Consider the following 225,291-nt stretch of genomic DNA (forward strand, 5'->3'; position numbering starts at 1 on the left):
TTCCCCACTGCTGCCTCCCGTAGGAGTCTGGGCCGTGTCTCAGTCCCAGTGTGGCCGGTCGCCCTCTCAGGCCGGCTACCCGTCGTCGCCTTGGTGAGCCGTTACCTCACCAACAAGCTGATAGGCCGCGGGCTCATCCTGCACCGCCGGAGCTTTCCAGTCTCCAAGATGCCATGGAGACTCGTATCCGGTATTAGACCCCGTTTCCAGGGCTTGTCCCAGAGTGCAGGGCAGATTGCCCACGTGTTACTCACCCGTTCGCCACTAATCCCCTCCCGAAGGAGGTTCATCGTTCGACTTGCATGTGTTAAGCACGCCGCCAGCGTTCGTCCTGAGCCAGGATCAAACTCTCCGTGAATGTTTTCCCGTAATCGGGACGACACCACGAGAGCGGAACAGTCAGGCGGAATAAGCCCGACCGTTCACAGCGTCCTCGCTGTGTTTTTTCAAAGGAACCTCGTCACCGGACTGCTCCGGTAGACGGGGTATCAACATATCTGGCGTTGACTTTTGGCACGCTGTTGAGTTCTCAAGGAACGGTCGCTTCCTTTGTACTCACCCTCTCGGGCTTTCCTCCGGGCTTCCCTTCGGTGTTTCAAACTCTACCAGGCTTTTTCCGCCTCCCTGACCACCCTCCTGCGGACATGCAGAAGAAGATCCAGAGATAAGGACCCAGCGAGTTTGAGTGCTGCCCGAGCGGGACACGTTTCCATGCCTCACTGCCCCGAGCAGGAGTACGACTGTACACGCAGCCCGGAACGGCGTGCAAATCGATGGGGTTGGTGGTCTAGACCACTAGCTGGTAACTTCATCCGGAACTGCCGCTTCATATGACATACGCTGCTGCTCAGTGCGCCGCCCGGCCAGCCGGTGACGGCCCCTGAGCAGCTCCACTCCTTGGGAGGCTTCCCATGACCACCGTGACGTCCCCTCTCGCTGGACGGGCCATCGGACTGGCCGCAGTGCCGGATCCGGTCTTCTCCGGGGCCATGGTCGGCCCGGGTACCGCGATCGACCCCGTGCGCGAGGTCTCCGAGGCGGTGGCGCCCGTGGACGGCGTCATCGTCTCCCTGCACCCGCACGCGTTCGTCGTGGTCGACGAGAGCGGGCACGGCGTGCTCACCCACCTCGGCATCGACACCGTCCAGCTCAACGGCGAGGGCTTCGAGCTGCTCGTGAACAAGGGGGACACCGTGACTCGCGGGCAGGCCGTCGTCCGCTGGAACCCGGCCGCCGTCGAGGCCGCCGGCAAGTCCCCGGTGTGCCCGGTCGTCGCGCTGGAAGCCACTGCCGAGTCCCTCTCCGAGCTGCGCGACAGCGGCGACGTGAAGGTCGGCGACAGCCTTTTCTCCTGGAACTGACAGCACTGCCGTCCCAGGGCGGCGAACCGGACAACCACCGCGGCGGCGGGGCCCGCCGCACTATCGGAGACGGGTGAGATGGAGACAACGCTGCGAGGCGTCGGCGTCAGCCATGGCGTGGCCATCGGCGAGGTTCGGCACATGGGCACGGCGGTGCTGGAGCCGCCGGCCAAGCAGATCCCCGCCGAGGACGCCGAGCGGGAGCAGGGCCGCGCCCGCCAGGCCGTGGACGCCGTGGCCGCCGACCTGATGGCGCGGGGCAACCTGGCGGGGGGCGAAGCCCAGGCCGTGCTGGAAGCGCAGGCCATGATGGCGCAGGACCCCGAGCTGATCGCGGACGTGGACCGGCGGATCGCCGTCGGCAGCACCGCCGAGCGCGCGGTGTACGACGCGTTCGCGGCGTACCGGGAGCTGCTGGCCGGTGCCGGTGAGTACCTCGCGGGCCGTGTGGCCGACCTGGACGACGTGCGCAACCGCATCGTCGCCCGGCTGCTGGGCGTGCCGATGCCGGGTGTTCCGGACAGCGACCAGCCCTATGTACTGGTGGCCCGGGACCTGGCCCCGGCCGACACGGCGCTGCTGGACCCGTCGCTGGTGCTCGGTTTCGTGACCGAGGAGGGCGGTCCGACCAGCCACAGCGCCATTCTGGCGCGGGCGCTGGGCGTGCCGGCCGTCGTGGCGCTGCCGGGCGCCGGTGACCTCGCCGAGGGCACGCTGGTGGCCGTGGACGGCAGCACGGGCGATGTCTTCGTGAACCCGAGCGAGGAGAAGAAGGCGCAGCTGGAGGCCGCGGCCGCCGAGCGCAGGGCCGCGCTGGCCGCGTCGACGGGCCCGGGTGTGACCGCGGACGGGCACAAGGTGCCGCTGCTGGCCAACGTGGGCGGTCCGGCGGACGTGCCGGCGGCGGTCGAGGCGGGTGCCGAGGGCGTCGGTCTGTTCCGGACCGAGTTCCTTTTCCTGGACGACAGCAAGAACGCTCCGTCCGAGGAGAAGCAGGTGGAGGCCTACCGGCAGGTGCTGGAGGCGTTCCCCGAGGGCCGGGTCGTCGTGCGGGTGCTGGACGCGGGCGCGGACAAGCCGCTGGACTTCCTGACGCCGGCGGACGAGCCGAACCCCGCGCTGGGCGTGCGGGGCCTGCGCACGCTGCTCGACCACCCCGAGGTGCTGCGGACCCAGCTGACGGCGCTGGCGAAGGCCGCCGAGGGGCTGCCCGTCTACCTCGAGGTGATGGCGCCCATGGTGGCGGACCGCGCCGACGCGAAGGCGTTCGCCAATGCCTGCCGGGAGGCGGGGCTCCAGGCGAAGTTCGGCGCGATGGTCGAGATCCCGTCGGCCGCGCTGCGGGCCCGCTCGATCCTCCAGGAGGTCGAGTTCCTGTCGCTGGGGACCAACGACCTCGCGCAGTACACGTTCGCGGCGGACCGGCAGGTGGGTGCCGTGTCGCGGCTCCAGGACCCGTGGCAGCCGGCGCTGCTCGACCTGGTGGCGCTGGCCGCCGAGGCGGCGCGGGCCGAGGGCAAGAGCTGTGGCGTGTGCGGTGAGGCCGCGTCCGATCCGCTGCTGGCCTGTGTGCTGACCGGTCTGGGTGTCACCTCCCTGTCCATGGGTGCGGCGTCGATCCCGTATGTCCGGGCCGCGCTGGCGAAGTACACGCTGGCGCAGTGTGAGCGGGCGGCTGCGGCGGCGCGTGCGACGGACAGCGCCGAGGAGGCGCGGGGCGCGGCTCAGGCGGTGCTGTCGGGCGAGTAGCCGTACCGGCGCCTTGGGTGTGCCGGGTTCCAGGGGCGTCCTGCCGTTCGGGCGGGGCGCCCCTGGTGTGTGTCCGGGCCGTGGCGCGGTGCCCGGTCTCCTGTGCCGGTGCCTCAGTGGCGGTGGTCCGCTGCCGTGCTCGCGTCGCCCAGGTCGGGGGGCTCGCGGTAGTCGACGCCGGACTCGGGAGCGATGAGGTCGCCGGATTCGACGTCGGTGCAGTAGGCGTCGAACACTTCCGCTGCCGTCAGGGGGTGGAGTGCTCCGCCGCGCAGTCGCCAGCCGTAGACCCGGTCGGGCGTGCCGGCGGCGGTGGTGCGCATGACCAGTCCGCCGGGGCTGCGGGTGGCGAGGCCGAGGGCGAGGACGCTGGTGAATTCGAGGGCCTCGGCCTCGTCCAGGCGGGTCGCGCCGTGCGGGTCCTGGTCGCCGTGCAGGACGGAGACGAGGGTGTCCGGGGCTCCGGAGACGGTGCATACGAGGTGCCGCTCGCCGGGCGGCGCGGTGTCGAGGATGCGGACCAGGAGGTCCGAGGCGCGGGTGAAGGCCGACCTGCCGATGTCCTCGCCGCAGGTCGGGCAGGGGCCCAGCCGGGTCAGGAGGGTGGTGGCGTACTCCCAGGTGGCCTGGCGGACGGCCTCGTCCACGAGCTGGGGCAGGAGGACGGTGAGCGGGCGCCCGTCGTAGGGGATGGTGGGGCCGGTGGCCGCGAGGTGCGCGGTGAACCGGCTGCGGCTCGCCGGGGCTTCGGGGTCGAGGCCGGTGTCCGCGCAGTACGCGGCGTAGTCCTCGGGGTCGAACAGGGCGAGTGTGGTGTGGCTGCCCTGGGCGGCGCGGGATGCGAGGACCGCCTCCAGTTGCCGGAGGTAGGTCGTGTGGTCGTCGAAGGTGAAGCTGCGGTAGCGCCGCATGGCACGGAAGTCGTGGTCGTCGGTGAGCACGCCGATGGTGCCGGCGATCTCCCGGCGCAGGACGCGCCGCATGGTCTGGTGGTCGGTGTGCGCCATGTTTTCCCCCAATGCGCAGTCGATCAGTGCTCACTCACCGTAACCGGCGGCACTGACAATGGCGGTCCGCCGGTGGCGGCGGCTCGCGGCGCGGGAGGTGTTCGCGCAGGTCGCTGGCGTATTGAGGGAGGTCCCGGGTGCCGGTGCCGAGGAGGGCGCCGGGCCGGGACCGTGTGCGGAGGGTGGCCTTCCGGTGGGGTCAGCCGCGCTTGCGTGCCAGTTCCTCGTAGAAGTGCAGCAGGGCGAGGTTGTCGATGGAGCCGGGGTTGACGGCCTTTTCCAGCGGGGTGCCCTGCAAGAGGCGCTTGACCGGGACCTCGATGCGTTTGCCGGTGAGGGTGTGCGGGATGCCGGGCACCTCGATGATCTCGTCCGGGATGTGGCGCGGTGAGAGCTGCTCGCGGATGGCCTGCTTGACGCGGTTCAGGAGTGCCTCGTCCAGGACGGCGCCCGGCGCGAGGTGCACGAACAGCGGCATCCAGTAGCCGCCGTCGGCCTGTTCGATGCCGATGACCAGCGATTCCCTGATCTCGGGCAGGCGCTCGACGACCTCGTAGATGTCGGCCGAGCCCATGCGTACGCCCTGCCGGTTGAGGGTGGAGTCGGAGCGGCCGTGGATGATCACGGTGCCGCGGGAGGTGACGGTGATCCAGTCCCCGTGGCGCCAGACGCCGGGGTAGGTGTCGAAGTAGCTGTCGTGGTAGCGGCTGCCGTCGGGGTCGTTCCAGAAGCGGATCGGCATGGACGGCATGGGCTGGGTGACGACCAGCTCGCCGACCTCGTCGGTGAGGGGCCGGCCGTCCGGGTCCCAGGACCGCAGGTCGGTGCCGAGGCCGGGCGCCTGGAGTTCGCCGGTGTGGACCGGAAGCGTGGGCACGGCGCCGGCGAAGCAGGAGCAGACGTCCGTGCCGCCGCTGACGGAGGCGATCCAGAGGTCGGCGCGGACCTCGTCGTGCAGCCAGCGGAAGCCGTCGGGCGGCAGCGGGGAGCCGGTGGTGGCGACGCACTGGACCCGGGACAGGTCGTAGTCGCGTGCGGGGTGGACGCCGGCCTTGCGGCAGGCCATGACGTAGGCGGCGGAGGTGCCGTAGAGGGTGGCCCGGGTGCGTTCGGCAACCCGCCACTGGGCGCCGGTGTCCGGGTGGCCGGGGCTGCCGTCGTACAGGACGATCGTGGTGCCGGTGAGCAGGCCGGAGACGAGGAAGTTCCACATCATCCAGCCGGTCGAGGTGTACCAGAAGAAACGGTCCTCTGGACCCAGGTCGCAGTGCAGGCCGAGCTGTTTGAGGTGTTCGACCAGGATGCCGCCCTGCGACTGGACGATGGCCTTGGGCAGGCCGGTCGTGCCGGAGGAGTACAGCACCCAGAGCGGGTGGTCGAAGGGCACCTGCTCGTACACCGGTTCGGCGTCGCCCGCGGTCAGCGCCGACCACTCCAGGGCGCCCTCGGGTGCCTCGGTGCCCAGCAGCGGGATGTGCACGACGGCGCGCAGCGTGGGCAGCTCGCGGCGCAGTTCGGCGACGGTTTCGCGGCGGTCGTGCTCCTTGCCGCCGTAGCGGTAGCCGTCGATGGTGAACAGGACGACGGGTTCGACCTGCTGGAAGCGGTCGAGGACGCTGCGGGCGCCGAAGTCGGGGGCGCAGGAGGTCCAGACGGCGCCGACGGCGGCGGTGGCGAGGAGGGCGACGACGGCCTGCGGGATGTTGGGCAGGTACCCGCTGATCCGGTCGCCGGGGCGTACGCCGAGCGCGCGGAGTTCCGCGGCGAGCGAGCCGACCTGGCGGCGCAGCTCGGACCAGGTGACCGGGCGGGGCTCGTGGGACTCGTCCACGTACAGCAGGGCGGGTTCGTCGGCGCGGTCGGCCGCGGCGCGCAGGGCGTGCTCGGCGTAGTTGAGGGTGGCGCCGGGGAACCACTGGGCGCCGGGCATGGCGCGCTCGCCGAGCACGCGCGTGCAGGGCGTGGAGAACCGTACGCCGAACCACTCGGTGACGGCCTGCCAGAAGGTGTCGAGTTCCTCGACGGACCACCGGTGCAGGGCCGGGTATCCGCCCTCGGCGGGGGCGCCGTGGTGCTCGGCGGCCCATGCCTGGAACCGGGTGATGCGGGCCTGGGCGATCCGTTCGGGATCGGGCTGCCAGAGCGGCTGGGGGTTCGCGGTCGACATGGAGGCGGCTCCCGGGCTGTGCGCGTCGTGTGCGTCGGTCCGCGCACGGGCTGGGGTGTGCGCGTGACGCGGCTGACAGGGACGATGCCATGTGATCGACTTCCGCACCAGGGCGCGCCCCACATAGTCCCTTACGTGAAGATGTGGTCCGGGCACGGGTGAACGGCAGTTGAACGACACACCCGCGGGGCGCGCTCGGTGGCAGGGTGAGCAGCATGGACGGTCGTGACCTGGTGCGTTCGGTGGGTGTGGGTGGTTCGGGGAGGGCGGCGCAGAGGTTGCGGACCGTGCGGGCCGCGTGGCGCAGGAGGCGGATCGACGCGGCGGAGCTGCCGCGCCGGGGTCCCGAGCGGGCCCGGGTGCCGGGGCGGGTGCGGGAGGTGGAGCCGGGTCCGGGCGGTGGCCTGATCCGGTTCGTCCGGTCCGAGCTGCGGATCGTCGTGGCGGCGAACGGTGCGGTGTTCTGGGGCTGGGACGGTGCGGGCCCGCAGCCGTCGTACGCGCTCGTCGGGAGCGGTCCGGAGCCGGATCCGCGGGCGGTGCTGGAGCCGGACAAGGACGGCGGCTGGCGGGTGGTGGCCGAGCGGGTCACGGTCGTCGTGTCGCGGCACGGCGCGGTGCAGGTGTGCACGCCGGGCGGGGTGACGCTGCGGCGGGAGGAGCCGCCGCGCTGGTGGGAGCCGGTCGGCGGGGGCGCGGCCCGGTGGATGCAGCGGTCCGCGGTGGCGGCGGACGCCCGGTTCTTCGGCCTGGGCGGGCGGGCGTCCGGTCCGCGGCTGCGGGACGGCAGGTACCGGCTGTGGAACACCGACCCCGGCCGTGCGTTCGGTCCCGGTGACGATCCGCTGCACCTGACGATGCCGGTGCAGCTGGTGGTGGCGGACGCGGGCACGCACCTGGTGTTCCATGACACCACTTGGGACGGTTCGGTGGTGCTGCGGGAGGGTGCGGAGGGGGCCGGGTCCGGCCATGACCGGGCGGGGCGCTGCGAGGTGCACATGGACGGCGGGCCGCTGCGCTGCTGGGTGGTGGTGGGGACCCCCGCGCGCGTGCTGCTCACCTGGGCGTCGCTGACCGGGGCGCCGGCGCTGCCGCCCGCCTGGGCGCTGGGCTACCAGCACGCGCGGGGAGCCTTCGGCAGCGAGCAGGAGGTGCGCCGGGTGGTCACGGGCTATCAGGAGCGCGGGCTGCCGCTGGACGCCGTGCACCTGGGCGGCGACCACCACGACGGCCACCGGGTGTTCACCGTCGACCAGGACCGTTTCCCCAAGCTGCCGGTGCTGGCGGAGGAGCTGCGCCGGGACGGGATCCGGCTGGTGTCGGTCGTGGACCCGGCGGTGCGGCCGGAGCAGGGCGGCGCCGTGTACGAGAGCGGTGCGGCCGTGGACGCGTTCGTGCGGGACGCGCGGGGCCGCACGGTGCGGGGCGTGACGTGGGACGGCGAGTCGGTGTTCCCGGATTTCACGCACGCGCGCGTACGCGCGTGGTGGGGCGGCCTCTACGGGGAGCGGCTGGAGCAGGGCTTCGCGGGGTTCTGGCACGACATGGACGAGCCGACGTGGTGCGGCGCCTTCGGCGAGCCGACGCTGCCGCGTTCGGCGCGGCACGCTCTGGAGGGGCGCGGCGGCGACCACCGCGAGGCGCACAACGTGTACGGGCTGTGCATGGCCCGGGCGGCCTACGAGGGCCTGCGGGGCCTGGCGCCCGGGGAGCGGCCCTTCGTGTTCTCGCGTTCGGGCTGGGCGGGGCTCCAGCGGTACGGGGGCGCCTGGTCGGGGGACGTGGCGGCGGACTGGCCGGGGCTGCGGGCGTCGCTGTCGCTGGTGCTGGGGCTGGGGCTGTGCGGGGTGCCGTACTCGGGTCCGGACGTGGGCGGCCGGGCCGGCGGTCCGTCGCCGGAGCTGTATCTGCGGTGGTTGCAGCTCGGGGCGTATCTGCCGCTGTTCCGCACCCACGCGGGCCCCCGGGCGGGGCACCGGGAGCCCTGGGAGTTCGGTGCCGAGGTGCTGGAGCACGCGCGCGCGGCGCTGCTGGAACGCCGGCGGCTGCGGCCGTACTTCGTGACGCTGGCGCATCTGGCCCGGCGGACCGGCGCGCCGTACGCGCGGCCGCTGTGGTGGGCGGCGCCGGAGGACCGGGCGCTGCGCGACTGCGAGGACGCGTTCCTGCTGGGGGACGGTCTGCTGGTGGCGCCGGTGCTGGATCCCGGCGCCGGCCGGCGGGCGGTGCGGCTGCCGCGGGGGCGCTGGTACGACACGGCGACGGAGGAGGTCTACGAAGGGCCGGCGCGGGTGGTCCTGGACGCGCCGCTGTCGCGGATACCGGTGCTCGCACGCGCGGGGGCGGTGCTGCCCGTGCGCGGTGCCGACGGCGGGGTGGAGCTGGAGGTGTGGGCGCCCGCGCCCGGACGGACCGGGGGCGGTCTGGTGGTGCCGGACGCGGGCGACGGGTGGGCGGACCCGGAGATCGAGCGCTATGCCGTCCGCCGGCAGGGCGGCCGCGTGGTGGTGACCCGGGAGCGGGAGGACGGCGCGGGCGAGCCGCCCTACCCGGTGCGGGTGCGAGGGCTGGACTGAACCGCCCGGTTCACACGTAGCGGCCCTCGAACCACGCCCGGACGGCCACGGTGTGCAGCGGGAAGGCGAGTTCCGCGGGCCTGCGCAGCAGGTACCAGCCCTCGGTCTCGTCGGTGGGGGCGGAGGGCGGCAGCGCGTCGGCCGGGCGTTCCGGCAGCAGTCCGAACAGCAGCAGGTGTCCGTCGGGTGAGCTGATGGCGTCCACGAGCCGGACGTCGCGGGCGGCCGCGTCGATGCCGGTCTCCTCCTCGAGTTCGCGGACGACGGCCTGCTTCCAGTCCTCGCGGTGGTCCACGTAGCCGCCGGGCAGGGCCGTGCCTCCGCGCGCGGGGGCGACGGTGCGGGTGATGACGACCAGGGCGGTGCCCTCGGCGTCGTATACGGGCTGGAGCGCGACGGCCACGGGCAGCGGGTTGCGGTAGGCGGTGGTCCCGCAGGACGGGCAGGTGCGCGGCCAGCCGGAGATGCCCTCCCCATAGGGCGCTCCGCAGCTCGAACAGTGGGAGTCCGGCGCGGAATTGACAGTGGGGTGCTGAGTTTCGGACACGCGCGGACTGTATCCGATCACGGGAGGGGCGGGTTTCGGCCTCGATCCGTCAGGAACGGACACATACGGAAGAGGCGGCCGGAATCACCCCCGTCGGTCCCGGCCGCCCCTCCTGTATCACGACGCCGTCCAGCGCCGTTCGGTTCATCGGAGCGGACTGGATATTTTTCAGATTGCTCATGGCGCGTTTCTGACGCTCTGCCAGTTCGAGGCCGGCGGGCGGCCTCGCGGCGCACCGGGCGGGAAGGCTTCCACGCTGCGTGATCGTCCCGGAATCCTGCGTGAACGTCTCATGAACTGGGCTCGGCCGGGCACGCGCGGCGCCATCATGCTTACCGTGCACTCCTGGACGGATACTCTCCGCTTCGCCTTCCAGCCGGTGGTCAACCTGAGGACGGGCGCGGTCGCCGCCCTGGAGACACTCGCCCGCCCGGAAACGGGTGACGTCCTGGCCGAGGCCCGCCGGGACCCCGAACTGGACGGCAGGCTGGCCGTGTCGGCGCTCCGCGCGGCAGTGCGCAAGGAGACCCTGCTGCCGCTGCACCTGAACGTGTTCGCGGCCACCCTCGCCGACCTCGGCGGCCTCACACCGCTGCACGACGCCGTGCGCGCCGCCGGGCGCCTGCCCTGGGAGGTCACGCTGGACATCGTCCCGCCCTACACGCACGTGCCGCAGCGGGCCCTGCTGGAGGCGGTGGCCTCGCTGCGCGAGCAGGGGTTCCGGATCAGCGCGGACGGCGTCGGGGACGGTGACGTACCGCTGAGGCTGCTCACCGACCTCTCCCCCGACCTGGTCAAGCTGGACGCCTCGCTGCTGACGCGGCCGGCCGCGGTGCGCGCGATGCGGACGCTGTGCGAGGAGCTGGGCGCCCTGGTCGCGGCGGAGGGCGTGGAGACCGAGCTGCAGTGCGCGGCGGCCCTGGCAGCCGGTGCGCAGTTGGCGCAGGGCGAGCTGTTCGCGCCGCCGTCCCGCATTCCCGCGGCGGACGTCTACGTCCCGTCCCTCGTTCCCGCCGCCGTGACCGCGCCCCGCTGCGGACCGTCGGTGCGGGAGTTCGTCCGGCCCGCCGCCGTCCTGCCGATGACCGCGTCGGCGGGGCAGGTACGGGCCCTGCTGACCGGTGCGCCGGATGTCTCCGGGGTGCTGCTGGCGGACCCGCGCGGCCGGCCCGTCCGGTCGGTGCACCGTTCCCGCTTCCTGCTGTCGATGTCCGGCCGCTACGGACATGCTCTGTACGCCGACCGCCCGGCCTTCAAGCTGGGCGACGCGCCCCGCACGGTCGGCGTCGACGCGACGGCCTGGGAGGTGCTGGACGTGGTGGCGGTCGGAGGCCGGGACCGGACCTCCGACGACGTGGCGGTGGTCGACGGGCACGGCCGGTGCGTGGGCGTCGTACGGCTGGCGGACCTGGTGCGGGCGCTGGCCGAGAGCCGGGTCGAGGAAGCGGCCGGGCTCAATCCGCTGACCCGGCTGCCCGGTTCGGACGCGATCATGAGCGAGGTGGACCGGCGGATCTCCGAGCGGCGGGCGTTCGCGCTGAGCTGGCTGGACATCGACCACTTCAAGCAGGTCAACGACACAGCCGGGTTCGCCGCGGGCGACGAGCTGATCCGCGCGGTCGGCAACGCGCTCCAGCGGTCGGTGGCGGGGCAGGCGCGGGTGGGGCACATCGGTGGCGACGACTTCCTGGTGCTGGCCGACGAGGAGGCGCTGGATCGGCTGGTGGCCACCGTGCTGGACGCCTCCTGGACGGCGGGCGGCCGGCCGGTGACGCTCTCGCTGGCGACCGTCGTCTGCGGTCCCGGCAGCGTGAGCGACCACTACCGGGCCGCCGCCCAGCTCGCTCCGCTGAAGCAGGCGGCCAAGGCGCTGACCGGCGGGAGCTGGGTGCTCGGCCGCGCCGGGCTGCCCGGGCACGAGGTCCGGCGCGGCGGCCCGGGGCAGGTACCGGCGCAGGCCGGGCCGGCCGCCGTGGAGCCGCGGTGGTGAACGGCCTCTCCGGCCGGGTCCGTTCCCGACGGCTCACGCGGCTGTGTCCGTTCCCGACGGCTCACGGTCCGGGTGGCGGGGCCGGGGCCGGGGCCGTACGCCGGCGGCGCGGTCAGCCGGTGGCGGCCCGGCGGCGGTCGGCCGTGTACCGCATCGCGTGCCGGACGACTCCGATGAGCACCTCCTTGACCGACTCCCGGTCACGGGCGTCGGTCAGCAGCACGGGCACGTCGTCGTCCAGGTCGAGGGCCCGGCGTATGGACTCGGCGGGATACACGGCGGCTCCCTCGAAGCAGTTCACGCCGACGAGGAAGGGGATGGAACGCCGCTCGAAGTAGTCGACGGCGGCGAAGCAGTCCTCCAGGCGGCGGGTGTCGGCGAGGACGACGGCGCCGAGGGCGCCCTCGGACAGTTCGTCCCACATGAACCAGAACCGTTCCTGCCCGGGCGTCCCGAAGAGGTAGAGGACCAGGTCCTCGCGCAGGGTGATGCGGCCGAAGTCCATGGCCACCGTGGTGGTGTGCTTGGACTCCACACCGCTGGTGTCGTCGACCGGCCGCCCCGCCTCGGTGAGCAGTTCCTCGGTGCGCAGCGGCCTGATCTCGCTGACCGCGCCGACGAGGGTCGTCTTGCCCACGCCGAAGCCGCCGGCCACCAGGATCTTGAGCGTGACGGGCTCGACCGGAGGCTTGCCGCGCTCAGAACGCCCGAAGATCATCGATCTCTTCTCCTGCTTGATGGGGGTCGGGCGACGGCCGGCCGCAGCCGCCGCCACCGGGGGTTTCGCTGACGTGTACGTCGCCGGGACCGACGCCGGCCGTGCCGCTCGCGCCGGGGCCGGTGGCCGTTCCGCCGGCCCGTCCCACCCGGGCGGCCGTGGTGCCCGTGCGGACTGCCTCGACGGGCTCCGGAACGTCCCCGGGGAGTGCGCGCGCCCCGGCCACGGCGGCGTACCGCGCCGGATCGCCGGACAGCGGTCCGCGCCTGAGCGGCCGGCCGTCCGGGCGTCGCGCGACGACGTCCGCGAAGGTGCCGCCCCGGTCGGCCCGGAACTGCCCGCCAGTCACGTCACCACCCCGCTCTCGCGCCGGTCACAGCGCCCGGAGGCCGTTGATCACGTCGCGCAGAATGCTCTCGTCCGGCAGCTCGGCCGGGGGCACCGGGCGGGTGACATGGACGAATTCGGCGTGCACCAGGTCGCCGATGAGGACGCGGACCACGCCGATGGGCAGGTCGAGTTCCGCGGCGAGTTCGGCGACCGACTGCGGCGCGTCCCGGCAGAGCCCGACGATGTCCACGTGTTCCGGGGACAGCGTCGGGTCCGCTTCCGGGTCGCCGGCGCCGGGCTCCGTGACGACGAGCGCGATCAGATCGAGGCGGTGCTGGCCCGCGCTCGTGGTGCGGCCACGTGTCATGGCGTACGGCCGGACGACCGGCCCGGCCTCGTCGTCGAACCAGTGGTTTCTTCCCTGATCGTCTCCGCTCATGTCCTCTCACTACCCGCCTGCGGGCAGATCGGTGCGCGGAGCGGTGCCCAGGTGCACGCCGACCCGCTTGACGAGGAGCGTCATCTCGTAGGCGACCTGTCCGACATCGGAGTCGGCGTCCGAGAGGACGGCGAGGCAACTGCCGTCGCCGGCGGCGGTGACGAAGAGGAAGGCGCCGTCCAGCTCGACCACGGTCTGCCGGACGCCACCGGCGTCGAAGTGCCGGCCGACACCCTTGGCGAGGCTGTGGAAGCCGGACGCCACGGCGGCCAGATGCTCGCTGTCCTCCCTGGTCAGGTCGGTGGAGGCCCCTGTCGCCAGGCCGTCCCCGGACAGGATGACGGCCTTGCGGATGCTGGCGACCCGGTCGACGAGGTCGTCCAGGAGCCAGTTCAGCTCCCCCTTGTTGGTCGCGGTGTGGCCGGTGGCCTTCGGTGCGGTCATCGACCGTCCCCCTTAGTCGTTCCTTGTGCTGCGCCGTCCCGGGCCCCGTCGCCCGCGGCGTTCTCCTCCCGGCCGCGCTGCCAGCCGCGCTGGAGCGAGGCCATACGGCTGCGGACCTCGTCGGCGTCGCGGTCGGCGGGCTGCGTCACGCTGTCGGCGCGCCGGTCGGTGTCCTGTTTGAGCTGGGGGGCCAGGCTGGCCTGGCGTACCCGCCGGGGCAGCGGCATGGTGTCCGGTTCCGCGGCCGGGCCGCCGACGGGCGCTCCGCCGCCGTCGTGGGCCGCCGCGGTGTCCGCCGGGCCGCCGGTGCCGGGCCTTCCGGGCCGGGTACGCCGGGGCAGCTCCGGGGCTTCCGGCGCCTCGCGGGCGCTGTCGGCCGGGGGTGCGGCGCGGTCGTCGGCGCGGTCCTCGGCGCGGTCGGTGAGCGCGGCGGGGCGCCGGGCGGCGGTGCCGCGGCGGCGGGCGGGCAGCGGGGCCGGTTCGCCGGGGCCGGCGTCCCGGGGGCCGGCGGCGGGTCCCGGGGCCGGTTCGCCGCGGCGGGAGCGCTGGTCGGTGACGGGCTTGCCGTGCGAGCTGACCAGCTTGGGCGTCTGCCGCCGCGGCAGCGGGGCGGGCCCGTGGTCGCCGGTCCCGTCGCGTGCCGGCAGGCCGGGCGGCAGCTCGTCGTCGTCCGGCCGGGACCGGCGGGGGCGGAACAGGCCGCCGCGTTCGCTGTCCTCGTCCGGGAGGGCGCCGGGGAAGTCGTCCAGCGTGTCGAGGTCGACGGGGGCCTCCAGCTCCACCGGACCGTCGAGCAGGGAGGTCGGCAGGCCGGGCAGTTGCAGCGGCGCCGGGGACCGTCCGGCGGTACGGCCGAGCGCCTGCTCGGTGCCCTTCGCCGGCCGCTCCCGGTCGAGCCGGAAGCCCATGCCGTTGGTGTCCGGGACGTCGTCGGTCAGCAGCGCGTCGGGGATGAACAGCACGGCGGTGGTGCCGCCGTACGGCGACGGCTGGAGGGAGACCCGGACGTTCTGGCGCTGGGCGAGGCGGCTGACCACGAACAGGCCCAGCCGGTCGGTGTCGGACAGCTCGAACTCGGGCGTCTCGGCGAGGCGCAGATTGGCGTCGAGCAGGGCCTCGGCCGTCATGCCGAGCCCCCGGTCGTGGATCTCCAGGGTGAAGCCGTTGGCGACCCGCTCGCCGACGACCTGGACGGCGGTGTGCGGGGGCGAGAACACCGTGGCGTTCTCCAGCAGTTCGGCCACGAGATGGGTGAGGTCGGCGACGGCGGGTCCGGTGACGGCGACCCGGGGCAGCCGCCGGACCTCGATGCGCTCGTAGTCCTCGACCTCGGCGACGGCGGCGCGGACGACGTCCATCAGCTGTACGGGCCTGCGCCACTGCCGGGAGGGCGCGGCACCGGAGAGGATGACCAGGCCCTCGGCGTGCCGGCGCATCCGGGTGGTGAGGTGGTCGAGGCGGAACAGGTCGGCGAGTTCGTCGGTGTCCTCGGTGCGGCGCTCCATGCTGTCGAGCAGGGTGAGCTGCTTGTGCAGCAGCACCTGGCTGCGCCGGGCGAGGTTGACGAAGACCTCGGAGATGCCGGCTCGCAGTTCGGCCTGTTTGACGGCGGCCTCGACGGCGGCGCGCTGGAGGGTGTTGAGGGCCTGCCCGACCTCGCCGATCTCGTTCTTGTCGTACTCCAGGCGCGGCACCTCGGTCTCGACGTCGACCTGTTCGCCCGCGGACAGCCGGCGCATCACGCTGGGCAGCCGGACACCGGACGCCTCGTGCGCCTCCAGACGGAGCTGGCGCAGGTCGCGGATGAGGGTGCGGCCGACCCGGATGGAGAGCACGACGGAGACGAGGAGGGCGACCAGCCCGAGGAGGCCCGCGACGGCGGCCTGGACGATGACTCCCACGGCCACGGGGCGCATCCGGTCCTGGAACCGGTCGCCGACCTGGTCGTCCAGGGTGCCGAGTCCGTTCAGGACGGTCGCCGCGGCGGAGTCCCAGCTCTTGGCGGAGACCCCGCGGGGCGTGCCGGAGTCCGAGGCGGTGACGGACCGTTCGGCCGCGCGCAGCGGGGCGGTGGCGGCGTTCTTCCAGAAGCGTTCGTAGCGCTCGCGTTCCGCGGCGGGCAGCAGCGGGAGGCTGATGGTGTACAGGAGGGTGCGCTGGGCGACGAGGTCGGAGAGGTCACGGGTCTCGTCGTGGGTGAGCCGGCCGACGACGAGGGCGGAACCGAGCAGGGCGTCCTCGCGGGAGAGCAGTTCGCGGGCCCGGGTGATGTTGACCAGCGCGCGGGCCTGCTTGTCGGCTTCGACGTCGTCGATGCCGTCGAGGGCCGCGAGCAGCGCGAAGCAGGGGTCCACGAGGCGGTTGTAGAGGTCGAGCGCCTGGGCCCGGGTGACGGTGCCCTCCTCGACGCTGCGGCGCAGCGAGCCGAGGCCGGCGAAGGCGTCCAGGACGGCGGTCAGATGCTCGCTGTCGTCCGTGTCCAGCCCGGAGCGGAGCTCGCGGTCCTTGGCGTGCCCGCGAATCTCGCCGATCGCCCGGTCGGTGGCGGCGCGGGTGCGGTGCAGCGCGGAGAGCACCTCGGAGGCCCGGGGGTCGGAGAGGTAGACCAGGCTCTGGCGGCGCTCCTGCTGCAGGACGCGGACGGCGTCCTCGGTGGGATAGCCGATGTCTTCGACGACATCGGTCGCCCGGAACAGCTGCGCCACTTCGCGGCCCGTGAGCACCGTGGCGAAACCCCAGATCGCGGTCAGGAACAGCAGCGGCACGAGAAGCAGCGCCACGATCTTCCGGCGGATGGACTTCCCGCGAAAGCGCATGGCCTCCCCCAGCTCGCCCCCCGCCGGCCGGGGGTGCTCATGTCCGTCAGCAAACGGCGCGAGCCTACTACCGCCTCACAGTTAACTCGAAGACACGACTGGAAGGTGAACTTCCGCACCGCAGGCGAGAGATGGCGAGTTGTCCCGCCATGGGGGGAGATTGCCACCGCACCCGGAAGGACGAAATCCGGCCGGTGTCGGTTCCTTCGCCAGGGGGTTGGCCGGATTTTTTCGGCAGGGGGGAATCTTCGGGCGGTCTCGTTCGTCCTTCTCTATGGGATATGGGGGCGGTATGGGCCAGAGAGACCGCGTCCCGCGTTCCGGCGGCGTAAAAGAGCGCATGCCGGGCAGCCACTGGGGAGTCGGGGTCTTCGGACGCCGGGGCGAGCGGTCTGCCGGCGGTGGGGAGTGACACGGTGACGGGCACGGCGGAGCGGCGCGAGGCGCCCAAGGAGAGCGTGGCGGTGCGCCCCGGGGCGCGCTGGGAGCGGACGGCGCCGGAGCACGGCGCCGCGGACGGGGGACGCGGCGGGCGGTCCGCCGGCGGCGGACCGCGGCAGAGTCACCGGGCGCTGTGGGTGGAGGAGCCCGCGCACCGGCATCCGCTGCCCGATCCGGTGCGGGCAGCGGCGGTGCGGGCCGTCCTCGTCATCGCGGTGACGCTGATACAGGCGATGGTGGCGTTCCTGTGCACGCTGGCGGGCTCCTGGCTGGCGTTCCCCATGGTGATCAGCGGCGTGGCGAGCACGGTGGTGGCCACCTGGGCGGCGGTCGACGTGTGGGTGACCCGCCAGGTGTGGAACCAGCGGTACGGCGTGGTGTCGGAGCCGAGCAGCACGGCCCGGGCGCTGCGCCGGGAGCGCCGGGCCCGCCGCCGCGAGGAGCGGACGGCCGAGCGGGAGCAGGAGCGGATACGCCGCAGGGGCGGCGCGGGGCAGCTGTCGCACCCCTGACCCGCCCTTCCTCCCGGCCGTCGGCCGGCGCTGTGCCGCGCCCGGCATCACCCGGGGCCGGTGTGCCGCGCCTGGCGGACACGGCGGGCGCCGGGCTGTCCCGGCGCCGGGGCTACGGCTTCTGACCGGCGGTCAGGCGCCGGAACCCCGGCCGGACGGCGCGGTCCCGGCCGGGCGACGCGGACCCGGCCGCGCTCAACGGCGCTGCCCTCAGCGGAGGACTTGGCGCGGGCCCCCGGAGGCCGTCGCGCACCGCGCGACCGCGCCCCGCGCCCCCGCGCCCCGCGCCCCCGCGCCTGTTACGAAGCGCTCGGCGCCGGCTTCTTGTACATCCGGGTCGCCGTGATCTCGCTGTGCACCGTTTCCCCGGCCTGCGGCGGCTGGGGCAGACCGGGCCGCAGGTGCTCCTCCACCCGGATGTACTTCAGGCCCGCCCGCAGGTCGGCGTCGTTGCGCAGGCGGATGACCAGCGGGAACTCGGCCAGCGCGGTGGTGTCGAACAGCCCGGTGGTGTACAGGAGCTGGACGCCCAGCGCGTCCGACACGGCCCGCTGCAGCTCCAGCAGGTAGGTGGCGTTGGCGCGGCCGATCGGGTTGTCCAGGAACAGCGTGCCGGCGTGCCGGTGCTTGTCCCGGCCCCGGTCGTTCGAGCGCAGCGCGGCCATCGTGCAGTACAGGGCGATGGCCGCGGTGAGCAGCTGGCCGCCCGAGAACACGTCGCCCATCTGGCCGACCGGGACGCGCTCGGCGCGCAGTACGGCGTCGGGCTTGAGGATCTCGACGGCCACGCCCTTCGGCTGGAGGGCCGCCGCCACTCCGCGCAGCAGCAGGGACATGCCGTCGCGGCGCAGGTCGGAGTTCTTCTTCACGGCGGCGCGCGTGGCCTCGTCGATGACCTCGCCGAGCCGTTCGGTGAGCGTGGCCTGGTCGGGCTCCTCGAAGCGGATGCGCAGGAACTCCTGTCCGGACCACTCGCCGAGTCCCTCGGGCAGCCGGGAGAGCCGCTGCGCGGACCGCAGGGTCGCCAGGGCGGACTCCACGAGTCCGCGCAGCCGGTCCACGATCGAGTCGCGGTTGCGCTCCAGCTGGGCCAGCTCGTCCGTCAGCACGCGCAGCCGGGGCGCGAACGCGTCCGCCCACTTCTGGGCGTGCTCGGGCAGCGCGGAGGCGGGCAGTTCGCGGATCTGCTGCCGGGCCGGGGTGCGGACCTGCTCGTAGCGCGTGGAGTTGGCGTGCCGGACGAGGATGTCGCTCGCCTCGCGCACGGCGGCCTCGGCGGCGGACAGGTCGGCGGCGCAGCCGCGCAGCGAGCGGCGGGCCTCGGCGGCGGAGTGCCGGGCCTCCTCCAGGGTGCCGGGGTAGGGTTCCGGCTCCTCCTGCTCCTCCTCCGGTGTCTGCTCGCGCAGCAGGTCGCGGAGCATGGCGGCGATCTCGTCGAAGCCGCCGGCCGCGTCCTCGGCGGCGCGGTGGGCCGCCAGCAGCTCCGCGTGCGCCGCGCGGGCCTCGGCCAGGGCCTCGGTGCGGGCGGCGAGTTCGGTGGTGGCGGTGCGCAGCAGGGTCTGGGCGTGCTCGGCGTCGCGCGGGAGCAGTTCCCCAGGCAGTTCGGTGTGCGCCTCGCCGTCCTCGGGCGCGTGCCGCTCCGCCTCGCCGCGCAGCCGGCCGAGCTGTTCGCTCGCGGTCGACACGCGGGTCTCCAGCAACTGGACCAGCTCCTCCGCGCGCGCGGCGGCGGCCTGCCGGGACGGCCCGTCGGAGCCGTCGGGCGACTGCAGGAGCTGCTCTGCGCGGGTGCGGACCTTGTTGCTGAGCCGGTCCAGTTCGGCGCGGGCGGCGCTCTCGTCGCTCTCGGCACGGGCCTGCTCGGCGCGCAGGTCGGCGCCGACGCCGACCTTCTCGTACACCTGGGAGGCGGCCCGGTAGGCCTCGCGGAGGGCGGGCAGGGACGCCTTCGGCGCGTCCGCGTCCGCCTCGGGTACGTCGTCGGGGGCGCCGGCGATCTCGGCGCGCTCGGCGCGCAGGGCGCGCGCGGTGCGGCGGGCGTCGTCGGCGGCGCGCTGGGCGGCGCGGCGGTCCTCGTCGGCGGCGCGGGCGCGCTCCAGGCAGGTCTGGGCGCGGGCCTCGGACTCGGCGGCCTCGTCGGCGAGTTCGCGCAGTTTCGCCTGCCAGCCGGCGCGTTCGCGGAGCCGGAAGGCGAGGCCGGCGAGGGCGTCGGCGGCACGCCGGGCCTTCTGCGCGGCCTCCTGCCGTTCGTCGCGGAGCCCTACGGCCTCGGCCGCGGTCTCCTCGGCCTCCGCGCGCGCGGTGCGCGCCTCGGCGAGTTCGGCCTCGGTCTCCTCGGCGAACGCGCGGGCCTCCTCGGCGGCCCGGGCCAGCTCGGTCAGGCGGCCGGCGGGGCAGCCGGTGCGCCAGGAGGCGAGCCGGGCGGCCAGTTCGCGGTCCTTGCCGAGGCGGCCGGCGAGGACGCGGATCTCCTGGTCGCGCTCGGCGGCCCGGGCGCGCAGTGCCTGCCGTTCCTCGTCGGCGGCGTGCTCGTCGTGCATGGCCGGGTTCGGCGGCACCAGGAACACGTCACCGGGTGTGGCGTCCGCGGCGGGCGGCGGGGCGAGCAGGGCGGCGGCGGTGCCGACGGCGACGGCGGAGCGGGGCAGCAGGGCGGCGTCGGCCAGGGCCTCCCGGGCACGCGCGTGCGTGTCCGGGTCGGTGATGACGACTCCGTCGACCAGTTCGGGGCGGGCGGCGAGCACGCGCGCGTGGTCGGCCGGGTCGACGGCCTGGGCGAGGTAGCGCCAGCCGGGCAGCGCCGGGATGCCGTGCTCGCCGAGGAACTCGACGGTGGCCAGGACGTCCGGGCCGGGCGGCAGCAGTCCGCCGTCGCCGAGCGCGCCGAGGATGCGGGCGTCGTCGGCGGCGGCCGTGCGCAGGTCGAAGAGGTGCCGTTCGGCGGCGGACACGGACGTGTCGAGGAGTTCGCGCAACTCGTCGGCGAACCGGTCGAGTTCCTCGGCCGTGAGCGCGGTGCCGGTGCCGGCGCGGGGGTTGTCCCCGGCGGCCGGGGTGCCGTCGTCCGCGCCGGTCCGGGGGCCCGGCACCGTCACGCGGGGCGCGCCGGGCAGGCTCAGCAGCTCCGCCAGGCGCTCTTCGGCGGCCAGCGACTCGGCGAGGCGCCGCTCGGCCTCGTACGCCCGTCCGGCGGCCGTGGCCGCGTCCGCCGCGCGGGCCGCGGTCAGCTCCGCGCGGGACTCGGCGGACGCCGCCTCGCGCGCGTGCTCGGTGGCCTTGCGGGCGGCCTCGCGGGCCGCGTCCCAGGCGGCCACCGCGGTCTTCTCCGCGTCGCTGGCGGCGAGCGCGGCCCTGGCCGGGTCGGCGTCCGGGGCGCTGTCGTCCAGCCAGCCGGCGCGGACCGCCTCGGCGGTCTCCTGCTCGACCTCGGCGAGCCGCTGGCGCAGGTGCCCGGTCTCGCTGCGGGCCCGCTGGGCCTCGGTGGCGGCGGCGGTGGAGTCCCGGTAGGCGTGGTCGCTGACCTCCTGGAGGGCGGCGGACCGCTCCTCCTCCTCGTTGGCGAGGGTCTCGGCGCTGTCGGCGGCGGAGTGCAGGGCCCGTACGAGATCCACGGCGGCCCGGGCGCGGGCGGCGAGCGCGGGTGCCGCGTCCCGTTCGGCCTCCTGGATGGCGGCGGCCACGCGCGTGACGCGGTCGGCGGCGGCCCGGTGGCGCAGGACGGCCTCGGCGGCCTGCCAGGCGGCGTGCAGGGTGCGGGCGTCGGCCAGCTCCCGCTTCTGCGCGGCGGCGGACTTCTCGGCGGCGGCCAGCGCCAGCGAGGCGTGGCGGTAGGCGAGTTCGGCGGCGATCAGACCGCTGCGCTCCCGGGCGCCCTCGGAGTGCGTGACGGCGTAGGCGGCGGCGGTGACCCGCTGGGCGAGGTCGGCGGCCCGGACCCGTTCCCGTACGGCCCGGGCGGACAGCCGCCGGGCCAGGGCGCGGGTACGGCGTTCGGCGCCCGCGTGGACGTCACGCGCGCGTGCCCGGGCGTCGGCCGCCTCCACGATCCGGCCGAGCAGGTCGGCCGAGCCGGCGGTGAAGTCCCGTTCGGCGATCAGCTCGGCACGCCGGCCGAGTTTGCTGCCGAAGCCGCTGACGAGGTCGGCGAGGCCGTCGGTGTCCCGGGTGTCGGTGACGGCGCGCAGCAGCAGGTCGGTGAAGTCGGAGTCCTTCTTGACCGCGAAGAGGCCGGCCGCCTCGCCCTCGTCGGCGTTCATCTCCCGCTGGTAGCGGAAGAGTTCGGGGTCCAGGCCGAGGTCGCCGAGGTGTTCGGTCCAGCGCTCGTGGGTCTCCTCCCAGTGCGCCTCCAGGTGCGGGTAGGCCTTGCCGGCCTCCATGAGGGCGTCGCGGAAGCCCTTCATGGTGCGGCGGCGGCCGTGCGCGCCGGAGACGCCCTCGACGGGCGGCCGTACGGCGGTGGCCTCGGCGACCGGCAGGTTGTCCAGGCTCAGGCCGGGGCCGGGCCGGAAGGAGTACCAGGCCTCGGCGAACTTGCGCGGGTCGTTGGAGACCTGCCGGCCGCGCCACTCGCTGACCTTGCCGACGACCACGCACTCGCCGGTCTGCACGTGCTGCCACTCCAGGGCCACGTGGCCGCAGTCGTCGGCGAGCAGGAACTTGCGCAGCACACCGGAGCTGGCGCCGCCGAGGGTGTTGCGGTGGCCCGGCAGCATCACCGAGAAGATCAGCTTGAGCAGGACGGACTTGCCGCCGCCGTTCTCCAGGAACAGCACGCCGGCGGGGGCGGGCCGGCGCGGCGGGCCGGACGGCTCGTCCGCGAAGAACTCCGCCTGCGTGGGTGCCGGGTCGGGCACGGGCTCGCCGACACCCCGCAGGTCAAGCACGGTGTCGGCATAGCGGGCACCGGCGGGACCGATGGAGTAGAGGCGGACCCGGGACAGCTCGTACATGGCGGACTCTCGTCAGTGTTCTTGCGGCGGGGGGCGGTGGTGGGGGGTCAGGAGTGGAACGGCAGCCCGGCGTCGGCCACCAGGTCCAGGTCGTCGGTGTCCTCGGCGGGCAGCAGGGAGGCCGTGCCGTCGGTGACCGGGACGACGCCCAGCTCCAGCAGTTCGGCCAGGGCGGCGCTGGCGGCCATGTCGCGGACCTGGAGCTGGTAGCGGGCGGTGGTGCGGTACGTGCCGCCGCTGTCGTCGCCGGTGCGCTGGAGGAAGCCCGAGTCGGTGAGGAAGGCCAGGGCCTTGGCCACGATGCCGGTGGTGGAGGCGGCCGGGCGGCGGGCGTCCTTGGTGGCGCCGGTGGCGCTGCGCCTGGCCCAGATCCGCCAGGCGGCCTCCAGGCCGGGCGCGTCCGTCGCCGGGTCGGTGTTCTCGCCCCGCTCCTCGGCGCGTTCCTCCAGGCGGCGGCAGGCCTGCCGGACGAAGGCGTCGACGCCGTTGACGGTGACCCGGCCGATGTAGGCGTCGTCGGCGAGGTCCTCGGGGCGCGGGAACGCCAGCGCGGCGACCGCGAGATGGGCGAGTCCGTGCAGGAAGCGGTCACCGGAGTCGGCGGCGGTGCGACGCGCGTAGTCCCCCATGCGGACGGCGAAGACCGAGTCCTCGGCAGCGGTCACGGCCATGCCCGCGCGCGGGGACACCTCCAGCACGACGAGCCCGAGGCCGGCGGCCACGGCGTCCGCGAGCCGGGCGAACGCCGGGTCGTCGCGGTAGCGGCGCAGCAGTTCGGTGTACTCCTGGTCACGCGCGGGCGCCAGCTTGGGCTGGAGGCCGAAGGCGACGAGCCGCGCCGCGTCGGCGGCGTCGGCGGGGGTGACGGCGGGGGGCGCCGACGGGACGGATGTCTCCGCCTCGCTCCACTCGACGTGCTCGGTCACGGGTTCGGCTCCTTGTCGCGGTCGTGCTCACTCATGCTGCTTCCGTCCGGTCGGCCGCCATCCCGGCGGCGTCCAGCAGGGCCGTCCCCACGATGAGGTCCGCCCCGCCGAACTCGGGATCGTCCAGCTCGGTCCCGTCGTCCACGGCGAACAGCAGCTTCTCCTCGCCCTGCCGGTAGGCGGTGCCGACGGGCGGGCTGGCCGCGTGGACCGCCAGCAGCGCCACCAGGTAGGCCAGGTCGGGATCGCCGGTGCGCCGGGCCTCGGCGAGCAGTCCCGACAGTCTCCGGGGCGCGTCGGCCGGCAGGTCCAGCAGCTCCGTGGCGGCAGCCAGTTGCTCCTCGCTGAACCTGCTGTCGTCCGGCGTCGCGATCAGGTCGGGCTCGGGCATCTCCGCGCCCAGGTGCTCCCGCTCCACGGGCGGCGTCAGCAGGATGTCGACGAGGTCGCCGACCCGCACCGCCACCGGCGTACGCGGTCCCGTGCCGCGTGCGAAGAACGCGTCCGTGACCCGGATGGCCTGCGCCAGCGGCAGCGGCAGGACGGGGGCGAGGAGATGGCCGTAGAGGTCGGTCCCGGAGGTCGTGGCCGGGGTGGCGAAGGCCTGCCGGTCCTGTTCGGCGCGGAACAGCGGGCCGGCCTCCAGCAGGCGGGACTGGAGCTGGGTGTGGCGCCGGATGCAGTCCTTGACGATGTCGACCAGCTCGGCGGCGCGGCGCTTGTGCTCGGGCTCCTCGGTCTCGTCGCGGGCCTTGCGGATGTTGGTGAGGATGGCGTTCTCGTGGCGGTACCGCTCGGCCACGTGGTCCAGGGCCTCGGCGATCATGTCGGGCACGGCGTTGAGCCAGTCGACCGCGCGGACGTTGCGCCGGGTGGCCTCCAGGGCCCGGCGGAGCGTCTCGGAGTACTGCACCGTGCGGTAGCGGGCCTGCTCGGCGGCGAGCTGGGCGTCGGCGAGCCGGCCGCGGCTGATCAGCACCTCCAGCTTGACCTCGGCGGCGATCTGGGCGCTGGTGACGTCCGTGTCGAGGGCGCCGACCAGGACGTTGACCGCCTCGTCCGTCGTGCGCAGAAAGACCGTGCCGCCGGGGCCGGGGACCTCTTCGATCAGCTTGAAGTCGTAGTCACGGCGGACGTACGTGCCGTCCTGCGCGAAGGTGCCGTAGACCGCGCGGAAGCCGCGGTCCACGCTGCCGACGTTGATCAGGTTCTCCAGCACCCAGCGGGCCACGCGCTCGTGTTCGGCGGCGGGCCGGCTCGGGGCCTGGGCGGCGACGCGCGGGACGAGCCGGGCCACGATCTGCTCGTGGTCGGCGCCCGTGTCGAAGTCCATGTTCAGCGTGACCAGGTCGATGGCGGCCAGCGCCACCTCCGCCATCCCGTACACCGAGTACTCACCGGCCAGGTTGGCCTTGCGCACGTCCAGGTCGTGCAGCGGCGCGGTGCAGGCGAGCGCGCGCAGCCGGCGCGCCAGGCCCTCGTCGGCGGCCGGACCCGGCGCCGGGCGCGCGCCCGCGCTGAGCTGGGGCGGAACACGTTCCGTCGATGCAGGCGAAGTCACGCTGCACAGACTAGGTCCTGGGTCCGACATCGGCCCAAACGGCTCAGAAGCGACGCCCGTCACAGAGGCTCAACAGGAGCCTGCCGGGTCCTCGCCCACCCGTCGCCGGTACACCGCGACGACCCGTTCCAGGGAGTCCGCGAGGTAGGTCTCCAGGAGCCGTTCCGCGCCGGCGCGGTTGCCGGCCTGGAGCGCCTGGAGGATCTGGCCGTTGCGGGTCAGGTACGGCTCGTGCAGACCGCGCGGGTCGTCCACGACGTGGAAGGCGAGGCGCAGTTCGGCGAAGACGCCGCGCATCAGCTCGTCGGTGCGTTCGCTGCCGGCGAGGGCGACCAGTTCCCGGTGGAAGTGGATGTTGGCCGTGGCCAGCCCTTTCCAGTCGTGGTCCGCGGCCGCCGTCCGCCCGTCCTCCACCGCCGACACCAGCCCGCCCAGCCGGTACGGCGGTGCGCCCAGGCCGCGCACGACGGCGCACTCGACGAGGGAGCGCGTGCGGTAGATGTCCTCCACGTCCTCGACGGTCAGGACCCGGACGAACACGCCCCGGTTGAGTTCGTGGATCAGCAGGCGTTCGTGGGTGAGCAGCCGGAACGCCTCGCGCAGGGTGTTGCGGGAGACGCCGAGCGCCCCGCCGATGCCGTCCTCCGACAGCCGGGTGCCGGGCGGGAAGTAGCCGTCGGAGATGCGGCTCCTGAGGATGTCCGCGACCCGTTCGGCGGTGCTGGTGCGGCCCAGGAGGAAGCGGTCGCCGGCCAGTCCCGTCAGCTGCTCTGCCATGCCCGGAATTCAATCGCAGACCCCGGAACGAAACAACATGGGTATTGAAGGATCGTTGAACGATCCTCTACGGTGCTCCGCACGGCTCGCTTCCCGCACCCTCCGTCCCCCTCTGCGAGGTGCCCATGAGCACGACTCCACCGCCCCGCTCCACGCCGTCCACGGGCGTGCGGCCGCCGGGTGCCGAACGGGCCGTGGAGGACGGCGCGTTCGGCTGGCTGCGCGCCCTCGGCCCGCGCGGCCGGAGCGCGTTCGCCGGAGCGTTCGGCGGATACGCCCTGGACTCCTACGACTACTTCACCCTGCCGCTGAGCATGGTGGCGCTCGCGGCCCACTTCGGCCTCGACAGCGGCCGGACCGGCCTGTTCACCACCGTGACGCTGGTGGTCTCGGCGGTCGGCGGAGCCGCGGCCGGCGTGCTCGCGGACCGGGTCGGCCGGGTCCGCGCCCTGATGATCACCGTGATCACCTACGCCGTCTTCACCGTCGCCTGCGGCTTCGCGCCCGATTACGGGACACTGCTGGTCTTCCGTGCCCTCCAGGGCCTCGGTTTCGGCGGCGAGTGGGCGGTGGGCGCGGTCCTGGTCGCCGAGTACGCGAGCGCCCGCCACCGGGGGCGCACGCTCGGCGCGGTGCAGAGTGCCTGGGCGGTCGGCTGGGCACTGGCGGCGGTCGTCTACACGCTGGTCTTCTCCTTCGCCGGCGACGACCTGGCCTGGCGGGTGATGTTCTGGACCGGGGCGCTGCCGGCGCTGTTCGTGGTGTGGCTGCGCCGTCGGGTGCACGACGCGCCCGCGGCGACGGCGGCCCGGGAACAGGACCCGCGCCGGGGCTCCTTCGCGGCGATCTTCCGGCCGGACCGGGACGGCGTACCGGGCCTGCTGCGCACCACGCTCTTCGCGAGTCTGCTCTCGACGGGCGTGCAGGGCGGCTACTACACGCTGGCGACCTGGGTGCCGACGTACCTGAAGACCGAGCGCGGCCTGTCGGTGGTCGGCACCGGCGGCTACCTGGCCCTGCTGATCTCCGGCGCCTTCCTCGGCTATCTCACCGGCGGGCGGCTCACGGACCGGCTCGGCCGGCGCGGCAACATCTGGCTGTTCGCGCTGCTGTCGGCGGTGTGCGTCCTGGTGTACGCGAACCTCCCGCACGGCGCCGACACCTTGCTCCTGGTGCTCGGCTTCCCGCTCGGCTTCTGCATGTCGGCCATCTTCAGCGGCTTCGGCTCGTACCTGAGCGAGCTGTACCCGACGGCGGTGCGCGGCACCGGACAGGGCTTCACGTACAACACGGGCCGCGCGGTGGGCGCGGTCTTCCCGACCCTGGTGGGCTTCCTCGCGGACGGCTGGGGCGTCGGCGGCGCGCTGGTCTTCGGCGCCCTCGGCTACGGCCTCGCCGCGCTGGCCCTGCTGGGGCTGCCGGAGACCCGCGGGACGGACCTGGCGTGACGCGGCACGCCGTACCGGCCATCGTGGAGATCGGCCGCGGGACACCTGCCGTACGACAGCCGCCGTGCGACTGCCGCCAGACGACGTCCGCCGTACCGCGCCCGCCGTACGGGCGGCGGGCCGAGAACCGGAGACACGAGAACCCATGAACGCGATCACCTCCCCCGCCCGGATCGATCTCAACGCCGACCTCGGCGAGGGCTTCGGCCGCTGGCGGCTGACCGACGACGAGCAGTTGCTGTCCGTCGTCACCAGCGCCAACGTGGCCTGCGGCTTCCACGCCGGGGACCCGGTCACCATGCGCCGGGTGTGCGCGCTGGCGGCCGAGCGCGGGGTGACGATCGGCGCGCAGGTCTCCTACCGGGACCTGGCCGGCTTCGGGCGGCGCGCGATGGACGTGCCGCCCGCCGAGCTGGCGGCCGAGGTGGCCTACCAGATCGGCGCGCTGGAGGTGTTCGCGCGGGCGGCAGGGGCGCGCGTGGCGTACGTCAAGCCGCACGGCGCGCTCTACAACCGGGTGGTGCACGACTCCGAGCAGGCCCGCGCGGTGATCGACGGCGTGCGCCTGGCGGACGCCTCGCTGCCGGTGCTGGGCCTGCCCGGCTCGCGGCTGCTGGAGCTGGCCGCCGAGGCGGGGCTGCCGGCCGTCACGGAGGCGTTCGTGGACCGGGCGTACACCGACGAGGGCACGCTGCTGCCGCGCGGCCGGGAGGGCGCGGTGGTGACCGACCCGGACACCGTCGTGGAGCGCTCGGTGAGCCTGGCGCGTTCGGGCGCGGTCATCGCGCACTCCGGCGCGCGGATCCAGGTGCGCGCCCGGTCGCTGTGCCTGCACGGTGACACGCCCGGCGCGGTGGACCTGGCCCGCCGGGTGCGCGAGCGGCTGGTGGCGGCGGGCGTGCGTGTGGAGGCGTTCGCATGAGGGCGCTGGTCGTGGGCGACGACGCGCTGCTCGTCGAGGTCTCCTCCGGAGCCGAGGCGCAGGCCCTGCACGCCGAGCTGCGCGCCCGCCGCGCGGCGGGCGCGCTCACCGTCCGGGAGATCGTCCCGGCGGCCCGCACGGTGCTGCTCGACGGCCTGGCCGACCCGGCCCGCTGGGCGGCGGAACTGACCGCCGCGCGGATACCGCCCGCGCCCCCTCCCGCGGGCGAGCTGGTCGAACTGCCCGTGCGCTACGACGGCCCGGACCTCGCCGTGGTCGCCGGGCACTGGGGAGTGAGCGAGCGGGAGGCGGTCCGGGTCCACGCCGGCACCGAGTTCACCGTGGCCTTCTGCGGTTTCGCGCCCGGCTTCGGCTATCTCACCGGGTTGCCGGACCGCTACGCCGTCCCGCGCCGCGCCACCCCGCGCACGGCGGTCCCCGCCGGTGCCGTCGCGCTGGCCGGGCCCTACACGGGCGTGTACCCGCGCTCCTCGCCCGGCGGCTGGCAGCTGATCGGCACCACGGACGCGGTGCTCTGGGACCACAGACGGGTACCGGCCGCCCTGCTGGCACCGGGGACGCGCGTGCGCTTCGTACCGGTGGAGGACGCGTGACCGGGCGGCGGGCGGTGCCGGGGCGGCCGGCGGTCCCGCGCGGGACGGCGGTCCGCACGCGCGCGGGCGGCGTGCCGGCGCGGATCGTGGCCGGGGAGGACGGATGACCGACCGTACGCTCGTCGTGGTGCGCGCCGGGGCGCTGACCACCGTGCAGGACCGTGGCCGGCCGGGGTACGCGCATCTCGGCGTGCCGCGCTCCGGAGCGCTCGACCCGCCCGCGGCGGCGCTGGTGAACCGGCTCGTCGGCAATCCGCAGGACGCCGCCGTCCTGGAGACCACCCTCAGCGGCTGCGCGCTGCGCCCGCGGTGCGCGGTGACGGTGGCGGTCGGCGGCGCGCCCGGCCCGGTGACCGTGGGAGGCCGCCCGGCCGCGTGGGGCGCGCCGGTCGTGGTGCCGGCGGGCGAGCTGCTGGAGGTGGGCGCGGCCACGGCCGGCGTACGCGGCTATGTGGCCGTCTCCGGAGGCGTCGCCGTGGAGCCGGTCCTCGGCAGCCGCGCCACCGACCTGCTGTCCGGTCTGGGCCCGGCCCCGCTCGCGGACGGCATGGTGCTGCCGCTGGGCACCCCGGCCGGCCCTCCCGCGCGCGTGGACGGCGCCCCGCAGCCGCGTCCGCCGGCCGAGCTGGTGCTCCGGGTGACGCTGGGCCCGCGTGCGGACTGGTTCACGGCACGGGCCGTGCGGGACCTCACCACGCGCGCGTACCGGGTCTCCGCGGCGAGCAACCGCATCGGGCTGCGCACCGAGGGGCCGCCGCTGGAGAGGGCGCGGGCCGGTGAGCTGCCGAGCGAGGGGATGGTCCTCGGGGCCGTCCAGGTGCCGCCGGACGGGCGTCCGGTGGTGTTCCTCGCGGACCATCCGACCACCGGCGGCTATCCGGTGATCGCCGTGGTCCGCGCCGCCGACCTGCCGGCCGCCGCGCAGGCACTGCCGGGGACACGCGTGCGCTTCGTACCGGTACGGCGCCGCTGAGCCCGACGACGGCCCCGGGGCGCCTGCCGGGCGGGCCACAGGGATGCTCGGCTCGGCTCAGGGCACGCCCGGCGCGGCAGAACGGGTGCCGCTGCGGTGCGGGACGGCGGCGAGGAACGGCCGCCACGACACCGTCCAGCCGAAACGCCCCGCACGCGCGCGTGCCGCTGCCTACGTCTCAGGAGGAGGCCCACGGCGTCCGTGAACGTCCGGCCGCAGTCCGCCGCGGCAGCGTCTCCAGGGCATCCGGGGCCGGGCCGGGCGGTTCCCGGCCGACAGCTAGGAGACCCCGTCTCTCCGCGCGGGGAACGTCCCATGGGCCTGGGGCCGGCCGGGCGGGTCAGGCCGTCGTCATGGCGGCCTGACCCGTGGGCCATCCGCGGGCCACCCGCGGTTCACCCGCCGGGCGGTCGTCCGCCCGTGCCGGATGCGCGCGGGGCCCGGCCGGCGTGGGTCCGGCCGGAGGGGGCTCAGCCGAGGGCGGCGTCGGGCCCGAAGCGGCTGCGTACCGCGGTCTGCACCTCGTCCTCCTCGGCCGGATCGGCGGCCAGGCGGCGCAGGCGCTCCACGACCCGGGTGTCCCCGGTCTCGGCGTGCCGGGCGGCGAGTTCGCGGGTGCTCTCCTCGCAGTCCCACAGGCACTCGACGGCGAAGCCCGCGGCGAAGGAGGGATCGGTGGCGGCCAGCGCGCGGGCGGCGCGGCCGCGGAGGTGGGAGGAGGCCGTCTCGCGGTAGACGTGCCGCAGGACGGGGGCCGCGCAGGCGATGCCGAGGCGCCCGGCGCCGTCGACGAGCGTCCACAGGGTGGGTGCGTCCGGTCCCTCGGCGCGCACGGCCTGGCGGAGCGCGGTGAGGACGAGGTCGCGGTCGCCCAGACCGCCCCGGCAGGCGAGCACGCGGCCGGCGGCGGCGCCGAGCGCGTCGGGGCGCCGGACCCAGGCCCGCGCGCGGGCCACGGCGGCATCGCCGCGCATCCGCTCGAAGGCGTCGACGGCGGCCTCCACGACGACCGCCGTGCCGTCGGCGACCGCCGCCTCGACCAGGGCCAGGGCGTCGGGGTCGGCGCCGTCGGCGAGGTAGCGCAGGGCGGTGCAGCGGGCTCCGTCGGTGCCGGACCGGGCGGCCTGGAGGATCTCTGGCCGGTCCTCGGGGCCGGCCACGGCGGCCAGGCAGCGGGCGGCGGGCACATGGAGGGCCGCGCCGCGCTCCAGGCCCTGCTGGGCCCACTCGAAGACGGCGCGCACGCTCCAGCCGGGCCGGGGGCCGGCGGGACGCATCTGCCGTTGCCAGCGGTCGAAGCAGCCGGTCTCCTGGGCGGCGCGCACCCGCGTGGCGACCGACGGGCGCGGGTCCTCGGCCCACAGCCGCCAGGGCCGGGGTTCGAAGGCGTCGCGTACGGCGGCGGCCAGCTCGGCCTCGCCCTCGGCGTCCGTGGTGAACCGGGCCAGGACCGGGGCGGCGAGGGCGCGCAGGCCCGCGTCGTCGTCCCGGAGCGCCAGCTCGTCCAGCGCCCAGGCCCAGTTGGTGCCCTGCGCGGCGTACCGGCGCAGCAGGGCGAGCGCGTCCCGCCGGCCGTAGGAGGCGAGGTGTCCGAGGACGGCCAGGGCCAGGCCGGTGCGGGACTCGTCGGTGTCGAGGACGTCCTCGGGGTCGAAGAGGTGTGCGCGTACGGCGTCCAGGCCGCCGTTCAGGTCGAGGAAGAGCCGGGCGTAGTAGAGGGAGCGGTTCTCCACCTGCCAGTCGTGGCGGGGGTCGCGCAGCACACAGTGGTTCAGGGCCGCGAGCGCTTCGGCGCGCGGGGCCGTGAGCGCGTGCAGCGTGCCGTCACCACGGCCGCGCTGGAGCAGCCCGAGCAGCGTACCGCTGGGCGCTATGACCGGATCGAACATGGGAAACAGCCTCACATCAAGCGTCGAAGCAACCGGGGCACACGCGTTACCTGGCCGCTTGACACAACGTCGGAGGGCCCGCCGTCTCATGCTTGCTGTAGACCATCTCTCTCTGCCTCTCGTCGGTGGCCCATGCGGACCGCTTCACGGCCCGCGCGGCGCGGCAACACCTGCCCGGCCATCCCGTCCGTGAATCACGTCGTCATGATGACCCGCGCTGTGTGCCGCCGCGACCGTATTTCCGGCGGCCCCGTACCGCCTCCCCCGTTTTCCGTGTCGTAGCTGGTCAGGACGCTCGGCTCAGTGCGCGCCGAACAGTTCCAGCAGTTCCGTCTTGCCGAACATGCGGGCCGTGTCGACGGCCGACGGCGTCCCCTCGGAAGGGTCGGCGCCGCCCTCCAGGAGGGCCTTGATCACGTCCGTCTCGCCCTTGAAGACGGCGCCCGCGAGCGGGGTCTGGCCCCGGTCGTTGATCTGGTTCGCCGCCGCGCCGCGGGCGAGCAGCGCGCGCACCGCGTCGGCGTGGCCGTGGTAGGCGGCGAGCATCACCAGGGAGTCGCCGCGGTCGTTGGTGAGGCCGGCGGGAACGCCCGCGTCGACATACGCCACGAGCGCCTCCGTCTGTCCCTGCCGGGCCAGATCGAAGATCTTGGTCGCCAGCTCCACGACCTCGGGGTCGGGGGCTTCACTCATCGGCCGGACCGCCTCTCCTTGCGCGTTCGGGACTGCTTGGGGACTGGGTGAGCGTACGGCAGGGCGCGGAACGCAGCCGTACGGGTGAATCGCCAGCGTACTGGCTCGCGCGGCACATGACCCGATGTGCCCGAGGTAAAGATCACCAACGCACCCTGCCCCGGGCAAGAGCCCTGGTCAACCGGGCATTGACCACTCCCCCGCATGGGGTGAATTCTCCGTTTTCCACCCGGTTGCACCTTTAATCGTATGGATACATGCTGTGATCCTGGAAGAACTCATGGTGACTGTCCCCCACCTTCGACACCAGGAGGCCCCAAATGATCCTCTCCCTGTCAGGCGTGCTGCTGCTCGGCACCGTCGTCTTCCTGTTCTTCCGCAAGGACGGGCTGAAGGGCTCCCACGCCACGGTGTCGGCCCTGTTCGGGTTCTACCTGTCGAGTACAGGCATCGCCCCGGGCATCAAGGCGGGCGGCGAGAGCCTGGCCAGCCTTCTCGGCGGCATCAAGTTCTGACCCCGCCCGTACCGCCCGCACGCACCCACAGGAGTCAGCAGTGGCCCGGCGTCCTCTCCCCCGCATCCTGAGCAAGGACAGCGCCCAGATCGCCCGGACGCAGATCGCCCGGAGCAGGGAACTGGCCCGGACGGCGGCCGACAGCGCCACCGACGTCCTCCACCCGCTGATCACCGTCGCGCGCGGGCTGCGCCTGCTGGCCTCGGCCGGCCGGCGCAGGTGGGCGGAGACGCCCAAGGACAGACGGGGGCCGCTGCTGTTCCTCGGTGCCTCCCTCGTCCTGGTCGTGGCCCTGGTGCCGTACGGGCCGCTGCTCGCCGTCGTCACCGTGATGGCGGCAGCGGCCTGGCAGGGCCGGGACCGCTCCCCGGCCGCGTCCGACGGACCCGACGCGGCCCAGACCGAACGGCTCAAGGCGCTGTACGAGGCCCTCGTGCCGTACTTCTCCAGTCCCGAGGACCCGGCACCGCTGTACGCGCACGGCGGCGCATGGGACAAGGCCTTCGCCGACCAGGGCTTCGACGACGCCGGGCGCGTCGGCCACCTGGTGATCCGCTATCCGGCGTACTTCCCGGACGGCCTGCCGGAGTCCCGCGCGCGGATCGAGCGGCTGCTCACCGCGAAGGCCGGGCGCAGCCGCGAGTACCACTTCGCGTGGGACGAGGAGGGCAACCAGCTCACCGTCACCGCCCTCGCCCCGCTGCCCGCCGACATCCCCGCCCAGCGCTTCGTCACCGCGCCCGGCGAGACCGTCCTCGGCTACACCGACCCGAGCGAGGTGCAGCGCACGCTCCCGCTCTCCTACGGCGAGGAGCGGATCGACGTCCCGCCGGTCGTCTGGCGCACCGGCATCCGGTCCACCGAGCCGCACCTGCTGGCCATGGGCCACCCCGGCAGCGGCACGTCCACGCTGCTGCGCTCCATCGCCCTGCAAGCCCTGCGGCACGGCGATGTGCTGGTCGTGGACGGCGGCGGCACCGGCGAGTACGCGTGCCTGACCGGCCGGGACGGCGTCCTGGCCGTGGAGTGCTCGCTCGCCGGGGCGCTGGCCAGTCTGGAGTGGGCCGCGCGGGAGACCGAGCGACGGCTCATCGCGGTCAACCTGGCCCGGCAGGCGGGCGACCCGCCGCCCGAGGACACCCGGCGCCCGCTGTGGCTCCTGCTGGACCGGCCCGGCGTCTTCGCCCACCTCGCGGCGGCGGACGGCCGCCGGGACCCGCAGACGCTGCTCCAGGCGCCGCTGCGGCACGGCCGCGCGGCGAACGTGACCGTGGTCGTCGCCGAGCAGTTCGACGGCGCGGAGGCGCTCGGCGACGCGGTACGGCAGCACACGCGCGCGCGGGTGGTGCTGGGCCCGGCGACCGCGGCCCAGGCGGAGGCGGTGCTCGGGGTGCCGCCGCACACGACGACGCCGGGACGGGTGCCGCCCGGACGCGGGTACGCGCGGCTGGGGTCCGGACCCGTGCACCGGCTCCAGGTGCCGCGCACACCCGATCCGTACGACGACGCCACGAGCGACGCCGACCGGCAGGCGGTGCTGGAACTGCTGCCCGCGCGGGGCGCGGTGGCGGGCGCGGAACCGGCGGATCTGTCGAAACGGCAGACCGGGGAACCGGAGCCGGCCGGTACGGAGCACGTCGAGGTCCGTACGGAGCCGGCCGCCGCACCGGTGGCCGCACGCGCTCTGGCGGCCGAGAGCTGACCGGCGACCACCGCCTCCGGCAACCGGCCGGGCGCGCGACAGCCGGGGATGGTCTTCCGGGTTCCGGCGACCGGCCGCGTGAGGGCCGGGAGGGCGCCCCGCGTTTCGGCGACCGAACGCCCGAGAGCCGGGACGGCACCCCGCGTTTCGGCGACCGGACGCCCGAGGACCGAGACGGCGCCTCGCGTACCGGCGACCGGACGCCCGCCGGCCGGGGGCGTTCGGGGGCCGTCCGCGTGGTGTCGGGCCGGCGTTCGGGGTGCTGTCCTCTACGCCACGAACGTCCGGGGCGACTCCGCGCCGCCCACCGCCCCGGACCGCACCAGGCGGGCCGCCGCGGCGAGCCGGGCCGCCGCCTCGTCCGCCACCGCCCCGCCGACGGTGAACGGCAGCCGCACATAGCCCTCGAACGCGCCGTCGACACCGAAGCGCGGTCCGGACGGGACCCGGACGCCGACCCGCTCCCCCGCCTCCGCGAGCCGGGACCCGGACAGGCCGCCGGCGCGCACCCAGAGGGTCAGACCGCCGCGCGGGGTCTCGAACTCCCAGTCGGGCAGCTCCCGCCGTACCGCCGCCACCAGGGCGTCCCGGTTCTCCCGGGCCTGCGCGCGGCGCAGCTCGACCGCCTGTTCCCAGCCGCCCGTGCTGAACAGCCAGTTCACGGCCAGTTGCTCCAGCACCGGCGTGCCCAGGTCGGCGTAGGCCCGCGCGGCGACCAGGCTGCGGATGACGTCCGGCGCCGCGCGCACCCAGCCGATGCGCATGCCCGCCCAGAACGCCTTGCTCGCCGAGCCGACCGTGATCACCGTGGAGCCGGCCGGGTCGAAGCCGCACACCGGCCGGGGCATGCCGCCGTCCCGGAACTCCTCCTCCAGCCACAGCTCGGTCATCGTCTCGTCGGCGACGATCACCGTGCCGGCCGAGCGGGCCGCGTCCACCAGCCGGCGCCGCTGGTCCTCGTCGGCGAGCGCGCCGCTGGGGTTGTGGAAGTCGGCCACCACGTAGGCGATGCGCGGCGCGGACTCGCGCAGGATCTGCCGCCAGCGGTCCATGTCCCAGCCGGACAGGCCCTCGGCCATGGCGACCGGGACCAGCCGGGCGCCCGCCTCCCGCATCAGCTGGAGGATGTTGGCGTACGACGGCGACTCCACGGCGATCCGCTCGCCGCGGCCCCCGAAGAGGTGCAGGATCGCGTCGATGGCGCCCATCGCGCCGGTCGTCACCATGATCTGTTCCGGCATGGTGGGGATGCCCCGCGCGGTGTAGCGCTCGGCGATCATCGAGCGCAGGGCGGGCAGCCCGGCCGGATAGTCGCCGTGGGTGTGGGCGTACGGCGGCAGTTCCTCCAGGGCGCCCCGCACGGCCCGGGTGAGCCACGGCTCGGGCGCCGGGAGCGAGGCGCAGCCCAGGTCGATCACCGAGCCCAGGGCCTCCGGGGGCAGCGGTTCGAGGCCGCGCGCCGGGACCGGGTTGCCGGCCGGTACGGCGGTCCAGCTGCCGGCTCCGCGCCGGGACTCCAGGAAGCCCTCGCCGCGCAGCGCCTCGTAGGCCGCCGCGACGGTGGTGCGGCTGACGGAGAGGGCCAGGGCCAGTTCGCGCTCTGCGGGCAGGCGCGCGGCCACCGGGACGCGTCCCTCCAGCACGAGCAGCCGGACGCCGTCGGCGAGGGCGCGGTAGGCCGGCGGCCGGCGGGTGCCGGGGCCGGCCGGCCGGTCCTGCTGGGAGGTGAGGAGCCGGGCGAGCTGGGCGGCCCCCACCGCCGAGGTCCACTGCGCCATGAAGATCAGTCCACCTTCCCCGGATTGGCCATGGATGACGGTTCTTCCGCAGTCGCAGAGTGTCATGTGTCAGGCCACCGCCACCACCCAGGGGGTCATTCCGTGCCCACTCCCCACCGTTCCGCGCCCGACCCGTCCGCTCCCTGCCCCTCGGCCGCCGCCAGCTCCTCCTTACCGGTCACGCCCGCGCCCGGCACCTCCATACCGGCCACGCCCGCACCCGGAACTCCCATACCGGACGCACCCGCCGCCGGCCCGGCCCCGGGGGACACGGCCGCTCCGGGCGCCTCCGCTCCCGGCCGTCAGCTCGGTCGGCGGCTCGTCCAGCTCTACGTGGGGCTGACGCTGCACGGGGGAAGTTCCGCGCTGCTGGTGGCGGCCGGTCTCGGCCTGGAGCCGTGGGACGTGCTGCACCAGGGGCTCGCGGAACTGACCGGCCTCAGCATCGGCGTCATGCTGATCATCGTGGGCGCGGTGGCGCTGCTGCTGTGGATTCCGCTGCGGCAGCGGCCCGGACTCGGCACCGTCTCCAACGTCGTCGTGGTCGGCCTCGCCATGGACGGCACGCTCGCCCTGCTCCCGGACATCCACTCCCTCGCCGTACGCGTCCTCCTGCTCGTCACCGGCATCGTGGTGAACGGCGCGGCGACCGGCCTGTACATCGCGGCGCGCTTCGGTGCCGGTCCGCGGGACGGACTGATGACGGGCCTGCACGAGCGCACCGGCCGGTCGATCCGGCTGATGCGGACGGCGGTCGAGGTGACGGTGGTGGTCAGCGGGTTCCTGCTGGGCGGCACCATCGGCGTGGGCACCCTGCTGTACGCCGTGTCCATCGGCCCGATGACGCAGGTGTTCCTGCGTCTGTTCGCCGTCCCGGCGGCACCGGAGGGCGGCACGGTCGTCGCCGGCGCGACGCCCTAGCGGGCCATACTGCGTCCGTGAACCTGACGACACCGCCGCCCCGCCATCCGTACCTGGACCATCCGGGGCCGATCGCCTTCGCCCACCGGGGCGGGGCGGCCGACGGCGTGGAGAACACCGTGGCGCAGTTCCGGCGCGCGGTGGAGCTGGGCTACCGGTACATCGAGACCGATGTGCACGCCACGGCGGACGGCCGGCTGGTCGCCTTCCACGACGCGACGCTGGACCGGGTCACCGACGGCGCGGGCCGGATCGCCGACCTGCCGTGGTCGGAGGTGCGGCAGGCGCGCGTGGGCGGCCGGGAACCGGTGCCGCTGTTCGAGGAACTGCTGGAGACCTTCCCCGGGGTGCGCTGGAACGTCGACGTCAAGGCGGAGCCCGCGCTGCGGCCCCTCCTGGAACTGGTCGAGCGCGCCGGCGCCTGGGACCGGGTCTGCGCGGGCTCCTTCTCCGAGGCGCGGGTGGTGCGCGCCCAGCGGCTGGCCGGGCCCCGGCTGGCCACCTCGTTCGGCACCCGCGGGGTACTGAACCTGCGGCTGCGCTCATGGGGGCTGCCGGCCGCGGTGCGCCGCTCGGCGGTGGCCGCGCAGGTGCCCGAGGCCCAGTCGGGCGTGCCCGTGGTCGACCGGCGTTTCCTGCGCGCCGCCCGCGCACGCGGACTCCAGGTGCATGTGTGGACCATCAACGAACCGGAGCGGATGCACCGGCTTCTGGACCTCGGGGTTGATGGCATCATGACCGATCACATCGACACGTTGCGCAAGGTCATGGAGGACCGCGGCGTCTGGGTCTGACCGCCCGGCCCCGCCGGGTCCCGCGCCTTCGCGGGAGCACGGGGAAGCGAGGGCACGGGTGGGCACCGACACCGTGCGGACGGCACCGGCGGACGACGGCGCCGGCCTCGCCCGGCAGCAGCGCGGCTGGTACGTCTACGACTGGGCGTGCTCGGTGTACGCGACCAGCGTCCTCACGGTCTTCCTGGGCCCGTACCTGACCTCGGTCGCCGAGCACGCGGCCGACGGCGACGGCTACGTGCACCCGCTGGGCATCCCCGTCCGCGCGGGCTCCTTCTTCGCCTACTCGGTCTCCCTGTCGGTGCTGCTCGCGGTCGTCCTGATGCCGCTGGCGGGCAGCGCGGCCGACCGCACGGGCCGCCGGAAGCCGCTGCTCGGCGCGGCGGCGTACACCGGGGCCGCGGCCACCACCGGGATGTTCTTCCTGGACGGCGACCGGTACCTGCTGGGCGGGGCGCTGCTCGTGGTGGCCAACGCGGCGCAGTCCGTCGCGATGATGCTCTACAACTCCTACCTGCCGCTGATCGCCCCGCCGGACCAGCGCGACGCGGTCTCCTCCCGGGGCTGGGCCCTCGGCTACGCGGCGGGTGCGCTGGTGCTCGTCGCCGACCTGGTGCTGTACACGGCGCACGACTCCTTCGGCCTGACCGAGACGGCCGCGGTACGCGTCTGCCTGGCCTCGGCCGGCCTGTGGTGGGGCGCCTTCACGCTGGTGCCGCTGCGCAGGCTGCGCGACCGCCGCGCGCCCGTGCGGGACGCCACGGCCACCGGGCCGCGGCAGCTCGCGGCGACGGTCCGGGACATGCGCCGCCATCCGCTGACCCTGGCGTTCCTGCTGGCGTACCTCGTCTACAACGACGGTATCCAGACGGTGATCACCCAGGCGTCGGTGTACGGCTCGCAGGAGCTGGGGCTCGGGCAGTCCACGCTGATCGTGGCCGTGCTGCTGGTGCAGGTGCTGGCCGTGGCCGGGGCGCTGGCGATGGGACGGCTGGCGCGGACGTACGGCGCGCGGCGGACGGTCCTCGGCTCCCTCGTGGCCTGGACCCTCACCCTGGCGGCGGGCTGGTTCCTGCCCGCGCGGGCGCCGGTGTGGTTCTTCGCGCTGGCCGCGGGGATCGGGCTGGTCCTCGGCGGCAGCCAGGCGCTGTCCCGGTCGCTCTTCTCCCACCTGGTGCCGCCGGGCAAGGAGGCGGAGTACTTCGCGGCCTACGAGCTGAGCGACCGCGGGATGAGCTGGCTCGGCCCGCTGCTGTTCGGCCTGACCTTCCAGCTGACCGGGAGCTACCGGTCCGCGATCATCTCGCTGGTGATCTTCTTCGTCCTGGGTTTCATCCTGCTCGCGCGGGTACCGGTCCGGCGTGCGATCGCCGCGGCGGGCAACCCGGTTCCCGAAAAGATCTAGCCATGATTTAGCACTCGGCGCGAAAGGGCGGTAGTGTACGCGTTTGGCCTGCCAGGCGTACCGTTACTGCGCGTCAAAGATGCCGAAACGCTGGGTGACATCTTCTAGCAGATGTGACAAACCGGGCGCCTGTGGGTACAACAAGGGGCGGCTACGACGGCGACGCATGACCCGGAACGCGACTCGGAACGGGAATCTTTACCGCCGACCGGACGTTGACCGGATGACGACGACAGCGACACCTGTCCTGTGGGCGACAAGCCCGGGAGGCACGATTCATGAGTGAGCGAGCTCTTCGCGGTACGCGCCTCGTGGTGACCAGCTACGAGACGGACCGCGGCATCGACCTGGCCCCGCGCCAGGCCGTGGAGTACGCATGTGAGAAGGGGCACCGCTTCGAGATGCCCTTCTCGGTCGAGGCGGAGATCCCGCCGGAGTGGGAGTGCAAGGTCTGCGGGGCCCCGGCACTCCTGGTGGACGGCGACGGCCCGGAGGAGAAGAAGGCCAAGCCCGCGCGTACCCATTGGGACATGCTGATGGAGCGGCGCACCCGCGAGGAGCTCGAAGAGGTCCTCGAGGAGCGTCTGGCGGTGCTGCGCTCGGGCGCGATGAACATCGCGGTGCACCCGAGGGACAGCCGCAAGAGCGCGTAGTCCCTGCGGGGCTCGGCCGGTTCCACAGCGCGACACAGACCGCGGGCGCCGTGCGTGAACTTCACGCACGGCGCCCGCGGTCGTTCTGCACCCTAGGCCGCCCGCCCGGGCCGCCGACATGGCGGTGATACGACCGGCCGCCTCAGCTCGCCGGGCGCCGGCCGGCACGTCCGCTCACCCTCCACGCGACCGCTCGCCCAGCCCGCCGGGCCGTGGGCCCTGGGCCGGTGGTGGGTCAGTGGGTCAGTGGGGGGTGGGAGTTCCGGGGGGCGTCGTGGGGCTCGTCGGTGCGGATGACCTCGCCCTGCACCACCTTGCCGCCGGGCCGCTGGGTGCGGGCCTGCTGGAAGACGTCGCCCAGGCCGCCCGGGGCGGCCCGGCGCAGGCTCCGCTCCAGCGCGTTCTCCGCGAGGCGGCTCACCGCCTTCTGCACGGGCGGCAGCAGCAGGAGCAGGCCCGCCGCGTCCGAGACCAGACCCGGGATCATCAGCAGCAGACCGCCGAGCATCATCAGGCCGTTGCCGCCGCCACGCGCCGGCGAGCCGCCCTGCCGCACCGCCGCGTTCAGGCTCTCGAAGGCCCGCCGGCCCGCCCGCTTGATGACCACGGAGCCGGCCACGAGGCCCGCGACGAGCAGCAGGAAGACCCCGAGCCCGCCCGCCGCGCCCGCGACCAGGGACAGCAGCCAGACCTCCAGCACCAGCCACACGACGATGCCCAGCGGCAGATACCTGCGCAGCCGGGAGCGCCGGCGGCGGGCGGTGAGCGGAGAGGTCGGAACGCCAGTCGTCATGCTCCCAGTGTGCCTGGGCACGGCTCAGCGCGGGATAAGGGATGGTCAGCCGGAGCGGTGACCGCTCTCCCCCGGCTGGCGGTCCTTGCCGGTGAACTTGCCCAGGCGGTCCCCGACGCCCCAGGCGGTGACCCGCCACAGCGCCTCGACCACGATGTCCCGGCTCATCTTGGAGTCGCCCAGTTCGCGCTCCACGAAGGTGATCGGGACCTCCACCACGTGGTAGCCGGCCTTCACCGCGCGGCGGGCCAGGTCGACCTGGAAGCAGTAGCCCTGCGAGGCGACCTCGGTGAGGCCCAGGCCCTCCAGGGTCTCCCGGCGGAAGGCCCGGAAGCCACCCGTCACGTCCCGGATCGGCACGTCCAGCATGAGCCGCGAGTAGGTGGAGCCGCCGCGCGAGAGGAACTCGCGGGACTTGGGCCAGTTCACCACCCGGCCGCCGGGCACCCAGCGCGAGCCGAGGACCAGATCGGCGCCCTTGAGCGCGGTGAGCAGCCGGGGCAGCTCCTCGGGCTGGTGGGAGCCGTCGGCGTCCATCTCGATCAGCACGCCGTAGTCCCGCTCCAGGCCCCAGCGGAACCCCGCGAGGTAGGCGGCGCCGAGGCCCTCCTTGCCCTTGCGGTGCAGCACGTGGACGTGGTCGTCCCCGGCCGCCAGTTCGTCGGCCAGCTTGCCGGTGCCGTCCGGGCTGTTGTCGTCCGCGATCAGCACGTGCGCCTCGGGGACGGCCTTTCGGACCCGGCCCACGATGGACTTGATGTTCTCCGCCTCGTTATAGGTCGGGATGATCACCAAGGCCGTGCCGAGCGGACCGAACTGCCTCCCCTGGGCCGTGGCCGCGAGGGTCCCGTCGCCGTCGTTCACTGCTGCCCCTTCATGTCGTACGCAAGGGACCACCATAGTGGCCGCGGCCTGGGAAGACAGGACAGCGCGTGCGTACGGTGGTGTCGAATCACCGGGAGCGGGGTAGAAGCGGGGGTCCCGCGGCGTGCTCCCGCCGCCCGCCGGACGCTTCGGACCTCTGCGGATGGGGGCCCGGCGCTCTTCGGGCCGACCTGGGACCCGCTGGCTGCGGATCGACCGAAAGCCGTTGTCTACTGAGCGCCCGGGCCCCACCCGGGTCACACCCGGCCGACCGTCCGGGACGCTCCCCCGCCGGTGCGGGCGCTGAGCCTGGCTCCCAGCGACGGTGCCCCGGTGCGGCACACCGTCCCTGACCCAGCGGCGCCGCGACGAGTCGCGAACGTCCCCCGGTCGGGCGTCCGGTGGTGGACCCGGCCGAACCTACCGGGCCCCGGCCGCCGACTGTCAACAGCCCGCTGAGCTGGGCGTACGTGGTCGGTTTCGCCGGTGCCGGGGAGGATGCGCAGGTCGGGCGGCGGGGCCGCGGCGGCCGTCGGCCGCCGTGCCGCTCCGGGAGATCACTCGCCCGGCCGTACGAACACCGTCCGTCCGCCCACCACGGTCCGCAGGCAGACCGGCAGGTCACGGCCCGGGGTGAGATCGGGCAGGCCGGGGGTGCCGGAGCGCGGGTCGGTGGACCAGCGGGCCACCCGGTCGTCGGGCGCCTGCACCACGAGTGCGTCGGTCCGCCAGACGGCGTAGTCGGCGGGCGCGCCCGGCACCAGGACGCCCGCGTCGTCCCGGCCCACGGCCCGCCAGCCGCCGCGGGTGTGCGCGGTGAACGCGGCGCGCACCGAGATCCGGTGACCGGGCGTGCGGTGGAAGGCGGCGGCGCGGACCGTGCCCCAGGGGTCGAGCGGGGTGACCGGGCTGTCGGAGCCGAACGCGAGCGGTACGCCGGCGCGCAGCAGCGCGGCGTACGGGTTGAGGGAGCGGGCCCGCTCGGCGCCCAGCCGCCGGGCGTACATGCCGTCCGCGCCGCCCCACAGCGCGTCGAAGGCGGGCTGGACGGAGGCGATCAGGCCCAGTTCGGCGAAGCCGGCGATGGTCTCGGGGGTGAGCATCTCGGCGTGCTCGACGCGGTGCCGGGCGGCGCGGATCCGGGCGAGGCCCACCTTTTCGGCGGCCGTGCGCACGCCGTCGACCACGGCGGCCACGGCGGCGTCGCCGATGGCGTGGAAGCCGGCCTGGAGGCCCGCCTCCGTGCAGGCCACCACATGGGCGGCGACGGCGTCGGCGTCCAGGTAGGCGGTGCCGCTGTGGCCGGCGTCGGCGTACGGCTCGTGCAGGCAGGCGGTGTGGGAGCCGAGGGCGCCGTCGGCGAAGAGGTCGCCTGCGGCGCCGGCCGCGCCCAGCTCGCGGGCCTTGCCGGTGTCCTGCTCGGCCCAGTAGCCGACCACGCGGGGCCCGGGCAGCTCGGCGGCGAGCCGCAGCAGGGCGGTGAAGTCGTCCTCGGAGGAGATCTGCGGGCCGCCGCACTCGTGCACGGTGCCGATGCCGAGCGAGGCGGCGTGGGCGAGGGCGGTGCGCTGGGCCTCGGCGCGCTGGGCGGGCGTGACGGCGCCTAGGGCGGCCTCGCGGACGGCGTGGTGGGCGTCCCCGGTGAGCGGGGCGTCCGTGCGTGGCAGGTCACCGGGGACGAGGTCGAGCAGGGCGGTGGTGACGACCGCCGAGTGCACGTCGACGCGGGAGAGGTAGAGCGGGCGTCCGCCGGTGGCCTCGTCCAGTTCGGCGCGGGCCGGCGGGCGTCCACCGGGCCAGCGGGCGGCGTCCCAGCCGTGGCCCAGCAGCACCCGGTCGCCGGGGCGGGCGGCGGCGAACTCGCGGACGCGCGCGAGGGCCGCCTCCAGGGACGGGGCGTCGGACAGGTCCAGGCCGGTCAGGGCGAGGCCGGTGGCGGTGGTGTGCACATGGGCGTCGGTGAAGGCGGGGGTGACCAGGGCGCCGTCGAGGTCGACCACCTCGTCGACACCGTCGGCGAAGGCGTCGGCGGCGCCCTCGGAGCCGACCCAGGCGACGTGGCCCGCCTCGACGACCATGGCCGTGGCGAAGGGGTCGGCGGGGCTGTGGACCTCGCCGCGGCGGAGCAGGACGGTCCGGACGGTCTCGGCGGTGCGGTTGCTCATGGCCGACAGTTTCTCCCGCCGTCCGGGCGGGGCCGCACCCGGGGCGCGCCGGGACGGCGCACCGCGCGGCCGGGGCTCAGATCTTCGGCGGCCGTGCCTCGTAGGGCGTGGAGAGCGCGACCGTCGTCCGCGTCGACACCCCCGCCAGCGAGCGCACCCGGGCAAGCAGTTCCTCCAGTTCGTGCGGGGTGGCCACGCGCACCTTGAGGATGTAGTTCTCGTCGCCGGCCACGCTGTGGCAGGCCTCGATCTCGGGCACGCCGGCGAGGCGCTCCGCGATGTCGTCGGGCGCGCTGGGGTCGAACGGTTTCACCGAGATGAACGCGGTCAGCGGCAGTCCGACGGCCTCCGGGTCGACCACCGCGGTGTAGCCGCGGATGACGCCACGCTGTTCCAGGCGGCGCACCCGCTGGTGCACCGCCGACGTGGACAGGCCCGTGGCCTTGCCCAGGTCTGTGTAGCTCATCCGCCCGTCTTTGACGAGCAGCTGCACGATCTGACGGTCCAGCTCCTCCATGCCGCCAAAACCTACAGTGCGCTTGATCTCCGCGGATACCTGAGAGGCGCAGGTCATTCCCCGTACGCTGGAAAAAGCGCCGGGACGGGCATCTGCGCGCGGCATGTGACGAATGCCACACGCCGCGGGCGGGCTCCGTGATGTTCTCGTGATTACCGCCGAGACCGGGCGGGAAGTGCTTGCTGTGGTCGAGGCCGCAGTGCCGTCACGGCCCAGCCTTAGGGGGAGAATCCCATGCAGAGTACCCATCGCCCTGGTCGATCCGCGTCCGTGCGCGAGCAGCCGGGCGCCGAGCCCGAGCCGGAGGGCGTCGAACCCGACGCCTACGACGACGAGCTGGACGCCTACGACACGTTCGAGATGTACCGGGTCGTCTGCCCGGACTGCGCGCAGCCGATCGCGCTGCTGGCGGACGAGGAAGTGCTGCCGGAGCACGCGCTGTGCGCCTCGCCGTGGAACCCGTTCGGGCTCACGGTGTGTGCGGGTACGGGCCGTTCGGCGGCCGACGCCCGCCCCGCGGACGAGTCCTTCGAGCCGCAGGAGCAGGACACGGCGCTGCTGCTGACGCTGCCTCAGGGTCTGGACTGGCGGACGCAGCCCTTCTCGCACGTCGGCGGCGCGGGTTCGCGCCCGATGCGGGTGTCGGCGATGCGGCGTCAGGCCGCCTGAGCCGGCCGCCCTTTCCCGCACGTCCTCCCGCACCATGGCGCGCAGTCCCTCATGGTGCGGGACCACCGGCCCGGGCCGTGCTGACGCCCGACCCGACCGGAGGGCGCCCTGTACGCCCCCACCACGCCGGCCGCGGCCGACCGCCACGCCCTCGCCACCCGGGCATCAGCGCCGCGCCGCCCCGCCCGTCCGCACCGGTGACGCTGCGGAATCCACCCATCCACACCGGTTCCGCCGCAGGTTCCGCCCGGCCGCCGCGCGCTCGTGCGAGCCCGGGACTACCGCCGCGTACTCGCCGTCCGGGCGTCAGCGCCACGGCGCCCCGGCCCGCCCGGCCGCACCGGCGCCGCCGCGGGATCCACCCGACCGCCGCAACCCTGCGCCGACCCGGGACGACCGCCACGTCCCCGCCGTCCGGACGTCAGCCCCGCGCCGTCCCGCCCCGCCGGCGTCGCCCGTCCGTACCGGTGCCGTCACGGGATCCGCCTGTCCGCGCGACCCCGTGCAGGCCCGGGACGACCGCCACACCCTCGCCGTCCGGGCGTCAGCGCCGCGCCGCCCTGCTCGCCCCACCGCACCGGTTCCGCCGCAGGTTCCGCCCGTCCGCCGCGCCCCCGTGCCAGCCCGGGACGACCGCCGCGCCCTCGCCACCCGGGCACCAGCGCCGCGCCGCCCGGCCGCACCAGTTCCGCCGAGGCATCCACCCATCCGTGCCGGTGCCGCCGCAGGTTCCGTCCGGCCGCCGCGGCCCCGTGCCAGCCCGGGGACGACCGGCGCGCCCTCGCCGTCCGGGCGTCAGCCCCGCGCCGTCCCGCCCGGCCCGTCCGCACCGGTGACGCGTGCGGGATCCACCCGTCCCCGCGCCCCCGCGCCGACCCGGGCCGACCGGCCTCGCAGGGGGTCCGGCAGGCCGGGCGGCCCCGGCGGGTCGGGGCCGGCCCGGCGGGTTGGGGCGGGCCCGGCGGGCCGGGTCAGCGGGCCTCTGGGCCCGCTACGTGGCGGGCGATGACCATGCGTTGGATCTGGTTGGTGCCCTCGACGATCTGCAGGACCTTGGCCTCGCGCAGATAGCGCTCCGCCGGGAAGTCGGCGGTGTAGCCGTAGCCGCCCAGGATCTGCACGGCGTCGACGGTGACCTTCATGGCCGTGTCGGTGCAGTGCAGCTTGGCCATGGCGGCCTGCTTGGCGAACGGCCGGCCCGCGTCCCGCAGCCGGGCGGCGGCGAGGTACAGCGCACGGCCCGCCTCGATCTGGGTGGCCATGTCCGCGAGCATGAAGCGCAGGCCCTGGAAGTCGGCAATGGGCCGGCCGAACTGGCGGCGCTCGGTGGCGTACCGGACCGCCTCGTCCAGCGCGGCCTGGGCGAGGCCGACGGCGCAGGCCGCGATGCCGAGCCGGCCGGAGTCGAGCGCCGACAGCGCGATGGAGAAGCCCTGGCCCTCCTCACCGATGCGCCGGCCGTCCGGGATCCGGACGCCGTCGAAGTGCACCTGCGCGGTGGGCGAACCCTTCAGGCCCATCTTGCGCTCGGGGGCCGCGCCGCTCAGGCCGGGCGCGTCGCCGGGCACGAGGAAGGCGGTGATCCCGCGGGGGCCGTCCTCGCCGGTGCGGGCCAGCACGGTGTAGAAGTCGGCGATCCCGCCGTGGGTGATCCAGGCCTTGGTGCCGTCGATCACCCAGGTGTCGCCCTCCCGGACGGCCTTGGTGCGCAGGGAGGCGGCGTCGGAGCCGGAGGACGGCTCGGAGAGGCAGTACGCGCCGAGCAGGCCGCCGCCCAGCATCGCGGGCAGGTGCTCGGCCTGCTGCCGCTTGTCTCCGTAGGTGGCGAGCGCGTAGGCGGCGAGCGTGTGGACGCTGACGCCGAGGCCGACGGTGAGCCGGGCCGCGGCCAGTTCCTCCAGGACCTGGAGGTAGACCTCGTAGGGCTGGTCGCCGCCGCCGTGCTCGGCGGAGTACGGCAGGCCCAGCAGGCCGGACCCGGACAGCAGGGTGAAGATCTCGCGCGGGAAGCGGCCCGCGTCCTCCTCCTCCGCGGCCTTCGGGGCGATCTCGCGCTGGGCGATCTCGCGGACGAGGGAGAGCAGTTCCCTCGCCTCTTCCGTCGGCAGTTGACGCTGCACCGGCTGCGGGTAGCGGTCGGACATGGCGTCGGGCTCCTCCCTGTTCGGACACCGGCGGAGCGGCCCGTGGTGGGGGCGTGCCCGCCTGATCGTTCCGCGGTGCCGACGGCGTCCGCTCCCGGGTCTCGGAAGCTGCTGACCAGCGGCATGCGCTGTGAGTATGCCCGATCGGCGACCTCCCGTCACCAGTTAACGACCGCTTACTTCAGGAATCCGTTCCGGGTGTCCCACGGCGGCGAAATTGGTCCGCACCATTGACCTATTGGTCTAGTCCTCCTACTGTGCAAGGCCATCGCTTACCGCGTCCATGCCAAGCGGCGCGCACTCCCTCTCCCCCACGAGGAGACACCCGATGCACACTCCCCACCGCTCGCTCGTCCGGGCCCTCGTCTCGGCCGCGTGTACCGCCGCCCTCGGCGCCGGTCTGCTGGCCGGCGCCGGCACCGGCACGGCCACCGCGGCGGCCCCGGAGGCCCCCGCGGTCACGGCCGGCTCCAAGGTCGTCGGCTACTTCACCGAATGGGGCACGTACGACCGCAAGTACTACGTCAAGAACGTCGAGACCTCCGGCTCCGCGGCCAAGCTGACCCACATCAACTACGCCTTCGGCAACGTCACCGGCGGCAAGTGCGCCATGGGCGACGCCTACGCGGCCACCGACCGCGCCTACACCGCCGCCGAGTCCGTGGACGGCGTCGCCGACACCTGGGACCAGCCGCTGCGCGGCAACTTCAACCAGCTGCTGAAGCTGAAGAAGAAGCACCCGGGCCTGAAGATCCTGTGGTCCTTCGGCGGCTGGACCTGGTCCGGCGGCTTCGGCGAGGCCGCGAAGAACCCGGCCGCCTTCGCCCAGTCCTGCTACGACCTGGTGAAGAACTCCAAGTGGTCCGGCGTCTTCGACGGCATCGACATCGACTGGGAGTACCCCAACGCCTGCGGCAACACCTGCGACACGAGCGGGCGGGACGCGTTCCGGAACCTGATGGCCGCGCTGCGCGCCAAGTTCGGCTCCGGGAACCTGGTCACCGCGGCCATCACCGCGGACGCCACCAGCGGCGGCAAGATCGACGCGGCGGACTACGCGGGCGCGGCCCAGTACGTCGACTGGTACAACCCGATGACGTACGACTACTTCGGCGCCTGGGACGCGAAGGGCCCGACCGCCCCGCACTCCCCGCTGAACTCCTACTCCGGCATCCCGAAGGCCGACTACCACACCTCCGCGACCATCGCGAAGCTCAAGGGCCTCGGCGTCCCGGCGAGCAAGCTGCTGCTCGGCATCGGCTTCTACGGGCGCGGCTGGACCGGCGTCACCCAGGCGGCGCCCGGCGGCACGGCCACGGGCCCGGCGGCCGGCACGTACGAGCAGGGCATCGACGACTACAAGGTGCTCAAGACCAAGTGCCCGGCGACCGGCACGGTGGCCGGCACCGCCTACGCCAAGTGCGGCAGCGACTGGTGGAGTTACGACACCCCGGCGACCATCGCCGGCAAGATGACGTACAAGAACCAGCAGGGGCTCGGCGGCACCTTCTTCTGGGAGCTGAGCGGCGACACCGCCAACGGTGAGCTGATCAAGGCGATCAACTAGGGTCTTTCGTTTGGATCAGGCCGGATCAGGGAGCGGGGTCTGGTGCCGTGCATCGCAAGGCGGAGGAGGGCGCCATGGCGGAGCCATGGCAACCGACGACAACGCCGCGAGGTGCGGTGCCAGGGCCCGCGAGCCCGGCATGATCCCAACGAGAGGCCCTAACCCGGTGGCCCGTCAGCCGTTCCGGCGGGCGGGCCGCGGCGCAGGACAGGCGGGGCCCGGTGCCGCTACGGCGCTCAGGGCCCCGCCGGGCGTCCGCCCGCCCCGCGGGGGGCCGGTTCAGAGCAGGCCGAGCTGGGTGACGAGCATCGCGAACACCGCGACGAGGACCCAGCCCATGACGTGCTCGACGATCCTGGGGCCGTCTTCCTGGGGGCCGCCGGTGACGGCGCGGGTGGCGGTGGCCGGATGTGCGGTCATGGTGTTACTCGCAGAGGTCGGACGGGTACGACGGGCTTCCCCTCCCCTTCCGTCCACCATGCCACCCGCGACGGCGTCCGCGGCGATGAGCTTGCTCACACGCCCCCGGGCCGGCTCAGCGCACGCCCACCGCGGCGAGTGCCCTGCGCTGGTGCGGGGACGGGTGCGCCGGGAAGTAGAGGTAGCAGACCCCGCCGGTGCCGGAGGCGACCTTGCCGGAGGCGTTGTACCGCTTGGTGCGCAGCCAGATGTTCTCGAACTGGCGGCGCGGATAGACCCGTCGTACCGCCTCGTCGCCCGGCGAGGCCGGATCGTTGGCGATCACATCGCCCTCCGCGGTGAAGCCGATCACGGTCATCAGGTGCCCTGAGGTGCCGTACCCGGCGCCGGTCAGTTCGCTCGCCAGGAAGGACTGGGACGTGATGGCCGGGATGCCGGCCGCGATCAGCGTCTCCAGGTCGGTGAGGGTGGCGAGCCGGGTGACCACGCCCTGCAAGCCCTCGAAGGTGGCCGCGTAGGCCGCGTTGAAGGGCCAGTTGCCGCAGCCCGCGTACTGGTGGTCGTAGGTGGAGCGGGCCGCGTGGCAGACCTGCGGGTCGGCGTAGGACGGGTCGACCCAGGACAGTTGCTCGGGGGTGAGCCGGCCGCCCCAGTACTCGATGATCATCTGCGAGGAGGTCGGGCTGCACCACGCCTCGCCGCCGTTGTCGTACTCCGGGTACTGGCCCTTGTGGATCTCCTGCGAATAGCGCGGGACGGCCAGTTCCTGGGCGAGGCCGGGCGTGGAGGCCGGCACGGTGAAGCGGTCGGGGATGTCGGAGGCCATGGCGCCGAGCCGCCAGACGGTCGGCGTGAGGTGCGTGCCGGGTCTGCGGTAGAGGGTGAGGCGCAGCCGGTACGACGTCAGGCGCAGCCCGCTGCTCGCGTCGTCGATGGCGAAGGTGTCGGTCCAGACGGTGCTCTTGCCGTCGCTCTGGCCGTCCACCGAGGTCCGCTTGATGTCCTGGTCGCCGGCCGCCCAGCGGCCCAGCACGTACCAGGGCGTGCCGGTGCCGTCGGAGTAGGTGCCGCTCAGCTCGGCCTGGAGCCAGGTGCCGGCGGGAGTGTCCGCGTTCCAGGAGGCGACGACCTCGGTCGCGGGCACGGCGAGCCGGTGCTCCGGGCCGGTCCAGGTGGCGTACTCCCAGGAGGCGGTGGTGCCGGTGTGCGGGTCGGTGTAGTCGGTGCGGCCGGCGGGGGTGCCGATCAGCACGCCGGGCCGGTGTCCGGGGACGGCCCGGGCGCCCTGGGCCGTCCCGGAGCGCCAGTCGCGGTACGTCGTCCAGGCGCGGTAGTCGATCGGGCGGGCCTGCGTCCGGGCCGGGTCGTCGGCGCCGGCGGCCTGGGCCGCGGCGGCGGGGGCCGTGGAACCGGCCATCGCCGCCGCGACGGCGACCGCCAGGACGGTTCTGCGGGAGGGCTGCTGGGCTCTGCTCATGGGCGCGACGACCCCCAGGGTGTCCGAGTGGCTGGTCCGGTGCGCCAACTATGAAGCAGCCCCGTTTCCCCTGCCAGCACTTCGGCTCATGCCGCGCCACGAATATTGGTGTGGACCACCGGCAGGGGCGGACGGACGGGTCAGACCAGGTCCATCGCGGCGACCTCGTCGGGGCGCCCGTAGCTCACCGGTCCCTGGAAGCGGCGGCGGGCGGTGGCGAACCACCACACCGTGGCCACCAGCAGGACGGCGGCGAGCGCGATCGGCGCGTAGTTGAAGGAGCCGGCGGTGATCGGCGAGGCCTGCGGCAGCATGAACAGGACGCTGCTGAGCAGGATCCAGACCACCGCGAGCCAGCCGACCGGCCGGCCCCAGCGGCCCAGGTGCCAGGGGCCGGGCTGGAAGGCGTCGCCGAGCCGCAGCCGCAGGAAGATCGGCACCGCGTAGGCGAGGAAGAGGCCGACGACGTTGACGCTGACGATCGCGGTGAACGCCGTGTGCGACCACCAGCCCGGCACCACCAGGGCCAGCGAGCAGGCGACCGCGAGCCACACCGCCTTCACCGGCGTACGGGTGCGCAGCGAGACCGAGTGCCACCAGCGGGAGCCGGGCATGGCGCCGTCCCGGGAGAAGGCGAAGATCTGCCGGGTGTTGCTGGTGAGGTTGGCGAGGCCGCAGAAGAGCATCGCGCCGATGACGATGAGGAGCATCAGCTTGGCGGTGCGCAGGCCGAGGCCGTCGATGAGGATCTGGACGGGCGGGGCGGCCGCGCCGGCCACCTTGGCGTAGTTACCGATGCTGTAGACCAGGGCCAGCATCAGGATCAGGCCGGTGATCGCCGACCAGCCGATGGCGCGGGTGATGCCCTTCGGGGCGCTGACCGTCGCCTGGACGGTTTCCTCGGACATGTGGAAGCTGCCGTCGAACCCGGTGAAGGTCCAGCTGGTGACCAGCAGGCCGAGCATGCCGCCGTAAAGTCCGCTCGTGAAGCCGGTGTTGTTCTCGAAATGCGTGACAAAGGACGCCTGCTGATGATGGTCGGGCATCACGACGAGCGCGCCCACGATCACGACGAGTCCGATCAGCAGCCACCACACGGAAATGCGGTTCAGTACGGCGACGAGCTGGACGGTGAGAGTGTTGGCGAGCCCTTGCAGGACGATGATCAGGGCGGTGATCAGGACCGTCTGGTGCGCCGTCGGCTGATAGGAGGGCCACTGCAACTGCACGAACACCTGGATGAACGTGGCGGCGGCGTAGCCGGTGGCGGCGGTGCCGCCGATCTGGCCCACGAAGTTCAGCCAGCCCGTGAACCAGGACCAGGCGCCCTTGTGCCGCTTGGCGAGTTTGCCCGCGGAGAAGTAGAGCGCACCGCTCGTGGGATAGGCCGAGGCGACTTCCGCCATGGCGGCGCCGATGAGCAGGACCATCACCGAGACGCCGATCCAGCCGAACACCAGAACGCGGGGGCCGCCCGCGTTCAAGCCGAATCCGAAGGACGAGAAGATTCCGGAGAGGATATTGATGATGGTGAAGGAGATCGCGAAATTGTCGAACACCTTGAAACGCCGGGTGAGTTTCCGCGGATAACCCATCGCATGCAGGGTGGCGTCGTCGTCGAGCACGACGGGGTCCGCGACCCGGGCGCGCGCCCGGGTGGTCGGCATCCGTTCCGACACGGATCGGCCTTTCTCTCGATGGGACGGGGACGTACGAGGGTGGGGCGCGGGCGGCGGTCGGGTCAGCCGGGCCCGGGGACGGGCAGGCCGCAGGCGCGCCGGGCCCGGGAGAGCTGCTCGGCCGGGTCGCCGAAGGCGCTCCAGGGCATGCGCGAGGCGTAGGGGCCCATCGCCGTGAACACCGCCCGGGCCTCGAACTCGCGCTGGGCCATCACCAGTGCGTGCGCGAGGTAGGCCAGGTCGAGCACGGGGGTGAAGCGGTAACCGGCCACCGCGGGCAGCCAGTGCTGGTAGATCGTGAGCGCGGTGGCGCGCCACTGGGGCTGCTCCCAGACCCGGTCGGCGAGCAGTTGGGTGGGGTTGTAGCTCTCCACCAGGGCGACCAGGGGCAGCAGCCGGAGCGGGGAGTCGGCGGGCGCCCGCTGGCTGAGGAAGGCGGCCACGTCCCAGGCCGCGGTGACCGAGCCGCCGTGCCGGGTGAAGAAACAGGACAGGAAGCGGTGGTGGGCCTCGCGGTGCCAGGGGTCCAGGGACAGGATGTGGGCGAACAGCCGCCAGGGGCCGGGCGGGGCGGTGAGCAGGCCCTGCGGGGCCGGGTCGCGCAGCCGGTGCAGCCGCGCCATGGCGAGCCGGGCGGCCCAGGGCGTGGGGTCGGCGGGGGCGGCCTCGGCGGCCCGGTCGCAGGCGGCCAGCGCGATCCGTTCCAGCGCCTCGGCGCGGTCGTCGCGGGCGTCGGCGGCCCGCAGCGCGCGCTGCACGGCGACCCGGGCCCACAGCAGCGCGGCCTCCGGGGTCGGCTCCTCGGCGAGCCAGCGCTCCGCGAGGTCGGTGTCGGCCGCCTCGGAGGCGAGCACCAGCGAGCGGTGGGCGCGCAGGGCGAAGTCGGTACGGGTCTCGGCGAGGGCCTCGTGCGCGGACCGGTACCGCCCGGCGCGCACCTCCATGCAAACGCTCGCCAGGACCCGGTCGTCGGCCGCCGGATGCCATACGTAGTGCCCTTCGAATAACTCCGCGGCCATGTCCCCCTGCCCGTCACCGTGCGGCGCATCACGTTGCGCAGGAGGCACCTTACTCAGCGTGGACCCCACCGGGAACGCCGAATTCGACATATCGGTCAGGGAATTCGGACTGTTTATCGTCACCTTTGACTGGCCGGCGGCCGGTGATTCAAGACGCGACTTTCTCCGGTCCGGGGCTCCCCGCCGCCCCCGGTCCCGGGGCCGCCCCTAGACTGTTCACGGAGAATCCACCCCCTGTGCGACACACCCCGGGAATGACCATTCACGACCTCGCCGCCCGGCTGCGCGGGCTCCCGCCGTCCCTGGGACCGGTCCGGCTGATCGGCGTCGACGGGCACGCCGGGTCCGGGAAGTCGACCTTCGCCGACCGGCTGGCCCGGGCGCTCGGCGGGGCTCCGGTGCTCCACCTCGACGACATCGCCAGCCATGACCGGCTCTTCGCCTGGACCGGCCGGCTCATGACCCAGGTGATCGAGCCCCTGGCACGCGGCGAGGACGCCCTCGTCACGCCGTACGACTGGCGGGCCCGCGCCTTCGGCACCCCGCGTCCGCTGCCCGCCGCGCCCGTCGTGCTGATCGAGGGCGTCGGCGCCGGCCGCCGGGCGCTGCGGCCGCACCTGGCCCGGCTGCTGTGGATGGAGGTGGACCGGGAGGAGTCCTGGGCGCGCGGCCGGGCCCGGGACGGCGCGGAGCAGCGCGCGTTCTGGGACGGGTGGGTCGCGGCGGAGCACGCTCACTTCGCCACCGACCCTTCACGCCCCCATGCCGATCTGCTGGTGCTCCAGCGACCGGAGGGGTACGAGGTACTTCCGGGACCGGGCGCGAGGGCCCCGGAGACGCGCTCGATGTGACGCTGGGTGACGGCCTCTCCGCGATGTGGTGAAGTGGTGAAGAGCCTTGCGGGACAACTTCTCCGAGTGCCTCAACTTCGCTTGACCGGGGGGCCGGACAGGACTTACGTTCTCAATGTGCGGCTTTCGACAGTCGCCCGCCGACACGAAGCCCCCGGTTGTTCCCCCGTGACCGGGGGCTTCGTTCTGCCCGCGGGACCCGGTTCCCGGGCGCCCCGCACGCCGGTTCTCTCACCCTCGGTCACCGAACGCCGTGCGTCCCGTCCGCCCCCGCCCCGTCCTTCGCGCCGTACGGCACCCTTCGGCACGTGCGTGTACCACGGGTACGATGCCCTCGGCGGCCTTCGACTGCCTCGCGCACCGGCAACTCCGGTCCGCGGCACAGCGGTTCGACCGCGGCGGCCGTCGGGCGGATGTCCGGTGGCGAACCACGGGGGCACGGTCTGTGGGGGGACGGGATGGACTTCGGCACGCAGGGCCCCGAGGCCCCGGCCGCCCTCGCCTGGCTGCGGGGCGTGGACGCCTACACGATGGGCGCCTATCCGCAGGCGGAAGAGGAGTTCCGCACCGCGGTGCGGCTGGACCCGGGCATGGCGGACGCCTGGCTCGGACTGCACGCGCTCCGGGTGGACACGACCACCGCGCTGCTGCGGATGTTCCGGCACCGCGACCGCTTCGGCGAACAGCGCACCCGGCACCGCCGTCCCCTCAACTCCTGGTACTGGCTGGGCTGGTGGGTGCAGCCGGTGCTGGAGAGCCCGCGTGATCTGCTGCTGGCGCACGCCTCGCACTGGCTGGACGGCCGGCACGTGCCCGAGCTGGACCGCGCCCTGGCCGGACTGCCCCCGGTCGACACCGACGCGCAGGTCCGCTTCCTGCACGCCTGCCGCGCCTACCTGGTCAAGGACTGGGAGCAGCTGATCCGGCACACCGACCCGCTGCTGGACGATCCCCTGCTGGGCATCGAGGCCGGTCTGTTCGGCGGTATGGCCCGGGTCCGGCTGGAGATGTACGGCCAGGCCGAGCCACTGCTGTCGGCGGCGCTGATGCGGTGCCGCAGCGAGCAGCCGCAGCGCAAGGAGCTGCGGTACTGGCTGGCGCGGGCGCACGAGGGCACGGGGCGGTCGGCCGCCGCGCTCCCGCTGTACCGGGCGGTGCACCGGGTCGATGCGGCCTTCATGGACACCTCCGCCCGGCTCGCCGCGATCGCCGAGGGCGACGGGTACGACGAGACGGCCGGCCTCGCCGCGATCACGCTGGCCGGCGCGGGCCAGGACACGGTGGACGGGCCGGACGGCTTCGATCCGCTGTTCGGCGTGGAGGCCCGCGATCTGCGGCTGCCGGAACCCGAGGGGCCGGCCGGCCCGTCGGCGCCGGTGCCCGATCCCTCGGTGCGGACCAGGACGGGCGCGCCCGGGGTGGCCGTCTCGCCGGTCCCGGCCGGGCCCACCGATCCCGCGTTACTCGCGCAGGCGCTCGCCGAACTGGAGCGCATGGTGGGGCTGGAACCGGTCAAGCGCCAGGTCAAGGCGTTGTCCGCGCAGCTGAACATGGCGCGGCTGCGAGCCGGTCAGGGGCTGCCGGTGCAGCCTCCCAAACGGCACTTCGTCTTCTCCGGGCCGTCCGGCACCGGCAAGACGACGGTGGCGCGCATCCTGGGCCGGGTGTTCTACGCCCTGGGGCTGCTCGGCGGCGACCACCTCGTGGAGGCGCAGCGGGCCGACCTGGTCGGCGAGTACCTGGGCCAGACGGCCGTGAAGGCGAACGAGCTGATCGACTCCGCGATCGGCGGGGTCCTGTTCGTGGACGAGGCGTACTCGCTGTCCAACTCCGGGTACGGCAAGGGGGACGCCTACGGCGACGAGGCGCTCCAGGTGCTGCTGAAGCGGGCAGAGGACAACCGGGACCACCTGGTGGTGATCCTGGCCGGCTATCCGGAGGGCATGGACCGCCTCCTCGCCGCCAATCCCGGGCTGTCGTCCCGCTTCACCACCCGGGTGGACTTCCCCTCCTACCGGCCGGCGGAACTCACCGAGATCGGCAAGGTGCTCGCGGCGGAGAACGGGGACCTGTGGGACGACGAGGCGCTGGAGGAGCTGCGCTCGATCGCCGGGCACGTGGTCGGCCAGGGGTGGATCGACGAGCTGGGCAACGGACGGTTCCTGCGCACGCTGTACGAGAAGAGCTGCGCGTACCGGGACCTGCGGCTGTCGGCGTACGCGGGGTCGCTGTCCCGGGAGGACCTGGCGACCCTGCGGCTGCCCGACCTGATGCAGGCGTACGGCGAGGTGCTGTCGGGGCGGGGGCCGCAGGATCCGCCGGGGCTGTAGGCGGCCCGGGGCGGGTGTCCCGCGGGGTGCGGGAGACCGCGCGGCCGGCGGCCCCGCGGTCTCCCGTCGCCGTCCGGGTCAGCCGGCGAGTGCCTGCTCGGGTGCCCCGGTCACGCGCGGTTCCGGCATGTCCCGGTGCGCCGGGTCGCGGACCTCGCCCACCAGCATCTCCAGCACGTCCTCCAGCGCCACCAGGCCCAGCACCCGGCCGGTGGCGTCGGCGACCTGGGCCAGATGGGTGGCGGCCCGGCGCATCACGGTGAGGGCGTCGTCCAGGGGCAGTTCGGCGCGGAGCGTGGCCATCGGCCGCCAGACCTGCTGCGGCACGGCCCGCTCGGAGTCCTCCACGTCGAGGACGTCCTTCACGTGCACGTATCCCATGAAGGGCCCCTTGTCGCCCGCCGCGACCGGGAAGCGGGAGTAGCCGGTGCGGGCCGTGAGCCGCACGATCTCGCCCGGGGTGACCGACGGGTCCACCGTGACCAGGGACTCGCGGCGCAGCAGGACGTCCGTCACCGGGCGGGAGCCCAGTTCCAGGGCGTCCTCCAGCCGTTCCCGCTCCTCGGGGCCGAGCAGGCCCGCCTGGCCGGAGTCCTCCAGCAGACGGTTGAGCTGCTCGGTGGTGACGACCGCCTCCACCTCGTCCTTGGGCTCGACCCGGAACAGCCGCAGGACGCCCTGGGCGCAAGCGCCGAGGGCCACCGTGACCGGCTTGCAGAGCCGGGCGAACCAGACCAGTCCGGGGCTGGCCCACAGCGCCGCCTTCTCGGGCGCCGCCATCGCGAGGTTCTTCGGCACCATCTCGCCGATGACCAGGTGGAAGAAGACCACCGCGGCCAGCGCGATGACGTAGCCGAGCGGGTGGATCACGCCGTGCGGCAGCCGGATCCACTCGAACAGCGGCTCCAGCAGGTGCGCCACCGTCGGCTCGGCGACCGCGCCGAGTGTCAGGGAGCAGACGGTGATGCCGAACTGCGCGGCGGCCATCATCTGCGGCAGCCGTTCCAGGCCGTACAGCACCTGGCGGGCCCGGGCCGTGCCGAGCGGTTCGATCTGGCTGCGGCGCACGGAGACGAGCGCGAACTCGGCGGCGACGAAGAAGCCGTTGACGAGCACGAGCAGCCCGGCGAAGACCAGTTGCAGGAGGCTCATCGGACGGCCTCCGGGACGCCGGCCGCGGGGGCCGTTCTGACCAGGCGGACCCGTTCGGCGCGGTAGTGGCCGACCTGGCGGACCGAGAGCCGCCAGCCGGGCAGTTCGGCCCGGTCGCCGGGGGCCGGGATGCGGCCGAGCAGATCGGCGACCAGGCCGGCGACGGTCTCGTACGGTCCTTCGGGCACCTCCAGGCCTATGCGCTGGAGGATGTCGACGCGGCAGCTGCCGTCGGCGTCCCAGGCGGGCCTGCCGTCCTCGGGCGGTGCCGGGGCCAGCTCGGGCATGTCCTTGGCGTCGTGCTCGTCGCGGACCTCGCCGACCAGTTCCTCGACGATGTCCTCCAGGGTGACCACGCCGGCCGTGCCGCCGTACTCGTCGACGACGACCGCGATGGGCTGCTCGCTGCGCAGCCGGGCGAGCAGGGGCTGCACGGGCAGGCTCTCGGGGACGAGGAGCGCCTTGCGGGCGATGCGGCCGACCGGGGTGCGCAGCCGGTCGCGGGCCGGTATCGCCAGCGCGTCCTTGAGGTGGGCCATGCCGGCGATCTCGTCGATCTTCTCCCGGTAGACGGGGAAGCGGGACAGGCCGGTGGCCCGGGTGAGGTTGACGACGTCCTCGGCGGTGGCCGAGACCTGGAGCGCGCTCACCTTCACGCGGGGCGTCATGACGTGCTGCGCGGTCAGCTCGCCCAGGGACAGGGTGCGCACGAACAGGTCGGCCGTGTCCTGTTCCAGGGCGCCGGCCTGGGCGGAGTGCCGGGCCAGGGAGACCAGCTCGCCGGGGGTGCGGGCGGAGGCCAGTTCGTCGGCGGGTTCCACGCCGAGGGCGCGGACCAGCCGGTTGGCGACGGTGTTCAGCGCGGAGATCACCGGGCGGAACAGCCGGGCGAAGCGGTGCTGCGGGCCGGCGACGAAGCGCGCGACCTGGAGCGGCCGGGACACCGCCCAGTTCTTGGGGACGAGTTCGCCGATCACCATCTGGACGGCCGAGGCCAGCAGCATGCCGGCGACCACGGCGATGCCGGACGCGGCGCCGCCGGGGATGCCGAGCGCGGCGAACGGGCCGCGCAGCAGCGCGGCCAGGGCCGGTTCGGCGAGCATGCCGACGACCAGGGAGGTGATGGTGATGCCGAGCTGGGTGCCGGAGAGCTGGAAGGACAGCTCCTTCAGCGACTCCACGACCGTACGGGCGCGGGCGTCGCCGTCGGCGGCGGCCTTCTCGGCGTCCGGGCGTTCGACCGTCACCAGGCCGAACTCGGCGGCGACGAAGAAGCCGTTGGCGAGGATCAGCGCGAAGGCCGCGGCGAGCAGCAGCAGAGGGGTGGTCACGCTGCCACCGCCTTCCCGTGAGGCCGGGCAGGGGTGGCGTGGGTACTACAGGACGATCCGTCCATCGCCGGAGGGAGTCACTCCTCGGGTAGCAGGAACCCCTGGCACCGGGCGGTGCACAGGGGCGGAGGCGCAGCGGGGCGGCCTCCGCCCACCAGATTAATCAAGATGTGGGCTGATGCGGCAGGGCGGAGGGGTCCGAGTGGGCCTCGGCGAGCGCCCTGAGGGTCCGGGCGTCGGCGATGGCCCGCTGCCTGGCCAGGCCGGGCTGGATGCCGAGCGCGGGCAGGCTGGTGCCGTCGCTGAGGTCGAGGAACACCCAGGGGTCGCCCGGCCGGAGGTTCACCCGGAGGATCTCCGCCCAGGCCAGCCGCCGGGTGCCGGCGATGTTGACGACGGTGACGCCGGTCTCGTCGGCGACCACCTTGACCCGGGACAGCCGGGCCAGGGCCCAGAAGCAGAGCGCGCCGGTGACGACGAAGCTGAGCCGTGAGCCGGGGCCCATGTGCTCCAGCAGCAGCGCGACCGCGCTGATCACCGCGAAGATCACGACCCCGGCGGTGAGGAAGATCGCCCGGGTGTGGCCGGGCCGGAAGGTGACGGGCAGGTCGGGCAGGTCGGGAAGGTCGGGCATCGGGCGTACCTCTTAGAGGCGGCAGGCGTGGATGGCCGTGGTCAGGATGGCGCGGGCGCCGATGGCGTAGAGATCGTCCATGATCCGCTGGGCCTCCTTGGCGGGGACCATGGCGCGCACCGCGACCCAGCCCTCGTTGTGCAGCGGGGAGACGGTCGGGGACTCCAGGCCGGGGGTGAGCGCGACGGCCTTCTCGAGCTGCTCGACCCGGCAGTCGTAGTCCATCATCACGTACGTCCGGGCGACCAGGACGCCCTGGAGGCGGCGCAGGAACTGCTGGACCTTGGGTTCGCCGGCGTCGGCGCCGGTGCGGCGGATGACGATGGCCTCGGACTGCATGATCGGCTCGCCGAAGACCTCCAGGCCGGCGTTGCGCAGGCTGGTGCCGGTCTCGACGACGTCGGCGATGACCTCGGCGACACCCAGTTCGATCGCGGTCTCGACGGCGCCGTCCAGGTGGACGACGGAGGCGTCGACGCCGCTGTCCGCGAGGTGCTTCTGGACGATTCCCTCGTACGAGGTGGCGACCGTGTGGCCCTTGAGGTCCTCGATGCCGTTCGCGGTGCCGGGCTTGGCGGCGAAGCGGAAGGTGGAACGGGCGAAGCCGAGCGGCAGGATCTCCTCGGCGTCGGCGGCGGAGTCGATCAGCAGGTCACGGCCGGTGATGCCGATGTCGAGGCGGCCGGAGGAGACATAGATCGCGATGTCGCGGGGGCGGAGGTAGAAGAACTCGACCTCGTTCTCCGGGTCGACGATGCGCAGCTCCTTGGACTCGCGGCGCTGCTGGTAGCCGGCCTCATGCAGCATCTCCGCCGCAGGGCCGGACAGGGAACCCTTGTTGGGGACGGCGATGCGCAGCATGAGGTCGGCTTCCTTCGTTCGTTCTCTGGGGAGTGGGTGCGGGGTACGGCTTACAGATGGGCGTAGACGTCGTCCAGGGAGATGCCGCGGGCGACCATCATCACCTGGACGTGGTACAGCAGCTGCGAGATCTCCTCGGCGGCCGCCTCCTTGCCCTCGTACTCGGCGGCCATCCAGACCTCGGCGGCCTCTTCGACGACCTTCTTGCCGATGGCATGGACACCCTTGCCGACCAGCTCCGCGGTACGGGAGGTGGCGGGATCGCCGTCGGCGGCCTTGTGCTGCAGCTCGGTGAAGAGCTGCTCGAACGTCTTCTTGGACATGGTGAGCCCCACCCTAGCCGTTGCGGCGGCCGGGCTAGTGCCAGGGTTCGGATACTGAACGCAGCGTGGCCGCGGTGGAGACCGCGGCCGTCACCGCCTCGTGGCCCTTGTCCTCGCGGGAGCCCTCGATGCCGGCCCGGTCCAGGGCCTGCTCCTCGGTGTCGCAGGTGAGCACGCCGAAGCCGACCGGGACGCCGGTCTCCACGGAGACCTGGGTGAGGCCCTGGGTGACGCCCTGGCACACGTAGTCGAAGTGGGGCGTGCCACCCCGGATGACGACGCCGAGGGCGACCACGGCGTCGTAGCCGCGGCTCGCCAGGGCCTTGGCGGCGACCGGGAGTTCGAAGCTGCCGGGGACCCGGATCAGGGTCGGCTCGTCGATGCCCAGTTCGCCCAGGGCGCGCAGGGCGCCGTCGACCAGACCGTCCATCACCTTCTCGTGCCACTGTGCCGCGATGACGGCGACCCGCAGGTCGCTCACATTGCGTACGGACAACTCCGGTGCGCCCTTGCCGCTCACGTCTCTCCTCAGTGCTGTCGTGCTTACTGGTTGCCGCAGGTGGCCGCGGACGCGGCCACGGAGCCCGACACGGCGGGCGTGTCGAGCCAGGGCAGGTCGTGCCCCATCCGGTCCCGCTTGGTGCGCAGGTAGCGGAGGTTGTGCTCGCCGGCCTGGACGGGCATCGGTTCGCGGCCGGTGACCTTCAGTCCGTGGCGCAGCAGCGCGTCGGTCTTCTCGGGGTTGTTGGTCATCAGCCGCACGCCGCGCACGCCGAGGTCGGCGAGGATCTGCGCGCCGGCGCCGTAGTCGCGGGCGTCGGCGGGCAGTCCGAGTTCGAGGTTGGCGTCGAGGGTGTCGCGGCCCTGCTCCTGGAGTTCGTAGGCGCGCAGCTTGGACAGCAGGCCGATGCCGCGGCCCTCGTGTCCGCGCAGGTAGACGACGACTCCGCGGCCCTCCCGCTGGATGCGCTCCAGCGCGGTGTCGAGCTGGGGGCCGCAGTCGCAGCGCAGGGAGCCGAAGACGTCCCCGGTGAGGCACTCGGAGTGGACGCGGACCAGGACGTCCTCGCCGTCGCCGATCTCGCCGTGGACGAGGGCGACGTGCTCGACGCCGTCGACGGTGGAGCGGTAGCCGTAGGCGGTGAAGGTGCCGTGCCGGGTGGGCAGGCGGGTCCGGGCCTCGCGGCGGACGGTGGGCTCGCTGCTTTTGCGGTAGGCGATCAGGTCCTCGATGGAGATGATCGTCAGTCCGTGCTTGCGGGCGAACGGGATCAGCTCGGGCAGGCGGAGCATCCGGCCGTCCTCGCCGGCGATCTCCACGATGGCGCCGGCCGGGCGCAGGCCCGCGAGCCGGGCGAGGTCGACGGCGGCCTCGGTGTGGCCGTCGCGGGCCAGGACGCCGCCGGGCCGGGCGCGCAGCGGGAAGACATGGCCGGGGCGGACGAAGTCGGCCGGCTCGGCGGTGCCGCCCGCCAGCAGCCGGAGCGTGGCCGCCCGGTCGGCGGCCGAGATGCCGGTGCTCACCCCGTGGGCGGCCGAGGCGTCCACGGAGACCGTGAAGGCGGTCTTCATGGACTCGGAGTTCTCCTCGACCATCTGCGGCAGGCCGAGCCGGTCCAGTTCCTCGCCCTCCATGGGGGCGCAGATCAGGCCGCGGCACTCGCTCATCATGAAGGCGACGATCTCGGGCGTCACCTTCTCCGCGGCGACGACGAGGTCGCCCTCGTTCTCCCGGTCCTCGTCGTCGACGACGACGATCGGCCGGCCGGCGGCGATGTCGGCGATGGCCCGTTCGACCGGGTCCAGCCCGAAGTTCTCGATGTGCTCGGTGTCGTAGAGGACGGGTGCCGAGGTCATGCCGGCGCTCCTTCCAGTGCGGGCTGCGCTTCCCTGCGGGAGCGCAGCCACCAGTCGCGCATGCCCCACAGGACGAGTGCGCCGTAGATGACGTAGACGAAGCCGGAGAAGGCGTAGCCGTTGGCGAAGTTCAGGGGGACGCCGACGAGGTCGACGAGCAGCCAGGCGAACCAGAACTCGACCATGCTCTTGGCCTGGGCGTACATCGCGACGATGGTGCCGACGAAGATGTAGGCGTCGGGCCAGGGGTCCCAGGACAGGCTGGGGTAGGCCGTGAAGAGCAGGGCCACCGCGACCGTGCCGGCCGCGGCCGCGGCGAGCATGCCCGCGCGCTCGCGCCAGGTGGCGAACCGGGGGGTGATGTGGCCGTCGCCGCTGCCGTTCCTGGAGCGCTGCCACTGCCACCAGCCGTACAGCGCGACGACCATGACGACGACCTGCTTGCCGGCGCTGCCGGTGAGGTGGCCGTAGAAGGCGGCGAAGAGGACGAGGCCGGAGAGGAACTGCACGGGCCAGGTCCACAGGGAGCGGCGCCAGCCGAGGGCGAGGGTGATCAGGCCCAGGATGTTGCCGGTCATGTCCGACCAGATGATGTGCTGGCCGAACAGGGTGAACGCCTCGGAGTTCAGCCAGTTCACCGGTGTGCCCCCTGTCCGGCCGCGAGCAGCCGCTCCACGTACTTGGCGATGATGTCGACTTCGAGATTGACCGGGTCGCCGGGCTGCTTCACGCCGAGCGTGGTGAGGGCGAGGGTGGTCGGGATGAGGCTGACGGTGAAGTGGCCGGCGCCCGCGTCCACGACGGTCAGGCTGATGCCGTCGACCGTGATGGAACCCTTCTCCACGACGTAGCGGGACAGCTCCGCGGGCAGGGAGATCTCGACGATCTCCCAGTGCTCGGACGGGGTGCGCCGGAGGATCTCGCCGGTGCCGTCCACGTGTCCCTGCACGATGTGTCCGCCGAGGCGGGCGCCCACGGCGGTGGGGCGCTCCAGGTTGACGCGGGAGCCGGCGGTGAGCGCGCCCAGGCTGGAGCGTTTCAGGGTCTCGGCCATGACGTCGGCGGTGAACTCGTCACCCTCGTGCTCGACGACGGTGAGACAGACCCCGTTCACGGCGATGGAGTCGCCATGGCGCGCGCCCTCGGTCACGACGCGGCCGCGCAGCCGGAAGCGGGAGGCGTCGCCGAGGTTCTCGACGGCGGTGACCTCGCCCAGCTCTTCGACGATTCCGGTGAACACTTCCCGGGTCCTCCTGCCTCTTCGGGCACGGACTCCGGGGCCTGTCTGACGACAGAGTTCACGGGTGAGCACAGACCGGGGGCGTCGCCGTACGGACACGCGTCCGCAGAGGGACGTGTCCTGATACGGCGGCGCGCACACGGAAGACGCGTGCCCGCCCGCCGCGCACTGCCTCCCATCCGGACTTTAACCGTCGGTCCAGGAATTTCACCTGGTCAACCGGCCGCTGGAAGCGGCCGGGTCGCGGACTGTAACCGCCGGTTCGGACTTTCACCGACCCCGGAGTGCGCTGCTTCTGGTACAGGGCCCAGTGTGCCACGCCTGATGGGCGTCCCTACGAGTGGACCGTGTGGGTTCCCTCACAGTGCGTACCATCGGTATCGCGCCATGCGGTCGCCGTTGGCGGCCCGGCGGCGGGCAAGGGCCGTCGTCACCGCCGCCGAGCCCGTCCGCACCCTAAAAGGACTAGACCAGTGCGGTCAATGGTCCGGACCAAAGCGAACCACCCAGGAAGGGCGGCGGGCCGGTGTGAGGCCACCGCGCGCGGCCCCCACCGCCATCGCGCGTCACCCGCCCGGGCGCTCCGGTGGCGAGAACAGGTCGTCCTGGGCCCGTTCCCGGGCGGTGAGCAGCGCTCCGCGCAGGACGGCCGTGCCCCCGAGCCCGCTCGCCCGCACCTCGGTGACCAGCGGTGACATCCGGCGCAGCCGCTCCTGCACCAGCCCGGCGAGCACTCCCCCGCCGGCCCGCCCGACCTCCCCGCCGAGCACCACGCAGCCCGGGTCCAGCACGGCGACGACCGAGGCGACGCCGACGGCGACCCGGTCGGCCAGCACCCCGAGGAAGCCCACGGTGTCCGGACGGCCGCCGGACTCCGGCCCCGAGGCACCGTGTTCACCGGCCCTCCGGCCGCCCTCGCCGCCCGACACCCCCGCGTCCTCGTCTCCGGAGACCGGCGCCGCCGCTCCCCCGGCCGCGTCCGCCACCGCCCGCCGCACCACGTCCGCCGCGCCCGGTCCGTCCGGTGCGGCGGGCACCGGCAGGCCGTACTCCGCGGCCAGCGAGACGACCGCCGCCGCGCCGGCCAGCGAGTGGAAGCCGCCGTCGCAGTCGACCGCCGAGGGCAGGCCCCTCGTGCCGGGGACGGGCAGGAAGCCGATCTCGCCGGTGCCACCGGAGGCGCCGCGGCGCAGAGCGCCGTCCAGGACGACGGCGGCGCCGACGCCGTGGCCGAGCCAGAGCAGGACGAAGGTGTCCCGGTCGCGGGCGGCGCCCTCGCGCTGTTCGGCGAGCGCGGCCAGATTGGTCTCGTTCTCGACGGTGACCCGGGCGCCGGGCAGCCGCTCCTGGAGGGCGGCGGCCAGGCTGCGGTGCCAGGCGGGCAGCCCGGCCGAATCCCGGAGGTCTCCGGTGGCCGGGTCGATCAGGCCCGGCGCGCCGATGCCGACGGTGTGCAGCCGGTCGGCGCCGGCCTCCTTCGCGGCGCTCTCCACCGCGGCCACCGCCCGCTCCACGGCGGGCCCGGTCCCGGTGTCCCCGCAGATCGGCACGGACGCCTCCGCGAGCACCCGTCCGAGGAGGTCGGAGACCAGGACGAGCACGCCTTCGGTGCGGACGTCGAGCGCGGCGAGGTGGGCGCGGCCGGCGACGATGCCGTAGAGCCGGGCGTTGGGCCCGCGGCGCTGCTCGCCGGCCTCGCCCACCACCGTGATCAGCCCGGCGGCCGTGAGCCGGTCGACCAGGTCGGCCACGGTGGGCCGGGACAGCCCGGTGAGCTGCTTCAACTGCCCGGCCGTCAGCGGGCCCTCCTGCTGCAACAGCCGCAGGGCCAGCCGGTCGTTGATGGCCCGGGCGGTGCTGGGTGATGCGGGCATGACGGGAATCCTCCCAGATCCGCGCGGACCGGCCGACCGCATGGGCCCGTGTCCGCGCCCTCTCTGCACTCTATCTATCAGGCAGGGTTCCTGATAGTTTACGCGGCGTCGCAGGGAGGACCGGGCCGGGCGCCCCGGGGAAGGACGGAAGATGAGTGACGTGAGCCAAGCGCGCGGCGAGGTGAGGCACGCCCGGTACGCCGTGGCGGCCGTGTTCGCCGTGCACGGCGCGGTGACCGGTTCGTTCGCGACCCGCGTGCCGTGGATCCAGGAGCACACCTCGCTCGGCGCCGGCCAGCTCGGCTTCGCGCTGGCCTTCACGGCGTTCGGGGCGTCCTGCTCGATGCCGCTGGCGGGCCGGATCAGCCACCGGTTCGGCAGCCGTACGGCGCTGCGCGGACTGCTGGCCCTGTGGACGCTGGCCCTGGTGCTGCCCTCCGTCGCGCCGAACCTCGTCACGCTGTGCCTGGCGATGTTCGCCTACGGCGCGTCCTCGGGCATGTCCGACGTCGCGATGAACGCGCTCGGCGTGGAGGTCGAGCGGCTGCTGGAGAAGTCGATCATGTCGAGTCTGCACGGCCTGTGGAGCGCGGGCGCCCTGACCGGCTCGGCGGCCGGCACGCTCGCCGCGCATCTGGGCGCGGACGCGCGGGTGCACTTCGCGCTCGCCTCGGCCGTCCTCACCGTCCTCGGGTACACGGTCTGCCGCTGGGTGCCGGACCTCCAGCCCGCCGAGGACGAGGAGCCGCCGCCGCGGTTCGCGCTGCCGCCGCGCTCCGCGCTGCTGATCGGCGCGGTCGGGTTCTGCGCGGTGTTCGCCGAGGGCGCGAGCCTGGACTGGTCGGCGGTGTTCCTGCGGGACCGGCTGGACAGCTCGGCGGGGCTGGCGGCGGCCTGCACGACCGGGTTCATGCTGACCATGGCCGTGGCCCGGATCGTCGGGGACGCGGTGGTGAATCGTTTCGGTGCGGTCCGCACCGTGCGGGGCGGCGGCGTGCTGGCCGCGCTCGGCGGGCTGCTGGTCGTCGGCGCGGGGCACCCGGCGGCGGCGATGGCCGGGTTCGCGCTGATGGGGCTCGGCATCGCGGTGGTCGTGCCGCTCTGCTTCGCGGCGGCCGGACACGCCGGCCCCCGGCCCAGCCAGGCCATCGCGGGCGTGGCGACCATCACCTACACCTCGGGGCTGATCGCGCCGAGCCTGATCGGCGGGGTGGCCCAGGCGACCAGCCTGATGGTGTCCTTCTGCGTGGTCACGGCGCTGGCGTGCGGGCTCGTGGCGTTCGCGGGCGTCCTGCGCAGCGCCGAACGCGGCGGCCGCGCGCGGGAGGTCAGTCCGCCGGGCGCAGCAGTTCCCGGCCCGCCGTCCTGAAGGTCTCGCTCCAGGGCGCCGGGCGCATGGTCGCCGGGTCCAGCCGGACGAGGACCCGGCTGCCCCGGGCGTAGGTCACGGCGCCGTCGGCCGAGCAAAACCGGAAGCCGTAGGTCAGGCCGGTGGTGCCGAGCCGTTCCAGCCACAGGTGGACGGCGTAGGAGCCGGGGCGGGTGACCGGCGCCTCGTAGCCGATACGCAGCTCGCGGACCGCGTTGCAGGCGTCGCCGGCCGCCGTCCAGTCGCCGTCGAAGCGGACGCCGTGCCCGGCCCACAGCTCGGTCCAGGCCCGCTCGACCATGAGCGGGTAGCGGGCGTTGTGCAGCAGCCCGAGCGCGTCGAGGTCGTCGAAGTGGACGGTGACGGGGATCAGCCGGCCGTAGGAGACGGCGGGCGCGGTCGGGGCTTCGGCGGTCACGGGCTGGGCTCCTGGGATGCGCTGGCGGGGTGGCGGCACCCCTCGTACGCCACCATACTAAGCGACCGCTCAGCCCTCTCAGCGGGCGACTCGATCACCCTTTCGCACAGAGTTCACGTACGGGAACACGCGGGCGAGAAGTCGCCGGTTAGCCCTGACAATGGTGCGGACCGACCTCACGTACGTAAGAAAGCGAAACCCCACCATGGACCTCGGCGTGCGCTGGAAACTGCACGGTGACGGGCGCACGCCCGCGCCCGGAGCGGTGGTACGCCCCGACGAACGGCTCTCCTGGCCGCGCACCGTGGGCCTGGGCGCCCAGCACGTGGTCGCCATGTTCGGCGCCTCCTTCGTGGCGCCCGTGCTGATGGGCCTGGACCCGAACCTGGCGATCATGATGTCGGGCGTGGCGACGGTGATCTTCCTGCTCGCCACCCGCGGCCGGGTGCCGAGCTACCTCGGCTGCTCCCTGTCGTTCGTCGGCGTGGCCGCCGTCATCCGCGCCCAGGGCGGCACCAGCGCGACCGTGACCGGCGCGGTGCTCGTCGTCGGCGCCGTGCTGTTCCTGGTGGGCCTCGCGGTGCAGCGGTTCGGCGCGCGGATCATCCACGCCGCGATGCCGCCCATCGTCACCGGCGCGGTCGTCATGCTGATCGGGTTCAACCTGGCCCCGGTCACCGCGTCCACCTACTGGCCGCAGGACCAGTGGACCGCCCTGCTGGTGATGCTCTTCACCGGCCTCGCGGTGGTGTGCCTGCGCGGCTTCTGGTCGCGCATCGCGATCTTCCTGGGCCTGGTCTTCGGCTACGGCATCTCCTGGGTGTTCGACCGGATCTTCGGCAAGATCCACTCCATGGGTCCGGGCGGCAAGGTCGCCGACCACTGGCGGCTGGACCTCTCCGGTGTCGGCAGGGCCGACTGGATCGGCCTGCCGCACTTCCACGGGCCGTCCTTCCAGTGGTCGGCCGTGCTGGTCGCCCTGCCGGTGGTCATCGCGCTGGTCGCGGAGAACGCCGGGCACGTCAAGGCCGTCGGCGAGATGACCGGCGATCCGCTGGACGACAAGCTGGGCACGGCGATCTCCGCGGACGGCGTCGCCTCCGTGCTGTCCACGGCGGTCGGCGGCCCGCCGAACACCACGTACTCGGAGAACATCGGCGTGATGGCCGCGACCCGCGTCTACTCCACCGCCGCCTACTGGGCCGCCGCCGGCTTCGCGCTGCTCTTCGGCCTCTGCCCGAAGTTCGGCGCGGTGGTGGCCGCGATCCCGGGCGGGGTGCTCGGCGGCATCACCGTCATCCTCTACGGCATGATCGGCCTGCTCGGCGCGCAGATCTGGCTCAACGCCAAGGTGGACCTGCGCAACCCGCTGAACCTGGTCCCGGCCGCCGCGGGCATCATCATCGGCGTCGGCAACGTGAGCATGAAGTTCACGAGCACCTTCTCGCTCAGCGGCATCGCCCTCGGCACCCTGGTCGTCATCACCGGCTACCACGCGCTGCGCGCCTTCGCCCCGGCCCACCTCAAGACGCAGGCACCGCTGCTGGACGAGGGCACGTCGTCCTACGACCCGGAGGCCGCGGACACCGGCGCGGACACCGGGACGGGAGCCGGCGCCGAAGCCGGGACGAAGACGCCGCGCGCCGAGCCGTAGCCCGGCGTTCCCTCGTTCCGGCGAAGCACCGGGCCGGTCGGCACACCGGCCGGCCCCGGGCTGGGAGCCTTCCTCCCATGACGCAGCCGGCATACCTCACCACCCCGGTCGACACCGTCGTCGCGCGGATGCGCGCGCTCGACGCGGCCCTGCCCGCGCGGGACGGCGTCGCCGTGTTCAACCGCGTCTACCTCACCGTCACCGAGGAGGTGGACCTGCGGCTGGCCGCCGGGGAGTTCGCGGACCCGCGTGCGGCGGGCACGCTGGGCGCGCGGTTCGCCGAGCGCTATCTGGCGGCGGTCGACGCGGCCGCCGCGGACCGCCGCCCGCCCGCCTGCTGGCGGCCCCTGTTCCAGCTCCGCCGCCATCCCGGAGTGCGCCCGCTCCAGTTCGCCCTGGCCGGCGTCAACGCCCACGTCGGGCACGACCTGGCCCTGGCCGTGGTCGACACCTGCCATGCGCTCGGCTGCGAACCGGCCGCTCTGGAGGACGAGTTCGACCAGGTGGGCGAGGTGCTCGTGGCGCTGGAGGAACGCGTGCGCGAGGACTTGATGCCGGGCCCCGATCTCCTCCAGATCGCCGACCCGCTCACCCATCTGCTGGGCTCGTGGAGCCTGGAGCGGGCCCGGGAGGCGAGCTGGGCGGCGGCCCGCGCGCTGTGGGCGCTGCGGCACTGCGCCGACGTCGTCGAGGAGTTCACCGAACGGCTGGACGCGGTGGTGGGCTTCGCGGGCCGGATGCTGCTGACCCCGCTCGACGGCCGGCCCCCTCGACGGCCGGCCCCGCTCGACGGCTGACCGGACCGCCGCGCCGCCGGACCGCCGCGCCGCCGGACGGCGAAGGCGCGGGCGGCCGGAGTCCGGCTCCGGCCGCCCGCGCCCTGGTCCGTCTCCCGCGTCAGTCCTCGGGAAGCTCCACCGGCGCGATCTCGTCGTAGACGTCACCCGGGCCCGGGTTCGTCGGGTCGGTCGTGCCGCCGAAGTGGTGCATCACGCCCCAGACCGCGTTGAGCGCGGTCTGCACGGCGCCCTCGGCCCAGCCGGCCGTCCAGGAGATGTCGTCGCCCGCGAGGAAGATGCCCCGCTTGTCCGCGGGCAGCCGGTCCTGCATGAAGTGGGTGAACAGGCGCCGCTGGTAGCGGTAGTGGCCGGGCAGGTTGGCCTTGAACGCGCCCATGAAGTAGGGCTCGTTCTCCCAGGAGACCGTCACCGGGTTGCCGATGATGTGCTTGCGGATGTCGACCTTCGGATATATCTCGCCGAGCGACTTCAGCATGACCTCCATCCGCTCGTTCGGGGACAGCGGCAGCCACTTCAGGCTGTCGTCGCACCAGGTGTACGACAGACAGATCACGGCGGGCTTGTCCGGGCCGTCGTCCAGCAGGTAGGTGCCGCGCGTCATACGGTCGGTCAGCGTCATCGACATGACGTCCCGGCCGGTCGGATTTCCCTTGTCGTCGACGGCCTTGTCCAGCCAGAACGGCCGGTCGACGGGGACGAAGAGCTTGCTGGACTCCATGTAGTGGGTGCGCTCGATCGCGGTCCAGTGGTCGATCGGGAACAGCGAGTCGTCACACTGGATCTTGGACAGCAGCATCCAGGACTGGGCGGTGAAGATCGCCGCCCGGAAGGTGCGGATGTCGCCGCGCGCGTCCGTCACGGTGATCCCGTTGCCGGCGGTGCGGTGCAGCCGGGTCACGGCAGGCAGCGGCCGGCCGCCCTCGTGCAGCGTGGCGAGCGAGGTGCCGTACGGCCAGTGGACGATCTTCTCCGGGGTGCGCTCCCACATCCGCAGCGGCAACTGCTGGGAGCCGCCGACGATACCGCGGTGGTGGTCGTCGGCCTCGGTGTAGACGACGCGCAGGATCTCCAGGATGGAGTTCGGGAAGTCGGTGTCCCAGCCGCCGGTGCCGAAGCCGACCTGGCCGAAGATCTCGCGGTGCCGGAAGGACTTGAACGCCTCGGAGTCGCAGAGGAAGCCGTAGAAGGTCTGGTTGTCCAGCTTCTCGACCAGCTTCGCCCAGATCTCCCGGATGCGCGGCACGTCCCGCTCGCGCATCGCGCGGTTCATGTCGGAGAAGTCGGCGCCCTCCTCCAGGCACCTGTTCCAGGCCGCGGCGACGTCCCGGTAGACCTGGGGCAGGTCGTCGACGGTGACGGCGTAGTGGGACTCGCCCTTGAGGTCGACCACGGTCGAGGGGGTGGCCTCGGCCAGCGGGTTCGGGAACGGCCTGGTCTCCAGGCCCACCAGGTCGATGTAGTGCTGGAGGGCGGTGGAGGACGGCGGGAAGCGCATCGCGCCCATCTCGGCGGTCAGCGAGGTGTCGCAGCCCTCGAAGCCGACCGTGCGGAGCCGGCCGCCGATCTGGTCGGCCTCGTAGACGACGGGCTTGAGGCCCATCTTCATCAGCTCGTAGGCGGCCACGATGCCGGACAGGCCGCCGCCGATGACGGCGACCTCGGTGCCGTGCTCGGTCGCCGGTATCTGGCCGAGGCCCGCCGGGTGGGCGAGGAAGTCGTCGTAGGCGTAGGGGAAGTCCGGGCCGAACATGGTGATCGGCGGCTGCTGCTCGTCGGTGTGCTCGACGGCGTTGGGCACCGTGGACGTCATGGGGTACGGACTCCTTGCGGGTGGTGAAACCAGGGGGAAGCGGGGGCGGCCGTGGCTCAGACGAGGGACCCGTACAGACCGGGGCGGCGGTCCTTCAGGTACGGGTTGTCCTCCCGGGAGGCGGCCAGGAAGACGGGGTCGGCGTCGGCGGTCACGAGTTGCTCGGTCCGGCCGGCGCGGGTGCGGGCGACCCCGTCGGGACCGGCGAGGACGGAGAGGCCGACGAACTCGAACTCCCCTTCCCGGCCGACCCGGTTGACGTACGCGACGTACATCTGGTTCTCGAAGGCGCGCACCGGGATCATCGACTCGGCGACGAACTGGAACGGGTGCATCTGCGCGGTCGGCACGACGAGCAGGTCGGTGCCGGCCAGCGCGTGGGCGCGGACGTTCTCCGGGAACTCGACGTCGTAGCAGATCAGCAGGCCCACGGTCAGCCCGTTCAGCTCGGCTTGGACGATCTGCCGCTCGCCCGGCGTGAAGTGGTCGCGCTCGAAGCAGCCGAAGAGGTGGGTCTTGCGGTAGTTGGCGAGCCGGATGCCGTCGGCGGAGATCAGCTGGGCGGAGTTGTGGACGGTGTCGCCGTCGCGCTCCGGGTAGCCGTAGGCGATCGCCAGGCCGTGCCGGGTGGCGATCTCGGCGATCGCGTCGGCGGAGTCGCCGTCGGCGGGCTCGGCGAGCCGGGCGATGTCGTCGCCGATCGCGTAGCCGGTGAGGAACATCTCCGGTGCGGCCAGCAGCCCCGCGCCCGTGGCGGCGGCCCGGCCCGCGGCCTCGTCGAGGACCTTGAGGTTCCCGGCGATCGAACCGGGGCGGCCGGAGCTCTGGAGCAGGGCGGTGCGCATGCGGGATCCTCACCGGGAAGGGGGTTGGGGGGCCAGAAAGACGGTACGGTCGGCGCGCTCGGCCGGACAAGAAGGAGCCGTTGCGCGCCGGTGCGCGGTTTGTTGCGTGCGGCGCGCAGCGGGCGGCGATTCGTTGCGCGGCGGGATCACACGGCCCCGGAAAACGCTCGGGGCGCCCCGCCGTGGACCCGGCGCGGGCCGGACGGTACCGCTCGCGCGGTTCCCGTCCGGCCCGCGGCCGGCGCCCGGCGGGGCGCCCCAGCCAGCGATCGGCTCCCGCTACCCCGGTGCCCCGGAGGAGAAGCGGCGCAGCAGCGGTGACAGCACCAGGACCGACTTGGTGCGCTCCACGAAGGGCTCGCCCGCGATCCGTTCCAGCACCCGCTCGAAGTGCCGCATGTCGGAGGCGAAGACCTGGGCGATCGCGTCCGCGTCGCCGGTGACGGTCGACGCGGCCACGACCTCCTGGTAGCGCTCCAGACCCCGCTGGATGGTCTCCGGGGAGGTGTTGCTCCGGCAGTAGATCTCGATGTACCCCTCGGTCTCCCAGCCGAGCGCCGCCGGATCCACCCGCACGGTGAATCCGGTGATGGCTCCGGTGGCCCGCAGCCGGTCCACGCGCCGCTTCACCGCGGGCGCGGACAGACCGATCAGCTGCCCGATGTCCGCGTAGGAGCGGCGGGCGTCCTCGGCGAGGGCGTGCACGATGCGTTCGTCGAGATCGTTCAGCACAGGGGGTGGTTCACTTCTTCGGTTCGGTCACTTCTCTGCCGTCACCGCGGTACCGTCACCGGTCGCGAGACGGGAACGGCGATAGCCGTAGAGGAAGTAGAACACGAGCCCGGCGGCCATCCAGCATCCGAAGACGACCCAGGTGACGGTGTCGAGACTGAACATGTTGTACGCGCAGAACAGGAAGCCCAGCACCGGCAGGACCGGCCCGAACGGCACCTTGAACGTGCGCTCCAGCTCCGGTCGCCGGTACCGCAGCAGGACGACCGCGATGTTGACCAGTCCGAAGGCGAACAGCGTGCCGATGCTGGTGGCGTCGACCAGCTTGCCCAGCGGGATCAGGGCGGCGAGCACCCCGCAGAAGAGGGACACGAGCACCGTGTTCAGGCGGGGCGCGCCGGACTTCGCGTGCACCTTGCCGAGCGCCTTGGGCACCAGGCCGTCGCGGGACATCGCGAAGAGGATGCGGGTCTGGCCGTACAGCACGGTGAGCACCACGCTGGCGATGGAGATGACCGCGCCCAGGGCGAGCATCGTGCCCCAGAAGGTCTGGCCGGTGACATCGTTCATGATCGCGGCGAGGGTGGCCTCGGAGCCGTCGAACTTCTTCCAGTTCCAGGCGCCGACGGCGACACCCGCGACGAGCACGTACAGCGCGGTGACGATGATCAGCGAGAGCATGATCGCGCGCGGCAGGTCCCGCTTGGGGTCCCGTGCCTCCTCACCGGCGGTGGAGGCGGCGTCGAAGCCGATGTACGAGAAGAACAGCGTGGCACCGGCGGCGCTGACCCCGGTCATGCCGAGCGGCATGAAGTCGGCGTAGTTGCCGGACTTGAAGCCCATGAAGCCGATCGAGCAGAACAGCACCAGCGCGGCGATCTTCACACAGACCATGATCGTGTTGGCGCGGGCGGACTCCCGGGCGCCGCCGAGCAGGAACACCATCGCCAGCAGGACGACGACGAGGGCCGGCAGGTTGATGACACCGCCCTCGCCGGGGGCCGAGGACAGCACGTCCGGGATGGTGACGCCGATGGTGCCGTCGAGCAGTTCGTTCAGGTACTCGCCCCAGCCGACGGCGACGGCGGCCACCGACACGCCGTACTCCAGGACCAGGCACCAGCCGCAGACCCAGGCGACCAGCTCGCCGAGCGTTGCGTATGCGTACGAGTACGAGGAGCCGGCGACCGGGATGCTGCCCGCCAGCTCGGCGTACGACAGGGCCGAGAACAGGGCCGTGAGGCCGGCGATCACGAAGGACAGGGTGACCGCGGGGCCGGCCTCGGGCACGGCGTCGCCGAGGACGACGAAGATGCCGGTGCCGAGGGTGGCACCGATGCTGATCATGGTCAGCTGCCACAGCCCGAGGGAGCGCCGAAGCTGTCCTCCCTCGCCCTGGCCGCCCTCGGCGACCAGGCGTTCCACGGGCTTGCGACGCAACAGGCGCGCGGCGACGCCCGGGGACGCGGGGGCAGCCGGTATCGGGTGGTGCGGGGGTGCGCCTTGGTCGAGCACGCGCTGGCTCCTTATCGCTGCCGGTGTGGTGCGGACGCGGACCGGCTCGAACGCCGGCCCTCGTGGACGGGGACCGGTGGGCCTGCGCGGGCAGGAACCCACCGAGCGGGGTCCCCGCCACGCCACGTACTAGCGCAGCACCCTACGAGGCTGGGCTTCACGGGCGTAATGCAGCAACCTTGCGCATCCCCGCAGGATCATTGCGTTCATCCGGCCCGGATGACAAATCGTTGCGCGCGGGCTGTCGACCATTGCACGGCGCTCCCGCGGGGGCTCTCGGCGGGGAACGCCGACGGCCCCCGCCGTTCCCGGTTGCGGGAGCGGCGGGGGCCGTCGGAGGTGCGGGAGCGGTCAGGTCCAGCTCGCGTGCAGCGGCTTGCCCTCGGCGTAGCCGGCCGCGCTCTGGATGCCGACGATCGCCTTCTCGGCGAACTCCTCCAGCGAGCCGGCGCCGGCGTAGGTGCAGGAGGAGCGGACGCCCGCGATGATCGAGTCGATCAGGTCCTCGACGCCCGGGCGGGCCGGGTCGAGGAACATCCGGGAGGTGGAGATGCCCTCCTCGAACAGGGCCTTGCGGGCACGGTCGTACGCCGACTCCTCCGAGGTGCGGTTGCGCACGGCACGCGCGGAGGCCATGCCGAAGGACTCCTTGTAGGCGCGGCCCTTGGCGTCGTGCTGGAGGTCGCCCGGGGACTCGTAGGTGCCCGCGAACCAGGAGCCGACCATCACGTTGGACGCGCCGGCGGCGAGGGCCATGGCGACGTCGCGCGGGTGGCGGACACCGCCGTCGGCCCACACGTGCTTGCCGTACTTGCGCGCCTCGGCGGCGCACTCCAGCACGGCGGAGAACTGCGGGCGGCCCACGCCGGTCATCATGCGGGTGGTGCACATGGCGCCCGGGCCGACACCGACCTTGATGATGTCCGCGCCGGCGTCGACGAGGTCCTTGACGCCCTGCGCGGAGACGATGTTGCCGGCCGCGATCGGCACCTGCGGGTCGAGCGCGCGCACCACCTGGACGGCGCTGATCATCGACTCCTGGTGGCCGTGCGCGGTGTCGATGACGAGCGTGTCCACGCCCGCGTCGAGCAGTTGCTTGGCCTTGCCCGCCACATCGCCGTTGATGCCGACGGCGGCGGCGATCCGCAGCCTGCCGTGCGCGTCCACGGCGGGCGTGTACAGCGTGGCGCGCAGGGCGCCCTTGCGGGTGAGGATGCCGGCCAGCCTGCCGTCCTCGTCGACGGCCGGGGCGTAGCGGCGGTTGTGCTGGTCGAGGGTGTTGAAGGCCTCGCGCGGGTCGATGCCGGCGTCCAGCAGGAGCAGGTCCTTGGACATGACCACTTCGAGCTGGGTGAAGCGGTCGACGCCGGTGAGGTCGGCGTCGGTGACGACGCCGACGGGCCGCTGGTTCTCGTCCACGACCACGCCGGCGTTGTGGGCCCGCTTGGGCAGCAGCGCCAGGGCGTCGGCGACGGTCTGGTGCGGGGCCAGCACGATCGGGGTGTCCAGCACCAGGGGGCGGCTCTTCACCCAGGAGATCACGTCGGTGACGACGTCGATCGGGATGTCCTGCGGGATGACCACCAGCCCGCCCCGGCGGGCCACCGTCTCGGCCATGCGGCGGCCGGCGATGGCGGTCATGTTGGCGACGACGAGCGGGATGGTGGTGCCCGTGCCGTCCGGCGAGGAGAGGTCCACGCCCTGACGCGAGCCCACCGCGGAGCGGCTCGGCACCATGAACACGTCGTCGTACGTCAGGTCGTACGCGGGCTGGATGTCATTGAGGAAACGCACGTGCTGCACATCCCAGTCGATCAGAGGCGGCCCCCGGACAGGTGTGCCAGGGGGAAAGAGCACGTACTTCATTGTCCCATGACGTCCCGGCTGTCAGGCCCTGACAGAACATCCAGGCGGCGCGGGGTCTCCTAGGAGGTTCCTCCAAGGGCGAGGACGACCGTGAGGGCGGGCGTCCGGTCGGCGGCCTCCGTGAAGACCTCCTCGGCCGTCCGCCACTCCTCCGGCCGCGCCTCGGCGTACGCCCGCCAGCCGCGGACGACGATCAGCAGCCCGCGCTCCACGGCGCCCTCGGGCCAGACCGTGTGGTCGGCGAGGGAGTCGGCCAGCGCGTCCCAGTTGCGGCCGAACCAGCCGGGCAGCGCCAGGGCCCGGGCGACGCGGTCCATCAGGCCCGCCTTGTCCGTGACCCCGTCCAGGTCCAGGGTGACCGGGTACCGGCCGGCCAGGTCTTCCGTCATCTCAGTACCGCCCGGAACGACTTGTAGTGGTCATCGGTGTAGTAGAACTCGCCGCCCTGTCCGGCGACGAGGCGCCGGGCCCCGCGGTCGCGTGAGCCGGGCGTGGGCACGGTGTACTCGTGGTAGTAGCCGCGCGGGTGCCGCGGCAGCCGGCCCTCGAAGTTCCCGAACACGACACCGTCCCTGGCGTACGGGAAGGGGCCGCCCCGGTCGATGAGGGCGAGCGTGCGGCGGGCCTCGGCGGGCAGCCGGGACGCCGGCACGGTGGCCATGCCGTGGGACCGGGCGGGCGCGGAGGCGCCCGGCGGGGCCGGGGCGGGGCCGCCGCCGGAGCATCCGGTCAGCAGGACGGCGAGGCAGACCAGCAGGCCGGCCAGGAGACGGGGAACGGACCGCGACAGCATGCCCCGATGCTGCCACGGACCTCCCCTCACGCGCCCGCCGCGGCCCGGGTCAGACCCCGTCGGGGTCCTGGCGGCTGAGCGCCGGCTTCGGCGCCGGGCCCGCCGTCAGCAGGTAGTCGGCGGCCGAGGTGTCCGTCACCAGGCTGGTGACCAGCCCGGAGCGCAGCACCGCGTCGATCGCGGCGGCCTTGCGCTGCCCGCCCGCGATCGCCACGACCTCCGGGATACGGCGCAGCTGGTCGGCCTTGACCGTGATGCACCGCTCCCCCAGGTCCCGGCCGATCCGGCGGCCGTCGGCGTCGAAGAGGTGCGCGGACATCTCGGCGGCGACGCCGAGCGAGGCGTAGTGCGCGCGCTCCTCGTCGCTGAGCATGTCGTGCACGGTCGAGATGCCCGGTTCCCAGGAGCCGATCGAGACGCAGGCGACCGTGACCTTGTCGAAGTACTCGAAGGCCCGGGCGATCCCGGTCTGGTTGCGCAGCGTCACCGCGGTGGCCGTGTCCGGCAGCAGCATCGGCGCGTAGATGGGGTGCGCGTCGCCGCCCGACACCTGGGCCGCCCGGCGGACGGCCTCCACCGAGCCGCGCTCGGCGGTCCCGGCGTCGTACACGCCCGTCAGCTGCACCACCGTGCACGGCGGCAGCCGGTCGAGCGCCGCCGCCATGTGGATGGTGGACCGGCCCCAGGCCAGCCCGAGCACGTCCCCCTCGTTGACGAGTTCGCCGAGCAGGTCGGCGGCGACCTCGCCGAGGTTCTCCGGGTCCGGGGTCTCCTCGGCCTCGGCCGGTGACTCGACCACGACGGCGTGCCGCAGACCGTAGCGGGCGCGGAGCGCGTCGGAGCGCTCGGCGTCCAGCTCGGCCGGCACACGGATCTCGATGCGCACGAGATCCCGTTCGAGAGCCGTCTCCAGGACCCGGGCCACCTTGAAGCGGCTGACGCCGAACTCCTCCGCGATCTGGATCTTGGATTTGCCCTCGAGGTAGAAGCGGCGGGCCATGGCCGCCGCCTGCACCAGCTCAGCGGGTCCCATCCGCATGGCTGACCGGCCCGCCGACATACCCGACACGGCGATCTCCTCACTGCTGTTCACACTCTGGATTCGCCGTTCATCCTCGCAGATTCGGGGCGACTGATCCGCCCTGATGGGCGGCCTTCATTCAACCGTTCACTTCTCCGTGGCTCAGTGGTCGCATGCCCAGGACGCCTTGGCGGTGGCCGCGTCCGCCTGGGCGCGCAGCGCGCGCACCGCCTCCGCCGGGTCCCCGGCCCCGTACACGGCCGAACCGGCGACGAACACGTCCGCTCCCGCCTCCGCGCACCGCTCGATCGTGCCGGCCGAGACACCGCCGTCGACCTGGAGCCATAGCTGCAGTCCGTGCTTCTTGATCAGCTCCCGGGTGCGGCGGATCTTCGGCAGCATGATGTCCAGGAACGCCTGGCCGCCGAAGCCGGGCTCGACCGTCATGATCAGCAGCATGTCGAGTTCCGGCAGCAGGTCCTCGTACGGCTCGACGGGCGTCGCCGGCTTCAGCGCCATCGAGGCGCGGGCGCCCTTGGCGCGGATCTCGCGGGCGAGCCGTACCGGGGCGGCGGCGGCCTCCACATGGAAGGTGACCGAGGACGCGCCCGCCTCCACGTACTGCGGCGCCCACCGGTCGGGGTCCTCGATCATCAGGTGGCAGTCCAGCGGGGTGTCCGTCGCACGGGCCAGGGACTCCACGACCGGCACGCCGAGCGTGAGGTTCGGGACGAAGTGGTTGTCCATCACGTCCACATGGAGCCAGTCGGCGCCTCGGACCGCCTCCGCCTCCGAGGCGAGGCGGGCGAAGTCGGCGGACAGGATGCTGGGGTTGATCTGCGCGGGCATGGTCCCAGCCTGCCATGCCGCCGCGCCGGACCGTAACCGCGGTGCCGCGAGGTGGTGGTGGGGCCGCTGTCAGGCCGTACGGCGCAGCAGCGCCAGGTACATCGCGTCCGTGCCGTGCAGGTGGGGCCAGAGCTGGAGGTCGGGGCCCTCGCCCAGGTCGGGGACGCCGGGGAGCAGGGGGCGGGCGTCGATCAGCTCGGTGTGCGGGAACTGCTTGAGGACGTCGGCGACGACCGCCCTGGTCTCGGCCAGGTGCGGGGAGCAGGTGGCGTAGCCGACGACTCCGCCGACGCGGACGGAGTCCAGGGCGGTGCGCAGCAGTCCGCGCTGGAGCGGGGCGAAGCTGTCCAGGTCCTCGGGGCGGCGGCGCCAGCGGGCCTCGGGACGGCGGCGCAGGGCGCCGAGCCCGGTGCACGGCACGTCCACCAGGACCCGGTCGAAGGTGCCGGGGCGCCACGGCGGGCGGGTGCCGTCGGCCGCGATGACCTGGTACGGACCCGGGTTGCCGTGCAGCGCCCTGGCGACCAGGCCGGCCCGGTGCGGCTGCTTCTCGGAGGCGAGCAGGACGGCGCCGCGCTCGGCGGCGAGGGCGCCGAGCAGCGCGGCCTTGCCGCCGGGTCCGGCGCACCCGTCGAGCCACTTCTCGTCGGGCCCGTCGAGCGGGGCGTTCGCCAGCGCCAGGGCGACCAGTTGACTGCCCTCGTCCTGCACGCCGGCCCGGCCCTCGCGGACGGCGTCGACCGCGCCCGGCTCGCCGCCCTCCGCGAGCCGCACGGCGTACGGCGACCAGCGGCCGGGTACGGCGGCCTCCTCGCGCAGCAGTTCCTCGGTGGTGGCCCGCCCGGGCCGGGCGACCAGCGTCACCTCGGGCCGCTCGTTGTCCGCCGCCAGCAGCTCCTCGATGCCGGCCCGGCCGCCGCCGAGGGAGTCCCAGAGCGCGGAGACGACCCAGCGCGGGTGCGAGTGCACCACGGCGAGGTGGTCCTCGGGATCCTCGTCGTAGGGCGGCGCGACCTTCTCGATCCAGCCCGCGAGGTCGTCCTGCGCGACCTTGCGGAGCACGGCGTTGACGAACTTGGCCCGGCCGTCCCCGAGCACCACCCGGGCCAGCTCCACGGAGGCGGAGACGGCGGCGTGGGTCGGGATCCGGGTGCCGAGCAGTTGGTGCGCGCCCAGGCTGAGCACGTCCAGCACCGGCGGGTCGACCTCGCGCAGCGGCCGGTCGACACAGGCGGCGACGACGGCGTCGTAGGTGCCCTGCCGGCGCAGCGTGCCGTAGACCAGCTCGGTGGCGAGCGCCGCGTCCCGGGTGTCGAAGCCGCCCGTCTCGCGGGCCTTGCGCAGCAGCGGGGGCAGCACGAGGTTGGCGTACGCGTCCCGCTCGTCCACCGCGCGCAGCGCCTCGAAGGCCAGGATGCGGACGGGGTCCTTCTGAGGACGGCGGTAGGGCTTGGCGGACCGGTGCGGCCGCCGGGACTGCTCGCTCACGAAAAGGTGCTCCGGGTGTGAAGAGGGGGATGCGCCTCCAGCGTACGTCGGCGCGTCCCCGCGACCGCGCGCCGGGTGGGCGGCGCCTCTCCGCCGCCGGGCGGGTGGGCTGCGCCTTCGGGGCCGGGGCCGGGCGGGTGGCCGTGCCTTCCGAGCCGGGGCCAGGCGCGTGGCCGTGCCTTCCGAGCCGGGGCCAGGCGCGTGGCCGTGCCTTCCCGGCCGGCCGGTCCGCCGACGGGCCGGGGGGGCAGCGCCTACCCGCCGCCGCGGGCCGGTCGGTTCGCCGGCGGGCGGGGTGGTCAGCCGCCCAGTGTCTCGCCCTCCGCGATGCGCGCCCCGCGCGCCCAGTCGGCCGCCCGCATCGGCTTCTTGCCCTGGGCCTGCACCCAGAGCAGCTCGACGGCGTGCGAACCGGTGCCCGCGTGCACGCTGTTCTTGCCCACCGCGAGCCGGCCGGGCGCGAGGTCGGTCCGCTCGGGCACCGGCGTGACCTGGATCAGCTTCAGCCGCTCGCCGCGGAAGGTGGTCCAGGCGCCGGGCGCCGGGGTGCAGCCGCGCACGACCCGGTCGACGCGCAGCGCGGGTGCCGCCCAGTCGAGCTGGGCGTCCTCGACGGTGATCTTCGGTGCCAGGGTGATGCCGTCGGCGGGCTGCGGCACGGCCTTCAGGGTGCCGTCCTCGATGCCGTCCATGGTCGCGGCCAGCAGCCCGGCGCCCGCGAAGGCCAGCCGGGTGAGCAGGTCGCCGCTGGTGTCGGTGGGGCGGACCCGTTCGGTGACGGTGCCGTAGACCGGACCGGAGTCCAGGCCCTCCTCGATCAGGAAGGTGGACGCGCCGGTGATCTCGTCGCCCGCCATGACGGCGTGCTGCACGGGCGCGGCGCCGCGCCAGGCGGGCAGCAGCGAGAAGTGCAGGTTGACCCAGCCGTGGGCCGGGATGTCCAGGGCGGCCTTGGGCAGCAGGGCGCCGTAGGCGACGACCGGGCAGCAGTCCGGGGCGATCTGCCGCAGCCGCTCCAGGAACTCCGGGTCCCGGGGCTTGGACGGCTTGAGCACCTCGATCCCGGCCTCCGCCGCCCGCTCGGCCACGGGTGACGCGACCAGCCTGCGCCCGCGCCCGGCCGGCGCGTCGGGCCGCGTGACGACGGCGGCCACCTCGTGCCGCCCGGCGGCGAGCAGAGCGTCCAGGGCGGGAACGGCGACCTCGGGGGTACCGGCGAAGACCAGCTTCATGGGCGGGATCGGGCCTCTCGGGCGGGAAGGGGGCGGGCAGCGCACCAGTCTAGGACCACGGGCGGCGCGTGGGCGGGCGACCGGCGTACGCATATGCCCGTACGCCCCCAGCCCGTGACCAGCGGAGCGTCGGCGCGTTGGTCAAGAAAGAGTTGACCCCTCGGGCTGTTCGCACGGCCCAGTTCCTTTCAACGCCGGTTCGAGAGGCTTGTTCATGGCCGACCACGCCACCCACGACGCCCAGGCCCGGGCCAGCCTGCACTTGCTGGTGCGGGACATCGAGCGGGTCCGCCGGCAGGTGGACGCGCTGCGTACGCTCACCGCCCAGCTGGGCAACGTCTACCGCCCGCGCCGCACCGGCCCGTCCACGGGCTTCGTCGTCTACGGACGCGCGCCCGCCCCGACGGTCCGCCTCGCCCAGGAACTGCGGGACAGTGTCGAGACCCTGGTCACGGCCGCCGTCGACTTCGACCGCTCGCTCGGCTTCTCGTGGGACGCGGTGGGCTCCGCGCTCGGGGTCACCAAGCAGGCGGTGCACCGCCGGTACGGCGCCCGTCGCGCCGCGTCCCAGACGGTGACCGAGGGCGAGCGGACGCCCGAGCCGTCCGGCACCCGCACGCTGAGCACCACCGCGGGGCCGCTCGCCGTGCCGACCGTCCCGGCGGCCCGCTCCATGCCCGCCCAGCCGGCCGCGGCCGGCCCGGCCCTGCGCGAGGACGCCCGCCCGGCAGCCTTCCCCAGCCCGCGCAACGGCTGACGCCCCTCCCCGACTTCCGCCCGGGAGCGCGCGGCCTTCCCGGCACCCGCGCCCGGCGGCTCAGCCGATGTCCGGCGGATCGATGCGGACGCGCACCTGCTCCTCCCCGCCCCGGGCCATCCGCGCGGCCTGCGCGCTCTTCAGCGCCGCGGCCAGCGCGGCGCCGCTGCCCGGCGGGACCCGGATCAGCGCCCGCTCCCAGTGCTCGCCGGGCGGCGGCGCGCCGGGCCTGCGCGGCCGGCCGGGCGGCGGGGCCGGCAGCGGTACGGGCCCCAGCACCTCGGCGTCCGGCGGCAGTCCGGCGGCCGTCAGGAACTCCGCGACGGCCGCCGCAGGACCGGACACGGCCGCCATCCGGGACACCGGCGGGAAGCCCAGTTCGGCCCGCTCGGCCAGTTCCCGGACGGCGTGCCCGACGGGGTCCCAGCGCACCAGGGCCTGCACGGGCCGCAGGGTGGGTTCGGCCACCACGACCACGGTGCCGCCCTCGCCCTGCGGCCGTACCAGCGCGCCGGCCGTGATCCACCGGCGCAGCGCGTCCTCGCCGGCCCGCAGATCGGGCCGGCCGAGCATGGCCCAGCCGTCCAGGAGCAGGGCCGCCGCATAGCCGCCCTCGGCCACCGGTTCGGCGCCGGGCGTGCTGACGACCAGCGCGGGGGTGCCGGGCACGGTGTCCAGCACGTGCTCGCGCCCGGAGGTGCGCACCGGTACGGCGGGGAAGGCGCGGCCCAGTTCCTCGGCGGTGCGGCGGGCGCCCACGATCTGGGCGCGGAGCCGGAAGCCGCCGCACTCCGCGCAGTGCCAGGCGCTCTCCTGGCGCCCGCACCAGCCGCACCGCAGGACGCCCGCGTCCTGGCCTTCGAGCGGGCCCGCGCAGTGCCGGCACCGCGCGGGCGCCCGGCACGCGGCACAGGCCATCCGCGGCGCGTAGCCCCGCCGGGGCACCTGCACCAGCACCGGCCCGTGCCGCAGCCCCTCGCGGGCCGCCTGCCAGGCGAGGGTGGGCAGCCGGGCGGCGCGGGCGGCCTCGTCGCGCGCGAGGTCGCCGTCCCCGACCGTGCGGACGAGCGGCGCGGCCCGGCGCACCTGCTCGCGCTCGGCGGCCAGCGGCCGGGCCCAGCCGCTCGCCACGAGCTGGGCGGCCTCCACGGTGCAGGTGACGCCGCCGAGGAGGAAGGCGCACTTGTCCAGCGCGGCCCGCAGCAGGAGCACATCGCGGGCGTGCGGCTGCGGGGCGTGCGGCTCGCTGTGGCTGTCGTCCCCGTCGTCCCAGACGGCGACGAGCCCGAGGTCCCGCACGGGCGCGAACATCGCCGCCCGGGTGCCGACGACGGCCCGCACGGAGCCGCGCCGCACCGCCAGCCACCGCGCGTACCGCTTCTCGGGTCCGGCGTCGGCGGTGAGCAGCGCGTGCCGGCCGGGGCCGAGCAGCGCGGTCAGCGCGGCGTCGACGCGTGCCGCGGCCCTGCCGTCCGGTACGACGACGAGGGCGCCGCGCCCGGAGGCGAGGGTGGCGGCGACGGCCCGGGCCAGTTCCTCGCTCCACAGCGGTCCCGGCAGCGCGGTCCACACGGCCCGGGGCGATCCGCCGGAGGCCAGCGCGTCGAGGAAGGCGCCGCCGTGCTCGTACCGCTCCCAGGAGCCGGTGCCGGGCGGTGCGGGCGGGGGCAGCGGGGCCGGGGAGGGCCGCTGTTCGGCGCGGGCGCTGCGCGGCGGCACGGCCAGTTGCAGCACATCGGCGAGGCTGCCCGCGTACCGGTCGGCGACGGCCCGCGCGAGGCCGAGCAGTTCCTCGCCCAGCACCGGCTCGGGCGACACCACCTGGGCGAGCGCGGCCAGCGGTCCGGAGTAGTCGGAGTCGGCCCGGCGCTCGACGAGGAAGCCGTCGACGAGCCCGCCGCCCTCCCGGCGCCCCTCGCGCACCCGGTGCCGTCCGGCCCCGAACCGCACCCGCACCCGCACGCCGGGCTGTGCCTCGGCGTCCAGCTCCGCGGGCACGGCGTAGTCGAAGTACCGGTCGAGGTGCAGCACGCCCTTGTCGACCAGGACCCGCGCGACCGGCAGCTCCCCGGCGAGCGCCGCGCCCCGCCAGGTCCGCGGCTTGGCCCGCGGCACCTTCGCCCGGCGCACGCTCTCCCGGATGAGCGCGAGCTGCTCCGGCGGCGCCCCTTCGGCCCCGCCGTCCCCGTCTTTCCGGGACACCCCGTCCTCGCTGCTCACGCCTGCATTCTTACCAAACGCCACCGACAACACCCGGCCGGCGGTGCCCCGGGCGGCGGCGGCACCGGCTGTGGTGCGGTTCCGGCCACAGCGCCCCCGGGGGAACCGGCGGCGGTACGGCGGGACACGCCGAGGCCCGGCCCCCGGTGGTGCGGGGAGCCGGGCCTCGGCGGACGGGCGGGTGCGGGTTACAGGCCCGCGGCGGCGCGCAGGGCGTCGACGCGGTCGGTGCGCTCCCAGGTGAAGTCGGGCAGCTCACGGCCGAAGTGGCCGTAGGCGGCGGTCTGGGCGTAGATCGGGCGGAGCAGGTCGAGGTCGCGGATGATCGCGGCCGGACGGAGGTCGAAGACCTGGTCGATGGCCTGCTCGATCCGGTCGATGTCGACCTTCTCGGTGCCGAAGGTCTCCACGAACAGACCGACGGGCTCGGCCTTGCCGATCGCGTAGGCGACCTGGACCTCGCAGCGGGAGGCCAGACCTGCGGCCACGACGTTCTTGGCGACCCAGCGCATCGCGTAGGCGGCCGAGCGGTCGACCTTGGACGGGTCCTTGCCGGAGAACGCGCCGCCGCCGTGGCGGGCCATGCCGCCGTAGGTGTCGATGATGATCTTGCGGCCGGTCAGGCCGGCGTCGCCCATCGGGCCGCCGATCTCGAAGCGGCCGGTCGGGTTGACCAGCAGGCGGTAGCCCTCGGTGTCCAGCTTGATGCCCTCGTCCAGGAGCGCCTTCAGCTCCGGCTCCACGACGAACTCGCGGATGTCGGGGGCGAGCAGCGACTCCAGGTCGATGTCGGAGGCGTGCTGGGAGGAGACCACGACCGTGTCGAGGCGGACGGCCTTGTCGCCGTCGTACTCGATGGTGACCTGCGTCTTGCCGTCCGGGCGCAGGTAGGGGATGGTGCCGTTCTTGCGGACCTCGGACAGGCGCTTGGACAGGCGGTGCGCCAGGAAGACCGGCAGCGGCATCAGGGTCGGCGTCTCGTCGGACGCGTAGCCGAACATCAGGCCCTGGTCGCCCGCGCCCTGCCGGTCCAGCTCGTCGTCGTCGCCCTCGACCCGGGTCTCGTACGCCGCGTCGACGCCCTGCGCGATGTCCGGGGACTGCGCGCCGATGGACACCGAGACGCCACAGGAGGCGCCGTCGAAGCCCTTCTTGGAGGAGTCGTAGCCGATCTCCAGGATCTTGCCGCGGACGAGGGTCGCGATGTCCGCGTAGGCCTTCGTCGTCACCTCGCCGGCCACGTGCACCAGGCCGGTGGTGATGAGCGTCTCCACGGCGACCCGGGAGGTCGGGTCCTCGCGCAGGAGCGCGTCGAGAATGGTGTCGCTGATCTGGTCAGCGATCTTGTCGGGGTGACCCTCGGTCACGGACTCCGAGGTGAACAGGCGACGGGACACAACGCTCCCTGTGGTTGCAGCGGCTGCTGGCTGATCATTTGCGGACGACGCGTGGCTGCGCCCGGCGTCGTCCGTGAACAGTTTATCGGTCGCACTCGGCCGATGGGCCACCGTCTCGCCTCTCGGGAGCGCTGTGACCTGCGGCACGAGCATTCTGCCCAATGCCGAGCGGCGTTGGCCAGGGCCGCCACACCCAATTCCAGCGTGGCGTGAACCTGACGTACGGGTCACCCGGCCGGGCGCCGCCCCTTCAGCCCAGCCGGCCGGCGACCAGGTCCCAGACGGTGTCGGCGAGGGCCTCCTTGGGGCCGTGCGGCACCGGGGTCTCGCTGCCGTCCGCGCCCAGCACCACGGCCTCGTTCTCCTCGGAACCGAAGGTCTTGCGCTCCCCCACCTCGTTCACCACGAGCAGGTCGCAGCCCTTGCGGGCCAGCTTGACGCGGCCGTTGGCGAGGACGTCGTCGGTCTCGGCGGCGAAGCCGACGATCACCTGTCCGGGCCGCGGCCGGTCGGCGGAGACCTCCGCGAGGATGTCCGGATTTCGCACCAGGACGATCGGGTCCGGGTCCTGGCCGTCCTTCTTCTTGATCTTCCCGGTGGCGTAGGCGGCCGGGCGGAAGTCGGCCACGGCGGCGGCCATGACCACGGCGTCGGCGTCCGCGGCGGCCTTCAGGACGGCCTCGCGTAGCTGCACGGCGGTGCCGACCGGGACGACGTCCACGCCCGCCGGGTCGGGCAGGCCGGTGTTGGCCGCGATCAGCGTGACCCGGGCGCCGCGGGCGGCGGCGGTGCGGGCGAGGGCGTAGCCCTGCTTGCCGGAGGAGCGGTTGCCGAGGAAGCGGACCGGGTCCAGGGGTTCGCGGGTGCCGCCAGCGGAGACGACGACGTGCCGCCCCTCCAGGTCGGGCCGGGTCTCGCCGCGGGCCAGCACCCGGCGGCAGACCTCGAAGATCTCGGCCGGGTCGGGCAGCCGGCCCTTGCCGGTGTCGACGCCGGTGAGGCGGCCGACGGCGGGCTCGACGACGACGGCGCCGCGGCGGCGCAGCGTGGCCACGTTCTCCTGGGTGGCGGGGTGCTCCCACATCTCGGTGTGCATCGCCGGGGCGAAGACCACCGGGCAGCGGGCCGTCAGCAGGGTGTTGGTGAGCAGGTCGCCGGCGAGGCCGTGGGCGGCCTTGGCGAGCAGGTCGGCGGTGGCCGGGGCCACCACGACCAGGTCGGCGTGCTGGCCGATGCGGACGTGCGGGACCTCGTGCACGTCGTCCCAGACCTCGGTGGCGACGGGGTTGCCGGACAGCGCGGACCAGGTGGCGGCGCCGACGAAGTGCAGTGCGGAGGCGGTGGGCACCACCCGGACGTCGTGGCCCGACTCCGTGAACCTTCTCAGCAGCTCACAGGCCTTGTAGGCGGCGATGCCACCGCTGACCCCCAGTACCACCCTCGGCTTGTCCACCGTGTCTCCCGGACTCGACTGCGTACGACGAACACGTACGACTCCATGACACACCACAGGCCCGGCGGACCGGCCGCCGGGCCTGTGGACAAGACGTTCGTGCTACTGCGCCGGGCCCTCGACGGCCTCGGAGGTCAGCAGACCCGCGTTGATCTCGCGCAGGGCGATCGAGAGCGGCTTCTCGTGCACGTGGGTGTCGACGAGCGGACCGACGTATTCGAGGAGACCCTCACCGAGCTGCGAGTAGTACGCGTTGATCTGACGCGCACGCTTGGCCGCGTAGATCACGAGGCTGTACTTCGAGTCGGTCGCCTCGAGGAGCTCGTCGATCGGCGGGTTGATGATGCCCTCGGGCGCGGTGATGGAAGAGGACACGCTCTACCTTCCGATGGATGGAAAAGAATCAGACAGGTGATCACAGTCACCGATCACACTACGTCCATCAAGGCTAGCAGCTCGCGGGCCACGTCCTCGACGGAGGTGTTGACCAAGGTCACGTCGAACTCCGGCTCGGCCGCCAGCTCGGTCCGCGCCGCCGCCAGGCGCCGCTCGATGACCTCGGGCGACTCGGTGCCCCGGCCGGTCAGCCTGCGCACCAGCTCCTCCCAGGAGGGCGGGGCCAGGAACACCAGCTGGGCCTCGGCCAGGGACTCGCGGACCTGCCGCGCGCCCTGGAGGTCGATCTCCAGCAGGACGGGCTCGCCGTTCTCCAGCCGCTCCAGCACGGCCGCGCGGGGCGTGCCGTAGCGGTTGCCGGCGAACTCGGCCCATTCCAGCAGCTCGCCGTTGGCGATCAGCTTGTCCATCTCCTCGTCGGTGACGAAGAAGTAGTGGACTCCGTGCTGCTCGCCGGGGCGCGGCGTGCGGGTGGTCGCCGACACCGAGAGCCAGACGTCGGGGTGTTCCTTGCGCATATGGGCGACGACCGTGCTCTTGCCGACCCCCGAGGGGCCGGAGAGCACGGTCAGCCGCGGACGTTCACTCATGCAGCGATTATTCCAGTAATCCCGGAGTGCCCGGGACTCCGTGCCCGCCGGGGAGGCGGACTCAGGAGCCGGTGCTGCCGAACTCACGCTCCAGGGAGGCGATCTGGTTGGATCCGAGACCGCGCACGCGGCGGCTCTCGGAGATGCCCAGACGCTCCATGATCTGCTTGGCGCGGACCTTGCCCACGCCCGGCAGGGACTCCAGCAGCGCGGAGACCTTCATCTTGCCGATGACGTCGTTTTCCTGGCCCTGCTTGATCACCTCGTGCAGGGAGGCGCCGGAGTGCTTGAGTCGATTCTTGACCTCGGCCCGCTCCCGGCGAGCCGCGGCGGCCTTTTCGAGCGCGGCTGCGCGCTGTTCAGGGGTAAGGGGCGGAAGAGCCACGCCTACGTCACCTCGGATGTCGAACTGTCGGATACGGACCGGTGAGGAACCTAGTCGCCCCACACCTGGGGAGTTACGAGCAACACACTTACCCGTTCCCTCTGCTCGGAGACTAGCGGGCTAGTCCGCCAGAGTCAGCGAGAACAGCGGAAAAGTCCTGGTCAGCCTCCGTCAGGCCAGACATTTTGGACATAATGCCCTCGATTTGAGGATGTATCCATGCTCAAGCCGGCAGGATGCCGCACAGCCGGGCCCGCGGCCGGGGCTCAGACCCCGGCGACGGCCGCCCGGATCTGCGCCGCGAACCGCTCGGCCGCCCCGCGCAGCGCGCTGACGTCGGGACCGTGACGAAGGACACCCCGGCTGACGTTCGGCACGACGTTGCGCACCGCCGCGCCGAACACGCCGGGCAGGTCCGCGGGCGTCGCGCCCTGGGCGCCGATGCCGGGCGCGAGCAGCGGGCCGCCCATGTCCAGGTCGTAGGAGGACAGGTCGCCGAGCGTGGCGCCGACCACCGCGCCGAAGGAGCCGAGCGGCTCCTCGCCCGCGTTCTCGGCCGCCAGGTGGGCCAGCATGGCCGCGCCGACGGTCCGGCCGTCCGCGCGCACCGCGTGCTGCACCTCGCCGCCCTCCGGGTTCGAGGTCAGCGCCAGCACGAACAGCCCGGCACCGCTCTGCCGGGCCAGCGCCACGGCCGGGGCGAGCGCGCCGTAGCCGAGGTACGGCGAGACGGTCAGCGCGTCGGAGAACAGCGGGGCGTCCGGGTGCAGGAACGCCTCGGCATAGGCGGCCATGGTGGAGCCGATGTCGCCGCGCTTGGCGTCCATCACCACCAGGGCGCCGGCCGCGCGCGCCTCCTGGACCGACTTCTCCAGGACGGCGAGGCCGCGCGAGCCGAACCGCTCGAAGAAGGCGCTCTGCGGCTTCAGCACGGCCACCCGGCCGGCCAGCGCCTCCACCACCGTGCGGCTGAACCGCTCCAGACCGGCCACGTCGTCCGCCAGGCCCCATTCGGCGAGCAGCGAGGCGTGCGGGTCGATGCCGACGCACAGCGGGCCGCGCTCGTCCATGGCGCGGCGCAGCCGGGCGCCGAACGGCTCCAACGGGCTCATGCGGGCTTCCTCACGTCGGCGCCGACCGCGTCGGCGAGGGTGGCGTACGGGCTGGTGCGCAGCCGGGCGGCGAGGCCCTTGTGCAGGGACCGGCACCAGAAGGGGCCCTCGTAGATGAAGGCGCTGTAGCCCTGGACCAGGGTCGCACCGGCCAGGATGCGCTGCCAGGCGTCCTCGGCGCTCTCCACGCCGCCGACGCCCACCAGGGTGAGCCGGTCGCCCACGCGCGCGTACAGACGGCGCAGGACCTCCAGGGAGCGCTCCTTGAGCGGCGCCCCGGACAGCCCGCCGGTCTCCCGCACCAGCGCGGGCGCGGAGCGCAGGCCGAGGCTCTCGCGGGCGATGGTGGTGTTGGTGGCGATGATGCCGTCCAGGCCCAGTTCCACGGCCAGGTCGGCGACCGCGTCGATGTCCTCGTCGGCGAGGTCGGGGGCGATCTTCACCAGCAGCGGCACCCGCCGGCCGGTCACCGCGCGGTCGGCGGCCTCGCGCACGGCGGTCAGCAGCGGGCGCAGGTGGTCCACCGCCTGGAGGTCGCGCAGGCCGGGCGTGTTGGGCGAGGAGACGTTGACGACCAGGTAGTCCGCGTACGGCGCGAGCCGCTCGGCCGACTTCACGTAGTCGGCGACGGCCTCCGCCTCGGGGACGGCCTTGGTCTTGCCGATGTTGACGCCGACGACGGTCCTGAAGACCGGCTCACGGGCGGCCAGGCGGGCGGCGACGGCCAGCGAGCCGTCGTTGTTGAAGCCCATGCGGTTGATCAGCGCCCGGTCCGCCACCAGGCGGAACAGCCGCTTCTTGGGGTTGCCGGGCTGCGGCTCCCCGGTCACCGTGCCGATCTCGACGTGGTCGAAGCCCAGCATCGACATGCCGTCGATGGCGACGGCGTTCTTGTCGAAGCCGGCGGCGAGCCCGAACGGGCCGTGCATCCGCAGCCCGAACGCCTCGGTGCGCAGTTCCTTGTGGCGGGGCGCCAGGGCGGCCGCGGCGAAGGTGCGCAGGCCGGGCACGCGGACGGCCAGACGGATCCAGCGGAAGGCCAGGTGGTGGGCCTGCTCGGGGTCCATGCGGCGGAAGACGAGGTTGAAGAAGATCTTGTACATGGTGTCCTCGTGAAGAGGGGGACACCGTTTCCGGTGTCCCCCTCGGGGCGGGCTGCTAGTCGCGGGCCGCGGTCAGGTGTTCCGCGTGTTCCTGGAGCGAGCGGACGCCCACGTCGCCGCGGTTGAGGGCGTCGATGCCCTGGACGGCCGCGGCGAGCGCCTGGACGGTCGTCAGGCACGGCACCGAGCGGGCGACGGCCGCGGTACGGATGTCGTAGCCGTCGAGGCGGCCGCCGGTGCCGTACGGGGTGTTGACGATGAGGTCGACCTCGCCGTCGTGGATGAGCTGGACGATCGTCCGCTCGCCGTTCGGGCCGGTGCCCTCGGACTGCTTGCGCACCACGGTGGCGTTGATGCCGTTGCGCTTGAGGACCTCGGCGGTGCCGGAGGTGGCGAGCAGCTCGAAGCCGTGGGCGACCAGCTCGCGCGCCGGGAAGATCATCGAGCGCTTGTCGCGGTTGGCGACCGAGATGAACGCGCGGCCCTTGGTGGGCAGCGGCCCGTAGGCGCCCGCCTGCGACTTGGCGTACGCCGTGCCGAAGACGGAGTCGATGCCCATGACCTCGCCGGTGGAGCGCATCTCCGGGCCGAGGACGGTGTCCACGCCGCGGCCCTGGATGTCGCGGAAGCGCGACCACGGCAGGACGGCCTCCTTGACCGAGATCGGCGCGTCCAGCGGCAGCTCGCCGCCGTCGCCCGTCTTCGGCAGCAGGCCCTCGGCGCGCAGCTCGGCGATGGTCGTGCCCAGCGAGATCCGGGCGGCGGCCTTGGCCAGCGGCACGGCGGTCGCCTTGGAGGTGAAGGGGACCGTGCGCGAGGCGCGCGGGTTGGCCTCCAGGACGTAGAGGATGTCGCCGGCCATCGCGAACTGGATGTTGATCAGGCCGCGCACGCCGACGCCCTTGGCGATGGCCTCGGTGGAGGCGCGCAGGCGCTTGATGTCGAAGCCGCCGAGGGTGATCGGGGGCAGCGCGCACGCCGAGTCGCCGGAGTGGATGCCGGCCTCCTCGATGTGCTCCATCACACCGCCGAGGTACAGCTCCTCGCCGTCGTAGAGCGCGTCGACGTCGATCTCGATGGCGTCGTCCAGGAAGCGGTCGACGAGGACCGGCCGGGAGGGGCTGATCTCGGTGGACTCGGCGATGTAGGAGGCGAGGCGGGTCTCGTCGTAGACGATCTCCATGCCACGGCCGCCGAGCACGTACGAGGGCCGGACCAGGACCGGGTAGCCGATCTCGTCGGCGATGACCTTGGCCTCCTGGAAGGTGGTGGCCGTGCCGTGCTTGGGGGCCGGCAGGCCCGCCTCGGCGAGGACGCGGCCGAAGGCGCCGCGGTCCTCGGCCGCGTGGATGGCCTCCGGAGGGGTGCCGACGATCGGCACGCCGTTGTCCTTCAGGGCCTGCGCGAGGCCCAGCGGGGTCTGGCCGCCGAGCTGGACGACGACGCCCGCGACCGGGCCGGCCTGCTGCTCCGCGTGGACGATCTCCAGCACGTCCTCCAGCGTCAGCGGCTCGAAGTACAGGCGGTCGGAGGTGTCGTAGTCCGTGGAGACGGTCTCCGGGTTGCAGTTGACCATCACGGTCTCGTACCCGGCGTCGGCCAGCGCGAAGGAGGCGTGGACGCAGGAGTAGTCGAACTCGATGCCCTGGCCGATGCGGTTCGGGCCGGAGCCCAGGATGATGACGGCCGGCTTCTCGCGCGGCGCGACCTCGGTCTCCTCGTCGTAGGAGGAGTAGAAGTACGGCGTCTTCGCGGCGAACTCGGCGGCGCAGGTGTCGACCGTCTTGTAGACCGGGCGGATGCCGAGGGCGTGCCGGACCTCGCGGACGACGTCCTCGCGCAGGCCGCGGATCTCGCCGATCTGCTGGTCGGAGAAGCCGTGCCGCTTGGCCTCGTCGATCAGGCCGGCGGTCAGCTCGGGCGCCTCGGCCAGCTCGTCCGCGATCTCCTTGATCAGGAAGAGCTGGTCCACGAACCAGGGGTCGATCCTCGTGTAGGCGAAGACCTCCTCGGGCGTGGCACCGGCGCGGATGGCCCGCATGACGGTGTTGATCCGGCCGTCGGTGGGGCGGCGGGACTCCTCCAGCAGGGTGTCCTTGTCGCCCGGGTCGCCGACGAAGGTGAACTGGCTGCCCTTCTTCTCCAGGGAGCGCAGCGCCTTCTGGAAGGCCTCGGGGAAGTTGCGGCCGATGGCCATGGCCTCGCCGACCGACTTCATGGTGGTGGTCAGCGAGGAGTCGGCCTGCGGGAACTTCTCGAAGGCGAACCGCGGGGCCTTGACGACCACGTAGTCCAGGGTCGGCTCGAAGGAGGCCGGGGTCTCGGCGGTGATGTCGTTCGGGATCTCGTCCAGCGTGTAGCCGACGGCCAGCTTGGCGGCGATCTTGGCGATCGGGAAGCCGGTCGCCTTGGAGGCCAGCGCGGAGGAACGCGACACGCGCGGGTTCATCTCGATGACGATGACCCGGCCGTCCTCGGGGTCGACCGCGAACTGGATGTTGCAGCCGCCGGTGTCGACGCCGACCTCGCGGATGACGGCGATGCCGACGTCCCGCAGGATCTGGTACTCGCGGTCGGTCAGGGTCATCGCGGGCGCGACGGTGATGGAGTCGCCGGTGTGCACGCCCATCGGGTCGAAGTTCTCGATGGAGCAGACGACCACGACGTTGTCGTTCTTGTCGCGCATCAGCTCCAGCTCGTACTCCTTCCAGCCGAGGATGGACTCCTCCAGGAGCACCTCGGTGGTCGGGGAGAGCGTGAGGCCCTGGCCGGCGATGCGGCGCAGCTCCTCCTCGTCGTGCGCGAAGCCGGAGCCGGCGCCGCCCATGGTGAAGGACGGGCGGACGACCACCGGGTAGCCGCCGAGGGTCTCGACGCCCTGGAGGACGTCGTCCATGGAGTGGCAGATGACCGAGCGGGCGGACTCGCCGTGCCCGATCTTCTTGCGGACCTCCTCCACGACCGCCTTGAACTGGTCGCGGTCCTCGCCCTTGTGGATGGCCTCGGGCTTGGCGCCGATCAGCTCCACGCCGTACTTGGCGAGGACGCCGTTGTCGTGCAGCGAGATCGCGGTGTTCAGGGCCGTCTGGCCGCCCAGGGTGGGCAGCAGGGCGTCCGGGCGCTCCTTGGCGATGATCTTCTCGACGAACTCGGGCGTGATCGGCTCGACGTAGGTGGCGTCGGCGATCTCCGGGTCGGTCATGATCGTCGCCGGGTTGGAGTTGACCAGGACCACGCGCAGGCCCTCGGCCTTGAGCACGCGGCAGGCCTGGGTGCCGGAGTAGTCGAACTCGGCGGCCTGGCCGATGACGATCGGGCCGGAGCCGATGACCAGGACGGACTGGATATCGGTGCGCTTAGGCACGCTGGCCCTCCATCAGGGAAACGAAGCGGTCGAACAGGTAGGCGGCGTCGTGCGGACCGGCTGCCGCTTCGGGGTGGTACTGGACGGAGAAGGCGGGCTGGTCGAGCAGCTGGAGCCCCTCCACGACGTCGTCGTTCAGGCAGACGTGCGAGACCTCGGCGCGGCCGAACCTCGTCTCGCTGACCTGGTCGAGCGGCGCGTCCACGGCGAAGCCGTGGTTGTGCGCGGTGACCTCGACCTTGCCGGTCGTACGGTCCTGGACCGGCTGGTTGATGCCGCGGTGGCCGTACTTCAGCTTGTAGGTGCCGAAGCCGAGGGCGCGGCCGAGGATCTGGTTGCCGAAGCAGATGCCGAACAGCGGGGTCCGGCGCTCCAGGACGGCGGTCATCAGCGCGACCGGGCCGTCGGCGGTGGCCGGGTCGCCGGGGCCGTTGGAGAAGAAGACGCCGTCCGGCTCGACGGCGTAGACGTCGTCGGGGGTGGCGGTGGCGGGCAGGACGTGCACCTCGATGCCGCGCTCGGCCATGCGGTGCGGGGTCATGCCCTTGATGCCGAGGTCGACGGCGGCGACGGTGAACCGCTTCTCGCCGACCGCCGGGACGACGTACGCCTCCTTGGTGGCGACCTCCTCGTACAGGCTCGCGCCCTTCATCTGCGGCTGGGCCTGCACGCGCGCCAGCAGCTCGCTGTCCGGGGCGAGGTCCGTGCCGGAGAAGACGCCGGCCCGCATCGAGCCGCGCTCGCGCAGGTGGCGGGTGAGGGCGCGGGTGTCGATGCCGGAGATGCCGACCACGCCCTGGCGCTCCAGCTCGTCGTCCAGGGAGCGCGTGGCGCGCCAGTTGGACGGCACCCGCGAGGGGTCGCGCACGACGTAACCGGAGACCCAGATGCGGCCCGACTCGTCGTCCTCGTCGTTCCAGCCGGTGTTGCCGATCTGGGGAGCGGTCGCGACGACGATCTGCCGGTCGTACGACGGGTCGGTGAGGGTCTCCTGGTAGCCGGTCATGCCGGTGGAGAACACGGCCTCGCCGAAGGTCTCCCCCACGGCCCCGTAGGCGCGGCCGCGGAAGATGCGGCCGTCCTCCAGGACGAGTACGGCGGGAACCCTGGCGGCTCCCCTGGTGGAGGTCGTCATCGTGCGCCTTCCGTGTCGTTGGTCATCTTGTTCAGGGTGTCGGCCCACTCGGCGTGCTCGGCCGAGCGGTCCGAGCGGAATCCGGAGTCGATCAGTCTGTCGCCGTGCTGCCAGGTCACCACCAGCAGTCCGCCCTCGGTGAGGACCTTGCCGGCGATGCCCTTGTCCAGGCGGGCGCCGCGCAGGGCGGCCACGGGGACGAAGAAGTCGGTGGCGCCGGGGCGCTCGACCTCCAGGCCCGCGTCGGTCAGGGTCAGCTCGGCCCGGCTGCGGGTGCCGAGCCCGTGGGCCACGATGCGGTCCAGCCACTGCCCGGCGGTGGTGGAGCCGTGGTAGCGGCCGCTCATGCTCAGTCTGGCCGGGCCGGTCTCCCGGGGCGCGCCGGGCAGGGCCGGCAGGTCGCCCTGGAGGGTGCCGCGCCACTTCCAGCCCTCGCGCATCAGCCAGTAGAGGAGCGCGATGAACAGGAGCAGCCCGACGAGCCAGCCGATCCGGGCCCCCCAGTCGGTGACCTCGGCCGACTTCTTCGCCTCGGCCAGCAGGATTACAGGTGTCACGTGAGCTTCCCGTCGACGAGCGTGGCCTTGCCCCGCAGCCAGGTGTGCGTCACACGGCCCGGCAGCTCACGTCCCTCGTACGGGGTGTTGCGGCTGCGCGAGGCGAAGCCCGCGGGGTCCACCGGACCACGGTATGCCGTGTCGACCAGGGTGAGGTTGGCGGGCTCACCAGCCGAGACGGGGCGGCCGTGGCCGGTGGCCCGGCCGATCCGCGCCGGCTTGACGGACATGCGGTCGGCCACACCGGCCCAGTCCAGCAGGCCCGTGTCGACCATGGTCTCCTGGACCACCGACAGCGCGGTCTCCAGGCCGACCATGCCCATGGCGGCGGCGGCCCACTCGCAGTCCTTGTCCTCGTGCGGGTGCGGGGCGTGGTCGGTGGCGACGATGTCGATCGTGCCGTCGGCGAGCGCCTCGCGCAGGGCCAGCACGTCGCGCTCGGTGCGCAGCGGCGGGTTGACCTTGTAGACGGGGTTGTAGGTGCGCACCAGCTCGTCGGTGAGGAGCAGGTGGTGCGGGGTGACCTCGGCGGTGACCTGGATGCCGCGGGACTTGGCCCAACGGACGATCTCGACGCTGCCGGCGGTCGAGAGGTGGCAGATGTGGACGCGGGAGCCGACGTGCTCGGCGAGCAGCACGTCCCGGGCGATGACCGACTCCTCGGCGACGGCGGGCCAGCCGCCCAGGCCCAGCTCGGCGGAGACGACGCCCTCGTTCATCTGGGCGCCCTCGGTCAGCCGCGGCTCCTGCGCGTGCTGGGCGACGACCCCGTCGAAGGCCTTCACGTACTCCAGGGCGCGGCGCATGATCACCGCGTCGTCCACGCACTTGCCGTCGTCGGAGAAGACGGTGACGCCGGCCGCGGACTCGTGCATGGCGCCCAGCTCGGCCAGCTTGCGGCCCTCCAGGCCGACGGTGACGGCGCCGATGGGACGCACGTCGCAGTAGCCGTGCTCCTTGCCCAGCCGCCAGACCTGCTCGACCACGCCGGCGGTGTCGGCGACGGGGAAGGTGTTGGCCATGGCGAACACGGCCGTGAAGCCGCCGCTCGCCGCCGCGCGGGTGCCGGTCAGCACGGTCTCGGAGTCCTCGCGGCCCGGCTCGCGCAGATGGGTGTGCAGGTCGACCAGGCCCGGCAGCAGCACCTTGCCGCCGGCCTCGACCACCTCCGCGCCCTCGGCGGACAGCCCCGCGCCGACCTCGGCGATGGTCTCGCCGTCGATCAGCACGTCCTGCGGCTCGCCGCCGAGCACCTTCGCACCACGGATCAGGATCTTGCTCATGGTCTTACTTCTCCTCGGTACGAGAGTGGGTGACGGCGGGCTCGTTGCCACCGAGCAGCAGGTACAGCACGGCCATCCGGATGGAGACGCCGTTGGCGACCTGCTCGACGGCGGTGCAGCGGCCGGAGTCGGCGACCTCGGCGGTGATCTCCATACCGCGCACCATCGGGCCGGGGTGCATCACGACGGCGTGCCCGGGCAGCCGCGCCATGCGGTCGCCGTCCAGGCCGTAGCGGCGCGCGTACTCGCGCTCGGTGGGGAAGAAGGCCGCGTTCATGCGCTCGCGCTGCACGCGGAGCATCATCACGGCGTCGCACTTGGGCAGGGCGCTGTCGAGGTCGTACGACACCGCGCACGGCCAGCTCTCGACGCCGACCGGCACCAAGGTGGGCGGGGCGACCAGGGTGACCTCGGCGCCGAGGGTGTGCAGCAGGTCGACGTTGGAGCGGGCGACCCGGCTGTGCAGGACATCGCCGACGATGGTGATCCGCTTGCCGGACAGGTCCTGGCCGAGCCCGGCGTCCCGGCCGATCAGCCGGCGGCGCACGGTGAAGGCGTCCAGCAGGGCCTGGGTGGGGTGCTGGTGGGTGCCGTCGCCGGCGTTGATGACGGCCGCGTCGATCCAGCCGGAGTTGGCGAGCCGGTACGGGGCCCCGGAGGCGCCGTGCCGGATGACCACGGCGTCGACGCCCATGGCCTCCAGGGTCTGGGCGGTGTCCTTCAGGGACTCGCCCTTGGACACCGACGAGCCCTTGGCGGAGAAGTTGATGACGTCCGCGGACAGCCGCTTCTCGGCGGCCTCGAAGGAGATGCGGGTGCGCGTGGAGTCCTCGAAGAAGAGGTTGACGATCGTCCGGCCGCGCAGGGTCGGCAGCTTCTTGATCGGCCGGTCCGCGACCCGGGCCATCTCCTCGGCGGTGTCGAGGATCAGGACGGCGTCGTCGCGGGTGAGGTCGGCGGCCGAGATGAGATGACGCTGCATCTGACAGGCTCCGTAAGGCAGTTCATTCGGGAGATTTCGGGCAGGCAGGCGCAGGCCGTGACACGCGGGGGCGTGCCGTGCGCCCGGCGTGCTACTGAGCGGCCGGCTTCACACCGAGCAGCACGGTGTCGCGACCGTCCTCCTCGGCGAGCTGGACCTTGACCGTCTCCCGCAGCGACGTGGGGAGGTTCTTGCCGACGTAGTCGGCGCGGATGGGCAGTTCGCGGTGGCCGCGGTCGACCAGCACGGCGAGCTGCACCGCGCGCGGGCGGCCGATGTCGTTCAGGGCGTCCAGGGCGGCGCGGATGGTGCGGCCGGAGAAGAGCACGTCGTCGACGAGGACGACCAGCTTGCCGTCGATGCCGTCACCGGGGATCTCCGTGCGGGCCAGCGCACGCGGCGGGTGCATGCGCAGGTCGTCGCGGTACATGGTGATGTCGAGCGAGCCGACCGGAACGGTGCGGTCGGTGATCTGCGCCAGCTTGTCGGCGAGCCGCCGGGCGAGGAAGACGCCCCGGGTCGGAATGCCGAGGAGCACCACGTCGTCGGCGCCCTTGGCGCGTTCGACGATCTCGTGGGCGATGCGGGTCAGCACCCGCGCGATGTCGGGGCCTTCGAGTACGGGCCGCGCGTCGGTCGCGTGCGGATGTGCGGGCGTGTCGTGCGTGTCCATACGAAACGGACCTCCTTCTCCGCCTCACGGGACGGACCTTAAAGGACGTCGTAATTGCGCCATCCACCGTAGCAGGTCATCCGGCGTCCTCTTGTCACCCGCTTGGCGTAACGGGCGGCCACCGGCGCGGAAGAGTCGGTGTGGACCATTCGGCTTGACGCAGGAGAGTCACGCTGCGTAACCTCACAGTGAGTTACCAGCCGCGGCGGGAAAACAGCCGGCCGCGTCGACACAGTGTCCGGGGAGCCATATGTCCAGCGAATACGCCAAACAGCTCGGGGCCAAGCTCCGGGCCATCCGCACCCAGCAGGGCCTTTCCCTCCACGGTGTCGAGGAGAAGTCCCAGGGTCGCTGGAAGGCCGTGGTGGTCGGTTCGTACGAGCGCGGCGACCGTGCCGTGACCGTTCAGCGGCTGGCCGAGCTGGCCGATTTCTATGGCGTTCCGGTGCAGGAACTCCTGCCGGGCACCACGCCGGGCGGCGCCGCCGAGCCGCCGCCGAAGCTGGTCCTGGACCTGGAGCGGCTGGCCACGGTGCCGGCCGAGAAGGCGGGCCCCCTCCAGCGCTACGCGGCGACGATCCAGTCGCAGCGCGGTGACTACAACGGCAAGGTGCTCTCGATCCGCCAGGACGACCTGCGCACACTCGCCGTGATCTACGACCAGTCTCCCTCGGTCCTCACCGAGCAGCTGATCAGCTGGGGCGTGCTGGACGCGGACGCGCGCCGCGCGGTCGCCACGCACGAAGAGGCGTAGCCGCTCCCACGAATTCAGCAGAAACGTGCCGCCGGGGTGGCTGGAACTTAACGGTTCCGGCCGCCCCGGCGGCTTTCTGCGGCCGTACGGGCACCTCCCCGGGCACCCGGCCTTGCCGCCCCGCGAAGGGACGGCACGGCGCGCCAGGGGGCCGCACGGTGTATGCCCAGAAGCGCGGGAAATGGGCCGCACGGTACGCCCGACGGGCCGGGGTATGCCGAAGGGGCGCCGGGAACCGAGCCGGCCGACGACGCTCGGGTCGTCCCTGGCCGGCCGTGGTCCCACGGCGCCCCTTCTCGCCGGCGCGGGCTAGGCGCGCCGCAGCGTCGGCTTGAGCTCCTTCAGCCGGCCCAGCAGGCCGTTGACGAACGACGGCGACTCGTCCGTCGAGAACTCCTTCGCCAGCTGCACCATCTCGTCCAGGACGACGGCGTCCGGGGTCTCGTCGACCCAGATCAGCTCGTACGCGCCCAGCCGCAGGATGTTGCGGTCGACGACCGGCATACGGTCCAGCGTCCACCCCACCGCGTACTGCGAGATCAGCTCGTCGATCCGCCGCGCGTGCTCGGCGTAGCCCTCGACCAGCTGCATCGTGTACTCGCTGACCGGCGGCTGCCGGGTGTCGGACCGGGAGAGCCGGACCCAGTCCGCGAGGACGGTCAGGACGTCGGCGTCGCGCTGGTCGCCCTCGAAGAGGATCTGGAAGGCGCGCTTGCGGGCCGTGTTGCGGGCAGCCACGGTTAGCTGTTCACCCGGCCGAGGTAGTCGCTGGTGCGGGTGTCGACCTTGATCTTCTCACCGGTGGTGATGAAGAGCGGGACCTGGATCTGGTGGCCGGTCTCCAGGGTGGCGGGCTTGGTGCCACCGGTGGAGCGGTCGCCCTGGACGCCCGGCTCGGTCTCGGCCACGGTCAGCTCGACGGCGGCCGGCAGCTCGACGAAGAGCACCTCGCCCTCGTGCTGGGCGACCGTGGCGGTGAAGCCCTCGATCAGGAAGTTGGCGGCGTCGCCGACGGCCTTGCGGTCGACCATCAGCTGGTCGTAGGTCTCCATGTCCATGAAGACGAAGTAGTCGCCGTCCATGTACGAGAACTGCATGTCGCGCTTGTCGACAGTGGCCGTCTCGACCTTGACGCCGGCGTTGAAGGTCTTGTCGACGACCTTGCCGGAGAGCACGTTCTTGAGCTTGGTGCGCACGAAGGCCGGGCCCTTGCCGGGCTTGACGTGCTGGAACTCGACGACGGACCAGAGCTGGCCGCCTTCCAGCTTGAGCACCAGGCCGTTCTTGAGGTCGTTCGTGGAAGCCACGGTTGCGGAATCTCCTGGACTGACGTACGACCCCGGGACACGCGCTACAGCGCGAGCAGCTCCTTGGTCGTGATGGTGAGTAGCTCGGGTCCGCCGTCCGCCTCGGGGCGTACGACGAGCGTGTCATCGATCCGGACACCGCCCCGTCCCGGGAGGTGGACCCCCGGTTCGACGGTGACCGGCACGCAAGCGTCCAGTTTACCCATGGCCGCGGGACCCAACTGCGGGTCCTCGTCGATTTCGAGTCCGACGCCGTGTCCGGTCAGCGGTGGCAGGGCTTCCGCATAGCCCGCCGAGTCCAGCACCTGCCGGGCCGCGCGGTCCACGTCACGGCAGGCGGCACCGGGGGCGAGGGACTCCCGGCCGGCGCGCTGGGCGGCGAAGACGAGGTCGTACAGCTCGATCTGCCAGTCGGCCGGCGAGGTGCCGATGACGAAGGTGCGGCCGATCTCGCAGCGGTAGCCGCGGTAGGTCGCGCCGAGGCAGACGGAGAGGAAGTCACCCTCCTCCACGCGCCGGTCCGTGGGGCGGTGGCCGCGCCGGCCGGCGTGCGGTCCGGTGGCCACGGAGGTGGGGAAGGCCGGGCCGTCGGCGCCGTGGTCGACCAGGCGCCGCTCCAGCTCCAGCGCGAGGTGCCGCTCGGTGCGGCCGACCAGGATGGATTCCAGCAGCTCGCCGAGGGCCTGGTCGGCGATCTCGGCGCCGATGCGCAGACAGGAGATCTCCTCCTCGTCCTTGACCACCCTCAGCTGCTCGACGGCCCCGCCGACGTCGGTGAGCCGGAGTCCGGGGGCGACGGAGGCGAGGGCGCGGTGACGGGCCACGGTGAGGTGGTGCTCCTCGACCGCCAGGGAGTCGGCGCCCTGGGCCACGGCCAGGCCGGCCGCGGCCACCGCCGTGTCGCCGCCGTTGGCCGGCAGGACGTGCAGGCGCACGCTCTCGTCCGGTCTGCCCTCGTGGGGGCGGTCGTCCGGCGGCCCCGCGCACACCAGGAGGTCTTCCCGCCTGCCGAGCAGCAGGACGGCGTCGCGCGGGGCGGCGGCGGCGAGATAGCGGACGTTGGCCGGACGGGTGACGAGCGCTGCCGCGGTGCCGGCCGCGGTGACATGGTCCCTCAGCCGGGATCGGCGGTTCGCGTACACCTCTGACATGAGACGAGCGTAGGAGTTTTGTCCGGATTGTGCCGATTTTTGGGGGCCGAGTGGGGCTGCGGGGCAGGTGGGGGGCGGTGCCGTGCGCCGGCCGGGTGCGGGGCCGTGGGGGTGTGCCGCCAGTCGGTGGCGGTGTGCCGCTCGCTCACCAGCTCGGCGGGCTGGCTATCGCCCGCGCCAGGACCTCGTCCAGGACGCGGGCCGTCCCGGGGACGTCCAGCTGGGAGTTGTCGATGATCGGCAGGCCCGAGCCGTACCAGCCGGCCATGCGGCCGTGGATGCGGGCCACCTCCTCGTCGGTGAGGCGGCGGTTGCCGGTGCGCTCCGCGTTGCGCTCCAGGACGATGTCCAGGCCCGGCAGCAGGACCACCGGGAGCAGCCCGGGGCCGACGTGCCGCTTCCAGCCGCCGAGGCCGACGACCGGGCGGTCCGGGAAGACGGCGTCGTCCAGGATGCAGGAGATGCCGTTGGCCAGGAAGTTCCGGGCGGCGAAGCCGCAGGTGCGGCGGGCCAGGCGGTACTGGGCCTCGGAGTTCTCGTTCCAGCCGGACTGGGGGTCGGCGAAGCCGGAGCGCACCCATTCGCGCACGTCGTCCAGGCTGATGTGGGCCGTGGGCACCCGGCGGTGGTCCGCCCAGTACTTGGCGACGCTGGTCTTGCCCGCGCCGGCCGGGCCGATGAGGAGGACGGCGAGGGTGGTGGCCGTGGGGTCGGCGACCGCGCCGGGCGGCGTCGCGGGGGCGCCGGCCGGGCCGCCGGGTGGCAGCGGCACGTGACCGGTGTTATCGGGAGCCGGCGGGGCCGGTATGTGCTGCCCGGGCAGCGGTCCGGCGGGAGCCGGAAGCTGCTGCGGAGCCGGAGGCACGGCACCCGGAGGGGCCGGGGGCACGGGACCGGGCGGGGCCGGAGGCACGGGACCGGGCGGGGCCGGAGGCACGGAGCCCGGTGGGACCGGGAGGCCCGGTGGCGGTGGAGGCACGGGCGCCGGGCCCGGGGAGGCTCCCGGGTGGTGTGCGGCCGCCGCCCAGCCGGCGTGCGGGCCCTGCCCCGGCTGGTGGGGCGGCGGCAGCGGAGACCCCACTGCGTGCTGCATCCGTTGCCACTCCGTCTCGTACAGGCGCTCTGCTGCCGGCGGCGGGGGCACGCCCGCGCCGCCTACCGAACGGTACCGTCCCCGGCCGTCGTTCGGTGAAACGGCCGGGGACGGCCCGAAGTGCCCGGCGCCGTACGGGACATCGCACGGAGGGGACGGAACGGACGGAGCGTACGGAGCGGGACCTACTGCCCGACCTCGCCGTAGGCGGCGAGCAGGACCGCCGGGTCCGGGCCCTCCAGGACGGTCGGCTTGGCCAGCCCGTCCAGGACGATGAAGCGCAGCAGGTCGCCGCGGGACTTCTTGTCGACCTTCATCGTCTCCAGCAGCTTGGGCCACTGGTCGTAGCGGTAGTGCAGCGGGAGCCCGACGGACTCCAGGATGCTGCGGTGCCGGTCGGCCGTCGCGTCGTCCAGCCGGCCCGCCAGCCGGCCCAGTTCGGCGGCGAAGTGCATGCCGACCGCGACCGCGGCCCCGTGCCGCCACTTGTAGCGCTCGTTCTTCTCGATCGCGTGGCCGAGCGTGTGGCCGTAGTTCAGCATCTCCCGCGGCCCGGACTCCTTCAGGTCCGCGGAGACGACCTCCGCCTTCACCCGGATCGAGCGCTCGATCAGCTCGGCCGTGTGCGGGCCGTCCGGGGTGCGGGCGGCCTGCGGGTCGGACTCGATCAGGTCCAGGATCACCGGGTCGGCGATGAACCCGGCCTTGATGACCTCGGCCAGTCCGGAGACGTAGTCGTGGACCGGCAGCGAGTCCAGCGCGGCCAGGTCGCACAGCACGCCGGCCGGCGGGTGGAAGGCGCCGACCAGGTTCTTGCCCTCCGCGGTGTTGATCCCGGTCTTGCCGCCGACCGCCGCGTCCACCATGGCCAGCACGGTGGTCGGGATCGCGATCCAGCGCACCCCGCGCAGCCAGGTGGCGGCGACGAAGCCGGCCAGGTCCGTGGTCGCGCCGCCGCCGACGCCGACGATGACGTCGGTCCGGGTGAAGCCGCACTGGCCCAGCGCCTTCCAGCAGTAGGCGGCGACCTCGGCGGTCTTGGCCTCCTCCGCGTTCGGCACCTGGACGGCGACGGCCTCGTAGCCCTGCCCGGCCAGGTCGGCGCGCAGCGCCTCACCGGTCTCGGCCAGCGCCTCCGGGTGGATCACCGCGACGCGCTTGGCCCGCCGCCCGATCAGTCCGCCGAGCTCGCCCAGCAGTTGCCGGCCCACGAGCACCTCGTACGCGTCCGTGCCCGCCGTGGCGCCCACCTGGATGCGGGTGACTGCCTCGCTCATCCTTGCTTCAACTCCAGTGCGTCCAGGACGCCGCGCAGGACCTCGTCGGGGCCGCGTCCGTCCGTCGCCACGACCGCGGTGGCGACCTCCTCGTACAGATGCCGGCGCGCCTCCATCAGCTCGCGCCACTGCTTGCGCGGGTTGACCGCGAGCAGCGGGCGCGCCACGTTCAGGCCGGTGCGCCGGACCGCCTCCTCGACGTCCATCGACAGGTACACCACCCGGTGTCCGGCCAGCAGCGCCCGGGTGTCCGGGTCCAGGACCGCGCCGCCGCCCAGCGACAGCACGCCCCGGTGTCCGGCGAGCGCCGCGCGCACCGCCGCCTTCTCCTTGGCGCGGAAGGCCGCCTCGCCCTCGTCGACGAAGATCTCGGCGATGGTCCGGCCCTCGGCGGCCTCGATGTCGTCGTCGGTGTCCCGGTAGGCGACGTCCAGGTGCGCGGCGAGGAGCCGGCCCACCGTGGACTTGCCCACGCCCATCGGGCCGACCAGGACGACCACGGGCACCCCGCCCACCTCGCTCACCTGATCGCCAGGCCGTCGAGGTACGAACGCACGTTGCGGCGGGTCTCCGGCACGCTGTCGCCGCCGAACTTCTCGGCCACCGCGTCCGCCAGCACCAGCGCCACCATGGCCTCGGCCACGATGCCGGCCGCCGGCACCGCGCACACGTCGGACCGCTGGTGGTGGGCCTGTGCCGGCTCACCGGTCACCACGTCCACCGTGCGCAGCGCCCGCGGCACCGTCGCGATCGGCTTCATCGCCGCCCGCACCCGCAGCAGCTCGCCCGTGCTCAGTCCGCCCTCGGTGCCGCCGGCCCGGCCGGTGGCCCGCTTGATGCCCTCGGGCGTGGTCAGGATCTCGTCGTGCGCCTGGGAGCCGGGCACCCGGGCCAGGTCGAAGCCGTCGCCGACCTCGACGCCCTTGATCGCCTGGATGCCCATCAGCGCGGCGGCCAGCCGGGCGTCCAGCCGGCGGTCCCAGTGCACGTGGGAACCGAGGCCCACCGGGACGCCGTAGGCCAGCACCTCGACCACGCCGCCGAGCGTGTCGCCGTCCTTGTGGGCCTGGTCGATCTCCGCGACCATCGCCTTGGAGGCGTCGGCGTCCAGGCAGCGCACCGGGTCCGCGTCCAGCTTCGCCACGTCGGCCGGGGTCGGGTAGACGCCGTAGGGCGCCTTGGCCGAGGCCAGCTCCACCACGTGGGAGACGATCTCGATGCCGGCCGTCTCCTTCAGGTAGGAGCGGGCCACCGCGCCCAGCGCCACCCGTGCGGCGGTCTCCCGGGCGGAGGCGCGCTCCAGGATCGGGCGGGCCTCGTCGAAGCCGTACTTCTGCATGCCCGCCAGGTCCGCGTGTCCGGGCCGCGGCCGGGTCAGCGGCGCGTTGCGCGCCAGCTCGGCCAGCACCGCCGGGTCCACCGGGTCGGCGGACATGACCTGCTCCCACTTCGGCCACTCGGTGTTGCCCACCATGACCGCCACCGGCGAGCCGAGGGTCAGACCGTGCCGGACACCGCCGAGGAAGGTCACCTCGTCCCGCTCGAACTTCATCCGCGCACCGCGCCCATAGCCGAGCCGCCGCCGCGCCAGGTGATCCGCCACCATCTCCGTGGTGACCGGCACGCCGGCGGGAAGACCCTCCAGCGTCGCGACAAGTGCGGGACCATGGGATTCCCCGGCGGTCAGCCAACGCAGCCTGCTCAACGATGCTCCTCAGTGCTCGCGCCCGGTACTGCCCGGCGTACGCACGTCTGGCGCACGGCGACGGCGCCACCGGGTGCGCGACCCCGGTACGCCACCTCCGATCCTCCCACGTCCGGCGCCGGGATCCGGCCGCCGGTCCAGCAGGCGGACGCGGGCGGGAGCGTCAGCGGGCCGCGAGCGCCCGTTCGCCGGCGTGCCGCATCGCCTCCAGCGGGCCCGGGGTGTGCCCGGTCATCTGCTCGAACTGGAGCACGGCCTGGTGGACCAGCAGGTCGAGACCGCTGACCACCGCGCCGCCGTACATGGACCAGCGGGCCGCCAGCGCGGTGGGCCACGGGTCGTAGAGCACGTCGAAGAGGGTGGCGGGGCGTTCGGGCACGGCGGCGGCGAGGGCGTCGGTCGCGCCGGCGGGCGTGGTGGCGATCACCAGCGGGGCGCGCAGTGCCTCGGCGGCGTCGGCCCAGTCCGCCGTGCGGACCTCCACGTCGAGCCGCTCGCCCCACTGCCGCATCTCGGCGGCGCGGGCCTCGCCGCGGACGTAGGCGACGACCTCGCCGGTGCAGACCCGGGCCAGCGCGGCGAGCGCGGAGGAGGCGGTGGCGCCGGCGCCGAGGATGGCGGCGGAGCCGACCTCTTCGATGCCGTGCTCGCGCAGGGCGGCCACCATGCCCGGGATGTCGGTGTTGTCGCCGCGCCGGCGTCCGTCCTCGGTGAAGACGAGCGTGTTGACCGCGTCGACCGAGGCCGCGGTGTCGCTGATCTCGTCCAGCAGCGGGATGACGGCCCGCTTCAGCGGCATGGTCAGCGACAGGCCCGCCCACCCGGTCCCGAGCCCGTCGAGGAAGCCGGGCAGCGCCGCCTCGTCCACGTCGTAGCTGTCGTACGACCAGCCGGTGAGGCCGGCCGCCTCGTACGCGGCCCGGTGCAGCACCGGGGAGAGGGAGTGGGCGATCGGCGAACCGAGCACCGCGGCCCGGCGGCCGTCAGTTGCCCGCGTTGGCATTGAACTTGTCCTTCAGTTCCAGGAATTCGGCGTAGGTCTTGGCGAACTCGGTGTTGTTCGTGCCGTCGGTCGCCACGAAGTAGATCCAGCCCTCGTGCGTCGGGTTCAGCGTGGCCTTCAGCGCGTCCTCGCCGGGGTTGCCGATCGGGCCGGGCGGAAGCCCCTGGTGGCGGTAGGTGTTGTACGGGCTCGCGTTGCTGTTGATCTCCTTCTCGGAGATGTGGATGTTGCTCGTGCCCTTGAGGTAGTTGTAGGTCGAGTCGAACTGGAGCAGCCGGTTGGTCTCGGTGTTGGTGGGCTTGAGGCGGTTGTAGACCACCTCGGCCATCTTGCGGAAGTCCTCGTGCGTCTTGCCCTCCGCCTGGACCAGGCTGGCGACCGTGACCAGCTCGAACGCGTTCTCCACGCCGAGTTCCCGGGCCTTGTCGTCCAGGCCGTAGGCGGCGTACTTCTGCTTGGCCTGGGTGACCATCTGGCGCAGGACCGCCTCGGGCTTCATGCCCTTGGCCGCCGGATAGGTGCCGGGGAAGAGGAAGCCCTCCAGCGGGTCCATGAGGTCGCCGGTGTTCTTCGCCCAGGCGGGCAGGCCGAGCGCCTTGTACTGCTTGCGGGCGATCGTCTTGGTGCTGCCCTTGGGCAGTTCGAGCTGCTTGTCGACGGCCGCGTAGACGCCCGAGTTGCGTTCGCCCGGCGTGACGATCACGTTGTTCTGGCTGCGCGGGTCCATCATCAGCTTGACGGCGCTGGCGGCGGACATCTCCTTCTTCAGGAGGTAGGCGCCGGCCTGGATGCCGTCGCCGCCCGGGGTCTGGCCCTGGGCGTGGACGAACGCCTCGGCGCTCTTGACGACGCCGGCCTCCTTCAGACGGCGGCCGATCTCCCAGCCGCCCGCGCCCTTGGGGATCTCCACGGTCACCGTCCGGCTGATGCCGTCGCCCGCGTAGTCCGGGGCCGTGCCGAAACGATTTTGGTAGAACGTGTAGCCGAAATAGCCGACGCCGGCGAGGCCGCCGCCGAACACCAGGACGACCACCATGCAGGCGCAGCCGGTGCGCCGTTTCCTGTCCTTGTCCGGCTTGCGGCCCTTGCCGCGCCGCTCGCGGCGGCTCAGCGGGTATTCCTCGTCGTCCCCGCCGCCGCCCGCCACCGGGAGGGCCTGGTCCTCGTCGTCCGCGACCCCGGGCTCCGGGGCGGGCTCGGGGCGTCTGCGGCCGGGCGGCTCCGGCGGCGGGTAGGCGTCCTCGGTGCCGTAGAGGTCGGGCTGCTCCGCGCCGTAGGCCACGGGCTGCTGGCCGTACGGGTCGCCCGGGTCGGCGGCGTAGGGCACGTGGCCGTGGCTGCCGGTCGCGTCCCAGGCGCCCTGCTGGAACGGGTGCTGGCCCTGCCCGGCGAACTGCTCCTCGTACCGCGGCGGACCGTCGTGGTGGTGCTGCTCGCCGTACCCGGACTGCTGCTCGTGGCTCCAGTCGCCGTACGCGGGCGCCTGCGGATGCTGCTGCGGCCGGCCGCCGTAGGACTGCCGGCCGTCCTGGGCCTGCTGTCCGCTCCATCCGCCGTCCCCGTACAACGGGTCCTCCGGATGCCACGGTTCGGAGCCTGGGCCCCGGCCATACTCAGTCATCGATCCCCTAGAGCCGCGAGGCCGACGGGCACGCGTCCGGTGTACGGTCCGGTTCCCGCTCCGCCTCTTGCTGTGCCCCGGCTGTTCGAACACCGGCGCATCGCGCGGAACGTTACCGTATCGCGATCAGCCGACCGCTTCGACGCCCTCACCGGGCGCCTTGCCTGACACCCGTTCGGATTCCAGCGCCTGCTGCAGGATGACGACGGCCGCCGCCTGGTCGATGACCGCGCGGCCCTTCTTGGCCTTCACCCCCGAGGCGCGCAGTCCCTGACCGGCCGTGACGGTCGTCATCCGCTCGTCCAGCAGGCGCACCGGCACCGGCCGGATGCCCCCGGCCAGCTCCCGGGCGAAGGCGCGGACCTTGACGGCGGCCGGGCCCTCGCCCCCCTTGAGGGAGCGAGGGAGACCGACGACGACCTCGATCGGCTCATACTCCTCCACCAGTTGACGCAACCGGCGGTGGGCGGCGGGCACGTCCCGGCCGGGGACGGTCTCCACCGGGGTGGCGAGGATCCCGTCGGGGTCGCACGAGGCGACCCCGATCCGGGCGTCCCCGACGTCGATCGCGAGCCGGCGTCCTCTGCGCATCCGTCCGGCCGTCCCTACTTGGCGGTCTCGGCGACGAGCCGCTCGACGGCCTCGACGGCCTCGCCGACGGCGGCCGGGTTCTGGCCGCCGCCCTGGGCGACGTCCGGCTTGCCGCCACCGCCGCCGCCGAGGGTCTTGGCGGCGGCACGGACCAGGTCACCGGCCTTCAGACCGCGCTCACGCGCGGCGTCGTTGGTGGCGATGACCGTCAGCGGCTTGCCGTTGTTCACCGTGAACAGGGCGACCACGGCGGCGCGCCCGCCCTGGATGCGGCCGCGCACGTCGAGGACCAGCCTGCGCAGGTCGTCCGGGGTGGTGCCGTCCGGGACCCGGCCGGTGACCACGGCCACGCCCCGCACGTCCTTGGCGGACTCGGCGAGACCGGCGGCGGCCTGGAGCACCTTCTCGGCGCGGAACCGCTCGATCTCCTTCTCGGCGTCCTTCAGCTTGCCGAGCATGGCGGAGACCTTCTCGGGCAGCTCCTCCGGGCGGCCCTTGAGCAGCTCGGTCAGCTGGTTGACGACCGTGTGCTCACGGGCGAGGAAGTGGTAGGCGTCCACGCCGACCAGGGCCTCGATACGACGGACACCCGAGCCGATGGAGGACTCGCCGAGCAGCTTCACCAGACCGAGCTGGGCGGTGTTGTGCACGTGCGTGCCGCCGCACAGCTCCTTGGAGAAGTCGCCGATGGTGACCACGCGCACCCGCTCGCCGTACTTCTCGCCGAACTCGGCGATGGCGCCCTGCTTCTTGGCGTCGTCGATGCCCATGACCTCGGCGCGCACGTCGAGGTCTCGGGCCAGCACCTCGTTGATCTTCTGCTCGACGTCGGTCATCACGGCCGTCGGGACGGCGGCCGGGGAGCCGAAGTCGAAGCGGAAGCGGCCGGGCTGGTTCTCGGAACCGGCCTGGGCGGCCGTCGGGCCGAGGGCGTCGCGCAGCGCCTGGTGGGTGAGGTGGGTGGCCGAGTGGGCGCGGGCGATGGCGTGCCGGCGGCGGGAGTCGATCGCGGCGTGGGCCTTGGCACCGACGGTCACCTCGCCGACCTGGACGACGCCCTTGTGGACGTACACGCCCGGGACCGGCTTCTGGCAGTCGCGGACCTCGATGACGGCACCGGAGTCGACCCTGATCCGGCCGGTGTCGCCGATCTGGCCGCCGCCCTCGGCGTAGAACGGGGTGCGGTCCAGGACGACCTCGACCTCGTCGCCCTCGGTGGCGGCCGGCGAGGAGACGCCGTCGACCAGGATGCCGACGATCGTGGACTCGCCCTCGGTGTCGGTGTAGCCGATGAAGTCGGTGGCGCCGGCGTTGTCGGCGATCTCCCGGTAGGCGCCCATGTCGGCGTGGCCGGTCTTCTTGGCCTGGGCGTCGGCCTTGGCGCGCTCCCGCTGCTCCTTCATCAGGCGGCGGAAGCCCTCCTCGTCCACGGACAGGCCCTGCTCGGCGGCCATCTCCAGGGTGAGGTCGATCGGGAAGCCCCAGGTGTCGTGGAGCAGGAACGCCTTGTCGCCGGCGAGCACCGAGCCGCCGGCGGCCTTGGTCTCGGTGACGGCGGTGTCGAGGATGTTGGTGCCGGCCTTCAGCGTCTTGAGGAAGGCGTTCTCCTCGGCGACGGCGACCTTCTCGATGCGCTCGCGGTCGGTGATCAGCTCCGGGTACTGCCGGCCCATCACGCCGATCACGGTGCCGACGAGGTCCTTGGTGACCGGGCCGGTGGCGCCGAGCAGGCGCATGTTGCGGATGGCGCGGCGCATGATGCGGCGCAGGACGTAGCCACGGCCCTCGTTGCCCGGGGTGACGCCGTCGCCGATGAGCATCGTGGCGGTGCGCATGTGGTCGGTGACCACGCGGAGGGACACGTCCGAGCCGTGGGCGTCGCCGTAGCGGACGCCGGTCAGCTCGGTGGCCTTCTCGATGACGGCCATGGAGGTGTCGATCTCGTACATGTTCTGCACGCCCTGCAGAATCATGGCGAGCCGCTCCAGGCCGAGGCCCGTATCGATGTTCTGGCTCGGCAGGTCCCCGAGGATCTCGAAGTTGTCCTTGCCGATGCCCTCGCCGCGCTCGTACTGCATGAAGACGAGGTTCCAGATCTCCACGTACCGCTCGTCGTTGACGGCGGGGCCGCCCTCGGCGCCGAACTCGGGGCCGCGGTCGTAGTTGATCTCGGAGCAGGGGCCGCAGGGTCCGGGGACGCCCATGGACCAGAAGTTGTCCTTCATGCCGAGGCGCTGGATGCGCTCCTTCGGCACCCCGACGACCTCGTGCCAGATGCGCTCGGCCTCGTCGTCGTCCTGGTAGACGGTGATCCAGAGCCGCTCCGGCTCCAGGCCGTAACCGCCCTTGTCCTGGGGCGTGGTGAGCAGCTCCCAGGCGTACTTGATGGCGCCTTCCTTGAAGTAGTCGCCGAAGGAGAAGTTGCCGCACATCTGGAAGAAGGTGCCGTGCCGCGTGGTCTTGCCGACCTCTTCGATGTCGGGCGTGCGCACGCACTTCTGCACGCTGGTGGCGCGCGGGAACGGCGGCTTGACCTCACCCAGGAAGTAGGGCTTGAAGGGCACCATGCCGGCGGGGACGAGCAGCAGAGTCGGGTCGTCCGCGATGAGCGACGCCGAAGGGACGACGGTGTGCCCGCGCTCCTCGAAGAAGCTCAGCCAGCGGCGGCGAATCTCGGCCGACTCCATCAGTGGTCCTCATTCCGGTTGTACGAGTACGTCGTGTTCTCGATGTACTGCGGGTTGCTGCGGTTGTTCTCGATGGCGGTGTACCGCCGGGGGGCCGGGAGGTCGGTGTCCGGGTCGGCGTCGATGCCCAGCGCCTCGCCCAGCTCGGCCTCCCGCTGGGCCATGTTCTCGCGGACGTCGAGCGCGAAGCCGACCGCGCGGTCCTTCAGGCGCTGACCGGTCTGAAGGGCCTTGTTCGCCGCGGTGGCGGCCAGGCTCTCCGGGGTCAGCTGCCTGAGCTTGCGGTTGACCTTGGTGGTGGCCCACACACCAGCGGCGACACCGGTGGAGAACCAGAACGTACGGCGGAACATCGCTCGGTCTCAGTCCTTACTTCCGCTTGCGCCGTGCGGCGGGGACGGTCCGGCCCACGATCACGGTACGCCGGGGCGGTTTCACGGGCGCGCCCTCCCCCTTGCGGCCGCCGAGCGCCCGGCGGACGCCGTAGCCGAAGGCCGCGACCTTGACCAGCGGGCCGCCGAAGGCGGAGGCGACGGTGGTCGACAGCGCGGAGGCGTTCGACGTGACCTCCTGGACGTCGGAGGCGATCGCGTCGACCCGGTCGATCTGGGTCTGCGCCGAGCGCACCGTCCGGGAGGCGTCGGCGAGCAGCGGGACCGCCTGGTCGGTCACCTCCGCGACCAGCTTGGTGGTCGCCTTGAGCGTCTGGGCCAGCCTCGCCAGAGCCACCGCGAGGAAGGAGACCAGGATCGCCCAGAAGACGGCCACCAGGATCCCGGCCACCTCGCCACCGGACACTGTGCGCACCCGCTCCCTGAAACGTGCCTGAGCATCGGAAAAGTCGTGCCCCGAGCCTATCGCGCCGGGGCCGCGGCTCCGTACCCGATTACCCGGTGGCCGGGACGGGGTCACGGGAAGCGATTGTACGGATTGCACACAGTTCAGTACCCTCCGTGTCCCATGCGAGGTCCTCACAGTCCCGGCCCCTGGACGGACGGCGATCCGCCCCTCGAACTCACCGCCTTCGTCGGGCGCTCGGCCGAGCTGGCCGAGCTGGCGGAGGCGCTCGGCCAGGCCCGGCTGGTGACCGTCACCGGCACGGGCGGCGTCGGCAAGTCGCGGCTGGCGGTGCGGGCGGCGGCCCGGTGGGCGGCCGGTGAGCCGGCGGGCGGCGCGGGCTGGGCCCGGGTGGAGCTGGCCCCGGTGCGCGATCCGCAGTTCGTGGAGTACGCGGTCGTGGAGGCGCTCGGACTGACCGACCACACCACCCGCTCGCCCCGGCAGACGCTGCTGGAGCATCTGGCGGACCGCCGGGCCCTGCTGGTGCTGGACGGGTTCGAGCACCTGGTGGCGGCCTGTGCCGAGCTGGTGGCGGAGCTGCTGCGCGAGCTGCCGGGGCTGCGGGTGCTCGCCGCGGGCCGGCGTCCGCTGTCCCTCGCCGGCGAGCGGCTGTACCCGCTGGCGCCGCTCGGCGCGGACGACGCGGTGCGGCTGCTGGCGGACCGGGCCCGGGCGCAGGGCGTGACGGTGTCCGACGGCGACGAGGTGCGGGAGCTGTGCGGCCGGCTGGAGGGGATCCCGCTGGCGCTGGAACTGGCGGCCGGCCGGCTGCGGGCGCTGTCCCCGGGTCAGGTGCTGCACCGCCTCGACGACCGGTTCCGGCTGCTGACCGGCGGCGGCCGGGACGCCCTGCCCCGGCACCAGGCGCTGCGCACGGCGATCGGCTGGAGCCACGAGCTGTGCACGCCGGCCGAGCGGCTGCTGTGGGCGCGGCTGTCGGTGTTCGCGGGCACCTTCGACCTGGAGGCGGCCGAGTACGTGTGCAGCGGGGACGGGCTGCCCGCCGGGGACGTGCTGGACGTGCTGTCGGAGCTGCTCGCGCAGTCGGTCCTCGCCCGCGAGGAGAGCCCGGCCGGTCCCCGCTACCGGATGCTGGACACCGTCCGGGCCTACGGCGCCGAGTGGCTGGCGGCGACCGGGGACGCGGACCGGCTGCGCAGACGGCACCGCGACTGGTACCTGGGCCTGGCGACCTGGTGCGAGCTGGAGTGGTTCTCGCCCCGGCAGCGGGAGGTGGCCGCGCGGGTGGACGCCGAGCTGCCGAATCTGCGGGCCGCACTGGAGTTCTGCCTGACCGGGCCGGGCGAGGCGCACCTCGGCCAGCATCTGGCGGGTTCGCTGTGGTTCTGCTGGGTGGGCTGCGGCCGGCTGTCGGAGGGACGGCGCTGGCTGGAGCGCGGCCTGGAGCGGGAGTCGGGCTACGAGCGGTCCCGGCTGAAGGCGCTGTGGGTGCTCGGCTACGTCACGATCCTCCAGGGCGACACCGTGCCGGCGCTGCGGACGCTGCGGACGTGCCGGGAGCGGGCGGAGCGGGCGGCCGACGCGACGGCGGTGGCCTACGCCGAGCACCGCACCGGCTGTCTGGCGCTGGTCGGCGATGACCTGGCCAGCGCGGAGACGCTGCTGCGCGCCGCGCTGGAGCGCTACCGGGAGCTCGGCGAGCTGAACGGCAACGTCCTGATGGCCCAGGTGGAGCTGGCCATGGCCCGGGCGTTCCGGGGCGACCTGCCGGAGGCGGTGCGCCTGTGCGAGGACGTGCGCCGGGTGTGCGAGGACCACGGGGAGCGGTGGGCGCGGTCGTACGCGCTGTACGTGCTGGCGTACGCGGCCTGGGCCGGCGGGGATCCGGCCGGTGCGCGGGAGCTGCTGACGGAGAGCCTGGCCCACGCGCACGCCTTCCGTGACCTGCTGGGCTCGGTGCTCTCCCTGGAGCTGCTGGCGCTGGTGACGGTGGCGCAGGGCGATCCGGTGGAGGCCGCGGTGCTCCAGGGCGCCGCCGGGCGGCTGTGGCCCTCGGTCGGGCTGAGGCTGTTCGGCTCGGCTTACTACAGCGCGCCGCACGAGCGGTGCGAAGCCGCCGCGCGGGAGGCGCTCGGTGACGTCCGGTACGCGGAGTGCGTGCGGGAGGGTGCCGGGCTGGACCGGGAGGCGGCGGTGGCCCGGGCGCTGCGCCGGGAGACGGGCGCGCTGGGCGCGCTGCCGGCGCCGCGCGGCCCGGTCGCGCGGACCCGTCCCGGACAGCGCGAACCCGCCGCCTCGCCCACCCGGAAGGGCGGGGAGACGGCGGGCTGAGGTGCTGCGCCGGGGCTGGGATCAGCGGGCGTAGTACTCGACGACGAGCTGCTCGTCGCAGATCACCGGGATCTCCTTGCGGTTCGGCTCGCGGTCCAGGCGGAAGGCCAGGGCGCGGAGGTTCACCTGGAGGTAGCGCGGGGTCTCGCCGTCGGGGGCGAAGCCACCCTCACGGGCGATCTGGAACAGCGTCTTGTCCTTGGAGCGGTCGCGGACCTGCACGACGTCGTCCGGACGGACACGGAAGGACGGCTTGTCGACCTTCTGGCCGTTGACCTGGATGTGGCCGTGGACGACCATCTGGCGGGCCTGGTAGATCGTGCGGGCGATGCCCGAACGCAGGACCAGCGCGTCGAGACGGCGCTCGAGCTCGATGATCAGGGCCTCACCGGTCTTGCCCTGGACCTTGGAGGCACGCTCGTAGGCGCGGACGAGCTGGCGCTCGGACACGTCGTACTGCGCGCGCAGACGCTGCTTCTCCAGCAGACGGACCTTGTAGTCCGAGTTCTGCTTGCGGCCGCGGCCGTGCTCACCCGGCGGGTAGGGGCGGGCCTCGAAGTACTTGACGGCCTTCGGGGTCAGCGCGATGCCGAGGGCACGCGACTTCTTGACCTTGGGGCGGGACTGGTTCGCCACTGTCTCTGTCTCTTTTCGTGAATTCCGGCTCGTCAGGGTTTACGGAGGTCGCATCCGCAGCCGGGAAAACCCGCCGGGTCCTCGAAAGGGACCTGCCGGGCAGCCGCTTCCCTGGTCTGGGCACATACGTGCAGCACGCGAGTGGCCCACCGACCGATCCCGGGATGCGGGTGGTGGTGGGCTGCCCGCGACACCGTTCGACGGTGCGCGACGCTCCTGGAGCCCTGTCCCGGGGGACCGGGCCTCCGGCCGGACGTCCCGCTCTGACAGCACGGGACTCGGCACTTCGCAGCAGTCTACAGGGCGGTCAGGACCGCTTGCGACCGAGGTGTCCGCGGGTCCATTCCACGGCGTCCGCGTATCTGGCCTCCGCGCCGTGCCGGCCCGGTGTGTAGTACTCCCGGTCCTTCAGGGCGTCCGGGGCGTACTGCTGCCGGGCGATGCCCTCGGGCAGGTCGTGCGGGTACACGTAGCCCTGGGCGTGGCCCAGTGCGGCGGCGCCCTGGTAGTGCCCGTCGCGCAGGTGCGCCGGCACCGGTCCGGCCAGGCCCTTGCGGACGTCCGCCAGGGCGGCGCCGATCGCGGTGGTCGCCGAGTTGGACTTGGGGGCGAGGGCCAGGGCGATGGTGGCGTGGCTGAGGGTGAGGGCGGCCTCCGGGAAGCCGATCATGGCGACGGCCTGGGCGGCGGCGACGGCGATCGGCAGCGCGTTCGGGTCGGCCAGGCCGATGTCCTCGCTGGCGGAGATCATCAGGCGGCGGGCGATGAACCGGGGGTCCTCGCCGGCCTCGATCATGCGGGCCAGGTAGTGCAGGGCCGCGTCGACGTCGGAGCCGCGGATGGACTTGATGAGGGCGCTGGCGACGTCGTAGTGCTGGTCGCCGTCGCGGTCGTACGTCACCGCGGCGCGGTCGACGGTCTGCTCCAGGGTCCCCAGGGTGATCTCGCTCTCGCCCTGGTCCAGGGCGGCGCCGGCGGCGGCCTCCAGGGCGGTCAGGGCGCGGCGGGCGTCGCCGCCGGCGATCCGCAGCAGGTGTTCCTCGGTGTCCTCGGGGAGCGTGACGGCGTTCGCCAGGCCGCGTTCGTCGGCGAGCGCCCGCCGGAGCAGGCCCCGGATGTCGTCGTCGGTGAGGGGTTCGAGGGTGAGCAGCAGGGAGCGGGAGAGCAGGGGCGAGATGACCGAGAAGTACGGGTTCTCCGTGGTGGCCGCGATCAGGGTCACCCAGCGGTTCTCCACGGCCGGCAGCAGGGAGTCCTGCTGGGCCTTGCTGAAGCGGTGGATCTCGTCCAGGAAGAGGACGGTCTCCTTGCCGTACCCCCCGGTGGCGCGGCGGGCGCCGTCGATGACCGCGCGGACCTCCTTGACGCCCGCGGTGATCGCGGACAGCTCCACGAACCGCTTGTTGGTCGCCTTCGACACGACGTACGCCAGGGTGGTCTTGCCGGTGCCGGGCGGGCCCCAGAGGATCACCGAGGACGGTCCGGCGGGGCCGCCGGAGCCCTCGCCGACCAGGCGGCGCAGGGGCGAGCCGGGCTTGAGCAGGTGCTGCTGCCCCATGACCTCGTCGAGCGTGCGCGGGCGCATGCGCACGGCCAGGGGGCTGCCCGCCGGGTCCTTCTCCTGGCGTTCTTCTGCTGCGGCGGTGAAGAGGTCGGGTTCCACGCTGAAACCCTAAATCACCGCACCGACAATCCCCTCGGGGCCGTCAGCTGGTCCAGAACTCCCACCAGCGGGTCAGCACCAGCATGCCGATGATGCCGATGTGCACGACCGGCAGGACCCAGGTGAACTCGCCGAAGAAGGACTTCAGCGGGCGCGGGGCCGGCAGGAAGCCGTTGCGGACGTTGAACGAGGTGACGTACCAGAACATGGTGATCGTGGCGACCCAGGCCAGCGAGCACCACAGGCACAGGGCGTTGATCCGGTACAGGGACTGGAACTGCAGCCAGGTGCAGAAGCCGACGCCGAACAGCGTGCCGAAGTTGAACGTCAGCCAGTACCAGCGCGGGAACCGGGCGCGGGCCAGCAGGCTCATGCCGACGCAGACGACGATGCCGTAGCAGACCAGGCCGAGCATGGGGTTGGGGAAGCCGAAGGCGGCGGCCTGCTTGCTCTCCATGACGCTGCCGCAGGAGACCACCGGGTTGAGGCTGCATCCGGGGGTGAAGGTCGTGCCCGCGACCTTCGCCTCCAGGAGCTTGAACTTGTCGATCGTGATGACCCACGCGGCCAGCAGTCCGGCCGCGCCGGTGAGCACGAGCAGGATGGCGAAGGCACGGCTGCCGCCGGCCGCGCGCGGGGCGTCGGCGGCGCGCTCCGGACCGGGCTTCGCGGAGACGTCGTTCACTGTCGTCTTGCTCATCACGCCGATTCCGTCACTTGAGAGTTGGACCATCTTCGGGCACCGGCCATTGTGCCGCACGCGCCGGTGCCGGGGCCGTTCACTCCGCATAAGGATGTGCGTACGACGGTTACCGCCTGCCAGGTGTCGCCCTTACGGCAAGGGCGCCGGACGCCCTCCGGGAGGGGGTCCGGCGCCCCTGCGCGCGGGTGCGGCTAGCCGAGCCGTGACTCCAGTTCCGCCACGATCTCGTTGACGCCGATCGCCGTCTGCTCGCCGGACTCCATGTCCTTGAGCTGGACGACGCCCTCGGCGAGGTCGCGCTCGCCGGCGACGACGGTGTAGCGGGCGCCCGAGCGGTTGGCGTTCTTCATGGCGCCCTTCAGGCCCTTGCCGCCGTAGGAGAAGTCCGCCGCGATGCCGACCTTGCGCAACTCGGTGACCTTGGCGAACAGCACCCGGCGGGCCTCCTCGCCGAGCGGCACGGCGTAGACGGAGGTGGTGGAGGGCAGGTCGAGCCGGACGCCCTCCGCCTCCAGCGCGAGGACCGTGCGGTCGACGCCGAGGGCCCAGCCGACGGACGGCAGCGCGGGGCCGCCGATCATCTCGGACAGGCCGTCGTACCGGCCGCCGCCGCCCACCGCGGACTGCGAGCCGAGGCCGTCGTGCACGAACTCGAAGGTGGTGCGGGTGTAGTAGTCCAGGCCGCGCACCAGCTTCGGGTCGTCCTCGAAGGAGACGCCGGCGGCGGTGATCAGCTCGCGGACCTCCTCGTGGTACGCCTTGCACGCGTCGCACAGGTAGTCGCGCAGCAGCGGGGCGCCGGCAAGCTGCGCCTGCACCGACTCGCGCTTGTCGTCCAGGACGCGCAGCGGGTTGATGTCGACGCGGCGGCGCGTGTCCTCGTCCAGGTCCAGGCCGTGCAGGAAGTCCTGGAGCGCGGTCCGGTAGACCGGGCGGCACTCCTTGTCGCCGAGGCTGTTGAGCAGGATGCGGAAGTTCCTGAGGCCCAGCGAGCGGTACGCCTGGTCGGCCAGGATGATCAGCTCGGCGTCCAGCGCGGGGTCCTCGGCGCCGATCGCCTCGGCGCCGACCTGGGAGAAGTGCCGGTAGCGGCCCTTCTGGGGGCGTTCGTAGCGGTAGTAGGAGCCGGAGTACCAGAGCTTGACCGGGAGGTTGCCCGTCTTGTGCAGGTTGGCCTCCAGGGCCGCCCGCAGCACGGACGCGGTGCCCTCGGGGCGCAGGGCGAGCCGGTCGCCGCCCTTGGTCTCGAAGGCGTACATCTCCTTGGTCACGATGTCGGTGGACTCCCCGACACCGCGGGCGAACAGCTCGACGTTCTCGAAGCCGGGCGTCTCGACGTAGCCGTAGCCGGAGTTGCGCAGCGGGGCGGCGATCGCCTCGCGGACCGCCAGGTACGCCGCGGAGTCCGGCGGGATCAGGTCGTAGGTGCCCTTGGGGGCCTTGAAGGTGCTCACGGAGTCTTTCGTCACATTCCTCGTCGGGGAGCCTCCTGGGCTCCCGGGCCGGCGGCCACCTGCCGCAGATAGGGATTGGTGGCGCGCTCCTGGCCGATGGTCGTCTGGGGGCCGTGGCCGGACAGCACCACGGTGGAGTCGTCGAGCGGCAGGCACACCCGGGCCAGCGACCGCATCATGTCCGCCATGGACCCGCCCGGCATGTCGGTGCGTCCGATGGAGCCGGCGAACAGCAGGTCCCCGGAGAAGAACACCGACGGCACGTCGGCGCTCTCGGGCATCCGGAAGGCCACCGACCCCTTGGTATGGCCCGGCGCGTGCGCGACGGAGAACGTGAGTCCGGCCAGCTCCAGCGCGGCCCCGTCCGACAGCTCGCGGACGTCGTCCGGCTCCCCCACGGTCAGCTCGCCCAGCAGCGGCATGCCGATGGAGCGGCCGAGCGCCTTCTCGGGGTCGCTCATCATGTACCGGTCCTCGGGGTGGATCCAGGCCGGTACGTCGTGTGCGCCGCAGACGGGGACGACGGAGGCCACGTGGTCGATGTGGCCGTGGGTGAGGACGACGGCGACGGGCTTGAGCCGGTGTTTCCGGAGTGTCTCCGCGACGCCTTCGGCGGCCTGGTGGCCGGGGTCGATGATCACGCACTCCTCGCCGGCGGCGGGGGCGACGAGATAACAGTTCGTCCCCCAGGCCCCGGCGGGGAACCCGGCAATGAGCACGATCGTCCTTCGTTGTGTCGGTTACGGGCGGCTACAGGCGGCTTCGGCCGCCCTCAGAGCCTACCGGCGCTGCCGTTTCCTCAGCCAACCCATATACGGTACGGGGCTACACGCAGCGGTCGGAGCACGAGGACGCACGCGTACCGCCCGACACACGACACGCATGAGGAGACAACCCGGTGGTCAGCCAGGAGCAGCGGCGGCGTCAGCTCGCCCGGGAGAAGTTCTTGCGGCAGCAGCAGCGGCGCACCGAGGCGCGCCGCAAGGGCCGCCTGCGCAACTCCGTGATCGCGTCGGTACTGGGCGTGGTCGTGATCGGCAGTGTCGCCCTGTACACGACCGGGGTGCTCAAGGACGACGACGGCAAGAAGACGGACGCCAGCGCCCAGGTCACCCCGAGCGCCCCGCCCACCAGCAAGGCCCCCGACCCGTGCGCGAAGCCCGCGGCCGGCTCGGTGAAGAAGCTGAGCTGGAAGAAGGAGCCGGCGATGACGGTCGACACGTCGGCCGGCTACACCCTCAAGCTGGCGACGACCTGCGGTGACATCGGCATCGCGCTGAAGACCTCGGCGGCGCCGCACACGGTGAACTCGTTCGACTTCCTGGCGGGCCAGGGGTACTTCGACCACACCAAGTGCCACCGGCTGACCACCCAGGGCATCTACGTCCTGCAGTGCGGCGACCCGCAGGGCACCGGCTCGGGCGGCCCCGGCTACACGCTCCCGGACGAGAACCTCAAGGACAAGAGCCTGAAGAACAACACCTACCCGGCGGGCACGGTGGCGATGGCCAACACCGGGCAGAAGCACACCGGCGGCAGCCAGTTCTTCCTGGTCTACAAGGACAGTCCGCTGCCGCCCAGCTACACGCCGTTCGGCACGATCGACGCGGCGGGCATGAAGGTGCTGAACAAGATCGCGGCGGCCGGCGAGAACACCGGCGGCGGTGACGGCGCACCGAACGCGACGGTCGTGATCGACAAGGCCACGGTCGCCAAGTCCTGACTCCGCGCGACCGCCCGCCGGTGCCGGACCCCGGAGCTGAGCAGGGCGGTCGGCGCAATTCTGTGGCGCTGGATGCGGACAGGCAACCCGCTGGTCGCCTATGTTGGCCGTGACGAAACTGTGGACGATGCCCGGGGGTGCTGAGGCCCCCCGCAGGCATCATGTGGAGGAGGCGCTGTGAGCAGCGACCCGTGGGGCCGCGTCGACGAGACGGGCACCGTGTACGTGCGGACGGCCGACGGCGAGCAGGTCGTCGGTTCCTGGCAGGCAGGATCGCCCGACGAGGCGCTCGCCTACTTCGAACGCAAGTACGAGGGCCTGGTTGTGGAGATCGGCCTCCTCGAGAAGCGCGTGCGGACCACCGACCTGTCGGCGAAGGACGCCCAGGCCGCCATCGGTCACCTGCGCGAGCAGGTGGACGCGCACCACGCGGTCGGCGACCTGGAGGCGCTGCGCGTCCGGCTGGACAAGCTGGTTGCCACCGTCGAGGCCCGCCGCGAGGAGCGCAAGGCCCAGCGGGCCAAGCAGTCCGACGAGGCCCGCAAGGCCAAGGAGGACCTGGTCACCGAGGCCGAGGAGCTGGCCCGGTCCGACCAGTGGCGGGCCGCCGGCGAGCGGCTGCGGGCGCTGGTGGACACCTGGAAGGGGCTGCCGCGCCTGGACCGCAAGACCGACGACGAGCTGTGGCACCGCTTCTCGCACGCCCGGTCGGCGTTCTCCAAGCGCCGCAAGGCGCACTTCGCGCAACTGGACGCGCAGCGCGAGGAGGCACGCCGGGTCAAGGAACGGCTGGTCGCCGAGGCGGAGGCGCTGTCGGGCTCGACGGACTGGGGGCCGACGGCCGCCCGTTACCGCGACCTGATGGCGGAGTGGAAGGCCGCGGGCCGGGCGCAGCGCGAGCACGAGGACGACCTGTGGAACCGCTTCCGCGGCGCCCAGGACGTGTTCTTCGCCGCCCGCAGCTCGGTCTTCGCCGAACGGGACGCCGAGCAGTCGGAGAACCTGAAGCTGAAGGAGGAGCTGGCCGAGGAGGCCGAGAAGCTCCTGCCGATCGGCGACCTGAAGGCCGTGCGCGCCGCCTTCCGCTCGATCAACGAGCGCTGGGAGGCCATCGGCCACGTCCCGCGGGACGCCCGGCCGAAGGTCGAGGGCCGGATGCACGCCGTCGAGCGCGCGATCCAGGAGGCCGAGGAGGCCGAGTGGCGCCGGACGAACCCGGAGGCACGCGCGCGTGCCGAGGGTCTGACCGGCCAGCTCCAGGCCGCCGTGGACAAGCTGACGGCGCAGATCGAGCAGGCGCGCGCCCAGGGCAACAACGCCAGGGCCGACAAGCTGGAGAAGGAGCTGCAGGGCCGCCAGGCACTCCTGGAGCAGGCCCTGAAGGGCTTGCAGGAGTTCGGCGGCTGATTTCCCCAGCCGAAGCCACGAAGGGCCCCGTACGCGCGTACGGGGCCCTTCGCCGTTCCGGGTGCCGCGTCGTGGCGGCCGGGTCCTAGGACCGGCTGCGGCCCGAGGTCACGCGGTACACGTCGTACACGCCCTCCACGCCCCGGACGGCCTTCAGGACGTGGCCCAGGTGCTTGGGGTCGCCCATCTCGAAGGTGAACCGGGAGGTGGCAACCCGGTCCCGGGAGGTCTGGACGGCCGCCGACAGGATGTTGACGTGCTGGTCGGACAGGACCCGGGTGACGTCCGAGAGCAGCCGGGAGCGGTCCAGGGCCTCCACCTGGATGGCGACCAGGAAGACCGAGGACTGGGTGGGCGCCCACTCGACGTCGAGGATGCGCTCCGGCTCGCGCGAGAGCGAGTCGACGTTGACGCAGTCGCTGCGGTGCACCGACACACCGCTGCCGCGGGTGACGAAGCCGATGATCGGGTCGCCCGGCACCGGCGTACAGCAGCGGGCCAGCTTCACCCACACGTCCTCGACGCCCTTGACCACGACGCCCGGGTCGGCGCTGGAGCGCCGCTTGCGGCTGCGGCCGCGGGACGGCGGTACCGACTCGTCGATCTCCTCGGTGGCCGCCTCCTCGCCGCCCAGGGCCTGCACCAGCTTCTGCACGATGTTCTGCGCGGAGACATGGCCCTCGCCGATCGCCGCGTACAGCGCGGAGATGTCCGAGTAGCGCATCTCGTGGGCGAGCGTGACGAGCGAGTCGCCGGTCAGGATGCGCTGGATCGGCAGGTTCTGCTTGCGCATGGCCCGCACGATGGCGTCCTTGCCCTGCTCTATCGCCTCGTCGCGGCGCTCCTTGGAGAACCAGGCGCGGATCTTGTTGCGCGCCCGCGGCGACTTGACGAAGCCGAGCCAGTCCCGGGACGGGCCGGCGCCGGTGGCCTTGGAGGTGAAGACCTCCACCAGGTCGCCGTTGTCCAGGGTGGACTCCAGCGGTACCAGGCGGCCGTTGACCCGAGCTCCTATGGTGCGGTAGCCGACCTCGGTGTGGACCGCGAACGCGAAGTCCACCGGGGTGGACCCGGCCGGCAGCGCTATGACGTCGCCCTTGGGGGTGAAGACGAAGACCTCGTTGCGGGACAGGTCGAAGCGCAGGGACTCCAGGAACTCGCTGGGGTCCTCGGTCTCCTTCTGCCAGTCCAGCAGCTGCCGCAGCCACGCCATGTCGTTGATGGCGTCCTTGTCCTTCCCGGACGCCTTCGGCACGTCGGTGCGGACCTTGGAGGCGCCGGCGACGGCCTCCTGCTTGTACTTCCAGTGCGCGGCGATGCCGTACTCGGCGCGGCGGTGCATGTCGAACGTGCGGATCTGCAGTTCGACCGGCTTGCCGTTGGGCCCGATGACCGTCGTGTGCAGCGATTGGTACATGTTGAACTTGGGCATCGCGATGTAGTCCTTGAACCGGCCGGGGACCGGGTTCCACCGCGCGTGCACCGTGCCGAGCGCGGCGTAGCAGTCGCGGACCGTGTCGACGAGGACGCGGATGCCCACCAGGTCGTAGATCTCGGCGAAGTCGCGGCCGCGCACGATCATCTTCTGGTAGACGCTGTAGTAGTGCTTCGGGCGGCCGGTGACGGTCGCCTTGATGCGGGCGGCGCGCAGGTCGGACTGGACCTCGTCGGTCACTATGGCCAGGTACTCGTCGCGCTTGGGCGCCCGCTCGGCCACCAGCCGTACGATCTCGTCGTACATCTTGGGGTAGAGGATCGCGAACGCGAGGTCCTCCAGCTCCCACTTGATGGTGTTCATGCCGAGGCGGTGGGCGAGCGGAGCGTAGATCTCCAGCGTCTCGCGCGCCTTCTTCTCCTGCTTCTCCCGCTTCAGGTAGCGCATGGTGCGCATGTTGTGCAGCCGGTCGGCCAGCTTGATGACCAGGACCCGCGGGTCCTTCGCCATCGCCACGACCATCTTGCGCACCGTCTCGGCCTGCGCGGCCTCGCCGAACTTGACCTTGTCCAGCTTGGTCACGCCGTCGACGAGCAGGGCGACGGTGTCGCCGAAGTCGCGGCGGAGCTGGTCGAGGCCGTACTCGGTGTCCTCGACCGTGTCGTGCAGCAGCCCGGCCATCAGGGTGGCCGGATCCATGCCCAGCTCGGCCAGGATGGTGGTGACGGCGAGCGGATGCGTGATGTACGGGTCGCCGCTCTTGCGCTTCTGGCCGCGGTGCCAGCGTTCGGCGACCTGGTAGGCGCGCTCGATCTGGCGCAGCGTGGAGTTCTCGATCTTGGGGTCGTTGCTGCGCACTATCCGCAGCAGCGGCTCCAGGACCGGGTTGTAGGGGTTCGCGCGCTGGACGCCGAGGCGGGCGAGGCGGGCCCGGACCCGGTTGGAGGAGCCGCTGCGGGCGGGCTGCGCGGCCGGCTGGCGCACCACCGGGGGCTGCGCCGGACGCTCGGCCGGGGCCTGCTTGGGCCGCACGGACTCGGCGCTCTTCTCGACGGGCGCCGCGTGGGCGTGCTCCACCGGCCCGCGGGTGTCGTTCTTCACCTGGGACGCGTGCGGCGCGGGCTTCGCCGCGGCGGCCGAGGCGGACTCGGGCTTGGCGGCGGTCAGTGGCTGGGCCTCGTCTGGCAAGAGGGCTCCTCGTGCGCGATCCGGGTCCCCGGTCAGGCTCCGGAAACCCCATGGTAGCGATCCTGCGCCCGGTCATCGCCTTCAGGCGGCTGTGAGGACCGTGTACCCCCGCAACGCGCGGGACTCCCCGGGGATTCCGGGAAATATCCACCGGCGGGCCCGCGGGGGTACGGCGCGTCCCGGTACGGCGACGGCCGCCCCGGTGCTCGCGGGGCGGCCGTCGTGCCGTGGGTGCCGGCCGGACCGGGCCGTGCGGACCGGTCAGACCTGGAGCAGCGCCTCGAGCGGGGCGTCGCCCAGGGCCGTTTCCAGCCGGGAGCGTCCGGCCAGGAAGCCCAGTTCCATCAGCACCGCCAGACCGGCCACGTCGGCACCGGCCCGCTGGATGAGATGGATGGCGGCCTCGGCCGTACCGCCCGTGGCCAGGACGTCGTCCACGATCAGGACGCGGTCGCCGGCGGCCAGGTCCTCGGCGTGCACCTCGATCTCCGCCGAGCCGTACTCCAGGTCGTAGGCCTGGCGCAGGGTGGCTCCGGGCAGCTTGCCCGCCTTGCGGACCGGGATGAAGCCCAGGCCCGCGCGGACGGCGACCGGCGCGCCGAGGATGAAGCCCCGGGCCTCCAGGCCGACGATCTTGGTCGCGCCGGTGCCGGCGGCGATCTCGGCCAGCGTGTCGGTGAGCGCGGTGAAGGCCGCCGGGTCGGCCAGGAGCGGGGTGATGTCCTTGAACATCACGCCCGGCTCCGGATAGTCGGCCACGTCCCGGATGCGGCTGAGCAGCAGGTCCCGGATGTCGGTCATCGGCGCTTCCCCGAGGCACGGCCGCGGCCCCGGCCGCGGGAGACGGGCTGGCTGCGCGGGCCGACGACGGCGGGAGCGCCGTCGTCGTCACCGGCGGTGGTACGGGGCTCGGTCACGTCCTCGTCCGCGGCGGCCTGGGCGCGCTTGGCCAGGATGCGCTTGGTGAGGGCCTTCATCGCCGGCTCGCGCTCCTTGAGGTCGGCGACGAGCGGGGTGGCGATGAAGATCGACGAGTAGGCACCGGCCGCGAGACCGACGAACAGCGACAGCGAGATGTCGTTGAGCGTGCCCGCGCCGAGGAAGCCGCCGCCGATGAAGAGCAGACCGGCGACCGGCAGCAGGGCGACGACCGTGGTGTTGATGGAGCGGACCAGGGTGCCGTTGATCGACCGGTTGGCGATCTCGCTGTAGGTGAAGCGGGTCTGCTTGGTGATGTCCTTCGTCTGCTCCTTGAGGCTGTCGAAGACGACGACCGTGTCGTAGAGCGAGTAACCGAGGATGGTCAGCAGACCGATGACCGTGCCGGGCGTGACCTCGAAGCCGACCAGGGCGTAGATGCCGGTCGTGATGGTGATGTCGTGGATCAGCGCGACCAGCGCCGCGATGGCCATCCGCCACTCGAAGGCGATCGCCAGGTAGATCACCACCAGGACCATGAAGATAGCCAGGCCCTCCCAGGCCTTGTTGGCGATCTGCTCGCCCCAGCTCGGGCCGACCAGGTCGGCGGCCAGCTTCTCGGAGTCGAGGTTCAGGTCCTTGGCCAGCTCCTGCTTGATCCGGTCGGACTGGGCGGTGTCGATGCCGGCGATCTGGATGCGCAGGCTGCCGTTGCCCAGCTTCTGCACGATCGCCTCGTGGCCGGAGGCGTCCGTGGCGAACTTCTCCGCCTGCGCCACCGACGCGCTCATCTTCGTGGGCGTCGTGAAGACCGCGCCGCCCTGGAACTCGATGCCCATGTTCAGGCCGCGCACCGCCAGGCCGACGATGGCCGTGATGGTGATCAGGATCGAGATGCCGTACCAGATCTTGCGCTTGCCGATGAAGTCGTAGGAGATCTCGCCGCGGTGCAGTCGAGCGCCGAGGTTGCCGAGTTTCGACATCGCTCACGCCTCCTTCGGGTCGACGGGGCCGGCGGCGGGACCGGCGGGACGGCGGGTGCGGCGCAGCGGCGGCTTGGCGCCCAGGCCCTTCGGGTCGAGCCCGGACCACTTGTGGCCGTCGGCGAAGAACCTGCGGCGGGCCAGCAGCGTCATCAGCGGCTTGGTGAACAGGAAGACCACGACCACGTCGAGCAGGGTGGTCAGGCCCAGCGTGAAGGCGAAGCCCTGCACCTTGCCGACGGTGACGATGAACAGCACGGCGGCGGCGAGGAAGGACACGAAGTCGGAGACCAGGATGGTGCGCCGGGCGCGCGGCCAGGCCCGCTCCACCGCCGGGCGCAGCGTGCGGCCCTCGCGGATCTCGTCCCGGATGCGTTCGAAGTACACGATGAACGAGTCCGCGGTGATACCGATGGCGACGATGGCGCCGCAGACCGCCGGCAGGTTCAGCGCGAAGCCGATGGCCGGGCCGAGCAGCGCCATGATCACGTAGGTGAGGATGGCGGAGACCAGCAGGGAGGCCATGGCGACCAGCGACAGACCGCGGTAGTAGACCACCAGGTAGATCACGACCAGCGCCAGGCCGATCGCGCCCGCGAGCAGACCGGCGTGCAGCTGCTCGCCGCCGAGCGCGGCGGTGACGGTGGTGACGGACTGCTCCTGGAAGGAGAGCGGCAGCGCGCCGTACGACAGCATGTTGGCGAGGTTCTGCGCCTCGTCCTGCTGGAAGCTGCCGGAGATCTCCGCCTGGCCGCCGGTGATGGCCTGGCGCACGGTCGGGCTGGAGACGACCTCGCCGTCCAGGACGATGCCGAACTCGTTCTGCGGCTGGGTCTTCGTGGCCAGCTCACCGGTGATGTCGGCGAACTTCTTGGCACCGCCGGAGGTGAAGGTCATCTGGACCTGCCAGCCGGCGGCGCCCTGGGTGTCGAAGACGGCCTGCGCCTTCTTCACCTCGGTGCCGTCCACGGCGGCCGGGCCGAGCAGGTACTTGAACCAGGCGTCGTCGATCTGGCCGCAGGCCACGGTCGGCTGGCCGGGCTTGACGTTCTTGCCGGCGTTGGCCCGGTCGGTGGGCTTGGCGCAGTTCAGGGCCGCGTACTGGGCCTGCAGCCTGGCGTTCGCGTCCGAGCCGCCGGCCGGGGCCGAGGGGCTCGCCGACGGCTTGCCGCTGCCCGAAGCGGAGGCACCCGGCGAGGGGGTCGAGTCGGCCTTCAGGGCGTCGGTGACGGCACGGCCCTGGGAGGTCGCCGAGGCGGAGGGGGAAGCGGAGCCGCCGGTCGAGGTCGCCGTCTCCTTGTCGGAGGCGGAGGCCGAGGCGGACGCGGACGCGCTGGCGCCCGGCTTCGGCGAGGAGCTGCCGCCGGAGGAGGCGCTCGGCGACGGGCTCTTCGCGGCGGGGCCGCTGGGCTCGCTCACCAGAACGGGCCGGAAGTACAGCTTGGCGGTGGTGCCGACCTGCTCCTGGGCCTCCTTGGAGTTGGTGCCCTTGGGGATGTTGACGATGATGTTGTCGTTCCCCTGGGTCTGCACCTCCGCCTCGGAGACGCCCAGGCCGTTGACCCGGCGGTTCATGATGTCGACCGCGGTGTCCATGTTGGCCTTGTTGATCGCGGACCCCTGGTCGGCCTTCGCCTTGAGCGTGATGCTCGTACCACCGGCGAGGTCGATACCGAGACGCGGAGTGGTGTGCCCGGAGGCGAACATCCCTCCGGTGAGCGCCACGATGGCGATCAGGATGAGGGCCAGCGAGCGCCCTGGCTTGCTCTGGGCGCTCGCGCTACGGCCCCTCTTAGGTGCTGCCACCTTCTCGTACTCCCTCTCGGGCCGCCCCGCGCCCGGTCGGCGCGGTCGGCCATGACATGGTGTCGGGCTCCCCTGCGGGAACAGACGCGCCCGGGACTCGCGGGGGCGTCGTCATGCCGCCGCCGCGCCTCCCGGGGCGTGACTACTTCGCGTCGGAGTCGCCGTCGGTCTTCTTGGCGTCTTCCTCCGTCTTGGCCTCGGCGGCGGCCGCCTTGTCCTCGGCGGCCTGGACGGCGTCCGCGCCGCGCTCGGCGGCGGCGTCCTTCTTGCCGAGGTCGATCCGGTCGCCGGAGCCGGCGGCAGCGGCCGATCCGTCGGTCTCGTCCGCCTCGGTGAGGGAGGAGGCGTCGTCCGGGACGAGGCCGGCGTCGGACTTCAGGTCGTGCTCGATGCCGTGGACGATGCGGTTGTACTCGTCGTCGGTGAGGACGGCGCCGATGGCGTTCTTGGCGAAGAGGAGGTCGACGCCCGGTCCGGCGTCGAGGAGGACGGTGTCCTCGTTGACCTCCTTGACCGTCGCGTACATCCCCCCGATCGTGCGGACGCCCGAGCCGGGCTGCATCTCGTTCCGCATCTGGCTGGCCTGCTGCTGCTTCTTCTTGGCCGAACGCGTCATCAGGAACATGGCCGCGATGAGCACGATGAACGGGAGAAGGGTATAGGCATTCACGGGACGGGCATTTCCTTCGCGCGACCGCGCGGTGAGCGGCCTGTTGGATGGGGGTGTGGTCGGCGCCGCCCGCAAGGGCGGCATCGGCGGAGTCTAAGCGAGTCCGCTCTCATGGAACAACGCTCAGCATGGCACCTGGGTTCCTGCCGGGCCATCGCCCTCGCCGCGGGACGGCCCTCACGCCCCGAACAGGTCCTGTTGTCCGGTTCCGGCGGCCGGCGCGTGCGGCGGGGTCAGGCCGAGGTGGGCCCAGGCCGCGGGGGTGGCGACCCGGCCCCGCGGTGTGCGGGCGAGCAGTCCCTCGCGGACCAGGAACGGTTCGGCGACCTCCTCCACGGTCTCCCGCTCCTCCCCCACCGCGACGGCCAGCGTGGACAGTCCGACCGGTCCGCCGCCGAACAGCTTCAGCAGGGCCGTCAGGACCGCGCGGTCGAGCCGGTCGAGACCGCGCGCGTCGACCTCGTAGACGGCGAGGGCCGCCCCGGCGATCTCGCGGGTGATCACGCCGTCGGCCTTGACCTGCGCGTAGTCCCGGACGCGGCGCAGCAGGCGGTTGGCGATCCGGGGCGTGCCCCGGGACCGGCCGGCGATCTCGGCGGCACCGGCCGGCTCGATCTCGACGTCCAGCAGACGCGCCGAGCGGTGGACGACGCGCTCCAGCTCGCGCGGCTCGTAGAACTCCATGTGCGCGGTGAAGCCGAAGCGGTCGCGCAGCGGCGGCGGCAGCAGGCCCGCGCGCGTGGTGGCGCCGACCAGCGTGAACGGCGGCAGCTCCAGCGGGATGGCGGTGGCGCCGGGGCCCTTGCCGACGATGACGTCGACCCGGAAGTCCTCCATCGCCATGTACAGCATCTCCTCGGCGGGCCGGGACATCCGGTGGATCTCGTCGAGGAAGAGGACTTCGCCCTCCTGGAGGGAGGAGAGGATCGCGGCGAGGTCGCCGGCGTGCTGGATGGCCGGTCCGGAGGTGATGCGGATGGGGGCGCCCATCTCGGCCGCGATGATCATCGACAGGGTGGTCTTGCCGAGGCCGGGCGCGCCGGAGAGCAGCACGTGGTCGGCGGTGGCGCCGCGCGCGCGTGCGGCGCGCAGCACCAGGTCGAGCTGTTCGCGGACCTTCTCCTGTCCGATGAACTCGCCGAGGTCCTTGGGGCGCAGGGCGGCCTCGACGGCCTGGTCCTCCCGGTCGGCGACGGAGTCCACGAGCCGCTCGCCGGCCGGGTCGGGGGCCGGCGTTTCGGTCGGGTCGTCCCAGTTCATGTGATTGCCTTACGACGGTTCGGGTCAGCGGGCGCGGTTCAGGGTCTGCAGGGCGGCCTTGAGCAGTTGCCCGACCTGCGGGGCGCCGCCGGCGGCCTCGGCCTGCGGCGCGACGGCGGCCACGGCCTCGTCGGCCTCGCGGGTGGCGTAGCCGAGGCCGATCAGGGCCGCGTGCAACTGGTCGCGCCAGCCCTGGCCGGCCGGTGCGCCGACGGCCGGTCCGCCGACGGGCTCGCCGAGCCGGTCCTTCAGGTCCAGCAGCAGCTTCTGGGCGCCCTTCTTGCCGATGCCGGGGACCGCGGTGAGGGCCTTCTCGTCACCGGTGGCGACCGCGCGGCGCAGCGCGTCCGGGGTGTGCACGGCCAGCATGGCCTGGGCGAGGCGCGGGCCGACGCCGCTCGCGGTCTGCAGCAGCTCGAAGACCTGGCGCTCGTCGTCGTCCGCGAAGCCGTACAGGGTGAGCGAGTCCTCGCGGACCACCAGGGAGGTGTGCAGCCGGGCCGCCTGGCCCACCCGGAGCGTGGACAGGGTGTTCGGGGTGCACTGGACGGCCATGCCGACACCGCCGACCTCGACGACCGCGGCGTCCGGGGCGAGCGCGGCGACCGTGCCGCTGACGAAGGCGATCATGCCGTGGGGCCTTTCGTTGCGTGGACGGCGTGCCGGGCGACGGCCTGCTGGAGCCGGTTCTGCGCGGGGGCCCGCCAGATGTGGCAGATGGCGAGCGCGAGGGCGTCGGCGGCGTCGGCCGGCCGGGGCGGGGCGCTGAGCCGCAGCAGGCGGGTGACCATGGCGCCCACCTGGGCTTTGTCCGCGCGTCCGCTGCCGGTGACGGCGGCCTTGACCTCGCTGGGGGTGTGCAGGGCGACGGGGATGCCGCGCCGGGCGGCGCACAGCATGGCGACGGCGCTGGCCTGGGCGGTGCCCATGACCGTCCGCACGTTGTGCTGGCTGAAGACGCGCTCCACGGCGACGAATTCGGGCCGGTGCTCGTCCAGCCACTGCTCGATGCCCTGCTCCACGGCGAGGAGGCGGTGGCTGAGTTCGGCGTCCGCCGGGGTCCGGACGACGCCGACGCCGACCATGGTGAGCGGACGGCCCGCGACCCCTTCGACGACACCGACACCGCACCGCGTCAGGCCGGGGTCCACCCCGAGGACACGCACGCGCCGCTCCCTCCCTCACCCAAACACATGTTTGTGCAGGCTATCGGGTGACACTGACAACGCCGTACAACGCGACGGGCCGACGGGGGACGTGTCCCGTCGGCCCGGTCGGCCAGCCGCGCGCGTTACGCGTCGACCTTCTCCATGATCTCGTCGCTCACGTCGAAGTTGGCGAAGACGTTCTGCACGTCGTCGCTGTCCTCCAGCGCGTCGATCAGCTTGAAGATCTTCTTGGCGCCCTCCTCGTCCAGCTCGACCTGCATGGTCGGGACGAAGTTGGCCTCGGCGGACTCGTAGTCGATGCCGGCGTCCTGGAGGGCCGTGCGCACCGCGACGAGGTCGGTCGGCTCGCTGAGCACCTCGAAGTTCTCCCCGAGGTCGTTGACCTCCTCGGCACCGGCGTCCAGCACCGCGCCGAGCACGTCGTCCTCGGACAGCTCGCCCTTGGGGACGATGACGACGCCCTTGCGGTGGAACAGGTACGACACCGAGCCCGGGTCGGCCATGGAGCCGCCGTTGCGGGTCATGGCGACGCGGACCTCGGAGGCGGCGCGGTTGCGGTTGTCGGTGAGGCACTCGATGAGCACCGCGACACCGTTCGGACCGTAGCCCTCGTACATGATCGTCTCGTAGTCGGCGCCGCCGGCCTCCAGGCCCGCGCCGCGCTTGACCGCGGAGTCGATGTTCTTGTTCGGGACCGACGACTTCTTCGCCTTCTGGATGGCGTCGTACAGCGTCGGATTGCCGTCCGGATCGGCACCGCCCATCCGGGCCGCGACCTCGATGTTCTTGATCAGCTTCGCGAAGAGCTTGCCGCGCTTGGCGTCGATCACGGCCTTCTTGTGCTTCGTCGTGGCCCATTTAGAGTGGCCGGACATCTGCCTGTCTCCTTCGCGTAACCCATCTCTGTACGAACGGCAGAGATCCTACAAGGACTCGTGCGTCCGGTTCGCGCGCACCATGTCCACGAACAGGGCGTGCACGCGGTGGTCGCCGGTCAGCTCCGGGTGGAAGGAGGTGGCCAGCACGTTGCCCTGGCGCACGGCGACGATGTGTCCCTCGTGCTCGGCGAGCACCTCCGCCGCGGCGCCCACGGACTCCACCCAGGGGGCGCGGATGAAGACGCCCTCCACAGGGTCGCCCGCGACGCCCTTGACGTCGACCGCGGCCTCGAAGGACTCGTTCTGCCGGCCGAAGGCGTTGCGGCGCACGATCATGTCGATGCCGCCGACCGTCTCCTGGCCCGAGCGCGGGTCGAGGATCTTGTCGGCGAGCAGGATGAGGCCGGCGCAGGTGCCGTAGACGGGCAGACCGGCGCGCACGCGGGCGCGCAGCGGCTCCATCACTCCGAAGAGGACGGCCAGCTTGGAGATGGTGGTCGACTCGCCGCCGGGCAGGACGAGGCCGTCGACCTCGGCGAGTTCCTCGGGACGCCGCACCGGCCTGGCCACGGCGTCGGCCGCGGCCAGGGCAATGAGGTGCTCCCGGACGTCGCCCTGGAGGGCCAGGACGCCTATGACAGGAGTGTTCATGGGGTGTCGTACCTGTGGGTTACCAGCCGCGGTTCGCGTAGCGCTCGGACTCGGGGAGGACGTCGCAGTTGATGCCGACCATGGCCTCGCCGAGGTTGCGGGACGCGTCCGCGATGATCTTCGGGTCGTCGTAGAAGGTGGTGGCCTTCACGATGGCGGCGGCGCGCTTGGCCGGGTCGCCGGACTTGAAGATGCCGGAGCCGACGAACACGCCCTCGGCGCCGAGCTGCCGCATCAGGGCCGCGTCGGCCGGGGTGGCGACGCCGCCGGCGGAGAACAGCACGACCGGCAGCTTGCCCAGCTCGGCGACCTCCTTGACCAGCTCGTACGGGGCGCGCAGCTCCTTGGCGGCGGCGTACAGCTCGTGGTTGTCCAGGCCGCGCAGCCGGGCGATGTCGCCCTTGATCTGACGCAGGTGGCGGACGGCCTCCACGACGTTGCCGGTGCCGGCCTCGCCCTTGGAGCGGATCATCGCGGCGCCCTCGGAGATGCGGCGCAGGGCCTCGCCCAGGTTGGTCGCACCGCACACGAACGGGGTGGTGAAGGACCACTTGTCGGAGTGGTTGACCTCGTCGGCCGGGGTGAGCACCTCGGACTCGTCGATGTAGTCGACGCCGAGGGACTGGAGCACCTGGGCCTCGACGAAGTGGCCGATGCGGGACTTGGCCATGACCGGGATCGAGACGGCCTCGATGATGCCCTCGATCATGTCCGGGTCGGACATGCGGGCCACGCCGCCGTCCTTGCGGATGTCGGCCGGGACCCGCTCCAGGGCCATGACCGCGACGGCGCCCGCGTCCTCGGCGATCTTCGCCTGCTCCGGCGTGACGACGTCCATGATCACGCCGCCCTTGAGCTGTTCGGCCATGCCGCGCTTCACGCGGGCGGTGCCGGTCTCGGGAGCCTGGTTGTCGATGGTGGACACGGGTGACCTCGCTGGTGGTGAAAGAGGGTTTCTGCACTCCCGAGAAAACGCGAGCGGACCAGGCCACAGCAAGGGCCAATGGAAAGCCGGTGGATCGTTTTCGGCCGGTCCGGGGTCAGGAGACCCGCTCGACCAGCGCCGCGGGCGGCTCGTCGTCCATCTCGAAGGCCAGCGGGAAGGGGGCGTGGCCGGCCAGCCGGAACCAGCGGACCTTGCGGTGCTCGCGGAGCCTGCGGGCGGCTCCCACGGCGTCGTTGTGGAAGCGGCGGGCCATCGGCACCCGGCGGACCGCCTCGGCCAGCTCACGGGCGGCCTCGTCGCCGCCCGGGGCCACGCGGACGGCCTCCACCTGGGCCGCGTCCCGGAAGACCGCCCGCAGCGCCTGGCTCAGTTCGCTCTCGGCGACCTCGCGCTGCTCCTCCTCGGCCTGCCGGGCCGCGTGCGCCGCCTCGTACAGGACGATCGAGGCGGCCGGGTCCAGGACGCCCGAGGTCGCCAGCTCCTGGGCCACCGAGGCCCGCCGCAGCAACTGGGCGTCGAGCGCGGCGCGGGCCGCGTCCATCCGCACGTGCAGCCGGTCCAGCCGTCCGGCCGTCCAGCTGAGGTACACGCCGACGGCGAGCAGGGCGACGAGGATCCAGATGAGGGTTGCGGTCACGGCGGAAGGCTATCGGCAGGCGGGGTACGGCCTCCAAGGCGCGGTACGGGGCGGGCCCGGCGGGGCGGGGCGCCGGCCGGCGTCCCGCCCCGTACGCCGGTCAGTCCCGGGCCAGGCCGAGCCGCGCCCGCAGACCCGTGCGCTCGTCCGTGGCGACGGCCGACGTGCCGGTCGTCACCGTCTCGTACACGGACAGGATGTCCGCGCCGACCGTGGACCAGTCGAAGCGCCGCACATGGGCGCTGCCGCGCTCGCGCAGCCCGGCGCGGCGGGCCGGGTCCGCCAGCAGCCGTACGGCCGCCACGGCCAGCGCGTCGGCGTCCTCGTTGGCGAACACCTCGCCGGCCTCGCCCTGGTCGAGGACCTGCACGAACGCGTCCAGGTCCGAGGCGAGCACGGGCGCGCCCGCCGACATCGCCTCGACCAGGATGATGCCGAAGCTCTCGCCGCCGGTGTTGGGCGCCACGTACAGGTCGACGCTGCGCAGCAGACGGGCCTTGTCCGCGTCGCTGATCATGCCGAGGAACTCCACGCGCGGGCGCAGTTCCTCGGGCAGGTGCTCGACGGCCGCCTCCTCGTCGCCCCGGCCGGCCACCAGCAGCCGGGTCCCCGGCCGGGCCGCCAGGATCGCCGGGAGCGCCTTCATCAGGACGGGCAGGCCCTTGCGGGGCTCGTCGATCCGGCCGATGAAGCCGATGGTCCCGCCCTGCCACTCGGGCCGTGGCTCGGCTCCGGCGAAGAAGTCGACGTCGACGCCGTTGGGGATGACGACCGCGTCCCCGCCGAGGTGCTCGACCAGCGTGCGCCGGGCGTACTCGCTGACCGCGATCCGCGCGCTGATCTTCTCCAGCGCGGCCTGGAGGATCGCGTAGGCGGCGATCATGGCGCGCGAGCGCGGGTTGGAGGTGTGGAACGTCGCGACGATGGGGCCCTGGGCCGCCCAGCAGGTCAGCAGGCCCAGCGAGGGCGAGGTCGGCTCGTGGATGTGCACCACGTCGAACGCGCCGTCGTGCAGCCAGCGCCGTACCCGCGCGGCCGACAGGAACCCGAAGTTCAGCCGGGCCACCGAGCCGTTGTACGGCACCGGGACCGCGCGGCCGGCCGAGACGACGTACGGCGGCAGCGGGGTGTCGTCGTCGGCCGGGGCGAGGACGGAGACGTGGTGGCCGAGGCGGATGAAGTACTCGGCGAGGTCGCGGACGTGGAACTGGACGCCACCGGGCACGTCCCAGGAGTACGGGCAGACGATCCCGATTCTCACGCGGTTCCCTTCGCGGGGTCGAGGTCGGCGAGCCACAGGCGCTGCAGCATGTGCCAGTCCTCCGGGTGCGCGGCGATCCCGGTGGCGAAGGCGTCGGCCAGCGCCTGTGTCATGACGGAGGTCTTCTCCACGCGCGTGCCCGACTCCGGTACCTCGACCGGGGCGTGGACCCGGCCCCGCATGACGGGTGAGTCGTCGTACCAGAGGGTGACGGGCAGCAGCAGCGCGCCCGTCTGCTGGGCGAGCAGCGCCGGACCGGCCGGCATCCGGGCCGGCTCGCCGAAGAAGTCGACCTGGACGCCGGAGGCGGACAGGTCGCGGTCGGCGACCAGGCAGACCAGGCCGCCGTCGCGCAGCCGCCGGGCCAGGGTGCCGAAGGCGGTGCCGCCGCTGTGCGGCAGCACCTCCATGCCCAGGCCCTCGCGGTAGGCGACGAAGCGGTCGTAGAGCGTCTCCGGCCTGAGCCGCTCGGCGACCGTGGTGAACGGGGTCCGCAGCGCGGTGGTGACCCAGGCGCCGGCCAGGTCCCAGTTGGCCAGGTGCGGCAGGGCGAGGATGACGCCCCGGCCGGCGGCGAGCCCGTCGGTCAGGTGGTGGACGTCCTGGGGGTCGAAGCCGGTCCGCACCCGCTCGGCGCTCCAGGCCGGCAGCCGGAAGGACTCCATCCAGTAACGCAGGTACGAACGCATGCCCGCGCGGGACAGCTCCGCCAGCCGCTCGGGGCCCGCGCCGGGCACCACGCGCGCGTAGTTCGCCTCCAGCCGCAGCACGCCCTTGCCGCGCTGCTTCCAGGCGAGGTCGGCGATGGTGCGGCCGAGGCGCACGGCGGCGGGCTCGGGGAGCTTCTTGACGCCGCTCCAGCCCAGGCCGTACAGCGCGTCGGTGAGCCGGTCGGCGGTGCTCACTGCGCGGCCCCGCCGGTGCTCTGCCGGGCGGCCGCCTCGGCCTCGGCGGACTCGCGGCGGACGGTGACGACCCGCTGGACCAGGGTGACGAGGCTGCCCGCCGCGACGATCCACAGCGCGATCGGCAGCAGCCACTGGATGCCCGGCACCCCGAACTTGTGCAGGCCCGCGAAACCGGCCGCGACCAGCGAGATCACCAGCCGCTCGGCGCGTTCGACGAGGCCGTTGACGGCGACCGGCAGGCCGATCGACTCGCCGCGCGCCTTGGTGTACGACACCACCTGCCCGCTGGCCAGGCAGAAGATCGACACCGCGCACAGCGCGTTGTCGTGCCCCTGTCCCGCGTACCAGAGCGCGAAGCCGCCGAAGATCGCGCCGTCGGCGACCCGGTCCAGGGTGGAGTCGAGGAAGGCGCCCCAGCGGCTGGAGCGGCCCAGCTGACGGGCCATGTTGCCGTCGACCAGGTCGGAGAAGACGAACAGGGTGATCACGACCGTGCCCCAGAAGAACTCTCCCTTGGGGTAGAAGACCAGCGCTCCCGCGACCACTCCGGCGGTGCCGATGAGCGTGACCGTGTCGGGGCTCACGCCCCGGCGGATGAGAAACGTGGCGAACGGCGTGAGGACACGCGTGAAAAATGCACGCGCGTACTTGTTCAGCATGGCCTTCCCGACGGTCGGTGACGCCGCGGCCCTGCTGGCCGCCGGCTGGCCCATCGTAGCCAGGCGCGCGCGGGGCCGACGGGCGGGCACCCGGCGGCGGCGCCGGCGAGCGGTGCGCGCGGCGGCGCACGGGCCGCCGGTCACGGAAACGGTCACCCGCGCGCACGCTTCGTAGTCCTTCGTATGGACGGGGCGTGACGGGAGTGGAAAGCTCGAATAACCGCGGGCGTCGCCGGAGCCGCCAGAGCACGCGGATCCCGCGTGTCCGCGCCCACAGTGACCTCACCGTGCACGGGAGGCAGGATCATGGGCGACAAGGCACAGTCACACCACCCCGGGGCCGCCGGCAGGGCTCTCACGGCCGACCGGCCCGCGTCCCTGCGCAATGTGGTGCTGGTCGGCCACTCCGGTTCGGGAAAGACGACCCTGGTGGAGGCCCTCGCGCTGACCGCGGGGGCGGTGAACCGGGCGGGCCGCGTGGAGGACGGCGGCACCGTCTCCGACCACGACGAGATCGAGCACCGCCAGCAGCGCTCGGTCCAGCTCTCCCTGGTGCCGGTCGCCTGGGACGGCATCAAGGTCAACCTGCTGGACACCCCCGGCTACGCCGACTTCGTCGGGGAGCTGCGGGCCGGGCTGCGCGCCGCGGACGCGGCCCTCTTCGTGGTCTCCGCCGCCGACGGGGTGGACGGCTCGACGCGGATGGTGTGGGAGGAGTGCGCGGCCGTCGGCATGCCCCGCGCGATCGTGATCACGCACCTGGAGGCCGCGCGCGCGGACTTCGAGGAGACGACCCGGGTCTGCGCCGAGGTCTTCGGCGGCGACGACCCCGACGCGGTCCTGCCCCTGTACCTGCCGCTGCGCGCTCCCGAGGGCCCGGACGGACACACCCCGGTGACCGGGCTGGTCGGGCTGCTGTCACGGAAGCTGTTCGACTACTCGACCGGCGAGCGCAAGGAGTCCGAGCCCGGCGAGGATCAGTTGCCCGGCATCGAGGAGGCCCGCGACCGGCTCATCGAGGGGATCATCGCGGAGAGCGAGGACGAGACCTTGATGGACCGCTATCTGGGCGGCGAGCAGGTCGACGTCGAGACCCTCGTCCGGGACCTGGAGCGGGCCGTGGCGCGCGGTTCGTTCTTCCCGGTGCTGGCCGCCGCCCCCGCCGCCGAGGGCGCCCGGCAGGGCCTCGGCACGGTGGAGCTGCTGGAACTGGTCACCGGCGGCTTCCCGACCCCGTCCGAGCACCCGCTGCCCGCGGTCACCACGACCGGCGGCGAGCCGCGCGAGCTGAAGCCGTGCGACCCGGACGGCCCGCTGGTCGCCGAGGTCGTCAAGACCGCCTCCGACCCGTACGTGGGCCGGGTGTCGCTGGTCCGCGTCTTCTCCGGGACCCTGCGCCCGGACCAGACGGTGCACGTCTGCGGGCACGGCCTCGCCGACCGCGGGCACGAGGACCACGACGTCGACGAGAAGACCGGCGCCCTGTCCATGCCGTTCGGCAAGCAGCAGCGCCCGGTGACCCACGCCGTCGCCGGCGATCTGGTGTGCGTGGCCAAGCTGAGCCGCGCCGAGACCGGCGACACCCTCTCCGCCAAGGACGACCCGCTGCTGATGGCGCCCTGGCGGATGCCCGACCCGCTGCTGCCGCTCGCCATCCAGGCGCACAGCAAGGCCGACGAGGACAAGCTGTCCCAGGGCCTGGCCCGGCTGGTCGCCGAGGATCCGACGATGCGCCTGGAGCAGAACCAGGACACCCACCAGGTGGTCCTGTGGTGTCTGGGCGAGGCGCACGCCGACGTCGCCCTGGAGCGGCTGCGCAGCCGCTACGGCGTCCAGGTCGACGTCGTCCCGCACCGGGTGCCGCTGCGCGAGACGTTCGCGGCCAGGGCCACCGGGCGGGGCCGGCACGTGAAGCAGTCCGGCGGCCACGGCCAGTACGCGATCTGCGAGATCGAGGTGGAGCCGCTGCCCGTCGGCTCGGGCATCGAGTTCGTCGACAAGGTGGTCGGCGGCGCCGTGCCCCGGCAGTTCGTCCCGTCCGTCGAGAAGGGCGTACGGGCCCAGGCCGCCAAGGGCGTCACGGCCGGGTATCCGCTGGTGGACGTGCGGGTCACCCTGCTGGACGGCAAGGCCCACTCGGTGGACTCCTCCGACGCCGCGTTCCAGACCGCGGGCGCGCTCGCCCTGCGCGAGGCCGCGGCCGACGCCGGGATCCATCTGCTGGAGCCGGTGGCCGAGGTGAGCGTGCTGGTCGGCGACGACTACGTGGGCGCCGTGATGAGCGACCTGTCCGGCCGGCGCGGCCGGCTGCTCGGCACCGAACAGGTGGGTTCCGGACGGACGCTGATCCGGGCGGAGGTGCCCGAGTTCGAGATCGGCCGGTACGCGGTCGACCTGCGCTCGCTCTCGCACGGCACGGCCCGCTTCGACCGTGCCTACGCCCGGCACGAGCCGATGCCGCCGCAGATCGCCGCCCGCCTGCGCGAACTGGCCGGGGACGAGGGGTAGCACGGGAGCACGGACCGGGCGCACGGACGGGCGGCTTCCGCCGTCCGCCCGCGGGCCGCCGGTGCCGGCGGATACCCTGATCACGTCGTGCCACGACCGTCCGCAGTCGGCCGGTACGGGCACGGCGCGCGGTCCAACAGGTGTGCGGAGCAGGGAAGTCGGGAAGGCCGCAGGAACGGCACCGGCGGCGATGGGGGCGGGAATGTCGTTTGGCACGGAGTGGGACGGGCCCCAGGTGCCCGTCTCGGGCGGCGAGGGTCAGGCGGCGACGGCCGCGCTGGCCTCGGCGGCGTACCGGGACAGCCCTGTCGAGGAGATCAAGAAGGCCGACAACGAGTGGCACCAGTCGACCGTCAAGGCGGGCCGGATCAAGATGCTCCGACCCAACCTGGGCGAGGCGTTCTCCCGGGCCCTGGTGGACCGGATGCTGGCCCCGGGCCGCAAGGCGCTCATCCAGTCCTTCGGCGTCGAGCCGCAGTTCGTGGTGGAGCACGCGCTGGCCGCGAACAACATCCGCCGGGAACGGGACAATCTGCTCAGCGTCATCACCGTCGTCTGCGGCCTGCTCTTCCTGCCCGGTCTGCTCGGCTGGCTGCTCGTCTTCCTGCTGCGCTCCTTCGTCGCCCGGCGCGACGACCGACGGGCCGGGACGCTGGCCACCACGCTCCTGCTGGGCTTCGGCCTGCTCGCGGCGCTGTTCCTGGTCAAGATGCCGTTCACCGGCTTCTGGGCGTGGTACGCCCGCGCCTGCGTCGTCGTCCCCGTGCTCGGCTGGTTCTGGGCCCGGCGGATCTGCGAGCGCACCGCCCACGACCTGCGGGCCCGCTGGGACGGCCTGCTGTCCGGGACCAGCGTCGGCGCCAAGGTCCCGGAGGCCGTGCCGCGCGGGCCCGGCCACACCTCCGCCGAGGACCTGCGCCAGTCCCTGGCCCGGCTGAGCGCCGAGCAGCAGTCCAACTCGGTCTTCTACGCCGGGCCCAAGGGCATACTCGGCATGGGCACCCGCTGGGGCGCCTGGCAGCTCGCCGAGGATCTCGTGCCCGCCGAGGCCGGCCGGGAGATCCATCCCTTCCGCAGCTGGGACGTGATACGCGCGATCCACGACCAGCTGGCCCTGCTGGAGCGCGGCCCGCTGCACACGGGCGGCTTCCCCAAGCCGTCGGTACGGCACTGGATCGTCACGCCGATCGGTGAGAAGGCCGGGTCGGTGTCCCGGCCCGAGGGCACCGACGTGGAGGCGTTCCGGGTGAAGCCGCACGCCATACAGGAGATCTGCAACAACCAGCAGTTCGGCAGCGGCGACCGGCACTATCTGGGCGTGCAGTGGACCCTCTGGGACGGGCAGTTGGTCATCACCATGCTGATCACGGTGACCGTGCTGCACCAGACCCTGCGCATCGAGGTCACCGGCCATGCGCTGGGGCCGGTCAACTCGCTGTTCACCAGCAAGCCGGAGGCCCCGACCAAGGAGGTCGCGAAGTCGCTCAAGCCCTGGGAGAACCGCACCGTCAAGCTGCCCCTGGTCACCACCGACGAGGTGGTGCGGCTCGCCGCCCGCGCCCCGCTGACCTGGTATCCGCCGCTGCTGAACTGGCTGGGCGGCTCGCTGGGGCTGCCCGAGCCGTTCGGTCTGCGGCACGCCTGGGCCGACCAGCCGTGGCGTCATCGTTTCATGGCCGACGACGCGCTGCGCGCGGCCACGCCGGTGCTGCGCGTGGTGCACTCGGCCGCGATCAAGGTGCTCAAGGAGAACGGCGTGGACACCGAGAAGTTCGGCGCCCGCTCGTCGTTCCTCAGCGGCAACGTCCAGGACCCGAGCCCGAGGAAGGCCGACCTGTACGACGCGTAGACCGCCCGCGGCCTCAGCCGGCGCGGGTGACGGGCCCGTGGGCCGCCGTCACCCGCACGCGCAAGGGCCGGGCCCGTCCTACGCCGGCCAGGCCTGCGCCAGCATCGTCCTGGTGTCGGCCAGCAGCTGCGGCAGCACCTTCGTGTGGCCCACGACCGGCATGAAGTTGGTGTCGCCGCCCCAGCGCGGGACGATGTGCTGGTGCAGATGGGCGGCGATGCCCGCGCCCGCGACCGTGCCCTGGTTCATGCCGATGTTGAAGCCGTGCGCGCCGGAGGCGGTGCGCAGCGCCGTCATCGCCTGCTTGGTCAGCTCCGCCAGCTCGGCGGTCTCCGCGTCGGTCAGTTCGGTGTAGTCGGCCACGTGCCGGTACGGCACGGTCATCAGGTGGCCGCCGTTGTACGGGTACAGGTTGAGGACGGCGTACACCCGCTCACCACGCCGGACGATCAGCCCGTCCTCGTCCGACTTGGCCGGAATCGAACAGAAGGGGCAGCCGTCGTCGGCTCCCGGGCCGGTCGGCTTGTTCTCGCCCTGGATGTAGGCCATCCGGTGAGGCGTCCACAGACGCTGGAACGCGTCCTGGGTCCCCACTCCGATCTGCTGTTCCGGCTCACTCGTCATACCAGGCAGCATATGGCCTCACCGGAAAGGCACGGCAAAGGGCCCCCGGGACGGTGTTCCCGGGGGCCTTCGCGGTGCGGGCGGCGGCTCAGACCTGGGTCCGCTCGGCCACGATCCCCTCGATCTTGGCGATGGCGTCGTCGAACGGGATGCCGTTCTCCTGGGAGCCGTCGCGGTAGCGGAAGGAGACCGAGCCGGCCGACATGTCCTCGTCGCCGACGATGACCATGAACGGCACCTTCTGCTTCTGCGCGTTCCTGATCTTCTTCTGCATGCGGTCCGAGGAGGAGTCCACCTCGACGCGCAGGCCCTTCTTCCTGGCCGCGGCCGCGAACTTCTCCAGGTACTCCACGTGCGCGTCGCCGATCGGGATGCCGATGGCCTGGACCGGGGCCAGCCACGCCGGGAAGGCGCCCGCGTAGTGCTCCAGCAGGACGGCGAAGAACCGCTCGATGGAGCCGAACAGCGCGCGGTGGATCATGACCGGGCGCTGCTTGGAGCCGTCCGGGCCGGTGTACTCCAGGTTGAACCGCTCGGGCAGGTTGAAGTCGAGCTGGATGGTCGACATCTGCCAGGTCCGGCCGATCGCGTCCTTGGCCTGGACGGAGATCTTCGGGCCGTAGAAGGCCGCGCCGCCCGGGTCCGGGACGAGGGGCAGGCCCTGCTTCTCGGCGACCTGGCGCAGGGTCTCGGTCGCCTCCTCCCATGCCTCGTCCGAGCCGACGAACTTCTCCGGGTCCTTGGTGGACAGCTCCAGGTAGAAGTCGGTCAGGCCGTAGTCCCGCAGCAGGCCGAGGACGAAGGTGAGCGTCTTGTCCAGCTCCTCGGACATCTGCTCACGGGTGCAGTAGATGTGCGCGTCGTCCTGGGTGAAGCCCCGCGCCCGGGTCAGGCCGTGCACGACGCCCGACTTCTCGTACCGGTACACGGTCCCGAACTCGAAGAGGCGCAGCGGCAGTTCGCGGTACGACCGGCCGCGCGCGTCGAAGATCAGGTTGTGCATCGGGCAGTTCATGGGCTTGAGGTAGTAGTCCACGCCCTCGTCGAGCTGCATGGGCGGGTACATGCCGTCGGCGTACCAGTCCAGGTGCCCGGACGTCTCGAAGAGCTTCCCCTTCGTGGCGTGCGGGGTGTAGACGAACTCGTAGCCCTCCGCCTCGTGCCGGCGGCGCGAGTAGTCCTCCATGACCCGGCGGACGATGCCGCCCTTGGGGTGGAAGACGGCGAGGCCGGAGCCGATCTGCTCGGGGATCGAGAAGAGGTCCAGCTCGGCGCCCAGCTTGCGGTGGTCGCGCTTCTCGGCCTCGGCGAGGAAGTCCAGGTGCGCCTTCAGCTCGTCCTTGGACGGCCAGGCGGTGCCGTAGATGCGCTGGAGCATCGGGTTCTTCTCGCTGCCGCGCCAGTAGGCTGCGGCGTTGCGCATCAGCTTGAACGCCGGGATGAGCCGGGTCGAGGGCAGGTGCGGGCCGCGGCACAGGTCCTTCCAGCACAGCTCGCCGGTCTTGGCGTCCAGGTTGTCGTAGATCGTCAGCTCGCCGGCGCCGACCTCGACGTCCGCGCCGTCGTCGCTGGAGGCGGCGCCCTTGAGGCCGATCAGCTCCAGCTTGTACGGCTCGGCGGCCAGTTCGGTGCGCGCCTGCTCGTCGGTGACGACACGGCGGGCGAACTTCTGGCCCCGCTTCTGGATCTCCTGCATCTTCTTCTCGATGGCCTTGAGATCCTCGGGCGTGAACGGCTTCTCGACGTCGAAGTCGTAGTAGAAGCCGTCCTTGACGGGCGGGCCGATGCCCAGCTTGGCCTCGGGGAACAGCTCCTGCACGGCCTGCGCCATGACGTGCGCGGTGGAGTGGCGCAGGATGTCCAGGCCGTCCTTGGACGAGATCTCGACGCCCTCGACCTCGTCGCCGTCGGACAGTTCCCAGGTGAGGTCCTTCAGCTCGCCGCCCACGCGCGCGGCGATGACCGAGCGCTGACCCGCGAAGAGGTCGGCGGCCGTGGTGCCCGTCGTCACCACGCGTTCTTCCCGCTCGGAATCGCGTTGGATGATCACACGGACGTCTGACACCGGTCTCTCCTGACTGAAGGGGGGTGCGGCGCCATACCAGGAGCGCGCGCAGGGCGATCGTACCGACCCGACGGCTGAGACCGCGAAACGGTTACGCTGCGTCCCCGGGCCCTCACCCGTCCCCGCCGGCCTCCTCGAAGAGGCCGGGGTGCACGGGGTTCTCCTGGAGGGCCTTCAGCAGCCGGTCCCGCTCGGCGTCGTCCACCGGGACGGGGACGACGCCCGAGGCGCCGGTGAGCCGGCGGAAGCCGCCGCGGCGCTCCAGCCGGCCGTGCACGCGCACGGGCAGGCCGTCGAGGTGGGCGTGGCCGGCGGTGCGGTAGTCGGCCTCGCCCAGGGTGGCGCGGACGTAGGGCACCTCGGCGCCGGCGAGGACGCGCAGGCGCACGGTGCCCTCCCGCGCTCCGCGAGGCCGCCGCCCGCTATCTGCGCGCGGAGCCGTCCGTCCCGGTCGGCATCACCGGCGCCGTCGTCCGCATGCGCCGCGGCGGACCCGGCGGCGCAGGTCGCCGGGCGAGAACTCGACGGGGCCGGCGAGGGGCGCGCAGCCGTCCGGGACGCCGGCGCCGGGGGCCCAGGCGACGGCGAGGCGGGCGCCCTGCGTGCCCCGGACGAGCGCGGCCGGCGCCTCGGTCAGCTCCCGGCTGACGCCGGCCTCGACGGCGCCGTCGAAGGCGTCCATCCGGCCGGTGGCCCGCCGGTAGTCGACGGCCTCGCGGGCCGCGTGGAGGGCCTGGTGGAGGCGGACGGTGAGGGCGCGGCCGGCGGGCACGGGCACGAAGGCGGCCAGGGCGCGGCCCTCGGCGGCGGGAGCGACCAGGACGCCGTCGAGGAGGGCGGTGGCGGCGCGGCGGTGGCGGGCGCCGTGGTAGCCGGCCCGCGCCCGGGTGGCGAGCGCGGCGGCGAGCAGCGTCTGCCGGGCGGCGCCGCGCAGGTGCTCGTCGGCGCCCCAGGAGGCGGCGCCGGCGGCCGCGCCGGGTGTGTCGCGCCACCAGCGGATCTCGTCGCTGGGCACGGCGAGGGCGAGCAGCACCTCGCGGGCGTGGGCGGTGCCGCTGCGGGCGAGGGCGTCGAGGGCCTCGCCGAGCAGGTCGTCGCTGTCGGGGAAGGCGCGGTCCTCGGGGACGAGCAGGCTGGTGCCGCGGCCGGCCGGGCCGGGCGGGGTCCAGCGGCCGTAGCGGCCGGGCGTGCCGCCGCGCCGTTGCCAGCCGTGCCGGTGCAGCAGGGCGCCGAGCACGGCGGGGTCGACGTCGGCGGGCCGCGGGTGCCGGGGCGGGGACGGGCCGTCGGGGCGGGGCGGGATCCGTCCGGCCGGCGGGCCGTCGGGGCGGTTCCCCATGGTCTGCCTCCCGTCCCGACCCGCGTCATGATCTCGCAGAGGGCCCGGTCGTCGAAGATGCGCGAGGTCGGTACCCGCACGGTGGTCCGGTGCCGGCCGGTGACGGGGTGGCCGGCGAGGTTGGTCCAGTAGCAGCAGTGCCTGAGGTCGAGCCGGTCGTGGCCGGCGCGCAGCCAGTCGTCCCGGGAGCGCGGCACGAGCATGACGACCAGGATCTTGTGCACCGAGACGGGCGTGCGGGCCAGTTTGCGCAGGTGGGCATTGTCGAGCGGGAAGGAGAAGAAGCGGCCCGGCGGGTGGGGCGCGATCTGTTAGGTGGCCTTCAGCTGCACCTTGATGGTGACCTCGTCGTCCACGGTGTGGCCGGGTGCGCTGTGGCTGAGGTGCCAGTCGATGCCGTTGTCCGGGCAGGGCTGGGACAGCGAACAGCCGGCCGCGGCGGCGACCGCGTGCAGATAGCCGATCTGCAGTGTCTCCATGCAGGCGGTGGCGGCGAGCGTGCCGCGGAGGGCGGCCGGACGGTCGGGCAGCAGCCCGCCCCGCTCGGGCTGCGCGATGGCCATGACCAACAGCCTTTCGAACCCGGTGCGTTGTGCCACGGGTTGCTGAACAGCCAGGACCCGTATACCTGTTGTCTCCTCGCGGCGTACGGCGCAAACGGCCCGGGTATCACCAAACGGGCGGAAGACGGAACGTCACCCGCCATGGGTGAGCGAGGAGTTGGGGTTGGGATGACGACCTGGTACGAGGGGCCGCTGGCCGCCTTCGACACGGAGACGACGGGCGTGGACGTCGAGGCCGACCGGATCGTTTCGGCCGCCGTCGTCGTCCAGGACGCGCCGGGGACCCGGCCCCGGGTGTCGCGCTGGCTGGTGAACCCGGGGGTGCCGGTGCCGGAGGCGGCGACGGCGGTGCACGGGCTGACGGAGGAGCACCTGCAGCACCACGGGCGCTGGCCGGCGCCCGTGATGTACGAGATAGCCGAGCAGTTGGCGGAGCACGCGACGCTGGGCCGCCCGCTGGTGGTGATGAACGCGCCGTTCGACCTGACGCTGCTGGACCGGGAGTTGCGTCGGCACCGGGCGTCCCCGCTGGAGCGCTGGTTCCCCTCGGTGCCGCTGCTGGTGCTGGACCCGCGGGTGCTGGACAAGCAGCTCGACCGGTACCGCAAGGGCCGCCGCACGCTGACCGACCTGTGCGGGCACTACGGCGTGACGCTCCAGGACGCGCACGACGCGGCGGCGGACGCGCTGGCCGCGCTGGAGGTCGTCCGGGCCCTGGGGCATCGTTTCGCCACCCGGCTGGAACGGCTGTCCCCCGCCGAGCTGCACGCGCTCCAGGCGGACTGGCACGCGGCGCAGGCGCGCGGGCTCCAGGCGTGGTTCGCGCGCAGCGGGTCGGCGGAGACGGTGTGCACCGACTGGCCGCTGCGCCCGGAGGTGCCGGCGGCGGCGTGAGCGGCGGACGACGGCAAGGGCGACGACAAAAAGGCCGGTCCGCTGCTGCGGACCGGCCTTTCCCGGTGGGCGATACTGGGTTCGAACCAGTGACCTCTTCGGTGTGAACGAAGCGCTCTCCCACTGAGCTAATCGCCCGGGAACGCACTGAACCATACAGGCCCGGGCACCCTTCGTTCAAACCGCGGCCAGGTGCCGCCGCAGCCCGCGCCGCCCGGACCGCATCATCAGGCGGTGATTGAGGCGGAACAGCGGCCGTCCGGGTACGGCGAGCCGCCTGAGCAGCGCCTTGCGCACGGTGACCTCCTGCTCGTAACGGGCCAGCGAGCCGGTGCCGTCGCCGGTGACGGACCAGCGGGCCCAGCCGTCGATGTCTCCGCTGAGAGTGACCTCCAGGACGCCGGCGGCCGGGTCGCGGCGGGCCGCCCGCAGGGTGGAGGTGAGGCCGTACGGCAGCGCGGACCGGATGGTGATCACTCCGGTGTCCTCGCCGAGCAGGGTCACCGACCGCACCTGGGGCCACCAGCGGGGGTAGTCCTCGGGCCGCTCCAGTGCCGTGTACACATCGGCGGGCGGCGCGGGCAGGGGCCACAGGCTGCGGAAACGGTAGTGGTTCCAGTCCATGGGGTGAGTCTGCCCGGGGCGGGCGGGTGGCAGCGGGGGCGTGGATCTGAGTACGGGTACTCATGCGCCGGGCCCTGGCCGCCCGCACGCTGGGAGGACGAGCGCCGCCGCCCGTGCGACGGCGCTCCCCCACTGCCCCGGGCCGGGCCGGCGCGCGGTCGCGGCCCTCACGGAAGTGATCCGGCCTCAGCCACCCGGGCTGCGCCTGCGGCTTGAGATCGAGCAGAATTCCTCGCTTGTCGTACTTCCGCAGGAATGTGACGGGGCTTTGGAAAACGTCCGGCGGATTTCCGCCCGCCGCCTGTGTCGGGAATTTCCCCCAGAAGGGCCGGTAAGCCTGGAAGTCCGCCTTGACCCCGGTCTTCGGGTATTTCTTCGCGACGGGCGCGACACTCCGGTGGATTCCCTCGGCCCGCTCCTCGGCACTCCACCACGAGTAACGGATCGTCACCGTCCCGTCCCCGGAGCCACTATGGCCGCCGCACCCGGCCGTCGCTACGAGCCTGGACGTGACGCGGGCGCCTCGCCGGACTCCCCTCCGCTAGCGAACTCATGCCGGGGTGCGGTCCCGATGCCGCGCCAGACACCACAGAATCAGGAATTCGTTATGGCTGAGGCCCTGCTGTTCAAGCCGCCCCTCTCCCGGCGAGATCCGCATCCGGGTCACCGCGGCCGGCGTCGACCCGGTCGGCTGGAAGCTGCGCTCGGGGTTCACGGCCTACCTCGCCGTGACGTACCCGCTGGACGAGATCACCGAGGCGCGCCGGGAGGCCGAACGCGGCCACACCCAGGGAAAGCCTGTCATCACCCTCTGACGACTGACGGCGACAGGTGCCCCCGGTCGGCTTCACCCTGTGACGGCTGCGCGAACGCCGACGGCCCACCTGCTGGTCGCAGGTGGGCCGTCGGTCCGGGTGGGCGATACTGGGTTCGAACCAGTGACCTCTTCGGTGTGAACGAAGCGCTCTCCCACTGAGCTAATCGCCCGGGCGCAGGAAGAACATTACCGCATGTCAGAGGGTGCTTCCGACCGGGGCCGGGCGACGGGTGCCGCCGGGCCCCGCCGGCCCGTCACTGATCCTTGATCTTCCACGGCATGACGAGGCCGAACTTCCACAGGTAGATCCCGGCGAGCACCCCGATGATCACCAGGCCGAGCACGGTCAGGGTGATGTTGCGGCGCCGCACCTTGGGGTCGAGGGCCCGCTGGGCCGCCTCGGTGACCTTGCGCTTGGTCCAGCGGAGCACGAGCTGGGCCCAGACGAACTCGGTCGCCCAGATCGCCATGCCGCCGAAGATCACCACCCAGCCGGGGCCGGGCAGCGGGAGCATGATGATGCCCGCCACGACCACCGCGAGGCCGATCACGAAGATGCCGACCTGCCAGCTCAGATGCAGCAGCCGGCGGGACCTGACGAACTCCGGCGCCCGCGAGCCGAGCCCGCTCCCGTCCCCGCTCTCCTGGCCGCTCTCCTGGCCGGCCTCCGGCCGGTCCGTCCCCGCTTCGCCTGCCACCACGGCGACCTCGCCCGGTTCGTCACTCCCCGTATTCATACAGACAAACCCTACCCGAGTGAATCCAGTCACCGGAATGGCCCCCGATCCGGTACGAGTTCTCGGCCGGAAGAGTTACGTAAACCCACGCAAAACCCTCAGAGGGGTTTACAACGGCACCGTAGGTGGCATGTCGATTTCGCCGACGTGCGAATCCCCGAGCGCACACTGAGCGAAAGGCCCTGGCGCTTATGAACACCACGGTCAGCTGCGAGCTGCACCTGCGCCTCGTTGTGTCGAGCGAGTCCTCCCTGCCTGTCCCCGCAGGCCTGCGGTACGACACGGCCGACCCCTACGCCGTGCACGCCACCTTCCACACCGGAGCCGAGGAGACCGTCGAGTGGGTGTTCGCCCGCGACCTCCTCGCCGAGGGCCTGCACCGGCCCACCGGCACCGGCGACGTCCGCGTCTGGCCATCACGCAGTCATGGCCAGGGCGTCGTGTGCATCGCCCTCAGCTCCCCGGAGGGGGAGGCCCTGCTGGAGGCTCCGGCGCGAGCCCTGGAGTCCTTCCTGAAGCGAACCGACGCCGCCGTGCCGCCCGGCACGGAACACCGGCACTTCGACCTGGATCAGGAGCTGTCGCACATCCTTGCGGAGAGCTAGGCCGCGGCCCTTCGGAGCAGCCCGACGCCGTCCACTCGGGGAGACGGCGCGGGCCGAGACAACCGCATACGGCATGGGACCGACGCCGTCTCCGTGAGCGCTCACGGGGCGGCGTCGGCCTGCGGGGTGCCGGTCGCGGTGCGCGTCCGCACGGCCACCGTGCGTCCACGGACCGCGCCGGGCCCGGACGGCTGGGCGGGGCCGCCGGGAACCGGTCACCCCGCCGAGGCGTTCTCCCGGCGACCGGGGTCGGGCAAGGACGGGTGCGGTCGGCGCGGTTGTCGCTACGATCGGCCAGCATCGGCGGGCGCCCGCCCGACCTCCACGCCAGGGAGCGAAACGTGCTGATCACCCACGACACCCGGTGCGCCCTCGACACCATGGTGGATCTGGTGAACACCGCGCCCGAGGACGACGCGGCGGCGGACGGCCTGCCCGATGTCCCGGCGCTCGCGGACTTCGTGCGGAACCACAAAATGAGCGACGTCGGCGTGCTGTCCGAGTTCGATCTCTCGGCGGTGCGCAGGGTCCGGGGCCGGTTCGCGGCGGTCTTCGCGGCCCCCGACGCCCGGTCGGCGGCCTTGATGATCAACGAACTGGTCGCCGCCGCGGGCACCACCCCCCGGCTGACGGACCACGACGGCTACGACTGGCATGTGCACTACTTCGCGCCGGGCGCCTCCGTGGCCGATCACCTCGCCGCCGACTGCGGGATGGCGCTCGCCTTCTTCGTGGTGGCCGGCGAGCGGGAACGGCTGCGGCGCTGCGAGGCACCGGACTGCCGGCGCGCCTTCGTGGACCTCTCCCGCAACCGCTCGCGCCGCTACTGCGACAGCCGCACCTGCGGCAACCGGCTGCATGTCGCCGCCTACCGCGCCCGGCGCAAGGAAGCGGCGGGCTGAGGAGGGGGCGGGGCGGGCCGGAGGCCACCGGGGCCGGGCCGGGGGCGGGCGCGACCGCTGCTCGGTGCGACGTCGGTCCCGGCGGGTGGCGCCGGGACGGACGTGTACGGCTCACAGCAGCAGCAGGTCGTGCAGCGCAGCCATGAGCAGCAGACACCCGATCACCGCAAGGAAGATCATCAGCGGTGGCTGGGAAAGGGCGAAGAGGCACCCGCGAGGCTCGTCCTCCTGTGGCGGGGCCTCGCTCTGTGACGTGTCCAGCATCTCGCGCAGATCATGACGCACCGGACACCCCGCCCGCGATCGGCGCCCATGGATCGTGCGGGAGTGCGCCGATACCGCGAGGTCTCGTTCGGCTGGTGAACGATTTCGGCCACCCGCGTGACCCACTGTGTCGCTTCAGCCAGTTATGTGACTGTCATATGCCGTGCTTCTTGAGGATGGCCTCGATGTCGCTGAAGTCGTCCGCGGAGTCCCCGGTCCGGGGCGCGGCGGACCGGGGCGTGGCCGGGCGTGCCGCGGGCCGGGCCGCACCGCCCAGGGGCGGTGCCGGGGCCGCGGGTGCCACCGGGTCCCGGTCCGCCGTGCCGGCCGCCGCGCGCCCGGCACGGCCGCCGCGGCGGCGCTCCACGGCGCGCGTACCGGCCAACAGCAGCCAGGCCGCGCCCAGCACGCCGAGGCCGGCCCAGGCGGTGGGGCTCAGCGCGGTGCGGGTGAGCCAGCCGACGACACCGGTCATCACCAGGCCGATCGGCACCAGTGCGTAGGCCGCGACGCGGGCGGCCGCCAGAAAGCGTCTGCGGTAGGCCGTGACCACCGCGATTCCCAGGCCCGCCGCCGACACGGCGGAGCAGACTGTCTCGGCAATCATCCGGTCCTCCCGGCTGGCTGGGTTCGATCGCTTCCATCGTGCACCGCCGGGTCCCCGCGTGGCCATGGTCCAGCCGGACATCAGGGGCATCTCCGGGTCCTCTCCTACGGGAGGGTCCTAACGGGAGGGCCGGTCCCGGGACGGTGCCGGCGCGGGACGGCGTGCGCCCGCCGAGGCCAGGTTGGGCCGTCCGCGTCCGGCCTGGGAGACTGGTGGGCATGAGCGACTCCTCCCCCGCACGCACCGCTGCCGTCGTCCTCGACGTGTGGTGCGAACTGCAGTGCCCCGACTGCCGCACCGCCCTGGACGACGTACGCGCCCTGCGCGCCCGCTACGGCGACCGGCTGGAGCTGCGGCTGCGGCACTTCCCGCTGGAGAAGCACCGGCACGCCTTCGCCGCCGCGCAGGCCGCCGAGGAGGCGCTGGAGCAGGGCAAGGGCTGGCCGTATGTGGAGGCCGTGCTGGAGCGGGTGGCGGAGCTGGACCGTCGGGGAGAACCCTTCCTGGTCGAGGTGGCGGGCGAACTCGGCCTGGACGCCGAGGAGTTCGACACCGCGCTGATCGACGGCCGGCACATCCTGATCGTGGACGCCGACCAGGCCGAGGGCAAGGCGATCGGCGTGACCGGCACGCCGACGTACGTCATCGGCGGCGAGCGGCTGGACGGCGGCAAGAGCCAGGAGGGTCTGCGCGCGCGTATCGAGGAGATCGCGGACCGGCTGCTGGCCGACCCGGCCTGAGCGGCCGACGGACGGAAGCGGCGGCCACCGGCCGACGGACCGGCGGGCGGGCCGGGGACGCCGCGCCCGGCCGGCCGGCCAGAACGAGGCCCCTAGAGCAAGGGCTTGCTCAGGGAGTGGGTGACGGTCTCGTAGCCGAGTGACGCGTAGAGGCGCTCGGCCGGGGTGTTGCCCGCGAAGACGTTGAGGCCGAGCACCTGGTGGCCGGCCCCGATCGCCTGGCGTTCCGCCAGCAGCATGAGCGTACGGCCGTGCCCCCGGCCGCGGTGCGCCTCCTCGGTCGCCACGTCGAACACGTACGCCTTGGTGTCCTGGAGGGCCACCCACAGGGTGCCCACCCGGCTGCCCGCGTGCTCCAGCACGGTGAAGACCATGCCGTCGGTCGTGAGCCCGTCCGGCAGCAGCCGCGCGTGGTCGTCGCGGGACTTGGCGCGGGCCACGGCCTCCGGGACGCCCCGCTCCATCCAGGTCCGCGCGAACCGCTCGGCCTCCGCCTCCTGCCACGCGCCGAACTCGGCCCCGGTCATGGGCCGCGCCTGACTGCCCGCGGGCAGTTCGGGCGCGGTGCCGCCGAGCTGTTTCTCCATGCCGCGGTTGCGCGGGGTGTAGCCGAGGGCGCCGAACAGGCCCAGCGCCGCGTCCGCGGTGGCGGGCACCAGGGCCTCCATCTGCCCGCAGCCCCAGCCGCGGGCCACCTCCTCCGCGGCGAGCGCGGCCACGGTGCCCCGGCCGCGCCGCCGGTCGGGCCCGGCGATCCGCAGGTCGATGACGCGGGCCACCGAGTCGCCGAGGGCGGGCGAGGTGCCGAGGTGGAGTTCGCCGACGGGGCGGCTGTTCACGCACACCGTGAAGCGCCGGGAGCGGGTTCCGTCGGGGTTCTGCTGGAGCGGCTCGGCCGGCCGCAGGGTCGTGGTCATCAACAGGTGTTCTACCCGCGCCGACCGGCCGAGTCAGCCGGTTTTCGCCACCGTTCGCGGCCGCGGGCGCGACGGCGGCCCGCTGTCGTCGGCCCGACGTACGTGCGCGACGGCGGGCCGACGGCCCGGCCCGTGGTCCGCGGCGGGCCGCCGCCGTCGGCCCGGTGTCCGGGTCAGGGGTCCAGGTCCCGGCCGGAGCGCTCGTCGAAGATCCGCATGGCCTCGGCGGTCACCGGGCCCGGGGCGCCGGGCAGTTCGCGTCCGTCGATCCGGTGCAGCGCCTGCACGTCCCGCAGGCTCGAGGTGAGGAAGATCTCGTCGGCGCGCCCGAGGACGTCCAACGGCAGATCGGTCTCCTTCGCGCCCGTCCACTCGACGACCAGGGCGCGGGTGACGCCGGGCAGGCAGCCGGAGGAGACGGGCGGAGTGTGGATCTCGCCGTCCAGGACGACGAAGACGTTCGACATGGTGCCCTCGCAGAGCTGCCCGACCGTGTTGCCGAGCAGCGCCTCGGAGGCGCCGAGCTGGCGGGCGTGGTCCAGGGCGACGAGGTTCTCGGCGTACGAGGTGCTCTTGACGCCGGCGAGGGCGCCGCGTTCGTTACGGGTCCACGGGACGGTGACCGCCGCGGTGGAGCCGGGACGGCGGGTGGTCTCGGCGACGGTGACGACCAGGGTCGGACCGTGCGCGCCGCGGCCGGTGCCGAGCGGGCCGTGGCCGCCGGTGCAGGTGATCCGCAACCGCCCCAGCGGCATCGGACCGGCCTCCAGTACGGCCGTACAGGCGCGGCGGACCTCGTCGTGGTCGGGGTCGGGCAGGCCGAGGACGCGGGCCGAGCGGGTCAGCCGGTCGAGGTGCCGGGTGAGCGCGAAGGGCTGGCCGGCGACCACCTTCACGGTCTCGAAGACGCCGTCGCCGACCGTCAGGCCGTGGTCGAGGACGGAGACCCGGGCGGAGTCCGCCTCGCGCAGGGCGCCGTCCAGCCAGATCCTCATGCGCGGGTCCCCTCGGTGTCGCCGGCCTCGTCGGCCTCGTCGGTCTCCGTGTACGTCCCCGACGCCACCGCGAGCAGCCGGGACGCCTTCAGCTCGGTCTCCCGCCACTCCCCCTCCGGGTCGGATCCCCAGGTGATGCCGGCCCCGGTGCCGAAGCGCAGGACGCCCTCGGCGCGGTCGATCCAGAAGGTGCGTATGCCGACGGCCAGCTCGGCGGTGCCCCGGTCGGCGTCCACCCAGCCGATACCGCCGCAGTACGGGCCGCGCGGTGCCGTCTCCAGCGCCTCGATGATGCTCAGGGCGCTCTGCTTGGGGGCGCCGCTGACCGAGCCGGGCGGGAAGGCCGCGGCCAGCAGCTCCGGCCAGCCGGCGGTCCCGCGCAGTTCGCCGCGGACGGTGGAGACGAGGTGGACGAGCCCCGGGTGCTTCTCCACGGCGCACAGGTCGGGGACGCCGACGCTGCCGGGGACGCAGACCCGTCCGATGTCGTTGCGGACCAGGTCGACGATCATCACGTTCTCGGCGTGGTCCTTCTCCGTGAGGTCCGCCTCGGTGCGCCCGGTGCCCTTGATCGGCCCCGACTCGACCGTACGGCCGCGCCGGCGCAGGAACAGCTCGGGCGAGGCGGTGGCGATCTCCAGGCCGTGGCCGGGCAGCCGGACGGTTCCGGCGTACGGCGCCGGGTTGCCGCGGGCCAGCACGGCGGCCAGGGCGTCCACGTCGGCGTCGGGGGCGACGGGCGCGCCGAGCACCCGGCAGAGGTTGACCTGGTAGACCTCGCCGGCCGCGATGTGCTCCCGGATGCGGCGGACCGCCGCCGTGTACGCGGCGCGGTCCAGGGAGGACGACCACTGTCCCCGCTCCGGGCCCCGCCACCGGCCCGGCACCGGCGCGGGCACCGGCTCCTCGCGCACGTCCGCGAAGCGGGCGCAGGTCAGGCCGCCCTCGAAGTCCGCGCACACGGCCCAGAAACCGCTGGAGTCCAGGGCGGCCGGGTCGCTCGTGACGTCGAGCAGTCCGGTGGCGACACGGTCGCCGAAACGGGCGAGAGGAGGGAGTCCGGAGGGGTGAGGGAGCACGGGGTCGAGTCTAGGACGGGTGACCGTCCGGGGGCCCCGGGATGTCCCGTAGGGGCCCTTGACCACCGGGTACGCGGGGCGCACCGCAGCACGCTGCGCAAACGCGTTTTTGTGCTGGCCCGGGAATCCGCTAGAGTTCAACACGTCGCCGGGACGCGGAAGCGGACCGAAACGACAGGCGGACGTAGCTCAGTTGGTAGAGCGCAACCTTGCCAAGGTTGAGGTCGCGAGTTCGAACCTCGTCGTCCGCTCGCAGGAAGAAGGGGTCGTCCCGATCCCCTACACTCCTGGTGGAGTGGCCGAGAGGCGAGGCAACGGCCTGCAAAGCCGTCTACACGGGTTCAAATCCCGTCTCCACCTCCAAGGACGATTAGCTCAGCGGGAGAGCGCTTCCCTGACACGGAAGAGGTCACTGGTTCAATCCCAGTATCGTCCACTGGATCCCCGGATCCCGGATCTTCTCGAAGGTCCCACCCGCGCGATTAGCTCAGCGGGAGAGCGCTTCCCTGACACGGAAGAGGTCACTGGTTCAATCCCAGTATCGCGCACCGCCTGTGACCCCTGGGTCACGGTCCGCGGACGATTAGCTCAGCGGGAGAGCGCTTCCCTGACACGGAAGAGGTCACTGGTTCAATCCCAGTATCGTCCACACCGCAGGAAGCCCCCGGCCGTCTCGTACGGCCGGGGGCTTTCGCGTGTCCTCTAGCTGGAGAACAGCATGTGGCCGAAGCTCTTGTGGCGCTGGTGGCCGTAGTGACCGTGGTCGCCGTGGTGACCGCCGTGCGGGGCGCCCCAGGCGGGCGCGGGCGGGGCGGCGGGGTACGCCTGCGGGGCGGGCGGCGGGGGCGGGGCGGGCTGCGACCACTGGGACTCCAGCCGGGTCAGCGCCTCCAGCTCGCCGTAGTCGAGGAAGATGCCGCGGCAGCCGCTGCACTGCTCGATCTGGACGCCGTTGCGGTTGTAGGTGTGCATCGGCGCATGGCACTTCGGACACTGCATGGTCGGCTCAACTCCTCGCCGGTCGGTCCTGCTTGGTGTTTCCCCAGGACAGACTCCGTCCGGCCCCGGGCGGTTGCAGCCTAGCCCGGGATGCCGGGCGCGGGCCGGGCAGGGTGAGCGGGGGCGGACGGCATGCGCGCGCAGGCGTCGGCCACGGCCTGCTCCACCTCGTCCAGCGGGCGGCCGGCGGCGAGCGCCTTGCCGGTCGCCAGGGCGGCCGTCTGCACGGTGAGCGCGCGGGCCGGGACGTCCAGGGCGGCCCACGGGTCGCCGTCCGCGGGCACGGCCGGGCCGCCGGCCTGCCGGTAGGCGGTCAGGAAACGGGTCCACTCGGCGGGCGGGAGGAGCCCGCAGGCGTACCAGGCGGCGGGCCGGGCCAGGTCCCAGGCCGGGACGCCGGCGCCCAGGTCGTCCACGTCGATCAGCCGCCACGGTCCGTCCGGGGCCGGGTGCCGGACGAGCTGGCCGAGATGCAGGTCGCCGTGGCAGAGGGCCGCCGGGCCGGGCATCGGGGCCGCCGCCCGGGCCCAGGCGGGCAGGGCGGACCAGGCGGCCAGGACGGGCCGGGCGGCGGAACGGGCCGGCGCGTCCGGCGGGGCGGTGCGCAGGGCCGCGCGGAGCCGGTCGAGGGCGCGGGCGGCCTTGGCGGGGCCGCGCATCGGGGGGAGCCCGGCGGGGACGGGGGCGCGGTGCAGCAGGGCCAGGAGGGTGCCGGCGGCCTCCCAGGGGGCCGCGTCCGGGTCGTCCGGGTCCACGGGAGCACCGTACGGCCAGAGGGTGACGAGCCGGTCGTGCAGCGGGGCCGGGCCGGGGGCGAGCGGAGGCAGCAGTACGCCGGGGAGGCGGGCGGCCGTGGCGACGCGGAGGGCCAGCCCGGCGGGGTCGGTGTCCGGAGCGTGGGCCTTGGCGACGACGCCGGCGTGCCGGACGACGGTGGCGTCGAGGCGGTCGGCGAGGAGGCCGCTGCGGCACGAGCAGGGGGCGGCGGAGTCGCCGGGGTGGGCGGCCGCCTCGGCCGCCGCTGCGAGCGCGGGTATGAGGGCGGGAGCGGTGGGGCGCGGGGCGGTGGGGTCGGTGTCCGGGGCGTGGGGCTTGGCGCCGGTGGCTTCGGCCTCCGCGGGGAGGGCGGGAACGGCGGGGTCGCTTTCCGGGGGGTGGGGCTTGGCGGCGGTGGCTTCGCCCTCCGCGGTGAGGGCGGGGTCGGTGTCCGGAGCGTGGGACTTGGCGACGGCGACGGTGCCGGCGGGCCGGACGACCCTGGCTTCGGCCTGCGCGGGGAGGGCGGGAGCGGTGGGGCGGGGGCCGGTGTCCGCGTCCGTGCCGGTGCTCGTGCCGGTATGCGTGGCTGCGGTTGTGTCTGCGGTCAAGGCTGCCTCGTGCGGGTGGGCTGTTCGGCCGAGGGTACTGGGGCCGGTGGCGGGCGGGGACGCTCGCCCGCGTGCGCGGGGGGCCGCCCGTCCCGCCCCGGCGGCACCCAGGGGCGGCGTGAGCGTGGGCGACGGTCGCGCCCGTGCCGTCTTCGTTATGGCGGGAAACGGCTCATGCCGGCGCAGCTCCCCAGCTGCGCCGGCATTCGTGCCGTCCGCCGTACCCCCGTCCCCACGGGGTTTCATGGTTGGATGTCCCCGCCCGGACCGCTCTTCCGGGCCTGGGGTCGCCGCTCAGCGCCCCAGCATCGCACCCACGGACGACGCCTGTGTGGCCACCGTCTCCCAGCCGTCGAAGACCAGCAGGAGCAGGGCCGCCAGGGGAAGGGCCATGAGCGTCGCCACCAGTGGATGGCGACGGCCCGTGCGGCGGTGGGCGAACGCGGTACGTCGCGGTGCCGTCTGGGCCATGGTCCCTCTCCTGACCGTTTCGGTTGTCATCGGCAGCGGCGAGTGTTCGAACCTCGGGGGACGAGTACCGCACCCGCCGCTTGTCCTCAAATCTAGGCCCGCCGCGCACGGGGCACGTCATGCCCTCGTACCGCTTGCCGGGCCTCCCCGAGGAGGAGCCCCGACCTGCGGAGTACTCCCCTGGGTGGAGACACGGACCCGGCTCTCGGGGTCTTCCCTGAGAGGCCGCCCGCTCTGTCCGGTCATTTCGGAAGCGTCCCGCCCACCGGAAGGAGTGACTTCCCTCACTCGGACCGCTGCCGGAAGGGGTGGCGGGGGCCCGCCGCTATCCGGCGCCCGGTCCCGTCCGCGGCCGGTCGGCGTCCGCCGGCCGGCCGGCGCACCGCCCCGCGCATCGCGTCCCCGCGCGAGCCCAACCTCCCTGCCACATCAGGTGGTTGACAGGGCGTTCGGCTCAAAGTCGCCGTCGGGGCCGTCCTGCTGACTTCGTTTCACCTCACCCGGACGGCCCGCACAATCCGTCCGGCCCGGAGGGCGCGGCCTCTGCGCGCGGGCGGCCGGGGAAACGTAAGCTGTGCCACGTCACAGGGACCGGGCAGCGGGGATGAACATGGCGATGATGCGCCTGAGGCGCGAGGACCCGCGCGTCGTCGGCTCGTTCAGGCTTCACCGACGGCTCGGCGCGGGCGGGATGGGCGTGGTCTACCTCGGCTCCGACAAGAAGGGGCAGCGGGTGGCGCTCAAGGTCATCCGGCCCGATCTGGCCGAGGACCAGGAGTTCCGGTCGCGGTTCGCGCGCGAGGTGTCCGCGGCCCGGCGCATCCGCGGCGGCTGCACGGCCCGTCTGGTCGCCGCCGATCTGGAGGCCGAGCGGCCCTGGTTCGCCACCCAGTACGTGCCCGGCCCCTCCCTGCACGACAAGGTCGCCGGGGAGGGCGCCCTCGGTGCCGCCGACACCGCGGCGATCGGCGCGGCCCTGTCCGAGGGGCTGGTCGCCGTGCACGAGGCCGGTGTCGTCCACCGGGACCTGAAGCCCTCCAACATCCTGCTGTCCCCCAAGGGGCCGCGGATCATCGACTTCGGCATCGCCTGGGCCACCGGCGCCTCCACGCTCACCCATGTGGGCACCGCCGTCGGCTCCCCCGGCTTCCTCGCCCCGGAGCAGGTGCGCGGCGCGACGGTCACGCCGGCCACCGACGTGTTCTCGCTGGGCGCGACCCTGGCGTACGCCTCGACCGGTGACTCCCCCTTCGGACAGGGCAGTTCCGAGGTGATGCTGTACCGGGTGGTGCACGAGGAGCCCCAACTCGCCGGCGTGCCGGACGCGCTGGCCCCGCTGCTCCGGGCCTGCCTGGCGAAGGACCCCGAGGAGCGGCCCAGCACGCTCCAGCTCTCGCTGCGGCTGAAGGAGATCGCCGCCCGGGAGGCGCAGGGCCTGACCGACGTACGGCCGCCCGCGCCGCGTGCCGCCGAGGCCGACCGGCCCACCGGGCGGCTCGTCGACACCTACCCCGAGCCGCAGCGCACCCAGCGGCGCGCCTCGCCCGGTACGCCGCTGCCGCGGGGCGGCACCCCGGCGCGGGGCGGCGCGCCGTCCAGGAACGGGATGTCCGCGCGCGGTGACGTGCCGTCCCGCGGCGGGATGTCCGCACGCGGCGGCAACGGGGCGCGCGGCGGTGCCGCCGGCCGGCCGGGCACGGCACGCAATACGCCGGCGCCGCGCGGCGGCCAGCGGCCCGGCGGCGGCCGGCCCGCTCCGCGCGGCGGCGGAGCCCGGCCCGGGCGGCGGCCGGCAGGCACCGGGCGGCGGCCCGCCAATCCCCGGCTGCTACGGCAGCGGCTGTTCGTGTTCGTGGTGGTGACGCTGCTGGTGGCGCTCGGTATCGCGCTGGCCCAGGGCTGCCAGGGTCCGGCGCGCGGGCTCGGCGGCGACGGCGGTGGCGTCCCGCGGCAGCGGTACGCCCAGTCCGGCCCCGCACCGACGGGCGCCGACGTACTCGTGCCGGGCGGGACGGTGCCGACGCCGAGCCGCGACACCGGGAACTGAACGGGCACCGGGGCCGAGCGTCGAGGTCCCGGGCGGGTGCCGGGCCACGCGAAGTGGGGCCCACACGGACCTCACGCCGGGCGGAAGGGTGCTGGCCCCGAACCGCGAGACCGGAAACCGAACGAGGCACCGGAGCCGGGCGTCAGTTTCCTAGGCGTGCCGGGCACGCGCACCAGGGCCCGCGCGGACCTCACACCGGGCGGAAAGGTGCCCGCACCGAGCCGCGACACCGGGGACTGAAGGGGACACCGGAGCCAGGCGTCAGGGTCCCCGGCAGGTGCCGGGCCACACGCACCAGGGCCCGCGCGGACCTCACGCCGGGCGAAAGGGTGCTGGCCCCGAGCCGCGACCGGGAACCGAACGGGACACCGGAGCCAGGCGACAGAGTCCCGGGCCGGTGCCGGGCCACACGCACCGGGGCCCGCGCGAAAGGGCGGCCAGGCCGGGACGCAACGCCCGGCGACCCGCCTCCTGCCCGGCCGGTCCCGGGCCGCCAGGCCACCAGGCCACCAGGCCACCAGGCCACCAGGCCACCAGGCCACCAGGCCATGCTCCTGGTCAACCGGCCGTCGGGTCACGCTTCCGGGCAGCCGGGCCACCGGGCCATGCTCCTGGTCAGCCGGCCGTCGGGTCACGCTTCCGGGCAGCCGGGCGGCCGGGTCACGCTTCTGGTCGGCCGGGCGTCCGGGTCACGCTTCCGGGCGGCCCGTCGTCACCGCGTAGAACGCCACCGCCGCCGCCGCGCCCACGTTGAGGGAGTCGACGCCGTGGGACATCGGGATGCGGACCCACCGGTCGGCGGCGGCCAGGGCCTGCCGGGTGAGCCCGTCGCCCTCCGCGCCGAGCATGAGCGCCACCCGGTCCATCCGGTGCGGGGCGGCCTCGTCCAGGGGGACGGCCTGCTCGTCCGGGGTGAGGGCGAGCAGGGTGAAGCCGGCCTCGCGGACCGCCTCCAGGCCCTTCGGCCAGGTCTCCAGACGGGCGTACGGCACGGAGAACACCGCGCCCATGGAGACCTTGACGCTCCGCCGGTACAGCGGGTCGGCGCAGTCCGGCGACAGCAGCACGGCGTCCATGCCGAGGGCCGCCGCCGAGCGGAAGATGGCGCCGATGTTGGTGTGGTCGTTCACCGACTCCATGATCACCACCCGGCGGGCGGAGCCGAGCAGTCCGGCGGCCGCCGGCAGCGGTTTGCGCCGCATGGACGCGAGGGCGCCGCGGTGCACGTGGTAGCCGGTGACCCGTTCGGCGAGGTCCGGGCTCACGGCGTACACCGGGGCCGGGAGTTCGTCGATGACGTCGCGCATGGCGTCGACCCACTTGGCCGAGAGCAGCATCGACCGCATCTCGTAGCCCGCTTCCCTGGCCCGGCGGATGACCTTCTCGCCCTCGGCGATGAACAGGCCCTCGGCGGGCTCCCGCCTGCGGCGCAGCTCGACGTCGGTCAGGTCCGTGTAGTCGGCCAGGCGCGGGTCGTCGGGGTCGTCGACGGTGATGAGATCGGCCACGGGGTGATACTGCCTTGCTCTGTAGGGGCTGCCAACGGCTGGTCAGGGGTGGTGTCACCCCTGGTGGGGAATGCTCAGGCGACGGGCTCGGGGCCGACCCGCACGACCTCGCCGACGACGATGACCGCCGGGGGCCTGACGTCCTCGGCCGTCACCGTCTCGGCGACCGTGGCCAGGGTGGCGTCCACACGGCGCTGGGCGGCCGTCGTGCCCTCCTGGACCAGGGCCACCGGCGTCGTGGGGGCCTTGCCGTGCGCGATGAGCGTCTCGGCGATCTTCCCGATCTTGTCGACGCCCATCAGGATCACCAGGGTGCCGGTGAGCCGGGCCAGCGCGGGCCAGTCGACCAGGGAGCGCTCGTCGTCGGGTGCGACATGGCCGCTGACCACGGTGAACTCATGGGCGACGCCCCGGTGCGTGACCGGAATGCCGGCCGCGCCGGGCACCGAGATGGAGCTGGAGATGCCCGGGACCACCGTGCACGGGATGCCCGCCTCGGCGAGTGCCTGGACCTCCTCCATGCCCCGCCCGAAGACGTACGGATCGCCGCCCTTGAGCCGGACCACCGCCTTGCCCTGCTTGGCGTGCTCGATGAGCGCGTTGTTGATGGCCTCCTGGGCCATGTAACGGCCGTAGGGGATCTTGGCCGCGTCGATCACCTCGACGTGCGGCGGCAGCTCGGCGAGCAGATCGCGCGGGCCCAGCCGGTCGGCGATGACGACGTCCGCGCCGGCGAGCAGCCGCCGGCCGCGGACCGTGATCAGGTCGGGGTCGCCGGGCCCGCCGCCGACCAGCGCCACGCCCGTCGTGCGGGTGCGGTGGTGCGGGGCGACGAGGGTGCCGTCGCGCAGGCCCTCCACCACGGCGTCCCGGATGGCGGCGGTGTGCCGGGGGTCGCGGCCCCGCGCGTGCGTGGTCAGCACGGCGACGGTGACACCCTCGCTGTGGCCGGTCGCCGGGGTCCAGGCCGTCGCCTGGTCGGCGTCGTCGGAGCGGACGCACCAGACGCGGTGCCGCTCCGCCTCGGCGGAGGCCCGGGTGTTGGCGTCGGGGTCGCTGGTGGCGATGAGGGCGTACCAGGCGTCGGCGAGGTCGCCGTCCTGGTAGCCGCGCCGCACCCAGGCGAGTTCGCCGGCGTCCGCCATGGCCTCGACCGAGGGCGTCGCGTGCGGGGAGACGAGGACGATGTCCGCACCGGCCGCGATGAGCGCCGGGAGGCGGCGCTGGGCGACCTGCCCGCCGCCGAGGACGACCACGCGGCGGCCGGCGAGGCGGAGACCTACGGGGTAGGCGGGGTGTTCGGCCATGAGGTACGGCTCCTCGTGCAGCGGTGAGACGGGCACGCCGCACCTTTGGAGCGGCCCTGACGTGCGGATTTTATGCCGTGTACGCGGCAGACGGCACGGGTGGTCCGGTAGCTGAACACCGGACCGCCCGCCCCGGGCCGCGAGGCCGCTTCCCGGGGAGTTCCGCCTACTTCTCGGTGACTCCTGCCGCGTCGAACGTCGCCACCTCGTGCATCGCACGGGCCGTGCTCTGCACCAGCGGCAGGGCGAGCAGCGCGCCCGTGCCCTCGCCGAGCCGCAGGTCCAGGTCGACCAGCGGGCGCAGGCCCAGCTTGTTCAGCGCCGCGACGTGGCCGGGCTCGGCGCTGCGGTGACCGGCGATGCAGGCCGCGAGGACCTCGGGGGCGATCGCGCGGGCGACGAGGGCCGCGGCGCCGGCGCTGACGCCGTCCAGGATCACCGGCGTACGCAGGGACGCGCCGCCGAGCAGCAGGCCGACCAGGGCCGCGTGCTCGAAGCCGCCGACGGCCGCGAGGACGCCGACCGGGTCGGCCGGGTCCGGCTGGTGCAGTTCCAGCGCGCGCCGGACCACCTCGGTCTTGCGGGCCAGCGTCTCGTCGTTGATGCCGGTGCCGCGGCCGGTCACCTCGGCCGGGTCGGCACCGGTGTAGACGGAGATCAGCGCGGCGGACGCGGTGGTGTTGGCGATGCCCATCTCGCCGGTGAGCAGTGCCTTGTTGCCGGCCGCCACGAGGTCGCGGGCGGTCTCGATGCCCACCTCGATGGCCGCCTTGACCTCCTCGCGGGTCATCGCGGGACCGGCGGTCATGTCGGACGTGCCCCCGCGGATCTTGCGCGGCAGCAGGCCCGGCGTGGCGGGCAGGTCGGCGGCGACGCCCACGTCCACGACGCACACCTCGGCGCCGACCTGGGCGGCGAAGGCGTTGCAGACGGCTCCTCCGCCGAGGAAGTTGGCCACCATCTGGGCGGTGACCTCCTGCGGCCAGGGAGTGACGCCCTGGGCGTGGACGCCGTGGTCGCCCGCGAAGATGGCGACGGCGGCGGGTTCCGGGATCGGCGGCGGGCACTGCCGGGACAGCCCCGACAACTGCGCGGAGATGATCTCCAGCATGCCGAGCGCGCCGGCCGGCTTGGTCATGCGCTTCTGGCGCTCCCATGCCTCGCCGAGCGCCTTGGCGTCGAGCGGGCGGATCTGTGCGACGGTCTCGGCGAGCAGGTCGTGGGGTTCCTCTCCGGGCAGGGCGCGGCGGCCGTACGTCTCCTCGTGCACCACCCAGGACAGGGGGCGTCGCTTGGACCAGCCGGCCTGCATCAGCTCCGGCTCGTCCGGGAACTCGTCGACGTACCCGACACACAGGTAGGCGACGACCTCCAGATGCTCGGGCAGGCCGAGCGCGCGGACCATCTCCCGCTCGTCGAAGAAGCTGACCCAGCCGACGCCGAGGCCTTCGGCGCGGGCGGCGAGCCAGAGGTTCTCCACCGCGAGCGCCGAGGAGTAGGGCGCCATCTGCGGCTGGGTGTGGCGGCCGAGCGTGTGCCGGCCGCCGCGGGTGGGGTCGGCGGTGACGACGATGTTGACCGGGGTGTCGAGGATGGCCTCGATCTTCAGTTCCTTGAACTGCTTCGCCCGGCCCTTCGGCAGCGACTTGGCGTAGGCCTCGCGCTGACGTGTCGCCAGTTCGTGCATCGTCCGCCGGGTCTCGGCGGACCGGATGACGACGAAGTCCCAGGGCTGCGAGTGGCCGACGGAGGGCGCGGTGTGCGCGGCCTCCAGGACCCGGAGCAGCACCTCGTGCGGGATGGGGTCGCCGCGGAAGCCGTTGCGGATGTCGCGGCGTTCGCGCATCACCTTCAGGACGGCCTCGCGTTCGGCGTCGGCGTAGCCGGGCGCGGCCGGGCCGGTGGACTGTCGTGCTTCCGCCACTGCGGCCGTGCTCTCTTCCTGGCCGGCGGCCCTGGTCTCCAGGTCCGCCGGGTGCGGTACGACGTCGGGGTCCGGCTCCGTGCCCGGTACGCCGGCCGGCTCGCCCTCACGGGGCGCGGGCACGGTGGCCACCGGCTCGGACTGCCCCTGCGGGCCCTGGGGTGCCGGGGGGTTCTGCGCGGGCAGGACGAGCGGGTGCGGCGGGGCGGGCTCCGGGTGCGGGGCGGCCTCCGGGTGCGGGGCGGCCTCCGGGTGCGGGGCGGCGGACACCAGGCCCTCCCCCGGCATCTCCGGCACGTCCGGCACGTCCGGCACGCCAGGCTGCTCCGGGTGCGCCGCGTGCGGGGGTACGGGGGTGTCCTGCGCCTGAGCTTGGGGGTGGGGCTGCGGCTCGGCGGCGTCCTGTCCCTGGGGGTGGGGCTGCGGTACGGCGGTGTCCGTCGGCTGCGGCTGCGGTACGGCGGACTCGGCGGCGTGCGGGGCGCCTTCGGCGGGCTGCGGGGCCGGGGCGGCGGCCGGCTCGCTGACCTGGGGGGCATCGGGTACGGCGGGGTGTGCCGCCTCGACGGCGGGGGCGGCGGACTCCGGGACCTCGGCGGCCACGGGGGCGTCCGGGGCCGGCTGCGCCGGGAGGGCTGCCGCTTCGGGTGCCCCGGCCGTGACGGGCTCGGTGGCCGCGAGGGCGGCGTCGGCCTCGGGAGCGGCGGCGGTCTGCTGGGCCGCGTCCGGGAGGACGGCCGCCTCGGCGGAGGGCGCTGTTTCCGGGAGGGCGACCGCCTCGGCGGGCAGGGCTGCGTCCTGGGCGGCGACCATGTCGGCGGAGGGCGCTGCGTCCTGGGGGGCGGCCGCCTCTGCGGGCGGGGCCGCGTCCTGGGGGGCGACCACGTCAGCGGGCAGGGCTGCGTCCTGGGCGGCCACCGCCTCGGCGGAGGGCGCTGCGTCCTGAGGGGTGACCGCCTCTGCGGGCAGGGCCGCGCCCGGGGCGGTGACCATGTCGGGGAGAGTCACCGCGTCGGCCGGCTCGACCTCGCCCGGGGCGACGGCCGCTTCGGACGCGTCCTGGGCGGCAGTCACCTCGGCGGGCAGGGCCGCGCCGGGAACGGCGACCGCGTCGGGGAGGGCGGCGACCGCGCCCGGGGTGGCAGCCGTGTCGGGCGCGTCCTGCGCGGAGTCGACGGCCTGGGCCTCGACGGGAGCCTGGGACGGCGTGACGGCAGGAGCCTGGGACGGCGTGACGACGGGGGCCTGCGCGGTGTCGACGGGAGCCTGGGGCGGCGTGACGACAGGGGCCTGCGCGGTGTCGGCGGGCTGCGCGTCCTCCGGGACGTCGAAGTCCTGCGGCGCGTTCACAGCCTGCGCGGTCTCGACGGCCTGCGGCGCCTCCACCGTCTGCGGAGCGTGGATGGCCTGCGGAGCGTCCACGGCCTGCGCGGTGTCGACGACCTGGGGCACCTCCACCGGCTGCGGGGCGTCGGTGGCCTGCGGTGCGTCCACGGGCTGGAGCGCTTCGGCGGTCTGTGCGGTGCCGGTGGCCTGCGCCGCCTCCGGGTGCTGGGCGGCGGCCTCAGCGAACTGAGGGTCCTCCGCGGGCAGCACGGCGTCGGCAACCTGCGGCGCCTCCGCGGTCTGCACGGCGTCGGTGGTCTGCGGCGCCTCGATGTGCTCGGCGACCTCGGCGACCTGCGCGGCATCGACAACCTGCGGCGCCTCCACGGCCTGCACGGCGTCGGCGACGTACGGCCCGTCCACAGCCTGAACCGCCTCCGCAGCCTGCGCCGCATCGGCCACCTGCACCGCCTCCACGTGCTGCGCGACCCCGGCGGCCTGCGCGGCATCAGTGACCTGCGCACCCTCCGCGAGCAGCGCCGCGTCGACAGCCTGCGGCGTCGCGGCCACCGGCTGCGCATCGACAGCCTGCGGCGCGTTCACCTGAGCGTCTTCCCCAGCCTGCGCAGCGTCCGCCTCGGCGTGCTGCGGGACCTCCACGGCCTGCGCGCTCTCCGCAACCTGAACCTGCTGTGGGGCAGCGTCGTCCGGCGCCGCCTGTTCCGGGGTCGCCTCGGCCGGAACGGTCTGCTGCACCGCGTCCGCCACAGGCGCGTCCGGCGCCGCGGGCGCCTGCTCGGCGCCGTCCTGGGCGGCCACCGGGCCCTGCTCCCCCGCCGGCTCCGCCGGGGCCGCGCCGGTGACGGCGCCCCCCTCGGCGTCCGCCGGTGCCGTGTACACGCCGTCGTGGGCGTCCGCCGGCTGGACCCCGTCGTGCCCGTGCACGACGGGCACCTGGCCGGTCTCACCGGACGCGCCCTGAGCCGCCGCCTGGCCGGCGAGGCGGGCCATGGTGGCCTGGGCCGCGTCGGCGGGCTCGGCGGGCGGGGCGGACACGGCCGGGTCAACCGTTTCGGCAGCCGGTGCCGGTGCCGGGGCGGCGGGGGCCGGGCCCCACGGGGCCGCGGTCTGCGGGACCGGCTGCGCCTGGGCGTCGAGGTACTCGGGGCCGGCGGCCGGCGGTGCGGGCTGGCGTACCGGCGCGCCGGCGGGGCCGCGGTCGGCGAGGGAGCGGACCGGGCTGGCGGAGGCGTCGGGGATCGGCGGGCCGAGGTGCAGCGGACGGCGCGGCTGGGGCGCGGCCGACGGGTCGTGCGGTGCCGAGAGGATGGGCGACGGCGGGACCGAGGCGGGGCCGGAGTGGGGCAGGCGGACCCCGTTGAGGTCGACCGCGCCGGTGTCACGGCCGGCCGTCTCGTGCGGGCCCGGCTCGTGGACGGCTTCCACCACCGGTTCGGGAGCGGGTGGCGGTACCTCGTTGCCCCACGCGCCCTGGGCACCCGGCAGCAGCAGGTCCTCGTCCTCGGCGGGAGCCTCGGAGAGGTAGGTGTACGCGCCGTGCGCGGGGACGCCCGGCTGCTCCACCATGCCTGCGCTCTCCGGCTGCCCCTCGCCCGGGACCTGGCCGGTGTCCGTCATGCGTACCCCTCGCCCATCGGTTAGTGCTTCTACGACCAGCTCACCCGGAACGGCGCACCGACCGCCCCGCAGTGAAGAACGAGCGTCCGTGCCCTGCGGCACGAACGACCCGCCGGAAAAGGCGACAAAGCCATTCAGTGGCATTGTCCCGGCCGTTCCGCCGTCGCGACAGCATGATCCGCGACAGTCCGCTGTGGACTGCGCCACGTTGCGCGTCCTCCGGTTCCGCCGTACCCCACCCACCCCAAAACGGGCACGCGATCCGGACATTGGCGAACGAAGTCCGGGCCGCCGGTGCGGTACAACGATCGGCCAGCCTACCGCGCGCGGTACGACAACCGGATCACGGGGCGCGATCCGGCCCGCCCGGCCGTGCCCCTCAGCGGGACGGTTCGCGCAGCGGGAGTTCCCCGGTGAGCAGGAACGCGACGTTCCGTTCGGTCTCGGTCCAGGTCCGGGTGTCGAGCCCGACGGACTGGAGCAGGGCGCACTCGACCCGGTACCCGTGCTCGGTGAGGTCGCGGCCGACGCGTTCGGCGGCGTCGCGGGTCGCCGCGTGCGTGACGATGCGCTGCGGGCGGCGGTCGGCGACGGCGGAGACGACGGCCGGTCCCCCGCCGCCGATCCGTACGACGTCCGGCTCGGGCAGGTCCTCCAGGATGTGCGGGGCGCCGCCGTGGACGATGTGGAGCTGGACCCCGAACCGGCGGGCGGCGCCCTCGGTGCGGGCGCAGGCGGCCGGGTCGTGGTCGACGGCGATGACGGCGGCGCCGGCCCGCGCGGCCTCGGTGGCGAACGCGCCGCCGCCGCAGCCGATGTCCCACACCAGGTCGCCGAGCCGGGGGCCGAGGCGGGCCAGTTGGGCGGCGCGCAGCAGTTCCGTCTCGCCCTCGCCGAGCCCGGGACCCGGACCGCCGCCCGGTCCGCCGCCGTAGGTCTCGTCGGGCTGGACCCAGCCGCGCGGGCCGGTGCCCGGGTCGCGCCCGGCGATCCAGCCGCCGTCCTCCGCCGCGCCGGCCGGGCCGCCGATGACGATGACCACGTTGGGATCGCGCCAGGTGTGGTCGGCGGCCTTGTCGGAGGTGACGACGCTGACCTGTTCGCGGTCGGTGCCCAGTTCCTCGCAGATGACGAAGGTGCGGTGGACGCCGTCCAGCAGGAGTCCGAGTTCGGCGGGGCCGGCGCCCGGCGCGGTGAGCACGGCGACCTTGGCGTGGGCGCGGCAGACGTTCACGGCGCGGCGCAGGGTGCGCGGGTGGGCGACGACGACCTGGGCGTCGTCCCAGGGCATGCCGGCCCGGGCGAAGGCGGCGGCGACGGCGGAGACGGCCGGGACGACCTCGACCTCCAGGCCGAACTCGGGCGCGCGCAGGGTGCGCACGACGCCGAAGAAGCCGGGGTCGCCGTCGGCGAGGACGACGGCCGTGCCGCGGTGGGCGGCGATGCGGCGGGCGGCCAGGGCGACGCTGCCGAGGCGGACGCGTTCGGCGGCGGGCGGCACCTCGGGCAGCGCCAGGTGGTGGGCGGCGCCGGCCACGAGGGTGGCGGCGCCGAGGGCGCCCCGTGCCGCGGCGGTCAGCGGCGAGCCGTCCCAGCCGATCACCGTGACCCGGTCGGCCATCGTCGTCAGTCTCCCGTGGTTGCGCGCAGGTCTTCGAAAGGGGGCGGAGCCCGGTGCGGGCTCCGTGAGGGTACCCGGTGGGGGCGCGGGCGTTTCGCCCGCGTGCTCAGTTCCAGTCCGCGTAGGAGGTGAAACCGTTCGCGTCGGCCGGCTGCTCGCTGACGCCGGCGAGGTCCTCGGGCAGCAGGCTCCAGACGATGATGTCCGTGCGGACCTCGGTCCAGGTGCCGTCCTCGGTCCTGGCGCGCGCTATCCAGGCGTTGCGCAGGACGCCCTCGCTGATGCAGCCGATCTTCTGGGCCACCTGCTGGGAGGCGGTGTTGTCGGCGGCGGTGCGCAGTTCGAGCCGTTCGAACTTCCGGTCGTGGAAGAGCCACTGGGCGATGGCGAGGGCCGCTTCGGAGGCGTAGCCCTCGCCTCGGGCCCAGGGTGCGATGACGTAGGCCAGTTCGCTGGACAGGACGCGCCAGTCGGTGTTGCGCAGGTGGACGAGGCCGACGAGCCGCTGGGTGAGGAACTCGGTGACGGCGAGGACGATGCCGTGGCCCTCGGTGCGTTCGCCGGGGGCGGTCCGGGTGATCCAGTGGCGGGCCCTGGTCTCGGTGCAGGGGTGCGGGACGGTGGTCCAGGCGACGACCTGCTCGTCGTTCATCATCTCGGCCAGGGCGGGCGCGTCGTCCTCGTCGAGGGGGCGCAGCACCAACCGCTCCGTGCTGATGGAGATGTTGGGGAAGGTGCTCGTCATGCGCCGCTCCGTAACCTTCGGAAATCGCTCGGAAGACCGTCAGGGCCGCCGGGCCCCGCTGAACTGCCCAGCATGCAGCATGAAACCACCGAACCGCACGACGGGGTCCAGTCCTCGGTGAGGAGTGGACCCCGCGCGTCGGGAAACGCCCCCGTACGTGCCGTCAGCCGCCGGTCGCCGGCAGGACGGACCCGTGGTACTTGTCCTTGATGAACGCGCGTACCTCGGGTGAGAGGAGCAGTCGGGCCAGTGTGCGCACCCGGGGGTCGTCCTCGTTGCCGCGTTTGACGGCGAGGAGGTTGGCGTAGGGGTTGTCCTTGGCCGACTCCAGCAGGATGGCGTCCTCGGTGGGGCTGAGGCCCGCGTCCTGGGCGTAGTTGTTGTTGATGACCGCGGCGTCCACGTCGTCGAGCGAGCGGGGCAGCTGGGCGGCCTCCAGTTCCCTGAACCGCAGGTGCCGGGGGTTGTCCGTGACGTCCGCGGGGGACGCGTCGGTGCCGGCGCCGGGCTTGAGCCCGATGACGCCGCCGGCGGCCAGCAGCTTCAGGGCGCGGCCCTCGTTGGTGACGTCGTTGGGCACGGCGACGGTGGCTCCGTCGGCCAGCTTGGTGACGTTCTTCGCCCGGTGCGAATAGACGCCCATGGGCGGCAGGTAGGGCTTGACGACGGAGACCAGGTCGGTGCCCTTGGACTTGTTGAAGTCGTCCAGGAAGGGCTGGTTCTGGTAGAGGTTGGCGTCCAGCTCGCCCTCCTGGAGGGCGGTGTTCGGCAGGACGTAGTCCGTGAACTCCTTGACCTCCAGCTTCAGTCCGGCCTTGGCGGCGAGGTGGTCCCTGACGTAGGTGAGCACCTCGCCGGCCGGGACGGCGGTGGCGCCGACGACGAGCGTGTCGTCCTTGCCACCGCCGCTGCCGGAGTCCGAGCCGGAGCCGCAGGCGGTCAGGCCGAGGGCCAGGACCGCCACGGTGACGACGGACGTGCGCATGGCTTCGATCCCCCCGGGCCGGCTAGAAGGACGGGATGACCGAGCCCTGGTACTTGTCCTCGATGAACTTCTTGACCTCGGGCGAGGTGAGCAGCTTGGCCAGCTTGGTGACCCGCGGGTCCTTCTCGTTGCCCTTCTTCACGGCGAGGAAGTTGCCGTAGGGATTGTTCTTCGGGGACTCCAGGACGAGGGCGTCCTTGGCGGGCTTCAGGCCGGAGGATATGGCGTAGTTGCCGTTGACCACGGCCGCGTCCACGTCGTCCAGGGAGCGCGGGGTCTGGGCCGCCTCGACTTCCTTGAACTTGAGGTTCTTGGGGTTCTTGGTGATGTCCTGCGGGGTGGCCTCGTTGCCGACGCCGTCCTTGAGGGTGATCAGCCCGTTGCCGGCGAGCAGCTTCAGGGCGCGGGCCTCGTTGACGGCGTCGTTCGGGACGGCGATGGTCGCACCGCTCTTGAGGGCGTCGGCCTTCTTGACCTTGTGGGAGTAGAGGCCGAGCGGTTCCAGGTGCACCGTGACGACGGGCACGATGTGGGTGCCGCGCTTGCTGTTGAAGTCGTCGAGGTACGGCTGGTTCTGGAAGTAGTTGGCGTCCACCGAGCCGTCCTCGGTCGCCGTGTTCGGCGTGATGTAGTCGGTGAACTCCTTGACCTCCAGGTCGAGGCCCGCCTTCTTCGCCAGCTTGTCCTTGACGAAGTCGAGGATCTCGGCGTGCGGGGTGGGGCTCGCGGCGACGACCAGCGGGCCGCTGGTGTCGGAGGAGCCGGAGTCCTTGTCGTTGCCGCACGCGGTCAGCCCGAGGGTGAGGGCTCCGGCGGCGAGGACGGCGGTGGTGAGCTTGGCGGTGTTACGCACGAAAAGTGCCTTTCCTTAAGGGTGGTGCGACCCCGGGTACGGGCGACCGGGGAGCCTGTGGGTCCTTACGCGACCTTGCTGATGTCGGCCGCCGCGGGTTCCCCGGCCTTCAGCAGGCGCAGCTTGGGCGCGGGTCCGGAGTGGGCGCCGCGGCGGTGCAGGGAGCGGGCCGCGAAGTCGCCGGCGAACTGGATCAGGGAGATGACGACGGCGAGGATCGCCACGGTGATCCACATCAGTTCGGTCTCGAAGCGCTGGTAGCCGTAGCGGACGGCGAGGTCGCCGAGGCCGCCGCCGCCGACCGTGCCGGCCATGGCGGAGTAGCCGATGAGCGCGATGACCGTGGTGGTGGTGCTGGCGATCAGCGAGGGCAGGGACTCGGGGACGAGGACCTTGCGGACGATCGTCCAGGTGCTGCCGCCCATGGACTGCACGGCCTCGACGAGCCCGTGGTCCACCTCGCGGACGGCCGTCTCCACCAGGCGGGCGAAGAAGGGGATGCCGCCGATGGCGAGCGGCACGATCGCCGCGGTGGTGCCGATCGTCGTGCCGGTGACCCAGCGGGTGAAGCTCATCAGGGCGACCATCAGGATGATGAACGGCATGGAGCGGCCGACGTTCACGATCTGGCCGATCACCTTGTTGGCGACGACGTTCTGCAGCAGGCCGCCCCGGTCCGTGAGGACCAGCAGGATGCCGAGGGGCAGGCCGGCGACGATGGCGATCAGGGTGGACCAGAGCACCATGGTGAGCGTCTCGGTACACGCCTGCGACAGCAGCGGCTGCATCTCCGACCAGGTCACTTGGCACCTTCCTTCACCAGCGGGGCGTCCTGGCCCACGACGTCGATCTGCAGGCCCTGTTCGCGCAGGAACCCGACCGGCACCACGTTGTCCTCGTAGCGGCCGGGCAGTTCGATGCGCATCCGGCCGACCTGGAGGCCGCCGACGGTGTCGATGGCGGCACCGAGGATGGAGATGTCGATGTTGTAGGTGCGCGCGAGCTGGGAGACGACCGGCTGGGTGGCGCTCTCGCCGTGGAAGGTGACGTCGAGGACGGTCCGGTCGTCGCCGGTGGCCTCGCCGCTCACCGGGAACAGGGCGGCGGCCAGCTCCGAGCCCGGGGTGGCCAGCAGCTCGCTGACCGTGCCGGACTCCACGATCCGGCCCCGCTCCATCAGCGCGGCGGAGTCGCAGACCGACTTCACGACGTCCATCTCGTGGGTGATGAGCAGGACGGTCAGGCCGAGCTGCCGGTTCAGGTCGCGCAGAAGCTGGAGGATGGAGCGGGTGGTCTCCGGGTCGAGGGCGCTGGTGGCCTCGTCGGAGAGCAGCACCTTGGGGTCGCCGGCCAGGGCGCGGGCGATGCCGACGCGCTGCTTCTGGCCGCCGGAGAGCTGGGCGGGGTAGGCCTTGGCCTTGTCCGCGAGGCCCACCAGGTCCAGCAGTTCCAGCGCCTTGCGGGAGCGCTCCTTGCCGGACGTGCCGAGGATCTCCAGGGGCAGCTCGACGTTGTCCTGGACGGTCCGCGAGGACAGCAGGTTGAAGTGCTGGAAGACCATGCCGATCCGGCTGCGGGCGCGGCGCAGCTCCCGGCCGGCGCGCGGGCCGCGTCCGGCCAGGGCGGTGAGGTCCTGTCCGGCGACGGTCACGGTGCCGGAGGTGGGGCGCTCCAGCAGGTTGACGCAGCGGATGAGGGAGGACTTGCCGGCGCCGGACTGGCCGATGACGCCGTAGACCTCGCCTTCGCGGACGTGCAGGTCGACGCCGTCGAGGGCGGTGACCTCACGGCCGCGGGAGCGGTAGACCTTGGTCAGGCCCGAGGTGGTGATCACGTGGGTTTCCGTCACTGTCGAGTGCGCGGGCGTGGGTGTGCCCGGACACGGGTGCATGCGGTTGCGACATGGAGGGTGGTCGTGCGTCTCGTACGGCCTGCGGCGCACGGACATGCCACGGCTCTCGCTTCGGGGCGCGAGGCTCAGCTGATGCGGGGGCCCTCTAGAAGGCGCACATTCGACACATCAGGCGACACATACAACGAGCACCGGGCGTCATGGTCGCCTCGGTCGCAAGGGTGCGGCAGCTCGTCGTGGTCATGCGTTCAGTAAACCAGACCGGCGGTCCCGGCCGGTCGCCGCTGTCCGGATGATGGACAGCGGCGGACAGTGCGGGCCGCGGCCTCAGCGGCGGACGGATATCTCCAGGCCGCGGTCGGTGACCAGGGCGGACAGGGCCGACAGGTCGCGGACCACCAGATCGGCGTCCAGGTCCGCCGCCCGGTGGGTTGTGGCCAACGCCACGGTAGTCATGCCGGCGGCGCGGCCGGCCCGCAGTCCGGCGGGGGCGTCCTCGAAGACGACGCACCGGGCGGGGTCCACGCCGAGCTGCCGGGCGGCCAGCAGATAGGGCTCGGGGTCGGGCTTGCCGCGGGTGACGTCGTCGGAGGTGACCAGGGCCTTCGGGGTGATGCCGACGGCGCCCAGGCGGGCCTCGGCCAGGCGCCGGGTGGCGGAGGTGACCACGGCCCAGCGGTCGGCGGGCAGGGCGTCCAGGAACGCGCGGGTGCCGGGCAGCAGCCGCACCCCGCCGTCCGGCACGTCCTCGACCTCAAGCTGCTCGACCCGGGCGACCGCCTCCGGCACCAGGTGCGCGGGCAGCAGGTCGGCGACGATCTCGGTGGCCGGGCGTCCGTGCAGTTCCACGCGGGCGAACTCCTCCGCGGTGATCCCGTACTCCCGGGCCCAGCGGGTCCAGCAGCGCTCGACGGAGTCGAGCGAGGAGACGAGGGTGCCGTCGTTGTCGAACAGGAGGGCGTGTGCGTGGATCGTCATGGTCCAGACCCTACGGCGTTCGGCGGGGGCGGCGGCCCGGGTCCGTTTCGGCCGTATTAAGGTCACGGCATGCTCAACGCCCTGACGCTGGTGACCGGGGTCGCCGCGCTGCTCCTCGCCGCCTGGTGCGGCTGGGCCGCCTACCGCGGCCAGCCGACGAAGGACTGGCACTTCATCGGCATGGCCGTGGTGTCGCTGCTGGCCGCCGTCCAGCTCGCGGTCGGGATCGTGCAGCTCGCGCGGGGCGGGAAACCGGAGCAGGGGACGACGATCTTCGTGGCGTACCTGCTGGGCGCGTTCGCGTGTGTTCCGGCCGCGGGTCTGATGTCGCTGGCCGAGCGGTCCCGCTGGGGCTCGGTGACGGTGGCCGCGGGCGGTGTGGTGCTGGCCGTCCTGGAAGTGCGGCTCTACGACATCTGGGGAGGCTGAGATGACGGCGGTGCAGGAGAAGCCGGCCCGGCTGATCAGCGGGCCGGGCATGCTGCTCGTCTGGTTCTACGGCGTGATGGTGGTCGGCGCGGTGTCGCGTTCCGCGTACCAGATCGCCACGGAGTTCGACCGGGCGCCGCTGGCGTACGCGCTGTCGGCCGTGGCGGGTCTGGTGTACGCGTTCATCACGTACACGCTGGTGCGCGGCGGGGAGCGGGCCCGCCGGGCGGCGCTGGTGTGCTGTGCCGCCGAGCTGGCGGGGGTGCTGGTGGTCGGCACGTGGACCCTGGTCGAGCCGTCCGCGTTCCCGGACGCGACCGTGTGGTCGCAGTACGGGATGGGGTACGTCTTCATCCCCGTGCTGCTGCCGCTGTCCGCGCTGTACTGGCTGCGCAAGGCGCCCGCGCGACAGGCCGCTTGACGGGGTGACGGGCGCGGGTGGACGGGCGCGGGCCGCCGCGGCCGCCCGCGCACCGTGCGGGCGGCGCGGGCGCTCAGGCCGTCTGCGCGTACTGCTCCGTCTGCTTCTCCAGGATGATCAGCTCCACGCCGTCGCCACCCTTGACCCGGCCCACCGTCTCGTAGCCGACGCGGCGGTACAGGCGGAGGTTGCCCTCGCTGCGGTGGCCGGTGTGGAGGCGGAACCGGGTGGCGCCGTGCCGCTCCGCCAGCGCCGACTCCGCCGCGCGCAGCAGCCGGGCGCCGATGCCGTGGCCCTGGAGGCGGGGGTGGACGCACAGCTTGCCGATCGCCGCCGCGCCGTCCTCGGTCACCGCGCCGCGCACCGAGCCGACGACCTCCTCGCCGAGCCGGGCGACGAAGACGCAGTCGGAGGCCACTTCCCGGCGGACGGAGTCCAGGCTCTGCACCAGCGGGTCGATGCGGTAGTTGCCGTACAACTCGGCCTCGCTCTGGAAGCACAGGTACTGGAGTCTGAAGATCTGCTCCGCGTCCTGCCCGGTCGCCGCCGAGATGGTCACGCTCATGCCCATGTGCGCACGCCTCCCGCTCACCTGATCACCTGTCGTCCCCCACTCCTATCCCCGCGCCGCGCACGCCGCAACCTCCGGTGGAAGCAAACGACGCAGACATGCCAGGCATTTGGAGCGTTCCGGTCCGAGACTGCCCTGTGAGATACCCAACTCCCCCGCGATCTCCCGGTAGGTGAGGTCCGCCGGCGACAGCAGCGCCTCCAGCAGGCGGGGGCAGCGGCCGGGCAGCCGGCCGACCGCCTCCCTGAGGGCGCGGTGCCGGGCGGCGGTCAGCAGGCGCTGTTCGGGGCCGGGGCGCAGGACGTCGGCGGGCTCGCCGTCGTACGGCCGTTCACGGCGGGTGGCGCGGCGGCCGCGGCGGGCCTCGGCGCGCACCGCCCGGCGCAGCCAGCCGGACGGGTCCGGCGGCGGCCCGTCGGCCGCCAGCCGCTCCAGCAGCCGCAGCCAGACGGCCTGTTCCAGGTCCCCCGGCTCGTCTCCCGAGGCATGTGCCTCGGCGGCGGCCTCGGCGGACAGCAGGGGGCGCAGGGCGGCTACCAGATCGGCGGTCATATGCGGAACGACGAGCCGCCCCGGCGGCGGGTTGCCGGGGCGGCGCGCAGTCACCTCGAACGAGGTGCCGTGCGGTGCGGCGGGTTGACGCCGTCAGCCGGCCAGGAAGTCGGCGCGGGCGAGCACTCCGGTGTCGGCGTTGTCGGTGAAGACGCCGTCGATGCCGGTCGCGAAGTACCGCTTGAAGGCGCCGAAGACGTCGCCGTAGCCGTCGGCGGCGGTGCCCTTGCGGTACTCGGCGGGCAGGAAGGGGTTCTCGTTGCGCACGGTGTAGGGGTGCACGAGCAGGCCCACCCGGTGCGCGTCGGGGACGAGGGTGGTCGGCTCGGCGAGGGTGCCGTCCGCCTTCCTCGGGACGACCAGGTCCAGGGTGGGGCCGATGCCCTGCGCGTAGCCGGCGATCTCCCGCAGGCCCGCCGGCGTGACGAGGTCGGCGACCGTCCGCGGGTCGTTCGCCGCCACGAAGTCGTACGGCCGGCTGCCGGCCGAGGAGAGCAGGACGACCAGCGGGTTGTCGACCAGTCGGTTGAGCCGCTGGATGCTGGTGGGCTCGAAGGACTGGAGGATGACCGGCGAGTTCCGGCCGTCCTTGCCGTGCCGGCGCAGCAGCTTGGCCACCCGCTCCTCCAGGCCGAGGCCCCGCTCGCGGAAGTAGGTGGGGTGCTTGGTCTCCGGGTAGATCCAGACCTGCCTGCCGCGCTTGCGGGTCTGCTCGTCCTGCCACCTCAGGACCTCTTCGAAGGTGGGGATCTGCCAGCGGCCGTCGTAGAGGGTGTTGTGCGGCCGGTTGGCCGGGATGCGCTCGACGGCGCGCAGCGTCTTCAGCTCGGCGAGCGTGAAGTCCTCGGTGAACCAGCCGGTGGTGGGCACGCCGTCGAGCACCTTGGTGGTCTTGCGGCCGGCGAACTCCGGGTGGGCGGCGACGTCCGTGGTGCCGCCGATCTCCGGTTCGTGCCGGCAGACCAGGTGGCCGTCCCTGGTGGGGACCAGGTCGCCGGCCTCGACCACGTCGGCGCCGAGGTCCAGGGCCAGTTCGTAGGAGCCGAAGGTGTGCTCGGGACGGTAGCCGCTGGCTCCCCGGTGCCCGATGACCGTGGGCACCGGCAGGCCCTTCAGCCCGCGGCCCCCGTGCCCGGCCGGCCGGGTCCCGGCGGCCCGGGCGGCGCCGGGCAGCCCGAGGACCGCTCCGCCCGCGCCGAGCGCGGCGGCGCCGAGGAGCGCCCGCCGTGCCGTTCCCTGCGTCTGCCCGTTCCCCTGGTCGCCGCTCATGAGCGCCCTCCTGCCGTCGCGGTTCGTCGGTGCGCGCCGATCGTAGGGGCGCACACATGACCGAAGGGAGGCTCCGGGCCGAACACACGGGTGCGGACGGGTGTCCGGAGGACGGCGGACGGCGCGGGGTGCGCCGGCGCGCGGACCGGGCCGGATCCGAGCGATGTCCGTCACATCCCGGCACGGCCGTCACGCGCCGTCCCCGGTGCGCGACCGCAGGTAAACCCGCGTCAACACTTCGTAAGGCATCGGTGAACCGCCCGTCCTCGATGTGCGCCGGGACCTGGGCCGCGAGTAATGTCCTCACCTGCACAGACTCATATCGCCCCCTTGACATCGGAGGACCCGTTGTCCCGCTTCGCGCTCATCAAGGCAGTGCTCGGACCGATCATGCGCCTGATGTTCCGCTTCCAGGTGGAGGGCGCGGAGCGCATCCCCGGCGACGGCCCGGTCATTCTGGCCGGCAACCACCTGACGTTCATCGACTCGGTCCTGCTGCCGCTGGCCACCAAGCGGCAGGTGCACTTCATCGGCAAGGACGAGTACGTCACCGGCAAGGGCGTCAAGGGACGGCTGATGGCCTGGTTCTTCACCGGCGTCGGCATGGTCCCGGTGGACCGGGACGGGGCGAACGGCGGGGTGGCGGCGCTGATGACCGGGCGCCGCATCCTGGAGGAGGGCAGGGTCTTCGGGATCTACCCCGAGGGCACGCGCTCGCCCGACGGCCGGCTGTACCGGGGGCGCACCGGGATCGCGCGGCTGACGCTGATGACCGGCGCGCCGGTGGTGCCGTTCGCCATGATCGGCACGGACAAGCTCCAGCCGTCCGGCCGGGGCATCCCGCGGCCGGGCCGGGTCACCATCCGGTTCGGCGAGCCCATGGAGTTCTCCCGCTACGACGGCATGGACCGCGACCGGTACGTGCTGCGGGCGGTGACGGACTCGGTGATGGCCGAGGTGATGCGGCTGTCCGGGCAGGAGTACGTGGACATGTACGCCACGAAGGCGAAGGCCGCCTGAGACTCCGTCGGCGGCGGGCGCGGCGGACCCCGCCCCTCCGCCTGCCGGTGGAATCTGCGCCCGACACTTCGTGCATTCGGCCGCATCACCGGGCCATCCGGGCGCCCAACATGTCTTATTTAGGCATGTTCACACCTTCTCGGCGTACCCTGATCCGTACCCCGATCGCCGCCGCCGGCGCGGGGCTCCTGGCCGCCTGCACCGGCTCCGGTCCCGGGTCCGGGTCCGGTTCCGGCCCCCAACACCCCGGCGGCACGGAGAAGTTCGTACCGCCCGGGCCCCGGGGGTACGTCAATCCGTCGGACCCGGAGGTGCTGGCCGCCGAGCGGAGACGCGGGGCCGGCCGCGTGCGCACGTTCCGGTTCACCGCCGAGGAAGCCAGGCTGGACCTCGGCGGCCGGTCCGTGCGGACCTGGGCGTACAACGAGGAGGTGCCAGGCCCGCTGGTCCGGGTCACCGCCGGGGACGTGCTCGACCTGACGCTCGCCAACCGGCTGCCCGCCATGACCACGCTGCACTCCCACGGGGTGCGGCTGCGCTGCGACATGGACGGCGTGCCGGACCTGACCCAGCGGGCCATCCACCCCGGCGACGACTTCCGCTACCGCTTCACCGTCAAGCACCCGGGCACCTACCTGCTCCACTCGCACGTCGGCATGCAGCCCGACCGGGCCCTGTACGCCCCGCTCGTCGTGGAGGACCCCAAGGAGCCCCTCTCCTACGACAAGGAGTGGGTGGTGGTGCTGGACGACTGGCTCGACGGCGTGGACGGCTCCACCCCCGACAACGTCCTCGAACAGCTCAAGCCCGGCGGCGCCATGGACATGGGCGGCATGGCCATGGGCCCCTCTCACGGCAGCCCGGACCCCCGTCACTCCGGCAAGGCGCACCCGTCCGCGAAGTCCGCCGGCCCCAACCGGGTGCTGCACAAGTCCTACAGCCGCATCCTGCACGGGGAGGGCGGCAGCGTCGCCTACCCCCACTACCTCGTCAACGGCCACCTGCCGGCCGACCCGTCGGTGTTCCGCTGCCGGCCCGGCGACCGGGTGCGGCTGCGCATCATCAACGCCGGCTCCGAGACGGCCTTCCGGGTGGCGCTGGGCGACCACAAGATGACCATCACGCACACCGACGGCTATCCGGTGAAGCACAAGCAGACCGACGCCCTGCTCATCGGCATGGCGGAGCGCTACGACGTGCTGATCACCGCGCGGGACGGTGTCTTCCCGCTGGTCGCGCTCCCCGAGGGCAAGAAGGGCAAGGCGCTCGCCGTCCTGCGGACCGACAAGGGCAACCGGCGCCTGCCCACGGCCGACGCCCGCCCGCGCGAACTCGACGGCAACACCGTCCCCGCGCGCCGGCTGCTGCCGCACGACTCCGTCGCCCTCGGCGACCGCCGCCCCGACCGCGAGATGCGCATCAGGATCACCGGCAGCATGGCGAAGTTCGACTGGGGCTTCGACCACCAGGACTACTCCCCGCGCCAGCGCCATCCGGTCCGGGCCGGCGAACGGGTCCGGCTCACCCTCATCAACGCCACGGACATGTGGCATCCGATGCACCTGCACGGGCACACCTTCGCGGTGACCGGCCTGGACGGCGTGGGCGCGCGCAAGGACACCGCGCTGGTGCTGCCGCACCGGAAACTGGTGATCGACTTCGACGCCGACAATCCGGGGCTGTGGATGCTGCACTGCCACAACCAGTACCACTCGGAGAGCGGGATGATGACGGTGCTCGGCTACCGGAAGTGACCCGCCGGGGTGGCCCCCGCGGGCCACCTCAGCCGGCGCTCTCCAGTTTCTGCCCCTTCAGCAGGAACCAGGCCACCACGGACGCCGCGAGCAGGACCACCGCTCCCGCCCCCGAGGCCAGGTGGAGGCCGTGGACGAAGGACTCGCGGGCCGCGTCGAGCAGCGCCTCCGCCTGGTGCGGGGGCAGCCCGGCCGCGCTCTGCACCGCCGCGCCCAGCGACTCGTGGGCCCCGGCCGGGGTGCCGGCCGGGCCGGTGAAGCCGCGGTAGACGCCGGTCACGATCGAGCCGAGCAGGGCGATGCCGAGGGCGGCGCCCAGTTCGTACGCCGTCTCGGAGACCGCCGAGGCGGCGCCCGCCTGGTCCTTGGGGACGCTGGAGAGGATGACGTCGGCGGTCACCGTGAAGGAGAACCCGGCGCCGACGCCGACCACCAGCAGGACGGCGCCGAGCAGCGGATAGCCGGTGGAGCGGTCCAGTGTCGTCAGCACCGCCAGGGCGAGGCCCACGGCGGCCAGGCCGCCGGAGACCACCGCGCGGACCGGGAAGCGCCGGGCGGCCCGGCCGGCGAGCAGCCCGGCCGCCACCGCGCCCACCGCGGCGGGCAGTTCCGCCAGGCCCGCCTCGAAGGGACGCCGGTCCTGGACCAGTTGCAGGAACTGGGAGAGGAAGAACACCAGGCCGGACAGGCCGAGGACGGTCAGCAGGTCGGCGAGGACGGCGCCGCTGAAGCCGCGGCGCCGGAACAGCCGCATGTCCAGCAGCGGGGCCGGCAGGGTGAGCTGACGGTGGACGAAGCCGTACAGGGCCGCCGCGCCCAGCAGACCGGTGCCGGCGGCGACCGGGGTGAGGCCGTGGGCGGCGGTCTCCTTGACGCCGTAGACGAGGGCGATCATGCCGACCAGCGACAGCAGGACGCTGCTCAGGTCCCACGGGCCCGGGTGCGGGTCGCGGGACTCGGGCAGGGTGCGGACGCCGACCAGGACCAGGACCGCCATCACCGGCAGGTTGATCAGGAAGACCGAGCCCCACCAGAAGTGTTCGAGGAGGAATCCGCCGGTGATCGGGCCGACGGCCATGCCGGCGGAGGCGCTGGCGCCCCAGATGCCGACGGCCAGGCTGCGCTCGCGCGGGTCCTGGAAGATGTTGCGGATCAGGGCCAGGGTGGCGGGCATCAGGGTGGCGCCCGCGACGCCGAGCAGCGCCCGGGCCAGGATCATCAGCTCGGGTGTGGTGGCGTAGGCGTTGAGCACGGACAGCGCGCCGAACGCCGTGGCGCCGACGAGCAGGATCCGCTTGCGGCCGATGCGGTCGCCGAGGCTGCCCATGGAGACCAGCAGACCGGCGATGACGAAGGAGTAGACGTCGCCGATCCACAGCAACTGGGTGCCGGAGGGGTCGAGGTCTTCGCTGATGTAGGGGGTCGCCAGGCCGAGGACGGTGGCGTCGACGGCCACCAGCAGCACGGCCAGGACCAGGACGGACAGCGCCAGCCAGCGGCCGGGACGCTGCACCGCCTCGTCCGGCTGGGCCGGCCGCAGGGTGCTGGTCATGGTTCCTCTCTCCGCAGAGCGCCGCCGAGCAGCAGCTCGGCGATCATGGTCGGGAAGTCCCGGGAGGCGACACGGCCGTCCTGGGTGGCCCAGGCGCCCGAGGCGATCAGGCCGTACAGCGCCTCGGTGAGCCAGGCCGGGCTGAGATCGATCCGGAACTCGCCGGCGTGCTGTCCGCGCTGGAACAGGGCGCCGATCCGGGTGTCCAGGCGCTGCCAGCCCTCGTGCTGCCGGTCGCTCTCCCAGAGCTGGTGCTCGCCGTAGAGGAACGCCAGCAGGCCGGCGGCCGGCTGGATCTCGCGGACCAGCCGGCGTACGGCCCCGGCCGCCGGCCCGTCTTCCGGCCGGGCCCGGTCCAGGGCGCCTTCGCACTCGGCGATGCCGAGCTGCTCCAGCGCCCGCACGAGCGCGTCGCGGCCGGCGAAGTGCCGGTGCAGCGTGGCCCGGCTGATCCCGGCGGCCCTGGCGACCTCGTCCATGGTCGCGGTGGAGTTACGGGTCAGCAGGGCGGCCGCGCTGCGCAGCACATGGTCACGGTCGAGAGCCATGAGACAAGAGTAGCCCAAGTGAGACACTTTTGTCTCATCGCAGACCCGCATGACTCGCTTCCGCTGCTCGTGCGGGGTCTTGCGTCAGTGCCAGGGCAGCCGTGCGCGCCGCTCCCAGTAGGCGCGCGGGTCCTCGCTCAGCGTGGCGAGGCGGGTCATTTGATCCGGGTCGAGGTCGACGGCGGGCGCGTGCAGATTGGACAGCAGCTGCGGGACGGTCGCGGCACCGGAGAGAACCACACCGGCCCACGGCCGGCGCAGGATCCAGGCCAGGGCGACCGCGTCGCAGCCGGCTCCCGCGGCCTCCGCCACGGCCCGCAGCGCGTCCGGCGCCTCCGGCCCGGCCAGCCGGCCGTTCGCCATGCCCTCCTTGACCAGCACGGTGAGCCCGGCGTCGTGCGCCTCGGCGAGGGCGGGTCCGGCCGAGGTCTCCAGGAGGTTGAACGTCGACTGGACGGTACGGAACAGGGGCCGGCCGTCGACCGTGACGGCGAGGGCGGCGCGGATGGCGTCGGCCTGTGCGGGGCCGCTGGTGGAGAACCCGACGGTCAGTCCCCGGGCGGCGGCCTCCGCCAGCCGTGCGTGCAGCTCCCGGTCGGTCAGGGCCGGGCTGTCCGGGGTCACCGAGTGGATCTGGTAGAGGTCGAGCCGGGCGCCGAGCAGGGCGTCGCTCTCGGCGCGCTGCCGCTCGTAGGCGGCGAGGCTGTGGTCCTTGACCTCGTGCGTCACGGCGTCCGCCGACCAGCCGGCGGTGTAGGTGTAGCCCCACTTGCTGCCGACGACCACGTCGTCGGCGCCGGGGTTCTTCGCGAGCCAGTCCGCGAGGAACTCCTCGGAGCGGCCGTAGGAGCGGGCGGCGTCGACGTAGCGGACGCCCTGGGCGTAGGCGGCGTCGAGGAGTGCGTGGGTGCGGGCGCGCAGCGCGTCCGGGCCGCGGTCCTCGCCGAGGTCCCGGGCCCGGCCGAGCGTGATATAGCCGGGGCGGCCCACCGCGGCGAGGCCCAGGCCGATGTGGCAGGTGGCGGTGGTCGCAGTGGCCAGGCGAGCGAAGGGCATCGCGGGTTCCGTTCGGTCGGCTCCGGTGGGCTCGCGACCAACGTAACCCGCGACGGCCGGCGCGTTCGCGCCGCAGCCCGGGGCTTCAGCCCTTCTTCTTGGCGTCCTTGGCGTCTTTGACGCCCTTGGCGCTCTTGGCGTCCACCCACGCGTGCTGCCGTGCCACGTCCGCCTTGACCTCCGCCAGCTGGGTCGCGACCGCGCTCGGGGCCGTGCCGCCGCGGCCGTTGCGGGAGGCGAGGGCGCCGGGGACGTTGAGGACCGAGCGGACCTCGGGGGTGAGGTGGGCGGAGATCTTCGCGAACTGCTCGTCCGTGAGGCCGTCCAGCTCCTTGCCCTCGGCCTCGGCGGCCTTGACGCACTCGCCGGCCACCTCGTGCGCCACGCGGAACGGCACGCCCTGCTTCACCAGCCACTCGGCGATGTCGGTGGCCAGCGAGAAACCGGCCGGGGCCAGCTCCTCCATGCGCTCACGGTGCACGGTGAGGGTGGCGATCATGCCGGTGAAGGCCGGCAGCAGCACCTCGAGCTGGTCGCAGGAGTCGAAGACCGGCTCCTTGTCCTCCTGGAGGTCGCGGTTGTAGGCGAGGGGCAGGGCCTTCAGGGTCGCGAGCAGGCCGGTGAGGTTGCCGATCAGCCGGCCGGACTTGCCGCGGGCCAGCTCGGCGATGTCCGGGTTCTTCTTCTGCGGCATGATCGACGAGCCGGTGGAGAAGGCGTCGTGCAGGGTGACGAAGGAGAACTCCTTCGTGTTCCAGATGATGATCTCCTCGGCGATCCGGGAGAGGTTGACGCCGATCATCGCGGTGATGAAGGCGAACTCGGCGACGAAGTCGCGGGAGGCCGTGCCGTCGATGGAGTTGCCGACGCTGCCGTGCTCGAAGCCGAGGTCCGCGGCGACCGCCTCCGGGTCCAGGCCCAGGGAGGAGCCGGCGAGGGCGCCGGAGCCGTACGGCGACACGGCCGTCCGCTCGTCCCACTGGCGCAGCCGCTCGGCGTCCCGGGACAGGGACTGCACATGGGCCAGGACGTGGTGGGCGAAGAGCACCGGCTGGGCGTGCTGGAGGTGGGTGCGGCCGGGCATGGCCACGTCCGGGTGGGCCTCGGCCAGGCCGATCAGGGCGTCCTGGAGGCCGGCGAGCAGACCGCCGATGATCCGGGCGTGGTCCCGCAGGTACATCCTGAAGAGGGTGGCGACCTGGTCGTTGCGGGACCGGCCGGCGCGCAGCTTGCCGCCGAGGTCCGGGCCGAGGCGCTCCAGCAGGCCGCGCTCCAGGGCGGTGTGCACGTCCTCGTCGGCGATGGTGCCCACGAAGGTGCCGGCGGCGACGTCCGCCTCCAGCAGGTCCAGGCCGGCGGTCATCCGCTCCAGCTCGTCCGCGGTGAGGAGTCCGGCCTTGTGCAGGACGCGCGCGTGGGCACGCGAGCCGGCGATGTCGTAGGGCGCGAGCCGCCAGTCGAAGTGGACGGACGCGGACAGCCTGGCCAGGGCCTCGGCGGGGCCGTCGGCGAATCGCCCGCCCCAGAGCCGTACGTCACCGCTGTTGCTGCTCACTGGCGTTGCTCCTCGAAGCTCTGTGATGCGGGCTGTGTGCTGGCGCACGCTGTCCTGCATGAGTATGCAGAACTCTGCATGATTCGTCAATCGACAAATCGTTAGACAGGCGAACGACCTGTCGGGATAATCCTTAGGCATGGGAAAGACTTATGACCGCATAGACGGCAGGCTGCGCGCTTTCATCGAGGACCAGCCGCTCTTCTTCACCGCGACCGCCCCGCTCTCCGCCGACGGCACGGTCAGCCTCTCCCCCAAGGGCCTCAAGGGCTCCTGGGCGGTGCTGGACGAACTCACCGTGGCGTACCTGGACTTCGCCGGGTCCAACGCCGAGACCATCGCCCATCTGCGGGAGAACGGGCGGATCACCCTGATGTGGTGCGCCTTCCAGGGGCCGCCCACCATCGTGCGCGTGCACGGCCGGGGCGAGCCCGTCTTCCGCGACGACCCGCGCTTCGCGGAACTCCTCGCCCGCTTCCCCGGCATCGACCACACCCGGCACGGACTGCGCGCGGTCATCGTGGTGCGCGCCGAACTCGTCCGCGACAGCTGCGGCTACGCCATCCCCTACATGGCGTACGAGGAGGACCGGGACCTGCACGGCAGGCGCTTCGCGCGCGAGGACGACGCCTCGCTGAGCGCGTACTTCACCAAGAAGGAGCACATCGCGGCCAGCCTGGACGGACTGCCCGGGCTGCCGTTGCCGCTGCCCCCGTCTACCGTCTGAGCCATGCGCCCCGGTGTGGTCCTCGCCCTCGTGTCCGCCTCCTCGCTCACCCTGCCCGGCGCCGCGCCCGGCCGGGACCCGGCGCCGCTGCCGGCACGGATGGCGCACACGGGCGGCGGCAGCCAGCTGATCATCGCCCAGGCCCCGGGCCCGCGCGCCACCGAGGGCACGGTCGGCTGGTGGGACCTGCGCAACGGACGGTGGACCCGGGCCGGCTCCGCGCCCGCCCGGTTCGGCTCCGGCGGGCTGGTGGACGGCGGCACCCGCAAGCAGGGCACGTACACGACCCCGACCGGCCTGTACGGCCTCCCCTTCGCCTTCGGCATCGAGGCGGCGCCGGACGGCACGGCGATGGCGTACCGGACCGTCCGCAAGAGTTCCTGGTGGTGCCAGGACAACGCCTCCCGCTCCTACAACCGCTGGACCGACCCGCTGCCCGCCGACTGCCGCGCCACCGAGTCCGAGCACCTGGTCGACTACCCGGGGCAGTACGCCCACGGCCTGGTCATCGGCTTCAACTACCTCCGGCCCGTGCGCGGTCGCGGCGCCGGGATCTTCCTGCACGTCGACGGGCGCGGGGCGACGGCCGGCTGCGTGTCGGTGCCCCGGGACGCGATGCGGCGGATCCTGCGGTGGGTGAAGCCGGGGAGGAACCCGCATATCGCCGTGGGCACCGCGACCGGGACCACGGCGGTGACCCGGTACTGACAGGGCCGCTCCGGGGGTGGGGCCCGCCGCCCGCTCCGGTCCGCCGGACCGCCATCCGGAATCACAACTTCCTTATGCACGCGCTGGTTTGGGGCGTGTGGCCGGGCGCCCCGGGTAGCCGGGAAGTCCGGTTCGGGTGGAAGGAGTGGTGGCTCGTGGACGCGCGGCAGACAACGGAGGGATCTGCACTCGGCCCCCTGCGGCCCGGGACCAGGCAGCGCGCGGAGCTGCGGGTCCGGGTCGCCGACATCGCGTGGACCGCTCTCTGCGCCGTGCTCGCCGTGTGGGCGGTCGCGAGCGCGGTCGGCGCCGTACGCGGGATGACGGCCTGGGCGTACTGCGCGGTGGCCTGGATCCTGCTGGCGATCGCGTGCGCGGTGCGGCTCGCCGCCGTCCGCCGCAGGAAGCGGATCTGAGGGACGTGGTCTTCAGCGGCTGGCTGCTGTACAGCGGCGGCCTGCAGAAGCGGAGGCTGCGGACCATGCGTGCCGCGCTGCGCGCCGAATACCCCGGAAACGCCGCAGACCCCGCAGACGCCGGCGGCGCCACCGCCGGTGGCCGGGCGGCGCGTCCCTCGCCGTGGCCCCGGCAGGCCACTCCGGAAAAAACCCGGGAGGCCGCTAAAGAAAACGGGGCCCTCGTCGCTCTTCACTCACGACAGCCCGCACCTGTGGGGTGCGGGCGCCGGGTGAGAAGGACGACGACATGGACACGGCTCTGGTGATCTGGCTGATCGCGGGTTCCCTCATTCCCAGTGTCGCCAAGATGGTGGACAGCATCGCCTACCGCAACCGCGCGGCCGGCGACGCCGAGGTCATCAGGGCCAGGCGCACGGCGGACCGCCGTGCCGGACGGCGGGGGAAGCACCATGGCTGAGGAGCCGGGGGAAGCGCACCGCTCGCTGCGCGACCTGCGCGAGCTGTACGAGCGCGGGTATCCGGCGCTGGTCGGCTACGCGCGCAAGAAGCTGCGGGAAGCGGAGGTGCCGGAGTCCTTCCTCGACGCCGAGGACGTCGTCCAGAACGCCTTCGCCAAGTCCTGCCGCGATCCGGCCCGCATCGACGAACCGCGGGCATATGTGTACCAGTTGATCCGCAGGGAGGTGCTGGAGAGCGCACGGCGCCGGCGCCACGCCCGGGACAGGGCCGCCCTGGTGGTCAGCGACCTGGAGGAGACGGACTTCACCGGCGCGGTGGAGGACCGCCTCGCCGTGCGGCAGGCGCTGATGAGCCTGCCGGCCCGGCAACGGGCGGCCGTCTACGTGGTCAAGGGGCTGGGCTACCGCCAGGAAGAGGCCGCGCTGCTGCTGGGAAAGCGGCCGGGCACCGTGGCCGCCCAGGTCGCGCGCGCCGGGGCCGCCTTGAAGACCGTGCTGACCGCCACGTCCGTCCTCTTCACGGTCCTCCTCTGCGGCCTGGGCATGGCGTCGATACGCCGGTACGGCGTGGCCGGCCGGCCGAAGGGGGCGCCGGAGGCGGCTTCGGGCCTGCTCCCGCTGCTGCTGTGGGCACTGCTGACCCTCCTGCTCTTCGCGGGCGCGGTGGTGTTCGTCGGCGTGCCCCAGCGCAGGGCGGGCGAACCCGACGGCTCACGGCCCCTGCGTCCGGTGGTGCTGCGCAAGCGCCTGGCCGCGCGGCTGGCCGACTGGCTGCTGACCGCGGCCGCCCTCTCCCCGCTGGCCGTGCAGCAGCTCACGGCCGTGTACACACGGCTGCGCGACCGGATCGGCGCGGCGCGGGCGAGCGGGGAGACGGCCACCGTCTGGCTGGCCGACGGCGCCACGGTCGCCCACCTCGCCCTCGTGGGCTGCGGCTTCCTCCTCACGGTGCTCCTGCTCGACGCGCTGCCGACGGCCCTGTGGGGCCGGACCCTGGGCAAGAAGCTCCTCGGGCTGCGCGTGGCGGACATCGAGAGCGGACGCACACCGTCGTACTCCCAGGCACTGCGGCGGGTGCTGGCGTCCACGGCCCTGAACGCGCTCGTGGTGCCGGGGATCATCAGCCTGCTGTGGGGCTTCCTCGACCGGCCCTGGCGGCAGTGCTGGCCCGACAAGGCCGCCGGGACCACGGTGACCGACGAGGGCGGGGAACCCTTCCCGCCCCCGGGGGCACCCGGCTGAACGCTGCGCGCGGCGGGTGCGTATGTGTGGGCCGAGGGTCGACTCCCCACGGAGGAACCGTGACCACCACGCTCGCGGGCGGACGCGCCGCCCGCCGACAGACGATGCGCCGGATCCGTCCGCGCCGCTCCCCGGCCGTCCCGCTGCTGCTCGCCGTGTGGGCGGGCGCGGCGGCCGTGCTGGGGCTGTGGTGGCACACCACGCCCGCCATCGCCGACGGCACCGGCCGCATCCTGAACGCCGGCCGGATCACCGGGCTGCTCGCGGGCTACCTGATGGCGCTGGTGGTGCTCCAGACGGCGCGGGTGCCGGCGCTGGAGCGGCGGGTCGGCTCCGACCGGGTGGCCCGCTGGCACGCGGTCAGCGGCCGGTACACGCTCTGCCTGGTCCTGGCGCACGTCTTCCTCACCATGTGGGGCTACGCGCGCCAGGCCGGACGGTCGCTCGCCGGCCTCGCCGGGCAGACCGCCGACTCCGTCGGCCAGCTACCCGACCTGGGCAAGGCGGCCCTCGGCACCGGCCTGCTGGTGGTCGTCGGCCTGACGTCGGCCGGCCCGGTGCGCCGCCGGCTGCCGTACGACGCCTGGTACCACGTGCACCTGCTGACGTACGCGGCGGTGTTCCTGACCTTCTGGCACCAGATCAGCACCGGCAACGAGTTCGCGGTGGAGCCCGCCGCCCGGACCTTCTGGTACGGCCTGTACGGCACGGTCACCGCGCTGGTGCTCTGGTACCGCGTCCTGACCCCGGTCCGGCTGAACCTGCGGCACCGCCTGCGGGTCAGCGCCGTCGTCGAGGAGGCGCCCGGCATCGTGTCGGTGCTGATCGGCGGGCGGCGGCTGCACCGGATCGGCGCGGAGGCCGGCCAGTTCTTCCGCTGGCGGTTCCTCGCCCCGGGGCTGCGGTTCAGCTCGCACCCGTACTCCCTCTCGGCCGCCCCGCGCCCCGGCACGCTGCGGATCACGGTGAAGGCGAGCGGCGACCACAGCGCCCGGCTGCGGGAGCTGACGCCCGGCACCCGGGTGTGGGCGGAGGGCCCGTACGGCGCCCTCACCGCGCGGCGCCGCAGCCGCGGCAAGGTCCTGCTGGTCGCGGGCGGGGTCGGCATCACACCGATGCGCGCCCTGTTCGAGACGCTGCCCGGGGCCGCCGGGGACCTCACGCTGCTGTACCGGGCCGGCACCACCCGGGACCTGGCCCTGTGGGACGAGCTGGCGGCGATCGCCGAGGAGCGCGGCGCCCGGCTGATGTACGCGGTGAACAGCCCGGACGGCGAGCGGCCCGACATCTCCGCGGCGAGTCTGCGGCGCAAGATCCCGGACCTCGACGGGCACGACGTCTTCCTGTGCGGCCCGCCCGGGTTCGCGCGGTCGGTGTACGAGGCGCTGCGGGCCGCGGGCGTTCCGGCCCGGCGTATCCACCACGAGTCGTTCGAGATGTGAGCGGAGCTGCGAGAGCGATGAGGAAGAGCCATCCCGTCCGGCGGACCGTGCTGGCCACCGCCGCGACCGTGTCCGGAGTGGTGCTGCTGCTGTCGCTGAAACCGGCGGCGGACCCGGCCGCGGCGGCGGGCGCGGACCCGCGGCGGCCGGCGGCCGGCGCGCGGTCCCCGCAGGGCGGCGCCCCGGCCGCCGGCTCGGGCACGGTCACCGGGGACGCGGTACGCACCCCGTACGGGACCGTGCGGGTACGGCTGACCCTCGACGGCGGCAGGATCGTCAGGGCGGAGGCGGTCCAGGCGCCCCAGGGCGGACTCAGCGGGCAGAAGACCGCGCTGGCCGTGCCGAGGCTCGGCCGGGAGGCGGTGGCCGCGCAGAGCGCCGGCATCGACACGGTGTCCGGGGCGACGTACACCAGCGAGGGCTACCGGACCTCGCTCCAGTCCGCGCTGGACCGGGCCGGTGGCTGAGCCTGCGGCCGGGTCCGCCGGGGCTCCCGCGGCGGTGCGCCGGGCGGAGGAGGTCATGGGCACGGTCTTCTCCTTCGACGTGCGCGGCGGGGAACCGGCGGCGGTCCGGGCGGCGCTCGCCCGCGCCGTCGCCGGGCTGCACCGGGCGGACGCGGTCTTCAGCACCTACCGCGCCGACAGCGACGTGTCCCGGCTGGCGCGGGGCGAGCTGGACGCCGCCGGGTGCGCTCCTGAGGTGGCCGAGGTGCTGGGGCTGGCGGCGCGGGCGGAGCGGGTGAGCGAGGGCTGGTTCGGCATCCGCCACCGGGGCCGGCTGGACCCCACCGGCATCGTCAAGGGCTGGGCGGCCGAGCGGGCGGCGCGGGCGCTGGCGGCGGTGGACGGGGTGTGCGGGGTGGCCGTCAACGGGGGCGGGGACGTACAACTGCTGGGCGCGCCGGAGCCGGGGCGGGCCTGGCGGGTCGGGGTGGCCGATCCGGTCCGGTCCGGCGGGCTGGCGGCGGTGGTCTCGGCGGCCGGCACCCGGGAGCTGGCGGTGGCCACCTCGGGCACGGCGGAGCGGGGCGCGCACATCGTGGACCCGCGCACCGGCCGGCCGGCGGTGACCGACCTGGTCGCGGTGACCGTCGTCGCTCCCCGGCTGACCTGGGCGGACTGCTGGGCCACGGCCGCGTTCGCCCGCGGCCTGCGGACGGGGCTGCGCTGGCTGGAGACGCTGCCGGACGTGGAGGCCCTGCTGATCACCGCGGACGACGAGGTGCGCTGCACGTCGGGGCTGGCGGCGCGGCTGGGCTGAGCGCCCCGCGGCGGGCCCCCCGCCGCGGGGCGGTCAGGTGCCGTTCTGGGCCAGCTTCAGCAGGTGGTCGGCGAGCGCCTGGCCGCCCGTCGGGTTGCGGCTGATCAGCAGCAGCGTGTCGTCGCCGGCGATCGTGCCGAGGATGTCGTGCAGCTCCGCCTGGTCGATGGCGGAGGCCAGGAACTGGGCGGCGCCCGGCGGAGTGCGCAGGACCACGAGGTTGGCCGACGCCTCCGCGGAGATCAGCAGCTCCTGGGCCAGGCGCCGCATCCGCTCCTCCTTCGCCGACCCTCCCAGCGGTGCCCGGGGCGTGCGGAAGCCGCCCTCGCTCGGCACCGCGTAGATCAGGTCGCCGTCGGTGTTGCGGATCTTCACCGCGTTCAGCTCGTCGAGATCCCGGCTGAGCGTCGCCTGTGTGACGTTCAGCCCGTCGTCGGCGAGCAGCTTCGCGAGCTGGCTCTGCGACCGCACCGGCTGCCGGTTGAGGATGTCCACGATCCGGCGGTGCCGCGCGGTGCGGGTCTGCGGTACGGCGGGCCCGGCCCCCGGGGCCTGCTCGTGGTCCTGCGCCTCGCTCATGATCGTGCTCATTCTCCGGATCGTTCGTTCCCCGCCACGGGGCTCGCTGCGTCGAGGATGCCGGGCAGCGCCCCGAGCAGCGCGTCCGCCTCGTCGTCGCGGAGGTTCAGCGGCGGCATGAGCCGTACGACGTCCGGGGCGGGCGCGTTCACCAGGAACCCGGCCTCCTGGGCCGCCCGCTGCACCTCGTGCGCGTACGGCCCGGTGAGCACGATACCCAGCAGCAGGCCCGAGCCCCGGACGTGACCGGTCAGCGGGTGGTCCAGCGCCTCGATTCCCTCCCGCAGCCTGGCGCTCTGCCGCTTGACGTGGTCGAGCAGTCCCTCGGCCTCGATGGTGTCGAGCACGGCGAGTCCGGCGGCGCAGGCGACCGGGTTGCCGCCGAAGGTGGTGCCGTGGTGGCCGGGGCGCAGCAGGTCGGCGGCCCGGCCGAAGGCGACGGTCGCGCCGAGCGGCAGCCCGCCGCCCAGTTGCTTGGCGAGGGTGACGACGTCGGGCAGCACGCCCTCGTGGGCCTGGTACTCGAACCAGGTGCCGGTGCGGCCGATGCCGGTCTGCACCTCGTCCAGGACCAGCAGGGCGCCGGTGGCGGCGGTGATCGCGCGGGCGGCCTTCAGGTAGCCGGCCGGCGGCACGACGACGCCGTTCTCGCCCTGGATCGGCTCGATGACCACCAGGGCCGTCTCCTCGGTGACCGCGGCGGCCAGCGCCTGCGCGTCGCCGTAGGGCACGTGGGTGACCTCGCCGGGCAGCGGCCGGAACGGGTCCCGCTTGGCGGGCTGGCCGGTGAGCGCGAGGGCGCCCAGGGTACGGCCGTGGAAGCCGCCCTCGGTGGCGACCATGTGGGTGCGCCCGGTGAGCCGGCCGATCTTGACGGCGGCCTCGTTCGCCTCGGCGCCCGAGTTGCAGAAGAAGACCCGGCCCTCCCGGCCGAAGAGGCGCAGCAGCCGTTCGGCGAGGGCCACGGTGGGCTCGGCCATGAAGAAGTTGGAGATGTGGCCGAGGGAGGCGATCTGATCGCTGACGGCCGCGACGACCGCGGGGTGGGCGTGGCCGAGCGCGTTGGTGGCGATGCCGCCGACGAAGTCCAGGTACTCCCGGCCCTCGGCGTCCCACACCTTGGTGCCCTCGCCCCGCACGAGAGGCAGGCGCGGGGTGCCGTAGGTGTCCATGAGGGCGCCCTGCCACCGCTGGGCCAGCTCCTGGTTGCCCGTCACTGTGCGTTCCCCTCGTGCTCGTCGGGCACGACCATGGTGCCGATGCCCTCGTCGGTGAAGATCTCCAGCAGGATCGAGTGCTGGACCCGGCCGTCGATGACACGGGCGGTCGTCACGCCGTTGCGCACGGCGTGCAGGCAGCCCTGCATCTTCGGCACCATGCCGGAGCCGAGGTCCGGCAGCAGCTTCTCCAGCTGCGAGGCGGTGAGGCGGCTGATCACCTCGTCGGAGTCCGGCCAGTCCTCGTACAGGCCCTCGACGTCCGTGAGGACCATGAGGGTCTCGGCGCCCAGCGCCGCGGCGAGCGCCGCGGCCGCCGTGTCGGCGTTGACGTTGTAGACGTGTCCGTCGTCCTCGGAGCGGGCGATCGAGGAGACGACCGGGATGCGGCCGTCGGCGAGCAGGGCCTCGATCGCGCCGGTGTCGATCCCGGTGATCTCGCCGACCCGCCCGATGTCGACCCGCTCCCCGTCGATCACCGGGGTGTGCCGGGTCGCGGTGATGGTGTGCGCGTCCTCGCCGGTGAGGCCGACGGCGAGCGGCCCGTGCTGGTTGAGCAGGCCGACGAGTTCACGCTGCACCTGCCCGGCCAGCACCATCCGTACGACGTCCATGGCCTCGTCGGTGGTGACGCGCAGGCCCGCCTTGAACTCGCTGACGATGCCGTGCCGGTCGAGGGCGGCGCTGATCTGCGGGCCGCCGCCGTGCACGACGACCGGCTTGAGGCCGGCGTGGTGGAGGAACACCACGTCCTGGGCGAACGCGGCCTTCAGGTCCTCGTCCACCATGGCGTTGCCGCCGAACTTGATGACCACGGTCTTGCCGTTGTGCCGGGTCAGCCAGGGCAGGGCCTCGATGAGGATCTGGGCCTTGGGCAGCGCGGTGTGCTTGCGCGTGGAGGTCATGAGGAGTAGGCGCTGTTCTCGTGGACGTAGTCGGCGGTCAGGTCGTTGGTCCAGATGGTCGCGGTCTCGGTGCCGGCGGCGAGGTCGGCGGTGATGTGGACCTCGCGGTAGCGCATGTCGACCAGTTCGCGGTCCTCGCCGACCGAGCCGTTCCTGCAGACCCAGACGCCGTTGATGGCGACGTTCAGCCGGTCCGGTTCGAAGGCGGCCCGCGTGGTGCCGATCGCGGAGAGCACGCGGCCCCAGTTGGGGTCCTCGCCGTGGATCGCGCACTTCAGGAGGTTGTTGCGGGCGATGGAGCGGCCCACCTCGACGGCGTCCTCCTCGGTCGCGGCGTTGACCACCTCGACCTTGATGTCCTTGCTGGCGCCCTCGGCGTCGCCGATGAGCTGCCGGCCGAGGTCGTCGCAGACCTGGCGCACGGCCTCGGCGAACACGTCGTACTCCGGGGTGATGCCGGAGGAGCCGGAGGCCAGCAGCAGCACGGTGTCGTTGGTGGACATGCAGCCGTCGGAGTCGACCCGGTCGAAGGTGACCCGGGTGGCCGCGCGCAGGGCCTTGTCCAGCACCTCGCCGCCGAGGTCGGCGTCGGTGGTGAGGACGACCAGCATGGTGGCGAGGCCGGGGGCGAGCATGCCGGCGCCCTTGGCCATACCGCCGACGGTCCAGCCGTCCCGGGAGACCACGGCCGTCTTGTGCACGGTGTCGGTGGTCTTGATGGCGAGGGCGGCCTTCTCGCCGCCGTGCTCGCTCAGCGCGGCGGCGGCCGTCTCCACGCCCTTGAGCACCTTGTCCATGGGCAGCAGGACGCCGATGAGGCCGGTGGAGCAGACGGCGACCTCGATGGCGCCGCGGCCGAGCACCTCGGCGGCCTTCTCGGCGGTGGCGTGGGTGTCCTGGAAGCCCTGCGGGCCGGTGCAGGCGTTGGCGCCGCCGGAGTTCAGGACGACGGCCGAGACCTGGCCGCTCCTGAGGACCTGCTCGGACCAGAGGACGGGGGCCGCCTTGACGCGGTTGGAGGTGAAGACGCCCGCGGCGGCACGGCGGGGACCGTTGTTGACCACGAGGGCCAGGTCGGGATTGCCGTTCTCCTTGATCCCGGCGGCGATGCCCGCCGCCGTGAATCCCTTGGCTGCCGTGACGCTCACTGCATCTCCTCGTTCGCTTCTCCGCCCGTGCGGTGCAGCGGTGCGGCCATCGTCGTCGTCCGCGGCCCGGCGGCCGCGCGCGCTCCCCCGGCTGCCGCCGGGCGGTGAGCCCCGCTCACGGTGCGACTCCGATCGTGGAAAGCCCGAGGGTCTCCGGAAGACCCAGGGCGATGTTCATGCTCTGGACGGCACCGCCCGCGGTGCCCTTGGTCAGGTTGTCGATGGCACTGATCGCGATGACCCGGCCCGCGGCGGCGTCGTGGGCGACCTGCACCTGGACGGCGTTGGAGCCGTACACGGACGCCGTGGCGGGCCACTGGCCCTCGGGGAGCAGGTGGACGAAGGGCTCGTCGGCGTACGCCTTCTCGTAGGCGGCGCGCACGGAGTCCGCCGTCACCCCGGGGGCGGCCTTCGCGCTGCACGTGGCGAGGATGCCGCGGGGCATCGGCGCGAGGGTCGGCGTGAAGGAGACGGAGACGCGTTCGCCCGCCGCCTCGCTGAGGTTCTGGATCATCTCCGGGGTGTGCCGGTGGCCGCCGCCGACGCCGTACGGCGACATCGAGCCCATGACCTCGCTGCCGAGCAGGTGCGGCTTGGGCGCCTTGCCCGCGCCGGAGGTGCCGGACGCGGCGACGATCACCGCCTCCGGTTCGGCGAGGCGGGCCGCGTAGGCCGGGTACAGGGCGAGGGAGGCGGCGGTCGGGTAACAGCCGGGCACCGCGACGCGCCGGGACCCCGTCAGCGCGGCGCGGGCGCCCGGCAGCTCGGGCAGGCCGTAGGGCCAGGTGCCGGCGTGCGGGGAGCCGTAGAAGGTCTCCCAGTCGGCCGGGTCCTTCAGCCGGAAGTCGGCGCCCATGTCGACCACGAGGACGTCGGGGCCGAGCCGCTCGGCGACGGCGGCCGACTGCCCGTGCGGCAGGGCGAGGAAGACCACGTCGTGCCCGGCGAGGGCCTCGGGCGTGGTCTCGGCCAGCACCCGCCCGGCCAGCGGCAGCAGATGCGGCTGGAGCGCGCCCAGCCGCTGCCCGGCGTTGGAGTTGCCGGTCAGGGCACCGATCTCGATCTCGGGGTGCGCAAGGAGCAGGCGCAGGAGTTCTCCGCCCGCGTATCCGCTCGCTCCGGCCACCGCCGCACGTACTGCCATGTCCACCCTCCTCTGGATGGCATGACTATACGTTTCGCTGCACGTTTATGCAATCGTCTTGGGAAGCATCACCCAGCGGGACACGACGAAGGTGACCGGGATGGCCGCGGCGGAGGCGAGCAGGGGCGCGAAGCGGCTGCCGGCGTGCAGGACGTCCACGATCAGGTACACCCCGGCCGTGGTGAGCGCGAAGTTGGTGAGATTGGTCAGCGGGAAGAGCAGGAATTTCCGCCAGGTGGGCCGCGTCCGGTAGGTGAAGCGGGCGTTCAGGAAAAAGGACCCGATCATGCTGAGCGCGAATGCCAGAAGGTGCGCGGCCAGATAGGGAAAAGCAGTGAGAAAGAAGAGGTAAAGACAGTAGTAGGTCGCCGTGTTGACGACGCCCACCACGCCGAAGGTGAGAATCTGCCGCATCAGGGGATGAGATCCTTCGTCCGTTCCACGTTGGTCGCCTTGACCAGGAAGTGCGGACGCCCCTTCACCTCGTAGTAGATGCGGCCGGTGTACTCCCCGATGACTCCCAGCATGACCATCTGCACGCCCGCCAGGGCGGTGACGGCGGTGATGATCGTCACGTAGCCCGGGGTCTGGACGCCGTTGACGAGGGCCGCGCCCACGATCCAGGCGGTGTAGAGGCCCGCGCACAGCAGCAGGGACACGCCCAGCCAGAGCGCGGCGCGCAGCGGGCGGTTGTTGAACGACAGCAGGCCGTCGAGGCCGTAGTTGAGCAGGCCGCGCAGGTTCCAGGAGCTGCGGCCGGCCTCGCGCGCGGCGTTGCGGTACTCGAAGGTGGTGCTCGGGAAGCCCACCCAGGCGAACAGGCCCTTGGAGAAGCGGTTGTACTCGGTCAGGGCCAGCACCGCGTCCACCACCCGGCGCGACAGCAGCCGGAAGTCGCCCACGCCGTCGGTCAGTTCCACGTCGACCAGGCGGTTGACCAGCCGGTAGTACAGGCGCGCGGTGAGGGTCCGGGTGAGCCGGTCGCCGGTGCGGCTGCGCCGGGCGATGACCTGGTCGTGGCCCTGTTCGCGCAGGTCGACCATGCGCCGGATCAGCGCCGGCGGGTGCTGGAGGTCGGCGTCCATGACGATCACCGCGTCGCCCGAGGCGTGCCGCAGTCCGGCGAGCAGGGCCGCCTCCTTGCCGAAGTTGCGGCTGAAGGAGACGTAGCGCACCCGGGAGTCGTGCTCCGCGAGCCGTTCCAGGACGGCGAGCGTGCGGTCCCGGCTGCCGTCGTCCACGTACACGAACTCGGTGTCGTGGCCGAGGGGCAGCAGTTCCTCGGCGACCTTCTGGACCTCCTCGTGGAAGCGGGCGACGACGTCTTCCTCGTTGTAGCAGGGCGCGACGATGGATATCAGCATGGTGGTTTCCCCCTGGGCGCGATCAGAGAGCGGCGGTCGTCCGCTCGCGCGGTGATGTGGTCGTGGGCGGCGCCGGGGCGCGTCGGCGGCGGACGGCGCCGGCGGCGGTCAGCGCGGCGAGGACGAGCAGCGAGGCGGCCCCGACCGCCGTGCCCAGCCGCAGGCCGGGCGGATGGAAGGTGCAGGTCAGGCTGGTCGAGGCGGTGCCGAGCGGTACGGCGACCAGGCCGTGGTAGTCCCCCGCCGGCCGGGCCGGCCCGTCCCCCGCCGCGCACCGCCAGCCGGCGATGCGGGGTACGGCGAGGACCGCGACGCCGGTGCTGCCGGCGGGCAGCGCGGCCCGGACCGTGCCGTCGGAGACGCTCACGTGTGTGGCGCCGGTGGCCGTCAGGCGCGCGGCGGCGGTGCGCAGCCGTCCGGTGTCCAGGCAGCCGACGGCGCCGGGCGGGATGCCGCCGGGCCGGGTCGGGGTCAGGCGGATGGCCAGCCGGCCGGAGGCGGGCGCGGTGCCGAGCGGTGCCATGGCGGCACGGTTGCGCCCCTCCCTGGCGTTGAACAGGGCGGTGGTGGCGGTGCCTTCGAGCCGGGCGGTGCCGGCGTAGTGCGGGGCCCATAGCTGCACCTCGGTCCCCGCCGGGCAGCGGGCGGTGATCACCGGGCGGGCCAGGGCGTCGCCGGAACCGACCCGGCGCGACGGCAGCGGCCTGCCGTGGTCGTCCCGTACGGCGAGGCGGGGCACGGTGTAGACGCGGCTGCCGAGCAGCGTCTCCTGGTTGCGGTACGGCGACGGGCCGAAGGGGCGGGTACCGGGCGCGGGCCGCACCGTGACCAGGGGCGGCACCTCCCGCCGGGTCACGGTGGCGGGGCCGTCGGCGGGCGGGGCGTGCTTCTGGTGCGGGTCGGGCGGGGAGTGCACCCGGGCGCCGACGGAGAAGATCACGTCCGTGACCGGGTTGTCCAGGCTCTGCACGCTGCGGCCGCGCGAGGTCCAGCCGCCGCCGAGCGCGGTCAGGGTGCGGCTGAGGACGTCGGAGGTCAGGCTGCTGTAGTACTGGGCGCCCTCGCCGCCGACCAGCAGCGGGTCGTTGCCGACGGTCTGCTGGCGGCCGGGTTCGGTGCGGTAGCGGGGCCAGTCGTCGGCCCCGGCGATCAGCGCGGACTCGCGTTCCTGCCGCTCGCCCCAGGGCGCGTAGTCGTCCAGGTGGGCGAGGCGCAGCCGGGTGGCGACGGCGGAGGTGGCGGCGCTCTCGCCGGTCTGCGCGCCGAGCAGCAGCGCGACGGCCAGCCCGGCGAGTCCCGCCCGACGGCCGGCGCGGGCCAGCAGCAGGAGCCCGCCCAGCGCGCCGGCGACGGCGAGCAGCAGCACGGGCCAGGTGAAGAACCGGATCAGGGTGCTGCGGCCGGCGAGCGCGGCGATCAGGGCGAGCAGGGCGGTCGCCGCGCCGAGGGTGCGCGGGCCGGGCGGGCCGTGGGACAGGGTGTGCCAGGCGGCGATGACGAGCAGTCCGCAGACGACGAAGGTCTGCCGGTAGGGGCTGCCCTGCGGGGTGGCGAAGGCGTGCCAGAGCAGATGGGTGGGCGTCCACTGGAGGGACAGGACCGCCACGAGCACCAGGGCGGTCCAGCCCGCGCGGACCCGGACCGGGACCGCCCGGTGGAAGGGCAGGGCGAGGGCGAGCAGCAGCGCGGTGGTGCCGACGTAGAGGGCGGGCGAGCCCCAGCCGTACGTCGTGGGCAGCAGCCGGGCGAGCACGTCCTCGGCCGGTACCGGGGCGAACACCCGCACCCGGCCCGGGTAGGCGTGCCGGGTGCCGAAGTAGACGGTCAGCACCAGCGGGGCGGCGAGGCCGGTGCCGAGGGCGACGGTGAGGAGGGCGCGGCCGGCCGTGGCCAGGGCCTGCCGGGCCGGGGGCCGGGTGAGCGCGAGCCGGAGCAGCAGCACCAGGGCGGCGCCGAGGGTGGCCATGTAGGCGGTGTAGAAGTTGGCCGTCCAGGCGAGGGCGACGAGCAGGACGCCGGCCAGGCGCCGGCGTCCTGCCAGCGTCCATTCGCCGACCAGGCACAGCAGGGGCAGGGCGAGCAGGCCGTCGAGCCACATCGGGTTGTAGTCGGCGTCGGCGACGGTCCAGCCGCACAGCGCGTAGGAGGCGCCGAGCAGGCCCGCCGCCCACCAGCGGCCGGGCCGCAGGACGAGCAGCAGGCAGGCCATGGCCGCGGCGGCCGAGGCGATCTTCAGGACGGTGATCACGTACACCGCGAGGTCGATCTCGTCCCGGGGGAAGAGCGCCACCAGCGGAGCGAACGGGCTGCCGAGGTAGGTGCCGAGGTCGGGCAGGAAGGAAGCGCCGTACCCGGACTGCCAGTTGACGAGGAGGCCGCCGGCGGACCTGCCGTGCAGCAGGTCCCACAGGTGGGCGTGGAAGGGCACGAACTGGTTGCCCAGGTCGTTGACGGCGCGGGTGCGCGGGCCGAAGGGGTAGCTGCGGGCGAGGACGTCGCCCGCGCACAGGGCGGTGGCCGCGAGGGCCGCGGCGAGCAGGCCGGCGGCCCGGCCGGGCCGGGACGTCCCTTTCACAGCCGGTTCCCGTCCGGGTGCGGCGCCGCGTTCCCGCGGGCCGTGCCGGGAGTGCCGGCCGGTGTGGTGCGATGCATTTCGGCGGACCTCGCAGAATGTGTGCCCCGTGTATTCGCCGACTTAGACGGGACGGGTTTCCGGATGGTTGTGTGCGCACCGGAAAACGAGGGGAATTCCGCCGGGCCCGGGAAACACCGGGTGAATTTCCCGACCGGCCGGGAAACTCTGGATATCCGGCGGGTGTGCTCAGGGTGAACTGGCCTTCCTGGCCGCGTAGGCCCGGGCCGCGCGGACCCGGTTGCCGCACTTGGTGGTGCACCAGCGGCGGGCGCCGTGGGAGCGCAGGAACCAGCGGGCGCAGCCCTGGGCGGCGCACTCGGTGAGCTGGGCCGCGTCGGTGCCGGTGAGCAGGTCGGCGGCGTCCTCGGCGAGCAGCGAGAGCGCGGCGGCGGCCGGGTTGCCGGCATCGGGGACGTCGGCGCGGCGCGGGCCGTCAGTGCCCCAGGCCAGCCGGGGGGTGGCGGGGGCGGCGGCGAGGGTGGCGTTCAGGGTGTCCAGGGCGTCGCCGGGCGGCCGGGCCCCGGCGGCACGGGCGGCGAAGAGGAGCCGCAGCGCCTCGCGCAGGGCCCGCAGCCGGCCGGACTGCCTGCCGTTCAGGGCCACCTTGTCGGGCAGCAGGGCGTGCCTGACCAGCCACAGGTGCGCGGCCTCGGCGCCGTCCAGCAGGTCCACCTCGCCGTGGCTGACGGTGAACAGCGTGTTGACCAGCGCCAGCGAGACGTACTGGTCCTCGCCGGGGACCGGGAGCTGATGCAGGTACACAGGTGACTCGTTATCCACACCGCTCATGGTATTTCTTGCGGTTCTCCGTGAGAATGGCCTAGCGTGCCTCACGGAGAACCGAAGACGAAAGCGTGAGAGGTGAGCTGTCGTGGCCTTCGACGTGGGCGCGCTGCGCGAGGACTTCCCGATCCTGGAGCGGACGGTGGCGAGCGGCGCGCGGCTCGTCTACCTGGACTCCGGGGCGACCACCCAGAAGCCGCTGCCGGTGCTGGACGCGGAGCGGGACTTCTACCTCACCCGCAACGCGGCCGTGCACCGCGGGGCGCACCAGCTCGCGGGCGAGGCGACGGAGGCGTACGAGCAGGCGCGGCACACGGTCGCCCGGTTCGTCGGCGCCGCCGACGACGAGGTGGTCTTCACCAAGAACACCACCGAGGGCATCAACCTCGTCGCGTACGCGCTGGGCCACGCCGGCCGGGTGGGGCCCGGCGACCGGATCGTGGTGACCGAGATGGAGCACCACGCGAACCTGGTCCCCTGGCAGCAGCTCGCCGCGCGGACGGGCGCGACGCTGGACTGGTTCGGCCTCACCGACGACGGCCGGCTGGATCTGACCCGGGTGGACGAGCTGCTGGACGAGCGCACCAAGGTGCTCGCCCTCACCCACCAGTCCAACGTCCTCGGCACCCTCAACCCGGTCCGGGAACTCGCCGACCGGGCCCACGCGTCCGGCGCGCTGGTGGTCGTGGACGGCGCCCAGTCGGTGCCGCACCGCCCGGTCGACGTGGCCGAGCTGGGCGCGGACTTCCTCGCCTTCTCCGGGCACAAGATGCTCGGCCCGAACGGCATCGGCGTGCTGTGGGGCCGCGCGGAGCTGCTCGCGGAGCTGCCGCCGTTCCTCACCGGCGGCTCGATGATCGAGATCGTGGAGATGGACCGCACCACCTTCCTGCCGCCGCCGCAGCGCTTCGAGGCGGGCGTGCCGATGACCGCGCAGGCGGTGGGGCTGGCGGCGGCGGTGGAGTACCTGGAGCGGCTGGGCATGGCGGAGGTCGCGGCGTACGAGGAATCGCTCACCGCCCGCGCCCTGGAGCTGCTGGCCGAGGTGCCGGGCGTGCGCGTGGTCGGCCCGGCCGGGCCGGCCGGCCGCGGCTCGGCCGTCTCCTTCACGGTGGACGGCGTCCACCCGCACGACGTCGGCCAGGTGCTGGACGAGCGGGGTATCGCGGTCCGCGTCGGCCACCACTGCGCCCGGCCGATCGTGAAGCGGTACGGCATCCCGGCGACCACCCGGGCCAGCTTCTACGTCTACAACACCCCGGAGGAGATCGACGCGCTGGTGGCGGGCGTGCGGGAGGCCCAGCGGTACTTCGGCGCCTGAGCACGCCCGCGGGTCCGCGGGTCTGCGGGTCCGGCCGTGCGCGGGTCCGGCCGTGCGCGGTCCGCCGTCCGGGCGGCGGACCGCGCCGGAGGCTACCGCTGCCTGATCCGCAGGAAGGTGACGGAGTTGGCCGGGAAGGTGTAGGTGAACCGGCCGGCGACGCCGGTGACGACGGAGGTCCGCGGGGCGACCGCCGTGGCGGTCTCGGTGTTCACCGCGTCCGGCGCCGCGGCGAGCGTGGTCGCCTTCGCCCGGGACGCGACCTTCGCGCCGCCCAGGTCGATGGCCGTACGGGCGGCGGCGGGCTGGGCGTTGACGACCTTGAGGATCAGCTCACCGGTCCGGGTGTCCCGCGTGACGACCTGGCGGAACGGCTCGGCCGGCTTGTCGTCGGTGAAGTGGCCCCACTCCTCGCCGTCGAGGTACAGGGTGACCTGGCGGCCGCGCACCTTGACGTGGACGTCGTAGGCGCGGCCGGTCTCCACCGAGCCCGCCTTGGCGAGCAGCGTGGACTTGCCGCCGTCCGCGGTCTGCTCGACGGCGGACTGGGTGTTGTTCCAGCCGCCGATGTTCCACCAGTAGTAGCTGCCGGTGTCCTGCACGCCGAAGGCGACGAGGAAGCCCTCCTTGCCGGACTTCTTGGTGGCCTTCACCCGCAGGTCGTAGTCGTGCCAGGCCGGGTCGCCGGCCTGGACCATGGTGTTCTCGGCGGTGTCGTCGCTCTGGACGTACTCTCCGTCCCGGACGGTCCAGGCGCCGGTGCCGGTGTGGGTCCAGCGCGCCGCGTCACCGGAGAAGTCGTCGTCCAGCAGGGTGGTGCCGTCGGCGCCGGTGACCCGCACGTCGTCGTAGGCGGCGGCGGTGTTCCAGGTGGACAGGCCGACCGCGCCGGTGAGCGGTCCGCTGACACCGGGTGTGCCGGTGGCCGTGCTCGGCACCACGCGGTCGCCCACGTTGGTCATGAACAGCTTCTGGACCTCGTAGTTGGCCGAGCCCCAGGACGCGTGGTTGTTGAACCACACCAGGTCGGGGCGCCACTGCACCGCGTCCTCGTTGGCGAACAGGGGCGCGTACGAGGCGAGGGCGACCACGTCCGCGTTGCGCTCCAGACCGGTCATGTACGCCGCCTCGGCGAGGCCGTTGCGGAAGGCGTTGCCCTCGGAGGCGTACTCGCCGAGGAAGACCTTCGGCCCGGAGCGGTCGTAGGAGTCGTAGCGGTCGTTGTTCTGCAGGAACCAGCGCGGGCTGTTGTAGTAGTGCTCGTCGACCATGTCGACCCGGGCGTCCCGGTTGAGCTTCCAGGCCGTGTCGAAGGTGGTCCCGGAGTCGTCCGGCCCGGAGTTGGAGAGCACCTTCATGTACGGGTACTTGGCCTGGATCGCCGCGCGGAAGCGCTGGAAGCGGGCGAAGAACTCCTCGGGGAGGGTCTCCTCGTTGCCGACCTCGATGTGGGTGAGGTGGAAGGGCCTGGGGTGGCCCATCGCGGCGCGCTTGGCGCCCCACCGGCTCGTGGCCGGGCCGTTGGCGAACTCGATCAGGTCGAGGGTGTCCTGGATGTGCCGCTGGAGCAGGGCGTCGTCGGCGACGGCCTGGTTCTGGCCGCAGCCGGTGACCAGGGCGGGTACGACGGGCAGCGGCATGGCGCCGATGTCCTCGGCGAACCGGAAGTACTCGTAGTACCCGAGCCCGTAGCTCTGGTTGTAGCCCCAGAAGTTGGCGTTGGTGGCGCGCTGCTCGACCGGGCCGATGGTGTCCTTCCACTGGTAGGCGCGCTTGCGCTGCCAGCCCGACGACGCGCTGTAGTCCTGCATGGAGCCGGTGTTGACCAGACAGCCGCCGGGGAAGCGGACGAAGCCCGGGTGCAGGGCGGCGACCTTCTCGGCGAGGTCCTTGCGCAGGCCGTTGGGCTCGTGCCGGTAGGTGTCGCGCGGGAACAGGGAGACCATGTCGAGCGCGGTGGCGGTGCCGGCGGCCACGGCGAGCCGGCCGGTGGTGCTGGTGCGGGTGGCGGTGAACGTGGCCTGGTAGCGGGCCCAGCCGCCCCGGCCCACCGTGATCCGCCGGGCGGTGGCGAGCGGGCCGTCCGCGTCCTGGAGGGTGACGGTGAGCGCGCCGCCGGCCTCGGCGCGGGCCCACACCGAGAAGTCGTACTTCTCGCCGTACCGCACGGCGATCCCGGTGTTGTAGCCGCTGTTGGCGACGGAGGAGCCGGCGTCCAGCGAGAGGTAGGCGCGGTTGCGGTCGTTGAGACGGCCGGAGTCGTTCCTGACCCGCGCGGTGCCGGAGACCGTCCAGGCGGTCAGCGGGGTGTAGGAGGCGTTGTCGTCGGCGGAGTACTCGAAGGACCGGTTCTGGACGAGTTCGGCGTACAGGCCGCCGTCGGCGGCGCGGTTGATGTCCTCGAAGAAGACGCCGTACATCGTCTTGCCGATGTCGGGCCCGGTGGCGCTGGGGTCGACGGTGATCGCGTAGTCGGCGGTGTCCTCGGCGTGGGCCGGGGCGGGCAGCGCGGCCGTGGCGAGCAGGAGGGCGCCCACTCCCAGGCCGAGTCTTTGGCGGGCGGTGCGTGACATGGGTACTCCGCGGCTCAGAGTTGTTCGGAATATCGGACGTTGGTCAGTACTTCGAACGCACGATAGGAAAGGGACGTGGGCACGTCAATGGGGTGGGCGAGGCCGCCCGTAAGCTCGGCCGGGGAAGTGCCGACCGGAGCGAAAGGCGCGGTGATGGACGCATACTGGCCGGTGCCCGACCTCCTGGCCCACCTGGCCGGGCGCTGGCGCGTGGAGCGGAGCGTGCGGGACCTGGCGGGCGGGGACGAGGGGCACTTCACGGGGACGACCGTCTTCGCCCCGCGGGACGGCGGCGGGCTGCTGCACGAGGAGTCCGGCACCTTCACCTGGCGGGGGACGGCGCGGCCGGCCACCCGGACCCTGCTGTTCCTGCCGGGTCCGGCGCCGGGCCGGGCGGACGTGCGGTTCGCCGACGGGCGGCCCTTCCACGAGCTGGACCTGACCACGGGACGGTATGTCGCCGACCACCCGTGCGCGGCCGACCTCTACCGGGGCGAGTTCACCGTGCGGGACGCCGGCCACTGGCGCACGGTGTGGCGGGTCGGCGGTCCGGCGAAGGACCTCGTGCTCCGGACCGACTACGCCCGCGAGGGCTGAGACCGCACCGCGTCGAAGCGCAGGCTCCAGCGGCCGGAGCGGCCGGTGACCGTGATCGTCGACAGCGGGCGCACGTCGAGGTTCCAGTAGGTCGAGGACGGCGCCCGCAGGGCGTGCACCAGGGCCGCCCGGATCACGGAGGGCTCGGCCACCGCGACGATCCGGCCGCCGCCGTCGGCCGGGCGGGTGTCCAGCCAGCCGCCGACCCGGGAGATGAACGCCAGCAGCGACTCGCCGCCGTGCGGGGTGGAGCGCGGATCGGCGAGCCAGACGTCCACCGCCTGCGGTTCGCGGGCCATCGCCTCGGCCGGCGTCAGCCCTCGCCAGCGGCCCATGTCGCAGTCCCGCAGCGCGAGCTGGACCAGCGGGGCGTACCCGAGGGCGTCGCCCGTGGCCCGGCTGCGCGGGGTCGGCGAGCAGTAGCGCAGCTCGGCGGCGGCCAGCGGCAGCAGCTCCGCGGCGACGCGCCGCACGTCGTCCCAGCCGCCCTGGTCCAGCGGCCGGTCGTCCTGGAAGCGCTCGGCGGACGGCGGGGCACCGCGCGCCGCGGCGACGAACGTCACCCTCAGTGGCATGCGGTGATGGTGAGCCGACGACAGGTACCCGTCAAGGGGTCGCGCCGCTGTCACCGCGGGCGTGCGCGCGGCTCACTCGAAGGAGTGCGCCATCCACTGGTCGGGACGGTCCAGCGGCCGGAAGCCCAGCTTCGCGTACACCCCGTGCGCGTCGTGCGTGGCCAGCAGCAGCCGGCGCAGACCGAGGGGCGCGAGGTGGTCGCGTATCCGGCCGACGAACGCGGTGCCGACGCCCTTGCCGCGCACGGACGGATCGACGTACACATCGGCGAGCCAGCCGAACAGGGCCTGGTCGGTGACCACGCGCGCGTACGCCACCTGCTCGCCGGAGGCCGTGGCGTAGACCCCGAAGTTCAGCGAGGACGCCATCGCCCGCTCCTGGGTCCGGCGGGTGCGGCCGATCGCCCAGTAGGCGTCGGACGACAGCCAGCCGTGCACGCGGCCGACGTCGACGCGGGCGGAATCGGCGGAGAACTCGTAGCCCTCGGGGAGGCCGGGTGTATCGCTCATACGGTGATCCTCACAGGCGGGGGCGGGGCGCGACGAGTGGTTTTCCCGGTACGGCGGCCGGCACCGCCCACCGGCTTCGCCCCCCTGCGTGCACTTGCCCCGTGCCTTCACCGCACCTCGTCGCAGGCCGTGCGCAGCCGGCGTACGCCCTCCGCGATCTCGCCGGCGTTGGCCACCGCCGCGAAGCTCAGCCGCAGGTGGGCGGCCGGCGGTTCGGCGCTGAAGTAGGGGCGGCCGGGCGTGAGGGCGACGCCGGCCCGCAGGGCCGCCGCCGTCAGGGCCGCCTCGTCCATGCCGTCGGGCAGCCGCAGCCACAGGTGGTAGCCGCCGGACGGGATGTGCGGGAGGGCCAGTTCGGGCAGGTGCCGGGCGAGCAGGCTCGTCATGGCGTCGCGGCGGGTCTTCAGCTCGGCCGACAGCGCCCGCAGATGGCGGGGCCAGGCCGGGGAGCCGACGAGTTCCAGGGCGGCTTCCTGGAGCGGCCGCGGGACGAAGAAGCTGTCCACCACCTGGATGGCGCGCAGGCGTTCCAGCACCGGCCCGCGCGCGGCCAGCGCGCTGACCCGGAAGCTGGGCGAGGTGGCCTTGGTCAGCGAGCCGACGTGGACGACGACGCCGTCCGGGTCGTCGGCGGCCAGCGGCCGGGGCAGCGGGCCGGCGTCGGCGTGCACGAGCCGGCGCACGAAGTCGTCCTCGACGACGAACGCCCCGGCCGCGCGGGCGATGCGCAGCACCTCGGCGCGCCGGGCGGGCGCCAGCACGGCACCGGTCGGGTTCTGGAACAGCGGCTGGCAGACGAAGACCCGGGCACCGGTGGCGCGGAAGGCGTCGGCGAGCAGGTCGGGGCGTACGCCGTCGGGGTCCACGGGCACCGGGACGGGCCGCAGCCCGGCCGCCCGGGCGAGGGCCAGCATGCCCGGGTAGGTGGGCGACTCCACGAGCACCGGGGCGCCGGGCGGGGCCAGGGCGCGCAGGGCGGTGGCGAGGGCCGCCTGACCGCCCGCGGCGATCAGCACCTCGGCCGCGGTGACGGCGCCGCCGATCCCGCGCGCGAACCACTCCCGCAGTTCCGCCAGCCCCTCCAGCGGCGGTCTGCCCCAGGCGCCGGGCCGCCGCCCGGCCCGGGCCAGGGCCGCCGCCATGGCCCGCTCGGGCTGCAGGGACGGGTGCGGATAGCCGCCGTTGAACTCCAGCACGCCGGGCGGCGGGGCGGCCAGCGAGACCGTGACGCCCGAGGCGTCCACCGTGCGCGGGACGAGGTCGCTCCCGCCGGCGGCGCTCAGCGCGACCTCCTGCCAGGAGGTGTCCCCGGCCGGGGCCTGCGCGCGGTGCGGTCCGGCCCGGAAGGCGCCGGCGCCCGGCCGGGTGACCACCAGGCCCTCGGCGGCGAGCTGGGCGAGGGCTCGCGAGACGGTCACCGGGCTCACCCGGAACCGCTCGACCAGGGCCCGGCTCGACGGCAGCTTCTCACCTGAAGAGTAGCGGTCGAGCTCTCTACGAAGCTGTTCTGCCAGTTCACCCACGCTGCTACGCTGTTGCATGAGAACACAGAGTAGCGCTACTGCCGTCCGCCCGATAGCGGTCACCGCTCCCCGGGACCCGGCCGGACTCGGCACCCTCCAGGCCGGCCTGGGTGTGATCGCCTTCTCCCTGACCTTCCCGTCCACCGCGTGGGGCCTGGAGAGCTTCGGTCCGTGGTCGCTGGTGGCGGTGCGCGCGGTGCTCGCCGCGGTCGTCGCCGGCGGCTGTCTGCTGGCGCTGCGCGTGCCGCTGCCGCCGCGGCACCGGCTGGCGGGCCTGGCCGTGGTGGCCGCCGGGGTGGTGCTGGGCTTCCCGATGCTGACCACGCTGGCCCTGGAGACCTCCACCACCGCCCACGCGGCCGTCGTGGTGGGGCTGCTGCCGCTGACCACCGCCGTGTTCTCGGCCCTGCGCACCGGCGCCCGGCCCTCCCGCCGGTTCTGGGCGGCGGCCGTGGCGGGCGCGGCGGCCGTGATCGCCTTCACCCTCGGCCAGAGCGGCGGCGCGCTCACCGTGGCCGACGGGTACCTCTTCGCGGCGCTGCTGGTGTGCGCGGCCGGCTACACCGAGGGCGGCCGGCTGGCCCGGACCATGCCCGGCTGGCAGGTCATCGGCTGGGCGCTGGTGCTCTGTCTGCCGCTGACCGTGCCGGCCACCGCGGTGGCGCTGGCCTTCGAGCCGGTGCACCTGACCGGGCACGGCGTCGCGGGCCTGCTGTGGGTGGCGCTGGGCTCGCAGTTCCTGGGCCTGATCGTCTGGTACCGCGGCATGGCCGCCGTCGGCATCCCGCGGGCCAGCCAGTTGCAGTTGGCCCAGCCCCTGCTCACACTGGTGTGGTCGGCGCTGCTGCTGGGCGAGCACTTCACGGCGGCCGCTCCCCTGACCGCCGTCGCCGTGCTGGTCTGCATCGCCGTCACCCAGCGGTCGTGAGCGTGAGGAGGCCCGTCAGATGCACGCAGCCAAGGGCGACCGGCTTGTCCAGCACGGCAGGGTGGTCGGCCAGCACGACCATGTCGTGGAGATCGTCGAGGTGCTCGGCCCCGAGGGCAACCCTCCCTACCGTGTGCGCGCCGAGAACGGACACGAGACGATCATGTCCCCCGGCCCCGACTGCCAGGTCAGGCACGGGGAAACGCACCAGCACTAGTCAGCGCGGTGTGTCGCCGGCCCCCGGTAGTGGTCGGCGACCACCCGTGCCATCGCCCCGGCCGGATCGGCCGCCAGGTCCCGGGCGGCGAAGAACACATGGCCGCGCACCTGCGGGTAGCGCGCGGCGAGCGTGAGGTGCCGGGACAGCTCGACCGGGTCCTGCCACGCCGAGGGCTGTCCGGCGGCGCCCGCCTTGTACAGGGCCTCGCCGAGGTACAGCCGCGTTCCGGTGCCCCGGACGGCCCGCGCCCACCAGGACACGAGCGCGGCGTAGTCGGCGGCGGCGTCGCCGAGGGGCCAGTACAACTGCGGGACGACGTAGTCGATCCAGTGCCGGCGCACCCAGGTCCGGGTGTCCGCGTGCAGATCGTCGTAGCTCTGCACGCCCGCCCGCGTCTCCGAGCCGCGCGGGTCGGCCGACGCGTTGCGCCACACCCCGAACGGACTGATCCCGAACCGGGTGCCGGGCCGGATCCGGCGGACGCCGGCGGCCGTCTCCCGCACCAGCGTGTCGACGTTGTGCCGGCGCCAGGCGGCCCGGCCCGGGAAGGCGCCGCCGTGGCGGTCGTACGCCTCGTCGTCGTCGAAGGTCTGTCCGGCGACGGGATAGGGGTAGAAGTAGTCGTCGAAGTGGACGGCGTCCACCGGGTACCGGGCGACCGCGTCCAGCATCGCCCGCCGCACGAAGGCGCGGACCTCGGGCAGCCCGGGGTTGTAGTACAGCCGGCCGGCGTACGGCACGACCCAGCCGGGATTCCGGCGGGCGGGGTGCGAGGCGGCCAGGCGGCCGGGGTCGGCGTGCTGCGCGATCCGGTACGGGTTGCACCAGGCGTGCAGTTCCAGACCCCGGGCGTGGGCCTCCGCGACGGCCGTGCCGAGCGGGTCCCAGCCGGGATCGCCGCCCTGGGTGCCGGTCAGGCACGCGGACCAGGGCTCGTACGGCGACGGCCACAGCGCGTCGGCCGCCGGCCGCACCTGGAGGATCACCGTGGTGAGCCGGTAGCGGACCGCCCGGTCGAGGTGGGCGATCAGCTCCGCGCGCTGCCGCGCCGCCGTGAGGCCGGGCCGTGAGGGCCAGTCCCGGTTGCCGGCGGTCGCGATCCAGACGCCCCGCAGCCCGGTGGCCGCGGTCGCGGTCACGGCCCGGGTGCCCGCGCCCTCCGCGCTCGTGCCGCCCCCGGCCGTCGCCGTGCCCGGCACCGCGCCCGGTGCCGTGGCCAGCGCCGACAGTGCGGCCCGTGCGAAGGTCCGCCGCGGCATGCGCCCCACCGGACACCTCCCTCACGCTGTGGATCCGACGGGTCACGGATCGCTTCGCGCACCAGGATGCCCCCACCCGATCGATCGATCATCGATACTTCGCGGTAACGTGCACGATCGGAGCAGGCGCCGAACCCGGAAGTCCTGCCAGCGTGCCGGAAGACCAGCGAAGGGGACGATGTGACGGACTTCCCATCGGGAGACATTGCGCGCGTCGGAGTCGTGGGCTGCGGCCAGATGGGCGCGGGCATCGCCGAGGTGTGCGCCCGCGCGGGACTGCACGTGAAGGTCGCCGAGACCACCGGCGAGGCCCTGGAGATCGGCCGTACCCGGCTGTACAACTCCCTGGCCAAGGCCGCCGAGCGCGGCAAGATCACCGAGGCCGAGCGGGACGCCACCCGGGCGCGGCTGGGCTTCACCACCGATCTCGGCGAGTTCGCCGACCGGGACCTGGTGATCGAGGCCGTCGTCGAGAACGAGCAGGTGAAGACCGAGATCTTCCAGGTGCTGGACCAGGTGGTGACCCGGCCCGACGCGATCCTGGCCTCCAACACCTCCTCGATCCCGCTGGTGAAGCTGGCCGTCGCCACCTCCCGCCCGGACCATGTGGTCGGCATCCACTTCTTCAACCCGGCCCCGGTGCAGAAGCTGGTCGAACTGATCCCGGCGCTCACCACCTCGGAGGGCACGCTCAGCCGGGCGCAGCTCTTCGCCGAGAAGGTGCTCGGCAAGCACGCCATCCGCGCCCAGGACCGCTCCGGGTTCGTGGTGAACGCGCTGCTGGTGCCGTATCTGCTGTCCGCGATCCGGATGTTCGAGACGGGCATCGCGAGCCGCGAGGACATCGACAACGGCATGGAGATGGGCTGCGCCCACCCGATGGGCCCGCTGCGGCTGTCCGACCTCATCGGCCTGGACACCATCGTCTCCATCGCCAACTCGATGTACGCCGAGTACAAGGAGCCGCTGTACGCCGCTCCCCCGCTGCTCCAGCGGATGGTGGAGGCGGGCCGGCTCGGCCGGAAGACCGGGTCGGGTTTCTACACCTACGCCTGATTACGAAGAGCGATGCCCGAGGGGCCCGGCACCGGTGGACGGTGCCGGGCCCCTCGGTTTCACACTCCGTGTGCGCGCCGGGCACGCACCTGCCCCTCACACACGCTCCCCATGCGTCCACCAGGCGAGTTGACTCATGATGCGCATGCAACGGATGCGGAACCATCCATTTCGACTACCGAGAGGAGCGGACCCGTGACCGTCGAACCGGAGCATCCCGTGGTCCATGGAGAACTCGCAGAGTTACGGCGCCGCCTCGATGTGGCCTACGCCCGCGTCGAGGGCGGGCTGGCGCTGCTGCGCCACCGCACCGAGGAGACCGCCAAGGAACTGGACGAGCTGGATTCCCGGTTGGCCTCGCTGGAACACGCGCGCTGGCCACTGCCCTCGCTCGCCGCGCTGACCGCGCTCGGCGCGCTCGTGGTGACGGTCTGGCAGGCGCTGACGGCCCGCTAGCCGGCGGGACCGTCACCCCTCGGCGAGCCTGAGGTGGTGCAGCAGGAGCAACGCGGCCGCCATGTTGGCGGCCGGGACCTCCCCACGGGCGACCAGGTCCGGGACGAGTTTGAGGGAGACCCATTCCCGGCGGTCCGACTCGAAGTCGTCCACGGGGTGTCCGACGTACTCGCCCCGGTCGGACCAGTAGATGTGGTGCCGGGCGTCGGTGAGGCCGTTGGACGGCTCCACGGTCATGAGGTGGTGCAGGGGGCCCGGCCGCCAGCCGGTCTCCTCCTCCAGTTCCCGGGCCGCCGCGACGGCGATGTCCTCGCCGTCCTCGACGACGCCCGCGGCCAGCTCCCAGCCCCAGCTGTCGGTGATGAAGCGGTGCCGCCACAGCAGCAGCACCTCGTTCGCCTCGTTGACGACCGTGGCCACGGCCACGGGCCGCAGCCGGATGACGAAGTGGTCGAGGTGCCGGCCGTCCGGCAGTTCGACATCTGCCAGATTGACGCTGAACCAGCGGTTTCCATACACGGTTTGTTCGTTCTTTTTCGTCCACTGCACGGTTCTGCCACCTTCCGCCGAGTAGGTGGCAATATCGCAGCAGAAGACGGCGCCCCCACAGTGGGCCTAGAGCGGCACGCGCAGCGCCCCGTCGATGAGTTCGGCGGCCTCCGCGGTGCCGGCCGAACCGCAGCGCGCCAGGTGTTCGCGCACCGTGCGGAGCCGGTCGCGCAGCCGCCGCGACTCCATGCCCCGGGCCTGCTCCGCCATCCGCACGGCGGTGACCACGGCCTTGTCGGCGTCGCCCTGGCGCAGTTCGATGGTGCTGAGCATGGCCAGCCGGTGCACCCGCCCCCGGTCGTGGGACGGGGTGCCGACGGCCGCCGTGGCGTGCTCCCGGGCCGCGCCGAGATCGCCGAGGCTCAGCAGCGCCTCGGCCACCTGCACATTGACCAGGCCGGGCTGGACGTACCCGGTCTCGTCGGGCTCGTGGCCCCGCCGGATCCGCTCGGCCGCCGTCTCCGCGCGCCGTATGCAGGACAGCGCGCCGGCGCTGTCGCCGAGATGGGCGTACGCCTTGGCCTGCATCGCGTACAGGTCGGAGGCGAGCGCCGGGGTGAGGTGCCGGCCGGCGGCGCGCAGCGCGGCCTCGGCGAAGGCGACGGCCTGCCGGTACTCCCGCATGAACAGCGACTGGTTGACCAGCAGGACGATCACATAGGCCCCGAGTCCCCGGTCCCCGCTCGCCTTGGCCAGCCGCAGCGCCTGGTGGAAGTAGCGCTGGGCCAGTCCGTGGGCGTCGGAGTCGTACGCGCAGATGCCGGCGACCGCCACCAGTCCGCCGGTGGCCCGGTGCAGTTGGCGGCCGGTGGCGTCCGGGTAGCTGCCGCGCAGCAGCGGCGCGGCCTCCGCGTTGAGGAACCCGACGATCCGGGACCGGGTCGCGAGCCCGCCGGCCTTGCGGTACATCTGCTCGTAGTGCGTCCGGGCGGCGCGCAGCATCTCGATGTCGGCCGCGGTCACCCGCAGCCGGCCGCCCCGGGAGACGTCGGTGTCCTCGGGCGGGTTCTCCCACTCCCACACCGGCATCACGGCCGGGGTCCCGGTGACCGCCGGGGCGCCCAGCACGTGCGGGCGCTGCTGTTCGTCGGACCGCCACAGGGCGGTGGCCCGCTCCACGAACCCGCCCAGCGAACCGGCGTGCGCGGTGCCCGGCTGACCGGGCACGCCGAGCCCGATGTCGTCGAGCGTGACGGGCCGCCGGAGCCGGGCGGCCAGCACCTCGCAGATCAGGTCGGGCACCTGGCCGCGCGGCCGCTGCCCCTTCAGCCAGCGTGCCACGGCGGTGTGTTCGTACCGCAGCGCGAGACCGCGGGCCCGTCCCGCCTGGTTGACGTGGGCGGCGAGACCGGCGTGCGAGATCCCCGCCTCGTCCAGGATGGCGTCGAGCAGAGTGTTGGGCTGCATGGGATGCCCCCCGAGTGACCTGGTCCGGTCAGCGTAGTGGGTGGGCGTTCACACGGGGTGTGAAGCCGGGTGCGGTCAGGGTCTTTCGTTGGGATCCGGCCTGATGCAAACGAGAGGCCCTAGGGGTGGGTGCAGGTCGGCCGGGCCGGCTCCCGCGTCCCCGGCAGCGGTGTCCTCGCGCGGTCGTTGCGCAGGACCAGGAGGGCGACGTCGTCCGCCGGGGTGCCGGCGGTGTGGTGCAGCAGGGCCCGGAAGACCGTGCGCAGGACCGTCTGGGGCGACACCTGGTGCTCGCGCACGGCGGCGCGCAGCACGGCGGACAGGGGGAAGAACCGGCCCCGGGCGTCCCGGGCGTCCTCCGCGCCGTCCGTGAAGAGGACCAGGAACTCGCCGGGGAGGAGCCGGCCGCACGGGCGGGCCGTCAGGTCGGCCGGGAGCGGGAAGGGGCCCAGCGGCGGCAGCGGATCGGCCTGGGCCAGCGGGCCGACGGCCGTACCGCTGAGCAGGTACGGCCAGGGGTGACCGCAGTTGAGCGCGCGCACCTCGCCGTCCCGGTCGATCTCCAGCAGCAGGACGGTGACGAACTCCTCGGCGACCGGGTGCTCCGGGTCCGCCGCGGCGCTCGCGGGGTGCTCGGCGCGGGCGCGTTCGCGCAGGTGGCGGGCGAGGGCGCGGTCGAGCCGGTGGAGCACCCGGCCCAGTTCGGCCTCGTCGTGGGCGGCCTCGCGGAAGCTGCCGAGGAGGGCGGCGACGGTGCCGAGGGCGGCCAGACCGTGCCCGCGCACGTCGCCCATCACCACCCGGATCCCGTGCTCGGTGGCGACCGCCTCGTACAGATCGCCGCCGACGCTCGCGCCCCGGTCGGCGGAGAGCTGGGCGGCCGCGACGCCGATCCCGTCCAGCCGGGGCGGCGGCGGACGCAGGACGACGTCCTGGGCGGCGCGCGCCGCCCGCCGGGCGAGCCGCAGCTCCCGCAGCAGGCCGCGGCGGACGTGCACCAGGAGACCGGTGCCGACGGCGAAGAACACGGCGCTGGTGACGAGGCGCGCGCCGAGCCCGTTCTGCTGGGCGAGCGGACAGCCGAACCTGTAGCCGACCGCCGCGGCTCCCCAGACCGTGGGCAGGACGACTGCACGCCCGGTGGGCGCCCGTGCCTTGATACGGATCATGCCTCTGGTCCCCCGTGTGGGCCCTGACAAGCAGACGGACCGACCCCGAAGGGCCGGTCCGATTCTGTCGGCGGCATGACCCGGGCGGGCGGGATCATCCCGCTTCCCACTCGAACGAGTGAGTCCGCCGCCGTCGGTCCGCTGTGCCGCGCACCCCGCGGGCGCGCATGACCCGACGGGGTTATCCGCGCAGCACCGCGCCGGTCCGCTCGCCCGCCAGGGCGACCGCCGCGTCCCGCGCGGCCGAGGCCTCGTCCACGGTCAGCGTCCGGTCGGCCGCGCGGAAGCGCAGCGCGTACGCCAGCGACTTCTTCCCGTCGCCCAGCTGCTCGGCGTTCTCGTACACGTCGAACAGCCGGATGGCCTCCAGCAGTTCGCCCGCGCCCTCGCGCAGCGCCGCCTCGACCTCCGCGGCCGGCACCGGCTGGTCGACGACGAGGGCGACGTCCTGCGTGGCGACCGGGAAGGTGGAGATGGCGGGAGCCTGCGGCACACCGTCGCCGGCCGCCTCCAGGGCGTCCAGGTCGAGTTCCATCGCGCAGGTGCGCTCCGGCAGCCCCAGGCTCTTCACCACCCGCGGGTGCAGTTCGCCCGCGTGGCCCACGACCCGCTCCGTGCCGTCGGCGGTGATCACCAGCTCGGCGCAGCGGCCGGGGTGCCAGGGACCGTACTGGCCCTTGCGCACGCCCAGTTCCGCACCGGCCTCGCGGGCGACGGTGCGCGCCGCCTCGACGGCGTCGGCCCAGTCCGCGGGACGGCCCTTGCCCCACCAGCCGGCCTGCTCGCGGGCACCGGCCAGGACGACGGCCACGTGCCGCGGCTGCGCCGGCAGCGCGGCGTCCAGCGCGGCGATCTCCTCGTCGGTGGGACGCCGGTCGACGGGCAGGTGCGCGACGGCCGGCCGCTCCTCGCGCGGGTGGAAGACGAGCCCGGTCTCGAACAGCGCGAGGTCGTGCGAGCCCCGGCCGGCGTTGCGCCGCAGCGCGCCGAGCAGCCCGGGCAGCAGCGTGGTGCGCAGCGCCGGCTCCTCGTCGCTGAGCGGGTTGACCAGCCGGACGGCCCGGCGGGCCGGGTCGTCGGCCGCCAGGCCGAGCTGGTCGAAGACCTGCTCGCCGACGAACGGGTAGGTGGGCGCCTCGACGTACCCGGCGCCGGCCAGCGCGCGGCCGGTCCGGCGGTGCAGCCGCTGGCGGTGGGTCAGGCCGCGGCCCGAGGGGGGCTTGGGCAGCGTGGAGGGCAGGTTCTCGTACCCCTCCAGCCGGATGACCTCCTCGGCCAGGTCGTTCGGGTCGGTCAGGTCGGGCCGCCAGGACGGGGCGGTGACGATCAGCTCGTCCTGCCCGTAGACGTCGCAGCCGACCTCCTGGAGGCGGCGCACGACCGTCTCACGGCCGTAGTCGACGCCCGCGACCCGGTCCGGGTGGTCGGCCGGGAGGGTGATGGTGTGCGGCGCGGAGGGCGCGATGACCTCGGTGACGCCGGCCTCGGCCGTGCCGCCCGCGAGCAGGACGAGCAGGTCGACGGTGCGCTGCGCGGCGGCCGCGGCGGCCTGTGGGTCGACACCGCGCTCGAAGCGGCGGGACGCCTCGGACAGCAGCTTGTGCCGGCGGGCCGTGCGGGCGATGGAGACGGCGTCGAAGTGGGCGGCCTCGATGACGACGTCCGTGGTGGCGTTCTCGGCGTCCTCGTGGTCGGCGATCTCCGTGTCGGCGCCGCCCATCACGCCGGCGAGCCCGATCGGGCCGCGCTCGTCGGTGATGACCAGGTCCTCGGCGTGCAGCGTGCGCTCGACCCCGTCGAGGGTGACCAGCTTCTCGCCCTCCTCGGCCCGGCGGACGCCGATGGTGCCCTGGACCAGCCTGCGGTCGTAGGCGTGCAGCGGCTGGCCCAGCTCCATCATCACGTAGTTCGTGACGTCGACGGCGAGCGAGATCGGGCGCATGCCGACCTTCTGCAGCCGGCGCTGGAGCCAGAGCGGGGAGCGGGCCTCGGGGCGCAGCCCGGAGACCGTGCGGGCGGTGAAGCGGTCGCAGCCGAACGGCTCCGAGACCTTGACCGGGTAGCCGAAGGCGTTCGGGGCCGGTACGTCGATCAGGGCGGGGTCGCTCAGCGGCAGGCCGTAGGCGATGGCGGTCTCGCGGGCGACGCCGCGCAGGGACAGGCAGTCGCCGCGGTTGGCGGTCACGGCGATGTCCAGGACCTCGTCGACCAGCTCCAGCAGCTCGATGGCGTCCTTGCCGACCTCGGTCTCCGGCGGCAGCACGATGATGCCGTGCGTGCCGTCGTCGCCCATGCCCAGCTCGTCGCTGGAGCAGATCATGCCGTGCGAGACCTTGCCGTAGGTCTTGCGGGCCGCGATGGAGAAACCGCCGGGGAGCGTGGCGCCCGGCAGGACCACGACGACCTTGTCGCCGACCGCGAAGTTGCGGGCGCCGCAGACGATCTCCTGCGGCTCGCCGGTGCCGTTGGCCTGGCCGACGTCGACCGTGCAGAAGCGGATCGGCTTCTTGAAGCCCTCCAGCTCCTCGATGGTCAGCACCTGGCCGACGACCAGCGGGCCCTTGAGGTCGGCGCCGAGCTGCTCGACGGTCTCGACCTCCAGGCCGGCCGAGATGAGCTTGGCCTGGACGTCCCGGCCGGTCTCCGTCGCCGGCAGGTCGACGTACTCCCGCAGCCAAGAAAGCGGGACCCGCATCAGATCTCCATCCCGAACGGCCGGGTGAACCGGACGTCACCCTCGACCATGTCTCGCATGTCCTCGACGTTGTGGCGGAACATCAGCATCCGCTCGATGCCGAACCCGAAGGCGAAGCCGCTGTACCTCTCCGGGTCGACGCCGCAGGCGGTGAGCACCCGCGGGTTGACCATGCCGCAGCCGCCCAGCTCGATCCAGCCCTCGGACGAGCAGGTGCGGCAGGGCCGGTCGGGGTTGCCGACGGACTCGCCCTTGCACACGTAGCAGAGCATGTCCATCTCGGCGCTCGGCTCGGTGAAGGGGAAGAAGTTCGGCCGCAGCCGGGTCTTCATGCCCTCGCCGAACAGCGACTGGACCATGTGGTCCAGGGTGCCCTTGAGGTCGGCCATGGTCAGGCCCTCGTCGACGGCGAGGAGCTCCACCTGGTGGAAGACCGGGGTGTGCGTGGCGTCCAGCTCGTCCGTGCGGTAGACGCGGCCCGGACAGATCACGTAGACCGGCAGCTCGCGGTCGAGCAGGGAGCGGATCTGGACGGGCGAGGTGTGGGTGCGCAGCACCACGCCGGAGTCGGTGCCGCCGTCCGGGCCCGCCACGAAGAACGTGTCGGCCTCGCCGCGGGCCGGGTGGTCCGGGCCGATGTTGAGCGCGTCGAAGTTGAACCACTCGGCCTCGACCTGCGGGCCCTCGGCGACCTCGTAGCCCATGGCCACGAAGATGTCCTCGATGCGCTCGGAGAGCGTGGTGAGGGGGTGCCGGGCGCCGGCCGGGACGCGGTCGTAGGGCAGTGTGACGTCCACCGACTCCTCGACCAGCACCCGGGCGTCGCGCTCGGCCTCCAGTTCGCTCTGGCGGGCGGCGAGGCCCTTGTTGACGGCGCCGCGGGCCATGCCGACGCGCTTGCCGGCCTCGGCCTTGGCGTGCGGGGGCAGGGCGCCGATCTCGCGGTTGGCGAGGGCCAGCGGGGAGGCCGGGCCGGTGTGGGCGACCTTCGCCTCGTGGAGCGCGTCGAGGGAGTCCGCGGCGGCGAAGGCGGCGAGCGCCTCGTCCCGCATGCGCTCGATCTCTTCCGGTTTCAACGTCTCGACCTCGACAGGGTCGTACGACTTATTGGGTGCCGACATCTCTTCCCGTGCTTCCGATTGTCTGGCGGATGGTCCCCGTCACCGACTCGACTCGCGAGGGCCGCGTGAAGGACACAAAGGTGCCAGAGGCCGAGTCTAACGGGGTGGGGACGGGCGAATGCGCCCGTGGGCCGCTAAGCGAGATACGCCGGGGCCGCCACGGGCAGGGTAAAGCGGAACTCGGCGCCGCCGACGGGGGCCCGGCCGACCGCGATGGTGCCGCCGTGCGCCTCGACGATGCCCTTGACGATGTACAGCCCGAGTCCGGTGCCGCCGCGCTTGCTGCCCCGCCAGAAGCGGGTGAAGACGCGGTTCATGGATGCCTCCGGGATGCCGGGCCCCTCGTCGCTCACCGTGACCGACGTGCCGGTTTCCTCGCCCTCGCGCGGGGACGCCGAGGGCGTGACGTCAATGGTGACGGTTCCCTCGCCGTGCCGCACGGCATTTTCGATGAGGTTGCTCAGTACCTGGTCGATCTTGTCGGGGTCGGCCCAGAGCGCGGGCAGCGGCTGCTGGATGCGGAGCAGGAACCGGCCGGCGGGCTGTCCGGCGGCGACGTACGCCTGGATGTGCCGGGAGACGGCGGCCCCGATGTCGACGGGCTGGCGGCGCACCTCCAGCCGCCCGGAGTCGATCCGGGAGATGTCCAGCAGCTCGGCGATGAGCCGGGTGACCCGGTCGGCGTCGGCGTCGACGGTCTCCAGCATGAGCCGCTTCTGGTCGTCGGTGAAGCGCTCCCACTTGGCGAGCAGGGTGGCGGTGAAGCCCTTCACGGAGGTCAGCGGGGAGCGCAGCTCGTGGGCGACGGTGGCGATCAGCTCGGCGTGGCTGCGCTCGGTGCGGCGGCGGGCCTCGGTGTCCCGCAGGGAGACGACCACGCGGCGCACCGGGCCGAGCGGCTCGTCACGCACGTAGCGGGCGGAGACCAGCACCTCCCGGCCGCCCGGCAGCAGCAGGTTGCGCTCGGGCTGGCGGATGCGGGTGGCGAGCCCGCCGTACGGATCGGTGAGCTGCCACCAGCGGCGGCCCTCCAGGTCCTCTAACGGCAGCGCCCGGTGCAGCGGCTGTCCGAGGGCGTCGGCCGGCCGTACCGCGGTGATGCGCGCGGCGGCGGCGTTGAAACAGGTCACGCGGCCGTTTTCATCGGCGACGACGAGGCCGTCGGGCAGCATGTCGGCGTCGAGACCCGCCGTCTCGTCCCGCCGGGGCGCACCGGCGCGCCGCTCGTCCCGGCCTTCCGGCGCGGTGCTCGTGCCGGCCACACTCATCCCCGTAGCCCACCTCTCCGACGGCGCAGGGCTTGGAGCTGGTCACCCTACTAGCTGTGGGTGACGGAGCGGCACCCTCCGGAGGCGCGCTGCGCACGGGCCGACGCGTACAGACATACGGCGGCGGCGGTGGCGAGGTTCAGGCTCTCGGCCCTGCCGTGGAGGGGGACGCGGACGACGGCGTCGGTGAGGGCGCGGGTCTCCTCGGGCAGTCCCCACGCCTCGTTGCCGAACACCCAGGCGGTGGGCCCGCCCATGGTGCCCTTGTCCAGTTCCTCGTCCAGGTCGCGGTCGCCGGCCCCGTCGGCGGCGAGGACGCGCACCCCGGCCTCCCTCAGGCCGGCCACGGCCCGCTCGACCGGTACGCCGACGGCGACGGGCAGGTGGAAGTGGGAGCCGACGGAGGCCCGGACGGCCTTGGGGTTGTACAGGTCGACGGAGGCGTCGGTGAGGATCACGGCCTCGGCGCCGGCGGCGTCGGCGCAGCGCAGCACGGTGCCGGCGTTGCCGGGGTCGCGCACATGGGCGAGGACGGCGACCAGTTTCGGCCGGGCGGCGAGGATGTCCTCGAAGGAGGTGTCCAGGAAGCGGCAGACCCCGACCAGGCCCTGCGGGGTGACGGTGGTGGAGATCTCGGCGATGACCTCTTCGGCGGCGAGGTGCACCCGGGCGCCGGCGTCGCGGGCCTCGCCGATGATGTCGGCGTACCGCTCGGCGGCCTCGACGGTGGCGAACAGCTCGACGAGCGTGGCCTGTCCCCCGGTCCGGTGCCCGGCGGCCTCCCGCACGGCCTGCGGGCCCTCCGCGAGGAACAGCCGGTCCTTGCCCCGGAAGTTCCGCTTGGCGAGCCGGCGGGCGGCGCCGACGCGGGCGGAACGGGGGGAGATCAGCTCGGGGCTGACGGGGGCCATCCTCTTCGTCACTTTCAGGAGAGTCTTCTGGTTGCGGCACCGCGAACGTGCGGCGCGTCCCCGGAGGGGCGCGGGGCGGCGGCGATGCGGGGCGCCGCCGCGTGGGCGCGGCCGGCGGCCCGGCGGACCCGCGGCCGGGTCCGGACGCCGGGCCCCCCAACAACAGGACCCGCAAGCCATACAGCCTGCGGGTCCTGAGGTGAACGTCGGCTCAGAGCCGGCGCTTCGTCACGCGGCCTTCGGGGCGTTGACGTCCGACGGCAGCGCCTTCTGCGCGACCTCGACGAGCGCCGCGAAGGCGTTCGCGTCGTTCACGGCCAGCTCGGCCAGGATCTTGCGGTCGACCTCGACGTTCGCGGCCTTCAGACCCTGGATGAAGCGGTTGTAGGTGATGCCGTTGGCGCGGGCAGCGGCGTTGATGCGCTGGATCCACAGCTGACGGAAGTCGCCCTTGCGCTTCTTGCGGTCGTTGTAGTTGTAGACCAGCGAGTGGGTGACCTGCTCCTTGGCCTTGCGGTACAGGCGCGAGCGCTGACCGCGGTAGCCGGAGGCCTGCTCGAGGATCGCCCGGCGCTTCTTGTGGGCGTTGACTGCCCGCTTGACGCGTGCCACTTGTTAACTCCTTGTAGCGGGGTCGTGGTGGTCTTCACACGACCCGGAAACGGCTGGGTCCCGGTCCTGGCGTACGGCGCTCAGTTCAGGCGAGCGCCGGTACGTCACTTGCCGAGAAGCTTCTTGATCTTCGCGGCGTCGCCCGGGGCCATCTCGGCGTTGCCGGTGAGACGACGCGTGACGCGGGACGACTTGTGCTCAAGCAGGTGGCGCTTGCCGGCGCGCTCGCGGAGCACCTTGCCGGAGCCGGTGATCTTGAAGCGCTTGCTGGCACCGCTGTGCGACTTGTTCTTCGGCATAGCGCCGTTATCTCCTCGTCGGTGGCGCTCCGGTGCCCGGTCGTGAAACCGGGCACGGTGGAGCGTCGCTCTTCTTTCGGTTACATCCTCGGGGACGTACGTCCCCCGGGATCACGCCTCGGCGGAAGCCTCGGCAGGGGCCTCGTCGTGAGCCTCGTCGTGGCCCTCGGCGTTCACAGCGTCCGGGTCCGCGGCGTTCTGCGACTTGCCGGGGTTCGCCTTCGCCTCGGCCTTGCGGGCCTCCTGCGCCTGACGGGCCTCGGCCATCGCCTCGGTCTTCTTCTTGTGCGGACCGAGGACCATGATCATGTTTCGGCCGTCCTGCTTCGGGTTCGACTCCACGAAGCCGAGGTCCTGGACGTCCTCCGCCAGCCGCTGCAGCAGTCGGTAGCCCAGCTCGGGGCGGGACTGCTCACGGCCACGGAACATGATCGTGATCTTGACCTTGTCGCCCTGCTTGAGGAACCGGACGACGTGACCCTTCTTGGTGTCATAGTCGTGCGGGTCGATCTTCGGCCGGAGCTTCATCTCCTTGATGACCGTGTGCGCCTGGTTCTTGCGCGCCTCACGGGCCTTCATGGCCGACTCGTACTTGAACTTCCCGTAGTCCATGAGCTTGCACACGGGCGGACGGGCGTTCGCCGCGACCTCGACCAGGTCCAGGTCGTACTCCTGCGCAAGCTCCAGTGCCTTCGCGAGCGGCACGATGCCGACCTGCTCGCCACTGGGACCGACAAGTCGCACCTCGGGAACGCGAATCCGGTCGTTGATGCGGGGCTCGGCGCTGATGGATCCTCCTCGGTAGCACCACGCGGCGGTCTGGCGGACAGCCGCGTAACGTCTGTGTTCGTTAGACCTAACCGCGCCGAAGCATGAAAAATGCCCCGGACGATCACAGGCGGGACTCCGAGCACTACCGGAGCACCACCGCGATGCCGCGGGGCGCGCTTTCGGACGACTCCATCGCCCGTACGGAACGATGGCGGTCGTCTGACCGGGTGACCCGCCGTCCCGGAGGACGGTCAGGTGGGAGATCGGAGCCTCCACTTGTGGGCCGCACACCTGGGTGTTCGGCCGGTCGTTCTCCCACACTACAGGGTCGGCGCGGAGGCTGCCAAACCGTGCGGACGGCCCGGGGCGGGCACGGCGGGGTCCGCGGCGGGGCCTATCGTGTGGGGCATGAGTGACACCCCTGCCGAGTCCCCCGACTTCGACGCGATGACCCGGGACATCGCCGAGGTCCCCGCCGTCGAGGTGATCGTGACGGTCGCC

The 225,291-nt window shown here is 73.3% G+C and carries 198 protein-coding genes, 7 tRNA genes, 1 rRNA gene, 3 pseudogenes and 1 riboswitch (1 of these 210 only partly in view); of the genes and pseudogenes, 58 read left to right on the forward strand and 151 right to left on the reverse strand.

What is annotated here, in order from left to right; genetic code table 11:
• Positions 1 to 358: ribosomal RNA gene (locus ACZ4SV_RS19945) — 16S ribosomal RNA — on the reverse strand; the annotation flags it as partial.
• A 553-nt stretch (positions 359 to 911) separates the two neighbouring features.
• Between ACZ4SV_RS19945 and ACZ4SV_RS19950 the strand changes: the two genes are divergently transcribed.
• Positions 912 to 1,361: a PTS sugar transporter subunit IIA gene (locus ACZ4SV_RS19950; RefSeq protein WP_365875455.1), complete on the forward strand. Its 450-nt coding sequence runs from the start codon at positions 912 to 914 to the stop codon at positions 1,359 to 1,361.
• Between the two features lie 78 nt (positions 1,362 to 1,439).
• Entirely contained in the window at positions 1,440 to 3,110 is a 1,671-nt protein-coding gene (ptsP, locus tag ACZ4SV_RS19955; protein ID WP_468005868.1) for a phosphoenolpyruvate--protein phosphotransferase, read from the forward strand.
• 113 nt (positions 3,111 to 3,223) lie between these two features.
• Here the strand turns inward: ptsP and ACZ4SV_RS19960 are convergent, their stop codons facing one another.
• Positions 3,224 to 4,117, reverse strand: a complete 894-nt coding sequence (locus ACZ4SV_RS19960; protein WP_365875451.1) for a hypothetical protein — start codon at positions 4,115 to 4,117, stop codon at positions 3,224 to 3,226.
• A 199-nt stretch (positions 4,118 to 4,316) separates the two neighbouring features.
• Positions 4,317 to 6,284, reverse strand: coding sequence for an acetoacetate--CoA ligase (locus tag ACZ4SV_RS19965; protein WP_365875449.1), 1,968 nt, complete (start codon positions 6,282 to 6,284; stop codon positions 4,317 to 4,319).
• Positions 6,285 to 6,499: 215 nt separating this feature from the next.
• On the opposite strand from ACZ4SV_RS19965, the gene ACZ4SV_RS19970 reads away from it, so the two are divergent.
• Complete coding sequence (locus tag ACZ4SV_RS19970; protein ID WP_468005869.1) at positions 6,500 to 8,860, forward strand: glycoside hydrolase family 31 protein; 2,361 nt, start codon at positions 6,500 to 6,502, stop codon at positions 8,858 to 8,860.
• Positions 8,861 to 8,870: 10 nt separating this feature from the next.
• Here the strand turns inward: ACZ4SV_RS19970 and ACZ4SV_RS19975 are convergent, their stop codons facing one another.
• Positions 8,871 to 9,407: an NUDIX domain-containing protein gene (locus tag ACZ4SV_RS19975; protein ID WP_468005870.1), complete on the reverse strand. Its 537-nt coding sequence runs from the start codon at positions 9,405 to 9,407 to the stop codon at positions 8,871 to 8,873.
• 337 nt (positions 9,408 to 9,744) lie between these two features.
• Here ACZ4SV_RS19975 and ACZ4SV_RS19980 point away from each other — a divergent pair, with 337 nt between their 5' ends.
• Positions 9,745 to 11,397: an EAL domain-containing protein gene (locus ACZ4SV_RS19980; RefSeq protein ID WP_468005871.1), complete on the forward strand. Its 1,653-nt coding sequence runs from the start codon at positions 9,745 to 9,747 to the stop codon at positions 11,395 to 11,397.
• Between the two features lie 112 nt (positions 11,398 to 11,509).
• Here the strand turns inward: ACZ4SV_RS19980 and ACZ4SV_RS19985 are convergent, their stop codons facing one another.
• The 4 genes from ACZ4SV_RS19985 to ACZ4SV_RS20000 form a co-directional block, all read right to left on the reverse strand.
• Positions 11,510 to 12,115, reverse strand: coding sequence for a GTP-binding protein (locus ACZ4SV_RS19985; RefSeq protein ID WP_365875441.1), 606 nt, complete (start codon positions 12,113 to 12,115; stop codon positions 11,510 to 11,512).
• Between the two features lie 373 nt (positions 12,116 to 12,488).
• A complete protein-coding gene (locus ACZ4SV_RS19990) occupies positions 12,489 to 12,884 on the reverse strand; it encodes a DUF742 domain-containing protein (RefSeq protein ID WP_365875439.1) in 396 nt (131 codons plus the stop codon).
• Positions 12,885 to 12,893: 9 nt separating this feature from the next.
• On the reverse strand, positions 12,894 to 13,328 hold the full coding sequence (locus ACZ4SV_RS19995; RefSeq protein ID WP_365875437.1) for a roadblock/LC7 domain-containing protein: 435 nt from the start codon (positions 13,326 to 13,328) through the stop codon (positions 12,894 to 12,896).
• Entirely contained in the window at positions 13,325 to 16,144 is a 2,820-nt protein-coding gene (locus ACZ4SV_RS20000; protein WP_468005872.1) for a nitrate- and nitrite sensing domain-containing protein, read from the reverse strand. The genes ACZ4SV_RS19995 and ACZ4SV_RS20000 overlap by 4 nt, the downstream gene beginning before the upstream one ends.
• A 416-nt stretch (positions 16,145 to 16,560) precedes the next feature.
• Between ACZ4SV_RS20000 and ACZ4SV_RS20005 the strand changes: the two genes are divergently transcribed.
• Entirely contained in the window at positions 16,561 to 17,097 is a 537-nt protein-coding gene (locus ACZ4SV_RS20005) for a hypothetical protein (RefSeq protein WP_468005873.1), read from the forward strand.
• Positions 17,098 to 17,396: 299 nt separating this feature from the next.
• Here ACZ4SV_RS20005 and ACZ4SV_RS20010 read toward each other — a convergent pair whose 3' ends face one another.
• The 4 genes from ACZ4SV_RS20010 to ACZ4SV_RS20025 form a co-directional block, all read right to left on the reverse strand.
• Entirely contained in the window at positions 17,397 to 22,046 is a 4,650-nt protein-coding gene (locus ACZ4SV_RS20010) for a hypothetical protein (protein ID WP_468005874.1), read from the reverse strand.
• Between the two features lie 47 nt (positions 22,047 to 22,093).
• Positions 22,094 to 22,972 (reverse strand): hypothetical protein, encoded by an 879-nt coding sequence (locus ACZ4SV_RS20015; protein WP_365875429.1) that lies wholly within the window; start codon positions 22,970 to 22,972, stop codon positions 22,094 to 22,096.
• A 31-nt stretch (positions 22,973 to 23,003) separates the two neighbouring features.
• Complete coding sequence (locus ACZ4SV_RS20020; protein WP_468005875.1) at positions 23,004 to 24,533, reverse strand: hypothetical protein; 1,530 nt, start codon at positions 24,531 to 24,533, stop codon at positions 23,004 to 23,006.
• Between the two features lie 69 nt (positions 24,534 to 24,602).
• Entirely contained in the window at positions 24,603 to 25,310 is a 708-nt protein-coding gene (locus ACZ4SV_RS20025; RefSeq protein ID WP_468005876.1) for a GntR family transcriptional regulator, read from the reverse strand.
• Positions 25,311 to 25,435: 125 nt separating this feature from the next.
• On the opposite strand from ACZ4SV_RS20025, the gene ACZ4SV_RS20030 reads away from it, so the two are divergent.
• The 4 genes from ACZ4SV_RS20030 to ACZ4SV_RS20045 all read left to right on the forward strand — a co-directional run bounded on the left by ACZ4SV_RS20030 (position 25,436) and on the right by ACZ4SV_RS20045 (position 29,267).
• Positions 25,436 to 26,758 (forward strand): MFS transporter, encoded by a 1,323-nt coding sequence (locus tag ACZ4SV_RS20030; RefSeq protein WP_468005877.1) that lies wholly within the window; start codon positions 25,436 to 25,438, stop codon positions 26,756 to 26,758.
• Positions 26,759 to 26,903: 145 nt separating this feature from the next.
• Positions 26,904 to 27,680 carry a LamB/YcsF family protein gene (locus ACZ4SV_RS20035; protein WP_468005878.1) on the forward strand — a complete coding sequence of 259 codons (777 nt, stop codon included), beginning with the start codon at positions 26,904 to 26,906 and terminating at the stop codon, positions 27,678 to 27,680.
• Positions 27,677 to 28,294 carry a 5-oxoprolinase subunit B family protein gene (locus tag ACZ4SV_RS20040; protein ID WP_365941548.1) on the forward strand — a complete coding sequence of 206 codons (618 nt, stop codon included), beginning with the start codon at positions 27,677 to 27,679 and terminating at the stop codon, positions 28,292 to 28,294. Before ACZ4SV_RS20035 ends, ACZ4SV_RS20040 begins: the two co-directional genes overlap by 4 nt.
• A 103-nt stretch (positions 28,295 to 28,397) precedes the next feature.
• Positions 28,398 to 29,267, forward strand: coding sequence for a 5-oxoprolinase subunit C family protein (locus ACZ4SV_RS20045; protein ID WP_468005879.1), 870 nt, complete (start codon positions 28,398 to 28,400; stop codon positions 29,265 to 29,267).
• Between the two features lie 470 nt (positions 29,268 to 29,737).
• Here ACZ4SV_RS20045 and ACZ4SV_RS20050 read toward each other — a convergent pair whose 3' ends face one another.
• Both ACZ4SV_RS20050 and ACZ4SV_RS20055 read right to left on the reverse strand, forming a co-directional pair.
• Entirely contained in the window at positions 29,738 to 31,156 is a 1,419-nt protein-coding gene (locus ACZ4SV_RS20050; RefSeq protein ID WP_468005880.1) for a HEAT repeat domain-containing protein, read from the reverse strand.
• A 300-nt stretch (positions 31,157 to 31,456) separates the two neighbouring features.
• On the reverse strand, positions 31,457 to 31,849 hold the full coding sequence (locus ACZ4SV_RS20055; RefSeq protein WP_365877761.1) for an ankyrin repeat domain-containing protein: 393 nt from the start codon (positions 31,847 to 31,849) through the stop codon (positions 31,457 to 31,459).
• Between the two features lie 320 nt (positions 31,850 to 32,169).
• Between ACZ4SV_RS20055 and ACZ4SV_RS20060 the strand changes: the two genes are divergently transcribed.
• Together ACZ4SV_RS20060 and ACZ4SV_RS20065 are read left to right on the forward strand one after the other, a co-directional pair.
• The gene (locus tag ACZ4SV_RS20060) at positions 32,170 to 32,364 is read left to right on the forward strand and encodes a hypothetical protein (RefSeq protein ID WP_397969569.1); all 195 of its coding nucleotides are present in this window, start codon (positions 32,170 to 32,172) and stop codon (positions 32,362 to 32,364) included.
• A 40-nt stretch (positions 32,365 to 32,404) separates the two neighbouring features.
• Positions 32,405 to 34,066 (forward strand): P-loop NTPase family protein, encoded by a 1,662-nt coding sequence (locus ACZ4SV_RS20065; protein WP_468005881.1) that lies wholly within the window; start codon positions 32,405 to 32,407, stop codon positions 34,064 to 34,066.
• Between the two features lie 269 nt (positions 34,067 to 34,335).
• Here ACZ4SV_RS20065 and ACZ4SV_RS20070 read toward each other — a convergent pair whose 3' ends face one another.
• Positions 34,336 to 35,844, reverse strand: coding sequence for an SCO1417 family PLP biosynthesis transcription factor (locus ACZ4SV_RS20070; protein ID WP_365877757.1), 1,509 nt, complete (start codon positions 35,842 to 35,844; stop codon positions 34,336 to 34,338).
• A 333-nt stretch (positions 35,845 to 36,177) separates the two neighbouring features.
• Between ACZ4SV_RS20070 and yczE the strand changes: the two genes are divergently transcribed.
• The 4 genes from yczE (at position 36,178) to ACZ4SV_RS20090 (ending at position 39,617) form a co-directional block, all read left to right on the forward strand.
• Positions 36,178 to 36,765, forward strand: coding sequence for a membrane protein YczE (gene yczE, locus ACZ4SV_RS20075; protein ID WP_365877766.1), 588 nt, complete (start codon positions 36,178 to 36,180; stop codon positions 36,763 to 36,765).
• Positions 36,766 to 36,782: 17 nt separating this feature from the next.
• Entirely contained in the window at positions 36,783 to 37,559 is a 777-nt protein-coding gene (locus ACZ4SV_RS20080; RefSeq protein ID WP_468005882.1) for a glycerophosphodiester phosphodiesterase, read from the forward strand.
• A gap of 58 nt (positions 37,560 to 37,617) precedes the next feature.
• Complete coding sequence (locus ACZ4SV_RS20085) at positions 37,618 to 38,964, forward strand: MFS transporter (RefSeq protein ID WP_468005883.1); 1,347 nt, start codon at positions 37,618 to 37,620, stop codon at positions 38,962 to 38,964.
• A 278-nt stretch (positions 38,965 to 39,242) separates the two neighbouring features.
• Complete coding sequence (locus tag ACZ4SV_RS20090) at positions 39,243 to 39,617, forward strand: RNA polymerase-binding protein RbpA (protein WP_009187548.1); 375 nt, start codon at positions 39,243 to 39,245, stop codon at positions 39,615 to 39,617.
• A gap of 235 nt (positions 39,618 to 39,852) precedes the next feature.
• On the opposite strand, the gene fxsA is transcribed toward ACZ4SV_RS20090, so the two are convergent.
• The 4 genes from fxsA to ACZ4SV_RS20110 form a co-directional block, all read right to left on the reverse strand.
• A complete protein-coding gene (gene fxsA / locus ACZ4SV_RS20095) occupies positions 39,853 to 40,410 on the reverse strand; it encodes an FxsA family membrane protein (RefSeq protein ID WP_397936830.1) in 558 nt (185 codons plus the stop codon).
• A 45-nt stretch (positions 40,411 to 40,455) separates the two neighbouring features.
• Positions 40,456 to 41,274: a polyprenol monophosphomannose synthase gene (locus tag ACZ4SV_RS20100; RefSeq protein WP_468005884.1), complete on the reverse strand. Its 819-nt coding sequence runs from the start codon at positions 41,272 to 41,274 to the stop codon at positions 40,456 to 40,458.
• Between the two features lie 557 nt (positions 41,275 to 41,831).
• Entirely contained in the window at positions 41,832 to 43,439 is a 1,608-nt protein-coding gene (locus ACZ4SV_RS20105) for an amidohydrolase (RefSeq protein WP_468005885.1), read from the reverse strand.
• A gap of 76 nt (positions 43,440 to 43,515) precedes the next feature.
• Positions 43,516 to 43,956, reverse strand: a complete 441-nt coding sequence (locus tag ACZ4SV_RS20110; protein WP_365877745.1) for an Lrp/AsnC family transcriptional regulator — start codon at positions 43,954 to 43,956, stop codon at positions 43,516 to 43,518.
• Between the two features lie 234 nt (positions 43,957 to 44,190).
• Between ACZ4SV_RS20110 and ACZ4SV_RS20115 the strand changes: the two genes are divergently transcribed.
• Complete coding sequence (locus tag ACZ4SV_RS20115) at positions 44,191 to 44,625, forward strand: hypothetical protein (RefSeq protein ID WP_365877743.1); 435 nt, start codon at positions 44,191 to 44,193, stop codon at positions 44,623 to 44,625.
• Between the two features lie 971 nt (positions 44,626 to 45,596).
• On the opposite strand, the gene ACZ4SV_RS20120 is transcribed toward ACZ4SV_RS20115, so the two are convergent.
• Positions 45,597 to 46,769: an acyl-CoA dehydrogenase family protein gene (locus ACZ4SV_RS20120; RefSeq protein ID WP_468005886.1), complete on the reverse strand. Its 1,173-nt coding sequence runs from the start codon at positions 46,767 to 46,769 to the stop codon at positions 45,597 to 45,599.
• A gap of 328 nt (positions 46,770 to 47,097) precedes the next feature.
• Between ACZ4SV_RS20120 and ACZ4SV_RS20125 the strand changes: the two genes are divergently transcribed.
• Positions 47,098 to 48,336 carry a glycoside hydrolase family 18 protein gene (locus ACZ4SV_RS20125; protein WP_397936833.1) on the forward strand — a complete coding sequence of 413 codons (1,239 nt, stop codon included), beginning with the start codon at positions 47,098 to 47,100 and terminating at the stop codon, positions 48,334 to 48,336.
• A gap of 279 nt (positions 48,337 to 48,615) precedes the next feature.
• On the opposite strand, the gene ACZ4SV_RS20130 is transcribed toward ACZ4SV_RS20125, so the two are convergent.
• The 4 genes from ACZ4SV_RS20130 to ACZ4SV_RS20145 all read right to left on the reverse strand — a co-directional run bounded on the left by ACZ4SV_RS20130 (position 48,616) and on the right by ACZ4SV_RS20145 (position 52,931).
• The gene (locus ACZ4SV_RS20130) at positions 48,616 to 48,756 is read right to left on the reverse strand and encodes an SCO1431 family membrane protein (protein ID WP_365884137.1); all 141 of its coding nucleotides are present in this window, start codon (positions 48,754 to 48,756) and stop codon (positions 48,616 to 48,618) included.
• Positions 48,757 to 48,871: 115 nt separating this feature from the next.
• Positions 48,872 to 50,233: a peptidase C39 family protein gene (locus tag ACZ4SV_RS20135; RefSeq protein ID WP_468005887.1), complete on the reverse strand. Its 1,362-nt coding sequence runs from the start codon at positions 50,231 to 50,233 to the stop codon at positions 48,872 to 48,874.
• 140 nt (positions 50,234 to 50,373) lie between these two features.
• Positions 50,374 to 51,912 carry an amino acid permease gene (locus tag ACZ4SV_RS20140; protein WP_365884195.1) on the reverse strand — a complete coding sequence of 513 codons (1,539 nt, stop codon included), beginning with the start codon at positions 51,910 to 51,912 and terminating at the stop codon, positions 50,374 to 50,376.
• A 62-nt stretch (positions 51,913 to 51,974) separates the two neighbouring features.
• Positions 51,975 to 52,931: a hypothetical protein gene (locus ACZ4SV_RS20145; RefSeq protein ID WP_468005888.1), complete on the reverse strand. Its 957-nt coding sequence runs from the start codon at positions 52,929 to 52,931 to the stop codon at positions 51,975 to 51,977.
• A gap of 254 nt (positions 52,932 to 53,185) precedes the next feature.
• On the opposite strand from ACZ4SV_RS20145, the gene ACZ4SV_RS20150 reads away from it, so the two are divergent.
• Both ACZ4SV_RS20150 and ACZ4SV_RS20155 read left to right on the forward strand, forming a co-directional pair.
• Positions 53,186 to 53,782, forward strand: coding sequence for a uridine kinase family protein (locus ACZ4SV_RS20150; RefSeq protein ID WP_468005889.1), 597 nt, complete (start codon positions 53,186 to 53,188; stop codon positions 53,780 to 53,782).
• 458 nt (positions 53,783 to 54,240) lie between these two features.
• Complete coding sequence (locus tag ACZ4SV_RS20155; protein ID WP_468005890.1) at positions 54,241 to 56,112, forward strand: AAA family ATPase; 1,872 nt, start codon at positions 54,241 to 54,243, stop codon at positions 56,110 to 56,112.
• A 78-nt stretch (positions 56,113 to 56,190) separates the two neighbouring features.
• On the opposite strand, the gene ACZ4SV_RS20160 is transcribed toward ACZ4SV_RS20155, so the two are convergent.
• From ACZ4SV_RS20160 to ACZ4SV_RS20205, 10 genes are all read right to left on the reverse strand, one after another.
• Positions 56,191 to 57,264 (reverse strand): hemolysin family protein, encoded by a 1,074-nt coding sequence (locus ACZ4SV_RS20160; protein WP_468005891.1) that lies wholly within the window; start codon positions 57,262 to 57,264, stop codon positions 56,191 to 56,193.
• Entirely contained in the window at positions 57,261 to 58,595 is a 1,335-nt protein-coding gene (locus ACZ4SV_RS20165) for a hemolysin family protein (protein WP_468005892.1), read from the reverse strand. The genes ACZ4SV_RS20160 and ACZ4SV_RS20165 overlap by 4 nt, the downstream gene beginning before the upstream one ends.
• Positions 58,596 to 58,758: 163 nt before the next feature.
• Positions 58,759 to 59,229: a PH domain-containing protein gene (locus ACZ4SV_RS20170; protein WP_397969557.1), complete on the reverse strand. Its 471-nt coding sequence runs from the start codon at positions 59,227 to 59,229 to the stop codon at positions 58,759 to 58,761.
• Between the two features lie 12 nt (positions 59,230 to 59,241).
• Complete coding sequence (gene hisG, locus ACZ4SV_RS20175) at positions 59,242 to 60,090, reverse strand: ATP phosphoribosyltransferase (protein ID WP_468005893.1); 849 nt, start codon at positions 60,088 to 60,090, stop codon at positions 59,242 to 59,244.
• Positions 60,091 to 60,140: 50 nt separating this feature from the next.
• On the reverse strand, positions 60,141 to 60,413 hold the full coding sequence (locus ACZ4SV_RS20180) for a phosphoribosyl-ATP diphosphatase (RefSeq protein ID WP_365880750.1): 273 nt from the start codon (positions 60,411 to 60,413) through the stop codon (positions 60,141 to 60,143).
• 34 nt (positions 60,414 to 60,447) lie between these two features.
• Entirely contained in the window at positions 60,448 to 60,933 is a 486-nt protein-coding gene (gene ribH / locus ACZ4SV_RS20185) for a 6,7-dimethyl-8-ribityllumazine synthase (protein ID WP_365880748.1), read from the reverse strand.
• Positions 60,934 to 60,956: 23 nt separating this feature from the next.
• A complete protein-coding gene (locus tag ACZ4SV_RS20190) occupies positions 60,957 to 62,270 on the reverse strand; it encodes a bifunctional 3,4-dihydroxy-2-butanone-4-phosphate synthase/GTP cyclohydrolase II (protein WP_468005894.1) in 1,314 nt (437 codons plus the stop codon).
• Entirely contained in the window at positions 62,267 to 62,908 is a 642-nt protein-coding gene (locus ACZ4SV_RS20195) for a nicotinamide mononucleotide transporter family protein (protein ID WP_468005895.1), read from the reverse strand. The genes ACZ4SV_RS20190 and ACZ4SV_RS20195 overlap by 4 nt, the downstream gene beginning before the upstream one ends.
• Positions 62,905 to 63,510 (reverse strand): riboflavin synthase, encoded by a 606-nt coding sequence (locus ACZ4SV_RS20200; protein ID WP_468005896.1) that lies wholly within the window; start codon positions 63,508 to 63,510, stop codon positions 62,905 to 62,907. The genes ACZ4SV_RS20195 and ACZ4SV_RS20200 overlap by 4 nt, the downstream gene beginning before the upstream one ends.
• Before the next feature lie 161 nt (positions 63,511 to 63,671).
• Positions 63,672 to 63,802, reverse strand: a riboswitch (FMN riboswitch).
• A gap of 274 nt (positions 63,803 to 64,076) precedes the next feature.
• Positions 64,077 to 65,384 carry an ROK family transcriptional regulator gene (locus ACZ4SV_RS20205; protein ID WP_468005897.1) on the reverse strand — a complete coding sequence of 436 codons (1,308 nt, stop codon included), beginning with the start codon at positions 65,382 to 65,384 and terminating at the stop codon, positions 64,077 to 64,079.
• 151 nt (positions 65,385 to 65,535) lie between these two features.
• Between ACZ4SV_RS20205 and ACZ4SV_RS20210 the strand changes: the two genes are divergently transcribed.
• A complete protein-coding gene (locus tag ACZ4SV_RS20210) occupies positions 65,536 to 66,753 on the forward strand; it encodes an MFS transporter (RefSeq protein ID WP_468005898.1) in 1,218 nt (405 codons plus the stop codon).
• Here the strand turns inward: ACZ4SV_RS20210 and ACZ4SV_RS20215 are convergent.
• A complete protein-coding gene (locus tag ACZ4SV_RS20215) occupies positions 66,713 to 67,171 on the reverse strand; it encodes an acyl-CoA thioesterase (RefSeq protein WP_468005899.1) in 459 nt (152 codons plus the stop codon). The genes ACZ4SV_RS20210 and ACZ4SV_RS20215 overlap by 41 nt on opposite strands.
• Before the next feature lie 205 nt (positions 67,172 to 67,376).
• On the opposite strand from ACZ4SV_RS20215, the gene ACZ4SV_RS20220 reads away from it, so the two are divergent.
• Entirely contained in the window at positions 67,377 to 68,825 is a 1,449-nt protein-coding gene (locus ACZ4SV_RS20220) for a uracil-xanthine permease family protein (RefSeq protein ID WP_468005900.1), read from the forward strand.
• A 77-nt stretch (positions 68,826 to 68,902) separates the two neighbouring features.
• On the forward strand, positions 68,903 to 69,622 hold the full coding sequence (locus tag ACZ4SV_RS20225; RefSeq protein ID WP_468005901.1) for a DUF5995 family protein: 720 nt from the start codon (positions 68,903 to 68,905) through the stop codon (positions 69,620 to 69,622).
• A gap of 100 nt (positions 69,623 to 69,722) precedes the next feature.
• Here ACZ4SV_RS20225 and ACZ4SV_RS20230 read toward each other — a convergent pair whose 3' ends face one another.
• The 11 genes from ACZ4SV_RS20230 to fmt all read right to left on the reverse strand — a co-directional run bounded on the left by ACZ4SV_RS20230 (position 69,723) and on the right by fmt (position 81,776).
• Positions 69,723 to 71,435 (reverse strand): flavin monoamine oxidase family protein, encoded by a 1,713-nt coding sequence (locus tag ACZ4SV_RS20230; protein ID WP_468005902.1) that lies wholly within the window; start codon positions 71,433 to 71,435, stop codon positions 69,723 to 69,725.
• A gap of 56 nt (positions 71,436 to 71,491) precedes the next feature.
• Positions 71,492 to 72,280: a carbon-nitrogen hydrolase family protein gene (locus tag ACZ4SV_RS20235; RefSeq protein ID WP_468005903.1), complete on the reverse strand. Its 789-nt coding sequence runs from the start codon at positions 72,278 to 72,280 to the stop codon at positions 71,492 to 71,494.
• Between the two features lie 279 nt (positions 72,281 to 72,559).
• Positions 72,560 to 73,012, reverse strand: coding sequence for an Lrp/AsnC family transcriptional regulator (locus ACZ4SV_RS20240; protein ID WP_030620185.1), 453 nt, complete (start codon positions 73,010 to 73,012; stop codon positions 72,560 to 72,562).
• 27 nt (positions 73,013 to 73,039) lie between these two features.
• On the reverse strand, positions 73,040 to 74,527 hold the full coding sequence (locus ACZ4SV_RS20245; RefSeq protein ID WP_468005904.1) for an amino acid permease: 1,488 nt from the start codon (positions 74,525 to 74,527) through the stop codon (positions 73,040 to 73,042).
• Positions 74,528 to 74,878: 351 nt separating this feature from the next.
• Positions 74,879 to 76,321, reverse strand: coding sequence for a GuaB1 family IMP dehydrogenase-related protein (locus tag ACZ4SV_RS20250; RefSeq protein WP_397946631.1), 1,443 nt, complete (start codon positions 76,319 to 76,321; stop codon positions 74,879 to 74,881).
• Positions 76,322 to 76,452: 131 nt separating this feature from the next.
• Positions 76,453 to 76,782, reverse strand: coding sequence for a barstar family protein (locus ACZ4SV_RS20255; RefSeq protein WP_468005905.1), 330 nt, complete (start codon positions 76,780 to 76,782; stop codon positions 76,453 to 76,455).
• Positions 76,779 to 77,186: a guanyl-specific ribonuclease gene (locus ACZ4SV_RS20260; protein WP_468005906.1), complete on the reverse strand. Its 408-nt coding sequence runs from the start codon at positions 77,184 to 77,186 to the stop codon at positions 76,779 to 76,781. The genes ACZ4SV_RS20255 and ACZ4SV_RS20260 overlap by 4 nt, the downstream gene beginning before the upstream one ends.
• Positions 77,187 to 77,235: 49 nt before the next feature.
• Positions 77,236 to 78,279, reverse strand: a complete 1,044-nt coding sequence (locus ACZ4SV_RS20265; RefSeq protein ID WP_365881754.1) for a sugar-binding transcriptional regulator — start codon at positions 78,277 to 78,279, stop codon at positions 77,236 to 77,238.
• Positions 78,280 to 78,369: 90 nt separating this feature from the next.
• Positions 78,370 to 79,056 (reverse strand): ribulose-phosphate 3-epimerase, encoded by a 687-nt coding sequence (rpe, locus tag ACZ4SV_RS20270; protein ID WP_365881756.1) that lies wholly within the window; start codon positions 79,054 to 79,056, stop codon positions 78,370 to 78,372.
• A 69-nt stretch (positions 79,057 to 79,125) separates the two neighbouring features.
• Positions 79,126 to 80,544: an RsmB/NOP family class I SAM-dependent RNA methyltransferase gene (locus ACZ4SV_RS20275; RefSeq protein WP_397936868.1), complete on the reverse strand. Its 1,419-nt coding sequence runs from the start codon at positions 80,542 to 80,544 to the stop codon at positions 79,126 to 79,128.
• Between the two features lie 299 nt (positions 80,545 to 80,843).
• A complete protein-coding gene (gene fmt, locus ACZ4SV_RS20280; protein ID WP_365881760.1) occupies positions 80,844 to 81,776 on the reverse strand; it encodes a methionyl-tRNA formyltransferase in 933 nt (310 codons plus the stop codon).
• Positions 81,777 to 81,990: 214 nt separating this feature from the next.
• Between fmt and ACZ4SV_RS20285 the strand changes: the two genes are divergently transcribed.
• Positions 81,991 to 82,533 (forward strand): hypothetical protein, encoded by a 543-nt coding sequence (locus ACZ4SV_RS20285; protein ID WP_397936869.1) that lies wholly within the window; start codon positions 81,991 to 81,993, stop codon positions 82,531 to 82,533.
• Positions 82,534 to 82,593: 60 nt separating this feature from the next.
• Here ACZ4SV_RS20285 and ACZ4SV_RS20290 read toward each other — a convergent pair whose 3' ends face one another.
• From ACZ4SV_RS20290 to pyrR, 14 genes are all read right to left on the reverse strand, one after another.
• Positions 82,594 to 84,753 carry a primosomal protein N' gene (locus tag ACZ4SV_RS20290; protein WP_468005907.1) on the reverse strand — a complete coding sequence of 720 codons (2,160 nt, stop codon included), beginning with the start codon at positions 84,751 to 84,753 and terminating at the stop codon, positions 82,594 to 82,596.
• 188 nt (positions 84,754 to 84,941) lie between these two features.
• Complete coding sequence (metK, locus tag ACZ4SV_RS20295; protein WP_365875700.1) at positions 84,942 to 86,150, reverse strand: methionine adenosyltransferase; 1,209 nt, start codon at positions 86,148 to 86,150, stop codon at positions 84,942 to 84,944.
• A gap of 250 nt (positions 86,151 to 86,400) precedes the next feature.
• Positions 86,401 to 87,603, reverse strand: coding sequence for a bifunctional phosphopantothenoylcysteine decarboxylase/phosphopantothenate--cysteine ligase CoaBC (coaBC, locus tag ACZ4SV_RS20300; RefSeq protein WP_468005908.1), 1,203 nt, complete (start codon positions 87,601 to 87,603; stop codon positions 86,401 to 86,403).
• Between the two features lie 102 nt (positions 87,604 to 87,705).
• Entirely contained in the window at positions 87,706 to 87,978 is a 273-nt protein-coding gene (gene rpoZ / locus ACZ4SV_RS20305) for a DNA-directed RNA polymerase subunit omega (RefSeq protein ID WP_003982715.1), read from the reverse strand.
• Positions 87,979 to 88,031: 53 nt separating this feature from the next.
• A complete protein-coding gene (gene gmk, locus ACZ4SV_RS20310) occupies positions 88,032 to 88,589 on the reverse strand; it encodes a guanylate kinase (RefSeq protein ID WP_365875696.1) in 558 nt (185 codons plus the stop codon).
• 61 nt (positions 88,590 to 88,650) lie between these two features.
• Positions 88,651 to 88,974, reverse strand: a complete 324-nt coding sequence (locus tag ACZ4SV_RS20315) for an integration host factor (protein WP_003977346.1) — start codon at positions 88,972 to 88,974, stop codon at positions 88,651 to 88,653.
• Positions 88,975 to 89,240: 266 nt separating this feature from the next.
• Positions 89,241 to 90,086, reverse strand: a complete 846-nt coding sequence (gene pyrF / locus ACZ4SV_RS20320; RefSeq protein WP_365875694.1) for an orotidine-5'-phosphate decarboxylase — start codon at positions 90,084 to 90,086, stop codon at positions 89,241 to 89,243.
• Positions 90,083 to 91,189, reverse strand: coding sequence for a quinone-dependent dihydroorotate dehydrogenase (locus ACZ4SV_RS20325; RefSeq protein ID WP_365875692.1), 1,107 nt, complete (start codon positions 91,187 to 91,189; stop codon positions 90,083 to 90,085). Before ACZ4SV_RS20325 ends, pyrF begins: the two co-directional genes overlap by 4 nt.
• Positions 91,190 to 91,244: 55 nt before the next feature.
• Positions 91,245 to 94,553 (reverse strand): carbamoyl-phosphate synthase large subunit, encoded by a 3,309-nt coding sequence (carB, locus tag ACZ4SV_RS20330; RefSeq protein ID WP_365875690.1) that lies wholly within the window; start codon positions 94,551 to 94,553, stop codon positions 91,245 to 91,247.
• The gene (gene carA, locus ACZ4SV_RS20335) at positions 94,546 to 95,688 is read right to left on the reverse strand and encodes a glutamine-hydrolyzing carbamoyl-phosphate synthase small subunit (protein ID WP_468005909.1); all 1,143 of its coding nucleotides are present in this window, start codon (positions 95,686 to 95,688) and stop codon (positions 94,546 to 94,548) included. Before carA ends, carB begins: the two co-directional genes overlap by 8 nt.
• Complete coding sequence (locus ACZ4SV_RS20340; protein ID WP_468005910.1) at positions 95,685 to 96,245, reverse strand: PH-like domain-containing protein; 561 nt, start codon at positions 96,243 to 96,245, stop codon at positions 95,685 to 95,687. The genes carA and ACZ4SV_RS20340 overlap by 4 nt, the downstream gene beginning before the upstream one ends.
• Entirely contained in the window at positions 96,242 to 97,528 is a 1,287-nt protein-coding gene (locus ACZ4SV_RS20345; protein WP_365875684.1) for a dihydroorotase, read from the reverse strand. The genes ACZ4SV_RS20340 and ACZ4SV_RS20345 overlap by 4 nt, the downstream gene beginning before the upstream one ends.
• Positions 97,529 to 97,532: 4 nt before the next feature.
• On the reverse strand, positions 97,533 to 98,510 hold the full coding sequence (locus ACZ4SV_RS20350) for an aspartate carbamoyltransferase catalytic subunit (protein ID WP_468005911.1): 978 nt from the start codon (positions 98,508 to 98,510) through the stop codon (positions 97,533 to 97,535).
• A 91-nt stretch (positions 98,511 to 98,601) separates the two neighbouring features.
• On the reverse strand, positions 98,602 to 99,183 hold the full coding sequence (gene pyrR, locus ACZ4SV_RS20355) for a bifunctional pyr operon transcriptional regulator/uracil phosphoribosyltransferase PyrR (RefSeq protein ID WP_365875680.1): 582 nt from the start codon (positions 99,181 to 99,183) through the stop codon (positions 98,602 to 98,604).
• Positions 99,184 to 99,433: 250 nt separating this feature from the next.
• Here pyrR and bldD point away from each other — a divergent pair, with 250 nt between their 5' ends.
• Entirely contained in the window at positions 99,434 to 99,937 is a 504-nt protein-coding gene (gene bldD / locus ACZ4SV_RS20360; protein WP_014671524.1) for a transcriptional regulator BldD, read from the forward strand.
• A 309-nt stretch (positions 99,938 to 100,246) separates the two neighbouring features.
• Here bldD and nusB read toward each other — a convergent pair whose 3' ends face one another.
• The 13 genes from nusB to ACZ4SV_RS20425 form a co-directional block, all read right to left on the reverse strand.
• Positions 100,247 to 100,675 carry a transcription antitermination factor NusB gene (gene nusB, locus ACZ4SV_RS20365; protein WP_365875678.1) on the reverse strand — a complete coding sequence of 143 codons (429 nt, stop codon included), beginning with the start codon at positions 100,673 to 100,675 and terminating at the stop codon, positions 100,247 to 100,249.
• Between the two features lie 2 nt (positions 100,676 to 100,677).
• Positions 100,678 to 101,244 (reverse strand): elongation factor P, encoded by a 567-nt coding sequence (gene efp, locus ACZ4SV_RS20370; RefSeq protein WP_365875676.1) that lies wholly within the window; start codon positions 101,242 to 101,244, stop codon positions 100,678 to 100,680.
• Positions 101,245 to 101,288: 44 nt separating this feature from the next.
• On the reverse strand, positions 101,289 to 102,395 hold the full coding sequence (locus ACZ4SV_RS20375) for an aminopeptidase P family protein (RefSeq protein ID WP_365875674.1): 1,107 nt from the start codon (positions 102,393 to 102,395) through the stop codon (positions 101,289 to 101,291).
• Between the two features lie 145 nt (positions 102,396 to 102,540).
• Positions 102,541 to 103,488 (reverse strand): Pro-rich N-terminal domain-containing protein, encoded by a 948-nt coding sequence (locus ACZ4SV_RS20380; RefSeq protein WP_468005912.1) that lies wholly within the window; start codon positions 103,486 to 103,488, stop codon positions 102,541 to 102,543.
• A gap of 185 nt (positions 103,489 to 103,673) precedes the next feature.
• The gene (gene aroB, locus ACZ4SV_RS20385) at positions 103,674 to 104,765 is read right to left on the reverse strand and encodes a 3-dehydroquinate synthase (protein ID WP_365875670.1); all 1,092 of its coding nucleotides are present in this window, start codon (positions 104,763 to 104,765) and stop codon (positions 103,674 to 103,676) included.
• A complete protein-coding gene (locus tag ACZ4SV_RS20390; protein ID WP_468006052.1) occupies positions 104,762 to 105,280 on the reverse strand; it encodes a shikimate kinase in 519 nt (172 codons plus the stop codon). Before ACZ4SV_RS20390 ends, aroB begins: the two co-directional genes overlap by 4 nt.
• Positions 105,281 to 105,285: 5 nt before the next feature.
• On the reverse strand, positions 105,286 to 106,470 hold the full coding sequence (aroC, locus tag ACZ4SV_RS20395) for a chorismate synthase (RefSeq protein WP_365875666.1): 1,185 nt from the start codon (positions 106,468 to 106,470) through the stop codon (positions 105,286 to 105,288).
• 163 nt (positions 106,471 to 106,633) lie between these two features.
• On the reverse strand, positions 106,634 to 107,473 hold the full coding sequence (locus ACZ4SV_RS20400) for a shikimate dehydrogenase (RefSeq protein WP_397936885.1): 840 nt from the start codon (positions 107,471 to 107,473) through the stop codon (positions 106,634 to 106,636).
• Positions 107,454 to 109,094: an endolytic transglycosylase MltG gene (gene mltG, locus ACZ4SV_RS20405; protein ID WP_468005913.1), complete on the reverse strand. Its 1,641-nt coding sequence runs from the start codon at positions 109,092 to 109,094 to the stop codon at positions 107,454 to 107,456. The genes ACZ4SV_RS20400 and mltG overlap by 20 nt, the downstream gene beginning before the upstream one ends.
• A 126-nt stretch (positions 109,095 to 109,220) precedes the next feature.
• Positions 109,221 to 109,685 (reverse strand): Holliday junction resolvase RuvX, encoded by a 465-nt coding sequence (gene ruvX / locus ACZ4SV_RS20410; protein ID WP_397936888.1) that lies wholly within the window; start codon positions 109,683 to 109,685, stop codon positions 109,221 to 109,223.
• Positions 109,686 to 109,699: 14 nt separating this feature from the next.
• Positions 109,700 to 112,372 carry an alanine--tRNA ligase gene (gene alaS, locus ACZ4SV_RS20415; protein ID WP_365941553.1) on the reverse strand — a complete coding sequence of 891 codons (2,673 nt, stop codon included), beginning with the start codon at positions 112,370 to 112,372 and terminating at the stop codon, positions 109,700 to 109,702.
• Positions 112,372 to 112,725, reverse strand: a complete 354-nt coding sequence (locus tag ACZ4SV_RS20420; RefSeq protein ID WP_468005914.1) for a hypothetical protein — start codon at positions 112,723 to 112,725, stop codon at positions 112,372 to 112,374. Before ACZ4SV_RS20420 ends, alaS begins: the two co-directional genes overlap by 1 nt.
• Before the next feature lie 16 nt (positions 112,726 to 112,741).
• Positions 112,742 to 113,170: a DUF948 domain-containing protein gene (locus ACZ4SV_RS20425; RefSeq protein WP_468006053.1), complete on the reverse strand. Its 429-nt coding sequence runs from the start codon at positions 113,168 to 113,170 to the stop codon at positions 112,742 to 112,744.
• 162 nt (positions 113,171 to 113,332) lie between these two features.
• Here ACZ4SV_RS20425 and ACZ4SV_RS20430 point away from each other — a divergent pair, with 162 nt between their 5' ends.
• Positions 113,333 to 115,504, forward strand: a complete 2,172-nt coding sequence (locus tag ACZ4SV_RS20430; protein ID WP_468005915.1) for an ATP-binding protein — start codon at positions 113,333 to 113,335, stop codon at positions 115,502 to 115,504.
• 21 nt (positions 115,505 to 115,525) lie between these two features.
• Here ACZ4SV_RS20430 and rpsD read toward each other — a convergent pair whose 3' ends face one another.
• The 5 genes from rpsD to ACZ4SV_RS20455 all read right to left on the reverse strand — a co-directional run bounded on the left by rpsD (position 115,526) and on the right by ACZ4SV_RS20455 (position 120,679).
• Positions 115,526 to 116,140, reverse strand: a complete 615-nt coding sequence (rpsD, locus tag ACZ4SV_RS20435; RefSeq protein ID WP_301975067.1) for a 30S ribosomal protein S4 — start codon at positions 116,138 to 116,140, stop codon at positions 115,526 to 115,528.
• A 307-nt stretch (positions 116,141 to 116,447) separates the two neighbouring features.
• Positions 116,448 to 117,803 (reverse strand): replication-associated recombination protein A, encoded by a 1,356-nt coding sequence (locus tag ACZ4SV_RS20440; protein ID WP_468005916.1) that lies wholly within the window; start codon positions 117,801 to 117,803, stop codon positions 116,448 to 116,450.
• A gap of 43 nt (positions 117,804 to 117,846) precedes the next feature.
• Positions 117,847 to 118,503 carry a vitamin K epoxide reductase family protein gene (locus ACZ4SV_RS20445; RefSeq protein ID WP_365874959.1) on the reverse strand — a complete coding sequence of 219 codons (657 nt, stop codon included), beginning with the start codon at positions 118,501 to 118,503 and terminating at the stop codon, positions 117,847 to 117,849.
• A 194-nt stretch (positions 118,504 to 118,697) separates the two neighbouring features.
• Positions 118,698 to 119,960 carry a histidine--tRNA ligase gene (gene hisS, locus ACZ4SV_RS20450; RefSeq protein ID WP_365874957.1) on the reverse strand — a complete coding sequence of 421 codons (1,263 nt, stop codon included), beginning with the start codon at positions 119,958 to 119,960 and terminating at the stop codon, positions 118,698 to 118,700.
• An 11-nt stretch (positions 119,961 to 119,971) separates the two neighbouring features.
• A complete protein-coding gene (locus ACZ4SV_RS20455; RefSeq protein ID WP_365874955.1) occupies positions 119,972 to 120,679 on the reverse strand; it encodes an MBL fold metallo-hydrolase in 708 nt (235 codons plus the stop codon).
• A 179-nt stretch (positions 120,680 to 120,858) separates the two neighbouring features.
• Between ACZ4SV_RS20455 and ACZ4SV_RS20460 the strand changes: the two genes are divergently transcribed.
• On the forward strand, positions 120,859 to 121,683 hold the full coding sequence (locus tag ACZ4SV_RS20460) for a peptidylprolyl isomerase (RefSeq protein ID WP_468005917.1): 825 nt from the start codon (positions 120,859 to 120,861) through the stop codon (positions 121,681 to 121,683).
• 177 nt (positions 121,684 to 121,860) lie between these two features.
• Entirely contained in the window at positions 121,861 to 123,090 is a 1,230-nt protein-coding gene (locus tag ACZ4SV_RS20465; protein ID WP_468005918.1) for a DUF349 domain-containing protein, read from the forward strand.
• Positions 123,091 to 123,175: 85 nt separating this feature from the next.
• On the opposite strand, the gene relA is transcribed toward ACZ4SV_RS20465, so the two are convergent.
• The 15 genes from relA to pgsA all read right to left on the reverse strand — a co-directional run bounded on the left by relA (position 123,176) and on the right by pgsA (position 138,513).
• Positions 123,176 to 125,713, reverse strand: a complete 2,538-nt coding sequence (gene relA, locus ACZ4SV_RS20470) for a GTP pyrophosphokinase (protein WP_365874949.1) — start codon at positions 125,711 to 125,713, stop codon at positions 123,176 to 123,178.
• Positions 125,714 to 125,974: 261 nt separating this feature from the next.
• Entirely contained in the window at positions 125,975 to 126,514 is a 540-nt protein-coding gene (locus tag ACZ4SV_RS20475) for an adenine phosphoribosyltransferase (protein ID WP_468005919.1), read from the reverse strand.
• Positions 126,511 to 127,614 (reverse strand): protein translocase subunit SecF, encoded by a 1,104-nt coding sequence (gene secF / locus ACZ4SV_RS20480; RefSeq protein ID WP_365874945.1) that lies wholly within the window; start codon positions 127,612 to 127,614, stop codon positions 126,511 to 126,513. Before secF ends, ACZ4SV_RS20475 begins: the two co-directional genes overlap by 4 nt.
• Before the next feature lie 3 nt (positions 127,615 to 127,617).
• Entirely contained in the window at positions 127,618 to 129,420 is a 1,803-nt protein-coding gene (gene secD / locus ACZ4SV_RS20485) for a protein translocase subunit SecD (RefSeq protein WP_468005920.1), read from the reverse strand.
• Between the two features lie 142 nt (positions 129,421 to 129,562).
• Positions 129,563 to 130,090, reverse strand: coding sequence for a preprotein translocase subunit YajC (gene yajC, locus ACZ4SV_RS20490; protein ID WP_468005921.1), 528 nt, complete (start codon positions 130,088 to 130,090; stop codon positions 129,563 to 129,565).
• Positions 130,091 to 130,267: 177 nt separating this feature from the next.
• Positions 130,268 to 131,350: a Holliday junction branch migration DNA helicase RuvB gene (gene ruvB / locus ACZ4SV_RS20495; protein WP_365874939.1), complete on the reverse strand. Its 1,083-nt coding sequence runs from the start codon at positions 131,348 to 131,350 to the stop codon at positions 130,268 to 130,270.
• Positions 131,351 to 131,374: 24 nt separating this feature from the next.
• Entirely contained in the window at positions 131,375 to 131,980 is a 606-nt protein-coding gene (ruvA, locus tag ACZ4SV_RS20500) for a Holliday junction branch migration protein RuvA (RefSeq protein ID WP_468005922.1), read from the reverse strand.
• On the reverse strand, positions 131,977 to 132,516 hold the full coding sequence (ruvC, locus tag ACZ4SV_RS20505) for a crossover junction endodeoxyribonuclease RuvC (RefSeq protein WP_468005923.1): 540 nt from the start codon (positions 132,514 to 132,516) through the stop codon (positions 131,977 to 131,979). Before ruvC ends, ruvA begins: the two co-directional genes overlap by 4 nt.
• Positions 132,517 to 132,641: 125 nt before the next feature.
• Entirely contained in the window at positions 132,642 to 133,394 is a 753-nt protein-coding gene (locus ACZ4SV_RS20510; RefSeq protein ID WP_397936904.1) for a YebC/PmpR family DNA-binding transcriptional regulator, read from the reverse strand.
• A gap of 48 nt (positions 133,395 to 133,442) precedes the next feature.
• A complete protein-coding gene (pdxT, locus tag ACZ4SV_RS20515; protein WP_468005924.1) occupies positions 133,443 to 134,048 on the reverse strand; it encodes a pyridoxal 5'-phosphate synthase glutaminase subunit PdxT in 606 nt (201 codons plus the stop codon).
• A gap of 19 nt (positions 134,049 to 134,067) precedes the next feature.
• The gene (gene pdxS, locus ACZ4SV_RS20520; protein WP_365874929.1) at positions 134,068 to 134,973 is read right to left on the reverse strand and encodes a pyridoxal 5'-phosphate synthase lyase subunit PdxS; all 906 of its coding nucleotides are present in this window, start codon (positions 134,971 to 134,973) and stop codon (positions 134,068 to 134,070) included.
• Between the two features lie 115 nt (positions 134,974 to 135,088).
• Positions 135,089 to 135,631: a hypothetical protein gene (locus ACZ4SV_RS20525; protein ID WP_365874927.1), complete on the reverse strand. Its 543-nt coding sequence runs from the start codon at positions 135,629 to 135,631 to the stop codon at positions 135,089 to 135,091.
• 100 nt (positions 135,632 to 135,731) lie between these two features.
• The gene (locus ACZ4SV_RS20530) at positions 135,732 to 136,892 is read right to left on the reverse strand and encodes a glycosyltransferase family 4 protein (RefSeq protein ID WP_468005925.1); all 1,161 of its coding nucleotides are present in this window, start codon (positions 136,890 to 136,892) and stop codon (positions 135,732 to 135,734) included.
• Positions 136,889 to 137,797: a phosphatidylinositol mannoside acyltransferase gene (locus tag ACZ4SV_RS20535; RefSeq protein WP_468005926.1), complete on the reverse strand. Its 909-nt coding sequence runs from the start codon at positions 137,795 to 137,797 to the stop codon at positions 136,889 to 136,891. The genes ACZ4SV_RS20530 and ACZ4SV_RS20535 overlap by 4 nt, the downstream gene beginning before the upstream one ends.
• Positions 137,794 to 138,513 carry a phosphatidylinositol phosphate synthase gene (gene pgsA, locus ACZ4SV_RS20540; protein ID WP_468005927.1) on the reverse strand — a complete coding sequence of 240 codons (720 nt, stop codon included), beginning with the start codon at positions 138,511 to 138,513 and terminating at the stop codon, positions 137,794 to 137,796. The genes ACZ4SV_RS20535 and pgsA overlap by 4 nt, the downstream gene beginning before the upstream one ends.
• Before the next feature lie 252 nt (positions 138,514 to 138,765).
• Here pgsA and ACZ4SV_RS20545 point away from each other — a divergent pair, with 252 nt between their 5' ends.
• Both ACZ4SV_RS20545 and ACZ4SV_RS20550 read left to right on the forward strand, forming a co-directional pair.
• Positions 138,766 to 140,967, forward strand: a complete 2,202-nt coding sequence (locus tag ACZ4SV_RS20545; RefSeq protein ID WP_365941554.1) for an elongation factor G-like protein EF-G2 — start codon at positions 138,766 to 138,768, stop codon at positions 140,965 to 140,967.
• Positions 140,968 to 141,169: 202 nt separating this feature from the next.
• Entirely contained in the window at positions 141,170 to 142,816 is a 1,647-nt protein-coding gene (locus tag ACZ4SV_RS20550; RefSeq protein WP_397969525.1) for a hypothetical protein, read from the forward strand.
• Between the two features lie 78 nt (positions 142,817 to 142,894).
• On the opposite strand, the gene ACZ4SV_RS20555 is transcribed toward ACZ4SV_RS20550, so the two are convergent.
• The 4 genes and pseudogenes from ACZ4SV_RS20555 to ACZ4SV_RS20570 all read right to left on the reverse strand — a co-directional run.
• Positions 142,895 to 143,452 (reverse strand): HIT family protein, encoded by a 558-nt coding sequence (locus tag ACZ4SV_RS20555; RefSeq protein ID WP_365881828.1) that lies wholly within the window; start codon positions 143,450 to 143,452, stop codon positions 142,895 to 142,897.
• Positions 143,453 to 143,528: 76 nt separating this feature from the next.
• Positions 143,529 to 145,505: a threonine--tRNA ligase gene (gene thrS, locus ACZ4SV_RS20560; RefSeq protein ID WP_468005928.1), complete on the reverse strand. Its 1,977-nt coding sequence runs from the start codon at positions 145,503 to 145,505 to the stop codon at positions 143,529 to 143,531.
• Positions 145,506 to 145,617: 112 nt separating this feature from the next.
• Positions 145,618 to 146,844, reverse strand: a pseudogene (locus ACZ4SV_RS20565) (hypothetical protein).
• Positions 146,844 to 147,407, reverse strand: a pseudogene (locus ACZ4SV_RS20570) (DUF4365 domain-containing protein); the annotation flags it as partial. The pseudogenes ACZ4SV_RS20570 and ACZ4SV_RS20565, both read right to left, overlap by 1 nt.
• A gap of 168 nt (positions 147,408 to 147,575) precedes the next feature.
• Here ACZ4SV_RS20570 and ACZ4SV_RS20575 point away from each other — a divergent pair.
• Positions 147,576 to 148,301 (forward strand): 3'-5' exonuclease, encoded by a 726-nt coding sequence (locus tag ACZ4SV_RS20575; protein ID WP_365881820.1) that lies wholly within the window; start codon positions 147,576 to 147,578, stop codon positions 148,299 to 148,301.
• Positions 148,302 to 148,367: 66 nt separating this feature from the next.
• Here ACZ4SV_RS20575 and ACZ4SV_RS20580 read toward each other — a convergent pair.
• From ACZ4SV_RS20580 to ACZ4SV_RS20600, 5 genes are all read right to left on the reverse strand, one after another.
• A tRNA-Val gene (locus ACZ4SV_RS20580) sits at positions 148,368 to 148,439 on the reverse strand.
• 39 nt (positions 148,440 to 148,478) lie between these two features.
• Complete coding sequence (locus tag ACZ4SV_RS20585) at positions 148,479 to 148,925, reverse strand: SRPBCC family protein (RefSeq protein WP_365881818.1); 447 nt, start codon at positions 148,923 to 148,925, stop codon at positions 148,479 to 148,481.
• A 550-nt stretch (positions 148,926 to 149,475) separates the two neighbouring features.
• Positions 149,476 to 149,640, reverse strand: a complete 165-nt coding sequence (locus tag ACZ4SV_RS20590; RefSeq protein ID WP_468006064.1) for a hypothetical protein — start codon at positions 149,638 to 149,640, stop codon at positions 149,476 to 149,478.
• Positions 149,641 to 149,840: 200 nt separating this feature from the next.
• A tRNA-Val gene (locus ACZ4SV_RS20595) sits at positions 149,841 to 149,912 on the reverse strand.
• 84 nt (positions 149,913 to 149,996) lie between these two features.
• The gene (locus tag ACZ4SV_RS20600; RefSeq protein ID WP_468005929.1) at positions 149,997 to 150,479 is read right to left on the reverse strand and encodes a TIGR02611 family protein; all 483 of its coding nucleotides are present in this window, start codon (positions 150,477 to 150,479) and stop codon (positions 149,997 to 149,999) included.
• 191 nt (positions 150,480 to 150,670) lie between these two features.
• On the opposite strand from ACZ4SV_RS20600, the gene ACZ4SV_RS20605 reads away from it, so the two are divergent.
• On the forward strand, positions 150,671 to 151,084 hold the full coding sequence (locus ACZ4SV_RS20605) for an SsgA family sporulation/cell division regulator (protein ID WP_004002642.1): 414 nt from the start codon (positions 150,671 to 150,673) through the stop codon (positions 151,082 to 151,084).
• A gap of 341 nt (positions 151,085 to 151,425) precedes the next feature.
• Positions 151,426 to 151,986: a CGNR zinc finger domain-containing protein gene (locus ACZ4SV_RS20610; RefSeq protein ID WP_365884025.1), complete on the forward strand. Its 561-nt coding sequence runs from the start codon at positions 151,426 to 151,428 to the stop codon at positions 151,984 to 151,986.
• A gap of 111 nt (positions 151,987 to 152,097) precedes the next feature.
• Here ACZ4SV_RS20610 and ACZ4SV_RS20615 read toward each other — a convergent pair whose 3' ends face one another.
• On the reverse strand, positions 152,098 to 152,271 hold the full coding sequence (locus tag ACZ4SV_RS20615) for a hypothetical protein (RefSeq protein WP_468006065.1): 174 nt from the start codon (positions 152,269 to 152,271) through the stop codon (positions 152,098 to 152,100).
• 133 nt (positions 152,272 to 152,404) lie between these two features.
• Positions 152,405 to 152,857, reverse strand: a complete 453-nt coding sequence (locus tag ACZ4SV_RS20620; RefSeq protein ID WP_468005930.1) for a hypothetical protein — start codon at positions 152,855 to 152,857, stop codon at positions 152,405 to 152,407.
• A gap of 218 nt (positions 152,858 to 153,075) precedes the next feature.
• On the opposite strand from ACZ4SV_RS20620, the gene ACZ4SV_RS20625 reads away from it, so the two are divergent.
• Entirely contained in the window at positions 153,076 to 153,597 is a 522-nt protein-coding gene (locus ACZ4SV_RS20625) for a DsbA family protein (RefSeq protein ID WP_365884264.1), read from the forward strand.
• A 92-nt stretch (positions 153,598 to 153,689) separates the two neighbouring features.
• Here ACZ4SV_RS20625 and ACZ4SV_RS20630 read toward each other — a convergent pair whose 3' ends face one another.
• The 3 genes from ACZ4SV_RS20630 to ACZ4SV_RS20640 all read right to left on the reverse strand — a co-directional run bounded on the left by ACZ4SV_RS20630 (position 153,690) and on the right by ACZ4SV_RS20640 (position 156,588).
• The gene (locus ACZ4SV_RS20630; RefSeq protein ID WP_468005931.1) at positions 153,690 to 154,514 is read right to left on the reverse strand and encodes a GNAT family N-acetyltransferase; all 825 of its coding nucleotides are present in this window, start codon (positions 154,512 to 154,514) and stop codon (positions 153,690 to 153,692) included.
• Between the two features lie 173 nt (positions 154,515 to 154,687).
• Positions 154,688 to 155,509: an aminotransferase class IV gene (locus ACZ4SV_RS20635; protein ID WP_468005932.1), complete on the reverse strand. Its 822-nt coding sequence runs from the start codon at positions 155,507 to 155,509 to the stop codon at positions 154,688 to 154,690.
• Positions 155,506 to 156,588, reverse strand: coding sequence for a chorismate-binding protein (locus ACZ4SV_RS20640; protein WP_468005933.1), 1,083 nt, complete (start codon positions 156,586 to 156,588; stop codon positions 155,506 to 155,508). Before ACZ4SV_RS20640 ends, ACZ4SV_RS20635 begins: the two co-directional genes overlap by 4 nt.
• 178 nt (positions 156,589 to 156,766) lie before the next feature.
• Here ACZ4SV_RS20640 and ACZ4SV_RS20645 point away from each other — a divergent pair.
• The 5 genes from ACZ4SV_RS20645 (at position 156,767) to ACZ4SV_RS20665 (ending at position 157,237) form a co-directional block, all read left to right on the forward strand.
• Positions 156,767 to 156,839, forward strand: a tRNA-Gly gene (locus ACZ4SV_RS20645).
• Positions 156,840 to 156,877: 38 nt separating this feature from the next.
• Positions 156,878 to 156,951 (forward strand) — tRNA-Cys (locus ACZ4SV_RS20650).
• Position 156,952: 1 nt separating this feature from the next.
• Positions 156,953 to 157,024: transfer RNA gene (locus ACZ4SV_RS20655), tRNA-Val, on the forward strand.
• 40 nt (positions 157,025 to 157,064) lie between these two features.
• Positions 157,065 to 157,136, forward strand: a tRNA-Val gene (locus ACZ4SV_RS20660).
• 29 nt (positions 157,137 to 157,165) lie between these two features.
• Positions 157,166 to 157,237, forward strand: a tRNA-Val gene (locus ACZ4SV_RS20665).
• Positions 157,238 to 157,290: 53 nt separating this feature from the next.
• Here the strand turns inward: ACZ4SV_RS20665 and ACZ4SV_RS20670 are convergent.
• The 3 genes from ACZ4SV_RS20670 to ACZ4SV_RS20680 form a co-directional block, all read right to left on the reverse strand.
• A complete protein-coding gene (locus ACZ4SV_RS20670) occupies positions 157,291 to 157,587 on the reverse strand; it encodes a TFIIB-type zinc ribbon-containing protein (RefSeq protein WP_365883337.1) in 297 nt (98 codons plus the stop codon).
• Positions 157,588 to 157,667: 80 nt separating this feature from the next.
• Positions 157,668 to 158,624: a phosphotransferase family protein gene (locus tag ACZ4SV_RS20675; RefSeq protein WP_468006054.1), complete on the reverse strand. Its 957-nt coding sequence runs from the start codon at positions 158,622 to 158,624 to the stop codon at positions 157,668 to 157,670.
• A 624-nt stretch (positions 158,625 to 159,248) separates the two neighbouring features.
• On the reverse strand, positions 159,249 to 159,425 hold the full coding sequence (locus tag ACZ4SV_RS20680; protein ID WP_365883338.1) for a hypothetical protein: 177 nt from the start codon (positions 159,423 to 159,425) through the stop codon (positions 159,249 to 159,251).
• Between the two features lie 604 nt (positions 159,426 to 160,029).
• On the opposite strand from ACZ4SV_RS20680, the gene ACZ4SV_RS20685 reads away from it, so the two are divergent.
• A complete protein-coding gene (locus ACZ4SV_RS20685; RefSeq protein ID WP_468005934.1) occupies positions 160,030 to 161,472 on the forward strand; it encodes a serine/threonine-protein kinase in 1,443 nt (480 codons plus the stop codon).
• A gap of 689 nt (positions 161,473 to 162,161) precedes the next feature.
• Here ACZ4SV_RS20685 and ACZ4SV_RS20690 read toward each other — a convergent pair.
• From ACZ4SV_RS20690 to ACZ4SV_RS20735, 10 genes are all read right to left on the reverse strand, one after another.
• Positions 162,162 to 162,980, reverse strand: a complete 819-nt coding sequence (locus ACZ4SV_RS20690) for a TrmH family RNA methyltransferase (protein WP_397936938.1) — start codon at positions 162,978 to 162,980, stop codon at positions 162,162 to 162,164.
• Between the two features lie 74 nt (positions 162,981 to 163,054).
• Positions 163,055 to 164,287, reverse strand: a complete 1,233-nt coding sequence (gene cobA / locus ACZ4SV_RS20695; RefSeq protein WP_365872065.1) for a uroporphyrinogen-III C-methyltransferase — start codon at positions 164,285 to 164,287, stop codon at positions 163,055 to 163,057.
• 166 nt (positions 164,288 to 164,453) lie between these two features.
• Positions 164,454 to 169,175, reverse strand: a complete 4,722-nt coding sequence (cobT, locus tag ACZ4SV_RS20700) for a nicotinate-nucleotide--dimethylbenzimidazole phosphoribosyltransferase (RefSeq protein WP_468005935.1) — start codon at positions 169,173 to 169,175, stop codon at positions 164,454 to 164,456.
• A 379-nt stretch (positions 169,176 to 169,554) separates the two neighbouring features.
• Positions 169,555 to 170,796, reverse strand: a complete 1,242-nt coding sequence (cbiE, locus tag ACZ4SV_RS20705) for a precorrin-6y C5,15-methyltransferase (decarboxylating) subunit CbiE (RefSeq protein WP_365871995.1) — start codon at positions 170,794 to 170,796, stop codon at positions 169,555 to 169,557.
• A 106-nt stretch (positions 170,797 to 170,902) separates the two neighbouring features.
• Positions 170,903 to 171,541: a GNAT family N-acetyltransferase gene (locus ACZ4SV_RS20710; protein WP_365871997.1), complete on the reverse strand. Its 639-nt coding sequence runs from the start codon at positions 171,539 to 171,541 to the stop codon at positions 170,903 to 170,905.
• Positions 171,542 to 171,704: 163 nt separating this feature from the next.
• Positions 171,705 to 172,526, reverse strand: a complete 822-nt coding sequence (locus tag ACZ4SV_RS20715) for a MetQ/NlpA family ABC transporter substrate-binding protein (RefSeq protein ID WP_468005936.1) — start codon at positions 172,524 to 172,526, stop codon at positions 171,705 to 171,707.
• Positions 172,527 to 172,548: 22 nt separating this feature from the next.
• Complete coding sequence (locus ACZ4SV_RS20720) at positions 172,549 to 173,379, reverse strand: MetQ/NlpA family ABC transporter substrate-binding protein (protein WP_365872001.1); 831 nt, start codon at positions 173,377 to 173,379, stop codon at positions 172,549 to 172,551.
• A 65-nt stretch (positions 173,380 to 173,444) separates the two neighbouring features.
• Entirely contained in the window at positions 173,445 to 174,182 is a 738-nt protein-coding gene (locus ACZ4SV_RS20725; protein WP_365872003.1) for a methionine ABC transporter permease, read from the reverse strand.
• Entirely contained in the window at positions 174,179 to 175,270 is a 1,092-nt protein-coding gene (locus tag ACZ4SV_RS20730) for a methionine ABC transporter ATP-binding protein (RefSeq protein WP_365872005.1), read from the reverse strand. The genes ACZ4SV_RS20725 and ACZ4SV_RS20730 overlap by 4 nt, the downstream gene beginning before the upstream one ends.
• A gap of 288 nt (positions 175,271 to 175,558) precedes the next feature.
• Positions 175,559 to 176,209 (reverse strand): HAD family hydrolase, encoded by a 651-nt coding sequence (locus ACZ4SV_RS20735; protein ID WP_468005937.1) that lies wholly within the window; start codon positions 176,207 to 176,209, stop codon positions 175,559 to 175,561.
• Positions 176,210 to 176,278: 69 nt separating this feature from the next.
• On the opposite strand from ACZ4SV_RS20735, the gene ACZ4SV_RS20740 reads away from it, so the two are divergent.
• Positions 176,279 to 176,638: a hypothetical protein gene (locus tag ACZ4SV_RS20740; RefSeq protein WP_365872009.1), complete on the forward strand. Its 360-nt coding sequence runs from the start codon at positions 176,279 to 176,281 to the stop codon at positions 176,636 to 176,638.
• Between the two features lies 1 nt (position 176,639).
• On the forward strand, positions 176,640 to 177,059 hold the full coding sequence (locus ACZ4SV_RS20745) for a hypothetical protein (RefSeq protein WP_365872011.1): 420 nt from the start codon (positions 176,640 to 176,642) through the stop codon (positions 177,057 to 177,059).
• A 73-nt stretch (positions 177,060 to 177,132) separates the two neighbouring features.
• Here ACZ4SV_RS20745 and ACZ4SV_RS20750 read toward each other — a convergent pair whose 3' ends face one another.
• From ACZ4SV_RS20750 to ACZ4SV_RS20760, 3 genes are all read right to left on the reverse strand, one after another.
• Positions 177,133 to 177,630 (reverse strand): GNAT family N-acetyltransferase, encoded by a 498-nt coding sequence (locus ACZ4SV_RS20750; protein WP_468006055.1) that lies wholly within the window; start codon positions 177,628 to 177,630, stop codon positions 177,133 to 177,135.
• A 45-nt stretch (positions 177,631 to 177,675) separates the two neighbouring features.
• The gene (locus ACZ4SV_RS20755) at positions 177,676 to 178,182 is read right to left on the reverse strand and encodes a sigma-70 family RNA polymerase sigma factor (RefSeq protein WP_468005938.1); all 507 of its coding nucleotides are present in this window, start codon (positions 178,180 to 178,182) and stop codon (positions 177,676 to 177,678) included.
• Between the two features lie 93 nt (positions 178,183 to 178,275).
• The gene (locus tag ACZ4SV_RS20760) at positions 178,276 to 179,451 is read right to left on the reverse strand and encodes a glycerophosphodiester phosphodiesterase (protein WP_365882057.1); all 1,176 of its coding nucleotides are present in this window, start codon (positions 179,449 to 179,451) and stop codon (positions 178,276 to 178,278) included.
• 297 nt (positions 179,452 to 179,748) lie between these two features.
• Here ACZ4SV_RS20760 and ACZ4SV_RS20765 point away from each other — a divergent pair, with 297 nt between their 5' ends.
• Both ACZ4SV_RS20765 and ACZ4SV_RS20770 read left to right on the forward strand, forming a co-directional pair.
• Positions 179,749 to 180,471 (forward strand): lysophospholipid acyltransferase family protein, encoded by a 723-nt coding sequence (locus tag ACZ4SV_RS20765; RefSeq protein ID WP_365882055.1) that lies wholly within the window; start codon positions 179,749 to 179,751, stop codon positions 180,469 to 180,471.
• Between the two features lie 125 nt (positions 180,472 to 180,596).
• Positions 180,597 to 182,225 carry a multicopper oxidase family protein gene (locus ACZ4SV_RS20770; protein WP_468005939.1) on the forward strand — a complete coding sequence of 543 codons (1,629 nt, stop codon included), beginning with the start codon at positions 180,597 to 180,599 and terminating at the stop codon, positions 182,223 to 182,225.
• A 28-nt stretch (positions 182,226 to 182,253) separates the two neighbouring features.
• Here ACZ4SV_RS20770 and ACZ4SV_RS20775 read toward each other — a convergent pair whose 3' ends face one another.
• From ACZ4SV_RS20775 to argH, 4 genes are all read right to left on the reverse strand, one after another.
• Positions 182,254 to 183,777 (reverse strand): MFS transporter, encoded by a 1,524-nt coding sequence (locus ACZ4SV_RS20775; protein ID WP_468005940.1) that lies wholly within the window; start codon positions 183,775 to 183,777, stop codon positions 182,254 to 182,256.
• A complete protein-coding gene (locus ACZ4SV_RS20780) occupies positions 183,774 to 184,325 on the reverse strand; it encodes a TetR/AcrR family transcriptional regulator (protein ID WP_468005941.1) in 552 nt (183 codons plus the stop codon). Before ACZ4SV_RS20780 ends, ACZ4SV_RS20775 begins: the two co-directional genes overlap by 4 nt.
• Before the next feature lie 84 nt (positions 184,326 to 184,409).
• On the reverse strand, positions 184,410 to 185,381 hold the full coding sequence (locus ACZ4SV_RS20785) for an aldo/keto reductase (protein ID WP_468005942.1): 972 nt from the start codon (positions 185,379 to 185,381) through the stop codon (positions 184,410 to 184,412).
• 85 nt (positions 185,382 to 185,466) lie between these two features.
• Positions 185,467 to 186,936, reverse strand: a complete 1,470-nt coding sequence (argH, locus tag ACZ4SV_RS20790; RefSeq protein ID WP_468005943.1) for an argininosuccinate lyase — start codon at positions 186,934 to 186,936, stop codon at positions 185,467 to 185,469.
• A 139-nt stretch (positions 186,937 to 187,075) separates the two neighbouring features.
• Between argH and ACZ4SV_RS20795 the strand changes: the two genes are divergently transcribed.
• From ACZ4SV_RS20795 to ACZ4SV_RS20830, 8 genes and pseudogenes are all read left to right on the forward strand, one after another.
• Positions 187,076 to 187,663 carry a pyridoxamine 5'-phosphate oxidase family protein gene (locus tag ACZ4SV_RS20795; protein ID WP_468005944.1) on the forward strand — a complete coding sequence of 196 codons (588 nt, stop codon included), beginning with the start codon at positions 187,076 to 187,078 and terminating at the stop codon, positions 187,661 to 187,663.
• A gap of 3 nt (positions 187,664 to 187,666) precedes the next feature.
• The gene (locus ACZ4SV_RS20800) at positions 187,667 to 188,371 is read left to right on the forward strand and encodes a L,D-transpeptidase family protein (RefSeq protein WP_468005945.1); all 705 of its coding nucleotides are present in this window, start codon (positions 187,667 to 187,669) and stop codon (positions 188,369 to 188,371) included.
• A gap of 155 nt (positions 188,372 to 188,526) precedes the next feature.
• Positions 188,527 to 188,787 carry a hypothetical protein gene (locus ACZ4SV_RS20805; protein WP_397936958.1) on the forward strand — a complete coding sequence of 87 codons (261 nt, stop codon included), beginning with the start codon at positions 188,527 to 188,529 and terminating at the stop codon, positions 188,785 to 188,787.
• A 289-nt stretch (positions 188,788 to 189,076) separates the two neighbouring features.
• Complete coding sequence (locus tag ACZ4SV_RS20810; protein ID WP_365883526.1) at positions 189,077 to 189,247, forward strand: hypothetical protein; 171 nt, start codon at positions 189,077 to 189,079, stop codon at positions 189,245 to 189,247.
• Positions 189,240 to 190,490, forward strand: coding sequence for a sigma-70 family RNA polymerase sigma factor (locus ACZ4SV_RS20815; protein ID WP_468005946.1), 1,251 nt, complete (start codon positions 189,240 to 189,242; stop codon positions 190,488 to 190,490). The genes ACZ4SV_RS20810 and ACZ4SV_RS20815 overlap by 8 nt, the downstream gene beginning before the upstream one ends.
• 59 nt (positions 190,491 to 190,549) lie before the next feature.
• The gene (locus tag ACZ4SV_RS20820; protein WP_468005947.1) at positions 190,550 to 191,932 is read left to right on the forward strand and encodes a ferredoxin reductase family protein; all 1,383 of its coding nucleotides are present in this window, start codon (positions 190,550 to 190,552) and stop codon (positions 191,930 to 191,932) included.
• A gap of 17 nt (positions 191,933 to 191,949) precedes the next feature.
• Positions 191,950 to 192,387, forward strand: a pseudogene (locus ACZ4SV_RS20825) (FMN-binding protein); the annotation flags it as partial.
• Between the two features lie 67 nt (positions 192,388 to 192,454).
• Entirely contained in the window at positions 192,455 to 193,195 is a 741-nt protein-coding gene (locus tag ACZ4SV_RS20830) for an FAD:protein FMN transferase (RefSeq protein WP_468006056.1), read from the forward strand.
• A 33-nt stretch (positions 193,196 to 193,228) separates the two neighbouring features.
• On the opposite strand, the gene ACZ4SV_RS20835 is transcribed toward ACZ4SV_RS20830, so the two are convergent.
• The 9 genes from ACZ4SV_RS20835 to ACZ4SV_RS20875 form a co-directional block, all read right to left on the reverse strand.
• Complete coding sequence (locus ACZ4SV_RS20835; RefSeq protein WP_365877264.1) at positions 193,229 to 193,774, reverse strand: arginine repressor; 546 nt, start codon at positions 193,772 to 193,774, stop codon at positions 193,229 to 193,231.
• 8 nt (positions 193,775 to 193,782) lie between these two features.
• Positions 193,783 to 194,946 carry an acetylornithine transaminase gene (locus ACZ4SV_RS20840; RefSeq protein ID WP_365877266.1) on the reverse strand — a complete coding sequence of 388 codons (1,164 nt, stop codon included), beginning with the start codon at positions 194,944 to 194,946 and terminating at the stop codon, positions 193,783 to 193,785.
• Positions 194,947 to 194,987: 41 nt separating this feature from the next.
• Positions 194,988 to 195,896, reverse strand: coding sequence for an acetylglutamate kinase (argB, locus tag ACZ4SV_RS20845; protein ID WP_468005948.1), 909 nt, complete (start codon positions 195,894 to 195,896; stop codon positions 194,988 to 194,990).
• Positions 195,893 to 197,044: a bifunctional glutamate N-acetyltransferase/amino-acid acetyltransferase ArgJ gene (gene argJ / locus ACZ4SV_RS20850; RefSeq protein ID WP_397946575.1), complete on the reverse strand. Its 1,152-nt coding sequence runs from the start codon at positions 197,042 to 197,044 to the stop codon at positions 195,893 to 195,895. The genes argB and argJ overlap by 4 nt, the downstream gene beginning before the upstream one ends.
• 115 nt (positions 197,045 to 197,159) lie before the next feature.
• Positions 197,160 to 198,188 (reverse strand): N-acetyl-gamma-glutamyl-phosphate reductase, encoded by a 1,029-nt coding sequence (argC, locus tag ACZ4SV_RS20855; RefSeq protein WP_365877237.1) that lies wholly within the window; start codon positions 198,186 to 198,188, stop codon positions 197,160 to 197,162.
• Between the two features lie 45 nt (positions 198,189 to 198,233).
• A complete protein-coding gene (locus ACZ4SV_RS20860) occupies positions 198,234 to 198,602 on the reverse strand; it encodes a GtrA family protein (protein WP_365877238.1) in 369 nt (122 codons plus the stop codon).
• Positions 198,602 to 199,552 carry a glycosyltransferase family 2 protein gene (locus tag ACZ4SV_RS20865; protein ID WP_365877240.1) on the reverse strand — a complete coding sequence of 317 codons (951 nt, stop codon included), beginning with the start codon at positions 199,550 to 199,552 and terminating at the stop codon, positions 198,602 to 198,604. Before ACZ4SV_RS20865 ends, ACZ4SV_RS20860 begins: the two co-directional genes overlap by 1 nt.
• A gap of 22 nt (positions 199,553 to 199,574) precedes the next feature.
• A complete protein-coding gene (locus ACZ4SV_RS20870) occupies positions 199,575 to 202,127 on the reverse strand; it encodes a YfhO family protein (protein ID WP_468005949.1) in 2,553 nt (850 codons plus the stop codon).
• 246 nt (positions 202,128 to 202,373) lie between these two features.
• Positions 202,374 to 202,976 (reverse strand): ABATE domain-containing protein, encoded by a 603-nt coding sequence (locus ACZ4SV_RS20875; RefSeq protein ID WP_468005950.1) that lies wholly within the window; start codon positions 202,974 to 202,976, stop codon positions 202,374 to 202,376.
• Between the two features lie 82 nt (positions 202,977 to 203,058).
• Between ACZ4SV_RS20875 and ACZ4SV_RS20880 the strand changes: the two genes are divergently transcribed.
• The gene (locus ACZ4SV_RS20880; protein WP_365877246.1) at positions 203,059 to 204,291 is read left to right on the forward strand and encodes a cysteine desulfurase; all 1,233 of its coding nucleotides are present in this window, start codon (positions 203,059 to 203,061) and stop codon (positions 204,289 to 204,291) included.
• A 92-nt stretch (positions 204,292 to 204,383) separates the two neighbouring features.
• Here ACZ4SV_RS20880 and ACZ4SV_RS20885 read toward each other — a convergent pair whose 3' ends face one another.
• The gene (locus ACZ4SV_RS20885) at positions 204,384 to 206,864 is read right to left on the reverse strand and encodes an alpha-L-arabinofuranosidase C-terminal domain-containing protein (protein ID WP_468005951.1); all 2,481 of its coding nucleotides are present in this window, start codon (positions 206,862 to 206,864) and stop codon (positions 204,384 to 204,386) included.
• 153 nt (positions 206,865 to 207,017) lie between these two features.
• On the opposite strand from ACZ4SV_RS20885, the gene ACZ4SV_RS20890 reads away from it, so the two are divergent.
• Positions 207,018 to 207,461, forward strand: coding sequence for a DUF6314 family protein (locus ACZ4SV_RS20890; protein WP_397936976.1), 444 nt, complete (start codon positions 207,018 to 207,020; stop codon positions 207,459 to 207,461).
• Here ACZ4SV_RS20890 and ACZ4SV_RS20895 read toward each other — a convergent pair.
• From ACZ4SV_RS20895 to ACZ4SV_RS20905, 3 genes are all read right to left on the reverse strand, one after another.
• Entirely contained in the window at positions 207,443 to 208,036 is a 594-nt protein-coding gene (locus ACZ4SV_RS20895; protein WP_468005952.1) for a histidine phosphatase family protein, read from the reverse strand. The two genes, ACZ4SV_RS20890 and ACZ4SV_RS20895, sit on opposite strands and share 19 nt — an antisense overlap.
• 72 nt (positions 208,037 to 208,108) lie before the next feature.
• Entirely contained in the window at positions 208,109 to 208,546 is a 438-nt protein-coding gene (locus ACZ4SV_RS20900; protein ID WP_468005953.1) for a GNAT family N-acetyltransferase, read from the reverse strand.
• 107 nt (positions 208,547 to 208,653) lie between these two features.
• Positions 208,654 to 210,087 (reverse strand): aminotransferase-like domain-containing protein, encoded by a 1,434-nt coding sequence (locus ACZ4SV_RS20905; protein WP_468005954.1) that lies wholly within the window; start codon positions 210,085 to 210,087, stop codon positions 208,654 to 208,656.
• Between ACZ4SV_RS20905 and ACZ4SV_RS20910 the strand changes: the two genes are divergently transcribed.
• Positions 210,086 to 210,997 carry a DMT family transporter gene (locus ACZ4SV_RS20910; RefSeq protein ID WP_468005955.1) on the forward strand — a complete coding sequence of 304 codons (912 nt, stop codon included), beginning with the start codon at positions 210,086 to 210,088 and terminating at the stop codon, positions 210,995 to 210,997. The genes ACZ4SV_RS20905 and ACZ4SV_RS20910 overlap by 2 nt on opposite strands.
• Before the next feature lie 19 nt (positions 210,998 to 211,016).
• A complete protein-coding gene (locus ACZ4SV_RS20915; protein WP_365877258.1) occupies positions 211,017 to 211,214 on the forward strand; it encodes a DUF1918 domain-containing protein in 198 nt (65 codons plus the stop codon).
• Here ACZ4SV_RS20915 and ACZ4SV_RS20920 read toward each other — a convergent pair.
• Entirely contained in the window at positions 211,211 to 212,476 is a 1,266-nt protein-coding gene (locus ACZ4SV_RS20920) for a glycoside hydrolase family 10-like protein (RefSeq protein ID WP_468006057.1), read from the reverse strand. The two genes, ACZ4SV_RS20915 and ACZ4SV_RS20920, sit on opposite strands and share 4 nt — an antisense overlap.
• 180 nt (positions 212,477 to 212,656) lie before the next feature.
• On the opposite strand from ACZ4SV_RS20920, the gene ACZ4SV_RS20925 reads away from it, so the two are divergent.
• Both ACZ4SV_RS20925 and ACZ4SV_RS20930 read left to right on the forward strand, forming a co-directional pair.
• Positions 212,657 to 213,532, forward strand: coding sequence for a 3-hydroxybutyryl-CoA dehydrogenase (locus tag ACZ4SV_RS20925; RefSeq protein ID WP_468005956.1), 876 nt, complete (start codon positions 212,657 to 212,659; stop codon positions 213,530 to 213,532).
• Between the two features lie 195 nt (positions 213,533 to 213,727).
• Positions 213,728 to 213,988, forward strand: a complete 261-nt coding sequence (locus ACZ4SV_RS20930; protein WP_365872545.1) for a hypothetical protein — start codon at positions 213,728 to 213,730, stop codon at positions 213,986 to 213,988.
• Between the two features lie 12 nt (positions 213,989 to 214,000).
• Here the strand turns inward: ACZ4SV_RS20930 and ACZ4SV_RS20935 are convergent, their stop codons facing one another.
• The 10 genes from ACZ4SV_RS20935 to infC form a co-directional block, all read right to left on the reverse strand.
• Positions 214,001 to 214,537: an NUDIX hydrolase gene (locus ACZ4SV_RS20935; protein ID WP_365872547.1), complete on the reverse strand. Its 537-nt coding sequence runs from the start codon at positions 214,535 to 214,537 to the stop codon at positions 214,001 to 214,003.
• 66 nt (positions 214,538 to 214,603) lie between these two features.
• Positions 214,604 to 215,944, reverse strand: coding sequence for a transcriptional regulator (locus ACZ4SV_RS20940; RefSeq protein ID WP_468005957.1), 1,341 nt, complete (start codon positions 215,942 to 215,944; stop codon positions 214,604 to 214,606).
• 119 nt (positions 215,945 to 216,063) lie between these two features.
• Entirely contained in the window at positions 216,064 to 217,113 is a 1,050-nt protein-coding gene (locus tag ACZ4SV_RS20945; protein WP_468005958.1) for a PP2C family protein-serine/threonine phosphatase, read from the reverse strand.
• A gap of 181 nt (positions 217,114 to 217,294) precedes the next feature.
• Entirely contained in the window at positions 217,295 to 219,808 is a 2,514-nt protein-coding gene (pheT, locus tag ACZ4SV_RS20950) for a phenylalanine--tRNA ligase subunit beta (protein WP_468005959.1), read from the reverse strand.
• Positions 219,808 to 220,929 (reverse strand): phenylalanine--tRNA ligase subunit alpha, encoded by a 1,122-nt coding sequence (gene pheS, locus ACZ4SV_RS20955; RefSeq protein WP_365872555.1) that lies wholly within the window; start codon positions 220,927 to 220,929, stop codon positions 219,808 to 219,810. Before pheS ends, pheT begins: the two co-directional genes overlap by 1 nt.
• A gap of 134 nt (positions 220,930 to 221,063) precedes the next feature.
• Complete coding sequence (locus tag ACZ4SV_RS20960) at positions 221,064 to 222,197, reverse strand: sensor histidine kinase (RefSeq protein WP_365872557.1); 1,134 nt, start codon at positions 222,195 to 222,197, stop codon at positions 221,064 to 221,066.
• A gap of 50 nt (positions 222,198 to 222,247) precedes the next feature.
• Positions 222,248 to 223,108 (reverse strand): TrmH family RNA methyltransferase, encoded by an 861-nt coding sequence (locus ACZ4SV_RS20965; protein WP_468006058.1) that lies wholly within the window; start codon positions 223,106 to 223,108, stop codon positions 222,248 to 222,250.
• A 228-nt stretch (positions 223,109 to 223,336) separates the two neighbouring features.
• Positions 223,337 to 223,720 carry a 50S ribosomal protein L20 gene (gene rplT / locus ACZ4SV_RS20970; protein WP_006141703.1) on the reverse strand — a complete coding sequence of 128 codons (384 nt, stop codon included), beginning with the start codon at positions 223,718 to 223,720 and terminating at the stop codon, positions 223,337 to 223,339.
• A gap of 104 nt (positions 223,721 to 223,824) precedes the next feature.
• A complete protein-coding gene (rpmI, locus tag ACZ4SV_RS20975) occupies positions 223,825 to 224,019 on the reverse strand; it encodes a 50S ribosomal protein L35 (protein WP_003977225.1) in 195 nt (64 codons plus the stop codon).
• Positions 224,020 to 224,130: 111 nt separating this feature from the next.
• On the reverse strand, positions 224,131 to 224,808 hold the full coding sequence (gene infC, locus ACZ4SV_RS20980; RefSeq protein ID WP_365872620.1) for a translation initiation factor IF-3: 678 nt from the start codon (positions 224,806 to 224,808) through the stop codon (positions 224,131 to 224,133).
• A 390-nt stretch (positions 224,809 to 225,198) separates the two neighbouring features.
• Between infC and ACZ4SV_RS20985 the strand changes: the two genes are divergently transcribed.
• Positions 225,199 to 225,291 carry the start of a DUF1844 domain-containing protein gene (locus tag ACZ4SV_RS20985; protein WP_365872559.1) on the forward strand. The gene runs 264 nt beyond the window's last position, so only the first 93 of its 357 coding nucleotides appear in the window; the start codon lies at positions 225,199 to 225,201; its stop codon lies off the right edge, out of view.

The organism is Streptomyces sp. NPDC027672 (genome assembly GCF_055566335.1).

Excerpts from the sequence above, each read along its gene's own strand:
- ACZ4SV_RS20630 (WP_468005931.1), bottom strand. The coding sequence starts at position 154,514 with ATGACCACGACCCTGCGGCCGGCCGAGCCGCTCCAGCAGAACCCCGAC.
- secF (WP_365874945.1), bottom strand. The coding sequence starts at position 127,614 with ATGTCGAAACTCGGCAACCTCGGCGCTCGACTGCACCGCGGCGAGATC.
- cobA (WP_365872065.1), bottom strand. The coding sequence starts at position 164,287 with ATGGCCGAACACCCCGCCTACCCCGTAGGTCTCCGCCTCGCCGGCCGC.
- ACZ4SV_RS20260 (WP_468005906.1), bottom strand. The coding sequence starts at position 77,186 with ATGCTGTCGCGGTCCGTTCCCCGTCTCCTGGCCGGCCTGCTGGTCTGC.
- ACZ4SV_RS20670 (WP_365883337.1), bottom strand. The coding sequence starts at position 157,587 with ATGCAGTGTCCGAAGTGCCATGCGCCGATGCACACCTACAACCGCAAC.
- ACZ4SV_RS20885 (WP_468005951.1), bottom strand. The coding sequence starts at position 206,864 with ATGTCACGCACCGCCCGCCAAAGACTCGGCCTGGGAGTGGGCGCCCTC.
- ACZ4SV_RS20380 (WP_468005912.1), bottom strand. The coding sequence starts at position 103,488 with ATGCAGCACGCAGTGGGGTCTCCGCTGCCGCCGCCCCACCAGCCGGGG.
- ACZ4SV_RS20400 (WP_397936885.1), bottom strand. The coding sequence starts at position 107,473 with ATGCCAACGCGGGCAACTGACGGCCGCCGGGCCGCGGTGCTCGGTTCG.
- ACZ4SV_RS20965 (WP_468006058.1), bottom strand. The coding sequence starts at position 223,108 with ATGGCCCCCGTCAGCCCCGAGCTGATCTCCCCCCGTTCCGCCCGCGTC.
- ACZ4SV_RS20430 (WP_468005915.1), top strand. The coding sequence starts at position 113,333 with ATGCGAGGTCCTCACAGTCCCGGCCCCTGGACGGACGGCGATCCGCCC.
- argB (WP_468005948.1), bottom strand. The coding sequence starts at position 195,896 with ATGACCTCCACGCGCAAGCACACCGCGCTGCCCAAGGCCCAGATCCTC.
- ACZ4SV_RS20735 (WP_468005937.1), bottom strand. The coding sequence starts at position 176,209 with ATGACGATCCACGCACACGCCCTCCTGTTCGACAACGACGGCACCCTC.
- ACZ4SV_RS20915 (WP_365877258.1), top strand. The coding sequence starts at position 211,017 with ATGCACGCAGCCAAGGGCGACCGGCTTGTCCAGCACGGCAGGGTGGTC.
- ACZ4SV_RS20910 (WP_468005955.1), top strand. The coding sequence starts at position 210,086 with ATGAGAACACAGAGTAGCGCTACTGCCGTCCGCCCGATAGCGGTCACC.
- ACZ4SV_RS20960 (WP_365872557.1), bottom strand. The coding sequence starts at position 222,197 with ATGAGTGTGGCCGGCACGAGCACCGCGCCGGAAGGCCGGGACGAGCGG.
- ACZ4SV_RS20110 (WP_365877745.1), bottom strand. The coding sequence starts at position 43,956 with ATGGAGGAGCTGGACCGTCAGATCGTGCAGCTGCTCGTCAAAGACGGG.
- ACZ4SV_RS20715 (WP_468005936.1), bottom strand. The coding sequence starts at position 172,526 with ATGCGCACGTCCGTCGTCACCGTGGCGGTCCTGGCCCTCGGCCTGACC.
- ACZ4SV_RS20575 (WP_365881820.1), top strand. The coding sequence starts at position 147,576 with ATGACGACCTGGTACGAGGGGCCGCTGGCCGCCTTCGACACGGAGACG.
- ACZ4SV_RS19990 (WP_365875439.1), bottom strand. The coding sequence starts at position 12,884 with ATGAGCGGAGACGATCAGGGAAGAAACCACTGGTTCGACGACGAGGCC.
- ACZ4SV_RS20710 (WP_365871997.1), bottom strand. The coding sequence starts at position 171,541 with ATGACGAGCACCTTCCCCAACATCTCCATCAGCACGGAGCGGTTGGTG.
- ACZ4SV_RS20680 (WP_365883338.1), bottom strand. The coding sequence starts at position 159,425 with ATGGCCCAGACGGCACCGCGACGTACCGCGTTCGCCCACCGCCGCACG.
- ACZ4SV_RS20895 (WP_468005952.1), bottom strand. The coding sequence starts at position 208,036 with ATGCCACTGAGGGTGACGTTCGTCGCCGCGGCGCGCGGTGCCCCGCCG.
- ACZ4SV_RS20115 (WP_365877743.1), top strand. The coding sequence starts at position 44,191 with ATGCAGAGTACCCATCGCCCTGGTCGATCCGCGTCCGTGCGCGAGCAG.
- rpmI (WP_003977225.1), bottom strand. The coding sequence starts at position 224,019 with ATGCCGAAGAACAAGTCGCACAGCGGTGCCAGCAAGCGCTTCAAGATC.
- ACZ4SV_RS20835 (WP_365877264.1), bottom strand. The coding sequence starts at position 193,774 with ATGAGCGAGGCGCAGGACCACGAGCAGGCCCCGGGGGCCGGGCCCGCC.
- ACZ4SV_RS20585 (WP_365881818.1), bottom strand. The coding sequence starts at position 148,925 with ATGGACTGGAACCACTACCGTTTCCGCAGCCTGTGGCCCCTGCCCGCG.
- ACZ4SV_RS20545 (WP_365941554.1), top strand. The coding sequence starts at position 138,766 with ATGGGCGACAAGGCACAGTCACACCACCCCGGGGCCGCCGGCAGGGCT.
- ACZ4SV_RS20875 (WP_468005950.1), bottom strand. The coding sequence starts at position 202,976 with ATGAGCGGTGTGGATAACGAGTCACCTGTGTACCTGCATCAGCTCCCG.
- ACZ4SV_RS20800 (WP_468005945.1), top strand. The coding sequence starts at position 187,667 with ATGCGCCCCGGTGTGGTCCTCGCCCTCGTGTCCGCCTCCTCGCTCACC.
- pheS (WP_365872555.1), bottom strand. The coding sequence starts at position 220,929 with ATGTCGGCACCCAATAAGTCGTACGACCCTGTCGAGGTCGAGACGTTG.
- ACZ4SV_RS20840 (WP_365877266.1), bottom strand. The coding sequence starts at position 194,946 with ATGGACACCTACGGCACCCCGCGCCTGCCTCTCGTGCGGGGCGAGGGC.
- ACZ4SV_RS20890 (WP_397936976.1), top strand. The coding sequence starts at position 207,018 with ATGGACGCATACTGGCCGGTGCCCGACCTCCTGGCCCACCTGGCCGGG.
- ACZ4SV_RS20000 (WP_468005872.1), bottom strand. The coding sequence starts at position 16,144 with ATGCGCTTTCGCGGGAAGTCCATCCGCCGGAAGATCGTGGCGCTGCTT.
- ACZ4SV_RS20050 (WP_468005880.1), bottom strand. The coding sequence starts at position 31,156 with ATGTTCGATCCGGTCATAGCGCCCAGCGGTACGCTGCTCGGGCTGCTC.
- fmt (WP_365881760.1), bottom strand. The coding sequence starts at position 81,776 with ATGAAGCTGGTCTTCGCCGGTACCCCCGAGGTCGCCGTTCCCGCCCTG.
- ACZ4SV_RS19985 (WP_365875441.1), bottom strand. The coding sequence starts at position 12,115 with ATGATCTTCGGGCGTTCTGAGCGCGGCAAGCCTCCGGTCGAGCCCGTC.
- ACZ4SV_RS20055 (WP_365877761.1), bottom strand. The coding sequence starts at position 31,849 with ATGAGTGAAGCCCCCGACCCCGAGGTCGTGGAGCTGGCGACCAAGATC.
- ACZ4SV_RS20325 (WP_365875692.1), bottom strand. The coding sequence starts at position 91,189 with ATGTACAAGATCTTCTTCAACCTCGTCTTCCGCCGCATGGACCCCGAG.
- ACZ4SV_RS20745 (WP_365872011.1), top strand. The coding sequence starts at position 176,640 with ATGACGGCGGTGCAGGAGAAGCCGGCCCGGCTGATCAGCGGGCCGGGC.
- hisG (WP_468005893.1), bottom strand. The coding sequence starts at position 60,090 with ATGCTGCGCATCGCCGTCCCCAACAAGGGTTCCCTGTCCGGCCCTGCG.
- ACZ4SV_RS20205 (WP_468005897.1), bottom strand. The coding sequence starts at position 65,384 with ATGCCCGCATCACCCAGCACCGCCCGGGCCATCAACGACCGGCTGGCC.
- ACZ4SV_RS20155 (WP_468005890.1), top strand. The coding sequence starts at position 54,241 with ATGGACTTCGGCACGCAGGGCCCCGAGGCCCCGGCCGCCCTCGCCTGG.
- bldD (WP_014671524.1), top strand. The coding sequence starts at position 99,434 with ATGTCCAGCGAATACGCCAAACAGCTCGGGGCCAAGCTCCGGGCCATC.
- ACZ4SV_RS19970 (WP_468005869.1), top strand. The coding sequence starts at position 6,500 with ATGGACGGTCGTGACCTGGTGCGTTCGGTGGGTGTGGGTGGTTCGGGG.
- ACZ4SV_RS19965 (WP_365875449.1), bottom strand. The coding sequence starts at position 6,284 with ATGTCGACCGCGAACCCCCAGCCGCTCTGGCAGCCCGATCCCGAACGG.
- aroB (WP_365875670.1), bottom strand. The coding sequence starts at position 104,765 with ATGAGCGAGGCAGTCACCCGCATCCAGGTGGGCGCCACGGCGGGCACG.
- ACZ4SV_RS20230 (WP_468005902.1), bottom strand. The coding sequence starts at position 71,435 with ATGACGTCCACGGTGCCCAACGCCGTCGAGCACACCGACGAGCAGCAG.
- ACZ4SV_RS20345 (WP_365875684.1), bottom strand. The coding sequence starts at position 97,528 with ATGAGCAAGATCCTGATCCGTGGTGCGAAGGTGCTCGGCGGCGAGCCG.
- ACZ4SV_RS20130 (WP_365884137.1), bottom strand. The coding sequence starts at position 48,756 with ATGACCGCACATCCGGCCACCGCCACCCGCGCCGTCACCGGCGGCCCC.
- ACZ4SV_RS20740 (WP_365872009.1), top strand. The coding sequence starts at position 176,279 with ATGCTCAACGCCCTGACGCTGGTGACCGGGGTCGCCGCGCTGCTCCTC.
- pyrR (WP_365875680.1), bottom strand. The coding sequence starts at position 99,183 with ATGGACACGCACGACACGCCCGCACATCCGCACGCGACCGACGCGCGG.
- ACZ4SV_RS20815 (WP_468005946.1), top strand. The coding sequence starts at position 189,240 with ATGGCTGAGGAGCCGGGGGAAGCGCACCGCTCGCTGCGCGACCTGCGC.
- ACZ4SV_RS19960 (WP_365875451.1), bottom strand. The coding sequence starts at position 4,117 with ATGGCGCACACCGACCACCAGACCATGCGGCGCGTCCTGCGCCGGGAG.
- ACZ4SV_RS20225 (WP_468005901.1), top strand. The coding sequence starts at position 68,903 with ATGACGCAGCCGGCATACCTCACCACCCCGGTCGACACCGTCGTCGCG.
- cbiE (WP_365871995.1), bottom strand. The coding sequence starts at position 170,796 with ATGGCCGACCGGGTCACGGTGATCGGCTGGGACGGCTCGCCGCTGACC.
- ACZ4SV_RS20810 (WP_365883526.1), top strand. The coding sequence starts at position 189,077 with ATGGACACGGCTCTGGTGATCTGGCTGATCGCGGGTTCCCTCATTCCC.
- ACZ4SV_RS20730 (WP_365872005.1), bottom strand. The coding sequence starts at position 175,270 with ATGCACCCGTGTCCGGGCACACCCACGCCCGCGCACTCGACAGTGACG.
- ACZ4SV_RS20070 (WP_365877757.1), bottom strand. The coding sequence starts at position 35,844 with ATGGCGCAGTGGACCTCGGCGGTGGGGGCCGCCCAGCTCGCCCGGCTC.
- ACZ4SV_RS20600 (WP_468005929.1), bottom strand. The coding sequence starts at position 150,479 with ATGAATACGGGGAGTGACGAACCGGGCGAGGTCGCCGTGGTGGCAGGC.
- ACZ4SV_RS20040 (WP_365941548.1), top strand. The coding sequence starts at position 27,677 with ATGAGGGCGCTGGTCGTGGGCGACGACGCGCTGCTCGTCGAGGTCTCC.
- ACZ4SV_RS20555 (WP_365881828.1), bottom strand. The coding sequence starts at position 143,452 with ATGCTGCCTGGTATGACGAGTGAGCCGGAACAGCAGATCGGAGTGGGG.
- ruvX (WP_397936888.1), bottom strand. The coding sequence starts at position 109,685 with ATGCGCAGAGGACGCCGGCTCGCGATCGACGTCGGGGACGCCCGGATC.
- ACZ4SV_RS20150 (WP_468005889.1), top strand. The coding sequence starts at position 53,186 with ATGACCATTCACGACCTCGCCGCCCGGCTGCGCGGGCTCCCGCCGTCC.
- ACZ4SV_RS20625 (WP_365884264.1), top strand. The coding sequence starts at position 153,076 with ATGAGCGACTCCTCCCCCGCACGCACCGCTGCCGTCGTCCTCGACGTG.
- ACZ4SV_RS20220 (WP_468005900.1), top strand. The coding sequence starts at position 67,377 with ATGGACCTCGGCGTGCGCTGGAAACTGCACGGTGACGGGCGCACGCCC.
- ACZ4SV_RS20025 (WP_468005876.1), bottom strand. The coding sequence starts at position 25,310 with ATGGCAGAGCAGCTGACGGGACTGGCCGGCGACCGCTTCCTCCTGGGC.
- ruvA (WP_468005922.1), bottom strand. The coding sequence starts at position 131,980 with ATGATCGCCTTCGTCAGCGGCACGGTCGCCGCGCTCGCCCCGGACGCC.
- ACZ4SV_RS20795 (WP_468005944.1), top strand. The coding sequence starts at position 187,076 with ATGGGAAAGACTTATGACCGCATAGACGGCAGGCTGCGCGCTTTCATC.
- gmk (WP_365875696.1), bottom strand. The coding sequence starts at position 88,589 with ATGAGTGAACGTCCGCGGCTGACCGTGCTCTCCGGCCCCTCGGGGGTC.
- ACZ4SV_RS20940 (WP_468005957.1), bottom strand. The coding sequence starts at position 215,944 with ATGCAGCCCAACACTCTGCTCGACGCCATCCTGGACGAGGCGGGGATC.
- alaS (WP_365941553.1), bottom strand. The coding sequence starts at position 112,372 with ATGGAGTCGGCCGAGATTCGCCGCCGCTGGCTGAGCTTCTTCGAGGAG.
- ruvB (WP_365874939.1), bottom strand. The coding sequence starts at position 131,350 with ATGAACTGGGACGACCCGACCGAAACGCCGGCCCCCGACCCGGCCGGC.
- ACZ4SV_RS20030 (WP_468005877.1), top strand. The coding sequence starts at position 25,436 with ATGAGCACGACTCCACCGCCCCGCTCCACGCCGTCCACGGGCGTGCGG.
- ACZ4SV_RS20775 (WP_468005940.1), bottom strand. The coding sequence starts at position 183,777 with ATGACCAGCACCCTGCGGCCGGCCCAGCCGGACGAGGCGGTGCAGCGT.
- ACZ4SV_RS20445 (WP_365874959.1), bottom strand. The coding sequence starts at position 118,503 with ATGAGCAAGACGACAGTGAACGACGTCTCCGCGAAGCCCGGTCCGGAG.
- pgsA (WP_468005927.1), bottom strand. The coding sequence starts at position 138,513 with ATGGGCCAGCCGGCGGCCAGCAGGGCCGCGGCGTCACCGACCGTCGGG.
- ACZ4SV_RS20035 (WP_468005878.1), top strand. The coding sequence starts at position 26,904 with ATGAACGCGATCACCTCCCCCGCCCGGATCGATCTCAACGCCGACCTC.
- ACZ4SV_RS20605 (WP_004002642.1), top strand. The coding sequence starts at position 150,671 with ATGAACACCACGGTCAGCTGCGAGCTGCACCTGCGCCTCGTTGTGTCG.
- ACZ4SV_RS20765 (WP_365882055.1), top strand. The coding sequence starts at position 179,749 with ATGTCCTCACCTGCACAGACTCATATCGCCCCCTTGACATCGGAGGAC.
- ACZ4SV_RS20785 (WP_468005942.1), bottom strand. The coding sequence starts at position 185,381 with ATGCCCTTCGCTCGCCTGGCCACTGCGACCACCGCCACCTGCCACATC.
- ACZ4SV_RS20770 (WP_468005939.1), top strand. The coding sequence starts at position 180,597 with ATGTTCACACCTTCTCGGCGTACCCTGATCCGTACCCCGATCGCCGCC.
- rpe (WP_365881756.1), bottom strand. The coding sequence starts at position 79,056 with ATGCCCGCGCAGATCAACCCCAGCATCCTGTCCGCCGACTTCGCCCGC.
- argC (WP_365877237.1), bottom strand. The coding sequence starts at position 198,188 with ATGGCAGTACGTGCGGCGGTGGCCGGAGCGAGCGGATACGCGGGCGGA.
- ACZ4SV_RS20060 (WP_397969569.1), top strand. The coding sequence starts at position 32,170 with ATGATCCTCTCCCTGTCAGGCGTGCTGCTGCTCGGCACCGTCGTCTTC.
- ACZ4SV_RS20510 (WP_397936904.1), bottom strand. The coding sequence starts at position 133,394 with ATGTCCGGCCACTCTAAATGGGCCACGACGAAGCACAAGAAGGCCGTG.
- ACZ4SV_RS19995 (WP_365875437.1), bottom strand. The coding sequence starts at position 13,328 with ATGACCGCACCGAAGGCCACCGGCCACACCGCGACCAACAAGGGGGAG.
- ACZ4SV_RS20235 (WP_468005903.1), bottom strand. The coding sequence starts at position 72,280 with ATGCGCACCGCCCTGCTCCAGAGCTCCGGCCGCCCCGGTTCGATCGCC.
- ACZ4SV_RS20045 (WP_468005879.1), top strand. The coding sequence starts at position 28,398 with ATGACCGACCGTACGCTCGTCGTGGTGCGCGCCGGGGCGCTGACCACC.
- ACZ4SV_RS20010 (WP_468005874.1), bottom strand. The coding sequence starts at position 22,046 with ATGTACGAGCTGTCCCGGGTCCGCCTCTACTCCATCGGTCCCGCCGGT.
- ACZ4SV_RS19950 (WP_365875455.1), top strand. The coding sequence starts at position 912 with ATGACCACCGTGACGTCCCCTCTCGCTGGACGGGCCATCGGACTGGCC.
- ACZ4SV_RS20685 (WP_468005934.1), top strand. The coding sequence starts at position 160,030 with ATGAACATGGCGATGATGCGCCTGAGGCGCGAGGACCCGCGCGTCGTC.
- ACZ4SV_RS20145 (WP_468005888.1), bottom strand. The coding sequence starts at position 52,931 with ATGGCCGCGGAGTTATTCGAAGGGCACTACGTATGGCATCCGGCGGCC.
- ACZ4SV_RS20945 (WP_468005958.1), bottom strand. The coding sequence starts at position 217,113 with ATGATCCGTATCAAGGCACGGGCGCCCACCGGGCGTGCAGTCGTCCTG.
- ACZ4SV_RS20090 (WP_009187548.1), top strand. The coding sequence starts at position 39,243 with ATGAGTGAGCGAGCTCTTCGCGGTACGCGCCTCGTGGTGACCAGCTAC.
- ACZ4SV_RS20180 (WP_365880750.1), bottom strand. The coding sequence starts at position 60,413 with ATGTCCAAGAAGACGTTCGAGCAGCTCTTCACCGAGCTGCAGCACAAG.
- ACZ4SV_RS20900 (WP_468005953.1), bottom strand. The coding sequence starts at position 208,546 with ATGAGCGATACACCCGGCCTCCCCGAGGGCTACGAGTTCTCCGCCGAT.
- mltG (WP_468005913.1), bottom strand. The coding sequence starts at position 109,094 with ATGACTGAGTATGGCCGGGGCCCAGGCTCCGAACCGTGGCATCCGGAG.
- pdxT (WP_468005924.1), bottom strand. The coding sequence starts at position 134,048 with ATGAACACTCCTGTCATAGGCGTCCTGGCCCTCCAGGGCGACGTCCGG.
- ACZ4SV_RS20550 (WP_397969525.1), top strand. The coding sequence starts at position 141,170 with ATGTCGTTTGGCACGGAGTGGGACGGGCCCCAGGTGCCCGTCTCGGGC.
- ACZ4SV_RS20760 (WP_365882057.1), bottom strand. The coding sequence starts at position 179,451 with ATGAGCGGCGACCAGGGGAACGGGCAGACGCAGGGAACGGCACGGCGG.
- ACZ4SV_RS20350 (WP_468005911.1), bottom strand. The coding sequence starts at position 98,510 with ATGCAGCGTCATCTCATCTCGGCCGCCGACCTCACCCGCGACGACGCC.
- ACZ4SV_RS20755 (WP_468005938.1), bottom strand. The coding sequence starts at position 178,182 with ATGACCGCCGATCTGGTAGCCGCCCTGCGCCCCCTGCTGTCCGCCGAG.
- ACZ4SV_RS20635 (WP_468005932.1), bottom strand. The coding sequence starts at position 155,509 with ATGAGGATCTGGCTGGACGGCGCCCTGCGCGAGGCGGACTCCGCCCGG.
- ACZ4SV_RS20120 (WP_468005886.1), bottom strand. The coding sequence starts at position 46,769 with ATGTCCGACCGCTACCCGCAGCCGGTGCAGCGTCAACTGCCGACGGAA.
- fxsA (WP_397936830.1), bottom strand. The coding sequence starts at position 40,410 with ATGACGACTGGCGTTCCGACCTCTCCGCTCACCGCCCGCCGCCGGCGC.
- ACZ4SV_RS20865 (WP_365877240.1), bottom strand. The coding sequence starts at position 199,552 with ATGCTGATATCCATCGTCGCGCCCTGCTACAACGAGGAAGACGTCGTC.
- ACZ4SV_RS20210 (WP_468005898.1), top strand. The coding sequence starts at position 65,536 with ATGAGTGACGTGAGCCAAGCGCGCGGCGAGGTGAGGCACGCCCGGTAC.
- ACZ4SV_RS20160 (WP_468005891.1), bottom strand. The coding sequence starts at position 57,264 with ATGAGCCTCCTGCAACTGGTCTTCGCCGGGCTGCTCGTGCTCGTCAAC.
- ACZ4SV_RS20255 (WP_468005905.1), bottom strand. The coding sequence starts at position 76,782 with ATGACGGAAGACCTGGCCGGCCGGTACCCGGTCACCCTGGACCTGGAC.
- ACZ4SV_RS20285 (WP_397936869.1), top strand. The coding sequence starts at position 81,991 with ATGGCCGACCACGCCACCCACGACGCCCAGGCCCGGGCCAGCCTGCAC.
- ACZ4SV_RS20190 (WP_468005894.1), bottom strand. The coding sequence starts at position 62,270 with ATGACCTCGGCACCCGTCCTCTACGACACCGAGCACATCGAGAACTTC.
- ACZ4SV_RS20830 (WP_468006056.1), top strand. The coding sequence starts at position 192,455 with ATGGGCACGGTCTTCTCCTTCGACGTGCGCGGCGGGGAACCGGCGGCG.
- pyrF (WP_365875694.1), bottom strand. The coding sequence starts at position 90,086 with ATGAGCCCGTTGGAGCCGTTCGGCGCCCGGCTGCGCCGCGCCATGGAC.
- ACZ4SV_RS20620 (WP_468005930.1), bottom strand. The coding sequence starts at position 152,857 with ATGATTGCCGAGACAGTCTGCTCCGCCGTGTCGGCGGCGGGCCTGGGA.
- ACZ4SV_RS20375 (WP_365875674.1), bottom strand. The coding sequence starts at position 102,395 with ATGTCAGAGGTGTACGCGAACCGCCGATCCCGGCTGAGGGACCATGTC.
- ACZ4SV_RS20905 (WP_468005954.1), bottom strand. The coding sequence starts at position 210,087 with ATGCAACAGCGTAGCAGCGTGGGTGAACTGGCAGAACAGCTTCGTAGA.
- ACZ4SV_RS20860 (WP_365877238.1), bottom strand. The coding sequence starts at position 198,602 with ATGCGGCAGATTCTCACCTTCGGCGTGGTGGGCGTCGTCAACACGGCG.
- ACZ4SV_RS20420 (WP_468005914.1), bottom strand. The coding sequence starts at position 112,725 with ATGTTCCGCCGTACGTTCTGGTTCTCCACCGGTGTCGCCGCTGGTGTG.
- ACZ4SV_RS20125 (WP_397936833.1), top strand. The coding sequence starts at position 47,098 with ATGCACACTCCCCACCGCTCGCTCGTCCGGGCCCTCGTCTCGGCCGCG.
- cobT (WP_468005935.1), bottom strand. The coding sequence starts at position 169,175 with ATGACGGACACCGGCCAGGTCCCGGGCGAGGGGCAGCCGGAGAGCGCA.
- ACZ4SV_RS20475 (WP_468005919.1), bottom strand. The coding sequence starts at position 126,514 with ATGACCGACATCCGGGACCTGCTGCTCAGCCGCATCCGGGACGTGGCC.
- ACZ4SV_RS20750 (WP_468006055.1), bottom strand. The coding sequence starts at position 177,630 with ATGGGCATGAGCGTGACCATCTCGGCGGCGACCGGGCAGGACGCGGAG.
- ACZ4SV_RS20105 (WP_468005885.1), bottom strand. The coding sequence starts at position 43,439 with ATGAGCAACCGCACCGCCGAGACCGTCCGGACCGTCCTGCTCCGCCGC.
- ptsP (WP_468005868.1), top strand. The coding sequence starts at position 1,440 with ATGGAGACAACGCTGCGAGGCGTCGGCGTCAGCCATGGCGTGGCCATC.
- ACZ4SV_RS20780 (WP_468005941.1), bottom strand. The coding sequence starts at position 184,325 with ATGGCTCTCGACCGTGACCATGTGCTGCGCAGCGCGGCCGCCCTGCTG.
- ACZ4SV_RS20135 (WP_468005887.1), bottom strand. The coding sequence starts at position 50,233 with ATGAGCAGAGCCCAGCAGCCCTCCCGCAGAACCGTCCTGGCGGTCGCC.
- pheT (WP_468005959.1), bottom strand. The coding sequence starts at position 219,808 with ATGCGGGTCCCGCTTTCTTGGCTGCGGGAGTACGTCGACCTGCCGGCG.
- ACZ4SV_RS20170 (WP_397969557.1), bottom strand. The coding sequence starts at position 59,229 with ATGCCCGACCTTCCCGACCTGCCCGACCTGCCCGTCACCTTCCGGCCC.
- carA (WP_468005909.1), bottom strand. The coding sequence starts at position 95,688 with ATGACGACCTCCACCAGGGGAGCCGCCAGGGTTCCCGCCGTACTCGTC.
- ACZ4SV_RS20920 (WP_468006057.1), bottom strand. The coding sequence starts at position 212,476 with ATGCCGCGGCGGACCTTCGCACGGGCCGCACTGTCGGCGCTGGCCACG.